Origin of the sequence: Pseudomonas sp. BS3767 (assembly GCF_900099665.1) — a bacterium.
Lineage (GTDB): Bacteria > Pseudomonadota > Gammaproteobacteria > Pseudomonadales > Pseudomonadaceae > Aquipseudomonas > Aquipseudomonas cerasi.
In genome coordinates this window covers 115,344-327,646 of the sequence record NZ_FNCX01000007.1, presented here as the reverse complement: position 1 = coordinate 327,646, position 212,303 = coordinate 115,344, and the positions used below count along the sequence as shown (strand labels likewise).

General features: G+C 60.0%; 188 protein-coding genes and 1 pseudogene (1 of these 189 only partly in view). 99 read left to right on the top strand and 90 right to left on the bottom strand.

Translation table 11 applies throughout. The features are described 5' to 3' along the window. Positions 1-376 precede the first annotated feature (376 nt). Both rhtA and BLR16_RS20610 read left to right on the top strand, forming a co-directional pair. Positions 377-1,264 carry a threonine/homoserine exporter RhtA gene (gene rhtA / locus BLR16_RS20615; protein ID WP_003370628.1) on the top strand — a complete coding sequence of 296 codons (888 nt, stop codon included), beginning with the start codon at positions 377-379 and terminating at the stop codon, positions 1,262-1,264. Positions 1,265-1,430: 166 nt separating this feature from the next. Next, positions 1,431-1,745, top strand: a complete 315-nt coding sequence (locus tag BLR16_RS20610) for a hypothetical protein (RefSeq protein WP_003370625.1) — start codon at positions 1,431-1,433, stop codon at positions 1,743-1,745. A gap of 24 nt (positions 1,746-1,769) precedes the next feature. On the opposite strand, the gene BLR16_RS20605 is transcribed toward BLR16_RS20610, so the two are convergent. Together BLR16_RS20605 and BLR16_RS20600 are read right to left on the bottom strand one after the other, a co-directional pair. Continuing rightward, entirely contained in the window at positions 1,770-3,578 is a 1,809-nt protein-coding gene (locus tag BLR16_RS20605; protein ID WP_054081644.1) for an aminopeptidase P family protein, read from the bottom strand. Positions 3,579-3,635: 57 nt separating this feature from the next. Continuing rightward, complete coding sequence (locus BLR16_RS20600) at positions 3,636-4,829, bottom strand: cysteine desulfurase family protein (RefSeq protein ID WP_072366950.1); 1,194 nt, start codon at positions 4,827-4,829, stop codon at positions 3,636-3,638. Positions 4,830-5,495: 666 nt separating this feature from the next. On the opposite strand from BLR16_RS20600, the gene BLR16_RS20595 reads away from it, so the two are divergent. The 13 genes from BLR16_RS20595 (at position 5,496) to ssuE (ending at position 20,505) form a co-directional block, all read left to right on the top strand. After that, positions 5,496-6,611, top strand: a complete 1,116-nt coding sequence (locus BLR16_RS20595; RefSeq protein ID WP_003436464.1) for a DegT/DnrJ/EryC1/StrS family aminotransferase — start codon at positions 5,496-5,498, stop codon at positions 6,609-6,611. Between the two features lie 5 nt (positions 6,612-6,616). Then, complete coding sequence (locus BLR16_RS20590) at positions 6,617-8,131, top strand: lipopolysaccharide biosynthesis protein (RefSeq protein WP_074808839.1); 1,515 nt, start codon at positions 6,617-6,619, stop codon at positions 8,129-8,131. 3 nt (positions 8,132-8,134) lie between these two features. After that, a complete protein-coding gene (locus BLR16_RS20585; protein ID WP_074808828.1) occupies positions 8,135-9,070 on the top strand; it encodes a glycosyltransferase family 2 protein in 936 nt (311 codons plus the stop codon). Next, on the top strand, positions 9,060-9,512 hold the full coding sequence (locus BLR16_RS20580; RefSeq protein WP_003436458.1) for a low molecular weight protein-tyrosine-phosphatase: 453 nt from the start codon (positions 9,060-9,062) through the stop codon (positions 9,510-9,512). Before BLR16_RS20585 ends, BLR16_RS20580 begins: the two co-directional genes overlap by 11 nt. Next, complete coding sequence (locus BLR16_RS20575) at positions 9,513-11,720, top strand: polysaccharide biosynthesis tyrosine autokinase (protein ID WP_074808825.1); 2,208 nt, start codon at positions 9,513-9,515, stop codon at positions 11,718-11,720. A gap of 52 nt (positions 11,721-11,772) precedes the next feature. Beyond that, positions 11,773-12,285, top strand: coding sequence for a transcription/translation regulatory transformer protein RfaH (gene rfaH / locus BLR16_RS20570; protein WP_054081640.1), 513 nt, complete (start codon positions 11,773-11,775; stop codon positions 12,283-12,285). A gap of 84 nt (positions 12,286-12,369) precedes the next feature. Beyond that, positions 12,370-13,371: a glycosyltransferase gene (locus BLR16_RS20565; protein WP_003370604.1), complete on the top strand. Its 1,002-nt coding sequence runs from the start codon at positions 12,370-12,372 to the stop codon at positions 13,369-13,371. Then, positions 13,368-14,573, top strand: a complete 1,206-nt coding sequence (locus tag BLR16_RS20560; protein WP_074808823.1) for a glycosyltransferase family 4 protein — start codon at positions 13,368-13,370, stop codon at positions 14,571-14,573. Before BLR16_RS20565 ends, BLR16_RS20560 begins: the two co-directional genes overlap by 4 nt. Positions 14,574-14,663: 90 nt before the next feature. Beyond that, a complete protein-coding gene (locus BLR16_RS20555; RefSeq protein WP_060707978.1) occupies positions 14,664-15,779 on the top strand; it encodes a glycosyltransferase family 4 protein in 1,116 nt (371 codons plus the stop codon). A gap of 73 nt (positions 15,780-15,852) precedes the next feature. Continuing rightward, positions 15,853-17,082, top strand: coding sequence for a glycosyltransferase family 4 protein (locus BLR16_RS20550; RefSeq protein ID WP_074808822.1), 1,230 nt, complete (start codon positions 15,853-15,855; stop codon positions 17,080-17,082). Positions 17,083-17,095: 13 nt separating this feature from the next. Then, positions 17,096-18,505, top strand: coding sequence for an undecaprenyl-phosphate glucose phosphotransferase (locus BLR16_RS20545; RefSeq protein ID WP_003370595.1), 1,410 nt, complete (start codon positions 17,096-17,098; stop codon positions 18,503-18,505). An 80-nt stretch (positions 18,506-18,585) separates the two neighbouring features. Next, positions 18,586-19,674 (top strand): polysaccharide biosynthesis/export family protein, encoded by a 1,089-nt coding sequence (locus tag BLR16_RS20540; RefSeq protein ID WP_054081636.1) that lies wholly within the window; start codon positions 18,586-18,588, stop codon positions 19,672-19,674. A 249-nt stretch (positions 19,675-19,923) separates the two neighbouring features. Continuing rightward, entirely contained in the window at positions 19,924-20,505 is a 582-nt protein-coding gene (gene ssuE / locus BLR16_RS20535; RefSeq protein WP_092194479.1) for an NADPH-dependent FMN reductase, read from the top strand. Between the two features lie 21 nt (positions 20,506-20,526). On the opposite strand, the gene BLR16_RS20530 is transcribed toward ssuE, so the two are convergent. The 3 genes from BLR16_RS20530 to BLR16_RS20520 all read right to left on the bottom strand — a co-directional run bounded on the left by BLR16_RS20530 (position 20,527) and on the right by BLR16_RS20520 (position 22,525). Beyond that, positions 20,527-21,135, bottom strand: coding sequence for a LysE family translocator (locus BLR16_RS20530; RefSeq protein ID WP_003370588.1), 609 nt, complete (start codon positions 21,133-21,135; stop codon positions 20,527-20,529). A 124-nt stretch (positions 21,136-21,259) separates the two neighbouring features. Continuing rightward, a complete protein-coding gene (locus BLR16_RS20525) occupies positions 21,260-21,547 on the bottom strand; it encodes a hypothetical protein (RefSeq protein ID WP_074808819.1) in 288 nt (95 codons plus the stop codon). An 87-nt stretch (positions 21,548-21,634) separates the two neighbouring features. Beyond that, positions 21,635-22,525, bottom strand: a complete 891-nt coding sequence (locus BLR16_RS20520) for a LysR family transcriptional regulator (protein WP_003436436.1) — start codon at positions 22,523-22,525, stop codon at positions 21,635-21,637. A gap of 129 nt (positions 22,526-22,654) precedes the next feature. Between BLR16_RS20520 and BLR16_RS20515 the strand changes: the two genes are divergently transcribed. The 3 genes from BLR16_RS20515 (at position 22,655) to BLR16_RS20505 (ending at position 25,691) form a co-directional block, all read left to right on the top strand. Further along, on the top strand, positions 22,655-23,356 hold the full coding sequence (locus BLR16_RS20515; RefSeq protein ID WP_074808818.1) for a CoA transferase subunit A: 702 nt from the start codon (positions 22,655-22,657) through the stop codon (positions 23,354-23,356). 42 nt (positions 23,357-23,398) lie between these two features. Then, a complete protein-coding gene (locus BLR16_RS20510) occupies positions 23,399-24,055 on the top strand; it encodes a CoA transferase subunit B (RefSeq protein ID WP_003370578.1) in 657 nt (218 codons plus the stop codon). A gap of 217 nt (positions 24,056-24,272) precedes the next feature. After that, positions 24,273-25,691, top strand: coding sequence for a short-chain fatty acid transporter (locus tag BLR16_RS20505; RefSeq protein WP_074808816.1), 1,419 nt, complete (start codon positions 24,273-24,275; stop codon positions 25,689-25,691). A gap of 4 nt (positions 25,692-25,695) precedes the next feature. On the opposite strand, the gene BLR16_RS20500 is transcribed toward BLR16_RS20505, so the two are convergent. The 3 genes from BLR16_RS20500 to BLR16_RS20490 all read right to left on the bottom strand — a co-directional run bounded on the left by BLR16_RS20500 (position 25,696) and on the right by BLR16_RS20490 (position 27,783). Next, positions 25,696-26,022, bottom strand: coding sequence for an antibiotic biosynthesis monooxygenase family protein (locus BLR16_RS20500; protein WP_024661476.1), 327 nt, complete (start codon positions 26,020-26,022; stop codon positions 25,696-25,698). Next, complete coding sequence (locus BLR16_RS20495; RefSeq protein ID WP_074808814.1) at positions 26,019-26,741, bottom strand: CTP synthase C-terminal region-related (seleno)protein; 723 nt, start codon at positions 26,739-26,741, stop codon at positions 26,019-26,021. The genes BLR16_RS20500 and BLR16_RS20495 overlap by 4 nt, the downstream gene beginning before the upstream one ends. A 109-nt stretch (positions 26,742-26,850) precedes the next feature. After that, positions 26,851-27,783, bottom strand: coding sequence for a 2-hydroxyacid dehydrogenase (locus tag BLR16_RS20490; RefSeq protein WP_074808812.1), 933 nt, complete (start codon positions 27,781-27,783; stop codon positions 26,851-26,853). 274 nt (positions 27,784-28,057) lie between these two features. Between BLR16_RS20490 and BLR16_RS20485 the strand changes: the two are divergent. Beyond that, positions 28,058-29,199, top strand: a pseudogene (locus BLR16_RS20485) (glycerophosphodiester phosphodiesterase). Between the two features lie 38 nt (positions 29,200-29,237). Here BLR16_RS20485 and BLR16_RS20480 read toward each other — a convergent pair. After that, positions 29,238-31,424 carry a TonB-dependent receptor gene (locus BLR16_RS20480; protein WP_074808810.1) on the bottom strand — a complete coding sequence of 729 codons (2,187 nt, stop codon included), beginning with the start codon at positions 31,422-31,424 and terminating at the stop codon, positions 29,238-29,240. 293 nt (positions 31,425-31,717) lie between these two features. Here BLR16_RS20480 and pssA point away from each other — a divergent pair, with 293 nt between their 5' ends. Continuing rightward, positions 31,718-33,061 (top strand): CDP-diacylglycerol--serine O-phosphatidyltransferase, encoded by a 1,344-nt coding sequence (pssA, locus tag BLR16_RS20475; RefSeq protein WP_003436422.1) that lies wholly within the window; start codon positions 31,718-31,720, stop codon positions 33,059-33,061. 87 nt (positions 33,062-33,148) lie between these two features. On the opposite strand, the gene ligD is transcribed toward pssA, so the two are convergent. Both ligD and BLR16_RS20465 read right to left on the bottom strand, forming a co-directional pair. After that, complete coding sequence (ligD, locus tag BLR16_RS20470) at positions 33,149-35,752, bottom strand: DNA ligase D (RefSeq protein WP_074808808.1); 2,604 nt, start codon at positions 35,750-35,752, stop codon at positions 33,149-33,151. Between the two features lie 20 nt (positions 35,753-35,772). After that, complete coding sequence (locus BLR16_RS20465; RefSeq protein ID WP_092194478.1) at positions 35,773-36,678, bottom strand: non-homologous end joining protein Ku; 906 nt, start codon at positions 36,676-36,678, stop codon at positions 35,773-35,775. 389 nt (positions 36,679-37,067) lie between these two features. On the opposite strand from BLR16_RS20465, the gene ssuD reads away from it, so the two are divergent. After that, positions 37,068-38,207, top strand: a complete 1,140-nt coding sequence (gene ssuD, locus BLR16_RS20460; protein ID WP_003436407.1) for an FMNH2-dependent alkanesulfonate monooxygenase — start codon at positions 37,068-37,070, stop codon at positions 38,205-38,207. Further along, complete coding sequence (locus BLR16_RS20455; protein WP_044308569.1) at positions 38,207-39,313, top strand: sigma-54 interaction domain-containing protein; 1,107 nt, start codon at positions 38,207-38,209, stop codon at positions 39,311-39,313. Before ssuD ends, BLR16_RS20455 begins: the two co-directional genes overlap by 1 nt. Positions 39,314-39,675: 362 nt before the next feature. On the opposite strand, the gene BLR16_RS20450 is transcribed toward BLR16_RS20455, so the two are convergent. Further along, complete coding sequence (locus tag BLR16_RS20450) at positions 39,676-41,079, bottom strand: FAD/NAD(P)-binding protein (RefSeq protein WP_074808806.1); 1,404 nt, start codon at positions 41,077-41,079, stop codon at positions 39,676-39,678. A 42-nt stretch (positions 41,080-41,121) separates the two neighbouring features. Beyond that, positions 41,122-41,691: a helix-turn-helix domain-containing protein gene (locus BLR16_RS20445; RefSeq protein ID WP_002554065.1), complete on the bottom strand. Its 570-nt coding sequence runs from the start codon at positions 41,689-41,691 to the stop codon at positions 41,122-41,124. Positions 41,692-41,802: 111 nt separating this feature from the next. On the opposite strand from BLR16_RS20445, the gene BLR16_RS20440 reads away from it, so the two are divergent. The 7 genes from BLR16_RS20440 to BLR16_RS20410 all read left to right on the top strand — a co-directional run bounded on the left by BLR16_RS20440 (position 41,803) and on the right by BLR16_RS20410 (position 49,015). Further along, positions 41,803-42,738 carry a DMT family transporter gene (locus tag BLR16_RS20440; protein ID WP_044308566.1) on the top strand — a complete coding sequence of 312 codons (936 nt, stop codon included), beginning with the start codon at positions 41,803-41,805 and terminating at the stop codon, positions 42,736-42,738. A gap of 195 nt (positions 42,739-42,933) precedes the next feature. Then, on the top strand, positions 42,934-45,852 hold the full coding sequence (locus BLR16_RS20435) for a monovalent cation/H+ antiporter subunit A (protein ID WP_044308565.1): 2,919 nt from the start codon (positions 42,934-42,936) through the stop codon (positions 45,850-45,852). Next, the gene (locus BLR16_RS20430) at positions 45,852-46,196 is read left to right on the top strand and encodes a Na+/H+ antiporter subunit C (RefSeq protein WP_002554068.1); all 345 of its coding nucleotides are present in this window, start codon (positions 45,852-45,854) and stop codon (positions 46,194-46,196) included. Before BLR16_RS20435 ends, BLR16_RS20430 begins: the two co-directional genes overlap by 1 nt. Further along, positions 46,193-47,878 (top strand): monovalent cation/H+ antiporter subunit D, encoded by a 1,686-nt coding sequence (locus BLR16_RS20425; RefSeq protein WP_074808804.1) that lies wholly within the window; start codon positions 46,193-46,195, stop codon positions 47,876-47,878. Before BLR16_RS20430 ends, BLR16_RS20425 begins: the two co-directional genes overlap by 4 nt. Continuing rightward, positions 47,875-48,363 carry a Na+/H+ antiporter subunit E gene (locus BLR16_RS20420; protein WP_003370544.1) on the top strand — a complete coding sequence of 163 codons (489 nt, stop codon included), beginning with the start codon at positions 47,875-47,877 and terminating at the stop codon, positions 48,361-48,363. Before BLR16_RS20425 ends, BLR16_RS20420 begins: the two co-directional genes overlap by 4 nt. Beyond that, positions 48,360-48,638 carry a K+/H+ antiporter subunit F gene (locus BLR16_RS20415; RefSeq protein WP_002554071.1) on the top strand — a complete coding sequence of 93 codons (279 nt, stop codon included), beginning with the start codon at positions 48,360-48,362 and terminating at the stop codon, positions 48,636-48,638. Before BLR16_RS20420 ends, BLR16_RS20415 begins: the two co-directional genes overlap by 4 nt. After that, on the top strand, positions 48,635-49,015 hold the full coding sequence (locus BLR16_RS20410) for a Na+/H+ antiporter subunit G (protein ID WP_003370543.1): 381 nt from the start codon (positions 48,635-48,637) through the stop codon (positions 49,013-49,015). Before BLR16_RS20415 ends, BLR16_RS20410 begins: the two co-directional genes overlap by 4 nt. An 18-nt stretch (positions 49,016-49,033) precedes the next feature. On the opposite strand, the gene BLR16_RS20405 is transcribed toward BLR16_RS20410, so the two are convergent. Continuing rightward, a complete protein-coding gene (locus tag BLR16_RS20405; RefSeq protein WP_003370542.1) occupies positions 49,034-49,501 on the bottom strand; it encodes a hypothetical protein in 468 nt (155 codons plus the stop codon). A gap of 442 nt (positions 49,502-49,943) precedes the next feature. Here BLR16_RS20405 and BLR16_RS20400 point away from each other — a divergent pair, with 442 nt between their 5' ends. Continuing rightward, positions 49,944-50,183 (top strand): DUF2789 domain-containing protein, encoded by a 240-nt coding sequence (locus BLR16_RS20400; protein ID WP_003315766.1) that lies wholly within the window; start codon positions 49,944-49,946, stop codon positions 50,181-50,183. A 19-nt stretch (positions 50,184-50,202) separates the two neighbouring features. Here BLR16_RS20400 and BLR16_RS20395 read toward each other — a convergent pair whose 3' ends face one another. The 14 genes from BLR16_RS20395 to iolC form a co-directional block, all read right to left on the bottom strand. Further along, positions 50,203-51,687, bottom strand: a complete 1,485-nt coding sequence (locus BLR16_RS20395; protein ID WP_074808802.1) for a phospholipase effector Tle1 domain-containing protein — start codon at positions 51,685-51,687, stop codon at positions 50,203-50,205. Positions 51,688-51,957: 270 nt separating this feature from the next. Beyond that, complete coding sequence (locus tag BLR16_RS20390; protein ID WP_032609937.1) at positions 51,958-53,562, bottom strand: methyl-accepting chemotaxis protein; 1,605 nt, start codon at positions 53,560-53,562, stop codon at positions 51,958-51,960. Between the two features lie 192 nt (positions 53,563-53,754). Next, entirely contained in the window at positions 53,755-54,159 is a 405-nt protein-coding gene (locus tag BLR16_RS20385; RefSeq protein ID WP_002554078.1) for a TraR/DksA family transcriptional regulator, read from the bottom strand. 302 nt (positions 54,160-54,461) lie between these two features. Next, positions 54,462-55,487, bottom strand: coding sequence for an ABC transporter permease (locus BLR16_RS20380; RefSeq protein ID WP_003370536.1), 1,026 nt, complete (start codon positions 55,485-55,487; stop codon positions 54,462-54,464). A 46-nt stretch (positions 55,488-55,533) separates the two neighbouring features. Continuing rightward, positions 55,534-57,111, bottom strand: a complete 1,578-nt coding sequence (locus BLR16_RS20375) for a sugar ABC transporter ATP-binding protein (protein WP_003370535.1) — start codon at positions 57,109-57,111, stop codon at positions 55,534-55,536. 69 nt (positions 57,112-57,180) lie between these two features. Further along, positions 57,181-58,116 carry a sugar ABC transporter substrate-binding protein gene (locus BLR16_RS20370; protein ID WP_003370534.1) on the bottom strand — a complete coding sequence of 312 codons (936 nt, stop codon included), beginning with the start codon at positions 58,114-58,116 and terminating at the stop codon, positions 57,181-57,183. Between the two features lie 44 nt (positions 58,117-58,160). Beyond that, the gene (locus BLR16_RS28650; RefSeq protein ID WP_003370533.1) at positions 58,161-58,331 is read right to left on the bottom strand and encodes a hypothetical protein; all 171 of its coding nucleotides are present in this window, start codon (positions 58,329-58,331) and stop codon (positions 58,161-58,163) included. Positions 58,332-58,583: 252 nt separating this feature from the next. Continuing rightward, complete coding sequence (locus BLR16_RS20360) at positions 58,584-59,603, bottom strand: Gfo/Idh/MocA family protein (protein ID WP_054081627.1); 1,020 nt, start codon at positions 59,601-59,603, stop codon at positions 58,584-58,586. A gap of 25 nt (positions 59,604-59,628) precedes the next feature. Continuing rightward, positions 59,629-60,639: a bifunctional inositol 2-dehydrogenase/D-chiro-inositol 1-dehydrogenase gene (locus BLR16_RS20355; RefSeq protein WP_003370531.1), complete on the bottom strand. Its 1,011-nt coding sequence runs from the start codon at positions 60,637-60,639 to the stop codon at positions 59,629-59,631. A gap of 66 nt (positions 60,640-60,705) precedes the next feature. After that, the gene (gene iolD / locus BLR16_RS20350) at positions 60,706-62,643 is read right to left on the bottom strand and encodes a 3D-(3,5/4)-trihydroxycyclohexane-1,2-dione acylhydrolase (decyclizing) (RefSeq protein ID WP_003436389.1); all 1,938 of its coding nucleotides are present in this window, start codon (positions 62,641-62,643) and stop codon (positions 60,706-60,708) included. Positions 62,644-62,697: 54 nt separating this feature from the next. Further along, positions 62,698-64,200, bottom strand: coding sequence for a CoA-acylating methylmalonate-semialdehyde dehydrogenase (locus BLR16_RS20345; RefSeq protein ID WP_003370525.1), 1,503 nt, complete (start codon positions 64,198-64,200; stop codon positions 62,698-62,700). Positions 64,201-64,228: 28 nt separating this feature from the next. Continuing rightward, positions 64,229-65,038: a 5-deoxy-glucuronate isomerase gene (gene iolB, locus BLR16_RS20340; protein WP_054081624.1), complete on the bottom strand. Its 810-nt coding sequence runs from the start codon at positions 65,036-65,038 to the stop codon at positions 64,229-64,231. Positions 65,039-65,051: 13 nt separating this feature from the next. After that, a complete protein-coding gene (gene iolE, locus BLR16_RS20335; RefSeq protein WP_003436374.1) occupies positions 65,052-65,957 on the bottom strand; it encodes a myo-inosose-2 dehydratase in 906 nt (301 codons plus the stop codon). Between the two features lie 58 nt (positions 65,958-66,015). Beyond that, a complete protein-coding gene (gene iolC / locus BLR16_RS20330; RefSeq protein ID WP_058416956.1) occupies positions 66,016-67,953 on the bottom strand; it encodes a bifunctional 5-dehydro-2-deoxygluconokinase/5-dehydro-2-deoxyphosphogluconate aldolase in 1,938 nt (645 codons plus the stop codon). A 283-nt stretch (positions 67,954-68,236) separates the two neighbouring features. On the opposite strand from iolC, the gene BLR16_RS20325 reads away from it, so the two are divergent. Next, positions 68,237-69,145 (top strand): MurR/RpiR family transcriptional regulator, encoded by a 909-nt coding sequence (locus tag BLR16_RS20325; RefSeq protein WP_003315787.1) that lies wholly within the window; start codon positions 68,237-68,239, stop codon positions 69,143-69,145. 11 nt (positions 69,146-69,156) lie between these two features. Here BLR16_RS20325 and BLR16_RS20320 read toward each other — a convergent pair whose 3' ends face one another. The 3 genes from BLR16_RS20320 to BLR16_RS20310 are packed head-to-tail and all read right to left on the bottom strand — an operon-like array spanning position 69,157 to position 72,184. After that, a complete protein-coding gene (locus tag BLR16_RS20320; protein WP_058397939.1) occupies positions 69,157-70,155 on the bottom strand; it encodes a lysylphosphatidylglycerol synthase domain-containing protein in 999 nt (332 codons plus the stop codon). After that, positions 70,152-71,402 (bottom strand): cardiolipin synthase ClsB, encoded by a 1,251-nt coding sequence (clsB, locus tag BLR16_RS20315; RefSeq protein ID WP_044308554.1) that lies wholly within the window; start codon positions 71,400-71,402, stop codon positions 70,152-70,154. Before clsB ends, BLR16_RS20320 begins: the two co-directional genes overlap by 4 nt. Beyond that, on the bottom strand, positions 71,399-72,184 hold the full coding sequence (locus tag BLR16_RS20310) for an endonuclease/exonuclease/phosphatase family protein (protein WP_003370515.1): 786 nt from the start codon (positions 72,182-72,184) through the stop codon (positions 71,399-71,401). The genes clsB and BLR16_RS20310 overlap by 4 nt, the downstream gene beginning before the upstream one ends. A gap of 205 nt (positions 72,185-72,389) precedes the next feature. Here BLR16_RS20310 and BLR16_RS20305 point away from each other — a divergent pair, with 205 nt between their 5' ends. Beyond that, complete coding sequence (locus BLR16_RS20305; RefSeq protein WP_003370513.1) at positions 72,390-72,929, top strand: cytochrome b; 540 nt, start codon at positions 72,390-72,392, stop codon at positions 72,927-72,929. 1 nt (position 72,930) lies between these two features. Here BLR16_RS20305 and BLR16_RS20300 read toward each other — a convergent pair whose 3' ends face one another. From BLR16_RS20300 to psrA, 3 genes are all read right to left on the bottom strand, one after another. Further along, entirely contained in the window at positions 72,931-73,671 is a 741-nt protein-coding gene (locus BLR16_RS20300; protein ID WP_054081621.1) for an S-methyl-5'-thioinosine phosphorylase, read from the bottom strand. 9 nt (positions 73,672-73,680) lie between these two features. Further along, positions 73,681-74,679, bottom strand: a complete 999-nt coding sequence (gene nagZ / locus BLR16_RS20295; protein ID WP_170846041.1) for a beta-N-acetylhexosaminidase — start codon at positions 74,677-74,679, stop codon at positions 73,681-73,683. 120 nt (positions 74,680-74,799) lie between these two features. Further along, entirely contained in the window at positions 74,800-75,516 is a 717-nt protein-coding gene (gene psrA, locus BLR16_RS20290) for a transcriptional regulator PsrA (protein ID WP_003370508.1), read from the bottom strand. 256 nt (positions 75,517-75,772) lie between these two features. On the opposite strand from psrA, the gene lexA reads away from it, so the two are divergent. Further along, a complete protein-coding gene (gene lexA, locus BLR16_RS20280) occupies positions 75,773-76,381 on the top strand; it encodes a transcriptional repressor LexA (RefSeq protein ID WP_003315796.1) in 609 nt (202 codons plus the stop codon). A gap of 9 nt (positions 76,382-76,390) precedes the next feature. Then, positions 76,391-76,861: an SOS-induced cell division inhibitor SulA gene (gene sulA / locus BLR16_RS20275; RefSeq protein WP_054081620.1), complete on the top strand. Its 471-nt coding sequence runs from the start codon at positions 76,391-76,393 to the stop codon at positions 76,859-76,861. Positions 76,862-76,875: 14 nt separating this feature from the next. Here sulA and BLR16_RS20270 read toward each other — a convergent pair whose 3' ends face one another. The 7 genes from BLR16_RS20270 to BLR16_RS20225 form a co-directional block, all read right to left on the bottom strand. Beyond that, positions 76,876-77,109 carry a hypothetical protein gene (locus tag BLR16_RS20270; protein ID WP_003315798.1) on the bottom strand — a complete coding sequence of 78 codons (234 nt, stop codon included), beginning with the start codon at positions 77,107-77,109 and terminating at the stop codon, positions 76,876-76,878. A 64-nt stretch (positions 77,110-77,173) separates the two neighbouring features. After that, positions 77,174-77,695, bottom strand: a complete 522-nt coding sequence (locus BLR16_RS20265; RefSeq protein ID WP_065349525.1) for a DUF6586 family protein — start codon at positions 77,693-77,695, stop codon at positions 77,174-77,176. A gap of 123 nt (positions 77,696-77,818) precedes the next feature. Beyond that, positions 77,819-80,431 (bottom strand): type I DNA topoisomerase, encoded by a 2,613-nt coding sequence (topA, locus tag BLR16_RS20260; RefSeq protein WP_003436352.1) that lies wholly within the window; start codon positions 80,429-80,431, stop codon positions 77,819-77,821. 113 nt (positions 80,432-80,544) lie between these two features. After that, positions 80,545-80,781, bottom strand: coding sequence for a DUF1653 domain-containing protein (locus tag BLR16_RS20255; protein WP_003370499.1), 237 nt, complete (start codon positions 80,779-80,781; stop codon positions 80,545-80,547). Between the two features lie 102 nt (positions 80,782-80,883). Then, the gene (gene fadA, locus BLR16_RS20250; RefSeq protein WP_054081619.1) at positions 80,884-82,059 is read right to left on the bottom strand and encodes an acetyl-CoA C-acyltransferase FadA; all 1,176 of its coding nucleotides are present in this window, start codon (positions 82,057-82,059) and stop codon (positions 80,884-80,886) included. Between the two features lie 4 nt (positions 82,060-82,063). Then, entirely contained in the window at positions 82,064-84,229 is a 2,166-nt protein-coding gene (gene fadB, locus BLR16_RS20245) for a fatty acid oxidation complex subunit alpha FadB (protein WP_044308550.1), read from the bottom strand. 692 nt (positions 84,230-84,921) lie between these two features. Beyond that, entirely contained in the window at positions 84,922-85,359 is a 438-nt protein-coding gene (locus BLR16_RS20225; RefSeq protein WP_032609932.1) for a hypothetical protein, read from the bottom strand. Positions 85,360-85,489: 130 nt separating this feature from the next. On the opposite strand from BLR16_RS20225, the gene BLR16_RS20220 reads away from it, so the two are divergent. Then, a complete protein-coding gene (locus BLR16_RS20220) occupies positions 85,490-85,957 on the top strand; it encodes a universal stress protein (protein WP_003370492.1) in 468 nt (155 codons plus the stop codon). 69 nt (positions 85,958-86,026) lie between these two features. On the opposite strand, the gene BLR16_RS20215 is transcribed toward BLR16_RS20220, so the two are convergent. Beyond that, a complete protein-coding gene (locus BLR16_RS20215; RefSeq protein WP_003436344.1) occupies positions 86,027-87,937 on the bottom strand; it encodes an ATP-binding cassette domain-containing protein in 1,911 nt (636 codons plus the stop codon). Between the two features lie 204 nt (positions 87,938-88,141). On the opposite strand from BLR16_RS20215, the gene BLR16_RS20210 reads away from it, so the two are divergent. Then, positions 88,142-90,070 carry a transglycosylase SLT domain-containing protein gene (locus tag BLR16_RS20210; RefSeq protein WP_003370486.1) on the top strand — a complete coding sequence of 643 codons (1,929 nt, stop codon included), beginning with the start codon at positions 88,142-88,144 and terminating at the stop codon, positions 90,068-90,070. A 59-nt stretch (positions 90,071-90,129) separates the two neighbouring features. Here BLR16_RS20210 and BLR16_RS20205 read toward each other — a convergent pair whose 3' ends face one another. Both BLR16_RS20205 and BLR16_RS20200 read right to left on the bottom strand, forming a co-directional pair. Then, positions 90,130-90,939 carry an MOSC domain-containing protein gene (locus tag BLR16_RS20205; protein WP_058416952.1) on the bottom strand — a complete coding sequence of 270 codons (810 nt, stop codon included), beginning with the start codon at positions 90,937-90,939 and terminating at the stop codon, positions 90,130-90,132. Between the two features lie 101 nt (positions 90,940-91,040). After that, positions 91,041-91,967, bottom strand: coding sequence for a chemotaxis protein CheV (locus BLR16_RS20200; protein WP_003315817.1), 927 nt, complete (start codon positions 91,965-91,967; stop codon positions 91,041-91,043). A 450-nt stretch (positions 91,968-92,417) separates the two neighbouring features. On the opposite strand from BLR16_RS20200, the gene BLR16_RS20195 reads away from it, so the two are divergent. Continuing rightward, the gene (locus tag BLR16_RS20195; protein WP_003436340.1) at positions 92,418-92,849 is read left to right on the top strand and encodes a hypothetical protein; all 432 of its coding nucleotides are present in this window, start codon (positions 92,418-92,420) and stop codon (positions 92,847-92,849) included. Between the two features lie 166 nt (positions 92,850-93,015). Then, positions 93,016-93,678 carry a response regulator gene (locus BLR16_RS20190; RefSeq protein ID WP_003436338.1) on the top strand — a complete coding sequence of 221 codons (663 nt, stop codon included), beginning with the start codon at positions 93,016-93,018 and terminating at the stop codon, positions 93,676-93,678. Here BLR16_RS20190 and yegS read toward each other — a convergent pair. After that, complete coding sequence (yegS, locus tag BLR16_RS20185) at positions 93,662-94,579, bottom strand: lipid kinase YegS (RefSeq protein ID WP_003436337.1); 918 nt, start codon at positions 94,577-94,579, stop codon at positions 93,662-93,664. The genes BLR16_RS20190 and yegS overlap by 17 nt on opposite strands. 518 nt (positions 94,580-95,097) lie before the next feature. On the opposite strand from yegS, the gene BLR16_RS20180 reads away from it, so the two are divergent. The 11 genes from BLR16_RS20180 to BLR16_RS20130 all read left to right on the top strand — a co-directional run bounded on the left by BLR16_RS20180 (position 95,098) and on the right by BLR16_RS20130 (position 109,381). Beyond that, positions 95,098-96,534 carry an undecaprenyl-phosphate glucose phosphotransferase gene (locus BLR16_RS20180; protein ID WP_003370475.1) on the top strand — a complete coding sequence of 479 codons (1,437 nt, stop codon included), beginning with the start codon at positions 95,098-95,100 and terminating at the stop codon, positions 96,532-96,534. Then, complete coding sequence (locus BLR16_RS20175; protein ID WP_074808798.1) at positions 96,534-97,991, top strand: mannose-1-phosphate guanylyltransferase/mannose-6-phosphate isomerase; 1,458 nt, start codon at positions 96,534-96,536, stop codon at positions 97,989-97,991. The genes BLR16_RS20180 and BLR16_RS20175 overlap by 1 nt, the downstream gene beginning before the upstream one ends. Before the next feature lie 132 nt (positions 97,992-98,123). Beyond that, on the top strand, positions 98,124-98,903 hold the full coding sequence (locus tag BLR16_RS20170; protein ID WP_003370469.1) for a polysaccharide biosynthesis/export family protein: 780 nt from the start codon (positions 98,124-98,126) through the stop codon (positions 98,901-98,903). 17 nt (positions 98,904-98,920) lie between these two features. After that, positions 98,921-100,912, top strand: coding sequence for a GumC family protein (locus tag BLR16_RS20165; protein ID WP_003436332.1), 1,992 nt, complete (start codon positions 98,921-98,923; stop codon positions 100,910-100,912). Continuing rightward, positions 100,912-102,090, top strand: coding sequence for a glycosyltransferase (locus BLR16_RS20160; RefSeq protein WP_046719216.1), 1,179 nt, complete (start codon positions 100,912-100,914; stop codon positions 102,088-102,090). Before BLR16_RS20165 ends, BLR16_RS20160 begins: the two co-directional genes overlap by 1 nt. Position 102,091: 1 nt before the next feature. After that, the gene (locus BLR16_RS20155) at positions 102,092-103,405 is read left to right on the top strand and encodes a cellulase family glycosylhydrolase (protein WP_003370465.1); all 1,314 of its coding nucleotides are present in this window, start codon (positions 102,092-102,094) and stop codon (positions 103,403-103,405) included. 3 nt (positions 103,406-103,408) lie between these two features. Continuing rightward, the gene (locus BLR16_RS20150) at positions 103,409-104,626 is read left to right on the top strand and encodes a glycosyltransferase family 4 protein (protein ID WP_003436329.1); all 1,218 of its coding nucleotides are present in this window, start codon (positions 103,409-103,411) and stop codon (positions 104,624-104,626) included. Next, complete coding sequence (locus tag BLR16_RS20145) at positions 104,617-105,717, top strand: glycosyltransferase family 4 protein (protein ID WP_058416949.1); 1,101 nt, start codon at positions 104,617-104,619, stop codon at positions 105,715-105,717. Before BLR16_RS20150 ends, BLR16_RS20145 begins: the two co-directional genes overlap by 10 nt. Then, entirely contained in the window at positions 105,717-107,132 is a 1,416-nt protein-coding gene (locus tag BLR16_RS20140; protein ID WP_044308545.1) for an O-antigen ligase family protein, read from the top strand. Before BLR16_RS20145 ends, BLR16_RS20140 begins: the two co-directional genes overlap by 1 nt. After that, complete coding sequence (locus tag BLR16_RS20135; protein ID WP_003436322.1) at positions 107,129-107,950, top strand: acyltransferase; 822 nt, start codon at positions 107,129-107,131, stop codon at positions 107,948-107,950. Before BLR16_RS20140 ends, BLR16_RS20135 begins: the two co-directional genes overlap by 4 nt. Positions 107,951-107,965: 15 nt before the next feature. After that, positions 107,966-109,381, top strand: a complete 1,416-nt coding sequence (locus BLR16_RS20130) for a lipid II flippase MurJ (RefSeq protein ID WP_074808793.1) — start codon at positions 107,966-107,968, stop codon at positions 109,379-109,381. Here BLR16_RS20130 and BLR16_RS20125 read toward each other — a convergent pair. Further along, positions 109,315-110,268 carry a LysR family transcriptional regulator gene (locus tag BLR16_RS20125; RefSeq protein WP_058416945.1) on the bottom strand — a complete coding sequence of 318 codons (954 nt, stop codon included), beginning with the start codon at positions 110,266-110,268 and terminating at the stop codon, positions 109,315-109,317. The two genes, BLR16_RS20130 and BLR16_RS20125, sit on opposite strands and share 67 nt — an antisense overlap. A 128-nt stretch (positions 110,269-110,396) precedes the next feature. On the opposite strand from BLR16_RS20125, the gene BLR16_RS20120 reads away from it, so the two are divergent. From BLR16_RS20120 to BLR16_RS20090, 6 genes are all read left to right on the top strand, one after another. Further along, on the top strand, positions 110,397-111,557 hold the full coding sequence (locus BLR16_RS20120; RefSeq protein WP_060707999.1) for a TDT family transporter: 1,161 nt from the start codon (positions 110,397-110,399) through the stop codon (positions 111,555-111,557). Between the two features lie 65 nt (positions 111,558-111,622). Next, the gene (locus BLR16_RS20115) at positions 111,623-112,555 is read left to right on the top strand and encodes a hypothetical protein (protein WP_092194477.1); all 933 of its coding nucleotides are present in this window, start codon (positions 111,623-111,625) and stop codon (positions 112,553-112,555) included. Between the two features lie 68 nt (positions 112,556-112,623). Further along, the gene (locus tag BLR16_RS20110; protein WP_003436314.1) at positions 112,624-112,968 is read left to right on the top strand and encodes a DUF7693 family protein; all 345 of its coding nucleotides are present in this window, start codon (positions 112,624-112,626) and stop codon (positions 112,966-112,968) included. A 514-nt stretch (positions 112,969-113,482) separates the two neighbouring features. Continuing rightward, positions 113,483-114,700 (top strand): aldose 1-epimerase family protein, encoded by a 1,218-nt coding sequence (locus BLR16_RS20100; RefSeq protein WP_003436312.1) that lies wholly within the window; start codon positions 113,483-113,485, stop codon positions 114,698-114,700. Between the two features lie 165 nt (positions 114,701-114,865). Continuing rightward, positions 114,866-115,543: a type 1 glutamine amidotransferase domain-containing protein gene (locus BLR16_RS20095; RefSeq protein ID WP_161429080.1), complete on the top strand. Its 678-nt coding sequence runs from the start codon at positions 114,866-114,868 to the stop codon at positions 115,541-115,543. Positions 115,544-115,670: 127 nt separating this feature from the next. Beyond that, on the top strand, positions 115,671-115,820 hold the full coding sequence (locus BLR16_RS20090) for a hypothetical protein (protein WP_002554136.1): 150 nt from the start codon (positions 115,671-115,673) through the stop codon (positions 115,818-115,820). Between the two features lie 7 nt (positions 115,821-115,827). Here the strand turns inward: BLR16_RS20090 and BLR16_RS20085 are convergent, their stop codons facing one another. The 3 genes from BLR16_RS20085 to BLR16_RS20075 form a co-directional block, all read right to left on the bottom strand. Next, entirely contained in the window at positions 115,828-116,763 is a 936-nt protein-coding gene (locus tag BLR16_RS20085; protein ID WP_024662286.1) for a LysR family transcriptional regulator, read from the bottom strand. 77 nt (positions 116,764-116,840) lie between these two features. Further along, positions 116,841-118,058, bottom strand: a complete 1,218-nt coding sequence (locus BLR16_RS20080) for a cyanate transporter (protein ID WP_074808788.1) — start codon at positions 118,056-118,058, stop codon at positions 116,841-116,843. Positions 118,059-118,171: 113 nt separating this feature from the next. Next, on the bottom strand, positions 118,172-119,263 hold the full coding sequence (locus BLR16_RS20075; RefSeq protein WP_058397946.1) for an MBL fold metallo-hydrolase: 1,092 nt from the start codon (positions 119,261-119,263) through the stop codon (positions 118,172-118,174). A 194-nt stretch (positions 119,264-119,457) separates the two neighbouring features. Between BLR16_RS20075 and BLR16_RS20070 the strand changes: the two genes are divergently transcribed. Next, the gene (locus BLR16_RS20070) at positions 119,458-120,072 is read left to right on the top strand and encodes a TetR/AcrR family transcriptional regulator (protein ID WP_044308539.1); all 615 of its coding nucleotides are present in this window, start codon (positions 119,458-119,460) and stop codon (positions 120,070-120,072) included. 27 nt (positions 120,073-120,099) lie between these two features. Here BLR16_RS20070 and fahA read toward each other — a convergent pair whose 3' ends face one another. Both fahA and hmgA read right to left on the bottom strand, forming a co-directional pair. Next, positions 120,100-121,395 carry a fumarylacetoacetase gene (gene fahA, locus BLR16_RS20065; protein ID WP_074808786.1) on the bottom strand — a complete coding sequence of 432 codons (1,296 nt, stop codon included), beginning with the start codon at positions 121,393-121,395 and terminating at the stop codon, positions 120,100-120,102. Continuing rightward, a complete protein-coding gene (gene hmgA / locus BLR16_RS20060) occupies positions 121,395-122,699 on the bottom strand; it encodes a homogentisate 1,2-dioxygenase (protein WP_074808784.1) in 1,305 nt (434 codons plus the stop codon). The genes fahA and hmgA overlap by 1 nt, the downstream gene beginning before the upstream one ends. A gap of 140 nt (positions 122,700-122,839) precedes the next feature. Here hmgA and BLR16_RS20055 point away from each other — a divergent pair, with 140 nt between their 5' ends. Further along, positions 122,840-123,631: an IclR family transcriptional regulator gene (locus BLR16_RS20055; protein ID WP_074808782.1), complete on the top strand. Its 792-nt coding sequence runs from the start codon at positions 122,840-122,842 to the stop codon at positions 123,629-123,631. Between the two features lies 1 nt (position 123,632). Here the strand turns inward: BLR16_RS20055 and BLR16_RS20050 are convergent, their stop codons facing one another. After that, positions 123,633-125,204, bottom strand: coding sequence for a sensor domain-containing diguanylate cyclase (locus tag BLR16_RS20050; RefSeq protein ID WP_024662292.1), 1,572 nt, complete (start codon positions 125,202-125,204; stop codon positions 123,633-123,635). A 356-nt stretch (positions 125,205-125,560) separates the two neighbouring features. Here BLR16_RS20050 and BLR16_RS20045 point away from each other — a divergent pair, with 356 nt between their 5' ends. Further along, positions 125,561-127,759 carry a putative bifunctional diguanylate cyclase/phosphodiesterase gene (locus BLR16_RS20045; protein ID WP_092194476.1) on the top strand — a complete coding sequence of 733 codons (2,199 nt, stop codon included), beginning with the start codon at positions 125,561-125,563 and terminating at the stop codon, positions 127,757-127,759. Between the two features lie 60 nt (positions 127,760-127,819). Here BLR16_RS20045 and hppD read toward each other — a convergent pair whose 3' ends face one another. Beyond that, entirely contained in the window at positions 127,820-128,896 is a 1,077-nt protein-coding gene (gene hppD / locus BLR16_RS20040; RefSeq protein WP_058397948.1) for a 4-hydroxyphenylpyruvate dioxygenase, read from the bottom strand. Between the two features lie 142 nt (positions 128,897-129,038). Beyond that, positions 129,039-129,674: a maleylacetoacetate isomerase gene (gene maiA / locus BLR16_RS20035; RefSeq protein ID WP_024662294.1), complete on the bottom strand. Its 636-nt coding sequence runs from the start codon at positions 129,672-129,674 to the stop codon at positions 129,039-129,041. Positions 129,675-129,831: 157 nt separating this feature from the next. Between maiA and glcD the strand changes: the two genes are divergently transcribed. The 4 genes from glcD to BLR16_RS20015 are packed head-to-tail and all read left to right on the top strand — an operon-like array spanning position 129,832 to position 134,067. Continuing rightward, positions 129,832-131,331, top strand: coding sequence for a glycolate oxidase subunit GlcD (glcD, locus tag BLR16_RS20030; protein ID WP_074808775.1), 1,500 nt, complete (start codon positions 129,832-129,834; stop codon positions 131,329-131,331). Further along, positions 131,331-132,389 (top strand): glycolate oxidase subunit GlcE, encoded by a 1,059-nt coding sequence (gene glcE / locus BLR16_RS20025; protein ID WP_074808773.1) that lies wholly within the window; start codon positions 131,331-131,333, stop codon positions 132,387-132,389. Before glcD ends, glcE begins: the two co-directional genes overlap by 1 nt. 3 nt (positions 132,390-132,392) lie before the next feature. Beyond that, positions 132,393-133,625, top strand: coding sequence for a glycolate oxidase subunit GlcF (glcF, locus tag BLR16_RS20020; protein ID WP_058397950.1), 1,233 nt, complete (start codon positions 132,393-132,395; stop codon positions 133,623-133,625). 34 nt (positions 133,626-133,659) lie between these two features. Beyond that, positions 133,660-134,067: a heme-binding protein gene (locus BLR16_RS20015; RefSeq protein ID WP_003436282.1), complete on the top strand. Its 408-nt coding sequence runs from the start codon at positions 133,660-133,662 to the stop codon at positions 134,065-134,067. 47 nt (positions 134,068-134,114) lie between these two features. Here BLR16_RS20015 and BLR16_RS20010 read toward each other — a convergent pair whose 3' ends face one another. Both BLR16_RS20010 and BLR16_RS20005 read right to left on the bottom strand, forming a co-directional pair. Next, positions 134,115-135,086, bottom strand: coding sequence for a YncE family protein (locus tag BLR16_RS20010; protein WP_003370412.1), 972 nt, complete (start codon positions 135,084-135,086; stop codon positions 134,115-134,117). Positions 135,087-135,415: 329 nt separating this feature from the next. Continuing rightward, positions 135,416-136,432: an HTH-type transcriptional regulator GntR gene (locus tag BLR16_RS20005; protein ID WP_054081606.1), complete on the bottom strand. Its 1,017-nt coding sequence runs from the start codon at positions 136,430-136,432 to the stop codon at positions 135,416-135,418. 283 nt (positions 136,433-136,715) lie between these two features. Here BLR16_RS20005 and BLR16_RS20000 point away from each other — a divergent pair, with 283 nt between their 5' ends. From BLR16_RS20000 to csrA, 3 genes are all read left to right on the top strand, one after another. After that, positions 136,716-137,204 (top strand): gluconokinase, encoded by a 489-nt coding sequence (locus tag BLR16_RS20000; RefSeq protein WP_003344097.1) that lies wholly within the window; start codon positions 136,716-136,718, stop codon positions 137,202-137,204. A 98-nt stretch (positions 137,205-137,302) separates the two neighbouring features. Beyond that, complete coding sequence (locus BLR16_RS19995) at positions 137,303-138,655, top strand: GntP family permease (protein ID WP_003436276.1); 1,353 nt, start codon at positions 137,303-137,305, stop codon at positions 138,653-138,655. Positions 138,656-139,180: 525 nt separating this feature from the next. Next, complete coding sequence (gene csrA, locus BLR16_RS19990) at positions 139,181-139,369, top strand: carbon storage regulator CsrA (protein WP_002554157.1); 189 nt, start codon at positions 139,181-139,183, stop codon at positions 139,367-139,369. A gap of 118 nt (positions 139,370-139,487) precedes the next feature. Here the strand turns inward: csrA and BLR16_RS19985 are convergent, their stop codons facing one another. The 3 genes from BLR16_RS19985 to BLR16_RS19970 form a co-directional block, all read right to left on the bottom strand. Continuing rightward, positions 139,488-140,885, bottom strand: coding sequence for a pyridine nucleotide-disulfide oxidoreductase (locus BLR16_RS19985; RefSeq protein WP_060708008.1), 1,398 nt, complete (start codon positions 140,883-140,885; stop codon positions 139,488-139,490). Positions 140,886-141,604: 719 nt separating this feature from the next. Then, positions 141,605-141,865, bottom strand: a complete 261-nt coding sequence (locus tag BLR16_RS19975; protein ID WP_003370403.1) for a DUF1652 domain-containing protein — start codon at positions 141,863-141,865, stop codon at positions 141,605-141,607. A 404-nt stretch (positions 141,866-142,269) separates the two neighbouring features. Beyond that, a complete protein-coding gene (locus tag BLR16_RS19970) occupies positions 142,270-142,779 on the bottom strand; it encodes a GNAT family N-acetyltransferase (RefSeq protein ID WP_003370401.1) in 510 nt (169 codons plus the stop codon). A 351-nt stretch (positions 142,780-143,130) separates the two neighbouring features. Between BLR16_RS19970 and BLR16_RS19965 the strand changes: the two genes are divergently transcribed. The 3 genes from BLR16_RS19965 to BLR16_RS19955 all read left to right on the top strand — a co-directional run bounded on the left by BLR16_RS19965 (position 143,131) and on the right by BLR16_RS19955 (position 146,810). Continuing rightward, on the top strand, positions 143,131-144,075 hold the full coding sequence (locus BLR16_RS19965; protein ID WP_054081604.1) for an alpha/beta hydrolase: 945 nt from the start codon (positions 143,131-143,133) through the stop codon (positions 144,073-144,075). A gap of 54 nt (positions 144,076-144,129) precedes the next feature. Then, the gene (locus BLR16_RS19960) at positions 144,130-144,570 is read left to right on the top strand and encodes a GNAT family acetyltransferase (protein ID WP_058416931.1); all 441 of its coding nucleotides are present in this window, start codon (positions 144,130-144,132) and stop codon (positions 144,568-144,570) included. Positions 144,571-144,689: 119 nt separating this feature from the next. Then, entirely contained in the window at positions 144,690-146,810 is a 2,121-nt protein-coding gene (locus BLR16_RS19955) for a TonB-dependent siderophore receptor (protein WP_074808771.1), read from the top strand. Between the two features lie 58 nt (positions 146,811-146,868). Here BLR16_RS19955 and BLR16_RS19950 read toward each other — a convergent pair whose 3' ends face one another. Next, positions 146,869-147,390: a DUF3237 domain-containing protein gene (locus tag BLR16_RS19950; protein WP_003370392.1), complete on the bottom strand. Its 522-nt coding sequence runs from the start codon at positions 147,388-147,390 to the stop codon at positions 146,869-146,871. Positions 147,391-147,574: 184 nt separating this feature from the next. On the opposite strand from BLR16_RS19950, the gene BLR16_RS19945 reads away from it, so the two are divergent. Together BLR16_RS19945 and BLR16_RS19940 are read left to right on the top strand one after the other, a co-directional pair. Next, entirely contained in the window at positions 147,575-148,192 is a 618-nt protein-coding gene (locus tag BLR16_RS19945; RefSeq protein WP_003370390.1) for a TetR/AcrR family transcriptional regulator, read from the top strand. A 93-nt stretch (positions 148,193-148,285) separates the two neighbouring features. Further along, entirely contained in the window at positions 148,286-149,953 is a 1,668-nt protein-coding gene (locus BLR16_RS19940; protein ID WP_371124633.1) for a methyl-accepting chemotaxis protein, read from the top strand. 86 nt (positions 149,954-150,039) lie between these two features. Here BLR16_RS19940 and BLR16_RS19935 read toward each other — a convergent pair whose 3' ends face one another. From BLR16_RS19935 to BLR16_RS19925, 4 genes are all read right to left on the bottom strand, one after another. Then, positions 150,040-150,921 (bottom strand): CAP domain-containing protein, encoded by an 882-nt coding sequence (locus BLR16_RS19935; protein WP_074808767.1) that lies wholly within the window; start codon positions 150,919-150,921, stop codon positions 150,040-150,042. Positions 150,922-151,059: 138 nt separating this feature from the next. Further along, positions 151,060-152,049, bottom strand: a complete 990-nt coding sequence (locus tag BLR16_RS29345; RefSeq protein ID WP_371124684.1) for a methyl-accepting chemotaxis protein — start codon at positions 152,047-152,049, stop codon at positions 151,060-151,062. Between the two features lie 217 nt (positions 152,050-152,266). Beyond that, a complete protein-coding gene (locus BLR16_RS29340) occupies positions 152,267-152,701 on the bottom strand; it encodes an MCP four helix bundle domain-containing protein (RefSeq protein WP_371124631.1) in 435 nt (144 codons plus the stop codon). 198 nt (positions 152,702-152,899) lie between these two features. Beyond that, a complete protein-coding gene (locus BLR16_RS19925; RefSeq protein WP_074808765.1) occupies positions 152,900-153,625 on the bottom strand; it encodes a GNAT family N-acetyltransferase in 726 nt (241 codons plus the stop codon). A 575-nt stretch (positions 153,626-154,200) separates the two neighbouring features. Here BLR16_RS19925 and katB point away from each other — a divergent pair. Next, positions 154,201-155,706, top strand: a complete 1,506-nt coding sequence (katB, locus tag BLR16_RS19920) for a catalase KatB (RefSeq protein WP_003370364.1) — start codon at positions 154,201-154,203, stop codon at positions 155,704-155,706. Positions 155,707-155,766: 60 nt separating this feature from the next. Continuing rightward, positions 155,767-156,342, top strand: a complete 576-nt coding sequence (locus BLR16_RS19915) for an ankyrin repeat domain-containing protein (protein ID WP_003370362.1) — start codon at positions 155,767-155,769, stop codon at positions 156,340-156,342. Positions 156,343-156,354: 12 nt separating this feature from the next. On the opposite strand, the gene BLR16_RS19910 is transcribed toward BLR16_RS19915, so the two are convergent. From BLR16_RS19910 to BLR16_RS19900, 3 genes are all read right to left on the bottom strand, one after another. Next, on the bottom strand, positions 156,355-158,448 hold the full coding sequence (locus tag BLR16_RS19910) for a hybrid sensor histidine kinase/response regulator (protein WP_042930827.1): 2,094 nt from the start codon (positions 158,446-158,448) through the stop codon (positions 156,355-156,357). Positions 158,449-158,661: 213 nt separating this feature from the next. Then, on the bottom strand, positions 158,662-158,886 hold the full coding sequence (locus BLR16_RS19905; RefSeq protein ID WP_074808763.1) for a DUF6434 domain-containing protein: 225 nt from the start codon (positions 158,884-158,886) through the stop codon (positions 158,662-158,664). Positions 158,887-158,994: 108 nt separating this feature from the next. Beyond that, a complete protein-coding gene (locus tag BLR16_RS19900) occupies positions 158,995-159,879 on the bottom strand; it encodes a LysR family transcriptional regulator (protein ID WP_003436246.1) in 885 nt (294 codons plus the stop codon). 99 nt (positions 159,880-159,978) lie between these two features. On the opposite strand from BLR16_RS19900, the gene BLR16_RS19895 reads away from it, so the two are divergent. Both BLR16_RS19895 and BLR16_RS19890 read left to right on the top strand, forming a co-directional pair. Then, positions 159,979-160,458 (top strand): multidrug/biocide efflux PACE transporter, encoded by a 480-nt coding sequence (locus BLR16_RS19895; protein ID WP_003370354.1) that lies wholly within the window; start codon positions 159,979-159,981, stop codon positions 160,456-160,458. Positions 160,459-160,561: 103 nt separating this feature from the next. After that, on the top strand, positions 160,562-161,395 hold the full coding sequence (locus BLR16_RS19890; protein ID WP_003370352.1) for a PhzF family phenazine biosynthesis protein: 834 nt from the start codon (positions 160,562-160,564) through the stop codon (positions 161,393-161,395). Between the two features lie 6 nt (positions 161,396-161,401). Here the strand turns inward: BLR16_RS19890 and BLR16_RS19885 are convergent, their stop codons facing one another. Beyond that, positions 161,402-162,553: an MFS transporter gene (locus BLR16_RS19885; protein WP_003370349.1), complete on the bottom strand. Its 1,152-nt coding sequence runs from the start codon at positions 162,551-162,553 to the stop codon at positions 161,402-161,404. A 224-nt stretch (positions 162,554-162,777) separates the two neighbouring features. Between BLR16_RS19885 and rarD the strand changes: the two genes are divergently transcribed. Next, a complete protein-coding gene (rarD, locus tag BLR16_RS19880; RefSeq protein ID WP_074808760.1) occupies positions 162,778-163,662 on the top strand; it encodes an EamA family transporter RarD in 885 nt (294 codons plus the stop codon). Positions 163,663-163,665: 3 nt separating this feature from the next. On the opposite strand, the gene zapE is transcribed toward rarD, so the two are convergent. Beyond that, positions 163,666-164,781 (bottom strand): cell division protein ZapE, encoded by a 1,116-nt coding sequence (zapE, locus tag BLR16_RS19875; protein ID WP_058416925.1) that lies wholly within the window; start codon positions 164,779-164,781, stop codon positions 163,666-163,668. 82 nt (positions 164,782-164,863) lie between these two features. Next, positions 164,864-166,309 carry a SulP family inorganic anion transporter gene (locus BLR16_RS19870; protein ID WP_003370343.1) on the bottom strand — a complete coding sequence of 482 codons (1,446 nt, stop codon included), beginning with the start codon at positions 166,307-166,309 and terminating at the stop codon, positions 164,864-164,866. A gap of 144 nt (positions 166,310-166,453) precedes the next feature. Here BLR16_RS19870 and ampC point away from each other — a divergent pair, with 144 nt between their 5' ends. After that, positions 166,454-167,611, top strand: a complete 1,158-nt coding sequence (gene ampC, locus BLR16_RS19865) for a class C beta-lactamase (protein WP_074808755.1) — start codon at positions 166,454-166,456, stop codon at positions 167,609-167,611. Here the strand turns inward: ampC and ada are convergent. Further along, positions 167,600-168,706, bottom strand: a complete 1,107-nt coding sequence (ada, locus tag BLR16_RS19860) for a bifunctional DNA-binding transcriptional regulator/O6-methylguanine-DNA methyltransferase Ada (RefSeq protein ID WP_074808751.1) — start codon at positions 168,704-168,706, stop codon at positions 167,600-167,602. The two genes, ampC and ada, sit on opposite strands and share 12 nt — an antisense overlap. 69 nt (positions 168,707-168,775) lie before the next feature. After that, on the bottom strand, positions 168,776-169,441 hold the full coding sequence (locus tag BLR16_RS19855) for a DNA-3-methyladenine glycosylase family protein (RefSeq protein WP_072366907.1): 666 nt from the start codon (positions 169,439-169,441) through the stop codon (positions 168,776-168,778). Between the two features lie 261 nt (positions 169,442-169,702). On the opposite strand from BLR16_RS19855, the gene efeU reads away from it, so the two are divergent. Genes efeU through efeO (BLR16_RS19835) form a run of 4 tightly spaced genes read left to right on the top strand, consistent with a single transcriptional unit; the run spans position 169,703 to position 173,978 of the window. After that, positions 169,703-170,557: an iron uptake transporter permease EfeU gene (efeU, locus tag BLR16_RS19850; RefSeq protein WP_003370335.1), complete on the top strand. Its 855-nt coding sequence runs from the start codon at positions 169,703-169,705 to the stop codon at positions 170,555-170,557. An 8-nt stretch (positions 170,558-170,565) separates the two neighbouring features. Further along, complete coding sequence (gene efeO / locus BLR16_RS19845; RefSeq protein ID WP_032609923.1) at positions 170,566-171,777, top strand: iron uptake system protein EfeO; 1,212 nt, start codon at positions 170,566-170,568, stop codon at positions 171,775-171,777. Positions 171,778-171,801: 24 nt separating this feature from the next. Then, a complete protein-coding gene (efeB, locus tag BLR16_RS19840; RefSeq protein WP_003370331.1) occupies positions 171,802-173,124 on the top strand; it encodes an iron uptake transporter deferrochelatase/peroxidase subunit in 1,323 nt (440 codons plus the stop codon). A gap of 29 nt (positions 173,125-173,153) precedes the next feature. Then, positions 173,154-173,978, top strand: coding sequence for an iron uptake system protein EfeO (gene efeO / locus BLR16_RS19835; protein ID WP_003370329.1), 825 nt, complete (start codon positions 173,154-173,156; stop codon positions 173,976-173,978). A gap of 676 nt (positions 173,979-174,654) precedes the next feature. Here efeO (BLR16_RS19835) and BLR16_RS19815 read toward each other — a convergent pair. From BLR16_RS19815 to BLR16_RS19805, 3 genes are all read right to left on the bottom strand, one after another. Further along, positions 174,655-175,425 carry a molybdopterin-dependent oxidoreductase gene (locus tag BLR16_RS19815; protein WP_003370326.1) on the bottom strand — a complete coding sequence of 257 codons (771 nt, stop codon included), beginning with the start codon at positions 175,423-175,425 and terminating at the stop codon, positions 174,655-174,657. Continuing rightward, positions 175,422-176,042, bottom strand: coding sequence for a cytochrome b/b6 domain-containing protein (locus BLR16_RS19810; RefSeq protein WP_074808746.1), 621 nt, complete (start codon positions 176,040-176,042; stop codon positions 175,422-175,424). The genes BLR16_RS19815 and BLR16_RS19810 overlap by 4 nt, the downstream gene beginning before the upstream one ends. A gap of 74 nt (positions 176,043-176,116) precedes the next feature. Further along, complete coding sequence (locus BLR16_RS19805; RefSeq protein ID WP_002554191.1) at positions 176,117-176,722, bottom strand: hypothetical protein; 606 nt, start codon at positions 176,720-176,722, stop codon at positions 176,117-176,119. Between the two features lie 170 nt (positions 176,723-176,892). On the opposite strand from BLR16_RS19805, the gene BLR16_RS19800 reads away from it, so the two are divergent. Beyond that, positions 176,893-177,582, top strand: a complete 690-nt coding sequence (locus tag BLR16_RS19800) for a heavy metal response regulator transcription factor (RefSeq protein ID WP_002554192.1) — start codon at positions 176,893-176,895, stop codon at positions 177,580-177,582. Continuing rightward, the gene (locus BLR16_RS19795) at positions 177,561-178,949 is read left to right on the top strand and encodes a heavy metal sensor histidine kinase (protein ID WP_074808743.1); all 1,389 of its coding nucleotides are present in this window, start codon (positions 177,561-177,563) and stop codon (positions 178,947-178,949) included. The genes BLR16_RS19800 and BLR16_RS19795 overlap by 22 nt, the downstream gene beginning before the upstream one ends. A gap of 19 nt (positions 178,950-178,968) precedes the next feature. Here BLR16_RS19795 and BLR16_RS19790 read toward each other — a convergent pair whose 3' ends face one another. Continuing rightward, positions 178,969-179,637 (bottom strand): polysaccharide lyase family 7 protein, encoded by a 669-nt coding sequence (locus BLR16_RS19790; RefSeq protein ID WP_011268396.1) that lies wholly within the window; start codon positions 179,635-179,637, stop codon positions 178,969-178,971. A 535-nt stretch (positions 179,638-180,172) separates the two neighbouring features. Between BLR16_RS19790 and BLR16_RS19785 the strand changes: the two genes are divergently transcribed. From BLR16_RS19785 to BLR16_RS19765, 5 genes are read left to right on the top strand one after another with little or no spacing between them, the layout of a single operon-like run. Beyond that, a complete protein-coding gene (locus tag BLR16_RS19785) occupies positions 180,173-180,625 on the top strand; it encodes a MarR family winged helix-turn-helix transcriptional regulator (RefSeq protein ID WP_003305524.1) in 453 nt (150 codons plus the stop codon). Then, positions 180,622-182,709, top strand: a complete 2,088-nt coding sequence (locus tag BLR16_RS19780; protein WP_074808740.1) for an FUSC family protein — start codon at positions 180,622-180,624, stop codon at positions 182,707-182,709. Before BLR16_RS19785 ends, BLR16_RS19780 begins: the two co-directional genes overlap by 4 nt. Beyond that, positions 182,706-182,915 carry a DUF1656 domain-containing protein gene (locus BLR16_RS19775; RefSeq protein ID WP_003315925.1) on the top strand — a complete coding sequence of 70 codons (210 nt, stop codon included), beginning with the start codon at positions 182,706-182,708 and terminating at the stop codon, positions 182,913-182,915. Before BLR16_RS19780 ends, BLR16_RS19775 begins: the two co-directional genes overlap by 4 nt. Continuing rightward, complete coding sequence (locus BLR16_RS19770) at positions 182,912-183,796, top strand: efflux RND transporter periplasmic adaptor subunit (RefSeq protein WP_003344172.1); 885 nt, start codon at positions 182,912-182,914, stop codon at positions 183,794-183,796. Before BLR16_RS19775 ends, BLR16_RS19770 begins: the two co-directional genes overlap by 4 nt. Further along, positions 183,793-185,226 (top strand): efflux transporter outer membrane subunit, encoded by a 1,434-nt coding sequence (locus BLR16_RS19765; RefSeq protein ID WP_003370304.1) that lies wholly within the window; start codon positions 183,793-183,795, stop codon positions 185,224-185,226. The genes BLR16_RS19770 and BLR16_RS19765 overlap by 4 nt, the downstream gene beginning before the upstream one ends. Positions 185,227-185,246: 20 nt before the next feature. Here BLR16_RS19765 and BLR16_RS19760 read toward each other — a convergent pair whose 3' ends face one another. Further along, positions 185,247-185,789 carry a GNAT family N-acetyltransferase gene (locus tag BLR16_RS19760; RefSeq protein ID WP_074808737.1) on the bottom strand — a complete coding sequence of 181 codons (543 nt, stop codon included), beginning with the start codon at positions 185,787-185,789 and terminating at the stop codon, positions 185,247-185,249. Between the two features lie 234 nt (positions 185,790-186,023). Here BLR16_RS19760 and BLR16_RS19755 point away from each other — a divergent pair, with 234 nt between their 5' ends. Together BLR16_RS19755 and BLR16_RS19750 are read left to right on the top strand one after the other, a co-directional pair. Continuing rightward, positions 186,024-186,857, top strand: coding sequence for an ion transporter (locus BLR16_RS19755; RefSeq protein WP_003370300.1), 834 nt, complete (start codon positions 186,024-186,026; stop codon positions 186,855-186,857). 103 nt (positions 186,858-186,960) lie between these two features. Next, on the top strand, positions 186,961-187,959 hold the full coding sequence (locus tag BLR16_RS19750; protein ID WP_003436204.1) for a sulfate ABC transporter substrate-binding protein: 999 nt from the start codon (positions 186,961-186,963) through the stop codon (positions 187,957-187,959). Positions 187,960-188,018: 59 nt separating this feature from the next. On the opposite strand, the gene BLR16_RS19745 is transcribed toward BLR16_RS19750, so the two are convergent. From BLR16_RS19745 to ccmA, 10 genes are read right to left on the bottom strand one after another with little or no spacing between them, the layout of a single operon-like run. Beyond that, positions 188,019-188,426: a hypothetical protein gene (locus BLR16_RS19745; protein WP_003370296.1), complete on the bottom strand. Its 408-nt coding sequence runs from the start codon at positions 188,424-188,426 to the stop codon at positions 188,019-188,021. 11 nt (positions 188,427-188,437) lie between these two features. Then, positions 188,438-189,631 carry a c-type cytochrome biogenesis protein CcmI gene (gene ccmI / locus BLR16_RS19740; RefSeq protein ID WP_058416920.1) on the bottom strand — a complete coding sequence of 398 codons (1,194 nt, stop codon included), beginning with the start codon at positions 189,629-189,631 and terminating at the stop codon, positions 188,438-188,440. Continuing rightward, positions 189,628-190,098, bottom strand: coding sequence for a cytochrome c-type biogenesis protein (locus BLR16_RS19735; RefSeq protein ID WP_074808734.1), 471 nt, complete (start codon positions 190,096-190,098; stop codon positions 189,628-189,630). Before BLR16_RS19735 ends, ccmI begins: the two co-directional genes overlap by 4 nt. Beyond that, a complete protein-coding gene (locus BLR16_RS19730) occupies positions 190,095-190,631 on the bottom strand; it encodes a DsbE family thiol:disulfide interchange protein (RefSeq protein WP_074808731.1) in 537 nt (178 codons plus the stop codon). The genes BLR16_RS19735 and BLR16_RS19730 overlap by 4 nt, the downstream gene beginning before the upstream one ends. Then, positions 190,628-192,601 carry a heme lyase CcmF/NrfE family subunit gene (locus tag BLR16_RS19725; protein WP_074808728.1) on the bottom strand — a complete coding sequence of 658 codons (1,974 nt, stop codon included), beginning with the start codon at positions 192,599-192,601 and terminating at the stop codon, positions 190,628-190,630. Before BLR16_RS19725 ends, BLR16_RS19730 begins: the two co-directional genes overlap by 4 nt. Before the next feature lie 3 nt (positions 192,602-192,604). After that, positions 192,605-193,072, bottom strand: coding sequence for a cytochrome c maturation protein CcmE (ccmE, locus tag BLR16_RS19720; protein WP_003370285.1), 468 nt, complete (start codon positions 193,070-193,072; stop codon positions 192,605-192,607). Beyond that, positions 193,069-193,245 carry a heme exporter protein CcmD gene (ccmD, locus tag BLR16_RS19715; protein WP_003370283.1) on the bottom strand — a complete coding sequence of 59 codons (177 nt, stop codon included), beginning with the start codon at positions 193,243-193,245 and terminating at the stop codon, positions 193,069-193,071. The genes ccmE and ccmD overlap by 4 nt, the downstream gene beginning before the upstream one ends. After that, a complete protein-coding gene (locus BLR16_RS19710) occupies positions 193,242-194,045 on the bottom strand; it encodes a heme ABC transporter permease (protein WP_003436197.1) in 804 nt (267 codons plus the stop codon). Before BLR16_RS19710 ends, ccmD begins: the two co-directional genes overlap by 4 nt. A gap of 54 nt (positions 194,046-194,099) precedes the next feature. Beyond that, positions 194,100-194,771, bottom strand: coding sequence for a heme exporter protein CcmB (gene ccmB / locus BLR16_RS19705; RefSeq protein ID WP_003370279.1), 672 nt, complete (start codon positions 194,769-194,771; stop codon positions 194,100-194,102). Beyond that, a complete protein-coding gene (ccmA, locus tag BLR16_RS19700) occupies positions 194,768-195,409 on the bottom strand; it encodes a cytochrome c biogenesis heme-transporting ATPase CcmA (RefSeq protein ID WP_032609920.1) in 642 nt (213 codons plus the stop codon). Before ccmA ends, ccmB begins: the two co-directional genes overlap by 4 nt. Positions 195,410-195,598: 189 nt before the next feature. Here ccmA and BLR16_RS19695 point away from each other — a divergent pair, with 189 nt between their 5' ends. Together BLR16_RS19695 and BLR16_RS19690 are read left to right on the top strand one after the other, a co-directional pair. Further along, entirely contained in the window at positions 195,599-197,224 is a 1,626-nt protein-coding gene (locus BLR16_RS19695; protein WP_003436193.1) for a flagellar hook-length control protein FliK, read from the top strand. Beyond that, the gene (locus BLR16_RS19690) at positions 197,224-197,547 is read left to right on the top strand and encodes an EscU/YscU/HrcU family type III secretion system export apparatus switch protein (protein ID WP_003370273.1); all 324 of its coding nucleotides are present in this window, start codon (positions 197,224-197,226) and stop codon (positions 197,545-197,547) included. Before BLR16_RS19695 ends, BLR16_RS19690 begins: the two co-directional genes overlap by 1 nt. Before the next feature lie 21 nt (positions 197,548-197,568). On the opposite strand, the gene recR is transcribed toward BLR16_RS19690, so the two are convergent. Continuing rightward, positions 197,569-198,171, bottom strand: a complete 603-nt coding sequence (recR, locus tag BLR16_RS19685; RefSeq protein ID WP_003370271.1) for a recombination mediator RecR — start codon at positions 198,169-198,171, stop codon at positions 197,569-197,571. 110 nt (positions 198,172-198,281) lie between these two features. Continuing rightward, positions 198,282-199,166, bottom strand: a complete 885-nt coding sequence (locus tag BLR16_RS19680) for a LysR family transcriptional regulator (protein WP_003370269.1) — start codon at positions 199,164-199,166, stop codon at positions 198,282-198,284. A gap of 96 nt (positions 199,167-199,262) precedes the next feature. Between BLR16_RS19680 and BLR16_RS19675 the strand changes: the two genes are divergently transcribed. From BLR16_RS19675 to BLR16_RS19655, 5 genes are all read left to right on the top strand, one after another. Then, complete coding sequence (locus BLR16_RS19675) at positions 199,263-200,399, top strand: DSD1 family PLP-dependent enzyme (protein WP_054081580.1); 1,137 nt, start codon at positions 199,263-199,265, stop codon at positions 200,397-200,399. Then, complete coding sequence (locus BLR16_RS19670; RefSeq protein ID WP_003370265.1) at positions 200,389-200,781, top strand: RidA family protein; 393 nt, start codon at positions 200,389-200,391, stop codon at positions 200,779-200,781. The genes BLR16_RS19675 and BLR16_RS19670 overlap by 11 nt, the downstream gene beginning before the upstream one ends. Before the next feature lie 19 nt (positions 200,782-200,800). Further along, the gene (locus tag BLR16_RS19665) at positions 200,801-201,985 is read left to right on the top strand and encodes an NAD(P)/FAD-dependent oxidoreductase (protein WP_003417790.1); all 1,185 of its coding nucleotides are present in this window, start codon (positions 200,801-200,803) and stop codon (positions 201,983-201,985) included. A gap of 38 nt (positions 201,986-202,023) precedes the next feature. Continuing rightward, positions 202,024-202,884, top strand: a complete 861-nt coding sequence (locus tag BLR16_RS19660; protein WP_074808725.1) for a GNAT family N-acetyltransferase — start codon at positions 202,024-202,026, stop codon at positions 202,882-202,884. 184 nt (positions 202,885-203,068) lie between these two features. Next, positions 203,069-204,529 (top strand): aldehyde dehydrogenase family protein, encoded by a 1,461-nt coding sequence (locus BLR16_RS19655; RefSeq protein ID WP_074808723.1) that lies wholly within the window; start codon positions 203,069-203,071, stop codon positions 204,527-204,529. Between the two features lie 740 nt (positions 204,530-205,269). On the opposite strand, the gene rlmM is transcribed toward BLR16_RS19655, so the two are convergent. Further along, a complete protein-coding gene (gene rlmM / locus BLR16_RS19645) occupies positions 205,270-206,343 on the bottom strand; it encodes a 23S rRNA (cytidine(2498)-2'-O)-methyltransferase RlmM (protein ID WP_003436186.1) in 1,074 nt (357 codons plus the stop codon). A 192-nt stretch (positions 206,344-206,535) separates the two neighbouring features. Here rlmM and acnA point away from each other — a divergent pair, with 192 nt between their 5' ends. The 3 genes from acnA to BLR16_RS19630 all read left to right on the top strand — a co-directional run. Beyond that, entirely contained in the window at positions 206,536-209,280 is a 2,745-nt protein-coding gene (acnA, locus tag BLR16_RS19640; RefSeq protein ID WP_074808722.1) for an aconitate hydratase AcnA, read from the top strand. 233 nt (positions 209,281-209,513) lie between these two features. Further along, positions 209,514-211,079, top strand: a complete 1,566-nt coding sequence (locus BLR16_RS19635; protein WP_074808719.1) for a methyl-accepting chemotaxis protein — start codon at positions 209,514-209,516, stop codon at positions 211,077-211,079. 748 nt (positions 211,080-211,827) lie between these two features. Then, a protein-coding gene (locus BLR16_RS19630; protein WP_161437909.1) for a hypothetical protein crosses the window boundary here: on the top strand, positions 211,828-212,303 show its 5' portion. Its footprint extends 49 nt past the window's final position; the window shows 476 of its 525 coding nt (coding positions 1-476); it begins with the start codon at positions 211,828-211,830; its stop codon lies beyond the right edge, outside the window.

Here is a 212,303-nt window from a genome sequence, read left to right as displayed (position 1 = left end):
TGCGATCAACTCTGGAGTTGCTCCTCAGCGGGAGGCGAATTCTACAGCGCTACAACCGCGTGTCAAACTCTTTTTTCTCACCGCTGTCGATCAATCCAGACCCGACCTCCTTCCTCGCTGACTCTTCACTCTAAAACCTTGCAAACTATTGATCTACAAGGCTTTTTCGTTTCCGTCTGCGCCGGAAGTGGGGCGAATTATAGACACATCACAGAGGGCGTCAACCGTTAATTTCAAAATCGCCGAAATTGACCATTTCGTGATTACCTATATAGAAGAGCACGCGCGCCTTGCGCAATATATTGCCCAATACTTGATTATTCCGCATCATGCGTCATTACCTTTGCCCGGATCACACCCAGGATGTACATCTGAAATGTCTGAGAAATCCCGCAACATAGCCTCTGCCCTGTTCCCTCTGGGGCTGCTGATGATCGCCATGATCTCCATTCAAAGCGGCGCATCGCTGGCAAAGAGTCTTTTCCCTGTCGTGGGTGCGCAAGGCACAACGACCCTGCGACTGGTATTTGCCAGCCTTATTCTGGTTGCCGTCCTGCGACCATGGCGGGCGAATCTGACAGCTAAGTCGTTACGCACCGTCGTGATCTACGGCATTGCGCTGGGTTGCATGAACCTTCTCTTCTATATGTCGTTGCAGACAGTGCCCCTGGGGATTGCAGTAGCGCTGGAATTCACCGGTCCGCTGGCTGTGGCTTTGCTGTCTTCCCGCAAGCCCATTGATTTTCTCTGGGTGACTCTGGCAGTCATCGGCCTGCTGTTGTTGATCCCGCTGGGGACCTCAGCTGCCGCAATTGATCTGCTCGGTGCCGGCTATGCTTTGGGCGCAGGCGTGTGCTGGGCCGCATACATCGTGTTCGGTCACAAGGCCGGCGCCGACAATGGTGTGCAGACAGCAGCGCTTGGCGTTGTGATTGCCGCGCTGTTCATAGGGCCAATAGGCGTGATACACGCAGGCTCTGCGTTACTGGATATTTCACTGATACCCGCAGCACTGGGTGTCGCCATCCTCTCGACTGCCCTGCCCTATAGCCTGGAGATGATTGCCCTAACGCGGATGTCAGCGCGTACATTCGGCACGCTGGCAAGCCTGGAACCCGTCTTCGCCGCGCTTTCAGGCCTGGTGTTTCTCCATGAAAGCCTTTCACTGACTCAATGGCTGGCGATCGGCGCAATCATCTTCGCGTCCATCGGCGCAACCCTTGGCTCTGCAAACAGCAAACCTCAATTGGTACCGGCCGACTGAACTTACCACGCATCAAGAAGCCATATGGCACTAGCATTTGTTACGCGCATGCGCCATGTTTGTACCTGACCGATTTATCTTCGGTGGCTATGCGTTACAGTTCAAAAGACTCATGGTCCAGTCAATCGGATGGATCGCGATCAGCAATGGCCCGCTAAGGAAAGGAATGAAATACATTTTTGTCGTATTGGCCATCTTGGCTGTGGCAGGTTGTGCAGCCACGTCCAAACCCGTCACGCAAAGCAAGCGAGGCATCCACATCAACTGCTCAGGCCTCACCTCGTCCTGGGCAAAATGCTACGAACTGGCTACCAACTCCTGCGCGTCGAGAACATTCAAGGTGATCGCCAAGTCCGGCGATGCCACCGAGGAGCCCGAAGACTATCCGTTCGGCCTGAACCCGGCGGGTTACACCAGCCGCAGCATGATCATCGTCTGCAGGAAAGCAGCACCACTGGCTGAACCGTTACCGCAGGACTGAGCCTGCGGCAACGCGAAAGCTTGATCAGACAGGAATCGTCCTGGCCTGCAGCCACAGCAGCGCAGTGCCCTGCAGCAATGGGCTCAAGCGCGTCAGAACCTGCACATGGTAGTCATTCAGCCAAGTGCGTTCTTCTGCGTTCAACATCGACACCTCAAGGCAACGGGTGTCGATAGGACACAGCGTCAGCGTTTCGAAGCGCAGAAACTCGCCGAACTCGGTTTTACCGGCTTCCTGGTTGATCACCAGGTTTTCGATACGCACTCCCCAGCGCCCAGGCCGGTAAGTACCCGGCTCGATGGACGTGATCATGCCCGGCAGCATGGCCGTCTGCGGTGTTGCAGGTGCCTGATAGGCAATGACCTGCGGCCCCTCGTGCACATTCAGGAAATACCCCACACCGTGCCCGGTGCCATGGCCGTAATTGACACCCTCACTCCAGATAGGCGCTCGGGCAATTGCGTCCAGCAGCGGCGACTGAATACCCTTGGGAAAGTGCGCACGCGATAGCGCGATCACACCCTTGAGCACGCGAGTACAGTCCTGTTTCTGTTCAGCGCTCGGTGTTCCGATCGCCACCATGCGCGTGATGTCGGTGGTACCACCAAGGTACTGCCCGCCCGAATCGATCAGCAGCAAACCGTCGCCTTCTATCCGCGCATGCTCCGCCTCGGTCGCGCGGTAATGCGGCATCGCGCCATTGGCGTTGAATCCCGCAATGGTGGCAAAGCTGGGCGAGACATAACCCGGACGTCGCTCGCGTGCCTGAGTGAGCTTTTCATCAATGGTCAGTTCGCTGACAGGCTCTCGCCCCAGCGCACTGTCCAGCCAGGCGAAGAACTCGCAGAGCGCGGCGCCGTCCTGCTCCATGGCCTGACGGATGTGGGCCGTATCGGTCTCGGTTTTTTGCGATTTCAGCAACGTGCTGGGGTTGAGCCCTTCAACCAGCGTGACCTCGCTGTCCAGGTAATCGAGCAGCCCGCAGGTAACCCGCGCCGGATCGACCAGCAGTCGCGCGTCCTTAGGCAGTTCGCGCAAGGCGGCGCCAATCTGCGTGTATTCCATGAGGTTGATACCGTCGCGCTCCAGGCGCGCACGTACCGAGTCCGGTACTTTCTTCGAGTCCACGAACAGCGTGACGCTTTGCGGACCGATCAAGGCAAATGCGATGAACACCGGATTGTAGGAAACGTCTGCGCCACGCAGATTGAACAGCCAGGCGATGTCGTCCAGTGTGGCGATGAAATGCCAGTCAGCTTTTCGCTCGACGATAATCTGACGAACCCGCGCGAGTTTTTCGTTACGGTCCAGTGACGCCTGGGGAGGCAAATGCTCGTAAATCGGGTGAGACGGCAACGCGGGGCGGTCCTGCCACAGCTCGGTGAGCAGGTCGATATCGGTTCGCAGCCGCGCACCACGTTCGTAGAGCTTGCTTGCCAATGTCCGCGAAGAGGCAACGGCCAGAACCGCCCCATCAACGGCAACCACGCTCTCTGCCTTGGCTTCATCTGCCAGCCATTCGAGCGGGCCTTGTTGGCCGGGCATCAGCTTCACCAATTCGATGCCGCTGCCAGCCAGCTCCTTGGTGGCCTGTTCCCAATAGCGGCTGTCAGCCCATATGCCGGCGAAATCCTGGGTGATGATCAGCGTACCGACCGAGCCGTGAAAACCCGACAGCCACTGGCGCCCCTGCCAATAGCCGGGCAGGTATTCGGAGAGGTGCGGATCCGCTGACGGCACCAGATAGGCATCGATGCGCTCCCTGCTCATCAAGGCGCGGGTTTGCGCCAAACGTTCTGCCACGTCTGAACTGGCATTGGATTGCGTACTCATTGACTCTCCTGCTGACCCGGAAATTGACTGCTTTCACCGGTTCAGATAATGGAGCACTCATCGAGCCTGAGCAACCGCCCAGAACGCTGGCTGAATCAGAGAGGCGCGAATCGAGTCAGCCGCGCGCGCTATGTCCTGCTCGCGAGTGAAGCGCCCCAGACTCAGGCGTATGGTCTGGCTGGCGGCCTGCGGGCTCAGCCCAAGGGCCAGCAGGACATGCGACGGCAGGTTTTTCGCCGAGTTGCAGGCGGAAGTGGACGAAAAGGCGAGGCTCTCACCCAGCGCGGCGACGTCCAGATCGTTATGGGTGAACGTAAAACTGAGTGTGTGGGCAATCCGCTGTGTGGGACTGCCGTTGATACATACCCCGGGAATCCCGGCCAGGCGTTTACAAAGAAGATCGCTCAGCCGCTGTATTTCAACCACCTCACCTTCGAGCACCTCTGCCGCCAAGGCAAAGGCCGCGCCCATTCCGGCAATCTGATGCGTTGCCAGTGTCCCCGAGCGTAAGCCACATTCGTGCCCTCCCCCATGTATCTGGGCGAGAACACGCTGCTGCGCACGCGGACCGACGTACAAAGCGCCGATGCCCTTGGGCCCGTAGATTTTGTGTGCCGAGAGCGACATCAAATCTACCGCGAGCTGGCTGAGGTCGATTGGCAGCTTGCCAGCGCCCTGTGCAGCGTCGACATGCAACAGCGCCCCGTGCCCCCGTACGCGTCTGCCGATTTCGGCGATGTCGTTAACGGTACCCAGTTCGTTATTGACCAGCATCAGCGAGACCAGAAATGTATCGTCACGCAAGGCTGCACTGACGGCATCGGCACTGATCAGGCCCTCGCTGTCCGGCGCCAGCCAGGTGACCTCGACGCCCTCCTGCTCAAGTTGACGGGCGGTGTCGAGGGTAGCCTTGTGCTCGATCAGGCTGGTGATGATATGACCGGGTTTGCCTCCGGCGACGGCTGCCTGGCGCTTGGCACGCTCCTGAGCCACCCCCTTGAGTGCCAGATTGCTGGACTCGGTCGCGCCGGAAGTCCAGATGATCTGCGAGGCTTGCGCACCCACCAGATGCGCAACCTGCTCACGGGCAAGCTCCACTGCAAGGCGGGCCTTCTGGCCGAACGAATGGGAGCTGGAGGCCGGATTGCCGAAGTTGCCTGACACCCCCAGGCAATCGACCATCACTCTGATAACGCGCTCGTCCACAGGGGTGGTGGCGGCGTAATCGAAATACAGCACTGGCTCGTTCATGCGCGCTCCTCGTTCACAGACCATGAAGAGGATCATGCACGAAATCAAATAGAACTAAAAATTATCAATTAATATTTATATAGACAAAAATAGAATATAAAGAAATTGGCCATCGTAAAGTCTGTTGATCTCTGCACGCCCGACTGAGGCGGCAGTCTGTGTCATTAAATACACATCGAAAGATGATATTTTTTTGACAGTCTTATAAATCAATACTTTAGATTATCCAATCTACCATTTATCAAAAATCTAACAGAAACCTGACGAAATAATTTGACAGATACCCTGCCGCCACCGATATATAGGACCGTCAGGCACACTCCGGTTTTACGCACATGCCGCAGAGCATAGCGTCGGAATAATCAGCCGAAGTTGACTGCTGTCCCGTCTCACCCTGTCAGTTATTTCCACGGCGCTTATCCGGCGCTGGCGGATGCCTGTTGACTCTCCATTCCTTTTTTAAATGCTGAATGCGTTCGGTGTGGCGGTAGCGTTGCCTGTTGCAATGCGACCCACTCGACGCTTATGCGTTGATGCTCGGTAAACGGCTCCCTGACTGGATCGACCGGTTCGGCGGTAGCGTGCCCGGCAATCAACGTACGTCTGCAACGGATGCCCGGTCACCCGCTTGGCAACGCACTGATTCATAGAAACATGGAGGCTTCGATGATTAACGTGACCAAGACGTACCTGGGTGATATCGACCAGTTCAAACGCTATGTCGAAGGCATCTACGCACGTGGCTGGCTGACCAATCACGGGCCGCTGGCCAGGGAGCTGACGGACCGACTCAAAGACTACCTGGGCGTCAGACACATTATTCTGACCAACAACGGCACCCTGGCCCTGCAAGTGGCCTATCGGGCGCTGGGGCTGAGCGGCAGCGCAGTGACTACGCCATTCAGTTTTGTCGCGACCAGCAGCTCGCTGCAATGGGAAGGCATCCGGCCCATCTTTGCCGACATCGATGCGCACACCTGGAACATCTCGCCCAACCACATCGAAAACAGCATTACCGAAGACACCACGGCGATCGTCGCCACCCACGTGTTCGGCAATCCTTGCGACGTGCAAGCCATCGAGCAAATAGCCCGCAAGCACAAGCTCAAGGTCGTCTATGACGGCGCACACGCATTCGCCGTGCGTCACGCAGGCCAGTCGGTGCTCAATCACGGCGACATCAGTACCTTGAGCTTCCATGCCACCAAGCTGTTTCACACCATTGAAGGTGGCGCGATCATCACCAACGATGACGAGCTGGCCAGACAAGCCCATCTGATGTGCAACTTCGGCATTTCCGGCGTCGACCGGATCGATAGCCTCGGCATAAACGCCAAGCTCAATGAGTTCTCCGCCGCCATGGGGCTGTGCATTCTCGACAACATCGGCAACATTCTCGAAGCTCGCGCGGAGATAGCCGACCACTACACTTCGTCGCTGCAAGATTATCTGGATCTGCAGACACCCCAGGCCGATAGCCAGCTGAATCACAGCTATTACCCCGTGGCCCTGCGCGACGAGCAACAATTGCTGGGCGTGCGCACGGCACTCAACCAGCACAAGATCAACCCTCGCCGCTACTTCTACCCTTCACTGGATACCCTTGAATACCTGCAGCCGCAACCCGGCCAGCCAGTCTCCAGAGCGTTGAGCGAGCGAGTGCTGTGCCTGCCGATCTATCCCGGTCTGCTGAGAAGCGAGCAGGACCTGGTCATCCGCACCCTGATCGAAGCCTGCAGCGAGACTGACTATCGGGCTTGCACCGTTGCACAGGTCTGCTGACGATCATGCCGAGCAAACACTCCCTCATTCGCAACACCCTCCTGAATTACAGCGGGCAGGCTTACGTACTGCTGATCGGAATTCTGATCATGCCGTTCTATCTGGGCCACCTGGGCGCCGAAGCGTACGGCCTGATCGGTTTTTTCACCCTGCTGCAGGCCTGGCTGCAATTGCTGGATGCCGGCCTGTCGCCCAGCCTGGTGCGTGCGGTGGCGCATGCGCGAGACACTCCAGCACGTAAACAACACCTGGGCCGTCTGCTGCGCTCGTTCGAACTGATCTTTCTGCCGTTGGCAATGTTCAGCGCCCTGCTTGTCGGTGTCCTCAGCCCCTGGATCGCCGCGCACTGGCTGAACGCAAACACGCTACAACCCGACACGCTGACCCATTGCATCACCTTGATGGGCATCATCATTGCCCTGCGCCTGTGTTCGACGCTGTACAAAAGCGCGATTCAGGGTCTTGAACAACATGCCTGGCTCAACGCCGCCAATGTGTCGATCGCGACGTTGCGCTACTTCGGTGGCCTGGTGCTGGTCAGTCAGTTTTCCCGGGACCCACGGGACTTCTTTGAATTTCAACTCGCGGTGGGGCTGATCGAAGCCCTGCTGTTTGCCGGCAAGGCACGTGGGCAAATGCCTGCGCCGCATTGGCTGACCGGTCTGGACTGGCCATTGATCAAGCCGATCCTGCCGTTCGCCGCCAGCCTGTCGCTGAGTGCTGTGCTGTGGATCGTGCTGACTCAGGTGGACAAGGCTCTTTTGTCGAATCTGCTGCCGCTGGACCAGTACGGCTATTTCTCATTGGTGGCGTTGATCACTACCGGCATCGTGATGCTGACCAACCCGCTGGTCCAGACGCTGCTGCCGCGCCTGACCGTGTTGATGGCCGAAGGGCGACGCGACGATATGCACGCCCTGTTTCTGGCCGCCAATCGCCTCGCCTGTACCTTTTTATTCCCGCTGGCTGCGGTCATTGCCCTGTACGCAGAGCCGTTGATCCTCGCCTGGACCGGCGATCCGGTTGCCGCGCGCTGGAGTCGTCCGGTGCTGGGCTGGTACGCGCTGGGCAGCGCCATCATGGCCGCCAGTGCCTTTCAGTTCTATTTGCAATACGCCTATGGCCGGATGCATTTGCACCTGTGGTACAGCCTGATATCGACGCTGGTCAGCGTGCCGGTGATGGTTCTGGCGATCCATTACCAGGGCGTGTACGGCGCGGCGTTGGCGTGGTTTTTTCTGCGGGCGACGTCCTTCGCGATATGGCCAGTCATCGTGCATCGACACCTGGCCCCCGGTCTTCATCGCCAGTGGTTGAGCGACATTCTGCGGATCAGCGCGATGAGCGCTGCAGGCCTGGTGGTCAGCGCCCCCGTCTTCAATCTGATTGCCGGTGAAAGCCGAATCAGCGTGCTTCTGGCACTCGCGCTCAGCGGGCTTGTCACCCTGACACTGGTGGCGACGAGTCACCGGCCGCTGGCATCGAAACTCTATGTTCTGTTCAGTAAACCGAGTACTTGAGCCATGGACGACACTGTAAAGAATACCGACGAAACCTGCCTGGCGCCGCCGCTGCTGAGCATCGTATGCCCCGCCTACAATCAAGAGGGCTTCATCGCTCAGACGCTGGACGGGCTTTTGGCACAGCAGACCGATTTCAGGTACGAAATCCTGATCAACGACGACGCCTCCACCGACGGCACCGCGCGCATCATTGCGCACTACGCCGAGCGGTATCCGACGATCATTCGGGCCTTCTATCAACAGGTCAATCAGTACAGTCAGGGCAGCGCGTGCGTCCCGGGCCTGTTTGGCCAAGCACGCGGTCGCTACATCGCCTACTGCGAAGCCGATGACTACTGGACCGATCCGCAAAAACTGCAGCTGCAAGTGGACTTTCTCGAAGCTCATCCGGATTACGTCATCACTTATCACGACGCGTTCGTCTTCGATGAGCACGGGCAGTATGGCGTGCAGTTGCAAGGTCATCTGCGCGCCGATGCCTCGGCGCTGGAGTTGCAAAAAGCGAGACGCCTCTCGACCCTGACTGTCTGTTTTCGCAATGTGTTCAGCCAGATGCCGCCCGAATTGAGCCTGTGCAGCGCGCCGTTGAACGATATGTGCTGGTGGTCGTTGCTGGGGGCCTACGGCAAGGGCAAGTTCATGGCCGGGATCAAGCCGGCCGCCTATCGCATGCACCCTGGCGGGGTGTTCTCAATGCGCAGTGACAAACGCAAGTTGCACATGAACCTGCAGACCTGCTCAAGCCTGGCCAACTATTACAACCGCCTGGGCAATCAGCCGCTGTACCAGCATTTCCTGATGCAGACGGTGTGCCTGTCGCTGGCCGCACTCGCCCCCCGCCACAAGCTGCAGACGGTGTGGAAGGTGGCAGGCAACGTGATCGGCAATCTGCGCAGGCGCCTGTTGCCGGATACTGGCAACGCTCATGTTCAGTAGTGTGCTGGTGTTGTGCGTCGGCAACGTTTGCCGCAGCCCGATGGCGGTCGCGATGCTGCATGAACGCCTGAAGGCCACGCAGGTGCGTATCCAGTCGGCAGGCATCGCCGCGCTATCGGGTTCGTCGATCGACCCGACGGCACATGCGGTGCTGCAGTCGCACCGGGTGCAGCCTCGGCGGCATGCCGCTCGCCAGGTGAATCGCGAGCTGCTGCGCGAGGCCGACCTGATCCTGCTGATGGAGCAGGCGCATTTTTCCAACGTCCTCGAACTGGCCCCCGAAGTGCGCGGCAAAGCGTTTCTGATCGGTAAATGGCAGGACCCGCTCGACATCACCGACCCTTACCGGCGGCCCGCGTCAGCCTTCGAACAGACCTACGCGCAGCTCTCACGCTGCATCGACGACTGGCTTCCCCATTTTCAGTCAGGAGCAACAGGATAAATGACCGTCATGAACCATCCTTCCCTGAATTTCCAAGCGGACTCCCGGATTGATCTGGCAACGGTCCTGCGGATGCTGTTCGATCACAAAACCCTGATCCTGTGGACCGTCGGCCTGTTTTTTCTGCTCGGCCTGGGCTACGCCATTCTGGCCACGCCGGTGTATCAGGCCACCGCCATGATTCAGATAGAACCCCGAAAAATCGGCATCGAGGGTACGCCGGAAGTCAGTGCCAAGCCACTCTCGGTGTCGCAGGCGACCACCGAGATCGAGTTGATCAAGTCCCGCGCGCTGCTGGGCAAGGTCGTCGACGATCTGAAGCTCAATAGGCTCCAGACACCTGATTTGTTTCCTGTGATCGGTCCTTATCTGTATCGCACCTTCAAGCCCGCACGTGACGGTGAACTGGCGCAGCCTTTATTTGGCCTGACCCAATATGCGTGGGGCGGCGAAAAAATAGAGGTGTTCCAACTGGAAGTGCCAGAGCACCTGCTGGGTGAAAAACTCACCCTGACCGCAGGCAAACCCGGCCAGTTCTCGCTCTACGATAGCGAACACAATCTGCTGCTCGGCGGGGCGATCAATCGCGTGGTCGAAGGCCAAGGAATCAAGATTCAGGTCGCTACGTTGCAGGCCCGGCCCGGTACCGATTTCACTGTCTCCAGACAGCGCACACTCAGCACCGCGCTGATCTATCAGAACCGCCTGAAGATCGCCGAGGCCGGCAGGGATTCGGGGATCATCTACCTGTCGATCGAGGACCAGGATGCGCAACGGGCCAACCGGATTCTTGATGAAGTCAGCCATCTGTATGTACGCCAGAACGTCGAGCGCAGTTCTGCCGAAGCCGCCCAGCGACTGCAGTTTTTGCGCTCGCAGTTACCCGCCGTACGCAAGCAGCTCGAAGAATCGGAAACCGCACTGAATACCTTCCAGACCAGCGCCCGGTCGGTGGACCTGAGTATCGAAACCAAGGGGGTGCTTGACCAAGTGGTCAGTCTCGACTCAATGCTGTCGGAACTGAAACTCAAACGCGTCGAACTGGAACGGCTGTATACCCGCGAGCACCCGACCTATCGCAGCCTGATGAGCCAGATGAACCAGCTGGAACAACAGCGCCAGGGCCTGCTGAAAAAAATCGACGCGCTGCCCATGACCCAGCAGGAGTTGTTGCGCCTGACCCGTGATATGCAGGTCATCAGCCAGACCTACACACTGATGCTCAACAAAAGCCAGGAGCAGGACATTCTGCGCGCCGGCAACATCGGCAACGTACGGGTCATCGATAACGCCGACACCAATGTCGAAAGACCCGTCAAACCGATGAAAACACTGATCGTGCTGATTGCCACGCTGCTCGGCGCGCTGGTCGCGATGACCATGGTTTTCGTGCGCCAGGCGTTCTATCGCGGCATCGAAAGCGCCGAGAGCATTGAAAATCTGGGCATGCCGGTCTACGCGTCGCTGCCGCACTCGCGCCAACAGGAGCATCTGGACAAGCGCGACCATGCCGGCCAGGAGTCGAAGTTGCTGAGCATTGCCGCGCCCGCCGAGCTGGCGATCGAGTCATTGCGCAGCCTGCGCACAAGCCTGCACTTCGCCATGCTTGAAGCGCGTAACAACGTGCTGATGATCTCCAGCCCGACACCGGGTGCCGGCAAGTCTTTTGTGTCGAGCAATCTGGCGACCATCATTGCTCAGACCGGCAAACGGGTCCTGCTGATCGATGCCGACATGCGCAAAGGCTACCTGCATCGCCTCTTCGGTCTGCAACCCAAACACGGGCTGTCCGACACACTGGCGGCGCGTCTGCGCTGTACCGAGGTCATCAACAGCACCCGTGTCCGGCATCTGGATTTCATCTCCTGTGGTTTCGCCGCGCCCAACCCCTCGGAGCTGCTGATGCATGACAACTTCCACAAGATGCTTGCCGAACTGTCGCCGCTGTATGACCTGATTCTGATCGACACCCCGCCCATCCTGGCCGTGACCGATGCGACGCTGGTGGGCCGTCAGGCGGGCACTTGCCTGCTGGTGGCGCGCTTTGGCATGACCACCGTCCAGGAAATCGAAGCCAGCAAACGCCGTCTGGGTCAGAACGGAATTCTGATCAAGGGCGCCATTTTCAACGCGGTGGTGCGCAAGGCCACGACCTCCGACTACGACTGCGCCGCCTACGGCTACAACTACCACCCCGCGCCCCGATAGCCGGGGCGCTGCTTGCCGCTGACCGAGCTGTTTCATTTAAAAGGAATTAACCATGTCCCACTCCGACCAGGATGTCCGCTGGTACCTGATCCAGACCAAACCACGGCAGGAAGCCCGCGCCGAAGAACATTTGCGGCGTCAGCAGTTCGAGTGCTATCGACCGTTACAGGCCGATGCAAAAAAACCCGGCACCAGGGTTCAGGCCGGCGAGGCCTTGTTCCCCGGTTATCTGTTCATTCACATGGATCAGGTGCAGGACAACTGGTACCCGATTCGCTCCACCCGCGGCGTCTCGCGCATCGTGACTTTCGGTGGTCATCCGGTCCCGGTTCGGGATCATCTGATCGAGCAGATCCGCCAACGACTCGCCACACCCGCGCCGAAAACACAGTTTACCCAGGGGGACGCGGTGCTGATCACCCATGCCAGCTGGGGTGAAGTCGAGGCCATCTTTCTGAGTGAAGATGGCGCGCAGCGCGCGGTGATCCTGCTCAATATGCTGCAACGTCAGCAAAAAGTGGTGTTGCCGATCAGCAGCCTGTCGCGAATCGAGGCGAGCGCCTAGCGCTCGAACCCGCCGCAACCTGCCGCACGACGTGTACTGAAAGCATGCGTCGCACGCCTGTTTCACCAGCCTCGGAATCGCACCATGCCGCGTCAGACCACCCTGGTGACGCTCACCTATGGTGACCGTTTCAGCTATTTGCACACCCTGATCAGCCGCTCGCTGGAAAGCCCGCTGATTGGCCGCGTGATCGTTGTCAGCAATGCTTCCACCGCGCCACTGCAAGCGCTATGCGATGAGTGGCCCGATCGGGTTCAGGTGATCTGGCTGCCGCACAACACCGGCTCGGCCAATGGCTACTCGGTGGGCATTAACGCCGCGCTGCAAACCGGAGACGACTGCATCTGGCTGATGGACGACGATAACGCACCGACCGCGCATGCCATCGAGGCATTGCATCGATCCTTGCGTGAACGGCAACTCATCGACGGCCAGGACAACTGCGCGGTGCTCGGCTTTCGCCCCACGCATCAAGCCGACATCGCCGCAGGTGTGCCGCTGCAATATGCGATCCAGCGGCGCTCAAGCTTCTTCGGCTTTCACATCGCACAGTTGCCGTACAAGATCTGGCGACGCCTGCCGTGGGGAAAGCCCGATGCCACCCGGCTGATGCCGGAACACGTGCAACTGCCTTTTGCCACTTACGGCGGGCTGCTTGCCCATCGCAGCCTTTACCAAAAGATCGGCCTGCCGCTGGATGCTCTCAAGCTGTACAGCGATGACAGCGAATACACCTGGCGCATCACCGACGGTGGCGGAAAGCTGTTTCTGGTGCCCGATGCGCGGCTGGACGATCTGGAAGACTCCTGGAACATCAAGGCACGTACCCGCAATGTCTATGAAAGCTACCTGCTGGGCGGATCGGATCTGCGCGCCTACTACGCAGCGCGCAATCAGGCCTGGTTCGACAAACATGTCTGGGCGGCCTCCCCAATCAGCTATCGGCTCAATCGCTGGGTTTTTCTCTGCCTGCTGAACCTGTATGCCTGGCGCTGTGGCGCAGTGCAGCGTCTGGACCTGCTCAACGACGCCATTCGCGAGGGCGAAGCCGGCAGGCTGGGCCTGAACAGGGCCTACCCGCTATGAAAATCCTTTTCATCAACAGCCTCTACGCGCCCGATATCGGCGGCGGCGCAGAAATCATTCTGCAACGTACCGTCGAGGGCTTGCAGCAGCGCGGGCACAGCGTCGCGGTATTGGCCACCACTGACCGACCTGGCTTGCAACTGGCGGAGGTCAACCGGGTCAAGGTCTATCGAGCCGGCCTGCTTAACCGTTACTGGCACTTCATCGCCCAGCGTCCGGGCCGTCTGGCGCGCTTTGCCTGGCACTGGCGCGATCGCTACAACGCAGGCATGCGTGAGTACGTGGAGCGCGTGATGGAGCTGGAGCAGCCGGAACTGGTGGTGTGCCATAACCTGACGGGCTGGTCGGTCTCGGCATGGGACCAGATCACCCAGGCCAATTGCCCGATCGTGCAGGTGCTGCACGACTTTTACTTGCTGTGCCCGGCAAGCACGATGTTCAGAAAGGGCAAAAGCTGTCAGCGCCGCTGCACGACGTGCACACGGTTGCGCAGTCAGCATGCACACCAGTCGAAACAGGTCAGCGCGGTGGTCGGTGTCAGCCGCTTCATGCTCGACACGCTGCGGGAGCAGGATTATTTCAAGCATGCCAGAGGCTATGTGGTGCATAACGCCAGCCCGTTTACGCCAGCGCTTCGCGAGCAGCCCAAGGCACTTGTCAATGACGCACCGTTGCGTTTCGGTTACCTGGGCACCCTGTCGACCAACAAGGGGCTGGAGTGGCTGATCGAGCAGTTCCAGCGCCTGCCGTTCAAAGCCACCCTGCAGATTGCCGGGCGCGGACAGTCGACTGACGAAAAGCGCTTCAAAGCCATGGTCACGTCCCCCGACATCAGTTTCGTCGGTTTTCAGAGACCCGAGAACTTCTATCGCCAGATCGATGTGGCGATTGTGCCTTCCCTGTGGAATGAGCCGTTCGGCATGGTCGCGGTCGAGGCATGCGCGCACTCGCTGCCGGTCATCGCCAGCCGCATGGGCGGGCTCACGGAAATCATTCAGGAACCGCTCAATGGCTTGCTGTGCAGCCCCGATGATCCTGACTCACTGGGGCTGGCGATGCTCAGGCTGCATCAGCAGCCCGAACTGCTGGCACGCCTTGGCAGCCAGGCACGCAGCAGCGTCGCGTCGTTGATGAATCTGGACCTGATGCTGGACCAGTACGAAAGCATTTTTGCCCAGACCTTGCAGGACCGCAGCACGTAGCACAGCGAACGGGCGCAATCGCCCCCTTTGACGACATCACGGACACGGTGTGGCACCCATCAGCTCACCTTCATCAGCAGGATGCTCAAGATGATTTTCATCAATGCACGGTTTCTTACCCAGGACATCAGTGGTGTACAGCGCTACGCAGAGCAGATGTGCCGAGCGCTGAAGCGACTGCGCGACGATCTGCTATTCGTTACCCCGCACAACATCAGACGGCATGACTGCGCCAGCGCATTGGAGGCGCACTGCATCGGGCGCTCCACCGGGCATGCGTGGGAGCAGATCGACCTGCCGCTGTACCTGAAACGTCGGGGCAGTCCGCTGCTGATCTCGATCAGCAACACCGGGCCCATGCTGTATGGCAACCAGATTGCGACTCACCACGACATCAACTATGTGCGCTACCCGCAAAGTTACACCCGGCTGTTCCGGCTGGCCTATCGGACCATCACCCCGATCCTGCTGTCGCGCGCCAAAACGCTGATCACCGGCAGCCACTTCTCGCGCAAAGAAATATCCTCGTTCTATGGCTACGCAGAAGACAAGGTGCTCGTCGTACCGGCTGCGGTCAGCGACGATTTCATACCGGGGTCGACCGCTGTAGGTCAGCCGAACTACCTGCTGGCCGTGTCCTCACCGGCCGTGCACAAGAATTTCAGGCGGATGATTCAGGCCTTTCTCAGCCTGCGTGGCCACACGGATCTGCAACTGCACATTGTCGGCGCAGCCAGCGCGCTGTTCGCCGACCCGAACCTGCAGCACCTCGCCTGCCGTGACCCGCGCATCCGTTTTCTGGGTCGTCTCAGTGATGCCGAATTGATCGAGCAATATCAGGGCGCGACCGCGTTCGTGTTCCCTTCGCTTTACGAGGGCTTCGGCATCCCGCCGCTCGAAGCCCAGGCCTGCGGCTGCCCGGTGCTGGCGGCCAATGCCGCATCGATCCCCGAGGTTCTGCAAGGCAGTGCGCTGTATTTCGACCCGCTGGACGTCAGCCACATGGCCGCAGCCATGCAGCGCATTCTGCTGGATGCGCCCTTGCGTAACGCCCTGCGTGTACAAGGCCTGCAAAACGTGCAGCGCTTTTCCTGGGAGCTTTCCGCGCAACGCCTTTCCCAGCGCATCGACACGTTGCTGGCGTCCGACCCCGCGCAGCAAAGCAGACTGGACGTCACCGCCGAATCGTCCACCGGCAAACCCTGACTCCACAACAGCAACGCCAGGATGCGCGCCGTCGCGTCCGCAGTAGCGCGGGCCATTACAGCAAGGAACGCCCATGAAAATCGCTATCGTCCACGACTGGCTGGTGAGTTACGCCGGTGCCGAGCGCGTGCTTGCATCACTGATCAACGTCTGGCCCGCTGCGGACCTGTTTGCCGTCATCGACTTCCTCAGCGATCAGGACCGCGCGCACCTGCACGGCAAGGCCGCCAGAACGACGTTCATCCAGAAGCTGCCCGGCGCCCGCAAACACTATGCGCGCTACCTGCCGCTGATGCCGCTGGCCATCGAGCAACTGGATCTGTCCGGTTATGACCTGATCATCAGCAGCAGCCACGCAGTGGCCAAGGGCGTGCTGTGCGGCCCGGACCAATTGCACATCAGTTATGTGCACTCGCCGATCCGCTATGCCTGGGACTTGCAGCACCAGTACCTTCAGGAGTCAGGGATGAACAAGGGCATCAAGGGTGGTCTGGCACGTCTGATCCTGCATTACATTCGCCTGTGGGACCAGCGCACGTCGACCGGTGTGGATGCCTTCATCGCCAATTCCGGGTTTATCGGTGCGCGCATCAGCAAGGCCTATCGACGCGACTCCACCGTCATCTACCCGCCCGTGGACACGCTCGGCTTCACTGCCCAAGGCGCGCGCGGGGACTTCTACTTCTGCGCCTCACGGATGGTGCCTTACAAACGCATGCCGATGATCGTCGAAGCCTTCGCCGCGATGCCTGACAAGCGCCTGATCATGATCGGCGACGGACCGGACCTGGCCAAGGCGCAGGCCATTGCCAGCCAGGTGAGCAACGTGACGCTGCTGGGTTTTCAGCCAGGTAACGTGCTGCTCGAGCACATGCGCAGCGCCAAAGCGTTTGTCTTTGCCGCCGAGGAGGACTTCGGCATCAGCCCGGTCGAGGCCCAGGCCTGCGGCACGCCGGTCATCGCCTTCGCCAAGGGCGGCGTCATGGAGACCGTGCACGGCCTGGATCACCCGCAACCGACCGGCGTGTTCTACCGACAGCAAACGGTCGCATCACTGATCGCCGCCATCGGCGAATTCGAAGCGGCGCAATCACGCATCTCTCCCGAGGCCTGCCGGGCCAATGCCGAGCGGTTTTCGGTCGCGCGCTTCGAGCAGGAGATCAAGGCCTTCGTCGAGGACCGTCTGACCGTCTCAAGCGGGATCCATCTGGCGCGCCTGCCTCAGTCGCCATGGGTCGCCCAGGCATCGCCTGGCCTGGGCAGCGAACTGCCGGGCCGTGTTGTCTCCCTGAAAACCGTCTGAGCGAGCCCTTCCCATGCGTACTTCAGTCCGCGGCATTCTGCGTGCCCACCAGTCAGCGCTTTCACTCGCCCATCGCTTGCTGGACCTGACCGTCATCGTGCTGATCGGTTACTGGCAAACCGGGCTGACGGTCACCGACAGCACAGAGGCCTGGTCGCACATTTTCCTCGCGGTGCTGGTCTTTCACTGGGTCAGCGAGTATCACCAGTTGTATGGCTCATGGCGCGGCGAGCGCATTCTGCGCGAGCTGACCAAAGTCTTCAGTTACTGGGCGATGACCTTCATCACCCTGCTGTCGCTGAACAGCCTGCTGCTCAACCAGACGCAATTGCCCGATAACGGCCAGATGAGCTGGTTTGCGCTGGCACTCGCCGTGCTGTGCGGCTACCGGCTGCTGATTCGTCTAGCCCTGCACACGTTGCGTCGGCGTGGCTTCAACACGCGTCGGGTGGCGATCGTCGGCACCGGGCAGGTCGGCGAGCGGCTGGCCCGGTCCATCGCCCTGGCGCCCTGGATGGGCCTGATCCTGCTGGGCTTTTACGACACGCACCCGCAGCAGATGAATCTGCAGGCGCACAAGCGCCGCCCGCCAGTATTGGGTGATCTGCAGCAGTTGATCGACGATGCCCGCGCAGGCCGGATCGACAAGGTGTACATCACCCTCGCCTTCAGCGCCGAACCGCAACTGCGCGAGTTGATTACCGGCCTGAGCGACACCACCGCCTCGGTGTACCTGATTCCGGATGTGTTCATGTTCGACCTGCTGCATGCGCGCAGTGAAAGCATCAACGGCCTGGCCAGCATCAGCATTTTCGACTCGCCCATGGACGGTGCCTGGAGCCTGGCCAAACGTGCCGAAGACATCGTGCTGTCGAGCCTGATTCTGTTGCTGATCGCTGTGCCGCTGCTGACCATCGCGGCAGCCATCAAGCTCACCTCGACCGGCCCGGTGCTGTTCCGCCAGCGCCGCTACGGGCTGGACGGCCGCTCGATCATGGTCTGGAAATTTCGCAGCATGCGCGTCCAGGAGAACACCGACGGGGTGCTTCAGGCGACGCGCAACGACGCGCGGGTAACGCCGCTGGGCCGTTTTTTGCGACGCACGTCGCTGGATGAACTGCCGCAGTTCTTCAATGTGCTGCACGGCGACATGTCCATCGTCGGCCCTCGCCCCCATGCCATTGCCCACAACGAGCAGTACCGCGGGCAGGTCAGCGGCTACATGTTGCGCCACAAGGTCAAGCCCGGCATCACCGGCTGGGCGCAGATCAACGGCTGGCGCGGCGAAACTGACACGCTGGACAAGATGCGCATGCGCGTCGAATTCGACCTGGACTACATCGAGCACTGGTCGATCTGGCTGGACCTGAAAATCATTCTGCTGACGCTGCTCAAGGGGTTCGTCAACAAGAACGCCTTCTGATGCCGGCGCTGCCCCGAGCACACACCCAACACCCTCGGTACGCAACACGAACGGAGCAATCCCATGAAAGGAAAAACGTCATGAATCGAAGCGTTACTGCGTTACTGCTGGTCAGTCTGGCGCTGCAAGGCTGTGCATTCGCGCCGGGGCAACATATGACGCCGGATGACGTCACCCTCGACAAACCTGACGAGCCCCGGGCACAGTTGATCGAGGTCACCCCGAAAACCCTGCAGCAACAGCAACTGCGCGCCACCGCAGAGGCCAAGGCCCTGCCGCAGGCGCTGCTGGACTACAGAACTCCGGAATACGTGATCGGTGCTGGCGATACCTTGCTGGTCACCGTGTTCGAACACCCCGAACTGACCGCGCCGGGCTCACAGGACCAACTGGATGCCAACACCCGGGAAGTGCTCAACGACGGCACGCTCTACTTCCCCTATGTAGGCAGAATCCGCGCGAGTGGCAGAACGGTCAGCGAGGTTCGTGAGCAGTTGCGCATGGGCCTGGCGCCGCAATACACCGAGGTCAAGGTCGACGTCAAAGTGCTGCGCTACAACAGCCAGCGAATACTGTTGTCCGGTTCTTTCAAGGTCCCAGGCCCGCAACCGATTACCAATATTCCGTTGAGCCTGGTGCAGGCGGTGAGTGTCGCCGGCGTCGACCTGACCGACGCCAACCTGGCCGGGCTGACCCTGCGCCGGGAGGGCAAGGATTACCTGATCGATATCGACTCGCTGAACCGCCGGGATTCGCAACTGAGCCGGATCTTCCTCAAGGACGGCGATTACCTGCACCTGAACAGCAACTCGCGAAACAAGATCTACGTGCTGGGCGAGGTCCGTAACCCTCAGGTGATCTCGTTCGGCACCACCCGCCTGACCCTGCTCGAAGCGCTGGGAAACTCCGGCGGCCTCAGCCCGGACAGCGCAGACGGCGATGCGGTGTACGTCATACGCGGTGCGGAAAACTTTGCCCAGGCGCCTTCCACCGTCTACCACCTCAATGCGAAAAAGCCCACTGCCTACCTGCTGGCGGGGCAGTTCGAGCTCAAGGCGCAGGATGTGGTGTTCGTCGGCCCTGCCGATATCACCCGCTGGAGCCGCTTCATCAGCCAGTTGCTCGGCTCGGCCAGTGTGATACAGACCGGTGCGGCCTTTCGCAACTGACCCGGACGGCCGTTCACCCATCTCCCTGCACGCGGTTGTGCAGGGATTTTTTTGCCTGTCACACCGCGTCAGACTGTTGCCAGAGCAACAGCTGTTCGACAGTTGACGGCTTTTGCATCAGCGCGGCGAACTCTCTCCCCCTGCATGCAATACACGCAGACCCAATAGCTGCGGGCCATAGCCAGCCACACAAAGAGGCTGGCACATAAGCTGCTTTGCAGGTTTACGCTTATCGCAAGGACATCCCACATGCGCGTCGTTTCACTTTCAGGCAGCCCCTCCCCAAAATCCCGTTCCGGCGTTGTGCTGGCCCACGCCAGCCGCTGGCTGCAGAGCCACGGCGTTGAAGTCACCACATTGCGCATACGCGACTTCAATGCAGAGGACCTGCTTTTCGCCCGTTTCGACAGCCCGCAGGTGCTGGAATTGATCGAAGCGGTCAGCCAGGCCGATGGCCTGCTGATCGGTACGCCGGTGTACAAGGCGTCATTTTCCGGCGCACTGAAAACCCTGCTCGACTTGCTGCCCGAGCGCGCGCTGCATGGCAAAGTGGTCTTGCCGCTGGCCACCGGCGGCAGTATCGCGCACATGCTGGCCGTGGATTACGCGCTCAAACCGGTGCTGTCGGCGCTCAAGTCGCAGGAAGTGCTGCACGGCATCTTCGCCATCGATACCCAGGTCAGCTACGACGACAACGAACAAGGCGGTACGCTGGACGAACTTCTCACCGAGCGCCTGCATGAAGGGCTGGAACATTTCCACCACGGCCTGCAACGCCGCTTGCAGGCGCGTCACAAGCAGGCTGGCGGGCATTTGCAACTGGCGTTGTAGATCCGCGGAATAGCCTCGGCATCAATGCTCGATAAACAGCGGATACAACGAGGCCACCAACAGCGCTGCCATCACGCCGTTGAAAATACGTAACCCGAGCGGATCACGCAGAACGTTGCGCAGCAAACTGCCAAAGCCTGCCCAGACGCCCACGCTGGGCAGGTTGATCAGCGCAAACACTGCCGAAATCACCAGCACATTGTAGAAGTAGCCCTGCATGGGGGTGTAGGTGCTGATCGCGCCGATCGCCATGATCCAGGCCTTGGGATTGACCCATTGAAAGAGCGCGGCGCTCATGAAACTCAGCGGCTTGCCCTGGCTGTCGACCTTATCGGACGCGGGCCCCGACGTGGCGATTTTCCAGGCCAGGTACAGAAGGTAGGCAGCGCCCACGTAGCGCAGGATGGTGTAGAGAACCGGCCAGGCCTTGAACACACTGCCCAGACCGAAGCCGACGGCCAGCACCAGAACGAAAAAACCGACACTGATACCCAGCATGTGCGGCAGGGTGCGACTGAAACCGAAATTCACGCCCGAGGCCAGCAGCATCATGTTGTTGGGGCCGGGAGTAATGGAGGTGACGAACGCGAAGAGCGTGAACGCCAGAAGCAAATCGAAAGAGAGAAACATGCTGCCTGTCCGGATCAGTGAGTCAGGTACTCACCCTATCGAAGGCGTTGCAGGAAACACACGGACAGTTAAAGGCCAATTGCAGCAGTACAGTTTTTACGTAAAACCCTTTTCAGGCAGACTGTTAACCTTGTGGCTGCTGCCCCATGACCCCCAGGTCAACGCTGGTTTCGCCTTTTTCATCGAAGTCCCGCGCCTGCTGGAGCTGCGGATCCGCCATCAATTGCGCCTTGCGTGCCTGATAATCATCAAATGACAGGCCGCGACGGTTGAGATCTTCAAGGGCCAGTTGATGGCTTTCTTCAGCACTGAACGCGCGCTGCTCGACAGCGTGGTGAGTGGAGCAGCCGGAAACCAGCGCAACAGTGAATGTCAGGACAAGCGCAAGGGCAAGGGCAAGCATACGGTTCATCAGGGGCCTCCGGTCGGCTTCATTTCAGGAATGAAGCAAGGTTACGCCTGCCCCTGACGCAGCAAAAATCATCCGCCGTGATAGTCGCTATCGACTGTTGCGAGCATTCTCGATCAACACCTCGCGCAACGCCTGAGCCGCCGCTGAAAGCTTGTGATCGGCGAGCATCATCAGCCCGATGCGCCGCTCGATCAGCGGCTCCACCAGCGCTACGCAGCAGGCCCCCAGTTCCTGCATCTGCCCGATGCACAGTGACGGCACCGCGCTGACGCCCAGACCATTGGCAACCATGCGCCCGATGGTCGACAACTGATGACTCTCGAACGCGACCGCCAGCTTGCCGTGGCGCGGCTCGATAGCCTGCTCCAGCAGCAAACGCACCGCCGACGGGCGTTGCAGGGCGATGAAGTCTTCACGCAGCAGTTCTTCCCAGGTGACCTCACACCGCTCGGACAGCGACGACTCCCGTGGCACCACGGCGACGAAGCGATCCATATAGAACGGGGTGAACGACAGGGCACTGTTCGACTCGGGCTCAAAGCCGATACCCAGTTCGACACGGCGATGGCGGACCATTTCCAGCACTTGCTCATTGATCACGTCATGCACCGCCACATTGACGCGCGGGTAGCGCCCGCGAAACACCTTCAAGGCCGCTGGCAGCAGGTTGCCGGCAAACGACGGCATGGCGGCCACCGATACCCGGCCCGTTTGCAGGGTAAAACGCTGACGCAGCAGTTCTTCGGTGTTGTCCCAGTCGGCCAGCAACTGGCGCGCCAGCGGCAACAGGGTTTCGCCTTCGGGCGTCAGACCGACGTTGCGCGTGGTGCGCGTCAACAGCTGTCCGCCAAGGTCCTCCTCGAGGCTCTTGATCGTCAGGCTCAAGGCCGGCTGCGACACGTTGAGTCGCTCGCCGGCCTGAGCGAAGCTCAGGTACTGCGCGACGGCCAGAAAAGCGCGAAGCTGCTTGACGTTCATATATTTGCTTTTCTTATGAATTTATCAGAAAAACAAAATTAACAAATCAGTCCTGCCGAGAGAAGATGCAGATCACCCGATCCTCCGGCAGTGCGACTGTCGGTCAACAACTATAAAAGGCGGATCATCATGGCTGGACTCGATAAACGAGTAGCGACCTACGAAGAAGCTCTTGCCGGGCTGACCGACGACATGACGGTACTCTGCGGCGGCTTCGGCCTGTGCGGCATTCCGGAAAACCTGATCGCGCAGATCAAGCGCATGGGCATCAAGGGCCTGACCGTGGTTTCCAACAACTGCGGCGTTGACGGCTTCGGACTCGGCATCCTGCTGGAAGACCGGCAGATCCGCAAAATGATTTCGTCCTACGTCGGCGAGAATGCCTTGTTCGAAAAACAGCTGCTCAGCGGCGAGCTGGAAGTCGAACTCACGCCACAAGGCACCCTGGCGGAAAAACTGCGTGCCGGTGGCGCGGGCATTCCGGCGTTCTATACCGCAACCGGTTACGGAACGCCGGTCGCCGAAGGCAAGGAAACCCGCCAGTTCAACGGCCGCAACGTGATTCTGGAAGAGGCCATTACCGGTGACTTCGCCCTGATCAAGGGCTGGAAAGCCGACCACTTTGGCAATGTCATCTATCGTCATACCGCACAGAACTTCAACCCGGTGGTGGCCACCGCCGGACGGATCACCGTGGTCGAGGTCGAGGAAATCGTCGAGCCCGGCGTGCTGCTGCCGACCCAGATCCACACCCCCGGCATCTACGTCGACCGGGTCATTCAGGGCACTTTCGAAAAACGCATCGAACAGCGCACCGTCAGAAAACCCTGATAGCGCAGCCTTGGCCGTACAACAATAAAGAGGCTTCAGACGATGGCACTTTCCCGCGAACAAATGGCTCAACGTGTCGCCCGTGAACTCAAGGATGGCTATTACGTGAACCTTGGCATCGGTATTCCGACCCTGGTGGCCAACTACGTGCCCGATGACATCGACGTCATGCTCCAGTCGGAAAACGGCCTGCTGGGCATGGGCGCCTTCCCCACCGAAGACACCATCGACGCGGACATGATCAATGCCGGCAAGCAGACGGTCACCGCGCGCATCGGCGCTTCCATTTTCTCGTCGGCCGAATCCTTTGCCATGATCCGTGGCGGCCATGTCGACCTGACGGTGCTCGGCGCTTTCGAGGTGGATATCGAGGGCAACATTGCTTCGTGGATGATCCCCGGCAAGTTGGTCAAGGGCATGGGTGGCGCGATGGACCTGGTGGCGGGTGCCGACAACATCATCGTCACCATGACCCACGCGTCGAAGGACGGCGAATCCAAACTGCTCACCCGTTGCAGCCTGCCATTGACCGGCGCAGGCTGCATCCGCAAGGTGCTGACTGATCTGGCCTACCTCGAAATCGAAAACGGCGCTTTCATCCTCCGCGAACGCGCACCGGGGGTCAGCGTGGAAGAAATCGTGGCCAAAACCGCAGGCAAGCTGATCGTGCCGGATGACGTGATCGAGATGAGTTTCTGAGTCAGGCGTCTTTGATGCGCCTCTCGTTGCCACACGCCCGTGTGGCCTGCGCAAAGGTATGACGCAGAGCGTCACGAAATGCATGCCAACGCGGAGAATTGGCACGATACTCGTTCCCAAGCTCCGGCCTGGGAACGCCGTTCTGGACGCTCTGCGTCCGCAATAGTCGGCTGCTTAAGTCACTCCCCGATAATAATTACAAAAAGAGGTGCCCCAGATGGCCGCCAACATAGAAGAAAGCCGCTCCGCCCGATTTGCCTTGCGCTGCGCCGCGTGGGCTGAACGCTGGTTTCCTGACTCATGGGTATTTGCCGCATTTGCGGTGGTCATCGTCACGCTGGCGACGCTGGCCATCGGCGCACGCCCGGCCGAGGCTGCCAAGGCGTTCGGTGACGGGTTCTGGAGCCTGATCCCATTCACCATGCAGATGGCCTTCGTGGTCATCGGCGGTTACGTGGTCGCCAGCTCACCGCCTGCGGTACGCCTGATCGACTGCCTGGCCCGGGTGCCACGCAACGGTCGTTCGGCCGTGGCCTGGGTGGCGCTGATATCCATGCTCGCTTCGCTGCTCAACTGGGGCCTTTCACTGGTGTTCGGCGGCCTGCTGGTACGTGCCCTCGCCCGCCGCACTGACCTGCGCATGGATTACCGCGCAGCCGGCGCCGCCGCCTATCTGGGCCTGGGTGCGGTCTGGGCATTGGGATTATCGTCTTCGGCCGCGCAATTGCAGGCCAACCCGGCCAGTCTGCCGCCGTCGATCCTGGCGATTACCGGCGTGATCCCGTTCACACAAACCATCTTTCTCTGGCAATCCGGGGTCATGCTCGCCGCGCTGGTGGTCATCTCACTGATCGTTGCCTACGCCACCGCGCCCGGCCCGAACAGCGCCCGCGACGCCAAGGCCTGCGGTGTCGACCCGGCCTTCAACCTGCCGCCACTGCCGCCTCGTACACGGCCTGGGGAATGGCTGGAATACAGCCCGCTGCTGATCATCCTGATGGTGGTGCTGGGCGTTGGCTGGCTGTTCAACGAGTTTTCGAGCAAACCGGCGATCACGGCGATTTCCGGACTCAACACCTACAACTTCCTGTTCATCATGCTCGGTGCTCTGCTGCACTGGCGGCCGCGCAGTTTTCTCGACGCCGTCGCGCGGGCGGTGCCCACCACCACCGGTGTGCTGATTCAATTCCCTCTGTACGGTTCGATCGCAGCGCTGCTGACCACGGTCAAGGGCGGCGATGCGCAAACCCTGGCGCATTACATCTCGACGTTCTTCACCAGCATTGCCTCGCACGACACTTACGCAATTCTGATGGGGGTCTATTCGGCCATATTGGGCTTTTTCATTCCGTCAGGCGGCGGCAAATGGATCATCGAAGCGCCCTACGTGATGCAAGTCGCCAACGACCTGCAGTATCACCTCGGCTGGGCAGTACAGATCTATAACGCAGCCGAAGCCCTGCCCAACCTGATAAACCCGTTCTACATGCTGCCACTGCTGGGCGTACTGGGTTTGAAGGCGCGTGACCTGATAGGCTTCTCGTTCGTACAGCTGCTGGTCCACACGCCGCTGGTGCTGTTTCTGCTCTGGGCACTGGGCACCACGCTGGCTTATGTGCCACCGGTAATGCCCTGAATGGTTAAGCGTCGAACGCGTAGTCACGTTCGACCCGGCAGATTCGCGTGGTAAACGCCTGATACCAGCGCGAACGTCCCTGCTCGCGGACCTGGGCATGATCGGCCTGCTGTTTCCAGGCCAGAATCGCGGCTTCATCGCGCCAGTAGGACACGGTGATGCCCAGGCCGTCGTCACCGCGCGCCGACTCCACGCCCAGAAAGCCTGGCTGTTGTCGGGCCAGGCTGACCATGCGCTGCGCCGCCTCGGCGTACGCCTGATCATCGTCAGGCGTACGCAACGAGGTGAACACCACGGCGAAGTAAGGCGTGGCAAACCGCGTGGCCATCATGCCGGGTTGCTCAGGCAGGCGCGGACGAACGCGACCACCACAGGAGGCGTCTGACCCTGCAACGCAGCTCGCTCGGGCTGGAACAGTGTGGCGACATAAAACGGGTGCCCCTGCAACTCCATGCAGCGCACTTCGCCCTCGAGACCGCGCCCACTGACTTTCAGGTGCTCGCCGAACAGCGCCGACTCCAGCTCGCGGCGCAGGCCGTAGCGGCAGTGATAGCGCTCTTCGATGTCGAGCCTGCCATAGGCTTGGGCAATCAGCGTGTCGGGTTGCAACTGGATCGCTGCCACCGATTCAACCAGCGAGCAACTGAGTGGCTCGATGATCACGTTTGCCGCATCCGGCGCCGTTTCGCCATGTTCGGCGTCTGCCCAGCCCAGCTGGTGGCGGGCATACTCGAGCAACGCGTGCTGAAAGCCTCCGCACGTACCCAGAAACGGCACCCGATGCTCGCGAGCGAAACGAATGGCCGTCAACGCGCCCTGCATATCCCGATACGGGCTGGCCGGAACACACCACAGCCCATCGAATTCGGCGAGTTGCGCACCGCTGCCGATCCGCGGCGTCGGCAACCATTCGAAACCGACCGGCACCTGCGCGGCATCCGCAGCTCTCTGCAAGGCCAATGGAATGGCCTGATGCGCAGGGACATCCGCACTGAAGTCGCCCATCAGACCGATCCGTATCCCGTCGCCTGTATTGTCTGCTTTGCCCATGCCCTGCTCCCTGTTTGATGTCGTACAGCCCGGGCGGACTATAAACAGGCAGCAAAACCAGCAGAATGGGCGTTACAGCAATGCCTCGCGTGCAAGCGTGCACGGTTGCTCATTCAGTCACAGGCGTCAGCACCGGTTGCCCGGCGAAAAACGCCAGCAGGTTATCGTTGACCATCTGCACACTGTCTCTCGAAGCCTCGGGGGACAGGCCTGCCACGTGCGGTGTCAGCACAACATTATCCAGCGTCTTGAGCACGTCCGGCACTGTCGGCTCATCGTCGAACACGTCCAGCGCAGCCCCGGCAATCTGCTCATTCTGCAGTGCACTGACCAACGCCTGGGTATCCACCACGCTGGCGCGGGCAATGTTGACCAGAAACCCGTCAGTGCCCAGCGCTTCAAGCACTCGGGCGTCGATCAGGTGCTGCGTACCACTGCCACCGGGCGTGGCGATGACCAGAAAATCCGATGCGGCCGCCAGCGCCTGCGCTGTCGCATGCCAGGTGTAATCGCAGTCAGTGCGCGGCTTGCGATTGTGGTAACCGATGGCGATATCGAAGGCGGCTGCCCGCTTGGCAATCGCCAGCCCTACCGCCCCCAGCCCGACGATCCCCAGACGCTTGCCTGCCAGCGACGGGCGCACCACCTTGCGCCATTCGCTGCGGCGCACCGAGGCATCGGCCTGCGGAATGTCGCGTACCAAAGACAGCAGCAACGCCAGCGTATGATCGGCCACCGTGGCGGCGTTGACGCCTGCACCATTGGTCACGACGATGCCCCGCGCCTGTGCGGCAGGCAGATCGACCTTCTCGTAACCGGCGCCGCTTACGCAAATGATGCGCAGCTGCGGCAGTGCATCCATTTCCTCGGCGAAAAATCCCAGCGGCCCGCGTGTCACCACTGCGCTGATGCTCGACCCGTGCGTGGCAATCGCCTCGGCGCGCAGTTCGGCCGTCGGGGCGCGAACCAACTGAAAGCCGCTGCTTTCAAGAATCGGCAAATACGTGTCCAGGTTTTCGACCAGCACCAATACCGTTGTCATGCGCGCTCCCGCTCGATCAGCAAAACGTTGACCTTAACGCGACTCGACGCGCTTGTGCAGAGCCGCTGACGCCGGAACTGAAAAAAGCCTTCCCGAACACGCCGAGCATTCATAAAGTGGACGCATTTGCCGGACAGACTAATGCGCAAGCAGACTTGGCAATCAGCAGAGTGCGTTATGGTTGCGTGCAGTGACGCGACCAGTGGCTCTACGGTCTGGCGCGCAGGCTGCTCATAAAAACAGGCTTTCTCAAAAAACAAGGAAACACCCGCCCATGCAAGGATTTCCCACCACCCTGTTGAAAAAGACCCTTTTGGCTGCGGCTGTCATGTCGGGCCTGATGCTGTCGTCAGGCATGGCAGCGGCGGCGGACGCCCCAGGCAAGGTGCTGAGCGAGAAATACGGCCTGCCCTGGCCAGCGGTGATCGCCCATCGCGGTGCTTCGTTCGACGCACCGGAAGAAACCATCCCGGCCTACACCCTGGCGCGCGATCTGGGCGCTGACTACCTGGAAATGGACATCCAGCGAACAAAGGACGGCGTGCTGATAGCGCTGCACGATGACGTGCTGGAACGCACCACCAACATCGCTGACGGTTTCCGACCCGGGTAAAAGACCCGGTCAGCACGTTCACTCTGGCGGAGCTCAAGCAACTGGATGCCGGCTCGTGGTTCAACAAGGCTTACCCGGACAGGGCTCGCGACAGTTACAACGGGTTGCAGATCCTGACGCTGGATGAGGTCATCGACATCGCCGAGGGCGGCGCCAACAAGCCGGGGCTGTACATCGAGACCAAGGTGCCGAACAAGTTTCCCGGTGTCGAAGCCGACCTGAAGAAACTGCTGGCCAAACGCGGCTGGCTCGAACAGCGCCCTGCGGCAGCGCCCGGCCATGTCAATGTCGCGCACATGCCAGGACGCGTGGTCCTGCAGACGTTCGAGAAGCAAAGCCTGGAACTGCTGCAGAAAGAAATGCCGAAAGTGCCCAAGGTCATGCTGCTGTGGATTGGCGAAGGCTCGATAGAGCCCAAATCCAGCGTCGCGTTCAAGGACTCCGGGGCCAAGGACAAGGCCAGCTATTACGCGACCCAGGAAGTCAAATCACCGCAGGAGTTCGAGCAGTGGATTGACTGGGCCAAGGCCCACGGCGCCATCGGCACCGGCCCTTCGTCGCAACTGGCCAAGGGTGGCGACCAGAGCTATATGGACCTGGTCAAACCCTGGATGAACAACCTGACCCACGAGAAAGGCATGGTGATCCACCCGTACACGGTGGACGACGCAGAGGACTTCAAGCGGATCAGCCATGATGGCGCGGACGGCTTCTTCACCAACCGCACCGCCGAACTGTTGAAGTTCTACGGGCGGCCAGCGAAAGAAAGCATTGAAACGATTCTGAAGCGTAACGGCTACTGATCCAGCGGCTGGCCGCATCCGGCGATGCGGCCAGTCAATCAGAAGTCGATAGTGCCCGACAGTTTGAGGGTACGAGGCTCGCCCTGAGTCAGATAACCGCCATAGGCGGACTCCCAGTAATCCTTGTTCATCAGGTTTTCGACATTGGCGCGCAGGGTCACGTCCTTTTGTGCAACGTTGAAGGTATAGCGTGCGCCCAGGTCGAAGCGGTTCCAGGTCGGGATGCTCAGGTTGTTGGCAGCATCGACATATTGCCCACCGGTGCGCAGCATGCGCGCATTGATGGCCGCGCCTTCGATTCCCGGAATATCCCAATCGGCACCCGCGTTGAACTGGAAGGTCGGCACACCTACGGCCCGATTGCCGTCGTTGCTGCCACCGTCCGTACCGCTCACCTCGGTGTCCATCAGGGTCAGACCGGCCAGCAGACGCAAGCCGCTGACAGGCTGGCCAAAGACGTTCATCTCCACGCCGCGGTTGCGCTGCTGACCGTCACGGACATAACGCGACCCGGTGCCTTCCAGAGCCTGGTAGCCGTCAGCCGGTTGCTCGATGCGGTACACGCCCAGGCTCGCGCCGAATGTCCCCATGTCCAGCTTGACGCCCGCTTCCACCTGTTTTGAACGCGACGGCGCAAAAACTTCGCCAGGGTTGATGGTGACTGTATTCGGAGCCGTCGGACCTTGCGCCAGACCTTCGATGCGGTTGGCGTAGAACGACACATATTGCCAGGGCTTGAATACCACCCCGTAGACCGGCGTGGTGATCGCTTCGTCGTACAGCGCATTGCGCGGGCCGCTGCCGTATTCATACCCCTGGACACGCAATTGCTGGCGGCGCAGGCCTGCGGTCAGCAGCAGTCGATCATCGAAGAAACCCAATGTGTCGGAGAGCGCGACGCTGCGCATGCGGCTCTTGCCGACAATGCCGGGATCATTCAGATCGCCTGCGGTGAAACTGTCGAGTGCCGGGCGCTCCTGGGAGACAGGGTCGTAAAGGTTGTTGCTGGAGGTGCCGCCGAACAGATACGCACTGCGCTGCTCGGTCCAGATGCCGGAGAGCCCGAAGTTGACCTTGTGGCTGACCGCACCGGTCTGCAGCTTGCCGTTGATGCCGGCCATGGCGGTCTTGTTGTCTTCGTCGTGCGGGATGAAAGACGGTGCGGCCGTGGTGTTGCCTGCGGCATCGTGGACAGTTGGCGAGCCATATACGCCGACCTCGCGGGTGTGCTTCGCGCCCGCTGCGGCGTACAGCGTCCAGTCCTCGTTGAGATCGTACTCGGCACGGCTCATGCCGAAGGTGTCTTCGGTTTCGGTCCAGGTCCAGTTCGGCGCGTAATTGGTATCCGAGTCCGGAGCATGCGGCACGCTGGTCAGAGCGCTGTCGACAAACACCGTGTTGCGGCTCTGGTTGATGCGCTGCTTCTGGTAGGCAAAATCACCGGAAAGACGGAAGTTGTCACCTCGGTAATCAAGCCCCAGCGCGAACAGCTTGCTGCGATGCTCTTCGTCCTCGACACCGGTCTCGCCTTCGCGCTGCGACAGGTTGAGACGCGCGCCGAAGCGATTGCCTTCGCCGAAGCGCTGCCCCAGATCGAGATGCTCGCCGATCCGGCCGTCGTTGCTGATGTCGGTGGTGAAACGACGCGTCGGCGTATCCTGCGCGCGCTTGGGCTGCAGGTTCACGCCGCCGCCAATCCCGGAACCGGTGGGGGTCACGCCGTTGATGAAGGCATTGGGGCCCTTGAACACTTCAACGCGTTCCAGCGCATCGGCCGATATGATCTGGCGCGGCAGTACGCCGTAAAGGCCGTTATAGGAAATATCATCGGTGGTCAGCTTGAAGCCGCGAATGACGAAGATACTCGAAGCGTTGGCATAGCCACTCGACTGACGCACCGATGCATCATTGAGCAATACGTCGCCTACGGTTTCGGCCTGCTGATCCTCGATCAACTGTTCGGTGTAGCTGCTCATGGTGAACGGCACGTCCATGATGTCGGCATTGCCCAGAACACCCAGTTGCCCGCCGCGCGCCACCTGCCCGCCGGCATAAACCGGCGCAAGCGCGTGAGGGTCGGACTTGTCGGCACTGATATCGGTCTCCCCCAGCACCACAGGGCCGTCCTGCCGAGTGGCAGCCTCTGCAGCGGCCCAGGCCGGAGATCCAATGGAACAGCAAAACGCGAGCAACGTAAGGCGCATCGGCAACGATGGTGAGTTCATCAATAGGTCCTGAAGACAGGTTGAATGAGATCGGAAGCAACCGTCCTGGACATCGCCGATCGGGTGGATGCGAAATGATATCAGATGTTACTGGTAATGCTTATCATTTGTTTAAACGTGAAAAGTGATAATCGAGCGGCGCCACACAAGCGTTACTGCGCCGGAGTGTCAGGCCCCCGGCACGCATGAGCTTCCGTGGCGTTGCGCAATGCTTTGAAACAGGTTGGCGACAGCCACAGGAGGGCGACTGTCGTGTAAGCTCACAGGCTATTGGTTTTCCCATCGAGAGGCCTATGCAGTCCACTTTCCGACGCTCGACCCTGGCAGCACTTCGTGGTTTTGCCTTGCAGAGCGATGCAATCTCCATTGTTCCTTCTGCCGCCGACTATCGACGCTGCCTGCTGGAAAGGATCGCTTCGGCCACCCGACGCATCTATATCATCGCGCTGTACCTGCAACAGGATGAAGCCGGCCAGGAGATTCTCGACGCGCTGTACGCCGCCAAAACCGCGAGGCCGGAGCTGGATGTGGTGGTGCTGGTCGACTGGTTCCGTGCACAACGCGGCCTGATCGGCGCCGGACGCCAGCCCGGCAACTCGACCTGGTATCAGGCGCAGAACCTCGAATACGATGAAGAAGTGCCGATCTACGGCGTGCCGGTGCAGACCCGCGAACTGTTCGGGGTGCTGCACCTCAAGGGCAGTGTGATCGACGACTGCGTGATCTACAGCGGCGCGAGCATCAACAACGTCTACCTGCACAAGCTCGACAAATACCGTCTGGACCGTTATCACCTGATCGAAAACGCGGCACTGGCCGACGCTTTCCAGAATCTGGTGCAGCGGGAAATACTCTCTTCGCCGGCCGTGCACCGCCTCGATCTGCAATCGCCACCCAGCTCACGCAGTTTGCGCAGCGAGATCCGAGCGTTTCGTGGCGACCTGAAACGCGCCGCCTACGACACCTCGGCGGGCGAAAAGGAAAACGGCGACATGCGGGTGATTCCGCTGCTCGGCGTCGGCCCGCGCAACAATCTCAACCGCGCCATCTGCGATCTGATCGCGTCGAGCAAGATCCAGCTGACCATCTGCACGCCATACTTCAACCTGCCGGTGGCCGTCACCCGCGAGATCAACCGGGCGCTCAAGCGCGGCGTGCAGGTCGACATCATCATTGGCGACAAGACCGCCAACGACTTCTTCATCGATCCGGATGAGCCGTTCAAGGTGATCTCGGCCCTGCCCTATCTCTATGAAATCAGCCTGCGGCGCTTTGCCCACAAGCATCAGAAGGCAATCGCCCAGCACCGCCTCAATGTGCACCTGTGGAAACACGGCGATAACACCTTCCACCTCAAAGGCATCTGGGTCGACCAGCGTTATACCTTGCTGACCGGCAACAACCTGAACCCTCGCGCCTTCAACCTGGACCTGGAAAACGCGTTGCTGATCGACGATCCAAAGGGCCGATGGAGCGAGCCACGGGAAGCGGAAATCGCCCATTTGATGCGCAACACGCAGCGCGTCAACCAGTATGACGAACTCGACACCCTCGCTAACTACCCCGAAGGCGTACGCAAGTTTCTCAAGCGTGTCAGCCGCGTGCGGGTCGAGCGACTGTTGTACCGGATTCTCTGAGCCTTCAACGTGCGGCCGGCATGCCAGCCATGGTCAGGCGTGCCGGCGCCACGTATCCCTGGGCAAACGCCGAACAGTGGCCTTGCCTCAAGGCCGTTTGGCACCCAGTTGTTTCCACATCTTCTGCGTGATCTTGCGCCGGTTACTGTAACCGGCCCACGGGTCGTCCTTGAGCCGCTTCAAACGCTGCTCAAGGTTGGTGATGTCCCACTGTGCCGAAGACTTCAGACCCGCCAGCTCATCCAGCGCGATCGGCACCGAGACCGGCAACCCTGGACGGGCGCGGACTGAATAGGCAGTCACGGTACTGCCGCCGCGGCTGTTGCGCAGGTAATCGATGAAGATTTTTCCGACGCGGTTTTTCGGCCCCATGGTAGCGGTGAAGCGTTCCGGCAACTGACGGCTGGCAAACTCGGCGATGGCCTTGGCGAACGCCTTCACGGTGTCCCAGTCGGCCTGGCGCGCCAGCGGCACGATGATGTGCATACCCTTGCCGCCGCTGGTCTTGAGGAAAGCCTCCAGACCCAGCTCTTCCAGCACGGCGAGCACCATTTGCGTGGCTTCGATCATGCTGCGCCAGGGCAGGGCCGGATCGGGATCAAGGTCCAGCACGAAATGGTCCGGCGTTTCGATCCTGTCACGCGTCGCCCCCCAGGTATGCAGCTCGATGGCGCCCATTTGCGCAGCACCGATCAGTGCCGGCAACGAATCTATTTCCATCAGCGCGGCATGCCCGGGGTCCAGCGCACGATCCAGTTGTCTGATGTGCGGGATCGCCAGATGCTCGGCATGCTTCTGGAAAAACTGCTCACCGTCGATACCCTCCGGACAACGCAGCAGTGCCACGGGACGCTTGTTCAGGTACGGCAGAATCCAGTCGGCGATGGACTCGTAAAACTGTGCAAGTTCGATCTTGCTGGTGCCGGTCTTGCTATCGATGATGCGGTCCGGATGACTGACCCCGGTGCCCGCCACATCAACTTTTCCCTGCGCGGCCTTTTTGCGCGCCTGTGGCGCTGCCGTTTTGGTTGGGGTCTGGCTGGCTACTTTGGCAGGCTGAGCATCTTCACGCACCACGTCCTTGGCCGGCTTGTCGTTACGCAGCCCGACAAAGGCAGCCTGGCGGACAATGCCTTCGCGGGTCCACTGGGCGAACTCGGTTTCGCAGACCAGTTTCGGCTCCACCCACTGCACGCCACGCGCCTGGGACGCGGAGAGTTTTTTGGCCAGCGGTGAATCCTTGCGCTGCAACTTCTTCAGTTGTTTATGCAGTTGCTCAAGGCTCACTTCAGTGAACCCGGTGCCGACCCGCCCGGCGTAGACCAGCCCGTCCTCACCGGCATTGACCGCCAGCAACAAGGCACCGAACGCCGATCGGCTACCCTGCGGTGCCGTGTAGCCGACGACCACGAATTCCTGTCGCAAGCGACATTTGAGCTTGATCCAGTCGGCATTGCGTTTGCTGACGTACGCACTGCCGGCACGCTTGCCGATCACCCCTTCCAGGCCCATTGCCGCAGCACTCGCGACAATGTCCTGATGACCCGCCTGAAAGGCATCCGAATAACGCAACAAGCGACTTTTCTGTGCGTCGAGAACGTGTTTCAAGGCGTCACGACGCTGCTCAAGCGGCACTTCGCGCAGGTCCTCCGCGCTCAAAAACGGCATGTCGAACAGGTAATACAGAATGTCCTTGCTGTTCCCCGCGTCAAAAGCATTCTGCAGGCCCTGGAAATCAGGCAGCCCTTGCTCGTCGAGAACCACCACTTCGCCGTCGAACCAACTGTCGCGCAGCTCCATGCCCTTGAGCGCCTTGACCAGCTCCGGCAGCCGCTCGGTCCAGTCATGCCCGTTGCGCGTGAACAGACGCACTTCATCGCCCTCAATGCGGGTCAGCATGCGGTAACCGTCGAATTTGATTTCGTACAGCCAGTCACCGGCTGGCGGCGCCTCCACCAGCGTCGCCAGTTGCGGCGAAAGCGTGTCCGGGAAAGCCGATTTTGCTTTCCTGCGCGTCGGCTTTGCCGCTGGCGTCGGCGCTTTTGATTTTGATGTGGAGGCCTTGGCTTTTCCGTTTGCAGCACTGGCCGTGGACTTTTTCGGAGTACTGCGCTCTTCGCCCACATGAGCACCGCTGATCACGCTTTGCGGCTGCTCCTGGGTAATGTCGTACTCGGCAGCAGGTCGCGCGATGTCATCCTTTTCCTTGATCAGCAGCCACTGTTCCTTGCTGCCGCTGCCCTTGAGCCGGGTACGCACCAGCGCCCAGTCACCGCTGAGCTTCTCGCCGACCAGGGTGAACTTGAGTTTGCCCGCCGCGTAGGTCTTTTGCGGATCGCCGTGCGGTTGCCAGACACCACGGTCCCAGACGATCACATCACCGCCACCGTATTGACCCTGCGGGATACTGCCCTCGAAGCCGGCATAGTCCAGCGGATGGTCTTCGACATGCACTGCCAGGCGTTTTTGCGTGGGGTCCAGGCTCGGGCCTTTGGGCACGGCCCAGCTCTTGAGCGTGCCATCGAGCTCCAGTCGAAAGTCATAGTGCAGGTTCCGTGCGTCATGCTTCTGAATCACGAAACCGAGCGCACCGGGCTGCGATTTGCCTTTGCCCTTGCGCTTGCTTTCGGCAGGCTCGGAGGTGATGGCGAAGTTGCGCTTGCGGGTGTATTCACTGGCGGGCTTGGCCATCACCGGTCACTCCGTAGGGCTCAAGAGGCTTTGCTGGTTTTCTTGCGCGCGGCGGGCCGCTTGGGTCTGGCACCGTCCTTGTCGGCCGGTTTTTCCTTCGTCGCAGGCTTGCTCGCCTTGCCTTTACTGACACCACCCTTGCCCGCCAGACTGCGCCGCAGCAAGTCGGTGAGGTCGATGACATCGGCACTCTTGCGTTCTTCTTCGGCCGGATCGGACTCGACATCTTCGATCTCGCCTTCGTCTGCCTTGGTCTTGACCAAGTGCATGATCTTGTCCTGAAAGGTGTCGCGATACAGCTCAGGCTGCCAGTCGGCGCTCATGTCCTTGACCAGACGCTTGGCCATGTCACGTTCGCTCTTGTTCAACTTGGCGTCGGTCACCGCATCGCTCAGTTCCAGTGCGTCCAGCTCACGCACGTCGGCAGGCCAGCGCAGGATTACCATGACCAGCGCCGATTCCAGCGGCATGACCGCCGCCAGGTGTTCGCGGGTATGCAGCACCACATTGGCCAAGGCGACCTTTTTGGTATCGACCAAGGTTTCGCGCAACAACGCATAGACTTTCTCGCCGCGCTTGTCGGGGGTCAGAAAATAAGGCGTGTCGATGTTCTGCAGGGGGATCTGCTGACTGTCGACGAAAGCGAATATGTCGATGGTTTGCGTCGATTTGGGGTGCGCGGAACGAATTTCCTCCTCGCTGAGCACCACATAGCGATCCTTCTCGTACGCCACGCCCTTGACGATGTTTTCGCTGGTGACTTCCTTGCCAGTGACCTTGTTGATCCGCTTGTAGCCGACCGGGTCCATGCTGCGTTTATCGAGCCAGTCGAAGTCGACACTGGTCGACGTTGTCGCCGAGACCAGCGCGACGGGTATATGCACCAGCCCGAAGCTGATTGCACCCTTCCAGATTGCCCTTGCCATGGTCTGACTCCTGTTGATCCTGGAAAAGTGACAGGGCCGGCCGGAGAAAAGTTTCGACAGGCTGACGAGCGCCGGCAAACCTGCTGAGCCGGGCGAGTTTTTTATCGTGAAGAACCAACTATCAACGTTTTGGCTTCTGATAGCCGGGATGGGGATCCGAGTCGCATTACCGTCGAAGCCTCGTATGGCAAGGGTTTGCGCAGGACTCTACGAAGTTGCTTACTCCACATATGCATTTAGGATCTAAAAATATGGTTTAACGTTCTTTTGCGGAATAAAAAAGACGTTCTATAAATGGCCCTACCCCCGAACGCTGTTGGTGAGGTGTCTGCCAACCGACAGCGGGTCCCGTCAGCTTTCACCTGGCTGATTACTTCCAAGGATTTGTCATGAACGTTTTCTGGTTTCTTCCGACTCACGGCGATGGCCATTATCTGGGCACGACAAAGGGCGCACGTCCCGTCACCCTCAACTATTTGAAACAGGTGGCGCAGGCGGCCGATGACCTGGGCTATTACGGCGTATTGATCCCTACCGGTCGCTCCTGCGAGGACTCGTGGGTCATCGCCTCGGCGCTGGTGCCGTTGACCGAGCGTTTGAAGTACCTGGTGGCGATCCGCCCGGGCATCATCTCGCCGACCGTCTCGGCACGCATGGCAGCCACGCTGGATCGTCTTTCCGGCGGCCGGTTGCTGATCAACGTGGTGACCGGCGGCGACCCGGACGAAAACCGTGGCGATGGCAGCTTCCTCGACCACAGTGAGCGTTATGAAGTCACTGACGAATTTCTGAAAATCTGGCGTCGCGTCCTGCAAGGTGAAGCGGTCGACTTCGAAGGCAAGCACTTGCGCGTACAGAATGCCAAGGCGCTTTACCCGCCGATTCAAAAACCCTACCCGCCGCTGTACTTCGGTGGTTCCTCCGACGCGGCGCATGACCTTGCGGCCGATCAGGTGGACGTGTACCTGACCTGGGGCGAGCCTCCGGCAGCCGTGGCGCAGAAACTCGCCGATGTACGTGAACGGGCAGCGCGCAAGGGACGTACCGTGAAGTTCGGCATTCGCCTGCACGTCATCGTGCGCGAGACCAGCGAAGAAGCCTGGAAAGCGGCCAGCACGCTGATCGAACACATCAGCGATGACACCATTGCTGCAGCGCAGAAGTCCTTTTCACGCTTTGATTCCGAAGGTCAGCGGCGCATGGCAGCACTGCATGACGGGCGCCGCGACAACCTGGAGATTGCGCCCAACCTGTGGGCCGGTGTCGGCCTGGTGCGTGGTGGTGCAGGCACGGCGCTGGTCGGCAATCCCGAAGAAGTCGCGGCACGCATCAAGGAATACGCCGACCTGGGCATCGAGAGCTTCATTTTCTCGGGTTACCCGCATCTTGAAGAAGCCTACCGCTTCGCCGAACTGGTCTTCCCGCTGCTGCCCGAGCCTTACGCCAGCCTCGCCGGGCGTGGCATCACCAACCTGACGGGCCCGTTCGGCGAAATGATCGCCAACGATCTGCCCCCGCAGGCCAAGTGATGTCCGGACAACTGCTGACCCTACCCCACTCGCCTGCGCTGGCCACCTCGATCAGGGCCACCGCGCAGGTGTTCGAAGACCCCAAATCCCGGGCCCTGCTCGCTCACGTGCGGCAGGTTGCGCCCAGCGATGCCAGCGTGCTGATCATCGGCGAGACCGGCACCGGCAAGGAACTGGTTGCTCGCCACGTCCACGAACTGAGCGCCCGCCGCGACAAGCCGTTCGTGGCGGTCAACTGCGGCGCGTTCTCCGAAAACCTGATCGAGGCCGAACTGTTCGGCCACGAAAAAGGGGCGTTCACCGGAGCGATCAGCGCCAAGGCTGGCTGGTTTGAAGAGGCCAACGGCGGCACGCTGTTTCTCGATGAGATCGGCGACCTGCCCATGTCGCTGCAGGTCAAATTGCTGCGCGTGCTTCAGGAACGTGAAGTGGTGCGTCTGGGCTCGCGCAAGAGTGTGCCGATTGACGTGCGCGTCCTGGCGGCGACCAACGTGCAGCTGGAAAAGGCCATCAACGCCGGGCATTTTCGCGAAGATCTTTATTACCGGCTCGATGTGGTCAATCTGGAATTGAGCCCGCTGCGCGACCGGCCGGGCGACATCCTGCCCCTGGCCCGGCACTTCATAGAGGTCTACGGCCAGCGGCTGCGGCATGGTCCGGTGCGGATCAGCCCCGAAGCCGAGCACAAGCTCAAGACTTACAGCTGGCCGGGGAACATTCGCGAGCTGGAAAACGTCATCCATCACACCCTGCTGGTCTGCCGTGAAGGCGTTATTCAGCGTGATGACCTGCGCCTGTCGAACCTTAGAATCGAGCGTCAGGATGACCAGAACCCGTCTGACGAATCAGCCGAGCAACTGCTCAACCGGGCGTTTCAAAAGCTGTTTGAAGAACAGGCCGGAGCCTTGCACGAGAAGGTCGAAGATACGCTGCTCAGAACGGCCTATCGCTTCTGCCACCACAACCAGGTGCACACAGCCAGCCTGCTGGGCCTGACCCGCAACGTCACGCGTACGCGTTTGATCAAGATTGGCGAGCTGGCGGTCAACAAACGCAGACCGGGTGAAAATGTCCAGGGCGACCGGATGCTGCACCTGTCGGTGTGAAGATCAAGACCGATGACGCGGAGCGTCATGAACGGCATTCCCACGCTGGAGCGTGAGGAACGATCACTGTCCGGCAGAACACCATCGTGTCCATGCTACGCGGCGCGGCGCCAAGAGCTGACGCGGAGCGTCACGAACGGCATTCCCACGCTGGAGCGTGAGGAACGATCACTGTCCGGCAGAACACCATCGTGCCCATGCTACGCGGTGCGGCGCCAAGAGCTGACGCGGAGCGTCATGAACGGCATTCCCACGCTGGAGCGTGAGGAACGATCACTGTCCGGCAGAACACCATCGTGTCCATGCTACGCGTGGGCATGCCGTTCCGGACGCTCTGCGTCCTCTTCTGAGCAGGCGGCGCTTTACGACAAGCGCATCGCCAGCGCCTTGGCCTGAATTGCCACGTCGGTCACCGCAGTGCTTTCCCACCACATGCCGCGCAATGGCGGGCCCATGGCGAACAGACGTGCCGAGTACTGACCGTGTGCGTCGAGCACTGCGCCAGTGGCGTCGGCGGCGATGCCGAGTGCCAGCGGACCGGGCTGGATCAGCCCGCGTGCCAGCAGCTGCCGGGGCAACGAGCGGTCCACGCGCCGCCAGTCGTATTCGATACCGGTGGAGTTGATCAACGCATCGCCGGTGATCTGCGTCGGCTGACTCTCCCCGCGTCGACGAACGCTGATCTGTACCTGACCTGACGGCAGGCTGGCCACGCCCTGCAGCGAGGCCGCATCAATACTCAACCGCCCTTGCCTGATCAGCCGCGCCAGTAGCGCAGCGCTCGGCGGCGGGGAGCGATGGTGGTGACTCTCCCACCAAGGCCTTACATGACGGACGAACTGGCGGCGCTGCTGGTCGCTGGCCTGATTCCACAGCCTGCCGACGTTGGCCCGCACGGTGTCCAGCGGGGCCTGCCAGTCAATGCCGCTCTCGATGGCCAGTTCGCACTGTTCACGCACTTTGCGCACCAGTTGCCGAGTGCTGCGGATACTCGGGTCCTGAGCAAGAAAATCAGACCATTCCGGCGGCTGACGCCGAACGTGCGGCAGCAGGCCGTGCCGGGAAAAAATCTGAATGGGCCCGCGGTGCCCCGCCGTTTCCAGCGAGACCAGCGCATCGACCATGGTCAGCCCCGAACCGATGATCAGCACCTTTGACTGCGGATCAAGCTTTTTCATCACCGACACATCCCAAGGGTCCAGCGCTGCCGTGTTCAGCTCGTTCGAATCGCGTCGCGGGGTGCGTGAAGCCGCGTACATGCCGGTCGCCAGCACGGCACGGCTACCGCGCAACTTACGGCCGTCAGCCAGCGAGACACTGACCCCGCCTTCATGGACCTGCAGGTCGACTGCCTCGCCGGGCACATGCACGGCGGTCGAGCCAAAGGCTTCAGCAGCGCTTCGGGCTTCACGCAGTCGCTGCTGAACATAAAGCCCGAACACACCGCGTGGCGGAAACAGTTCGGCAACCGGGACCCTCTGCTCATAAGCTTCAGGCCAGCCCCCGGCGGCCAGATAGTCAGTCAGCCACTGGGTGAGGTCATCCGGATTATCCGGATCGACGCTCATCCGCGCAGCGTTGCCATTGAGCGTATGGCCCGGCTCCGTCGCACTGTAGGCCTCGCCCCTGCCGAGTTCGCTGCGGGTTTCGATAATCAGGATTCGGCGCTGGCCCGGCCTGCGCAGCAGTTGCGCCGCCAGCATGGTGCCGCTCAGACCGCCGCCGATGATCAGAATGTCAGCCGTCTGGTGGGAATCTTCGGTCATCGAACAGCGCCTCGGTCGAGTTGCGATAAAGAATCGGAAAGGTCAGAGCACGACATTACGCACGAAGCGCAGGGGCACATCGGCGTCATTGCAGTAGCGGTGCGGCTGGTTGCTGGGAAACATGAAGAACTCGCCCGCCCCGACCTGCTGCACGGCCGCAGGGTCGGCAAAGCGCAACGTCAGATGCCCTTCGACGACGTAGACCTGTTCACTCCAGCCATCGGGATCGGCCTCCGAGACATAGGCGTCCCCAGGCTGCAGGCAGAATTCCCACAACTCCACCTCGCGCCGGGCAACGGCCCTGGCCAGCAGTACCGCCTTGCTGCCGACGATCGTACCGGCCCATGCCAGCTCGTTAATGCGGCTGTAATCACGATTTTCAGGTGCCTGGATCAGGTCGCTGAACGCCACTTCCAAGGCTTCGGCCACGCGGTCCAGTGTCGCCAGGCTGACGTTTTTTTCGCCGGCCTCGATAGCGACCAGCATGCGTCGGCTGACTCCGGACTTTTCCGCCAGAGCCGTCTGGCTGAGGTCCGCACTGTTACGCAGACGCCGGACGTTCTGGCTGACGTGCTGCAGCACCGGAGGGCGCTGGGAATTTTCTTTGTGCATGCAGGTGCTCACATCAAACCGTTGCGCATTATACTGCCCAGCCCAGGAACACTGTCAGGTTGTTCCGCCTTTCACCGCGCGCATGGCAATTAACAGGAACCAGGAGCTGACATGAAGTCTATCAGCCGCATACCCCGCATCAGCAAGGCAGAAGCCGTACTGATTCTGATCACCATGCTCTGGGGAGGCACCTTTCTGCTGGTCCAGCATGCGATGACCGTCAGCGGGCCGATGTTCTTCGTCGGCCTGCGCTTTGCCGCCGCAGCGCTTATCGTAGCGCTGTTTTCAATAAAGGTGCTGCGCGGTCTTACCTTCCTCGAACTCAAGGCGGGCGTCTTCATCGGCACCGCGATCATGCTCGGTTACGGTTTGCAGACGATCGGACTGCAGACTATCCCCAGCAGCCAGTCCGCGTTCATCACGGCACTCTACGTGCCCTGCGTGCCTTTGTTGCAATGGCTGGTACTCGGTCGACGACCAGGATTGATGCCGACACTGGGCATCATCCTGGCTTTCACCGGGCTGATGCTGGTAGCGGGGCCGCAAGGCGCATCCCTGCAACTCAGTTCCGGCGAAATCGTGACGCTGATCAGCACGGTGGCCATTGCCGCCGAGATCATCATGATCAGCGCCTACGCCGGTGAGGTCGATGTGCGTCGAGTCACGGTGGTGCAACTGGCCACCGCTTCAGCGCTGGCATTTCTGATGATCGTTCCAACCGAGGAACACTTGCCGGATTTTTCCTGGTTGCTGGTGCTCAGTGCCGTGGGACTTGGGACCATGAGTGCGGCGATCCAGATTGCCATGAACTGGGCACAGAAAAGTGTTTCGCCTACCCGCGCCACCGTGATTTATGCCGGTGAACCGGTCTGGGCCGGAATTGTCGGAAGACTCGCCGGCGAACGTTTGCCGGGCATCGCCCTGCTGGGCGCGGCATTGATTGTGGCCGGAGTGATCGTCAGCGAAATGAAGCGGCGTTCTCCGCGCGCCGAACAGAACGTAGTCGACGAAGAGCAACAGCAGCGAGGCGTGCGCGAAGCTGAATGAACCGTGCTTAATTGCAGGCCGTCAACCACCTTGTTTCTTCGAAACTGTTCCAACGACATATCACCGCATCAGAAGCAATTATTTACCGAATTAAAAAAGCAGACACTTTTTGTAGGAAATTTCGGAAACCGTCTCTTTGGTATCGGAGTGTCTGGCACGTATGATGCTTGACATTCCCCTGCAGATTAGAAGCCTATGTCCCTGATAGTTCTACTGCTTCTGCCTTTCATCGGCAGCTGTCTGGCGGCCTTTTTGCCGCACAACGCGCGTAACGCGGAATCGTTTCTGGCCGGTCTGATCGCCCTCATCGGCGCTGTGCAGATGGCCTTGTGGTTCCCGCAGATCGCCGACGGCGGCGTGATTCGTGAAGAGTATTTCTGGCTGCCAAGCCTGGGCATGAACTTCGTGCTGCGCATCGACGGCTTCGCCTGGCTGTTCTCGATGCTGGTGCTGGGCATCGGTGCGCTGGTCTCGCTGTACGCCCGCTATTACATGTCGCCGGACGATCCGGTGCCGCGTTTCTTCGCGTTTTTCCTGGCTTTCATGGGCGCCATGCTCGGACTGGTGATGTCCGGCAATCTGATTCAGATCGTGTTTTTCTGGGAGCTCACCAGCCTGTTCTCGTTCCTGCTGATCGGCTACTGGCACCATCGGGCCGATGCCCGACGCGGCGCGTACATGGCGCTGATGGTCACCGGCGCAGGCGGTCTGGCGCTGCTGGCCGGCATGATGATCCTCGGCCATGTGGCCGGCAGTTACGACCTGGACCGTGTCCTGGCCTCCGGCGACGCGATTCGTGCGCATGCCCTGTACCCGGTGTTACTGACCCTGATTCTGATCGGCGCGCTGACCAAAAGCGCCCAGTTCCCGTTCCATTTCTGGCTGCCGCACGCGATGGCCGCGCCCACGCCGGTGTCGGCGTATCTGCACTCGGCGACCATGGTCAAGGCCGGGGTCTTCCTCCTGGCGCGTATGTGGCCGGCGCTGTCCGGCACCGAGCAATGGTTCTGGATCGTCAGTGGCGCGGGGGCCTGCACACTGATTCTCGGCGCCTACGCCGCCATCTTCCAGAATGATCTCAAGGGTCTGCTGGCCTACTCGACCATCAGCCATCTGGGCCTGATCACCCTGCTGCTCGGCCTCAACAGCCCGCTGGCTGCGGTGGCTGCGGTGTTCCATATTCTCAACCACGCGACCTTCAAGGCGTCGCTGTTCATGGCCGCCGGTATCATCGACCACGAGAGCGGAACACGCGATATCCGGCGTCTCAGTGGCCTGGTAAGGCTGCTGCCCTACACCGCGACACTGGCGATGGTCGCCAGCGCGTCGATGGCCGGCGTACCGCTGCTCAACGGCTTCCTGTCCAAGGAAATGTTCTTTGCCGAAACCGTGTTCATTTCCGCCACAGCCTGGGTCGAGATTGCCTTGCCGGTGATCGCGACCATTGCCGGGATCTTCAGCGTTGCCTATTCGCTGCGCTTCACGGTCGATGTGTTTTTCGGTCCGGCGGCCAAGGATCTGCCGCACCTGCCGCACGAACCGCCGCGCTGGATGCGTGCACCGGTCGAACTGCTGGTCCTGACGTGTCTGGTGGTGGGGATTTTCCCGGCGCAATCGGTCGCCCCCCTGCTCGCCGCCGCTGCGCGTCCGGTAGTCGGTGGAACATTGCCCGAATACAGCCTGGCGATCTGGCACGGCTGGAACCTGCCAATGGTCATGAGCCTGGTGGCGATGGCCGGCGGTATCATTCTGTATCTGTTGCTGCGCAAGCCGCTCAAGCACGAGCGCATCACCGCCCCGCCACTGGTGGGACGCCTCAACGGCAAGCGCTTTTTTGAGCGCAGTCAGGTTGTGATGATGCACTGGGCGCGCCGTTTCGAACGCAAGGTCAGCACTCGCCGCCTGCAGCCACAACTGTTTCTGCTGGTGCTCGCGGCGGTACTGGGCGGTTTCATTCCGATGTATTTCAGCGGCCTGACCTGGGGCGACCGACCGAAGATTCCGGGCTCCGGGGTGTTTGTCACGCTATGGCTCATCGCGATTGCCTGCGCCATAGGCGCGGCATGGCAGGGTAAATATCACCGTCTGGCAGCACTGGTGATGGTCAGCGTGTGCGGTCTGATGACCTGCATCACCTTCGTCTGGTTCTCGGCGCCTGATCTGGCACTGACGCAACTGGTCGTGGAGGTGGTGACCACGGTGCTGATCCTGCTCGGTCTGCGCTGGCTGCCGCGACGCAACGAAGATGTCGCTCCGCTCAGCGCACGCCTGCGTGCCCGCACCCGGCGCATACGCGACTTCGGCCTGGCGGTGCTCGTGGGGTTGGGCATGGCGATACTCTCCTACGCCATGCTGACCCGCCAGACGCCCAACGCCATCTCGTCCTTCTACCTGAGTCGTGCGCTTCCCCAGGGCGGCGGCACCAATGTGGTCAACGTGATGCTGGTGGATTTCCGCGGCTTCGATACGTTTGGCGAGATCACCGTGCTGGCGGCGGTCGCCATGACAGTGTTCGCCCTGTTGCGACGCTTCCGCCCACCGAAGGAAAGCATTCTGCTGCCCGCCCAGCAGCGCCTGCTGGCCCGTGACGTGGTGACGGATCTGGTCAACCCGCGCAGCGCCAGCGATACCGCGCTCGGTTTCATGATGGTGCCGGCAGCACTGGTTCGATTGCTGCTGCCGATTGCCTTCATTATTTCGATGTACCTTTTCGTCCGCGGTCACAATCAGCCTGGCGGCGGGTTTGTTGCCGGGCTGGTGATGTCGGTGGCGTTCATCCTGCAATACATGGTGGCAGGCACCCAGTGGGTCGAGGCGCAAATGAGCCTGCGCCCGTTACGCTGGATGGGCACAGGCCTGCTGTGCGCAGTGCTGACCGGCGCGGGCTCGATGCTCCTGGGTTATCCGTTCATGACCACCCACACCGCCCATGTCGATCTGCCGATCCTGGGTGATATTCACATTGCCAGCGCGCTGTTCTTCGATGTCGGCGTGTACGCCGTGGTGGTCGGCTCGACGCTGTTGATTCTCACCGCACTGGCGCACCAGTCGGTGCGTAGCCATCGGCCGACGCAGTTGCCCAAGCCTGTCGCCAACCCGCAAGGAATCCTCTGATGGAAGAAGTCATTGCAATCGCCATCGGCGTGCTGGCCGCCTCCGGCGTCTGGCTGATCCTCAGGCCACGTACCTTTCAGGTGGTCATGGGGCTGTGCCTGCTGTCGTACGGGGTCAATCTGTTCATCTTCAGTATGGGCAGCCTGTTCATCGGCAGAGAGCCGATCATCAAGGACGGTATTCCTCAGGACCTGCTCAATTACACCGACCCGTTGCCACAGGCGCTGGTGCTCACCGCGATTGTCATCAGCTTCGCCATGACGGCGCTGTTTCTGGTGGTCTTGCTCGCCTCCAGAGGCCTGACCGGCACCGACCATGTAGATGGCCGGGAGCCCAAGGCATGAGCGGGATGAACCAACTGATCATCGCGCCCATCCTGCTGCCGCTGCTGACCGCCGGGCTGATGCTCTGGCTGGGCGAAAAGCACCGGCCGCTCAAGGGTCGTATCAATCTGTTTTCCAGCATCTTCGGGCTGGGTATTTCCGTGGTGCTGTTCCTCTGGGTACAACACAGCGGCAGCAGCGGCTCGATCGGTGTCTATCTGCCGGGCAACTGGGGCGTGCCGTTCGGCATCGTACTGGTGGTGGACCACCTGTCAGCGATGATGCTGGTGCTGACCGGGATTGTCGGTGTCTGCGCCCTGCTGTTCGCGCTGGCTCGCTGGGACAGGGCCGGTGCCAGTTTCCATGCGCTGTTCCAGATCCAGCTCATGGGGCTGTACGGTGCGTTCCTGACTGCTGATCTGTTCAACCTGTTCGTGTTTTTCGAAGTACTGCTCGCAGCGTCATACGGCCTGATGCTGCACGGCTCCGGCCGGGCACGAGTATCGACGGGCCTGCATTACATTTCGATCAACCTGCTGGCTTCGTCGCTGTTTCTGATCGGTGCTGCGTTGATTTACGGGGTGACCGGCACGCTGAACTTCGCCGATCTGGCCATCAAGATCCCGCAGGTGGCGGAGTCCGATCTGGGCCTGCTGCATGCGGGTGCTGCGATTCTGGCCACGGCGTTCCTGGCCAAGGCCGGCATGTGGCCGCTTAACTTCTGGCTGGTCCCTGCCTACTCGGCAGCCAGCGCGCCGGTGGCGGCGATGTTTGCGATCATGACCAAAGTGGGGATCTACACCCTGCTGCGCCTGTGGACGCTGCTGTTTTCCGGCCAGGCCGGTGCATCGGCATTCTTCGGCGGCGACTGGCTGATCTATGGCGGCATGGCGACGATTTTCACTGCAGCCATCGCCATCATCGCCGCCCAGCGTCTGGAACGCCTCGCCAGCCTGAGCATACTGGTGTCAGCGGGCATTCTGCTGTCTGCCGTGGGTTTCGCCCAGCCAAGCCTGACCTCGGGTGCGCTGTTCTATATGGTCAGTTCGACGCTGGCGTTAAGTGCCATGTTCCTCCTGGGCGAGCTGATCGAACGCTCCCGTTCAGCCAACGAGATCCCTCTGGAATACGATGTGGATCAATTGCCTCGTACCCTGGAGTCTCTGCATCCGCCGCCCGGCACCAACCTGGACGACGAACAGAAGGTCGTGGTCGGTCAGGTCATTCCCATGACCATGGCCTTTCTGGGCCTGAGTTTTATTATCTGCGCCTTGCTGATCATCGGCATGCCGCCGCTCTCCGGGTTCATCGGCAAGCTGACATTGCTCAGCGCCCTGATGAACCCGCTAGGGCTCGACGTCGCGCAGGACGAAGCGCTTTCGACCCAGGCCTGGATGCTGATCGGCCTGCTGATCTTTTCCGGGCTGGCGTCGCTGATCGCTTTCTCGAGGCTCGGCACGCAACGTTTCTGGACGCCGCACGAGCGCCCTTCGCCGATGCTGCGCCGCAACGAATGCCTGCCGATCATCATCCTTCTGGGTCTGTGCATCGCGCTGACCTTCAAGGCCGAGCCCTTGCTGCGCTATACCCAGGACACCGCCGCAACGCTGCATGAGCCCAAACAGTATGTGCAGTCAGTGCTCGCCACACGCCCGATACCCGGCCCCACCAGTCGGGAAGTCGATCCGGAGGGGCAACCATGAAGCGCCTGTTTCCCGCCCCGCTCCTCTCGTTGGCACTCTGGCTGCTGTGGCTGGTATTGAACCTGTCGATCAGCCCCGGTCACTTGCTGCTGGGCGCGGTGCTGGGGTTTCTCGCCCCCGTATTGATGGCCCCGCTGCGCCCGCTGCCGGTACGTATTCGCAAACCAGGTACGATCCTGAAGTTCTTATGGCGGGTGGGACGCGACGTGGTGATCTCCAATGTGCAGGTCGGCCTGAGCGTCTGGCGGCTCGAAAGCCGTCCGCCACGCTCGGCCTTCGTACGCATTCCACTGGACCTGCACGACGCCCACGGCCTGGCCGCGCTGGCGATGGTCACCACGGTAGTACCCGGAACGGTATGGTCGGAGCTGGCACTGGATCGCAGCGTGCTGCTGATGCATGTCTTCGATCTGGAGGACGAAGCGCAATTCATCGAGCACTTCAAAACCACCTATGAGCGACCGTTGATGGAGATCTTTCAATGAGTGCACTGCTCGACAACGCCATCCTGATCAGCCTGCTGATCTTCGCTCTGGCGATGGTGATCACCCTGCTGCGCTTGCTCAAGGGGCCTTCGGCGCAAGACCGGGTGCTGGCGCTGGATTATCTGTACATCATTGCCATGCTGATGATGCTGGTGCTTGGCATTCGCTACGCCAGTGACACGTATTTCGAAGCGGCCATGCTGATTGCCCTGTTCGGCTTCGTGGGCTCGTTCGCTCTGGCCAAGTTCCTGCTGCGCGGAGAAGTGATCGAATGACCGGACTGCCGAATACAGTGCCCTTCTGGGTGGAAATACTGACCGCCGGGCTGCTGATCGCCAGCAGCCTGTTCGCCTTGACCGGTGCTCTGGGATTGCTGCGCCTCAAGGACTTTTTCCAGCGCATGCACCCGCCCGCCCTGGCATCGACGCTGGGCGCCTGGTGCGTTGCGCTGGCGTCGATCATCTACTTCTCGGCGCTGAAGTCGGAACCGGTGATCCACGCCTGGCTGATCCCGGTATTGCTGGCGATCACGGTACCGGTGACCACCCTGCTGCTGGCGCGCACGGCGCTGTTCCGCAAGCGCATGGCCGGTGACGACGTGCCCGCGGAAGTCAGCAGCGGTGCCGGCAACGGAGAATCGACAGGCGGCTGAACCGACGCCTGGCCAGTGTTACTCGCTGGCCTTGAAGGTCAGCTCGCCCTTGCGCCATTTGGCGGCCTTGCCGACCGCGCCTTTGAGAAGCTTGCTCATGCCGATCTGCAGTTGCTCTTGCGCAGCGAAGACCATGAATACGGTCTGACCTTCCTTGAACACGATACCGTGACCTTCGGGGACGTCGACGAAGGCATATTCGCCCAGCCCGTACACGGTGGTCTTGATTTCACGGAATTTCAATTCGAGCTTGCCGCCCTCGCGACTGGGCAGAACAGAAGCGCGGAAATGGTCGCCCACCTTGAGCTCAAGGCGAGGTTTATCGTCGACTACCAGTGCGGTTTCGGTGTCGATTTCAGCGATATAGATGCCTTCGGCTGATTGTTCGGTGATGTAGACAAAACGGGATTGGAACTGCTTGACCAACTGTGCACGGAGGTCGCCGAGCACGAACAAGGCATGGGTATCCAGATTACTTACAGCCAAAGTACAAACCCTCAAACATGAAATGAGGCTGCCTGATGTCAGGGCAGTCGAGAAAGTGATTCGTCCATAGACCGCTTCATGTGGCCGGAGATTTTCCGGCATGCTGCACGCAGAAGCGCAGACAGCGCCGCCGCAAACCTTGTGCAGGCGGGTGGCGGATTCTACCGGCTCATGGCAGCTACGGGATATATACCTTTTGTACACAGCAGTGTCGCAGCAGCGCTGATGCCCTGAAAATTGCAGTCAGCCCGGGCACGGCGCAAAGGCTGGACGGGTTCCAGCCTGCGTTGGGTGCATCCTGCGATAGCAGAAACATATCATTTATAGCCGTCGCAGAAAAAGCCATCTTTTCTCCACAGCCAAATGCATCGAACTCTTGCCTGTGCCCACCACTCCCATAAGAACTGATGAATACGGGGATATCCCCCGGCGAGGAGATGACATGGAACAGACTACAACTACCATCAACGACCTGTTCGCCCAATTGGCGCTGGATTCCGATGATGAAAGCATCGAAAAGTTTATCGCCAGCCATCCTTTGCCCGACGACGTCAAACTGATCGACGCAGAGTTCTGGACGCCGCGTCAGTCTGACTTTCTCAAGGAACAGCTGCACGAAGATGCCGAATGGGCGATGGTGGTCGACGAGCTGAACGTGCGTCTTCACAAAAAGCCCGAGTGAGCCACTCGGGCGTTGAGGCCTATTGCGGATAACCGGGCTGGCCGATATTGGGATGCAATATCCGGCCGCCTGGCTGGGGTGCGTGGACGAAAACAGCGTCGCCTAACGTACCTACTCTGCCGACCACTGCATTCCAATGCGCGGACTGATGGATGTAGCGCCAGCGCAGTAATGCCTCTTCATGACGGTCCAGGAGGTAAGGCCCGCCTCGCGCATAGTCGATCAACCGGGTAGAGATGTTCTCGAGTTCGGGAGGCAGCTGGAATTCAGGTGTCAGTGGCACCGGATTGAAAGGCACGCCCTCATCACACGCCAGTGTGTGCATGACCAGCAACGATACCCTCGACAGATGGCCAAATACCTGGCGGCTCATGCCCACTGCGGCAGCGACCGTACTCATGCCATTCAAGCTTTTCCTGCACGAATAACACTTGCTCTCGCATGCCTGAACCCTCAGCCAGGCCTGGCTGTCGAGCGGGTCGATCCAGTGATCGCGGTTCATCCGCTTTAACTCAGCCTGTGCCTCCTTCCAGCTCGGTGCCGCCTCGCAGGAGCTGTCACGGCTGACCACGCTGCTACGGGGGCGCGTGAGCAGTACGCTTTCTTCCATCTGTGGAGGATACCCCCCACCGATATCGGAATGTGCACCAGGCAGAACGATTTCTCTGGGCCACACGGGCAGGACGCTGTTCAACGCAAAGTTGCGCCGTGACTCATCGCGAGCCACCAGATGCAACACCTGCTGCGCACACCCCGGAGGCAGGTACAGATTGACCCTCCTGTTGCTCGCATCGCGGGTATTGCCCATGTCCTTGAAGCTGCCTATGGCCGCCACGGTGTCGAACAGACCGATAACCTTGAGCCGTACGCTGCCGTTGCTCCAGCTGAAACTGTCGCTCAACCTGACCTTGCGGCTTTCGAGTATCGGCTCGAGCATGCCCGAACGCTGCTTGAGGATTTCATTGACCAGATGCCTGGCCGACGCTGCACCTCGACTGAAGCCGAACACGTCCAGTTCCAGCGCGTCCAGCACACAGTCGGGGTTGTCGCGGGGGAACGCCTTCAATACCGATTCCAGCTTTTTGAATGCGTTTTCCACCTTGGATATCACGCCGGTGGCCCCGCGGCCAAAACTCTGCCCCGGCCATACCGAATCACGGCCACCGGAAGTAGTGCCGGCGCCACTTATATAGATCGGGTAATACACCTTCAGGCCTTCACCGTCATTTTCGGCAACAGGTTGCAGGCGGTAGATATCGACCAGTCTGGCTATATTGCTCGGATCATTACTGTAACTACTGCCAGGCTGAACATGACGACCCGCACACGCTTTAATGTGCTGCCCCGCATTGATCTCCATCAATGCCTGGCAGTCGGCACCGATCTGACTGTTGACCCGGTTATTTCCCGTCCCATCGAAGAAAATGCCTACCCGCGCCGTGACGCGGCGTGTCACCACATCTGAAAGGGCTGCTGACTGTTGGAAACTCCATTTATCGCTCATAACTTTTCCGTCCCTAGAGGCAAGCCAGGAAAAGGCCGCACTTAAATCAAAACGTAAATAACGTTGATTTAAACAGCTTGCTTAAAGACAGTGAGCAGTCAAGCCATGTTGCGCCTTTTCAGACCTTTCCTACGACTTCTATAGTCATGACTTTATTACTTATAAATAAAACCCTACACACACGCACTGATAACTTTCTGGTGCACTCTTTCAATGAAAACCAACTAACAGGCCAGCCCCGTTGCCAACCCGAATGATCGGTTACGCGTATCAACGGCCTTGCGGCCTGTACCCCAGGCGCAGACCACCCCAGTGTCGTCCGTTGACCATGATCGGCACGGACAGGTCGTGCATCAGTTCGCCGGTGTCTCGCGTGTAGGTTTGCAGCAGAACCGGCTGTTGGTGGCTGCCACAGCGAATGCCGGTACGGTCATCGAACTTGCGCTTGCTTCGATTACGCGCGTTATCCACCGTCGCATCACCCGTCAAAGGCTGGCTGAAGGCGTTGTTGTGCGTCGGCACATAGCCCTGTTGCGTACAGGCGATGGCAAATACCAGACCTTCATGGCGCGACAGCAGCGGTTCCTGCAGTGCGGGCAATACCTGATCGGTGTAACGGTCGAAACGCGTTGTAAAGCGGGTGGGCGAAGTATTGGCAACGGGTTTGTAATTGCGATCGAACAGGTCATCAAGGCTGACTCGCCCCTGTTCGATATCGGCCTCGAACTTTTCGCTGATCATGCGCGCGCCTTCACGAGCCAGGTCGTAAATGCGCTGGTGGTATTCATCCAGACCGACCTGCGCCAGGCGCTGGCTGATGGTCTCGGCCTGCCCCTCCATCTGCACTGCGGCCTTGGCCAGTTGCCGGGTCTGCTCATCGCTGACGGCAAGATCACTGCGCATATGCTCGACAGCGTCGAACAGGCTCGCCAATTGATCCTGATTGCTCCTCGCGCCCTGCGCGATTTCGCCGACCTGGCTTTCCAGCTCGACCGCAAGCCGGGCGATATTGCCCAGGTGCTCGCCGGTCAGCTCGACCTGCTCGACACCCACGTCCAGATCGGCCGACAGCTCGCGAATTTGCTCCACGACTTGTGCGGTGCGCTGCTGGATATCCGCCACCATCTGCCCAACCTCGCCCGTGGCACTGGCAGTGCGGCCGGCCAGACCACGGACTTCGTCGGCAACCACCGCAAAACCGCGTCCGTGCTCGCCAGCCCGCGCCGCTTCGATGGCGGCGTTGAGCGCCAGCAGGTTGGTCTGACTGGCAATCGATTGAATGACCAGCGTCACACGCTGGATCTCTTCGCTGCGCTGGCTGAGTGCCTCGATCAGCTCACGGCTGCCGACGGCACGCTTGCTCAGGTGGTGCATGCGCTCGATGGACTCATTCAGCACGCTGCTACCCGATTCGCTGCGCTGCCGCGCCTCGCTGGCAGCAACCAATGCCTGCTGGCTCAACTGGGCCGTCTGTTGCTCGGTGGCGATCATCTGCTCGGCACTGCTGACGATCTGTTCGGCAGCCCCCAGTTGCGATTGCACCTTGCCAGCCAGCCGACCAACGGAAAAGGCCACTTGGGCCGCGGACAGCGCGTTATGACTGGTGGTGCGCGACAGGTCGCGAGTCAGCAAGGCGATATCGCTGTCGCCCACCGCGCTGCCTGGCAGCACTTGCCTGCTGCGCACCAGGCGCGGCAACCAGACCACCAGCAGCGCCAAGGGAACGACGACATACAGCGACAGACCTGCAACGCTCATGGCGGCGAACAGCAGGCACAGGACCACGCTCTGCACCGCTGGCACCCACCACCTCGATGCAGCGTCGGGCGTATCGGCCAGCGGTAATCCGGCGGCCATGGATAGGTTCTCGGCCATGCTGCGTCACCCCGTCTGTCATTGTCGTTATGACACTATTAAACGCCAGATAACGGCCTTGTGCCATGCGCTGTTGGTCGTAGCGACCGAGCGATAGCGATCAACGCGTTTTCGACAAATCCCGGGCACAACAAAACCGGGAGGCAATTGCTTGCCTCCCGGTCTGGTCACTCAGTCGCTGTTGCCTGCGTATCAGGCCTGGCGCTGGTGCTTGTCGATCTGCTCGTGGCGCTCTTGCGCTTCGATGCAATACTTGGTGGTCGGGCTGATCAACAGGCGCTTGAGGCCGATTGGCTCGCCGCTGTCGTCGCACCAGCCGAAGGTGTCGTCGGCAATTCGCGAAAGGGCCATTTCCAACTGTGGCAGCATGCGCTGGTCGCGATCGATCACGTTGACCAGCCAGTGACGCTCTTCTTCGACTGAAGCGGCGTCAGCCGGGTCGGCAGGCGTGTCCAGGCTCTCGATCGCAATGCGGCTCTGCTCGATACGCTCATGGATCTCGACCTTCATGCCCTGCAACAGCTCGACGAAGAAAGCGTGCTGCTCGGCGTTCATGTAGTCATCGGCCGGCATGGCCAGCAACTTTTCCTTTGTCATTTATTTCTCTATAAAAAAACGTGCATTGAGGAGCGGCCTGACGTTGCCGTTCAAACCAATAATCTCCAAGCGCCACCTGGCACTCAATTTACGAGGGGCGGCAGTCTAAGGCCGGCTAGCGGGCTCGGCAACACAATTGAAGGATTTTTGTACAGCGAATACCGTAAAACCCTTGAAATGCGGGCGAAAGACCTGACCAGCAGGTTGCTTGATGAGGCTCTGACCCACTGACAGCGAATCGGTTCCTGCAAACTCCAACGCACAAAAGGGCCTTGAAAGGCCCTTTGCTGCAGGTGATTGAATCAGCGCTTGGTCTTGCGCTTGTTGCGATATTGATCGATTACCACGGCCACGACAATGATCAAGCCTTTGATAATGTCCTGAACATAGGCGTCCACACCGACAAAGGTGAAACCGCTGGCCATCACGCCGAGGATCAGCGCACCGATCACCGTACCGGTGATCCGCCCGACCCCTCCGGAAAGGCTGGTGCCACCGATGACCGCAGCGGCAATCGCGTCCAGCTCGTAGGACATGCCCATCCCGGCCTGCCCGGTTGCCGCCCGCGCCGAGGCAACCACACCCGCCAGCCCGGCCAGCAGCCCGGCGATGCTGTAGACAATCACCAGATGGCGCTTGACGTTGATGCCCGAAGTACGTGCCGCCTGCATGTTGCCGCCAATGGCGTAGGTGTATTTGCCGTACTTGGTGTAACGCAGGGCAATATGAAAGATGACCGCCACCACCAGAAAGATGATCACCGGCATCGCGCCCTGGCCGATGGCCGTGTACGAGTCGGAGAGCATGCTCACCGGCTGACCTTCGGTATAGAAGCGTGCCAGACCGCGCGCAGAGACCATCATGCCCAGCGTGGCAATGAACGGCGGAATGCCGGTTATGGCAATGATGCTGCCATTGATGGCGCCCGCCAGCAGCCCGACCCCGAGACCGACAACGACCGGAATCCACACCGGCAGGTCGGTCAGCGACGGGAACACCGCCCGGGAGAAGTCGGAGGTTTGTGCCAGGCTCGCGGCAATCATCGCTGAAAGTGCAAGTACCGAGCCCGACGAGAGATCGATGCCTGTAGTGATGATCACCTGAGTCACGCCAATGGCCAGCAAGCCGATGATCGACACCTGCAGGATCATCAGTACCAGACGCTGGGAATTGAGCAGGAAGCTCTGATCGCGGACGATCCAGCCGAACAGTTCAAAGATCAGGCCGATGCCGATCAGCACCAGAAAGATGCTCAGTTCGGTGGGCAGCCGCCGTTTGCTTCGGGTCGGCGTCATGGCCGGTTTATTTTGCAGAATCGCGTCGCTCATGTTCGTTTCCTCTTGTTCTTCTTCTACCGAGCCCTGTAGTGCGAACTCAATGAACCTTGTGGCCGGAGGCCAGATGCATGACTTTTTCCTGGGTCGCTTCGCCACGATCGAGGATGCCCATCATTTCGCCTTCGTGCATGACCATGACCCGGTCACTCATGCCAAGCACTTCCGGCAGCTCCGAAGAAATCATGATGACCGCCATGCCTTCACTGGCCAGCAGGGAGATCAGGCGGTAGATTTCCACCTTGGCCCCCACGTCGATACCGCGTGTGGGTTCATCCAGAATCAGCACCCTGGGGTTGGTCATCAGCCAGCGCGCGAGCAGTGCCTTCTGCTGGTTACCACCGGATAATGTGTCGATGCACTGCTCCAGCGACGGCGTCTTGACCCGAAGCTTTTTGCACATGTCTTCGCACAGTGCGCGCAAGGCCTTCTGTTGCACGAAACCGTTACCGGCATAGTTGGCCAGCACAGCCATCTCCATGTTTTCCATCACTGACAGGCATGGAAACAGGCCGGTCAATTTGCGGTCCTCCGTGAGCAGCGCAAAACCCAGTTCAATCGCCTGATGCGGATCGCCGATGTGCACCGTCTTGCCATCGAAGCGCACCTCGCCGCTGTCGCTGGGGGTTATGCCGAACAGGGTCTCGGCGACATTGGTGCGCCCGGACCCCATCAGCCCGGCAATGCCAAGCACCTCCCCGGCACGCAGGTCGAAGCTCACGTCCTTGAAAATGCCGTTCAGGCTCAGTTGATTGACGGACAGCAGTACGTCGCCTGCCGGTTTTTCCCGCTCGGGGAACAGCTGGGTCAGTTCACGGCCCACCATCATGGTGATCAGGCTGTCACCGTCCATGCTTTCGGCGCGCTGCAGGCCGATATAGGCGCCGTCGCGGAACACCGCCACTTCGTCGGCAATTTCGAAAACTTCGTTCATCTTGTGGGTGATATAAATGATGCCTTTGCCCTGGGCACGCAGGTCGCTGATGATCGAGAACAGGTGAGCGACTTCGGTTTCGGTGATCGCCGAGGTCGGTTCGTCCATGATCAGCACGTCCGAGTCGTATGACACGGCCTTGGCGATCTCCACCATCTGCCGCTCGGCAATGCTCAGCGTGCCGACCAGCTCCTCGGGATCGAGCTTGATGCGCAGACGCTCCAGCAGTTCGGCAGTGCAGCGGTGCATCTCGCGGTGATCGACCATGTGCAGGCCGTTGAGCTGTTCGCGACCGATCCAGATGTTCTCGGCAATGCTCATGAACGGCATCAGGTTCAGTTCCTGATGGATCATGGCGATACCCGCCTGCAACGCTGACAGAGGCGTATCGAAGCGGACCGGCTTGCCACGCAGGCGGATTTCGCCCGAGTCCGGCTGATAGATGCCCGCAATGATTTTCATCAGGGTCGATTTTCCGGCTCCGTTCTCGCCCATCAGCGCCAGCACGCTGCCAGGGCGAACGCGCAATTGCACATCATTGAGCGCAATGACGCCGGGGAAGCCCTTGCTGACATGGCTGATTTCCAGCAGATACGGGGCCTGGGCATCAGGCGCCCCTCCGCCCCCGTCGCCGGACGGCAGATCGCGTTGCGCGGGCGGATTGGCAGTAGCAGAACCGAACATGATCACAACTCCTCAAGCGGCAGGCTGCGGGAGCACATTGGCATGCCCTCCCAGGCCTGGCGATCGTTGTTATTTGAAGGTGGCGACGTTTTCAGGGGTGATCAGGCGATAAGGAATGATGATCGCCTGGGGCTCGACCTTCTCCTTCCTGGCCAGTTTCACCGCAGCATCGATCGCCCCGTCGGCCTGTCCTTTCGCGTCCTGATAGACCGATACGGCCAGATCGCCCTTGGTCACGGCGTTGAGCCCGTCCGGTGTACCGTCGACACCGGCAACGAAAACGCTGCCTTTATCCACGCCTGCCTGCTTCAGCGCCATCGCCGCGCCAATGGCCATTTCATCGTTGTTGGCCAGCACCGCGTTGAATTTTCGGCCCTGGGTAAGCCAGTCGTTGGTCAGGTCCATGCCCTTCTGGCGCAGCCAGGTGCCGGTCTGCTCCTGGTCTATCTTGATGTCCGGGTACTTGGCCAACACCTCTTTGACGCCCTTGGTGCGGTTTTGCGTGGAGTTGTTGGCCAGGTCACCCAGAAGAATCATGACGCTGCCCTTGCCCTTCATTTTGTCGGCGATGTATTGCGCCTGAAGTCGGCCGGCCTCCATGTCATCCGACGTCACTGTGGCGACGCCCGCAGGCAGTTTCGGATCGTCGGGGCGGCGGTTGACGTAGACCAGCGGGATACCGGCGGCGACCGCTTCCTTGGTGATCCGCGCAGTAGCGGCGGTGTCGACCGGATTGACGATCAGGGCGTCGACTTTCTTGTTGATCAGGTCCTTGACCTGATCGAGCTGCTTGTTGACATCCGCGCGGGCATCGACGAACTGCAGGTCCACTTTCTCGGTCGTGGACATGACTTTGGCCTTGGCATTCATGTCGTCACGCAGGTAGGTCAGCCAGGTGTCATCGAACTGCGACATGGCCACACCAATCTTGATATCGGCCAAAGCTGCACCGCTGCCCACCATCAGCGCCATCGCCAATGAGGTCAAAGCAATCTTGGTCTTCATGAGGATCTGTCTCCAAATTATTGTTGTTGTTCGGATGCAGCGAATCAGCGTGACAGGCGGATCCCGGTGGCACCGGGAATGCAGAACAGTTGCGCATCCTTGTGGCGCACGCACAGGCTCAGGGCGACGACGGTGAGAAATCGCTCCAGGGTCCGGATCCAGAATGACGAGGTGGCAGAACGCTTGGCGGTGACGCCAGAGGTAGGGGTTTTCATCGACAGTACCTATCTTTTGTTTTGTTTTTGTCGGGCTTGCTTCTCGTGCTTTGAAAAACCTTCAAAACGCGAGGGATTCGATAGTCGGCAACCTGAAAACGACTCTATTGGAAAATATTTTCCAATTCAACTGATTTTAGAATTTTATTCCATTTCATTTTATTCGGTTACAGAGACGACAAAGCCCGACGCATGGCAAGCGTCAGGCTCTCTTCGATAACGGGCCACTGGATGCGCTGCAGCGCGCAATGGCTACAGCACCACAACGCGCCCTTCTCTGGCACTCAGGCGCGCGGCATCCATGATTTGCGCCGAGGCTATCGCGTCATGCGGATTGACTGGATTAATACCCTGCTCGTCAACCGCGCTTTGCAACTGGCGGTAGAACTCCAGCCAGCAACCACGCTCCGACGGCACACGCTCGCGATGCTCGCCCTGCTCGAACCAGCCCCAGCGCCGATGCTCCTCGACACCCCAGCGCTCGCCCTCGGACCTTGGCGTAAGCCCGGCAAAGGCGGCCTCTTCCTGGCCATCCAGCCCGTCGACGCTGTAACAACCCTTCGCTCCACTGACCCTGAAACGCGGCTTGGCAGTGTTTTGCAGGCAGCTGCCGGACAGGTGTGAGGTCACGCCGCCGGCATGGCGCAGGGAAACGAAGAACGTGTGATCCAGTTCGTCGTGCGGCGCAGCGAATTGCAGTTCCGCATACACCCGTTCGACCGGGCCGAACAGCACCAGCGCCTGATCCACCAGATGACTGCCCAGGTCACGCAGCACGCCACCGCCGCTGGCCTTGCCGACAGACCGTGGCGAATAACGCTCGATGCTGGACTCGAACCGGCTGACCGCGCCCAGTGCCTCGCTGTCGAGCAACTTGCGCACAGTGAGGAAGTCCGAATCCCAGCGGCGGTTCTGATAAACGCTGAGCAGCACGCCACGACGCTCGGCCGCGTCCACCAGCTCGCGCGCCTGGGCTGCATCACTGGCGAAGGGTTTGTCGCTGACGACCCCGACGCCCAGCTCTATCGCTTCGAGGATCAACGCTCGTCGCGAGGCCAGCGGTGTGGAAATCACCACCACATCAACCCCGGCAGCGACCAGATCGGCCAGCGTATCGAAGGTCGCCACGCCGGGAAGGTCTTTGGCCACTTCCTGCTTGCGCTCTTCGGAGCGTGTGACGACGCCCACAAACGTGGCACCCGGCAAACTTGAAATCAGCGTCGCATGAAAGTAACGCCCTCCCTTTCCGTAGCCTACCAATCCTGCTCGCATGCATGTCTCCTGTATGTGTCGGGCGTCAGCCGTAGAAAGCCGGACGCATTTCCAGTGTGACAGGGACGATCGCCCCGCTGTTCTGCGCCAGAATACAGGCATCGGCGGCCACGGCGGCTGCATAACCATCCCAGGCGGAAGGCCCGAAGATCGTCCCCGCCTTCACCCCGTCGATGAAATCCTGCAGTTCAACGTCATAGGCAGCGATGAAGCGGTCCTTCCAGTCCATAAGGATTTCGTTCGACAGCTTGGCTTCACTGCGCAGTTGTACCTGTGACGGCTCGGGCAACCTGGCGATGCCGCTCTCGCCCACCACTTCACACTGGATGTCGTAACCGTACTGACAGTTGACGAAGACCTCAACGTCGATGCGTGTACCGCGTGCCGTTTCCAACATCACGATCTGCGGGTCTTTCATGTGTGCCAGAGCCTTGCTGGTCTTGCGCGGGAAGACTACCTGCACCGACACGTAGTCATCGTTGAGCAGCCAGCGCAGTACATTGAGTTCGTGAATCAGCGTGTCGGTGATAGCCATGTCGGTCTTGTAGTTCTCGCCCACACGCGGGTTGCGGTGCGCACAATGCAGCATCAGCGGCTCACCTATCCGGCCGCTGTCGATCACCGATTTAAGGGCGCGATAGCCCTGATCATAAGGGCGCATGAACCCCACCTGCACCAGACGCCTGCCACTGGCGATCTCGGCTTCGACAATGTGCCGGCAGCCCTCGGCAGTGACTGCCAGCGGCTTTTCGCAGAACACCGGTTTGCCCGCAGCGATGGCAGCCAGCACGAACTCTTCGTGACTGGGCCCCCAGGAGCAGACCAGAACCGCCTCGACGTCCGCCGCGGCGATCAGTGCGTGCCCGTCGGCATACACTTCGGCACCGATGTCCAGCTCGCGCACGACCTTCGCTGCCTGCTCGAGATTGATGTCGGTGACGGCCACCACCTGACTGCCGACCAGCGTCTTGCTGCAACGCCGGATATGATCCTGACCGATTGCGCCTGTGCCGATCACGCCGAGTTTCAATGCCATGTTCATGTTCCTTTTTTTATTAGGTATTCCCGGGAAGGGAGTCATGGAGTCCGAACGAGAAAACGATCAGTACTGACGCGCCTTGGCCAGCTCGCGACTGAGTTTTTCGTACACCTGCGCTGTGGTGCCGGTGGTCGACACTTCGGCAACCCCGACACGCCACCAGGACAGGTAGTTGTGGATCATGGTCTTGGGCAGGACCTTGATGTCGATCAGGGTCGAGACTGTCTGCTGTTGCGCATCGGCCAGTGCATCGCGCAGCTGTTCGGCGGTGCTGACCTTGTAGGTCTTGCAGCCGTACGCGGCAGCGCTCATGGCGAAATCCACCGGCACAAAGTCGCCATCCAGCTTGCCGGTTTGCGGGTTACGGAAACGGAACTCGGTACCGAAGCTGTTCATGCCGTTGCCCATTTGCAGGTTGTTGATGCAGCCGAAGGTCATGTTGTCGAGCAACACCACGTTGATCTTGCGCCGCTCCTGGATAGAGGTCGCCAGCTCCGAATGGAGCATCATGTAAGAGCCGTCGCCGACCAGTGCAAAGACTTCGCGGTGCGGCGCTGCGAGTTTCACGCCCAGTGCGGCGTTAACCTCATAGCCCATGCAGGAATAGCCGTATTCGACGTGATAGGTGTCGACCCCGGTGCTGCGCCAGGCGCGCTGCAGGTCACCCGGCAGGCTGCCTGCCGCCGCGACGATCACCGCGTCGTCAGGCACGCTCTGATTGAGGATGCCCAGCACGCCGCTCTGGGTCAGGCACGAGCCGGTCAGCTCGATGAATTCGCGCAACACGGCCGGGTCCAGGTGATCGTTGATTTCCGGGACAAAATCCTCGCTCTGATACTCGACCGCGTACAGGCGATCCACCTCGGCCTCCAGCTCGGCACGCGCGATCTTTGGCGCATCGCCCCAGGCCGCACGATAGCCGCTGGCTTGAAGGCTTTCGGTCAGCGCCTGCAAAGCCACCTGTGCATCGGCCAGCAACTGCACGCCGTCCAGCTTCTGCACATCGAAAGCACCGACATTGAGGTTGAGAAACTGCACATCCGGGTTCTGGAACAGCCATTTCGACGCAGTGGTGAAGTCGCTATAGCGGGTACCGACACCAATAATCAGGTCCGCCTCTTTTGCCAGCCGATTGGCCGCCAGCGTACCGGTTTCGCCGATGCCGCCCATGTTCAATGGGTGTGCCGAAACGATGGCACTCTTGCCGGCCTGGGTTTCGGCGAACGGGATATCGAAGCGCTCGGCAAAGGTTTGCAAGGCATCCGCCGCGCCGGAGTAACGCACCCCGCCGCCGCAGATCAGCAACGGCTTGCGCTTGCCTGCCAGCAGGTGCAACGCATCATCGAGCATGGCCTGGCTCGGTGGGCGACGGTCGATACGGTGCACACGTTTTTGCAGGAAACTGTCCGGATAATCGTAGGCCTCGGCCTGCACATCCTGAGGCAGCGCCAGCGTGACTGCGCCCGTATCGGCCGGATCGGTCAATACGCGCATGGCATTGAGCGCAGCGCTCATCAACTGCTCGGGACGGTTGATGCGATCCCAGTATTTGCTCACCGCCTTGAACGCATCGTTGGTGCTGATGCTCAGGTCGTGAAACTGCTCGATCTGCTGCAGCACCGGATCGGGCTGGCGGCTGGCGTAGACATCACCCGGCAACAGCAGCAGCGGGATGCGATTGGCCGAAGCCGTTGCCGCAGCAGTGACCATGTTCGCCGCGCCTGGCCCGACCGAAGAGCTGCACGCGTAGATCTTGCGCCGCAGGTGCTGCTTGGCAAAACCGATGGCGGCGTGGCACATGCCCTGCTCGTTACGGCCCTGATGGACCACCAGGTCGCCGCTGTCCTGCTCCAGCGCCTGACCGAGACCCAACACGTTGCCATGCCCGAAAATGGTGAAGACACCCGCGACGAATTTGCTTTGCACGCCGTCGACTTCGACGTACTGGTTATCGAGAAACTTCACCAGAGCCTGGGCCATGGTCAGTCGGGTTGTACTCATGCTCACACCTTATTGTTGTTTGAGGTGGAAAGTGTTGCGATGCGTTGCCGCGAATTATTTGGCAGTCGGCATACTGAACTCGGGGCCTTTGGCGATGCTGTCCGGCCAGCGTTGCATGACGCTTTTGTAGCGGCTGTAAAAACGCAGGCCTTCTTCGCCATAGGCATGGTGATCGCCAAACAGCGACCGCTTCCAGCCGCCAAACGAATGCCAGGCCATGGGTACCGGGATCGGCACGTTAATGCCGACCATGCCGACCTTGATGCTGCGAGCGAACGCGCGGGCCACGCCGCCATCGCTGGTGAAGCACGACACACCATTGCCGAACTCGTGGGCGTTGATCAGCGCCACGGCGCTGGCAAAATCCGCGACGTGGACGATGCCCAGCACCGGGCCGAAGATTTCTTCCTTGTAGATCTGCATCTGCGGCGTGACGTGGTCGAACAGCGTCGCGCCGACGAAAAAGCCCTGCTCGGCACCCGGCACCTTGAAGTTGCGCCCATCGACGAGCAGCCTGGCGCCCTCTTTGACGCCCTGATCGATGAAACCCTCGACCTTGGCCTTGTGCACGGCGGTGACCAGCGGCCCCATGTCCGAATCGGCCTGCATGCCGTTGCCGACCTTGAGCTGGTCGATGCGCGGCAGCAGCTTGTCGATAAGACGCTGGCCGACATCGCCGACCACCACGGCAATCGAGATCGCCATGCAGCGCTCTCCGGCCGAGCCATAAGCCGCCCCGATCAGGGCGTCGGCGGCCTGATCCAGATCAGCATCGGGCATCACGATCATATGGTTCTTGGCGCCGCCCAGTGCTTGCACGCGCTTGCCATGGGCAGTGCCTTGCTGATGGATGTACTCGGCGATCGGGGTCGAGCCGACGAAGGAAATGGCCTCGATGTCAGGGTGTTGCAGCAACGCATCGACCGCCACCTTGTCACCCTGCACCACATTGAAGACGCCATCGGGCAGACCGGCTTCCTTGAGCAGGCGCGCCATCAGCAGGCTGGCCGATGGATCGCGCTCGGAAGGTTTGAGGATGAAGCAGTTACCGGTCACCAGCGCCATGGGAATCATCCACAAGGGCACCATGACCGGAAAGTTGAACGGCGTAACCCCGGCGCAGACGCCCAGTGGCTGACGCAGGTTCCAATTATCGATACCACCGCCGATGTTGTCGCTGAAATCGCTCTTCAGAAGACTGGGGGCACCGCAGGCAAATTCGACGATCTCGATACCGCGCACCACCTCTCCGCGCGCGTCGGACAACACTTTGCCGTGCTCGCGGCAAATGATCTGCGCCAGTTCGTCATGGTGCTGGTCCAGCAGTTCCTTGAACTTGAACATCACCCGCGCCCGGCGCAGCGAGGACTGCTCGGCCCAGGCCGGAAACGCCGCCTTGGCAGCCGCAACCGCTTCATCCACAGTCTTCACGCTGGCCAGCGCAACACGCGCCTGGACCGTGCCGATTGCCGGGTTGAAGACATCGCTGTAACGCTCACCCTCGCCATTGTTCAGGTGTCCGTTGATGTAGTGGCCGATCACCGGTGACTCGTTCATCTCATGCCTCCAGAACACAAATGGGAAATCAGAGATCCAGCAGCCAGCTGTGCTGCGGATCGTTGTGGAACTGCCAGGCGCGCGTCGGGCCGGCCATTACGTTCAGGTACCAGGATTCGTAGCCGTAGGGGACGGAGACCGGGTGGTAGCCCTTGGGCACGGTCACCAGGTCATTGTTTTCCACGGCCATGGCCTGATCGATGCTGCGGTCGTCGGTATAAACCCGCTGAAAAACGAAGCCCTGCGGCGGGTTGACCTGGTGGTAATAGGTTTCTTCGAGAAAGCTCTCGTGCGGCAGGTTGTCCCGGTCGTGCTTGTGCGGCGGGTAACTGGAGGAATGCCCGGAAGGTGTACGCACCTCGACCACCAGCAGCGAATGCGCCGCTTCGCTGTCCGGCAATATGTCGCACACATAACGGGTATTGGCGCCCTTGCCGCGTACGCTGCGCTTCATGCTGCCCGGCATGATCAAGCGTGCCGGAAAATGTTTGCCGGCATCGCCCGGCGCCGTACATACGGCAAGCTGCACCGCGCCGCGTGCGACAAACTGCGCCTGGCTATGCGGCGGCAGGTAGACTGCGAACGGCGATTTTTCTTCGAACACCGATTGCCGGTCGCCGATGTTTTCCCAGCTGAAAGCGCCCTGCCCCGGCGCTTCGCCACTGACGCTGGCGTGCCCGGTCAGCAGGACCACGCACAGCTCGTTTTCTCCTGCGCTCAGCGGCAGATTTTCTCCGGACTCCAAGCGGTAGGCGGCGAAGTTCACGTATTCCAGCGAACCGGGGGCCAGCGCTACGACGTCGCGGCCAGTGGATTTGCTCTTGGTCAGCAGATTCATGTTGCAGTCCTCCTTATCGTGCATCGGCCAGCAGTTGGCGCAACGTGTCATAGCCCTTTTTGGCGTACACATAGCTGGGCGCTACGGCGGGGTCCTGTTCGGCCTCGACCACCAGCCAGCCGTTGTAACCGGCCTGCCGCAAGACCTTGAGCAGCGCCGAGAAGTCAATATCGCCGTCCCCCGGCACCGTGAAAGTGCCGTTGATGATGCAGTCCGGAAAGCTCCACAGGTTGTTGCGTGCCAGTTGCACCACCGGCTTGCGCACGTCCTTGAAATGCACATGGCAAATACGCTGGATGTGCTTGCTCAACACTTGAAGAGGTTCGCCACCGCCCATGTAGCAATGCCCGGAATCGAACAGCAGCCCGACCTCCTCGCCGGTCAGCGCCATCAGCCGGTCGATATCCTGCGGCGACTCGACGTAAGCGCCCATGTGGTGGTGATACGCCAGGCGCACGCCTCGGGACAGGGTGAAACGTGCCAGCTCGGTCAGTTTTTCGGCGTATTCATGCCAGGCGGCATCGGTGTGAAAACGTGGACGTTCGACCAGCGGGATACGTTGCCCCTGAATCGAGTCGGCCACCTCGCCGTACACCAGCACCGAAGCGCCATTTTCGGCGAGCAGGTGCACATGCGCAGCGATGGCTTCGATTTCCTCGGCCACCGAACGCCGCGCCAGGCGGCTGGAATACCAGCCGGACACCAGCGCCAGGCCATGGGGCCGCAACACATCGCCGACGCCCTTGGCATCTTTCGGAAACTTGCCGTTGAGCTCGAAGCCCTCGTAGCCAATGGCTTTGCCTTCGCTCAGCGCCGTGCTCAGCGGGGTTTCTCCGCCGAGGGCCGGTAAATCATCGTTGCTCCAGGAGATCGGATTGATGCCGATGCGGATTCTGGGTGTGGAAGTCGAAACGGGCATGGCTGCACCTTTTTTGTTGTTATCGCGACGTTGTCGTGGCGTCGAAATCCGGAACGAATCAGGCGCGGCTTTCGCGCCAGGACTCGATCAACCAGTTGAAGGTGCTCTGCACCCGACTGATCAGCGTCGCATCGTCTATTTCTCCGGCCATCCAGGCCCGGCTTGGCTCACGGAATATTGTCCGGCCGACAGCAAAGCCCTGGCAGACGCGGCTGTGGCAAGCTTCGGCAAAGCCGGCAGCGAGCTCTTCGACAGGCGCATTGAGCCCGAGCAGTACCACGCCGCGGCAATACGGATCGCGTTGCTGGATCAGTTCGTCCAGTTGCTGCCAGACCTGCGCACTCTGCGCCTCGATCTTCCACCACGCCGGGTAGATGCCCAGGTTGTACAAGCGCTTCAGCGAGCGAAGCATCACGTCCGGGTGAGGCGACGGGTGATCCTTGGGCGGAATGATTTCCAGCAGCAACTCATGGCCGCTGACTTTCGAAGCGTCGTAGAGCGCCTTGATCTGCGCTTCCTGCTCCAGACGCAACATCGGCTCGTCATCGGGGTGATATTGCACCAGGCACTTGATGATCTGCTCTTGCGGCCAGGCGAGCAAATTGCTGCCGATGGAGCGACCGTGCTCGAAGGCCAGCGGCCTTGAGCCCTGTACTTCCACCGGACGCGCCACCCACCAGCCGCGACCGGTTGCGGCGTTGAGTGAATCCTGACCGAAGCGCTGGTCGGCAAGCAGACCGACATCGGCTTCGATGCCGCGCTTGCGCAGGTCGGCTTCGACCCGCTCGACCGCCTGCACGAACAGCTGCTTGAGCTGGCTGATGCTGCCCAGATCACGCCCGGCCTGTTGCGCCAGCTCGACCAACTGGCCGCGATGATCGAAGGCAAAGATGAACAACTGCCGCCACTGCTTGCGCGGCACGCTGACCTGATGCAGCCGTTGCAGGGCGACATCCTGATCAGGACGGGTGATGGGTTCAGGGCTGTTGAACAGGTAATCGAGTTCGGCCGGGGTCGGCATCGCGGGCGCACAGGCATGCCGCGACACCACCAGCCCGCCACAGGCATTGGCCAGCTGGCAGCAGCGTTCGTCACTGGCTTCCTTGAGCCAGCCGCTGAGAAAACCGGACATGAACGCGTCGCCCGCACCGAGCACGTTGAGTACTTCGACCTGCACGCCGGGGTAGATGGCGCCCTCTTCCAGCCGCGCAGGAATGGCCCCGTGAATCACCGTGCAGCCTTGCGGGCCGAGCTTGACCACCAGCGTTGCGGCCGTCAGTTCACGCACCTTACGCAGGGCCGCGAGCAAATCGGTCGAACCGCCGGCAATCTGGAATTCTTCTTCGGTGCCGACGATCAGGTCGAAACGCGGCAGGATGCGCTGCACATGCTGGCTGACCTTCTGATCGGCAACGAACCGGGTCTCACCATCGGCCTTGCCTGCCAGCCCCCAGAGCACCGGGCGGTAGTCGATATCCAGCACGCGCTTGACGTTGTGCTTCTCGGCATAGTCGAGCGCCTGACTGCTGGCCCTGAACACCTGATCAGTGGAGAAATGCGTGCCGGTGATCAGCAGCGCCTTGCTCGAGGCAATCTGCTGCTCGTCGATGTCCTCGGCGCGCAGGGCCATGTCAGCGCAGTTTTCACGGTAGAACACCAAGGGGAAGGTTTCACGATCCTTCAACCCCAGCAGCACCATCGCCGTCAGACGCTCGGGGTCGCGCTTGATGGCGCTGACATCACAGCCTTCGCGGGCCAGGGAATCGACCAGAAAACGGCCCATGTGGTCGTCGCCGACCCTGCTGAGCATGGCCGACCTGAGACCGAGCCTGGCCGTGCCGAAGGCGATATTGGCCGACGAGCCGCCCAGGTACTTGGCGAAACTGGAAACGTCTTCGAGTCGCGCCCCCACTTGTTGCGCATAAAGGTCGACGCCCAGGCGTCCGAGGCAAATCAGATCCAACTGACGCCCAGTGGCAAAGCGTGTCTGGCCCATGGTGGCTCCTGTTATTTTTATCAGCCTGCAGCGCCTGCATCATGTGTACACGCTGCTTTGTGAATGCAGCGTAAAACGTCAAGACACATCAATCAATATTTTTTCTATAATTATTTTTAGTGGAATATTTTTTCCATAGCACCACTCAAGTGCTGGCACACTGCGCAGGCGGGTAGGATATAGTCGTCGTTCCTGCCCCAAGGCAGCCTCCACCGTCAGGCCCACAACGGTCGTGCTGTGCGCGCCGTTGCCCTGAAGAAGAACAAGCAGAAAGGATTTGAATATGACCAGCGCCGATCAGCCCACTCTGCCCGGGACGAGCGTCGACATGCCGCCGAACAGTGCCGAAGGCTTGTTGCGGCTGATCACTGATGAATACGAGGGCCTGCCGCGTCAGCTCAAGCGGATTGCCAGCTATATGAGCCAGCAGAGCGACCGGATCATGGTTGACCGGATCAGTGACATCGCCCGCGAGTGCGAAGTCCACCCTTCGGCCATCGTGCGATTTTCCCAGCGTTTCGGGTTCAGCGGTTTCAGCGAGATGCAGGCGTTGTTTCGCGAGGCTTATACGCACAAGACCACGCCGGTGCAGAATTACCAGCAGCGTATCCGCAGCCTGATCGCCAACAAGTCACAGAAGGCCAATGCAGGCGATCTGGCACGCGAATGCGTCAGCGCCACCCTCTCCGGCCTGGAACGCCTGAGTGTCGAGCTGGATGACGATGAATTCGAGAAAGCCGTGGACCTGGTGGTCAACGCCGACAACATCTATGTGGTGGGCGTCCGCCGCTCATTCGCGGTGGCTGATTATTTGGTCTACAACCTGCAACACACCAACAAGCGCATTCATCTCATCTCCGGCCTGGGGGGCAGCTATCGCGAGCAAATGCGCAGTGTGCGCGCCAATGACCTGGTGATTGCCATCAGCTTCACGCCCTATGGCAAGGAGACCCAGCACTGCCTGCGCATCGCCCAGCACCACCAGGCAAAGACGCTGATCATCACCGACAGCAACCTGTCGCCGCTGGCCAAGCGCGCCAACTCGGTGTTGCTGGTCAACGAGGGCAGCTCGTTCGCCTTTCGCTCGCTGAGCGCCACGCTATGCCTGTGCCAGGCGCTGTTCATTGCCGTGGCCTATCGCCTGGAACTCAAGGTCGATGAAATACACGAGCAGGTCGGGTTTGATGACTGAGGGCTGAGCCCTCAGGATTTGGCTTCCTCGCCCATGCGTTGCTGGTTCTTCTCGCCCATTTTCTTCGCGCGTTTTTCCAGCACCAGATACACCACCAGTGCCAGCAGCAGCGGCAGCAGGAAGTAGATCGCGCGGTAGCCGATCAGCGCTGCGAGCAGGCTGCCCTTGGAGAACTGGTGCGCCAGTAAGGTGATAAACACGGTCTCAAGCACACCGAGGCCCGCTGGAATGTGAGTGATCACACCGGCGATGCTGCTGATCAGCAACACACCGAGAATCGCCGGATAAAACGCCTTGTCCGGCAGCAGGGTGTAAATCACCGCGGCCATCAACGACCAGTTCAGAGCGCCCAGACTGGCCTGCATCAGCGCCTGCTTCATCGACGGCAGATTGAACTCCTGATCACGGATGGTCCATGAGCGTTTCTTCGAAAACCGGCAGGCCAGCAGGTACGCAAAACACACCGCCAACAGTCCGAAGCCGATCAATTGCAGGGTTGTGGTGCCGATCGACCACTCCTTGGGCAACTCCAGAAAGCGCATCGAAAACACAAAACCGGCCAGCAGCATGTAGCCCAGCCAGTTGGTAATCAGGCTCAGGCTGAGAATCCGCGTGATGGTCGAAACATCCAGCCCCAGTCGCGAATACAAGCGGTAACGCAAGGCAATGCCGCCCACCCAGGAACTGAGGTTGAGGTTGAACGCGTAGCAGACAAACGTCACCGGCACGATCTGCTTGATCGACAATGTGTGCCGGGTGTAATAACGCGCCAACACGTCAAAGCCGCAGTAGGTCGCGTAGCTGGCAAAAGCCACAACAGCCGCGATAGCCAGGGTGCTGGCCTTGTAGGACGCCAACGCCTGTTTCACCTCTTGCCAGTCAAGCTTCTTGACCAGCATAAACAGCAGAACCGGGACGGCGATAAAGAAAAACAGATTGAACGCCCGCTTTGCCCATTTCCACTTGGTTCCCTGCGCGCTTTGCGACGCTGCCTGCGTGGCTTGGGTCATAGGGTTTTCTCCTGGTCCATCGGATGGTTGTTCTGCTGCTGTTCGATCACTTTCGCTTCGGGCACTACATCACCGGCACGCAGGGGCTTGAGGCGCACACCGTGAACCGGGAACAAACCGGCAATGGCCGGAAAACGGCGCAGGAAAAAGAAACTCAAGACGATCATCGGCGCACGCCACCACTGGCCACGTGCCGCGCCCTTGAGGCTCATCTGCTTGCTGTGCGCAGCGGCAAGCTCCATCAGGTGGTTTTGCAGATGCTCATTGAGCCCGCGATCACGAATGAACAGATTGGCTTCCAGGTTCAGCGCGAGGCTCAGCGGGTCAAGATTGCTGGAGCCCACGGTGGACCAGTCCTGATCGATCAGCGCGACCTTGCCGTGCAGTGCACGTTGCTTGTACTCATGAATGACCACGCCGTCGCGCAGCAGGTAGGTATACGTCAACCGCGAGCAAACCCGTACGAACGGCATGTCGGGCTGACCTTGCAAAATAAGGGTGACCTTGACGCCCCGCCGTGATGCATTGCGCAGCTCACGCAGAAAGCGGTAGCTGGGGTAAAAATACGCATTGGCCAAGGTGATCCGTTGCTTCGCAGCGCGAATCGCCTTCAGGTACTGCTCTTCGATATCGGTACTGTGCTCGTCATTGTCGCGCTCGGCGAGCAGCATGCTGGCATCACCGGCGCGGTCCAGCTTCAGTGCAACGGGCGGCAATTTGTCACGAACGACCTTGCTGAGCATATTCAACGCGCTGTGGTGAATATCGCCAACAATCGGGCCACGGACCAGAACGGCATAGTCCTGTTTGGCCGTCACCCCCGTGTCAGTCATGTGATCGACGCTGTAATTGATGCCGCCGATAAAGCCCAATTCGCCGTCGATCACCACCACCTTGCGGTGCAGCCGGCGAAACAGGTTGGTGCGCATGCCCATGAACCTTGGGCGCGGATCGAACAGCTGAATCTGGATACCAGCGTCGATCATGGTTTTGACAAACGTCGAACTCAGGTCCGAGGTGCCATAGTCATCCACCGTGACGACCACCTTCGCGCCATTCGCAGCGGCTTCAAGCAGCGCCTGTTGCAGGCCCTCGCCGATTCGGTCTTCAAAAATGATGAAGGTCTCGATCAGCACCTCTTTGCGCGCGGCACGTATGCACTCGAATACCCGGGCGTAGAAATCCTCGCCATTGATCAGCAACTCTACCGAGTTGCCGTCGCGCCACTGCCCTGTCGTATTGCTCATAAGGTCAACTCCACCGCCAGCGGTGCATGATCGGAAAGGTGGGACCACGGTCGGCTGGACAACACTTTCGGCCGGTGGGACGTTGCATTGCGCACATAGATCCGGTCCAGCCGGAGTAATGGCCAACGGGCCGGAAAGCTTTTCGCCGGCGCCCCGAAGCGCTCTACGAAAACCTCGTGCAGCCCGCTGCCCTGCAGCGACGCATCGGCGCGTTGGCGCCAGTCATTGAAGTCACCGGCAACGATCACCGGCTCGCCTTCGGGAATACGCGCCATCAGCTCGTTAAGCAGTTTGAGCTGCTGACGTCGATGGCTTTCACGCAGTCCCAGGTGCACACAGACCGCATGCACCCGGCCCGCGTGTGGCACCTCTAGAATGCAGTGCAACAAGCCGCGCTGCTCGGTGCCATGAATGGAAATGTCGAGGTTTTCATGCTGGATGATCGGGTATTTGGACAGCAACGCGTTGCCATGATCGCCATCCGGATACACCGCGTTGCGGCCGTAGGCAAAATCACTCCACATGCTGTCGGCCAGAAACTCGTACTGCGAAATCGTCGGCCAGTCCTTGACCCTGCGCGCGTGGCTCTGGTGTTCGCCGTGCACTTCCTGAAGAAACACGATATCGGCCGATACAGTGCGCACAGCTTCACGCAGCTCGGGCAGAATGAAGCGGCGATTGAAAATGCCAAAGCCCATGTGCATGTTCATGGTCAGTACATTCAATGAAACACTGGCGGACACAGGTGTCGCTGGGCCGACAGGCGGATTGGCACTGGTCAAGACTTGCTCCCGGGTGAATATTCACGGCATATGAAGCCACCCGTGAGCACAGGTTCCGTCGCGTATCTCACGTGCTGTGTATTTGCCATATGCAGTGGCGCAGAGATACACGTGAAAAAAATCAGGCCAACATGAAACGCAGGCGCCTGATAGACAGCCTAAGCTGTCTATCAGTCCTGCAAAAAAAGAGACAAGGAATCAAACCGTGGATGCATCGACTTCTCAACGCTACACCGCCCGAGCCAGATGGCTGCACTGGGCCATGGCCATTCTGATCGTGCTGGCGTACACCCTGATTCTGAGCCGCACCCAGTTCAGCAAGGGCTCGGAATACCGCTTGCTGGTCGTGCAGAGCCACTACTGGGTCGGCATTCTGATTCTGATCATGGCGTTTTTCCGTGTCGCCGAGCGTCGACGTCATCGTCCGCCCGGGATCACACCGCCGCTTGAAGGAGCGTTGCGCATCGTCGCAACCCTGACCCATTACGCGCTGTATGCGTTCCTGTTTGCCCAGCCGTTACTGGGCCTGCTGACAGTGATGGTGGAAAAAGGCGCGCTGCCCATTCCCCTCACCGATCTGCAGATTCCGTGGCCGCTGGCCACCTCGGACCACCTGGCCGAGACGTTCGAAGACGTGCACAAACTGCTGGGCTCAATCTTCTACTATGTCATCGGTCTGCATGTGATTGCTGCGCTCTGGCACCACCTGGTGCGCAAGGACAATACCCTCAAGCGCATGCTGTAACTCAGGACGCCGACAGGACCCGGGCAAGCGTGGCCTTCACCTTGCCCATCCCCTCACGCAGGGCCTGTTCGATTTCCGCCATGGTAATGACGGTCGTCGACTTGCCCGCTGCCGGATTGACCACCAGCGCCAGGCAGGCGTATTCAAGCTCCAGCTCACGAGCCAGCGCGGCCTCGGGCATGCCAGTCATGCCAACGATGTCGCAGCCATCGCGCTCCAGGCGGATGATTTCGGCAACGGTCTCCAGACGCGGTCCCTGGGTGCAGGCATAGACGCCCCGGTCGGAGAACGCGCATCCCTCGGCAGTCAATGCTGCAATCAGCCGGGCGCGCAGGGGCTCGCTGTACGGATAGCTGAAGTCGATGTGCGTGACCTCTTCCAGATCATCGGCAAAGAACGTGTGCTGGCGACCGCTGGTGTAGTCGACCAGATCATGCGGCACACAGAAATGCCCGGTGCCCATGGCCGGATGAATGCCACCGACTGCGTTGACCGCAAGAATCGCTTCGGCACCCGCCTGCTTCAGTGCCCAGATATTGGCTCGGTAGTTGACCTGATGCGGCGGCAAGCGGTGCGGGTGGCCGTGGCGCGCCAGAAACATCACCTCGCGACCGGCATAGTCGCCGATCTGGATTTCGCTGGAAGGTGCGCCATAAGGGGTGTTCATCGGCAGGGATTGCCGAATGTTCAGGCCCTCGAGCTGGGTCAGGCCGGTGCCGCCAATAATCGCGTAAACAGTCATCGCAAATCCTTAATCGATCAGTTGAGCAGCGCGCAGAGCCTGGAGCGCGGTCTGCCAGCGCGGGTGTTGCCGATAGTCGGTACTGGCCGATGCCTGACCGCGCATGCGCGCGATACGTGGCGAAGGCTTGACCTTCAGACGCTGCGCAGCGCCCAGCGCAAGCTCGGCGGCCGCCCGGTCGTTGCACACCAGGCCCATGTCGCATCCGGCTGTCAGCGCCGCTTCGATACGGCTCGCCGCATCCCCGACCACATGAGCGCCGGCCATCGACAGGTCGTCACTGAAAATAACACCGTCAAATTGCAGTTCGTCGCGCAAAATGTCCTGCAACCAGCGCCTTGAAAAGCCTGCGGGCTGCGAATCGACTTTCGGGTAGATGACATGCGCCGGCATCACTGCAGCCAGTTGCTGACTCAGACGTGCAAACGGCACCAGATCACTGGCGCGGATCTCTTCGAGGCTGCGCTCGTCATTCGGAATAGCCACATGAGAATCGGCTTCAGCCCAGCCGTGGCCGGGAAAATGCTTGCCGGTGGCAGCCATGCCTGCAGCGTTCATCCCACGAATGAACGCCCCTGCCAGCAACGCCGCGCGCTGCGGATCGCCTTCGAACGAACGCGTGCCGACCACGGCGCTGCGCTGGTAGTCGAGGTCCAGCACCGGGGCGAAGCTCAGGTCCAGTCCGACCGCCAGCACTTCGGTCGCCATCAGCCAGCCGCAGTGTTCAGCCAGAAGCTCGGCATCAGGCTTGTCGGCAATGGCACGCATTGGCGGCAAGCGTACGAACCCCTCACGCAGGCGCTGCACCCTGCCGCCCTCCTGGTCGACGGCCAGCAGCAGGTCCGGGCGCACGGCCCGAATTGCGGCGCTCAGCTCACGAACCTGACGGGGATGCTCGATGTTTCGGGCAAAGATGATCAAACCGCCCACTTCGGGCTGACGCAAAAACTGACGGTCTTCGCTGGTCAGCCAGGTGCCGGCGACATCGACCATCAGGGAGCCTTGCAGGCCAGAACTCATAGAAAAACCCTTACACACCAGTGCTCGTTCACAATCCGGGCATGGTGCTTGATCCTGAAGCCCGACGCAATCCGACACGCCGGTGCCGCTTGATTCAGGGCAAGGGCTTCAGGCCTTGGCGACCGCTGGTGTGCCGGTGCTGCTCTTGGTACGCGGCCTGAGCTGCGCGGCGATCATTGCCGGGTCGCTGACGCCGGTGTCGGCGCGCATGCCGGCGGCCAGAAACGGTACCATCAGGCGCATGACCTGCTCGATGGAGGTATTGACGCCGAAATCGGTCTCGGCAATGGCGCGCAGGGCCTTGATGCCGGACATGCTGAACGCGGCAGCACCGAGCATGAAGTGCACGCGCCAGAACAGCTCGATGGGCGGAATGCGCGGGGCCGCTTCGTTGACCAGTGTCATGTAGCGACGGAACACCTTGCCATACATGTCTTCGAGGTAGCGGCGCAGGTGGCCCTGGCTCTGACTGAAGGCAAGCCCCAGCAGGCGCATGAAGATCGACAGGTCGTTACCGCTGCGTGGCTGCACCACAAGCGCCTGCTCGACGAGAATCTCCAGCAGTTCCTCAAGGCTTGGCTTGTGCTCGGGCTTTGCCTGGCGACGTTCCAGTTCGCGATCAAGACTGATGCAGAAGGGTCCCAGAAAACGCGAGAATACGGCCTGGATCAACGCCTTCTTCGAGCCGAAGTGATAGTTCACTGCTGCCAGATTGACCGACGCCTTGCTGGTGATAAGGCGCAAGGACGTTTCGGCAAAGCCTTTCTCTGCAAACAACTGCTCGGCAGCATCAAGAATGCGTTCAACGGTTTCCGACTGGGCCATGGCTCTCTGCCTAACAAACGAACGTTTGAAACATACGTATCAAACGCCTCGGTTGTCAAGCCGGGCCGTTCATTTTGTGGCCGAACAGTCACGGTAATGGATGTTAAATGACAAAACGCAGGTGTTACCGAGGTTTTGGACGAGAAGCGCTACGCGGGTTGACCACCGCCTGGCGGCGAAAATGAAATGGATGATTGCCAACGCGCCTTCACTGTATATAATCCCAGTCACTGTATAAAAAGCCAGAGCGCCCCTCATGATCAAACTGACGCCACGCCAGGCTGAAATCCTGGGTTTCATCAAACGCTGCCTGGAAGACAACGGGTTCCCGCCGACACGTGCGGAAATCGCTCAGGAGCTGGGCTTCAAATCGCCCAACGCGGCGGAAGAGCACCTCAAGGCCCTGGCCCGTAAGGGCGCCATCGAAATGACTCCGGGTGCTTCACGCGGCATTCGAATTCCCGGCTTCGAAGCGCGGCCCGATGACAGCAGCCTGCCGGTCATCGGCCGCGTCGCAGCAGGTGCACCGATCCTGGCTCAGCAACACATCGAAGAGTCCTGCAACATCAACCCGTCCTTCTTCCACCCGAGCGCCAACTACCTGTTGCGCGTTCACGGCATGAGCATGAAGGACGTCGGCATTCTGGATGGCGATCTGCTCGCCGTGCACACCACGCGCGAGGCCCGCAACGGCCAGATCGTGGTTGCCCGGATCGGCGATGAAGTGACCGTCAAGCGCTTCAAGCGCGAAGGCAGCAAGGTCTGGCTGCTGGCGGAAAACCCTGATTTCGCACCCATCGAGGTCGATCTCAAGGATCAGGAACTGGTGATCGAAGGTTTAAGCGTCGGCGTCATTCGCCGCTAAGGAGACGTTATGCAGTTCCATCAAGCACCGCATTCGCAATTGCCGCTGTTCGAGGCGTTTCTGGCCCAGCCCATCGCCCCTCTGCTCACAGATGCAGTCGAAACGCCGTGGAGCAACGACCCAGAGCCCTTCAGTGAACTGTCATTGCGTGGCGCTGCCGGGAACTGCCTCAACCTTCTTGCACCCATCCTTCGGGAATTGAGCGAGGAACTGGATGCGCGCTGGCTGACGCTGATCGCACCGCCATCCAGCCTGACCCAGACATGGCTGCGCGATGCGGGGCTCAACAGGGAGCGAATTCTTCTGCTGCAGCCACGCGGCACGCAAAGCGTACTGGAGCTGACGCGCGAAGCACTTCGACTGGGCCGTAGTCATACGGTGGTGAGCTGGATCAACCCGCTGGGCGCCATAGCGCGTCAGCAATTGATCAGTGCAGCAAAAATCGGGGAGGCACAGAGCCTGAACATTCGGCTGGGCTGAGGCCCAGTCGTCGATCAGTGCAGAACGTGAGGCACATCATCCTTTTCGATTTCGCCTTCAGCCAGGCGGCCAGCCATCTGCACACCCACACTCAACATGGCTTTGGCGACTTCGACATGCTGACCTTGCATGAACGCTTTGGCATCCGCAGAGAAATCAAGCGTTACCAGGGAACCCTCGTCATCGGCACGACGCAGCTCTATACGTCCGTCAGGTAGTTCGACAATTTCCAGGAAAGAGGTAGGCATTGGTACAGTTACTCCGCGATAAGCCGGCATTGTAACAGCCTGCCAGCCCTTACTTCATTGGTTTTCAGCATTCGCTCAGGCCTTCACGAAAACGGATGGCCAACCCTTTGAGTTGTTGACGCCAATTTTCAAGCTCTTCACGTGAGAGTTCAGACTCCGGCTCGGCGTCCAGGTTCACTGCCTGTATCATCGGCTGCGTGACATCACCCTTGAGCTTTTTCGGCGCCCGCGGCGGCTCATATAACGCGTTATAGGCCGACAGCAGTTGCGCAAGCCATGTCTGGCGATTCTGGGCAAGCTCTACCAGCTCGGCCATTTCGGGGATGGCGATGGCGTCCAACACTTCCTGCGTCAACAATTCTTCCGCACGACGCGTGCCGGCTTGTGGCAGACGGTAGTAGCCTGCGATCTCGTGGCACAGGCCCAGTAGCGCACCGTACAGATGAAACAGCGCGGACTCGCGCTCTGCCTGCAACAACGCAGGAGAGTTCACCGCCTGCCCCTTCTCCGCCCTGCCCAACGCCTCGAGCGAGAGCCCTGCGAAATAGATTTTCTGGTTGGTACGGGTATAGAGCTCATGGGCCATGGCGACACTCTCCACAACGATGGGATAGAGAACAGCATAGCCTGCGGCGCCTGGACAGGCCGGCGAAACAGGCTGATGCCTATCGAAAACAGCGCCCGGCCCTCTTGAGCCGCGCGCTTGCGATCAACGCTTGTCTTCAACCTTCCAGGCGCTGCCGTCGTAGAACGCACGCCAGCCGGTAGGCTTGCCCTCTACTTCGGTCTGGACGTATTGCTCTTTGGTCTTGCGACTGTAGCGGATCACTGCTGGACGACCGTCCGGATCCTTCTTCGGCGCTTCGCAAAGGAAGTGATACTTGGGATCGATTTCGTCCTTGTGCGGGGCGATTTCGATGACCAGCGGTGCGCGGGTTTCGCGATTCTTCGGGAACTGGCTGGCGGCCAGGAACAGGCCCGAAGCGCCATCACGCAGTATGTAGGTATCGTCAACCTTGTCGCACTTGAGTTCCGGCATCTTTACCGGGTCCATCTTCGGCGGCGCTGCGTCACCGCTTTTCAGCAGTTTGCGGGTGTTCTTGCAGTCCGGGTTGGTGCAGCCGAAGAACTTGCCGAAACGGCCGGTCTTGAGCTGCATCTCGCTGCCACACTTATCACACTCCAGGCTCGGACCTTCATAGCCTTTGATACGGTAAGTGCCTTCCTCGATCTCGTAACCAGTGCAATCAGGGTTGTTGCCGCAAATATGCAGCTTGTGCTTCTCGTCCAGCAGGTAGGCGTCCATCGCCGTGCTGCAGATCGGGCAGCGATGCTTGCCTCGCAGAACCCGCGATTCGGACTCACCCTCGTCATCGTCGGCAATTTCGTCGCCGGGAGTCAGATTGACGGTCGCCTTGCAGCGTTCCTTGGGTGGCAGGCTGTAGCCGGAGCAACCCAGGAAAACGCCCGTCGAGGCTGTACGTATCTGCATCGGACGGCCGCACACTTTGCACGGGATGTCAGTCATCACCGGCTGGTTGGCGCGCATGCCGCCATCAGCGGCCTCGGCCACGTCGAGCTTTTTACGGAAATCACCGTAGAACTCGTCCAGCACGTTTTTCCAGTCGCGCTCCCCCTGAGCCACGTCGTCGAGGTTTTCTTCCATCCCGGCGGTAAAGCCATAGTCCATCAGGTTGGAAAAGCTTTCGGACAGACGTCCGGTGACGATGTCGCCCATCTTTTCCGAGTAGAAGCGGCGGTTATGCAGCGCCACGTAGCCACGGTCCTGGATGGTCGAGATGATCGCTGCGTAGGTCGACGGGCGACCAATGCCCCGTTTTTCCATCTCCTTGACCAGACTCGCTTCCGAGTAACGCGCAGGCGGCTTGGTGAAGTGCTGGCTTGGATCGAGCTTGTTCAGTTTCAGGGTTTCGCCCTGTGCCATGTCCGGCAAAACATCGTCATCGCCCGGCTTGGCCATCTGCGGCAGCGCACGGGTATAACCATCGAATTTCAGGATGCGGCCCTTGGCGCGCAGCTCGAAATCGCTCGCGGCGACCGTGACGGTGGTCGACAGGTATTGCGCAGGCAGCATCTGGCAGGCCACGAACTGGCGCCAGATCAACTCGTAAAGACGCTCGGCGTCACGCTCCATCCCGGTCAGTTTGCTCGGGTGAGTGTTGACGTCGGAAGGTCGAATCGCTTCGTGAGCCTCTTGCGCGCCTTCCTTGCTGCTGTAGACGTTGGGCGACTCCGGCAGGTACTTCTTGCCGAATTCGGTCTGGATGTAGTCACGCGCCATGCTGACTGCGTCAGCCGACAGGTTGGTCGAGTCGGTACGCATGTAAGTGATGTAGCCCGCTTCGTACAAGCGCTGGGCCATCATCATGGTCTTCTTTACGCCGAAACCCAGACGGTTGCTCGCCGCCTGCTGCAGGGTCGAGGTGATGAACGGCGCCGATGGCTTGCTGCTGGTCGGCTTGTCTTCACGCTTGACGATGCTGTAGCTGGACGCCTTGAGCTTTTCAAGAGCGGCCATGGCCTGGGTTTCATTGAGCGGTTTGAACGCTTCGCCGTTTTCACGCGCTACTTCGAAACGCACGTTGGCGCCCTTGGCGGTGCCCAGATCGGCGTGGATCTCCCAGTATTCTTCAGGGTTGAACGCGCGGATTTCACGCTCGCGCTCGACCACCAGCTTCACCGCAACCGACTGCACACGCCCGGCGGACAAGCCACGGGCAACTTTCTGCCAGAGCAGTGGGGAAACCATGTAGCCGACGACGCGGTCGAGGAAGCGACGCGCCTGCTGGGCATTGACCCGGGCGATGTCCAGTTCGCCTGGCTTGGAAAACGCCTCCTGGATGGCTTTTTTGGTGATCTCGTTGAACACCACGCGCTTGTAGCGGCTGTCATCACCACCGATGGCTTCGCGCAGGTGCCAGGCAATGGCTTCCCCTTCGCGGTCCAAGTCCGTCGCGAGATAGATGGTGTCGGCATCCTTGGCGAGCTTGCGCAGCTCTTCGATGACCTTTTCCTTGCCGGGGAGGATCTCGTACTTGGCTTTCCAGCCGTGTTCCGGATCGACTCCCATGCGCGAGACCAGCTGGCGTTGCGCCTTTTCTTTCGGCGTCAGTACCGGGCCTTCGCCCGCAGCGGCCTTGCCACGCTTGGCGGCAGGATCTTTGGCGGCACTCGCCGAACCGCTGGTGGGCAGGTCTCGGATATGGCCGATACTCGACTTCACCACGTACTGGTTGCCCAAATACTTGTTGATGGTCTTGGCCTTAGCCGGGGATTCCACGATGACCAGCGATTTGCCCATGGATCAGAAAATTCCTGAATACTAGATGAAAGACAGTGAGGAGCTTGTAAAGGCCACGCTATATATAGTGGCTACAAGGTGAGGTCAAGCACAGCCTGTTGTGCAATCGCCTCTCACGTTCGGGAAAACAGGCTGGGTTCAGCCTCAATCAGAGCAAAGCGCGGGACGTGCTCGCCGTCAACCTCGACCGACTCCAGAAACATGCTCAAGGGACGTACCCACATGCCGAAATCGCCGTACAAAGCCTGATAGAACACGACTTCCTCTTCGGTTTCGGAATGTTTTGCAACGCTGAAAACCCGGTAGTGCGGGCCCTTGTAATGGCGATAGAGCCCTGGCTGCAATTGCATGTCGCGGTCCTCTTGTAACACGTCCAGAAAATTTGCCTGAAACCATTTTTCCAAAAAACAAAAGCCGGGGCACCAAGCCCCGGCTCGCATCACACTCAGGAATCAGACGCGTTCGAAAACGGTCGCGATGCCCTGACCCAGACCAATACACATGGTCGACACACCGAAGGTGCCGCCATTTTGCTTCATGACATTGAGCAAAGTGCCGGAGATGCGTGCACCGGAACACCCGAAAGGATGCCCCAGAGCGATGGCGCCGCCGTGCAGGTTAACCTTCTCGTTCATCTTGTCGAGCACTTTCAAATCTTTCAACACCGGCAAGGCCTGTGCAGCGAAGGCTTCGTTGAGCTCGAAGAAGTCGATATCGGCAATACTCAGACCAGCGCGCTTGAGCGCTTTCTGAGTGGCCGGAACCGGACCATAACCCATGATTGCGGGGTCGACACCGGCCACCGCCATCGAACGAATCACCGCCATCGGCTGGATGCCGAGGTCCTGGGCACGCTGGGCCGACATGACGATCATGCACGACGCACCGTCGGTGATCTGCGAAGACGTACCGGCAGTCACGGTGCCACCTTTTGGATTGAAGGCAGGCTTGAGTGCCGCCAGACTTTCCAGGGTGGTGTCCGGACGAATAGTCTCATCGTAGTCGAAGACCTTGAGGAAACCGCTCTCGTCATAGCCCTGCATCGGGATGATCTCGTCCTTGAACTTGCCTTCCAGCGTTGCCTTGTGCGCCAGCTGGTGGGAACGCAGGCCGAAAGCGTCCTGCTGCTCGCGGGTGATGCCGTGCATTTTCCCGAGCATTTCAGCGGTCAGGCCCATCATGCCGGAGGCCTTGGCGGCGTGCAGGGACATGTGCGGGTTCGGGTCGACGCCATGCATCATGCTGACATGCCCCATGTGCTCGACACCGCCGATGACGAACACGTCACCGTTGTTGGTCATGATTGCCTGAGCAGCCGTGTGCAGCGCGCTCATGGACGAACCACAAAGACGGCTGACCGTCTGGGCGGCCGAGGTGTGCGGGATCTGGGTCAGCAATGACGCCATGCGCGCAATGTTCCAGCCCTGTTCCAGGGTCTGGTTGACGCAGCCCCAGATCACATCCTCGACTTCGGCCGGATCGACCTTGTTGTTGCGCTCGAGCAACTTGCTGATCAGGTGCGCGGACATATCTTCAGCGCGGGTGTTGCGGTGCATGCCGCCCTTGGAGCGGCCCATCGGGGTGCGACCGAAGTCGACAATCACGACGTCTCTTGGATTAAGGCTCATTGGTTCATTCCTCGGAAGACGCTTGACCGAAGAAGCTCTGGCCATTGGCGGCCATCTCACGCAGCTTCGCGGTCGGTTGATACAGGGCACCCAGTTCGGCGTATTGGTCAGCCAGGGCAACGAATTCGGCAACACCGATGGAATCGATGTAGCGCAGCGCGCCGCCACGGAACGGAGGGAAACCGATACCGTAGATCAGGCCCATGTCAGCCTCGGCAGCGGTTTCGACAATGCCGTCTTCCAGGCAGCGGACCGTTTCCAGGCACAGCGGGATCATCATCCAGTTGACGATGTCTTCATCGCTGACCTCGCGTTGTTCGTAGACAATCGGCTTGAGCACGTCCAGCACCGCCGGGTCATTGACCTTCTTGGGCTTGCCCTTCTTGTCGGTCTCGTACGCGTAGAAACCCTTGCCGTTCTTCTGCCCGAGGCGCTTGGCATCGTACAGAGCGTCGATCGCAGAGCGGCGATCGTCCTTCATGCGATCAGGGAAGCCTTCGGCCATGACATCACGCCCGTGGTGTCCGGTGTCGATACCGACCACGTCCATCAGATAGGCAGGACCCATCGGCCAGCCGAATTTCTCCATGACCTTGTCGATGCGCACAAAATCCACGCCTGCACTGACCAGTCTGGCGAAACCACCGAAATACGGGAACAGTACACGATTGACGAGGAAGCCCGGGCAATCGTTGACCACGATCGGGTTCTTGCCCATTTTCTTGGCGTAGGCAACGGTCGTGGCGACCGCTTCTTCACTGGATTTCTCGCCACGGATCACTTCCACCAGCGGCATCATGTGCACAGGGTTGAAGAAGTGCATGCCGACGAAGTTTTCCGGGCGCTTGAGGGCCTGGGCCAGCAGGCTGATCGAGATGGTCGAGGTGTTGGACGCCAGAATGGTGTTTTCACCCACATTGGCTTCGACTTCGGCCAGTACCGCCTGCTTGACCTTGGGATTCTCGACGACTGCTTCGACGACCAGATCGACGTTACCGAAATCGCCGTAGGACAGCGTAGGACGAATGGCGTTAAGCGCTTCGGCCATCTTCGCAGCGGTCAGACGACCTTTCTCCAGACGACCGCCAAGCAGTTTGGACGCTTCGTTCAGACCCAGTTGAATGGCTTCTTCGCGAATATCCTTCATCAGGATCGGCGTGCCTTTGACTGCCGACTGATAGGCAATACCGCCGCCCATGATCCCGGCGCCCAGTACGGCAGCCTGTTTCACGTCCTTGGCGATTTTGTCGTAGCCCTTGGCTTTCTTTTTCAGCTCCTGATCGTTCAGGAACAGGCCGATCAGGCTCTGCGCAGCAGCAGTCTTGGCCATTTTCACGAAACCGGCAGCTTCGATCTCCAGTGCCTTGTCACGACCGAAGTTGGCGGCTTTCTGGATGGTCTTGATGGCTTCTACCGGGGCCGGATAGTTCGGGCCGGCCTGACCTGCGACAAAGCCTTTTGCGGTTTCGAATGCCATCATCTGCTCGATGGCATTGAGCTTGAGTTTGTCCAGCTTCGGCTGACGCTTGGCCTTGTAATCGAACTCGCCGGAAATGGCGCGCTGGATCAAATCAAGGGCGGCAGCCTGCAGCTTGTCGGGCGCAACCACCGCGTCCACGGCACCAACCTTGAGCGCATCTTCTGCGGCGTTTTCCTTGCCCGAGGCGATCCACTCGATCGCGTTGTCAGCGCCGATAATGCGTGGCAGACGCACGGTGCCGCCAAAACCCGGGTACAGGCCGAGCTTGACCTCGGGCAGACCGACGCGAGCGCTGCTGGCGATGACTCGATAATCTGCGGCCAGGCACATTTCCAGACCGCCGCCCAGCGCAATACCGTTGATTGCGACGACAGTCGGCACGTTCAGGTCTTCGAAATCACTGAAAATCCTGTTCGCTTCCAGATTGCCAGCGACCAGTTCAGCTTCCGGCAACTTGAAGTTGTCGACGAATTCGGTGATATCGGCGCCGACAATGAATGAATCTTTGCCACTGGTGACGATCACGCCCTTGACCGATGCGTCGGCCTTGAGCGCGTCGACTGCCTGGCGGAACTCATTGAGGGTGAGACGGTTGAACTTGTTGACGGACTCACCCTTGAGGTCGAAATTCAATTCGACGATGCCACTTTCAAGAGCCTTAACCGTGATGGCTTTACCTTCGTAAATCATCAACTGATCTCCACAATATGGAAGCTGAACAATACCCGCCGGACCTCAATGTCCGACGGGGCTACGACGTCGCCGTCGATGAACACGCCAAATCACACGCTTACCGCCGCGACGTGGTAGTCGGGATTCTGTGAGAGCCCTCTGACGACCAAACGCTCATTTCATACGCCCGTTTGATTTGGGTACGCACACCATCAGGCATAACCACAAGATTGTCAATTCGACAAAACGCCTGAAAATTCGCGTTTTAACAGGAACATGCCGAGGCCCCATAATGCCCGCTGCAACCTAAGATCTTCCATCATTCGCGGTAATGATAGTGCTCACTTGAATGCCCTGCAGTTGCTGGACGCGGAGCGCGGTAATAAGCCGCCACGCCAGGGACGACGGGCCTCTGCATGACAATAATCGCGATGCGTGACAATCGATAAGCGCGGGGAAAATCAGCCAGGAACGCACCGCACGAGGGCACATGCAAAAAATATTTGCAGGAATCGCGACAAAAAGGAGCAAAAGGTCTAGAGTCGCAGCACTGCGCCACAAGAGGCTCGCAATGCAGCTGATTTGCGGGTGCGCAACAGCGAAAGCCGACATGGCAGCGAAAGCCTGTCGGCACGCGACGAATTATCGGCCTGCCTGGCCAACCCCGGCCCGATGTTGTTATCGGGCTTTTTAATGCCTGCGATTCAGGGTCAGGCCAGCGCCCTGAGCACCGCATCAATACGCTGTAACACTTCTGCCTCGCCCCGCTCGGCCCAGTACACCGCAATCAGTTGCCCATCAGCCTCGACCTTGTAGGCATCCACGGGCAACGTTTGCAGGTGGGGCAGCAGCCTCGCGTCCTCGCAAGGCTCGCGCCAGCGGTTAAGCCATACGCCCGGTTCGCTTTGCCAGTACACCCAGGTATCTGCATGCGAGCCCAGACGCGGACGATGGTACTGCGCGCAAGGGCTGGGCGGCTCTTTGCTCAGCCAGTGCGGCCACTCCTGCGGGGTCAGTTGCATACCCATGCCCAGCCGCCGCGCCTGCATGCGCAACGCCATCCTGCCGCTTTGCTGGCGCGAGGGACGTAACCACACCAGCGGACTCAGCATTACACCAATGATTGACAGGACTATCCAGACCGTCATATTTCTTGCCCCCAGCCGATTTCAGGCTCTTTACAACATTCTTGAAAACAATGACTTGCACGGGGGCCTGCCCAGATGCGAACGAAAGAGCCATACTCCCATCATTGCAATTCTCCCGGAGGACACCCTCATGCCATACAAACACGTTCTGGTTGCCATCGACCTCACCGATGAGTGTGAATCGGTCATCCACCGCGCCAGCATGCTGGCAAAAGACAGCGGCGCGAAGCTGTCGATCGTGCACATCGTCGAACCCATGGCAATGGCCTTTGGCGGTGACGTACCCATGGACCTGTCGCAGTTGCAGCAGCAGCAATTCGACCAGGCCAAGGAAAAACTCAAGAAAGTACAGGACTCACTCAAGCTAAGATTCCCGCTGCTCAACGAAGGCGAAAGCCATCTTGTGTATGGCCAGCCGCGTCAGGAAATCCATCAACTGGCCAAGAACAAGGGTTGCGACGTAATCGTTGTCGGCAGCCACGGCCGCCATGGCCTGGCCCTGCTGCTAGGCTCGACCACCAACGACGTCGTGCATGGCGCGCCCTGTGACGTACTGGCTGTACGCCTCAACAAACAGGAAGACAAGAAGCCTGAATAATCCCGGGCCCGCTATAGCAAAAAGCCCGGTGACCCGGGCTTTTCCTGCAACCTGAGACGCGCCGGACGATTACTCGTCCAGTTCGGCCCAACGCTCCAGCAGCTTGTCCAGTTCGGCCTGCAGGTTTTCCAGCTGCGCCAGCACGGCTGCAGTCTGCTCGGACGAGCGCTGGTAGAAGCCCGGCTCGGCCATTTCCGCGTTCAGCGCGGCCATCTTGCCTTCGACTTCATCGATCTGCGCAGGCAATGCCTCCAGCTCACGCTGAAGCTTGTAGCTGAGCTTCTTCTTCGCCACCGGCATGTCCTGAGCGGCAACCGGTGCGGCCTGCACCACAGCGCTGGCCAGCTCGGCCTTGCCCGACTTGGTGTCGGCGACGCCCAGAAGACGCGGTGACCCGCCCTGACGCAGCCAGTCCTGATAACCACCCACGTACTCGCGAACCTTGCCTTCGCCTTCGAACACCAGCGTACTGGTGACGACGTTGTCGAGGAATGCCCGGTCGTGACTGACCATCAGCACAGTGCCTTTGAAGGTCAGCAGAACCTCTTCGAGCAGCTCCAGGGTTTCGACGTCCAGGTCGTTGGTGGGTTCGTCGAGCACCAGCAGGTTGGCTGGCTTGCTGAACAGCTTGGCCAGCAACAGACGGGCACGCTCGCCACCGGACAGCGCCTTGACCGGCGTGCGGGCACGCTGCGGGCTGAACAGGAAGTCGCCGAGGTAGCTCAGCACATGACGGCTCTGGCCATCGATGTCGATGAAATCACGTCCCTCGGCAACGTTGTCGATTACGGTCTTTTCCAGATCGAGCTGGTGACGCAACTGGTCGAAATAGGCCACATCCAGACGCGTACCGACTTCAACCTTGCCTGCGGTTGGCTGCAGGTTGTCGAGCATCAGCTTGAGCAGCGTGGTCTTGCCGGTACCGTTGGCGCCGAGCAGACCGATACGGTCCTCGCGCTGCAGGACCATGGAGAAATCCTTGATCAGGGTCGGCCCGCCCGGATGGGCGAAGCTGACGTTATCGAGCACCATGACCTGCTTGCCGGACTTCTCGGCAGTGTCGAGCTGAATGTTGGCCTTGCCGGTACGCTCACGACGCTCGCTGCGCTCTACGCGCAGCTCCTTGAGCGCACGCACGCGACCTTCGTTACGGGTGCGACGAGCCTTGATGCCCTGGCGGATCCAGACTTCTTCCTGGGCCAGACGCTTGTCGAACAGCGCGTTGGCGGTTTCTTCGGCAGCCAGCGCAGCTTCCTTGTGGACCAGAAAACTGGCGTAGTCGCCATCCCAGTCGATCAGGCCGCCGCGGTCCAGCTCAAGGATGCGGGTCGCAAGGTTTTGCAGGAATGCCCGGTCGTGCGTGATGAACAGCACTGCACCCTGGAAATCCTTGAGGGCTTCTTCAAGCCAGGCGATGGCGCCGATATCCAGGTGGTTGGTCGGCTCGTCGAGCAACAGCAGGTCCGGCTCGGACACCAACGCCTGGGCCAGCAGAACACGACGACGCCAGCCACCGGACAGTTCTGCCAGGGTCTTGTCGGCAGGCAACTGCAAGCGGCTGAGAGTGCTCTCGACCAACTGCTGCAGGCGCCAGCCATCACGGGCTTCGAGGTCCTGCTGAACATGCATCAGCTTGTTCAGGTCTTCCTCGGTGACGCAGTTCTGCGCCAGGTGGTGGTACTCGGCCAGCAAGGCACCGACGCCATCCAGACCTTCGGCCACCACATCGAACACAGTCCGTCCGTCGGCTACCGGCAATTCCTGGGGCAATTCGCCGATCTTGAGGCCGGGCGCACGCCAGACAGCCCCGTCATCAGGCTTCTGAACGCCTTTTACCAGCTTCAACATGCTGGATTTGCCTGTGCCGTTACGGCCGATGATGCACACCCGCTCGCCACGGGCGATCTGCCAGGACACCTTGTCCAATAACGGCATGGCGCCGAAAGCAAGGGACACATCGCTGAATTTGAGCAGGGTCATGAGCTTCTCCAAAAACCGGGCGCGCATTCTACCTGAGATAGCAGGCAGATGTCGGCATTCATGGCACCGCTGCGCGCCTCGACAAGACTTTATGACCGCCAATTATTTCCATATGAGACAAGCTCGTCGGCAATGCTTTCACCAAGAGCTGGCAAAAGGCTAAGCTAGCAATACTTTTCACCGACTCATCTGCTCGGAAGTCTCATGCGCAGTCGTTTGTTCAGCTTTTTATCGTGCCTGCTCCTCTCCGCCACCGCCGTCCAGACTGCTCATGCGGTAGACCTCAACCAACAACGCAAGTATTACGACGAAGCAAAGCGCGCACTGGCCAAGGGCGATTCCGGCCCCTACCAGATGTACGCCACGGCCCTGGCCGACTATCCGCTGGAGCCTTACCTCGAATACGACGAACTGACGGCGCGCCTGAAAACGGCAAGCAATCCCGAAATCGAGAAGTTCCTTGCCGAGCACGGCGACCTGCCGCAAGCCAACTGGATGAAGCTGCGCTGGTTGCGCTGGCTGGCCGAGCGTGGCGACTGGCAAACCTTCGTCAAGTATTACGACCCGAAGATGAAGTTCGTCGAGCTGGACTGTCTGTACGGGCAGTACCAATTGAACAACAACAAACGCGCCGAAGGCTTCGCCAGTGCCGAAAAGCTCTGGATGACCGGCAAGACATTACCCGCCGCCTGTGACGGTTTCTTTGCCCAGTGGGCGGCCGCCGGCCAGCTGACCGAACAGAAGCGCTGGCAGCGCGCCAAGCTGGCGGCGCAGACGCGTAATTACAGTCTGGCCAGCACGCTGGTGGACAGCCTCAACTCGCTGGCACCGCAAGGACGCCTGCTACTGGCTGTCGCGCAGAAACCGGAGATGGTCAACAACCCGTCGCAATTTGCCCCGGTAGACGAAGCGATGTCCGACGTGGTCGGTCTCGGCCTGCGTCGGCTCGCCAAGCAGGACCCGCAGAAAGCCCTGTCGATGCTCGATGGCTACGCCGTGACCATGCATTTCTCCCGCGAAGAGCAGGTCGAAATTGCCAAGGAAATCGGCCTGACCCTGGCGCGTCGTTATGACGACCGCGCACTGGAGGTCATGACCAAATATGACCCCGAATTGCGTGACGACACCGTGACCGAATGGCGCCTGCGCCTGTTGCTGCGCCTGGGTCGCTGGGAAGACGCCTATGAGCTCGCGCGCAGGCTGCCCAAGGATCTGGCGGCGACCAATCGCTGGCGTTACTGGGAAGCCCGCTCTCTGGAACTGGCGCAACCCAACAGCCCGCTGATTGCTGCGCTGTACAAGGATGTCGCCAAGGAGCGTGACTTCTACGGCTTTCTGGCTGCCGATCGCACCCAGAGCCCGTACCAGCTCAACAATAAGCCGCTGGTGCTGAGCCAGGCGCTGATCAACAAGGTACGCAACACGCCGGGCGTGCGTCGCGCACTGGAGTTTCATGATCGCGGCGAGATCGTCAACGGTCGGCGTGAGTGGTATCACGTGAGCCGCCTGTTCAATCGTGACGAGATGGTTGCCCAGGCCAAGCTGGCCTACGACATGCAATGGTATTTCCCGGCAATCCGCACCATCAGCCAGGCGCAATACTGGGACGATCTGGATATTCGCTTCCCGATGGCACACCGCGACACGCTGGTACGCGAAGCCAAGGTGCGCGGCCTGCATTCGAGCTGGGTGTTCGCCATCACGCGTCAGGAAAGCGCCTTCATGGATGATGCCCGCTCGGGCGTCGGTGCCAGCGGGCTGATGCAATTGATGCCTGCCACCGCCAAGGAGACCGCGCGCAAGTACAGCATCCCGCTGGCCTCGCCTCAGCAGGTGCTCGACCCGGACACCAACATCCAGTTGGGCGCCGCCTACCTGAGCTCGGTGCATGCGCAGTTCAACGGCAACCGGGTGCTCGCCTCAGCGGCCTACAACGCAGGCCCGGGGCGCGTGCGCCAATGGCTTAAAGGTGCCAATCATCTGGCCTTCGATGTCTGGGTAGAGAGCATTCCGTTCGATGAAACCCGTCAGTACGTGCAAAACGTATTGTCGTACTCGGTGATCTACGGCCAGAAGCTCAACTCGCCGCAGCCTCTGGTGGACTGGCACGAACGGTTTTTCGACGACCAGTGACCGGTGTCGGCAGGAGTGCCGCGCACAGCACTCCTGCCGGACAATAGCGCTGCCCGCCCCTACTCCAGCACTTCGACGGACATGCCCACTTCAAGCTCGCCCACCCCCTCGTTGACCACGTTCTGACCGAACAGCACGTTGCCTTCAACTTCCCGATAAGTCTTGAGCGTGGCAAACGGTTCGCGATCTGCACTGCGCTCGCCGGTTGCCGGGTCGACAGTGGTCAGGATGCAGCGTGCGCAAGGCGTGAGCAACTGGAACTCGATGTCGCCGATACGGATGCGTTTCCAGCCATCCTCGGCAAAGGCCTCGGCCCCTTCGATCACCAGATTGGGTCTGAAACGCAGCATTTCCATCGGCCTGCCCATGCGCGCTGACAGGTCATCGAGCGATCCCTGGCCGATCAGCAGCAATGGAAAACCATCGGCAAAGCTCACCCGGTCGTTGACCGTCTGGTAGCCGCCAGGGATCCAGCGCGCACGCTCCGCTGGCAGGTAGACCATGCGCGTGGGCTTGCCGATAAACCGGCTGACCCATTCGCCGGCCTCATCACCCGCATCCGGAACCTGCAGCGAGTCACGCCAGACGGTCACGCCACGCAAATTAGAGTCGATATCCAGCGGAATCGCGACGTCCAGAGGCTCGAAGCCAGGTGCCGAAAGGGTTACACCACCGCTGGTGTTCCACAATACCGACAGTCGGGACATGTGCGGCAGGGCGCGCTGAGTGAAGAATCGGCCATTACTGGCGTCGACCAGCATCCAGCGTCGATCGCCCGCCAACCCCAACGCATCGAACGAGGCGCGCTGCATCGGCTCGGCCTTGCAGGATTTGAGGGGGAAACGATAGAGCGAGCTGAGACGTAACATGTGCGCCGATTCCTTTGGGGCTGGATAAGCTTTGATGCAGACAGCAAAGCTTATCCGAAGCCGGAGCCGGCAGCACTCGCGATGAAGAATCGAGCGCGGTGTCAGACAATCATCAAAAGACGTTCGCGCACGACCTCGACCAGCTTGTCGGGCTGGAACTTGGAGAGGAAGTTGTCACAGCCGACCTTCTTGACCATCGATTCGTTGAAGCTGCCGGACAACGAAGTATGCAGGACGATGTACAGACCGCGCAGGCGTGCATCGTTGCGAATCTCAGTGGTCAGACGGTAGCCGTCCATTTCCGGCATTTCCGCATCGGTGAACACCATCAGCAGCTTCTCGTGCACGTTCTCGCCTGCGTCCGCCCAGGCCTTGAGCATGTTCAGCGCCTTGAGGCCGTCGCTGGCGACGTGCAGCTTGAGGCCTAACTGAGACAGCGTATCGCGCAACTGCGCCAGCGCGACCTTGGAATCGTCGACCAGCAACACTTCCCGACCACGGGCATTTTCCAGCACCGGATCTTCGAGCTTCTCGCGGGATACCTTGGCGTTGTAAGGCACGATCTCGGCGAGCACTTTTTCAACGTCGATGATCTCTACGAGTTGATCATCGACCTTGCTGATGGCGGTCAGGTAATGCTGACGACCTGCGCTGACCGGCGGTGGCATGATTGCATCCCAGTTCATGTTGACGATACGGTCGACACCGCCAACAAGAAAAGCCTGAACCGACCGGTTGTATTCGGTGACGATGATTGTGCTGCCCGGACCCGGTACCAGTGGGCGCATGCCGATGGCCTGGGAGAGGTCGATCACCGGAAGGGTCTGGCCGCGCAGGTTGACCACACCACACACGAACGAATGGCGTTGCGGCATGAGGGTCAGCTTGGGTAGCTGCAATACTTCCTGGACCTTGAACACGTTGATCGCAAACAACTGCCGACCGGCAAGGCGAAACATGAGGATTTCCAGGCGATTCTCGCCCACCAGTTGTGTGCGCTGATCTACTGTGTCGAGAATGCCTGCCATTATTAGCTCCTGAAGCGATGGTCGCGTTGATTCTGTTGAGCCTGTATCGGCTGAAATCAGCCGGACCTTAATGGCGATGAACGGCCACTCTCAAGCATTGATGTCATTTTACCATCATGCTTTACTGATGTCGCTTTCAAGACACACAAATACAGCTTCAAACCCGCGCCGAAAATGCCTCGGCGCCTCTTTGCGCCCAGAGCAAAATCATATATCCGCAAAAAGTCAATCAGGGATAACCTGATATGATCGACATCTAATTGCCACTATTGTGACGGCATTCTCACTACATGAATGGCGTTCGATTTGTGTCCGCGTCCCAATCCCTGCAATCGAGTGGCGCTGGCGACATTCAGAAACGTCCTACATACTTTTGTTTGAAATCGACATTAACTGTCAGCCATTCGCCGCGGGCGGAAGTTCGCTATCCATGATCAGTGGAGACAAAGGATGCTGAGCCACAACGATTGGCAGCACAAGCACGACCAGTTCCTGAGCCTGTCTCAGGCACTTTTGCACAAGTCGGAAGAATGTCTTTCGCATCTGGAGCTGATCCCCAACGACGAGGACGCTACCGGCTGCCTGCTGACAACCCTGCGCAAGCTCGCGCAGGAGGCAGAGGCCGTTCCTGTGCCGTGCATTGCCGATTTTTCCCGCCAGCTGTGCCAGTTGTTGAAAACCGGCAGTCAGGCCAACGAGCTTTCCCAGGAAGCCCTGCTGGCCGTCAAGAACTGCCTGACGCTGATGTACTGGCAAGTCGAGCTTCTCGATCCGCTGACCGGCGAATTGACGATGGACGACCACGAACAGCTCGAACTGCTGGAAAAACTGGCCAGCGCCTCCGCGCAATCGGCCTTGCCGAAAGATGCAACCCGCCAATAACGCTCGATCACGCCCGGCCGTTGAGAATCGTATCGCGATGTCATTGAGGCAGCGTTGTCACGCCAGCATTTTCCGTTCATTGTCTTTACTGGTGTTGACATCGTCTTCACGTATGACCAGAGACTGCACACGCGCTTGAGCGGTCCCATTTGCACAAGAAATCACAATGACCTGCAATCTGTTATTGGTCGACGACCACTCCCTTATCAGAGCCGGCGTGCGAGCGCTGGTTGCAGACATGCCCGGATACACCATCGTGGGCGAAACGGCTGACGGCGCGCAATTGGCAAACCTTGCGCAGCAGCTCAGGCCCGACATCATCCTGCTCGACATCTGCATGAAAAGTGTCGACGGCCTGGATGCACTCGAGCACCTGCTGCAGGTGCTACCGCACTGCAAGGTATTGATCCTGTCGATGCAGAATGATCCGGACATGATCATGCGTGCACTCGACATCGGCGCGCATGGTTATCTGCTCAAGGACACTACGGCTGCGGAACTCGAACAGGCACTCGGGGCGCTGCGCAGCAACGAGCGCTACCTGAGCCCGGCCATTGCTCAGATGGTCATCGAGTGCGCATTGCGCGGTACCCCCTCAGACCGGGCTCAGGCGGCGAAGGAGCGTTATCGCCTGACCGCTCGCCAACTTGAAATCCTGCGCCTGATCGTGCGCGGCAAGTCCACACGCGAGATTGCCGATGGCCTGGGACTCAGCGTCAAGACCATCGAGACTCACCGTGCCCAGGTCATGAAGCGCCTGCAGATATTCGACGTGGCCGGGTTGGTGCTGTTCTGCGTTCGCGAACGGATTATCAGTCTGGACGATTGAGTTCAGGTGCGCCGCTCAGTACCGGCGAATCGGTTGGCAGGTGTACCTGAAGTGCCCCCGGCCGGGCCTCGAAACGCAGGTACTCGCCCGACAGCGGCTCACCGTCCAGATTGATATCCAGGCCCTGGGCGGACTTGAGTTCTACCCACGGCAAACGCGCTCGAACGAACATATTGTCGATGCCCAGCCCGCCTTCCAGAAGACTCCTCAGCGTGCCGACCACTTCCTGAGGCGCCGGCAGGATACTGATGTCGAGCAGACCGTCATCGGCCAGCGCGGTCGGGCACAGCTCGTGTCCACCGCCCGCCTGCCGACCATTGCCGATACCCAGTGCAAGCAGGTCGCCGCGCCAGTGAAAATCCGGCCCGGTGAGTTCGCCGTGGGCCGCATGCAGCTCGCTGAATCGGGTCAGGCCGGTAAACAGGTAGGCAGCGCCACCCAGCACCTTCTTCAGGTCTTCGGACGTGCTGGCCGTGACCTGGCTGCCAAACCCACCGGTCGCCATATTGAGGAACAGCTTGCCGCCGACCTCACCCAGATCGACGGCACGCGGAGCCACGTCCATCAGTTGCAGGGCCCTGGAGACTTCCAGAGGCACGCCAGCCGCACGGGCAAAATCGTTGGCAGTCCCCAGCGGCAGAATAGTCAGGCTGGCCTTGGTTTCGGCCATTGCCAAGGCTTCGGCGATATCGCGCAAGGTGCCGTCGCCACCACCTGCGACGATATGCCGATGACCGGCGGCCAGGGCCTCACCGACCAGGCGCTGGGCATCGCCGGCTTCCCAGGTCAGTCGCACGTCCAGTTCCCAACCCTGCTTGCGCTTGTCTGCCACCGCGTCACGCACGTCTTCGTTGAGTGCCTGTTTACCGTGAAGAATGAGCATTGCCCTGCGTTGTGTCATGACACCTCCTCTGCCGAACCCTACGAATTGAAACCTGCGAGCGACGCTCTTGGTGTAATCGGCGCCCGCATACATTTCGCACGACGCATGACTCTGACCCCGGGCAGCCGGAAAAAGCCCATCCGTTGCGGAAATTTTTTTCACCTCTGCAACAGCTCGCTTGCCCCCGCAGGTACTGGGGAGAACCTCGCAACGGGCTGTCCGGATCAACGCCTGCGTCAGGGCTGAAGCACTTTTGTCCTGTCACTATTCGTTTCATGAGCTTTACTGACAGCAGTACCCTCACTTGAGGGAAATTTCCTTCACAAATGATTGAAAAGGCTTAAATAAAATCCGGTAAGGGACGACATATATAAAGTGATATTCACAAAAGACGGTCCGGATTCCTCATCAGCACGACCTGTAACTGGCTACGCTTGGACACAGTCCCCGTAGAAACACCTCTCGGGTCTTACAAAAAATAGAAATACGTCCTGGGTCAGCAGAATTCAGGCGCACACAGGGAGTAAGGGATTTCCATGAGGTTGCAGCCCGTCGACAGCCTTTCGCTGACCCGCACCAGCCTGGTCGAATACTTTCTTTTCGGCATTCGCCTGGCTCACGGCATCGCCTGCATACTGCCGGGCCTTGTGATCATTCTGCTGATCAAGGATGGCGGAGCGGAAACACAGCAGGGTTACCTGACCATGCTGCTGTTTTTCGGCTTTGTCGGGGTGCTGGTGTTCCAGGCCATGGGCGTCTATTCCGAAGCACTGTTCAGCAACGATCTGCGCATGGGCGCGATGGCGCTGGCCTGGACGGCCGCCTTCGGACTGTTGCTGTTCATGCAGCAGGCAATGGGCCTGTTCGGCTACCTCCCGCCGGAAGAACTGCTGATCTGGTACCTGACCAGCCTTGCGCTGTTCGGCATCATTCGCCTGCTGCTGCTGATGCTGTTCAAACGTCAGATGCGCAAGGGCGTGTTCCTGCAGCACGCCGTGATTCTTGGCGCGACGGAGAATGGCCAGCGCCTCGCCGAATACCTGCTTGAACATCAGGACATTCGTTCGGGGGTGACCGGCTTTATCGACGACCGTATCGGGCGCATGCCCAAGACCGTAGCCAACCTGCCACTGCTGGGCAATACCAGCGATCTGGAGCGGCTGATCCGCGAAGAGAAAGTGACCCAAGTGCTGGTCGCCCTGCCCTGGACAGCGGAAAACCGCATGGACTACATCATCCGCGAACTGCGCAGGCTACCGGTCAACGTATTGCTGGTGCCGGACATGATCGCCTTTCGGCACACCCACAACCGCATCACCGAAGTCGCCCGGCTGCCGATGTTCAATGCCTCGGATCTGCCGCTCAGTGGCTGGTCGCCGTTCATCAAACGCGCTGAAGACATCGTGCTGTCATCGCTGGCGCTTCTGGCGCTATCACCTTTGATGCTGCTGGTCGCGCTGGCGATCAAGCTCGATTCGCCAGGACCGGTGTTTTTCCGTCAGAAGCGCTACGGGTACAACAATCGCCTGATCGAAGTGTTCAAGTTCCGCTCCATGCATCAGCACCAGGCCGATGCAACGGCCGAACGGCAAACCACCCGCGGTGACGCCAGAATAACGCGGGTCGGTCGCTTCATTCGCAAAACCAGCCTGGATGAACTGCCACAGCTGTTCAACGTGGTGGCGGGCAGCATGTCGATGGTCGGACCGCGTCCGCACGCCACGGCGACCAAGGCAGCCGGGATTCTGTTCGAGCAGGCGGTGAAGGAATACACCTCGCGGCACCGCGTCAAACCAGGCATTACCGGACTGGCGCAGATCAACGGCTATCGGGGCGAAACCGACACCGTTGAAAAAATCGAAAAACGCGTCGAGTTCGACCTTGAGTACATAGAAAACTGGTCCGTCTGGTTCGACCTCTACATCCTTATGCGCACTGTGCCTGCAGTGCTATTCACCCGTGAGGCTTACTGATGAGCACGCTCATTCCCTGCATCATTGCCGGCGGCTCCGGCACCCGTCTTTGGCCGGTTTCCCGTGAAGCGATGCCCAAGCCGTTCATGCGCCTGCCAGACGGCCAAAGCCTGCTGCAGAAGACCTTTCTGCGTGCGGTCGGTCTGCCCGGCGTCGAGCGTCTGCTGACCGTCACCAACCGGGAAGTGTATTTCCGCACGGTGGACGACTACCGCCAGTTGAACAAAGGCAATGCACGTCTGGATTTCATCCTCGAACCCTTCGGTCGTAATACAGCAGCTGCCGTTGCCGCCGCGGCATTGCACGTCAGCCAACTGTATGGCGACGAAGCGCAACTGCTGGTGTTGCCTGCCGATCACCTGATCACCGACGTGGCGGAATTCTCCAGAGCAGTGAGCGCTGCACAGAAGCTGGCCGCAGAGGGCTGGCTGGTGACGTTCGGCATCCTGCCGACCGCGCCGGAAACCGGTTTCGGCTACATCGAGAAAGGCCCGGCACTCAATGCCGACGCCTGTCAGGTCGCCCGTTTTGTCGAAAAGCCCGACGCGATCACCGCCCAAGGCTATCTGGACAGTGGTCAGCATTTCTGGAATTCCGGCATGTTCTGCATGCGCGCCGACGCCGTGCTGCGCGAGCTGCGAACGCATGCGCCGGACGTCCTGAGCGCCGTCAGCGCGTGCCTGGAATCCAGCCCGCGCAAGGAAGGCAACCGTGAGCTGCAAGTCGAGCTGGACAGTGAGTCGTTTGCCCTGACACCGGACATTTCCATCGATTACGCGCTGATGGAACGCTCCGACAAAGTCGCCGTGGTGCCCTGCCAGCTTGGCTGGAGTGATATCGGCTCGTGGCAGGCGGTGCGTGAACTGTCTCCCGGCGATGCTCAAGGCAACTACTGCAATGGCGAAACCGTGCTGCACGACGTCAGCAACTGCTACATCGACTCTCCCAAGCGTCTGGTAGGCGCTATCGGCCTCGACAATCTGATCATCATCGACACCCCCGACGCTTTGCTGATCGCCGACGGTCGCCGCAGTCAGGACGTCAAGATCATCGCTCAGGAGCTCAAGCGTCAGGGCCATGATGCCTACCGCCTGCACCGCACAGTCACACGCCCCTGGGGCACTTATACCGTCCTCGAAGAGGGCAAGCGCTTCAAGATCAAGCGCATCGTGGTTCGCCCGCAGGCGTCACTGTCGTTGCAGATGCACCATCACCGCAGCGAACACTGGATCGTGGTCAGCGGCATGGCCCGCGTCACCAACGGCGAGCGCGAGTTCATGCTGGATACCAACGAATCGACCTTCATCAAGCCGGGCCACACGCATCGTCTGGTCAACCCTGGCGTCATCGATCTGGTGATGATCGAGGTGCAGAGCGGCGAGTACCTGGGCGAGGACGACATCGTGCGTTTTACCGACATTTATGGACGTGTACCCGACAAGGCCGTGAAGAGCTGATCGGCGCAGCAGCAAGCGCCGCTTGATTCACGCGGCGCGCAATTGACAGCACCCGGAACACGCATGACCCGCCAACATGAATTTATTACCCGCAAGGGAGCCGTATTTGTGCATGACAGGAGCTCAGGACCAATGAAAAGCATGATGCTGATCGCCAGCTTATTGCTGTTAAGTGCGTGCAATACCCCTTCCAGGGTGGGCCTGCCCGATGACCGTGCGCAAATCGAGGCCGGTCAGGCGGCGGGGCGCGCGCTGGCAGGCAAGCCGCTGCCACCGGAGCGGATCCGCCCCGGCGACACGCTGCGCATCGTGCGCAACAGTGGCGAGGCGCCGTCGATTTCGGCGTTCACCGCCAACTCCATCTATGAACTGACCCTGTTTCAGGTGCTCAACGACGGCACCTTTTCCTACCCTTACATCGGCACCGTCAAGGCCGCAGGCCTGACCCTCCAGCAACTCAACGACCTGCTGGAAAGCAAGCTGCAGAACGTCTACCGCGAGACCGCGCTGACCATCAACATTTCCCAGTCACCAGGCAATACCGTGTTTGTCGGCGGCGCGGTGCGCAACTCGGTCACTTTGCCGGTCAACGTCGCTACCAACCTTGACCAAGCGATTGTCGGCGCTGGCGGCGTGGCGCTTGACGCCGATGCCGGTCAGGTCGCCCTGCTGCGTCAGGAAGAAAACGGCCTCTACAAGACTTACTTCTTCGATTACAGCAAGTTTCTCTGGGCCGGCGGCGCCGGTGGCCCCAGCGCACCGGTCCTGTTGAAACGCGGCGATATCGTGTTCGTTCCCAAATCGTCGGTCGGCAACAAGGTTGACGGCGTGTCCCTGTATTTCAACCAGTTGATCCCCTTCGCGAAGTCGATCGGCCTGGGCATGAATTACGAGCTGCGCAACAACAATTAATTGTCAGGGAAACAGACATGATCAACATCCGCTCATTCCGCGACCTGCTGCGCCTGCTCTTCATCTTCCAGCGCGAAGTCAGGATTACCGTGCTGGCGACCTTCGTCATCATTCTTCTGGGCGCGTTTCTGCTCCCCAACCGCTATGAGTCCACCGCCCTGCTGCTGGTCAAGCCGGGCCGCGACAGCAGCACGGTGCCGATCGAGTTGTCTGATCGTCAGGCCATTGTGATTCCGAGCGGTCTGCGCGATCCGCTGCTCGACGAGGAGCGCATGCTCAGCGGGCGGCCGATCATGCGTGCAGTGTCCGAGAAATACCTCGCCGAACTGTCCATGGTGCCACCTGAAACCGGCGTTCTGGCCTCGGTGAAGAACGGCATCAAGACCGTAGTCGGAGCGCTCGTCAACGGCGTGCGCAACGTTCTACAGTTCATCGGGCTGGTGGAAAACCGCTCTCAGGTCGAACGTCTGGCCGAGGATCTGGAGAAAAACTTCAAGGTCAGCCATGAACCGGGCTCGTCGGTGATGGAGTTGAGATTTACCTGGAACGACCCGGAAATCGCGCAGACCGTACTCAAGACCTGGATCACCGAGTACCAGACGCAGCGCACCAAAACGCTGGGCCGTGTCAGCCTGTACGCGTTCTACGAAGGGGAAGTGAAGACGACCGGTGCGAACATCATCGAGTACAAGAAGCAAATTCAGAACTACCTGAACCAGTTGAGCGCGGTCAGTATTTCCCAGCGTCTGGCCGACACTTCGCAGGGGCTCAACGATCTGCGCACCGAGCGCAACAACACCACCCGCTCGATTGCCTCGACCAAGGCAGGTCTGGACCTGCTGAAAAAACAACTGGCAGAACAACCCAAGACCGTCTCTGCAGGCCGTGAACTGGCCCTCAACCCCAATCGTCAGGACCTTCAGAACCGCATCAACGGCAAGGAAGTCGAGCGCCAGGAAATGCTTCGCTCGTTCAAGGAAGAGGCGCCACCGATTCGGGCCATCAACGAGGAAATCAATAACCTCAAAAAACTGCTCAAGGAACAGGACGCCACCGTGCAGCGTTCCGAAAGCATCACGCCCAACCCCATCTACAACCGCATGCAGAATGTGTATGCCGACCAGCAGACCAGCTACGCGCGCTTGCAAACCCAGCTTGCCCAACAGAATGCGCAGATTGCCCAGCTGGAAAGCGACCGCCAGCAGGCGCTGAATCTGGAACCGGAACTGTCGCGCCTGCAGAACGAACTCGATGCAGCAGAGAAAAGCTATGCGCTGTACAAGGACAGCCTGGAAAAATCGCGTATCGACCGTGAGCTCGACAACAGCCAGATCAGCAATATCGCGACCGTCGAGGACGCGACTTTCAACCCCAGCCGGGTATTCCCGAAAAGCCTGCTGATGCTGTTTCTGGCATTCCCGCTGAGTATTGTGGTCGGTGCCGTGGCGCTGTACTTCTTCTACCTGCTGGACCAGCGCATTCACGACGGCGACAAGATCGAGAGCAGCTTCGGTGTTCCGGTCTGGACCAGCCTCCCCGACCTGGAACGTGCTCAGGAACGCAGTGCAGCGTTCACCTCGAATCTGCATCGGGTGTACGGCATTCTGCCGCTTGATCAGGTAGAAGAGCGCGGATTGACCATCGGTTTTACCTCGGTCAAGTACGGAGCTGGCGTATCGTTCGTGATCGCGCGGTTAAGCGCGCTGCTGATCGAACAGGGCCATCGGGTGCGTACCGAGGGCCGCGGCCCGGCCAGTCCTGGCGAAATCGTGCTGATCAATGCGTCGGCGCTTTCGGCGAATCAGGACGCCTTCGTGCTCTTGCGCAAGGCTGACCTGATCGTGCTGGTGGTTCGCGCTCAGGACACCACCGTGCCGATGCTGGAAGACACGCTCAACAACCTCAACACCGCGTTCAAGAAAGTCGACGGCATCATCATCAACCGTCGGCGCTTCGAAGTGCCTGAAAAGGTCCTGAATTTCCTCAAGCGGATCGGGAGCCGAGGCTGATGCGAATAGCGTTGCTTGCGCCGCTGCCGCCCGAACAGAACGGCATCGCCGATTACGCCGGACATCTGCGGCATGCGCTTGAAGGCCTGGGTCTGCAGGTCAGTACACCGCTGCAGGGTGTTGGCAACGATCCCCGCGCTGCACAACAGCGGGTGGCCGAAACCGACTGGAGCGGCATCGATCTGGTCCACGCCGAACTGGGCGGCGGTCGACTGGCGGAGTTTCAAGCCCTGCGCGCATTGCGTCGGCGTTTCCCGAGGCTGCCGTTGACCGCGACCGTGCACGATCCCGAGCGCCTGGTCTGGCGACGCGAGAAACTGCCGTGGCCATTATCGATGGCCAGCGGCATGCGCTCGCCGCTGCCGGAAATCGCCACAGTACTGGCCGATCCGCTGTGCCTGCATGAAGAACGGCAGCTGGCGCGGCACATGACCCGGCTGGTGACCCTGACCCAGGCAGGCAGTCAGAGCCTGCGCCAGCGCATGGGGCTGACGGCAGCGCAGATGGCCGTCATCAATCACGGCAACCTCGACATCGCCCCCATGCCGTTACCGCCGTTGAATCCCTTGCGTCTGTTGTATTTCGGTTTCATTTATCGCGGCAAGGGTATCGAGGACCTGCTCGATGCACTGTCCAGCGTATTCACCGCCCAGCCTGCGCTGCGCTCGACCGTACGCCTGACCCTGGCCGGCGGCAGCGAGCCGGAAATGGCCTTTGGCCCGTCCGGCAGTTATCTGGAACAACTACGACTGCGCATCCGCCAACTGGGTCTTGTCGATCTGATCGACTGGCAACTGGACCTGCCTGCCGAACAGATTGCGCAGGTGATCCAGGCCCACCACGTGATGGTTCTGCCCTATCGCGAGTCGAGCAAACTGAAGATTCTCGGCAAGCTGCGCGGCACCAGTGGCGCGCTGTCCTGGGCGGTAGCCTGCGGACGTGGCGTGATCACTTCGGATGCGCGCTCGTTTGCCGAAGAAGTCTCGCATGGCAACGGCATGATCTACCCGCAAGGCGATGTCGACGGGCTGGCGCAAGCCCTCGCCCGCGCCTGCGCAACACCGGAGCTGGTCAGGCAGTGGGCCGACAACGCCGCGCAGATGGGCAAGGCCCGGGTCTGGAGCCATACCGCAGAACATTTTCAGGATGTATTTCGCCAGGCTTGCCAGGAGAAGTGACATGCAGCGTCCATCCAGATTCGGGCAACTCGTCACCAGCATACTGCTCGGCGCAGCAATGAGCTGCGCCGCCCAGGCGGCAACAGTCCTCAAGGCGCCCCGCGAAGTGGTCTGGGCGGACTTTCTGGGCGTCAACGTACAGTTTCAGTACTTCGCCCCGGACATCTACCAACAGCAGATGAGCCGTCTGGACGAACTGGGCCTGAACTGGGTTAGGCTGACCATTCACTGGCCGGTGATCGAGCCGCAAAAGGACCGCTACGCCCTGACCGAGCTGGACGCCGCCATGACCGCGATCAAGGCGCACAATTACAACACCCTGGCGTACCTGGTCGGGTCAGCGCCTTTCGCCAGCAGCGCGCCGGCCGATGCAAAGAGCCGCGATCAATATCCCCCGACGGATTTCAACGTGTTCGCCGCACGCATGACCGCCCTGGCCCAACGCTATCCGCAGGTCAACAACTGGCAGGTCTGGAACGAGCCGAACATCGTCTGGCTGCCCAAAGAGGATCCGGCTGCCTATGGCCGCTTGCTGACCACCACCGCCAATGCGATCCGCGCCGTCCTGCCGAACAAGACGATTGTCACGTCAGGCATGGCTTACTACAGTCAGATGCATAGCACCTCTGGCTACATGCTGCAGACGCTGCTCGATAATGGCCTGGGCCAGCAGAATATCGTCGCGGCCTATCACCCCTACTCCGAGTACCCGGAAGGCGATTCCATACCGGATCGCGATTTTCTGGTGCGTGCCAATGCCATGAACCAGTTGTTGCACAGCAATGGCGTCAAGCAGGTGTGGGCCACTGAATGGGGCTGGTCGAGCTATGCAGGCCCGGTGGAGATGCAGCACCTGATTGGCACCTCCGGCCAGGCTGACTACACCCTGCGGCGTCTGGCGCTGATGAGCGCCATGGATTTCCAGCGCATCTTCCTGTTCAACCTCAGCGATCTGGACGAGCGCGCCTCGGCCCGCGATCAGGGTTACGGGCTGCTTGACCTGCAAGCCAGTCCCAAACCGGCCTACACCGCGCTGCAGAACTTTCTGAAAATCACCGGGCCACGTCTGCTGCCCGCCGAACCACCCGCCGTAAGCAGCGTACCGGACGACCTGTATGCCATACCATGGACGCGCGCGGATGGCTCGCACTTGCTGATGTTCTGGAGTGCGGCGGGCACATCGCTGACTTTCCCGGCTATCACCGATGCGGTGGTCCACGACCCATTGACCGGTAGCCGCACCCCGTTGTCCGGCAGCCAGGGGATCACCCTGCTGCTGAAGCCGACTCTGCAAATTCTGGAATGGAAGCCCTAAGCCATGCGAATCCTGTGGACGCTCCCCTATCTGCCCTGGCCCACCACCAGTGGCGGCAAAACCCGGGAATACCATTTGCTGCGCAACCTGGCAGCACGTGGTCATCGCATCACGCTGCTGGTGCAGTCCAAGAACCCGCTGGACGACGATGCCCGCGCGGCACTGGAGCCCTGGCTGGAACGCCTGATCGTGATCGATCGACGCCCGTTGCTCAGCTTGCGTACCCTGCTGGCCGTGGCGTTTGCCCCGCCACCGATGCTGGCCAGCGTGAACGGTTACGCACCGCAACTGGAAAAGGCCTTCGAACAGTTGCTGGAGGAAGACTGGGACATTATTCAGCTGCAGCACACTTATGCCTTTCAGCCCTTCGAGCATGCGCTCAAGCGCTCCGGCAAACCTTTCGTGCTGACCGAGCACAATGTCGAATCGGACCTGGGTGCCGCCAGCTATGACCGTCTGCCACGCTGGGCCAATGCCTTCGCGGTCTATGACCGCTGGCGCTACCGGCGCTGGGAAACCCGCGTGTTTCGCCAGACCGGTGAGCTGATCGCGGTCACCGAGGACGATGCCAAGGCGCTTTCGCGTCTCAGCGGCAGGGCGACGTCCTATGTGGTCAACAGTGTCGACTGCGATTACTACGCCAGCGTCCACGCGGACCGTCACAGCCATCGCCTGCTGTTCATCGGCAACTATGAATACGGCCCCAATGTCGACGCCATCGAATGGGCGCTGGACGAGATCATGCCAAAGGTCTGGGCCCTGGCACCCCATGTGCGTTTTGCCATCGGCGGCTTCGGCATGCCGCCCGCCTGGCGCGAGCGCTGGTCTGACCCGCGCATTGAATGGCTGGGTTATGTAGCTGACCTGCGTGCCTTGCAGGCCACTGCCTCGATGTTCTTCGCACCCCTGCGCCAGGGCGGCGGCTCCAAGCTCAAGACCCTGGAAGCCATGGCCGCCGGCCTGCCAGTGGTGACCACCGCACAGGGTGTTTCCGGACTGGCGGTGCGGCATGGCGAACATTACCTGGGCAGCGAGGATGCGTCAGGGCTGGCGACACTGATCGCCGAATACACCGACAAACCACTGCAGCTTGAGCAGATTGGCGAAGCCGGCCGCATTTATGTTCGCGCCCGGCATGACTGGTCCGTTTCCGCCGCTCAGCTGGAAGTGATTTACACCCGCTTTTCGTTCTCCAAGCAAGGATTGCGCTCATGCGTATAGGACTCGACTACCGCGCCGCAGCCGGTTACCCCACCAGCGGCATCGGACGCCAGAACCTGGCACTGGAACGGGCATTCCGTGAACACCCGGACGTGCAATTGCAGCTGTTCGGCGTGGCCCCCTACGATCATCCGGTACGCCGCCTGATGCATGCCCCGCGCTGGGCTGCCCCATTGAATTCAGTTCATCGGCTGCCGGATCGCCTGCGCTTCGAAGGCCAGTTCCTGCCTGCAGCCCTGCGCGATGCCGGCATTCAGATCTACGTGGCCAATATCAACATGGGCCTGCCGCTGGGGCGCAAGCCGGCCGATATGCGTTACGTACTGCAACTGCACGATCTGTTTCAGCTCACGCAGCACAACAGTCACGGTTCGCGACTGAAAGCCAGGATCTACCGGATGACCGACTACCTGTCGATTGCCTGGTCGCTGAAGGTTGCCGACCAGATCTGGGTGCCTTCGCAATTCACTGCAAACGAGGCTGCACGGATGTTCCCCAGGATCAAAGCCAAGCTGCGCGTCATACCGCTGTTGGTGGAAGCCTTCAAGGGTGAGCCGGCCGACATCGCGCAACTGCGCCTGCCGCTGCGTTACTGGCTGTGCGTGGGCACGCGCGAACCACGCAAGAACATCAAATGGTTCGTGGATGCCTGGCAGACCGCGCGCATGCAATTCGTCGATACCCCGGAACTGGTGCTGGTCGGTGGCGATGATCCGCTGACCGAAGCGCAGCGCCAGTTACCGGGTCTGCATGTGCTCAGCGGCCTGAGCGACGCCGAACTGCACGCCGTCTACAAAAATGCCGAACGGCTCTGGCAACCCTCCAAAAGTGAAGGTTTCGGGCTGCCGGTGATTGAAGCACTGAACAGCGGCACACCGGTTGCAGTGGCCTCGGGCTCCTCGCTGGACGAAGTCGCACCGCCCGACAGTCCACGCTTTTCGCCGGTCGACAGCGGTAACCTGATCAGGTTGATGGGGACCCTGTCGCAGGCGCCTGAAGAGGATCCGGCGATTGCCACAGACTGGACGCAGCGCTACCAGTTGAAAGCCTTTTGCGAACGCGTGCACGTGGCGCTGGAGGAATTGCGCTGATGCCACTGGCCTTGCCCTTGGGGCTGCTGTTCAGCCTGCTGTTCGGCGTAATGATCTGGATGCTGCCGGCGCCCTTCGTGGTGGCGGCGGCAATCGGTATCGTGGCGGTTGCCACGATCATCCGCCGGCCGGTACGCGGGCTGCTGCTGTTCTGCCTGATCGGAACCTTCCTGCCCTACTCGACGATTCAGATCGGCATTCGCACTACGGTCTCCGAAGCGCTGATCATGCTGACCTGGGCCAGCTATCTGCTGCATGCAGTCTTTCAGGAACGCCACCGTGTGCCCCATATGCTGCGCCCCGAACGGCTGCTGGTGGCGTTGATGCTGTTCAGTGCGTTTCCGTTTCTGGTCGGCCAGTTGACCGTCATCGCCGAGGGCAACGGCCCGATCAACTGGATCCGCTGGCTGTTCAACCTGTCGATCCTGTTTCTGGTGCCCCGTCTGCTGACCGACCTCAAAACGCTGGAAAACGCAGTCATCGCGCTGCTCGGCGGGACGCTGTTGTTGCTGGTGCTGTCGATCGGTGTCTACGTCACCAAAGGCTCGGCCACTGCAATCATTCCGATCCTCGGCAGCCTGGGCTACAGCGGTGCCGACGTGTTGAGCGAGAGCCTGCTTTCGTTCGCCAGCCGCATGGGTTCGCCGTGGATGCACCCCAACGTGGCGGGGGGTGCGCTGGCGATGCTACTGCCGCTGGCCTTCTGCTTCGGCATGACGCGCAGCGGCACGGCCCGCAGGCTGGGCCTTGCGGTAGCGGCCCTTGGCGTGGTCGGCCTGTTGCTGACCGGCTCACGCGGCGCGCTGTTGAGCCTGATCGCAGTGATGCTGCTGATGGCCCGGCGACGCATTCCGCATCTGGGACGGCTGTTGATGGGTGGCATGGTGGCCGGCATTCTTCTGCTGATGTTCTACCCGCCCCTGCAAGACCGGCTGATGGGGCTGTTCAGCAATGACGATGCCAGTACCGCGATTCGCTTCCTGGAATACAGCCATTTCCCCGACGCAGTGGCCACCTTCCCGTTCGGCATCGGTTTCAAGACCGACCCACCGGTGCTGGGCTACACAGAATTCGGCATTTCCAACCTGTGGCTGAACTTCATCTACAAGATCGGCATACCCGGCATGCTGCTGTTCATCGCTATCACCCTCAGTTGGTGGAAGGAAGTGCGTCCCGGAAGCGGCCGGGTCGTGCTGACTCGCGAAAACGCCATTGCGCTGGGCTGCACCACCGGTGTACTGGCTGCGTTGTTCAGCGGTCTGTTCGACCATTACTTCAGCTTCACCAGTGTGCTGGTTGCGTTGTTCTGGCTCTTGCTCGGCATCAGCCTGCACGAAACCAGACGCCTGCGCGCCAGGCCCGACATGACATCCAGACACCTTGACGCCTCACCCGAGCCGGGAGCCTCCTCATGAAACACCGCATGCTGCATTCTCATAATCTCAGAGAGGCACTGCCCGATTACGCGCGCAAGATGGCGGTGCCGCTCGAAGAGCTGGAAGCCGCCTATCAGTGGATGCTGGACAACGAAGTGTGCTTTGAAACGCGGATCAAGGAACGCACCCTGTCGTTCATCTGCTACCTGAATATCGAGCCGAGAATCGAACACCCGCTGGCGCGACGCTTCTACAAGCTGCTGGCCAGCGAAACCAAAGGCGCGCTTATTCCGCTGTACGGGATCAACTGGCCGACCCTGCGCGACCGCATGTTGCGGACCTGGGAGCAGGCTTACAACATCCTCATCTGCAAGATCCCCAGCCACACCCTGCGCCTGCTGTGGTTGCGCATCGGCGGCGCGAAGATCGGCAAGGGCTCGACGGTCTGGCGCAATACCGAGGTGCTCGGCGTCGACAGCCTGCGCATCGGCAATGACAGCACGGTGGGCTGGCACTGCCAACTCGACGCACGCGGTGGGCTTGTGATCGGCGATCACGTCACCATCGCTTCACATGTGCTGATCATCGCCGGTGGACACGATCTCAACGAACCCGAATTCTGGGCGGTAGGCGGGCCGGTGTTCATCGGCGACTACGCGTGGATCTGCAGCCGCGCGCTGCTCTCGTTCGGCGCCGACATCGGCGAAGGTGCCGTGGTGGGCGGTAACAGCGTGGTCTCCAAACCGGTTCCGCCCTACGCCATCGTCAGTGGCCCGAACGCAGAGATCAAGGGCGAGCGCGCTCGCGGCCTCAAGTACAAGGTGGGCGGCAAAGGCCTGTTCACCTTGTTTCACTGATCAGAAGCACAGACGATGCTGGGTTCGACACTTTGGCTGACACTGGCCACCCTTACCGGTCTGGCTGCCGGATTTGCCCGCGAATGGCTGCTGGTGGCGGCCTGGGGTGCCGGAGGTCAGAGCGACGCGTTTCTGGTTTCGATGTTCCTCCCCGAGGCGCTGCGCATGTCACTGGCCGCGGGCTTGCTCAGCGCCGCTGCCCTGCCCCTTTATCAGCAGCGCAGCGTTGAACGGCAACAGCGCTGGCTGGAAGGCATGGCACCGCGTCTGTTGCTGACCGGGCTGGCAGTGAGCGTCGTTCTGCTGTTGAACGCAGAGGGACTGGTGCGGCTGATCGGTCCGGGGCTGGACGCCGATGGCTACGCGCAGGCTGCCAGTGGCTTGCGCTGGCTGGCATGGTGCGCTCCGGGCTTCATGCTGCATGCGCTGTTTTGCGTACCGCTACAGGCTCGCTCGCGCTTCGTGCTGGCCGGGCTCGGCTCGCTGCTGTTCAACCTGCCGCCGGTCATTTACCTCGCCACGTTCAGCCATGCCTCGACATCGAGCGGGCTGGCCAGCGCGTGCGTATTGGGTAGCGTGCTGATGCCGGGTGTGCTGTTGCCCGCCTTGTATCGTTCGGGCTGGCGGCCCTGGCAGTGGCAATCGGAAGCGGGCGCAATGCGTGAGCTGTTACAGCGTATCGGCCCGCTGCTGAGCAGCAACCTGGCCAGCCAGGGGCTTGCCCTGCTGGAGCGCATGGTGGCTTCGCTGCTCGGCGAAGGCGCGGTGACCTGGGTCAACCTGGCGCGCAAACTGATCAACCTGCCGTTGATTGCCTTGATGAGCCTGAATCAGGTGCTGCTCGGCCTGATGAGCGGCAGTGCCGGCGATCAGCGCCTGTCGTTGCTCAAGCGCGGGCTGGGCAGCGCGACCTTGCTGACCTTGCCGGCAGTGGCCGGCCTGATCGGTGCAGCCGGGGCGGTGGTGGCCCTGCTGCTGCCCAACCAGACCCAGGGCGGGCCGCTGCCGGAACTGCTCGCCTGGTTTGCCGTGCCGCTGATGTTCGGTGCCTGGAATGCCTTGCTGGCGCGTTATGCCTACGCCGCTGGCGACACGCGCCTGCCGCTCAACTGCGAGCTAGTGGGCAGCCTGTGCAATGCACTGCTGCTCGGCGCACTGCCCTTTGCCTTCGGCCTGACCGGCATTGCCCTCGCCGCGCTGGGCGGCGCGCTGGTCACCGGCGTGCTGCTGATGCGTCGCCAGTCGTTGCTGCATGTCTTGCCGTGGCGCAGCCACTGGTTACTGGCCAGCCTGCTGATGGCTATCGCCGCCCTGTTGCTGCATCCATTGCACGACACCTGGCTGCAACTGGGCCTGAGCTGTGTTTACGGCGCGCTGCTGCTGGTCGGGCTGGCGTTGTGGCTCAAGCCATGGCGCAACGTGTCAGCCTGATCGGCAGCCTGGCGGCAGGCCTCCCTGAAGCGCTCCAGGCTCGGCGAGATGAACTTGTCGCGATGCCTGATCATGAAGAACCGGCGATTGAGCGGCGGCAACGGGCTGGCGAGCGTGCGCAACTGCCCGCTCGCCAGCAGGTCGGCGACCACACGACGGGACAGGCAACTGATGCCAATGCCTTGCGCGAGGGTGCGCATGATCGCTTCCGAACTGCCTACCTGACGCATGTCCTGCAAGTCGTGCAAATGCCTGAGCAGCAAGTGTTCGACCTCTTCGCGCGTCCCCGAACCCTGCTCACGCAGCAGCCACTCCGCGCCCTGCAGATCGCCCAGTGACACGTATTCCTGCCCGGCCAGCGGATGGGCGCAGCCGGCGACGATGACCATTTCATCGACCAGCCACGGCTCGGCGATCAACTCCGGCAGATGACAGGGTGCCTCGATGAGCCCCATGTCTATTTCAAACTGCGCAACCTTGCGCGCGATCAGCGCGCTGTTGCCGATGTCCACATCGATTCGCAGTTGAGGCGTCGAGCTGCGCAATGCTCCGACGATCTGTGGCACGACGTAATTGCCGATGGTGCTGCTACTGCCGATGCGCAGCCGAGCCTTCAACGCCGCGTCGGGCAATAGAAAGCTGTCCTCGATCTGCTGGGCGTTTTCCAGCATTTTCATGGCACGCGGCAGCAACGTCTGGCCGCTGTCATTCAGAACCAGGCGTTTGCCAACCCGGTCGAACAAACGCGTACCCAGCGCGCTTTCAAGCTCGTTTAATGCTGCGCTGGTGGCTGATTGGGACAGTGCTAGAGCGTTGCCTGCGCTGGTGGTGCTGCCACAGCGGGTGATCGCGCAAAAAATCTGTAATTGCCGCAGGTTGATTCTCAAGGCCGTCTCTCTCGCCGGGTAGACCTACCTGAAAAACAGGTAACAATGAGAGAGATTACCCGTTTAGAAGATTGACTGTCGATCCGTAGACTGATGGCACATCCCGAAATCACCCGCAGGAGACTGCCATGAGCAGACTCGCAATCCTCATCAAGGGCAACGCCCCCTTCACAGCGCTGAGCAGCCCGCTGGAGGCGATTCGGCAATTCACCCCCAACTGGTTCGCCGTGACCATGGGCACCGGCATTCTGTCGCTGGCGCTGGCGCAGCTGCCGGGTGGCCCTGCCCCGCTGCGTGCGTTGGGCGAAGCGCTGTGGTTCCTGAACATCGCCCTGTTCACGCTGTTCAGCGTGATGTACGCCAGCCGCTGGTTGCTGTTTTTCCATGAGGCGCGTCAGGTCTTCGGGCACTCCACCGTGTCGATGTTCTTCGGCACCATTCCCATGGGCCTGGCCACCCTCATCAACGGCCTGCTGGTATTCGGCCCGGCGCGCTGGGGCAGTGCCATTGTTCCGGTCGCCGAAGCCTTGTGGTGGCTGGACGTGGCGATGGCCCTGGCGTGTGGGGTGCTGATCCCTTTCATGATGTTCACCCGTCAGGAGCACAGCATCGAGAAGATGACTGCTGTCTGGCTGTTACCGGTGGTGGCGGCCGAAGTTGCAGCGGCCTGCGGGGGATCGCTGACAACGCATCTTGCGACCGCTGACTCGCAGTTCACCGTGCTGATCACCAGCTACGTACTGTGGGCCTACTCGGTGCCCGTGGCGTTGAGCATTCTGGTGATTCTGCTGTTGCGCCTGGCGTTGCACAAACTGCCCCACGAAAGCATGGCCGCCTCCAGCTGGCTGGCACTCGGGCCCATCGGTACAGGCGCACTGGGCATGCTGGTGATGGGCAGCGACGCCCCGGCCATCTTCGCCGCCCACGGCCTCGCATCCATCGGCACGGTAGCAGCAGGCATCGGTGTGGTGGTCGGTATGCTGTTCTGGGGGCTCGGTCTGTGGTGGATGGCGCTGGCCGTGCTGATTACGGCGCGCTACGTGAAACAGGGCATCGGCTTCAACCTGGGCTGGTGGGCGTTCACCTTCCCGCTCGGCGTGTATGCAGTGGCGACGCTCAAACTCGGCGCTACCCTGCATCTGGGCTTCTTCGATGTGTTTGGCACGTGGCTCGTTGCGCTGCTGGCACTGATGTGGTCGGTCGTGGCGGTACGTACTCTGGCCGGCGCCTACCGGGGTTACCTGTTCGTCTCGCCCTGCATCGCAGCACAAGGGTGCGTCCGCCGGTAAGTTTCCTTGAACTTACCTCGGCGGCGAGGCGCCTGAGAGGAATATCTTCATGACAGAGAGCCTCCATGCCCAACTCAGCCTTTTCCGCCAGCCACCTTTCCGGCAACCACGCCGCTCGCGATGAAAACATCGTCATCAACTCCTACACCACCGTGCTGCGCAAGACGGGTGTTCCCCATGAACTGTTCGCGACCTACTGGCGCGACGTTCATGGCCCGCTGTGCGCCAGGCTTGAGGGCCTGGGCTGGTACGTTCAGCATCACCTGACGCGCGAAAAGGACGGCCACCTTTGGCCAGTCATCGAAGGCGTTAAGGCATTACCGGGCTACGTGCTGGATGGTGGTGTGGAGATCGGCTTTCTGTCCGCCGATGCGCAGAAACAATTCAAGGATGCCAGCGCCCTGCTGTTCTCCGACGAGCAGAATATGTTCGAAGAAACCATCGCCTACGACGTACCGGATGGCTCCAGCACCCTGGTGGATCGCCTGCCTGACCCGATCCCCAACGAAACCGCCACACTGGACAAGATGCATCTGCACTTTCATCTCGCCAGCGATGATCTGCCCGCAGCCCGCAAAGCCATTGAGCAGCTCGCCCGTGACATGGCCGGTTCCGAGGCTGTGCTGAAACTGCGCCTGCACCTTGCACAACCCTACGATAACGCCAAGCCTGCGCCGCCTGCGCCGGACGTTAATCATGAGGTCGAAGAGTCGCGCCTGAATATCGTCATGATGGAGTTGGTGTTCGAATCGGCCTGGACGCGCAGAACCTATTACGCCAGCGAGCATTTCAAGACGATCACCCAAGGCATCAGCCAGCATGTTCGCTACATCACGCCGTTCGGTGTCAGCGGCGTCTACACCTACGTGCGCGATGCGCTGATGACCACTGCTGGCGTGCGTGGCAGCAGGCAGGCCGAACTGATCCGTCAGTTGGGTGCGATCAACCAGACCCGGCCCGAGATCGAAAGCCTGTTTGGTGCGCCATCGACGTTTTGAAGCGCCTGCTTTAACCGGCACGATTCGGAATCGTGCTTTACTCAGCAAAATGGATTTGAGTGACGCCTGTGAAAGCTCTGACGACTCGTGAGGTGTATCAGCAACTGCGGGATGCTGCGATGGGTACTCGGTCGCTGAAGCTTATCGGCACATCCTCCGGCTTTGGGCTGCAACAGGTCGAGATTGACGGCTGGTTGCTGACGCTGGAAGTCACCGAGGGCAGCCCGACCCGCTGTCGGGCATGTCGCTGTCCGCTGGGTCGGGAAGGCTCGTTTGAAAGCTGGCTGCGCACTGATCCGGTGAGTTTGCTCAGCGGTTGGGAGCATGCGCAGATCGAGCGGTTGCTGGGTGAGGCGGCAGCCGAGCGGCTTGGGCTCGATCAGGTTCGGGGGCAGTCACCTGAATCTCGATGACCGGTGATTAACGTGCCTGGCTATACTCGGCGAGGCACCTCTCGTTCCTCATCGTCCGCGCTCATCGTTATACACAAATCTGCTTTTGATGCTGGCCGGAGGCCGTGGGAGCAAACTTGTTCACGAAGGGGGCTGTGGTATCAGGTGGATTCAGGTTCGACTCGGATTCTCGTTCCTCACGCTCCGCGTGGGAATGCAGTTCGTGACGCTCTGCGTCACACAGCAGTTTTTCTTTGTCAGGCGGATTGAGGTTCGACTCAGGTCACCTTTTCGCCCCTCGGCGACTCACTTTGAGGGACCAACGTGAGCAACGTCCCCGCTCCTGCTTGCGGCCCGACTTCGTTGGGTTCCTTCGCCCTGTCACTGACGTCGCACTCTGTGTCGTCAGTGCCATCGTGGTTAAAAGCGCTTTGCCTGGACTCTGCCCATTGCTGAATCGTTTAACTCGGCGTTAAATAGCTGTTCAGACGGTATGCAACACCATAATTCCAATAATTACAGAAGGACCATCACCATGAAATCCCTTCCTCTGCTCGTAGGCCTCGGCGCTCTTACAGCCGCTTCCAGTGTGTTTGCCTGGGATTATGTGCTGCTCGACACCGATAAGGCTGCACAGAATCAGCAGATCACCAGTCAGCAGCTGGGCGTGAAGACTGACAAGCCGTTCACTGTCACGATGCGTACGCTGCATGGCGGTCGTCAGGAAGGCGTGAGCATTATCGATATCGATAATGGCACGATGAAGCTGTCAGTCGTCCCGACCCGTGGCATGAACGTGCTGCAGGCATCAGTCGGCGATGTGCGCATGGGCTGGGATTCTCCGGTCAAGGACGTGGTCAATCCGGCCTTCATCGAGCTCAATGGCCGCGGCGGCCTGGGCTGGCTGGAAGGTTTCAACGAGTTAGTGACCCGCTGCGGCTATGAGTGGGTGGGCCACCCGGGCATGGACAACGGCGAGCTGCTGACCCTGCACGGCCGTGCGGCCAACATTCCGGCGAGCAAGGTGACACTGCAGATCGACGAAAAACCGCCCTACGCGATCCGCCTCAAGGGTGAATTGAAGGAGCAGGCGTTCAAGAAGGTCGACTTCTCGGTGCAGACCGAACTGGTCACCGAGCCAGGCAGCACGAGCTTTTCGCTCAACGATACGCTGACCAACAATGGCGACTATCCGAAAGAATACCAGGCGCTGTACCACAGCAACTTCAGCACGCCGTTCCTCGAGCAGGGGGCGCGTTTCGAAGCGCCGGTCAAGCAGGTCTCGCCGTTCAATGAAAAAGCCAAGGGTGACCTGGGCGACTGGCAGACCTACCGCGCACCGACACCGGATTACGACGAGACGGTCTACAACATCGTGCCCTACGGCGATGCCAAGGGTGACACGCTGACCGTGCTGCACAACAAGGCTGGCAGCCTGGGCGTGTCGGTCGGTTTCAATACCAAGCAGTTGCCGGTGTTCTCGCTGTGGAAAAACACCGACACCAAAGGCCAGGGCTACGTCACCGGACTGGAACCGGGGACCAGCTTCTCCTACAACCGCCGCTTCCAGCGCCCGCTGAATCTGGTGCCAACCATTGCGCCGAAAGAGCAACGCCAGTTCCAGATCAGCTACAGTCTGCTGGCTGACAAAGGTGCTGTCGACAAAGCCCTTGGGCAGGTCAAGCACATTCAGGACGGTCGCGAGACCGAAGTGCGCAAAGAACCGCTGGTGGATCTGACCAAGGAGCAATGATCCTCATCCGACGTTTTTAAACGCAGCGGTGAAACAGGGCCGGATGTCGACGCACGTCATTGTGTCGACATCCGGCCCTGCTCGTTTCGGTGGTAAAAAATTCTCACAACACTTGAGGTTTTTGCCTGTCTACACCCTCTCACCCCTTCGAAGACGAGCATGCACATGAAAATCCTGATGGTTTTGACATCCCATGACCAACTGGGCGACACCGGCAAGAAAACCGGTTTCTGGCTCGAAGAGTTCGTCGCGCCGTATTACGCGTTCAAAGAGGCCGGTGCCGACGTTACGCTGGTCTCTCCGAAAGGCGGTCAACCACCGCTGGACCCGAAAAGCGATGAGCCTGACGCTCAGACCGACGACACCAAGCGCTTCTCCAAAGATGCCGATGTGCAAAAAGCGCTCGCCAATACGGGCCTTCTGTCTGGCGTCAATGCGGCCGATTTCGATGCCGTGTTCTACCCGGGCGGTCACGGCCCGCTGTGGGACCTGGCTGAAGACAAGGACTCCATCGCGCTGATCGAGGCCTTTGCCAAGGCAGACAAGCCACACGGGATGGTCTGCCACGCACCTGGCGTATTGCGTCACGTAAAGTCGCCGGACGGCCAGCCGCTGGTCAAGGACCGCCGTGTCACAGGCTTCACCAACAGTGAAGAAGAAGCGGTCGGCCTGACCAATGTCGTGCCTTTTCTGGTCGAAGACACGCTCAAGCAACTGGGCGGTGACTATTCCAAGGGCGACGACTGGGGCGTCTACGTGCTGACCGATGGCAAGCTGGTAACTGGCCAGAACCCGGCCAGTTCTGCGCAGGCGGCCAAAGACTTGATCACTCTGTTGAGCTGATTGATGTGCGCGGTTCAGCGTCCGACGCTAACAGCACCGGGCAATGAACCGCGCGTCATTTAAATCGAATCTTGCACCCGCCACACTGACCAATAACCACACCCCCCCTACAAAAAGGAATACGGTCATGGCAGATGAATCCAAACGCGAAGACCTCGATCACAAACCGGAAAACGCCGGCAAGGTGGGCGAGAAGAACAAACAGCTCAATCAGCAGGGCGAACAGGCCCGACCTGCCACCTCACCCGACCCGCAGAAAGACAAGTCAGGCAACTGACAACCCGTCAGAGCAAGCCGCGTTCGGCACACACCTTCACGACTTGTTCACGCAGCCAGCCGCTGGCTTCGTCTCGATCCGCCTGGGCGCTCCACAGCATGTCCAGGCTGAAGCCAGGCAGGTCAGGTGGCAGTTCGAATACGGAAATCCACGGTTCATTACCCAGCAGCGTCTGAATACGCCGTGGCAGAACCAGCATGAAATCAGTGCCTTCCAGCAATTGCAAGGCCGCCCGATAGCTGTTGGCCCGCGCGACAATGTTGCGCTCCAGACCCTGTCGCTGCAGCCAGCCATCCACCATGTTGGTGTCGGACGTCCACGGCGTCGGGTAGACATGACGATGCTGGACGAAGGTTTGAATGTCGATCAGGGCGCTGAGCGGCGCGAACCTGGAGTCCATGACGCAAACCAGATCATCCTCCATCAACACCTGCGAAATCAGACTGTCCGGGACTCGGTGAAAGCCAGGCCCGAAGCACAGGGCGAGGTCAAAACGACCATCGTTCAACTGCTCGGCAGGCAACTGCTTCTCAAGTTTTTGCACATTGACCGTCACCGAGAAACCAGCGGCAGCGAAGTCACGCATCAAATGCGGCAATACCAGCAGCTCGAAATACTCCGGCGCACAGACCGTGAAGGTCGTTTGTGTGCGAGTCGGGTCGAACAGATCGAGGCCGTCATGGCACAGATTGACCGAGCGGAGAATCTGCTGCACATGGTCGTGCATGGCCAATGCCTTGCGGGTCGGGCGCATGCCGTTGCGGGTGCAGATGAAAAGGTCGTCCTCGAAGTTCGCCCGCAGCTTTTTCAGGCAGTAACTGACCGTCGACTGGCTGACATGCAACGCTTCCGCGACCAGGGTCAGGTTGCGCTGCTCATACACCGAGACAAAGACCATCAGGTCCTGCATGTCCAGCTTTCTCAGAGCATTACTGTTAAGCATCAAGGTATCTCGCTGGCGCTGTGACCAGGCGGTCAGGTCAACGCGCACAAGATAGCATCAAAATGCGATCATGCCGCCTATCTGCCAGTGATGACAGGTTCGTCGAGTGCGTCGCGCAGATGATCAGCATAACGCCGGGGGTCGAGTCGCACCACCATCAACAGCATGACCGCGACCAACGCCATCAGTGAACACCATGCACCCGCAAAGCTGCCCGTCAGGTCACGAATCACTCCGGCAAGCAGTGGCGACAGGCTGGCGATCAGATAACCCACGCCCTGCACGAATGCCGTCAGGCTGCCCGCCTGCTGTGGGTCATCGAAATGATCCATGGACACGATCAGGCTCATCGGAAAAAGACCGCCAATCCCCAATCCCAGCAGGCATGCCCACAGCAGTCCCAACTGCTGCGGCATCAGAATCAGCCCGGCAAAGCCGGTCATCATCAACAGCAGCAGCACAACCAGCGCCACGCGCTTATCGCGACTGCGGTGGGCCAGCACCGGCACCAGCAGACCCGATACGACCTCCATCAGGGTCAGAAAACCCAGCAGCAGCCCTGCACTCTGCTCACTCCAGCCGTTCTCCAAATAATACGGGGCCAGCCAGGCCAACACGCAGGTATAGGACGCAGTGCCGAGGCCGAAGAAACCCCCCAGCATCCAGGCCCGAGGCGTGTGGAAGAAAGTCTGCCGGAGCCCTGCAGTGGTTGACGCATCGGAGCGCAATACGCGCCGCTGGGCAAACCAGAAGCACATTGCCAGAAGAGCCAGTAGTGACCAGACCGCCAGGCCGAAGCGCCAACTGCCACTGCTACCCATCACCACGGGGCTGAATGAAGCGGCCAGCGCGGCCCCGCCCATGATCGCAGTCACATACAAGCCCATGCACAAGGAGACGTTGGCTTTGAAGCGCGATTTGATCAACGCGGGCATCAGCGCCTGAATCAAGGCAATACCCAGCCCCGCCAACACGGCGCTGAAAATCAGTTCGGCAGCAGAATCCAGAAACAGACGCGCCAGGGTTGCCAGACCGATAAGCGCCAGTGAAAGCATGATGCTGCGATACGACCCCAGGTAGCGAGCGATGCCCATGCCGAAAAACATTGCCAGTCCCATGGCCATGACCGGCAGCATGGTCAGCAACGACGCCGTCCCGAAACCCAGCGGGACGTCCAGCCGAATCGCCACCAACAATGGACCGACAGCGGCCATCGACGGACGCAAGTTGAGCGCCACCAGTATGACACTGATCATTAACCCCATATTCTGAACCACCGAGCCACGCATCTGCATACCTTCACCCTCCCTGTCGAGGGTCACGATTAGGCCGGGCGTGTGCTCAGGTGACAAATCAAAATCTGGGTCCTGCTATTTAAAAATCAGTTCATCGTTACCAGAGTTGGTTTTCAGGCGTTCTGACGACGGCAGTTGCAGGGTTCTGCGCCCTCCGTCTGTGCGGTTTCAGACTCAACCACCTCATCCACGCCCAACCACCAGGTCAGACCCCGACACGGGTACTGCACATAAAACGGCTGGCCCATCATCGGCGTGGTGATCAAGACATTCTGCTCCCAGGCCAGGGCCAGAATGCGATCGAACGGCTCGTGCCAGGCATGCATCGACAGGTCGAAGGTGCCGTTGTGGATTGGCAGCAACCAGCGACCGCGCAGGTCCAGATGCGCCTGCAGCGTCTGCTCGGGCTGCATGTGCACATCAGGCCACTCGACGTTGTAGGCGCCGGTTTCCATCAGGGTCAGGTCAAACGGCCCATATTGCTCGCCGATGGTCTTGAAGCCATCGAAGTAACCGCTGTCGCCACTGAAGAAAATCCGCTGATCGCCATCGATCATCACCCAGGACGCCCACAGCGTGTGGTTGCTGTCGAGCAGCGTACGCCCCGAGAAATGCTGCGAAGGCGTGGCGACGAACTCGATGCCCGCCACTTCGGTGGACTGCCACCAGTCCAGCTGACGCACCTTGTGCGCAGGCACGCCCCATTCGATCAACGTATCACCCACGCCAAGCGGTGCCAGAAAGTGCTCGGTCTTGTCGGTCAGCGCCTTGATAGCCATACGATCCAGGTGGTCGTAATGGTTGTGCGAAAGAATCACCGCCTTGATCGGCGGCAACTCTTCGAGGCTGATCGGCGGCTGATGAAAGCGCTGCGGGCCCGCCCACTGCACGGGCGAGGCACGTTCGGCAAACACGGGGTCGGTAAGCCAGAACTGATCGCGCAGTTTGAGCAGAACGGTCGAATGCCCCAGGCGATACACCGTGTTGTTCGGTGCCGCCAGCAATTGCTGACGCGACAGCGGCTGTACCGGAATTTCGCCTGCCGGGCGTGTGTCCTTGGGTTTGTTGAACGCCTGATCCCAGAAAATACCGAGTGTGCGAAGCAGACTCGACGGCTTCATGGTGGCGTGATTGCGGTATCGCCCTTCGTGACGGGACAAGACAGGCAGTGTAGAAGAGTCCTTTTTCTGATGTGTCGAGGCCATGGTTCGCTGACTCCTGGGGGCAGGTTGAGGCTCCAGCCGTGCATACTTCGTACGTGATCCTGTTGCAGGATGTCCGAGGGAAAATATGTAACAGTGTTTTACACTACACGGTGTAGTTTTAAGCTTGCATGATCCTCGGCGACAAGTAAACTGCTGAGTGTAATTTTCTCTAAACGCACGTTTGAAGCGAACCTATGACCGAACCCATGCGCCTCACCGATCAGAAACGCGAATCCATCGTCCAGGCGGCTATCGCCGAATTCGGCGATCGTGGCTTCGAGATCACCAGCATGGACCGGATCGCCGCGCGGGCCGAGGTTTCCAAACGTACGGTCTATAACCACTTCCCCAGCAAGGAAGAACTGTTCGCCGAGATGCTGCAGCGCCTCTGGAGCTGCGCCCCGCCGCAGGCCGAAGTGGTTTTTCATCCGCAGATCGGTTTACGCGAGCAATTGCGGGAATTGCTCTGGGGCAAGATGCGCAACCTGACCAACAGCCATTTTCTCGACCTGGCCCGCGTGGTGGTCGGCGCGACCATTCACTCCCCCGAGCGAGCTCAGGTGTGGATGGCGCGTATCAATGAACGAGAAGAAACCTTCAGTGCCTGGATTCGCGCCGCGCAGAAGGATGGCCGTCTGAAACCGGTCGACCCGGCCTTTGCCGCGACGCAGATGCATGCATTGCTCAAGTCGTTCGCGTTCTGGCCGCAGGTAACGTTCAGTGCGGCCTTGCTTACCCCCGAGGAGCAGCACACGGTGGTCGAATCGACGCTGGACATGTTTCTTGGCTGGTACGAAGTAACCCGCTGATGTTGCAGGAGCCGAGCACGGTATTTCTCAGTCAAGCACAACGCCCCGGCACTCACCAAAGCCAATCGAGGCATACCCGTCGCGATGACAACGGGCACGCAGAATCACCTCGTCGCCACTTTGCAGGAACATCCGTACTTCGCCGTTGGGTAGGGTCACCGGTTGTTTGCCGCCGGCGGTCATCTCCAGCAGGCTGCCGTACTGACCTTCTCCGGGACCGGACAACGTACCGGTGCCGAGCAGGTCACCCGGCTGCAACCTGCAGCCGTTGACGCTGTGATGCGCGACCATCTGCGCCACTGTCCAGTACATGTTCAGCGAGTTGCTCAGACCCAGCCGGTAAGGCGCCAGCCCGTCGGCTTTCATCCGTGCAGTCAGCAGCAGCACTTCCAGCTCGATATCCAGCGCCCCACCCTGCTGATCGTGGTCATCCAGCAGATAGGCCAACGGTTGCGGATCGCCGTCCGGACGCGGCGGTTGGGCGCGACGAAACGGTTCAAGGGCTTCGGCAGTCACCACCCAGGGCGAAATCGTGGTGGCGAAGCTCTTCGACAGAAATGGCCCCAGTGGCTGGTATTCCCATGCCTGTATGTCACGCGCCGACCAGTCGTTGAGCAGGCAGAACCCGGCAATGTGCTCGGCGGCCCGATCGATCCCGATGGCCTCGCCCTGGACATTTCCCGGCCCGATCCAGACCCCTAGTTCCAGTTCGTAATCGAGGCGTTGGCAGGGACCGAAAACGGGCGACTCCTGACCTGCCGCCAGGGTTTGTCCGCTGGGGCGCCGCACAGCCGTACCCGAGGGACACAAGGTCGACGCTCTGCCGTGATAGCCGATCGGCACGTATTTGTAGTTAGGCAGCAGCGGGTTGTCCGGGCGGAACAGCTTGCCGACATTCAGCGCATGATGAATACCGACGTAGAAGTCCGAGTAATCACCTACCCGAGCGGGCATGTGCAACGTGCACTCGCTCATCGGCAGCAACAAACCGGCCATACCCTGCAGCCTGTCGCGCTGCGGGCTGTCTTCATCGAGCAACTGCAACAAGGCGGTGCGCAATGCCTGGCGCGCTGCGGCACCCAGCGCAAGAAAATCATTGAGCTGGTCGCGGCTGGCAACGTCGGCAACGTCGGCGGCCTGTCCCTGAAACACCCCGGATTCTGTTGCCGCGTGCAGATCGAAAATCCTGTCGCCTATCGCCACTCCGCCACGCGGGCCGGTCTGGCCGTGACTGAACACGCCCAATGGCAGGTTCTGCAAAGGGAAATCGGCATGCCTGTTGGCAGATTCGACCCAGCTACGACGCTTGAACGCGGTATTCATCAGCGTGGCTCCCTGGTAAACGTTCTGGCCATGTCCTTCCAGCAGGCATCGTAATCGGTTTGCAGTTGCGGGCAGTCGAGCGCGTGACGACTGGGGCGCAAGACCTTGCCGGTCTCGAACATGAAGGCCATGGTGTTGTCGATCCTGTGCGGTTTCAGCTCGGCGGCAATAGCCTTTTCGGCGGTGACATTATCGGGGCCGTGCGCGCTCATGCAGTTGTGCAGCGAAGCGCCACCGGGCATGAAGCCTTCGGCCTTGGCATCGTACGCGCCGTCGATCAGGCCCATGAACTCGTTCATCAGGTTTCGGTGGAACCACGGCGGGCGGAAGGTGTTTTCCGCCACCATCCAGCGCGGCGGAAAGATCACGAAATCGATATTGGCCTGGCCGTGAATAGCCCCCGGTGAGGTCAGCACGGTGAAAATCGACGGGTCCGGATGATCGTAGCTGACCGTACCGAGGGTGTTGAAACGCCGCAGATCGTACTTGTACGGAACGTTATTGCCGTGCCAGCCCACCACGTCAAACGGTGAGTGCTCCAGTTGCGTCGACCACAGCTCACCGAGGAACTTCTGCACCAGTTGCATTGGCTGGCGACTGTCTTCGAACCAAGCGACCGGGGTCAGAAAATCACGTGCGTTGGCCAGCCCGTTGCTGCCGATCGGGCCCAGTTCCGGGAGGCGCAGGGCGCAGCCGTGATTCTCGCAGAGGTATCCGCGGGCGCTGCTATCGAGCAGGTGCACGCTGAACTTCAAACCTCGCGGCAGGACGGCGATTTCCAGGGGTTCGATGTCCAGCAGGCCCAGTTCGGTGACGATTCTGAGCCGGCCCTGCTGGGGCACCACCAGCCATTCGCCATCCGCGCTAAAGAAAGCTCGCTGCATGGAGATGTTGGCGGTGTACAGGTAAACGCTGACGCCCTCGGCCTGCTCCGCCGCCGAGGTGCTGGCGAGAGGGATGAGGCCGTCGATGAAATCGGTCGGCTCTGTCGGGATATCGAAGGCATTCCAGCGCAACCGGTTGGAGTTGATCGGCCCCTGCTCCCGACCGGCGATCTGCAGATCCATGCGCTGGTAACGCGGATGGGCTGCCGATGGGCTGATCCGATACAGCCAGGTACGTCGGGCTTCGCTGCGCGCAACCGTGAATGCGGTGCCCGAGAACTGCTCGGCATACAGGCCCAGCGGATGCTTCTGCGGCGAGTTCTGACCAATCGGCAAGGCACCAGGCAGCGCCTCGCTGCTGAACTGGTTGCCAAAGCCCGACTGATAAAGCAGTGCGTCGGAACTGGAGTGGATAGCCATCTGGACCTCTTGTTATTGTGGGGTCGGACACAGACACGAGGAAATATAATTTAACGTAAACAGATTACGCATAACGTAATTTGAGTTTGCCAGCCGGTCAAGCTATAAAGCTGCCTTTCCCGATCGGCGCACAGCATCCCATGACCCAGCAAACCGAAAGCCCCGCAGGCGGACGCCAGCAGAAGGTCCAGGCCGCCGAAGTCGGGCTGGGCGTGCTCAAGGCGCTCGCCGAACTCTCCCCTGCCACGTCTTTGTCGAGACTGGCCGAACACCTGGGCATGCCCGCCAGCAAGGTCCATCGTTATCTGCAGGCGCTGATTGCCAGTGGCTTTGCTGAACAGGATGCCGTCAACAATCACTATGGGCTGGGACGCGAGGCGTTGCAGGTAGGGCTGGCCTCGCTCGGCAAGCTGGATGTCCTGAAGGTATCCGCCCCCTGGCTGGCTGGCCTGCGCGACGAGTTGAATCAGACCTGTTTTCTGGCGGTATGGGGCAACAAGGGGCCGACCGTGGTGTATGTCGAGCCCTCGATGGGTGCGGTGACGCTGGTCACGCAGATCGGCTCGGTGCTGCCGCTGCTTGGCTCGTCCACCGGCCTGGTGTTCGACAGTTTTCTGAACGGGCGCGAAACCGCTGCGCTTCGCGAGCAGGAAATGCCGTTGCTGAGCACCGGACAGCTGCGTGAGGTCGAGCAGCATGTCGAGCAGATTCGTACCACCGGCGTGCACCAGATTCAGGGCCTGCTGATGCCGGGTATCAATGCAGCCTCGTCACCGCTGTTCGCCATGGGTGACAAACTGGTGGGGGTGATCACCGTGGTCGGGCCGGGATCGGTGTTGAACGACGAGACGCAGAATCTGGCGGCCAGGCGGCTTTTGCAAACGGCGCAGGCCATCAGCGAGCGTATGGGCGGTAGCCGTCCGTCAGACTGACTCAGGAAGAGGCGGTTGATACCCTGGCGAAATGGCTCGCTCCATGCCAGCCGTGAATCAGCCTACCTTCGACGCGGTTACGCCCTTTGGTTTTGGCCAGGTAAAGCAGCCGATCCGCTTCCGCCAACGCGGCGGTATGTCCATCCTTCTCTGCTGCGTTGATCGACACCACGCCCGAGCTGATGGTCAGTTTGCCCAGCGGGCTGGCCGAGTGCTCTATACGAGTGGTTTCAACGGATGATCTGATTTTTTCCGCGATCTTCAGCGCCCCTGCCAGGTCGGTTTCAGGCAGCAGAATGACAAACTCTTCCCCGCCGTAACGTGCCGCGATATCCCCAGCCCGGTCAAGACTGTTGCCTATGAGCCCAGCCACTTGTTTCAGGCAGTCGTCTCCCTGCAGATGACCGTAGGTGTCGTTGTATTGTTTGAACCAGTCAATATCCAGCAGAATGATCGCGATAGTTGCAGTATTCCGGCTCGCCCGCCCCCACTCCTGCTGCAAGGCCGCATCGAAGCAGCGTCGATTGGCCAGGTGCGTGAGGCTGTCCGTGTGAGCGATGATCTCCAGTTCGTTCCTGGCGATGTTCAGTTCACCTTCCGCATTGATCAACTGCTGGATTTGCCGGTACAGCAGGACGCCAAGCAAAACCAGCGCAAGGATAATGATGCCGGTGATGGTCATGGACCGGTGTGCATAGGCCCACCAGGGCGCGAACACATGCTGACAGGAGACGCCTGCAGCGGCGACGATCGGCAATCCGGACACCCGCCGATAGGCGTAGATCCTTTCCACCCCGTCCACCACGGAGTTGATCACCGCCGTGCCGCTGTCGCTGTAGGGCAGATAGCGAGTGAAGATATCGCCCTTGGCGACATTGGTGGTCATCAGTGCGGTTAAGGTAGGCCGCCGTGCCAGCAGGTCACCATTGCTCAGAGCGAGAAAGATTACCCCCTTGTCGTCTACATCCATGCGCTGGAAAAACGCCTGGAAATAAGCCACCGGTACGGTGGCCAGTGCAACGCCAGCAAAACTGCCATCCGCAGCATTGATACGCCGACTGACCGGGATGACCATATCCCCGGTATTACGGCTTTCTACGATAGACCCTACATGAATGGACGGGTCAGGGTTATCGCGATGGTAAATGAAGTAATCGCGGTCTTCGTTGTTTCTGGTGTGCACGCCATTGGCAAAGGAATTGGCGACCCAGTTGCCCTGAGCATCGTAGATGAACAGCCCCTGAAGCCCTTTGACGTTTATCAGGTCTTGAGCCATCAGCCTGGTCAAGCGGCTTTGCTGCTGGCCTGCGACCCCGTCCTGTTCCACACGCTCGACAAGGTCACGCAGCGTATTGTCAGCCTGTTGCAGGGTGTCTTGAGCCTGCTGCTCAGCGGCAAGCACGATATTGGACACCGCAATCCTGGCGGTGGCCGCGCGCTCGAGCTTCGACTGGTTCATCTGCCAGACGGTAGCCAGGGTCAGCGATAGACAGACCAGGGCAATGAAGCCGATCAACGCTTTGCTGAGCGCCGAAGGTGTAAGCCTCGTCGAAATAAAGGAAAGCCGTTTCATAGGGTTGTCATCAAATTGGCAGTGAACCCCGCCATGCAGTTTCCATACCTTAGCGCCACTCACCCGAACACGTTGTTACACCGAGGTCACGCGGGGCTTAGTTGAATGAATGCCCCGCAGGCTAGTTGCTCAAGAAGTCATTACAGGTATTCGGTTTTTTGACGATACAGCTTCTAAGCTGCTAGAGACAGCTACCGATACACTACTGTGAGAGGTGCTGCAATGTATCGAACTTTGCTTTTCCGGCATGGCGCAAGCGCGTGTTGGCAGGGTGTTTTCACCGATGCCGGCACAGCGGCATTGTACATCGATCGCTTCGCGTTTCAGGCGCGATCAGTTTATAGCGATGACCTCAAATGAGTACTTACCCAGTCGGCGATGACGACGAAGAGCGTATTCGGATTTTGAATGCTTTTTCGTTGATGGATACCCCACCTGAGCATGAATACGATCAGATCGTGCAAATGGCATCGCGGATTTTCGACGCGCCCATTGTTCTGATTTCTCTGGTTCATCGCGACCGGCAATTCTTCAAGGCGCGCGTTGGCCTCGATGTCTGCGAAACGGGCCGCGACGTCTCATTCTGTAATTTTGCGCTGATGGGCCGTAACGTTTTTCTGGTGCCTGATGCATTGCAGGATGAGAGGTTCCGCTCAAACGCTCTGGTGGTAGGCGCTCCCTATATTCGCTTTTATGCCGGGGCGCCACTGATAACCCCCAGCGGTCATGTGCTGGGCAGCCTGTGCCTGATCGACAATAAACCTCGGGAGACCTTCTCGGAGCGAGACCAACTGATTCTTCAGGACCTGGCGGTCATGGTCATCGAAAGAATGGAATTGCGTCGGCTCGAGCTCGAGAATGAAGACAGCCACGCCCGCTTCATGAATATCACCTCGACCTCACCCGACGCGATCATCTGCTCGGACAGCAAAAACCGGATCATTTCATGGAACAATTCGGCCGAGCTCATTTTCGGGCATCGATCCGATGACGCCATGGGAAAGCCTCTCGATATCATTATTCCGCCCGAAATGCGCTCCAGACATCATGCAGGTCTGTCGAGGGTGTCTGCAGGCGGCCCGGCCTCCATTATCGGAAAATCCATCAACCTGACGGCCATCCATCGCGACGGTCATACAATCCCCATCGAGCTCTCGCTCTCACAATGGACGTATGCCGGCGAGCCACAATTCGGAGCGATCATTCGTGACATCACCCAGCGTGTCGAGGCGGACAAATTACTCAAGCATGCGGCTGAATACGATCATCTGACCGGCCTTGCCAATCGATCGACGCTCAAAAGGCGGATCAAGGAAGCGTGCGGCGCACAGCTTTCGGCGGCCATCCTGCTGATCGACCTGGACGGCTTCAAGGACGTCAACGACACGCTGGGCCACGCTGCGGGGGATTTTGTGCTCCAGGTGACCTCTCTTCGTCTTCGCGAAAACGTCCCGGCCAGCCATATGGTCGCGCGTCTGGGCGGCGATGAGTTTGTCGTGTTCCTGTCAGACACGGCAGACCCTGACAACGCGACCAGGCTGGGCCTGGAGCTCATCGCGGTCATCGAGGAACCGATTGAGTTTGAAGACAATTCAATCTACATCGGCGCCAGCATCGGCGTCTCCGTAAGGTCCGGCTGCGACTACGACGAGGAGCAAATGCTCGGCAATGCGGATCTGGCGCTCTACCAGGCCAAGTCTGACGGACGTTCCCTTGTTCGCACCTTCACCTCCGAGCATCGACAGACCGCGTCAAGAAGAGGCGCGCTCAGCTCATCGATGCGTCAGGCGTGGGCCAACAAAGAGTTCGAGCTGTACTATCAGCCTCAGGTACGCCTTGCGGACGGTCGTATTACCGGAGCCGAAGCCCTTATTCGCTGGAACCATCCGACACTGGGTGTGGTGTCCCCGGCGGTTTTTCTACCTGCACTGGAAGCAGGTCTTCTTGCGGTGCCGGTGGGCGAATGGATCCTGCGTTCAGCCTGTGAGCAGGCAGCGCAATGGAGAAATACCGGCTGTGACGAATTCCGCATCGGCGTCAACCTGTTCGCCGCGCAGTTTCGCATGCGTGACTTTGCGGAAATGGTTGAAAGTGCGCTTGAAGACTTTTCCTTGCCAGCACACGCTCTCGAGCTGGAGATCACGGAAAACATCATCCTGCGAAACGAACAGCGCATCATGGAACCGCTGCGCCACCTTCGCTCATTGGGAGTGGGCATTGCATTCGACGATTTCGGTACCGGCTATGCGTCCCTGAGCCTGCTGAAAGACTATCCGGTGACACGGCTGAAAATCGACCGCTCATTCGTAAGTGGCGTTGAGCGCAGCAAAAAAGACGAAGTTATCATCGAGGCCGTTATCAGGCTGGCGAACGGCTTCAATCTCCAGGTCACGGCAGAAGGCATAGAGACCCGCGAGCAGGAAAGTCTGATGCGTCATTATGTGTGCGACGAGGGTCAGGGCTATCTGTATGGTCGTCCCATGCCGGCGCATGAATTTACCGAGCGTTATATCTCGTCTCACAATCGGCAGGCTGACGTGCTCAAGCACAAATGACTCAGAACGAGCCTGAGCAGGCTCGTCTGATCGCGCAAAGCGGGCACTTCCGGTTATCGCTCAATCCGGCGTCAGTACACCACGCTGGATCTGGTCGCGTTCGATGGATTCGAACAGCGCCTTGAAGTTGCCTTCGCCAAACCCGTCGTCGCCCTTGCGCTGAATGAATTCGAAAAACACCGGGCCCATCAGCGTGGCGGAGAATATCTGCAACAGCAAGCGACGCTCGCCCCCTTCGGAAGAGCCATCGAGCAGAATGCCGCGTGACTTGAGCTCGGCCTCCGGCTCACCGTGATCGGGCAGGCGGCCTTGCAGCATCTCGTAGTAGGTGTCCGGTGGCGCAGTCATGAAGCGCATGCCGGTTGCTTTCAGCGCGTCCCAGGTCTTGATCAGGTCATCGGTAAAGAACGCTACATGCTGGATGCCTTCGCCATTGAACTGCATCAGGAACTCTTCAATCTGCCCCGCCCCCTTGGACGACTCTTCGTTGAGCGGAATGCGGATCATGCCGTCCGGGGCGGTCATGGCTTTGGAGGTCAGGCCGGTGTATTCGCCCTTGATGTCGAAGTAACGCAGCTCGCGAAAATTGAACAGCTTTTCATAGAAACCGGCCCAATACGCCATGCGCCCGCGGTACACGTTGTGGGTCAGGTGATCGATGAATTTCAGACCGGCACCGACCGGGTGGTGATCGACGCCTTCGATGAAATTGAAATCAATATCGTAAATCGACGTGCCCTCGCCGAAGCGATCAATCAGGTATAACGGCGCGCCACCGATGCCCTTGATCGCGGGCAGGCGCAACTCCATGGGCCCGGTAGCGATTTCCAGCGGTTGTGCACCCAGTTCGAGTGCCCGGTTATAAGCCTTCTGCGCATCTTTCACGCGGAACGCCATGCCGCATACCGAAGGACCATGCTCGGCGGCAAAGTACGATGCCAGGCTGTGCGGCTCGTTGTTGAGGATCAGGTTGATCGCGCCCTGACGAAACAGGGACACGTCCTTGGAGCGGTGCGTTGCGACTTTGGTGAAGCCCATCATCTGAAACACGGGCTCAAGGCTGTTGGGCGTCGGTGACGCGAACTCGATGAATTCAAAGCCCATCAGGCCCATTGGATTTTCGTAAAGATCAGCCATGACTGGCTCCTTGCAGGAAAGTGAGAGTGGGTAACCCTGGCAATCACTGTCCTGCGGGCGGCGCACACGGAATCCCTCGCACGCTGCGTGCGAGAAAATCACCGAATATCAGTTGCAGACCAAGAATCTTCATGAAGGCAGCCTACTCCGGCTTGTCGGATTGTGCATCAGGATGTGCCTGCTGAAAGGCCGGGTGCTGCATGGCCAGGTGCTCGACCCGCTGAATACGCGCAAATGCAGTCAGGTCAACGTGGTAACGATGGGCTGCGTACAACTGCGGTAACAGGTAAATATCCGCGAGGCCGGGGCTCGAGCCAAAACAGAAACCCTGGTCCCCGATCAACTGCTCGACGGCCTGCAAGCCTTGGCCGATCCAATGCCTGGTCCAGGCCACGACAGCGGCCTCGTCGTGACCAAGCGTGCGCAACCGGTCAAGCGCCGAAACGTTGTGCAAGGGCTGGATGTCACAGCCGATAAGCGCCGCCACGGCACGCTGTCGAGCTCGCATCACGGCCTCCTGCGCCAGTAACGCAGGTTGCGGATAACGCTCCTCCAGGTATTCGATGATCGCCAGTGACTGAGTGATGACCACTCCATCGTCCAGCCGCAGCGCAGGCACCCTGCCCTGCGGGTTCAAGTCCGTGTAATCAGGTTTGTTTTGCTCGCCGCCCTCAAGCGCCAGGTTGACCGGAACCGCCGTGTAATCCAGCCCCTTGAGGGCCAGCGCAATACGCACACGGTAACTGGAGGTCGAGCGGTAATAAGTGAATAGGTCCACGGGAGTCGCCTGCCTGACGCATGGGTGCGTGTTTTTATTTTCGTAACCGCATTACGTAATGCGTAAATTGCGTGATCAGACCTTCGCTGTCAACTCAAGCTTCGTAGCGAATGAGCTAGGATGCATTAACCCGATAAAAACAACCCAGGGTGGCTTGATGAATATCCTTTACGACGAACGCATCGATGGCGTGCTGCCCGCCGTCGACAAGCAACAACTGTTGCAGGCGCTGCAACAGCAGTTGCCCGACCTGGACATCCTGCATCGGCCCGAAGAACTGCGGCCTTACGAGTGCGACGGATTGTCGGTCTATCGCAGCACACCGATGCTGGTGGCATTGCCGCGGCATGTGGAAGAAGTACAGACGCTGCTCAGGCTGTGCCACGCACGTCGCGTACCGGTGGTCGCTCGTGGGGCGGGCACCGGGCTGTCGGGTGGCGCGCTGCCGCTGGAAAAAGGCGTGCTGCTGGTCATGGCACGCTTCAATCAGATCCTCGATATCGACCCTTCGGCGCGCCTGGCGCGGGTTCAGCCCGGCGTGCGCAATCTGGCCATTTCTCAGGCGGCAGCGCCCCACGGCCTGTATTACGCGCCGGACCCGTCCTCGCAAATTGCATGCTCCATCGGCGGCAATGTGGCGGAAAATGCCGGCGGCGTGCATTGCCTCAAGTACGGGCTGACCGTGCATAACCTGCTCAAGGTCGAGATCCTGACCGTGGAAGGCGAGCCGATGACACTGGGCAGCGATACGCTGGACTCGCCGGGCTTCGACCTGCTGGCACTGTTCACCGGCTCCGAAGGCATGCTCGGCGTCATTACCGAAGTCACGGTCAAGCTGCTACCCAGACCGCAAGTGGCCAAGGTGCTGCTGGCGGCGTTCGATTCAGTGGAAAAGGCCGGACGCGCGGTGGCCGATATCATCGCCGCGGGCATTATCCCCGGCGGACTTGAGATGATGGACAATCTGGCGATTCGTGCCGCCGAGGATTTCATTCACGCAGGTTACCCGGTCGATGCCGAAGCCATTCTGCTCTGTGAACTGGACGGCGTCGAAGCCGACGTGCACGCCGATTGCGAACGGGTCAGCGAGGTATTGACACTGGCGGGCGCTACCGAAGTGCGCCAGGCGAAGGATGAAGCCGAGCGGGTCCGCTTCTGGGCCGGGCGCAAGAACGCTTTCCCGGCCGTGGGTCGCCTGTCGCCGGATTACTACTGCATGGACGGGACCATCCCGCGCCGTGAGTTGCCGGGAGTGTTGCGCAGCATCAGGGAGCTATCCGAGCAATACGGCTTGCGCGTCGCCAACGTGTTTCATGCGGGTGACGGCAACATGCATCCGCTGATCCTGTTCGATGCCAATCAACCGGGTGAGCTGGAGCGCGCCGAGGCACTGGGCGGCAAAATCCTCGAGCTGTGCGTCAAGGTCGGCGGCAGCATTACTGGCGAGCACGGTGTCGGTCGCGAGAAGATCAATCAGATGTGTGCCCAGTTCAATAGCGACGAGCTGACCTTCTTCCATGCCATCAAGGCGGCGTTCGACGCCAGCGGTCTGCTCAACCCTGGCAAAAACATCCCGACGCTGCATCGCTGCGCGGAATTTGGCGCCATGCACATACATGCCGGGCAATTGCCGTTCCCCGACCTGGAGCGCTTCTGATGAGCACGATGGACAACGACGTCAGCCAGGCACTGCTCCAGCGGGTCGATCAGGCGCTCCGCGACAACCGGCCGTTACGTATTCAGGGCGGCAACAGCAAGACTTCTCTCGGTCGTGAAACGGCTGGCGAAATACTCGATACCCGCGAGCACCGAGGCATCGTCAGTTATGACCCGACAGAACTGGTGATCACGGCGCGCGCCGGTACGCCATTGAACGAGCTGATACAGACGCTGGATGCCGCAGGTCAGATGCTGCCTTGCGAACCGCCGGACTTCGGCGCGGCAACGCTCGGCGGCATGGTCGCTGCAGGGCTCTCGGGACCGCGCCGTCCGTGGAGTGGGTCGGTGCGTGATTTCGTGCTGGGCACACGGGTCATCACCGGTCTTGGCAAACACCTGCGTTTCGGCGGAGAAGTCATGAAGAACGTTGCAGGTTATGACGTTTCACGCCTGATGGCAGGCAGTTTCGGCTGCCTGGGGCTGCTGACCGAGGTGTCGCTCAAGGTGCTGCCCAAACCGCGTCTGTGCAGCAGTATCGCACTGGAAATGGACAGCACGCTGGCCTTGGCGCGCCTTGCCGAGTGGGGTCAGCAACCGATACCGATCAGCGCGGCCAGCCATGATGGCCAAGTACTGCGTCTGCGCCTGGAAGGCGGTGAAGGTTCAGTGGCCGCAGCCCGGGACCGGCTCGGCGGCGAGCTGCTCGATGCCGCGTACTGGCAACAGTTGAATGCGCACCGCCTGCCCTTCTTCGATGACCCTCGGCCGCTGTGGCGGCTCTGTGTACCTGCTGACAGCCGCCTGCCGGATCTGCCGGGCGAGCAGTTGATCGACTGGGGTGGCGCGCAACGCTGGCTCAAGTCGGATGCTGACGGACAAACCATTAGAGCGATCACTATGGCGGTTGGCGGCCATGCGACCTGCTACAGCCAGGGCGTCGTCGACAGCCCGTTTGAACCGTTGGCCGCACCTGTGCTGCGCTACCATCAGGCACTCAAGACCCGACTCGACCCGCAGGGGATTTTCAACCCCGGCCGACTGTACGCGGAGCTTTGAAACATGCAGACCACATTGAGTGAACACGCCAGAACCCTGCCGCGCGCCGAAGAAGCCGAACGTATCCTGCGCAGTTGTGTGCATTGCGGTTTCTGTAACGCCACGTGCCCGACCTATCAATTGCTGGGTGATGAGCTGGACGGTCCACGCGGCAGGATCTACCTGATCAAGCAGGTGCTCGAAGGTCAGCCGGTCACCGAGAAAACCCGTCTGCATCTGGACCGCTGCCTGAGCTGTCGCAACTGCGAGACCACCTGCCCGTCCGGGGTGGATTACCACAACCTGCTGGACATCGGCCGCGCGGCGGTTGAGGCCCTGGTGCCGCGGCCACTCGCAGAACGCGTGCTGCGTGAAGGCTTGCGTCGCGTCATCCCCCACCCCGGGCTGTTCAAATCCCTGACCGGCATGGGCCTGAAGTTCAGGCCGTTGCTGCCACAAACCCTGGCCACCAAGCTGCCGGAGACGGTCCATCCTGCCGGACTTCGTCCGCACACCGGTCATGCGCGCCAGGTGCTGCTCCTGGAAGGTTGCGTTCAACCGGGCCTGTCGCCCAACACCAATAGCGCTACGGCGCGGGTGCTGGATCGTCTGGGCATCGGCGTTACGGCGGTCGGACAGGCGGGTTGCTGCGGCGCCGTGGATTATCACCTCAATGCACAGGAGGCAGGGCTGGACCGGGCACGGCGCAACATCGACGCGTGGTGGCCCGCGTTGCAGGGCAGTGTTGAAAGCCTGATCCAGACGGCCAGCGGCTGCGGGGCCTTCGTCAAGGATTACGGCCACCTGCTGCGCCATGATCCAGCCTATGCCGACAAGGCCGGGCAGATCAGCGCGCGAACCAAGGATCTGGTCGAACTGCTGCGCGACGAACCGCTGGAAACCCTCGGCATCAAGACCGATCAGCGCCTGGCGTTTCACTGCCCGTGTACGCTGCAACACGCGCAAAAACTCGGCGGCGAAGTCGAGCGTGTCCTGACTCGTCTAGGCTTCAATCTGACCACAGTGCCGGACGGTCATTTATGCTGCGGCTCTGCAGGCACCTACTCCATCACCCAGCCTGCCATCGCCCGTCAACTGCGCGACAACCGCATGAACGCACTGGAGAGCGGCAAACCGCAGGTGATTGCCACCGCTAATATCGGCTGTCAGACCCATCTGGCCAGCGCCGGCCGAACGCCAGTGCGGCACTGGATCGAACTGATCGATGCAGCGCTTGGCACGCCTGAATCACACTGAACCCTATTCAATAATCACTGCTCCGGAGAACCCCATGAAGATCAAAGCCGTCCTGACCCAGACCGAAATCAGCCTGATGCTCGGTGCCGCACGCGATGAAGCACGGGCCAATGCCTGGGCCGTGTCCATCGCCGTCGTTGATGACGGCGGCCATCTGCTGGCATTCGAGAGACTGGACGACGCCGCACCGATCAGCAGCTACATCGCGATCGAAAAAGCCCGCACCTCGGCACTCGGCAAACGTGAGTCCAAGGGTTACGAAGAGATGGTCAATGGCGGGCGCACTGCATTCCTGAGTGCTCCGCTGCTGACTTCCCTGGAAGGCGGTGTGCCGGTCATCGTCGACGGCCAGGTAATCGGTGCGCTGGGGGTTTCAGGCGTGAAAGCCGAACAGGATGCTCAGGTCGCCAAGGCCGGTGTCGCAGCACTTGACGCCGACTGACGGGCGGCCCGGCTGGTCACACGCAAGCCAGGCCACTGCAGGAGTCTTCATAGCCGGTAGATCGAGATCCAGCTCATGTCCGGATGGCTGGAATAGATATACGTGCCGGTCTTGTTGAGTACAGCGCCGCCTACCGACGGAAAGTAGGCAATGCAGGTGGCGATGCCCTTCACCGTATCGATCCGGTAAACGTCGTAATTACAGGTGTAGATTGCGTAGACATAGCGGTCATCCGGTGTCACGCCGATGACTTTCACCGGGTAACCCTGCGTGCCGATTTTTTCCCGATAGAAGGTTTTATTGGTCGCGGCATCGACGATGTAGACCTCGTCGATGCCGCCGACATACAGCCAGGCGCCATCGGAACTGAAGGCCATCGAACGTGGGTCGGAAAACCCGGTAATGTCATGCTGCAGGTAATCGACCTTGCTGATCGCAAGAACATCGGTAGGCGCGGTGCGATCAACCAGCATGGTCGCGTAAAACCTGTCGTTCAACGGACTGATCCCGAGGGCCAGCGATGCGTTGGTCAGGGCGCCCAGATCGAACTCGTTTTCGACCGTGTAATTCTCGGTCTCGATCAGGCGAATCAAACCGCCGAGCGCATTCTGAAAGGACAGGCAGATAAAACGGCCATCGGCACTGCACAGGATCCTGTTGACGTTGGCTGCCGGGAGTATCCTGATCACTTCGCGCAGGCGCGTATCGACCACGTAGCACCTTTTCTGGCCAATGGTGTAAAGCCTTTTACCATCGGGGCTCAGGGTAATCGCGCCGGCCCCTGCCCGCTTGATGGCGCCCGTTACGCTGGCACTGGCGATGTCGACCACACTGACTTCCCGGCCACTTTCATGGGCGACATACAACGTGGTTTCATCAGGGCTGATAGCGATCTGTGCGGGTACAAAGCCCAGGGGGATAATGCCGGTCAGCCACGCGATGTCCAAGGGCACACCCGAACCGACGGGGTCAGCGATATGCGTCAAGGCTCTAACGTTCTGAGATGCTTTTTTTTGCATTTCTCTGATCCTTCAATAGGTCTTGTAAGACCGCCAGAACGGGGAATAGATAAGAAGATATATCCCCGTCATCCAACGATGCGGCCAAGACACTTATGCCGCTCCGAGCCAAAAACATAGGGTCATTGAATACTCAACACGGGGGGATGGGTACTGTCAGAAATGACAGTCAAAATGTGCCGGAACCGTTCGAATGAGGGTATCGCTGGCAGTGCAGGACAGCGCGGTCGGGCACTCCAGCCCGAAGGCATCGAGCCCGCAGAGCGCCATTACCATTGGTCAGCGCAATGACCCGGAGAAGGCTCGCGAGAATTGGCCGGGGAAAATCCTCAAGAGCTTTCCCGCACCACCAGCTCAAAGCCGAGATCCACCAGAGGCTGCTGGGTGACCCCGTCAAGCAGGCCCAGCAATACCTGCGCAGCGCGCTGCCCGACTTCTTCTCTGGGCGTGCGTATCGAGGTCAGGCGCGGCACCATGTGCGCGGACCCCGGCAGGTCGTTGAAGCCCACCAGAGAGACTCGTTCGGGAATCGTGACGCCCAGGCGCAAGGCCTCCAGCGCGGCGCCTTGTGCCAGGTCGTCGTTACAGAAAAATACCCCGTCGACATCCGGATGCTGGTCAAGCAGGCGCGCAAACAACTCCCCGCCCAGACCGATCGACGAGGCCTGGCGTGTCGAGACCTGCAACGCGGGGTCGAACAGCCCGGCGTCTTCCAGCACCCGACGGAACCCGGCGCCACGTTGCAGTACACGAGGGTCGAGTTGGGCGGCCATGTACGCCAGCCGACGGCGGCCACGCCCGAGCAGGTGACGCGCGGCTTCAGCACCGGCCTGTTGTTGCGAGAACCCGACGCAATAGGCGCCCAGGCGGGTGTCGAGTTCCATCATGTGCACGCAGGGTATGCCGCTGGTTTCAAGCATCTGGCGAGACGCTGCCGTGTGGTCGAAACCGGTCAGCAGAATACCGCGCGGGCGATTGACCAGATGGTTGCGCAGCAGCTTCTCTTCCTCGTCAGGTGAGTAATGGTAGTTGCCGATGACCACGTCCAGGCCCCGCACGCGCAACACGTCCTGAATGGCTTCCAGCGTCTCGATGAACAACTGGTTGGACAGTGACGGCACCAGCACCACGACGGTCTGACTGCAGGAAGAAGCCAGTGCCCTGGCGGCCGGGTTGGCTACATAACCCAGGCCCTGCGCCGCAGCACGGACCTTCTCCACAAGTTCAGGCGCCACGGTGCTGATACCGCGTAACGCACGCGAGGCGGTGATCGGAGAGACACCAGCCAGCTTCGCCACTTCATTGAGCGTGGGGCGACCGGTAGAGCGGGAACCAATGCGTATCATGCGTTGCCAACTAACATAAGGGTTGCCAAATGTGTCGAATGCCCCATAAGGTAGCGCTGTCTCATGGAACGTGACAATGCTTTATCGCTGGTTTCACAGGGGTTGCCCGGTTCGGGTCCCGCGGAGAACAGCCTCCCATGCTTATTGATGAGCCCAAAACAACGACAAATAACTGGAACAGCCCGGGCTGGGACTCATGTCCACCCGAAAGAAGACAGCGCTGTCTCCAGATGAGGTGCCTACTGTGACAACTGCGAATACTGCTATTTCCGCCCTTGTGGTGATGGGTGTGTCTGGCTGCGGCAAAAGCGCCGTGGGTGCCGAGATTGCCCTGAACAGCGGCGGCCGTCTGATCGAAGGCGACGCGTTCCATCCACCGGCCAACATCGAAAAGATGAGCGCCGGAACCCCCCTCAACGACGAAGACCGTGCCGGCTGGCTGACCCGCCTGGGCGAAGAGATGGCTGCCGCCCTCGCCAACGGTGAACACCCGGTGCTGACCTGCTCCTCGCTCAAGCTCATTTATCGCCAGCGCCTGCGTGATGCGGTGCCTGGCCTGGGTTTCGTTTTTCTGGAACTCAGCAAGGAACTCGCCAGCGAACGCTGCTCGCACCGGCCTGGGCACTTCATGCCCGCCAGCCTGGTGGACAGCCAGTTCGCGACCCTCGAACCGCCCTATGGCGAACCGCTGACATTGATCGTGGACGCGTCCCAGCCTATCGATGTCATCGGCAAACAAGCCGCAGCATGGTGGAAAGGCTCTCACGCCTGATAAAGGTGTGAGTGCAAAAGACAGCGCTGTCTTGCGCACACACGATTGAAGTCGGCGCTGTTAACAGTTCCTTAAAACAATAAACCGGAGAGACACCCATGTTCGGTATGACCCATGAGACGTTCCTGCTCGTCGATGCCTTGGTGACCATCGTCGGCCTGGTGCTGCTGATCACCACCTTCAAGGTGCACCCTTTCGTCGCGCTGACCCTGGCGGCAGGCTTTCTTGGCCTGACCTCGGGAATGCCGGTCGAAAAAGTCATGAAATCCTTCCAGGACGGCTTCGGTGGCGTACTGGGCTTCGTCGGTATCATCCTTGGCCTGGGCACGATGCTCGGCAAGCTGATGGCCGACTCGGGCGGCGCAGACCAGATTGCGCAAACGCTGATACGCACCTTCGGCAAGCAGAAAGTGCACTGGGCAATGATGTTCTCTGCCTTCCTGGTGGGCATCCCGTTGTTCTTCGAGATCGGTTTTGTCCTGCTGATACCGCTGGTGTTCATTGTCGCGCGACGCACCGGCGTGCCCATCGTCAAGATCGGCATTCCGCTGCTGGCAGGCCTGTCAGCCGTGCACGGTCTGGTTCCACCGCATCCGGGTCCGTTGCTGGCCATCGGCATCTTCGGTGCAGACATCGGCAAGACCATTTTCTACGGACTGATCGTTGCTCTGCCAACCGCCATCATCGCTGGCCCGATCTTCGGTAACTGGATTTCCAAAAGTATCCCCGGTACGCCGTCCAAGGAACTGATGGACCAGATTGCCAAGGAGTCGAGCACTGACAACCTGCCAGGCTTCGGCATCACGCTGGTGACCATCCTGCTGCCAGTCTTCCTGATGCTGCTCAAGACCTTGGCCGACGTGGTATTGCCGGAAAACAACATGTTCCGCATCTGGATGGATCTGATCGGTCACCCGATCACCGCCCTGCTTGCCGCGCTGTTGCTGGCGTTCTACACCTTTGGTGCCGCGCGCGGGTTTGACCGCAGCAAGATCATGAAGCTGCTGGACCAGAGTCTCGCTCCGGTGGCGGCAATCGTGCTGATCGTGGGCGCAGGCGGTGGCTTCAAGCAGATGCTGGTGGCCAGTGGCGTCGGTGACGTGATCGGGCACATGGCTGTGCAGGCGCAGATCAACCCGATCATGCTGGCCTGGCTGGTAGCGGCGGTCATCCGCATCGCAACCGGTTCGGCGACTGTGGCAACCATTACCGGTGCCGGCATCGTAGCGCCGGTGGTCGGCCTGATTCCAGGCGTCAATCGCGAACTGCTGGTGCTGGCAACCGGTGCAGGTTCGTTGATCCTGTCGCACGTCAATGACGCCGGGTTCTGGCTGGTGAAGCAGTACTTCAACATGACCGTTGCCGAGACCTTCAAGACCTGGACAGTGATGGAAACCATCCTCTCGGTCGTCGGCCTGATTTTCATCATGCTGTTGTCGATGGCGGTGTAAACCCCGGACCAGGCCTTCGCGGGAGCTGCAGCCCGCGAACGCCTGGCCCCGCCTCACGCCTGTGCATCACCCTTCCCAGCCCCCCCCGCAATACACCACATCAGCGTGGACACTACGGTGATCTGCAGCCCCTTCCTACACACTCGTTCGCCACTTTCATTTGAATTTTCAGAAAGCCCGGGCAATCTGGTGAAGTCGTGCCTACGCTTGTACTCATATCGAAATGGCTTGAGCAGCACCGTCGACCGAGACGATGACGACCCTGAACGGTGCAGCGGCTGACGTTACTTTTTATATGACGCCAGTAAATACGGGCATTTTCACGTCGAAACGGGCAGAATTGGCGCACTCGTCGTATCCGGGATGCAAATCTCGATGACAAGAAAATGAACCGAGGGAATTTAATTCACCTGTGCGACGTCATAAGACGGATGCATTTGGATGCACTCGGCAACAATCACCACGCAAAGGCAAACGCCAGCCTCTTGAGAGAGGCGTTTTCAAGAGGCCATCAAGGAAAAGATTATGTTGATACTCACTCGCAAAGTAGGCGAAAGCATAAATATCGGTGACGAGATCACCGTCACGATTCTTGGCGTTCAAGGGCTTCAAGTCCGCCTGGGCATCAATGCACCTAAAAATGTTTCAGTGCATCGTGAAGAAATCTACAAACGTATCCAGGCAGAACTGGCTCCCAACCAGGACCCACAATAATTCCCGCACCACCCCCTTATTCAATGCTGATCTGCCGTTTATTGGCAGACCGGCCGTACGGCGTCCCTGGGACGCCGTTTTTTATGGCCGCCATTCTGCGCTTCTCTGCTGCACCGGCCTAACCGGCCTGAAGGCCTAAAGCCGCCTGCATGAACCCCTCCGAAATGAACGTCTCGGCAGCTACAGGTTGATGAGCGAGTCTGCGCGTGACCGCCTCCAGTACCACTCGGCTGGCATCATGATGAAACTGCCAGACGCCGTATATCCGGCCGTCGAAGGCGGGTTCGCTGCCCAATTGCGGGTCGACGCCCAGTCCGGCGCCCAGACCGAAAAGATGCAGGCCCTTGATTCGACGACCGTGCTGGTCGAACGGGCAGCCGCCAGCGTCCGAGTCGAGTCCCCCCTTGGCCTCGCGCAAGCTGACAAGGTTGCCATCGGCATCCTTGAGTCTGGGCAACACGGGCTGATAACCAGAGCACTGCACGATCACAGTCGAATCAGCCAGGACACGTCGTGCCTGCTCGTGTTCATCGGGGCGTCCGCCCAGTGTCTGCACCATCTGCACGTGCACGCCGGTTTTGCCTACGCGGCCGCTTTGCAGCGCTTCGCGCCCGATCTCCAGGGCACGGTAACGCAAACCTCCGGAACGGTTGATCCGACCTGAAACCGGACAGACATCAAGCTGCGCGAATGCGTAGCCGGCTGCGTGCGCCAGTTCAGCACTTTCGTAAAACAGCCTGATACTGCTCCGGTGAACCAGTGACAGTTCTTGCAAGCCAGCAAACTCCAGTGCATCCGCCAGATTCTCAAGCGTCGAGAAAGCGCTGTGAGATCCCCCGACGATGGTGATACGCCCGTTATCGGCCAGCGCCGGGGCAAATACTTCGCGTAACTGCACCGCGTTCATGCGCAACAAGCGGTCGGCGCTCTGGATAGTGCAGGTGTCCGGCAGCGTCAGACCTTGCCGGGCAAGATCATCGATCAGGTGTTGTGGATCCTGGCGCCCGCCCAGGTTGAGTACCAGCGTCTGGCAGCGCACGCTTCTTTTGCCGTACACGCTGTCAACGTGCAGACAGAACTCGTCGCCCTCGCAAATCACCTCATCAAGGCGCGTGCCGGACCATACTTCTACGCCATAACGTTGCACGATGTGGTCCAGCACCAGCCTGGCTGCCTCGGCCATGAGCAGGCCCACATCCGACAGCTGTGGCGCGCTCTGTGCCTGCGCCTTGATGCGCCAATAGGCTGCCGAGTACTCAAGGGGTTCGAACACCTCGCGCAATGCCGGATCACGAAGGCAATCGATGAATACATCGCCTACCGAGTTGGCAGTAATCCGGTAATCTCCCAGCGCACCCGCCCCGGGCTGGTCGCTTGCATCAATGACAATCAGTCCTTTGGCAGCGAGCCCGGGCATCGCGCCGCTCTTCAGGGCGTAGAACAAAAAGCCCATGCCCGCGAGCCCGGCACCTCCCACCACGCAACCGCAGGCTGTTTCCATACAGTTATCAAACATAATGATGCTCCATCGTCATTTTCATACGTGGGTGCAGTCCAGATGTTCTGGATGTCGAATACCTGATTGGTAAGGCGAACCAGCGTCCCTGCACGATTCGAGGCGAAACACATGCAGCACACTACACACGCGCTCATTCACGGCGCCCATGAGGCGACATGGTTAGAGAAGGTGTTCTTCACAAAAAATTACACTAGGTACAACAGACACAGGCCCAATGTTCAGACCTGACAGGAAGAAGGCGTCATGCTACCGCCCTTTTTAAGACAACGCTTTTATCAGCCTGAAAAGAGTGACAATGCGTTACAAAATAATTCGGGCAACTGAATAGTTGCAAAGAAAATCGGGGGTGTCAAATGGGCTGCAAGCGGCCACAACGGCCTGGAACGCTTTATAACCTGATGATTTGAATGACCTTGTATCGTTTAATTGTTGAATGCCCCTTCAAAAGAGCAGTTTTCGCTGACATTAACGCATTCAATGCGTTCAACTTATTTTTTATAGTCTGCGCCAAAAACAGCATTCTTTCGACGCTGTTAATTTGACGAGCACAAAGCGGTTTTGCGCCACCAGAGGTTCGCATTCATGAAGACCCGCCTAGCCTCTCTGCCTGCGCCAAATGCGGTGGATAAAGCGGCCCTTAGAAACGACAAGGCCCCGATCAGCGATGATCAGGGCCAGGTAACGTGATGCCAGGGCATCAGCGGGGTGTAGCAGTATCAGGCAGCGCTGTAATACGCTTTCGCCACACGGGGCATTACCGGTTCTTCGCGTAACTCGGCCACCAGTGCCGAGATGTCCCGAACCGTATTGATACGGCTGAGCGGCAGATTCATCTGGCGCTGGGTACGCCCCGATACCGGGTCGCTTATCTGCACGTTCATCTGATCATTGGCAATCGTGCAGGTGCAGCGTAACGGCAGGAACGCACGTTCAACGATGCTTCTGAGTTCTAACTCGGACAGTCCACTCGCGATCATCTCTTTATCTCCTTATGTGTGTAAGCATGTCCCGACAGTGACAAATTTTTGATAATTTTTATTGTTGATGACTTTTTAAAAACGGCCCGCGCCAGCCCGCCAATTATCCGTCGCCACTCACTTGATGCTTAAACCCGTTATACACTGCGCGCTGCACTTCAGGCAACTTCCATACCTGAATATCGATCATCCTTTTAACGCGGTTTCTTATTGAGTGCTCCCACAGAAAAAACGATTCACCCTCATGTTCTTCAACAGAATGGGACTCGGCGTGAACCGCAGCGTATAAAAGGCACGTGAAAGGAAGGAATAAAGACCGACGAACGGTTGAACATGAAATGGTTACTGCGCTCGCAAGGCACGCCCGCTCCTTCAAAAGAGTCGTGCGTGCCCCGCTCGAAAACTTACTCTTGTGTGTCTTGCATGTTCTCTTTTGCGTCGGTGCCGGACAGCCGCAGGTGAATCAGCGCAACACGCTCGCCACGCTTGTCGCGCTTTTCTTCGATGTGGAAAGGACGGAATCCCATCCGCGGATAGAACAGCAGGCCCGGGACGTTGTGGTTGTAGCAGGACGCGATCATTTCACTCGCCTCGTGCTTGTCGAACGCAATCCCCATCATGGTGGTGATCATGAAGCGCCCTACTCCTCTGGAGCGGGCTTTCGGTGCGATGATGACGTTGCCCAGCGAACAGCGGCCGCGAAACGTGCAGAGAGAAAAGTTGGCAAACCCTACTACTTCGCCATCCATCTCGATGACAGTCGAATCATGACGCGTCTCAAGCGCTTCGATGAGTTGCGAGGCGGTCAACGGGTACGTGGCCCTGGGGAACATATAGAACAGCTCATCGGCATTCTGCGGCATCTCGCAGATGAGGGGGACGTCTTTTTCTTCCAGGGGACGGTAGGTGAACATAGGCGGTAACCTCTTGAAGAAATTGAAGAAAGCGCGGGAATACAGCAGGCAGATCGGCGAATCCGGCGGCGGTAGATGACAAAAACACAGCGCCCTCGCCGACACAGCATAATCCGCAGCTATCGATAAGGGCTACCTCAATAACAAAACGTGCTAATGAGCGTCGTTGTCCAGGCTGCCTTCGGGCCACATCGCGCAAGGTATTGAAGCCACCGGTTTTACTCGCCTCGGTCTATCAATCCTTCCGGCGCAGGTACGCAATATCCTGTAACCCGGCGTTCGTCGGCTGGTCTTGCATCCCGGATGCAGATTCTGCATTTATTTCACTTTGTTGACCGGACTCTCCTTCTTATGTCGATTTCGCCTCTGGCTCGCTTCAAAGCCCGTCCGCTCAGATGGATTAGCATGATAGCCGTCATCCTTGGCCTGCCCGTTGGCTGCGCAGTGCTTGAACACAAGGAGCGCGAACTGGTATTTCGCATCGAGCCCGGTACCGCCAGCTGGTACAGCGGTCTGCCGGCAGATGTACAGGAAATCGAACTCAGTACACCGGCATTCGGTAACTCGCAGAATATCCACGCATGGTGGTGGCCCGCTGCGGACAAGAACGCCCCGGCGGTGCTGTACCTGCATGGATCACGATGGAACCTCACCGGCCAGCTGTTCCGTATCCAGCAACTCAAGGCGCAGGGTTACTCGATACTGGCGATCGATTACCGGGGTTTCGGGCAAAGCATGGGCCAGCTGCCGTCGGAGAAGTCCGTGTATGAAGACGCACGCATCGCCTGGGAACGCCTGAAGCAATTGCAACCCGATCCGCAGCGCAGGCTAATTTATGGACATTCTCTGGGCGGTGCGGTGGCAGTGGATCTGGCTGCCGAGCTGGGCGAAGACGCTGAAAAGGGCAATGTGCCGATTCAGGCCCGCGGGCTGATCATAGAATCCACGTTCACCAACCTGGCCGATGTGGCTACCGCGCTGGCCAATACCTCGCTGCCGGTGCGCTGGCTGCTGTCGCAGAAGTTCGACTCACTGGACAAGATTGCAGACATCCATATGCCGGTGCTGATCGTGCATGGCACCGAGGATCGCTATGTCCCGGCCCGCTTCAGCGAACAGTTGTTTGAGGCCGCGCAGGAACCGAAGAAACTGCTATTGGTGCCTGGCGGTACGCATAACAACAGCATGCAGCTCGGGCAGCCCGCTTACAGCCGGGCCATTCGCGCCCTGCTCGATACACCCGCATCGCTGCCTCAGGTGACAAAACAGGGCAAGGGCTCAAAGACTGCCGGTTAGACAATGCAGGGCGCGTGGCCTTAGTCTTCGGATTCATGGCTAAAGGACCCCGCAATGAACTGTATTGTCGAGTATTCAGACCCGCATCACCGTCTCGCGGTCATCCAACTGTGGAAGACCGTCTTCAATGACGAAAAGCCGCACAATCGCCCAGACCTGTCGATCGACAAGAAAAGGGCTGTCGACGACCATTTGTTTTTCGTCGCTCTAGCGGATGACGAGGTGGTCGGGACCCTCCTTGCCGGCTATGACGGTCATCGCGGCTGGCTGTATTCGGTTGCCGTTGATCCCCAACAGCGTGGCAAAGGCCTGGGCACCCGGCTGGTCAGGCACGCTGAAAAAGCGCTCACGGAGCTTGGCTGTGTGAAGATCAACCTGCAGATCCATACCTTTAATGAAAGCGTGCAGGCCTTCTATCAAACCCTGGGCTATACGCCTGAGCCCATTATCAGCATGGGTAAGCGGATTGATGCCAATGTACCTAATCTGCCCTGAGCCGTGCGCCCCCTGTTTGCAGGGGGAAAGAAACCGGCAGGCGCCTCAATCATTTATTTACATGAGAATTAATATCAAATTACAATTATTGCTATTAACGTCCTAGCAGAGCATCTCCCTTGAGCACTTCCTTCCAATGCCCTCGCCGTTCCGGCACTTTTCTGCTGTCCGCGCTTTCTCTGGCGATGTTCTCCGGCGGCGCAGTGCATGCAGCCGAAACCGCAACGCTGCCTGCCACGCAGGTGTCGGCAACCGCGACCGAAACACAGGAAGGCTACAGCGCCAAAAGCGCCAGCACCGCGAGCAAGAGCGATGTACCGCTGAAGGAAGAAGCGCAGTCGGTCAACGTGGTGACACCGCAGACCATCGCCGACTACAACGTGCGCTCGCTGGACGATGCCATGAAGTTTGTCAGTGGCGTCAGCCAGGGCAACACGCTTGGCAACACCAAGGACTCGCTGGTCAAGCGCGGCTTTGGCACCAACGATGATGGCTCGGTGCTGCGTGACGGCGTGCGCTCGGTGGTGTCGAAAAATTTCGGCGCTACCACCGAACGCGTTGAAGTGCTCAAAGGCCCGGCCTCGCTGCTGTACGGAGCCATGGAGCCGGGTGGCGTGATCAACGTGATCAGCAAACAGCCGCAATACGTGCAAAGCACCACGCTCAGTGGCTCGGCGTACAGCGAAGGCGGCGGCAGCTTCGGCATCGACACCACCGGCCCGCTGGGCGACTCGGGGCTGGCCTACCGCTTGGTGGCCGAGCGTCAGAGCGAGGACTACTGGCGTAACTACGGCGTTGACCAGCACACGCTGGTCGCGCCGTCGCTGTCCTGGACCGGGGAGCGCGCCAGCCTGACGCTGGCTTACGAATACAACGATTACGTGAGCCCGTTCGATCGTGGCACGGTGTTCACGGGCGGTCATCCTGCCAATATCAGCTACGACAAGCGACTGGATGAAAAATGGTCCAATACAGTCGGCATCAGCGAAACCGCAACCGCGCGCTTCGAGTACCAGCTCAGCGATGACTGGAAAACCCGTCTGACCTACGGCTGGAACAACGACCGCTACAGCCTCTCGATTGCCCAGCCGAGTACGCTGTCCAGCAGCGGCGTGCTGCGGCGTCAGGCCAATGGCGGCCACTACGATTATGAAACGCGTTATGCCAGCTGGGACTTCATCGGCAAGCAGGAGCTGTTTGGCCAGCAACATGATCTGCTGATCGGTGCCGAACAGGAAGACTCCGACAAGTACCGCGGCAAGACCTATCGCAACACCGCCCAGAACGGCTTCAACATCTTTTCGCCCAGCTATGGCAGCCTGGCAGAGCCCAGCGTGATCAGCGCAGCGAACAGCAACCTGAGCAATCAACTGACTTCATCGTCCATTTACCTCAAGGATAACTGGCACCTCGATGACCGCTGGATTCTGGTCCTCGGCGGCCGCTATCAGCATTATGACCAGTACATCGCCCAAGGCCTCGGCGCCAGCCGCAACACTAACCTGGACAAAAATGACGATATATTCCTGCCGATGGCGGGCCTGGTATTCAAGGTCAATGAAGACCTGTCGCTGTACGGCAACTACAGCCGCTCCTTCGTCCCCAATGATGACGTTAACGATGACGGCACCACCTTCGACCCGGAAGAAGGTCGCAGTTACGAAGTCGGGGCCAAATATGCACTGGCACCGGAACTAGACTTCAACCTTGCGGTGTTCGATATCGAGAAGAAAAACGTCGTCACCCCTACTGGCGTGACGGGTGTCAGCGAAGCCGCTGGCAAGGTAGGTTCACAAGGCATCGAGCTGGACGTGACCGGTCGAATTGCCGAGCGCTGGGACATGATCGGCACTTACGCTTACACCCACACCGAAGTGCTGGATGATCCAAGCAACAAGGGCAATCGTCTTAGCCAGGCCCCCAAGCATACGGCCAGCCTGTACCTCACCCACCACCTGCAAGTCACGTCCGGCCTGGGCGACTGGCACGCAGGTGGCGGCGCACGCTATGTGGGCGAACGTGCTGGCGACGATGCCAACACCTTCTATATGAGCAGCTACACAGTGGCGGATGCGTTTCTACGCTGGGACGTGCCCATGGCCGGTTATAAAACACGCCTGCAGTTGAATGTGGATAACCTGTTCGACAAGCAGTACTACCCGTCCAGCACCGGCAGCCAGTTGCAGGTCAACGTGGGTGAACCGCGCACCGCGCGCCTGAGTGCCAGCGTCACGTTTTAAAAGGCTGCCGCGTAGCAGGCCTGCCCAGGCGTGCTACGCGGGCATTCGCAGGGACTGATCAGAACTTCATTCGGTAAAAGCTGATCAGCGCTTCATTGCCATACAGGTATTCGAACCTGCCGATGAATGCGCTCTTCTCCAGCCACTCGTTAGGACCCAGAGAGACCTGAAAGCGCGGTGTACAGGTGCACTGATAATGGCCTTCGCTGATTGGCCATACTCCGTTCTGCAGGTCGTGCTGGCCCGCTTCGTCAACGAGTAGAGCGCCCCTGCTTTCAACGTTGATCATTTCACCCAACTGGGTGACCAGCGTGAAACGGGTTTCCAGAAAGGCAAGCTCGGATGACAACTCAACCAGCGTATTGCTACCGCCGGAGAGTACCGAGCCGCTGAAGTTTTCGCCGTAAAATTCCCCGCCCACTACATTGCTGTTGCTACGCAGCCCGTCACTGCAAATCCCCATGAGCACAGGAGCGTCGGTCTTCAGAATCACGGTCAGCATTTTTTCCAGCTGAGGAGCGGCTGCCGTATTACTACGAAAAGCACGTTTGACGGATTTGTTGAAGTCGATAATGGTCATAGAACTGTTCACTCCATCTTTGAATGGATTCGGGCAACGAATGGCCGGGGGCAGTCCATCGGCATTTATCTGCGCCTGCTTTTCCAGTAAGCTCCACGGAGTCTGCTGAAATCGTACCGAACGGTTCAGTTCCAGTCTAGAGAATTTTGCACACAATCTGCCCACTGGAGAATTGAGGATATGAATGAAGGTCCGTACTGAAGCTCGCCGCGAAGCCATCATTGATGCCGCAGCAAGTGTCTTCCTCGAAATGGGCTACGAGCGTGCCTCGATGAATGAAGTCACCAAACGAATGGGTGGCTCCAAGGCGACGATCTACAGTTACTTCCCCTCCAAGGAAGAACTGTTCATCGCCGTGGTTAACAGGCTCGCCACCGCTCATCTGGCCGACGCGGTTTCAGAGTTGGCGATCCAGGATGACAAACCGATCAATTTGAGAACACTGTTTACCCGTTTCGGGGAACGCATGCTCATGGTGCTCATCAATGACGACAAGGCACTGGCTGTCTATCGCATGGTAGTGGCCCAGTCAGGGCACTCGGACATCGGCATGATGTTTTACGAGTCCGGTCCCAGCCAGTGTTTGCAAACAGTCAGCTCACTGATGGCTCTGGCGATGCGAAAAGGCCAGTTGCGTGAAACCGATCCGCACATCGCCGCATTGCAGTTGACCTCGCTATTGACTGCCGAAACCGACATTCGTCTTTACCAGCAGGCGCCCATGCCGCTGAGTATCGAAGAAATTCACGCCATGGTCGAACGCGCGGTGGATACCTTCATGTTGGGTATGGAGAAACGTTGAGTCCGCATAACAGAACCAAGCGGTTTCGATAAAAGCCAATATTGCAACCCTTCTGAAACACTTTGTTACTCTTTTACGGCCAAGTTAATCCGAATGAGGGCGATACCTGATTACCCCTTCGGAGAAACACTTATGATCCTGCGAAAACTTAACCTGGCCGCTCGTTCGACGCTCTGTTTCGGCGTGTTCTGCCTGATGATCATTGCCTTGGGCTTGCTCGCCCTGCGTCAGGCCGCCGAGCTCAATACTGCGGAAAAATTCATCGAGACCAATGTGCTTCCGAGCGTGAAACAGATCGCGTCGATTGATCGGGAGTTTGTCAGTATTCGGGGCAACAACGCCCGAGTGCGCAATCCGATTGAACCGCAGGATCGAAAGACCAAGGCGCTCAGCGATATCCAGCAGTCTCGTTCGCTGATCGCCGGCTATTTTGACGCCCTCGGCAAATTGATCGTGACTCCGCAAGGACGCCAGGCATTCGATGAATTGTCCCAGGCACAGGCCGGGTATCAGGTGGCACAGGATCGCTACCTGGCCTCGGTGGCCGCCGGCAATCTGGAAGCTGCAGTGGCAACCTCCAATGGCGAAATGAAAAGCGCGGCCGATCAGGTTGAAGCCGGACTGAAGAAACTCAGGACCGTCAACGACGCCAAAGCCGAGAAAGCCGGTGATACCGCTCAGACTGCCTATCAGCAGACGCTGTGGATGGTGGGTATTTTCATCGCCGTGGGCGTCATTACCACGCTGCTCCTTGCCTGGATGTACACCCGCAGCCTGACTGGCCCGATTGGCGATTCGTTGAGTATCGCGCAACGCATCGCCACCAATGATCTGAGCAAGGATATTCCGCAGCATGGCACTGATGAGGCGGCGAAACTGATTGCCGCACTTGCCACCATGCAGGCCAACCTGCGCAATGCCCTGACCCTGATCGGCGACTCCTCCACCCAGCTGGCTGCCACTTCCGAGGAAATGCATGCCGTCACGGAGGACGCATCGCGCACCATTCAGCGCCAGACCAACGAGATCGAAATGGCAGCCACGGCCGTTAACGAGATGAGCGCGGCGGTGGAAGAAGTGGCCAGTAATGCCGCATCGGCATCTGAGGTGACCTCGCAATCCAGCACTGCCGCCATGGCCGGACGCGCTCAGGTCGATGAGACCGTCACGGCGATCAACCTGATGGTTTCCAAGGTGCAGATTACGTCCACCGAGGTACAGGGCCTGGCCGTCATGGCGACGGATATCAGCAAGGTGCTGGATGTGATTCGGGCCATCGCCGAACAGACCAACCTGCTGGCACTCAACGCGGCCATCGAAGCAGCCCGCGCAGGTGAAGCCGGACGGGGCTTTGCCGTGGTTGCGGACGAAGTCCGGGCACTTGCGCATCGTACTCAGCAATCGACCCGTGAAATCGAACAGATGGTCGGCTCGATTCAGACCGGCACCGGCAATGCTGTCAGCGCAATGGAGCAGACCAGCGTTCAGGCCCACAAGACGCTGGAGATGGCCAACGGTGCCGGCAAGGCGCTGCTCGAAATCACCGAATCCATCAGCCAGATCAATGAACGTAACCTGATGATTGCCACCGCAGCTGAAGAACAGGCTCAGGTCGCTCGAGAAGTAGACAGAAGCCTGGTCAGCATTCGTGATCTGTCCAGCCAGACGTCCGAGGGTTCCAATCAGACGGCCATCGCCACTGCCGAACTGTCGACCCTGGCTTCAAGCCTGAACCGTCTCACCAGGCAATTCCGCGTTTAAGCCCCTCTGCCGGGAAGCTCGCTTCCCGGCATCTCTCCTTCGAATGGTCTGCCCAGGCTTGTCAGCCACTGGCACAGCGCTAGAGGCTACTGCTGCGTGCCGAACATTGCCGTCCAGTAAATCCCTGCGTCACTTTTGGGGTCCATCGCGTAGGCGGCACCGAGCTCGCGGAAATCCGGATTCATCAGATTGGCGCAGTGGCCCGGGCTCAGCAGCCAGCCATCCACCACCTTGCGCGCACTGTCCTGACCGGCAGCAATGTTCTCGCCCACCTGCTGCCCCACATACCCGGCCAGTTCAGCGCGGTCGCCAGGCGTGCGGCCGTCACGATCCTTGTGGTCAAAAAAGTTTTGATTGGCCATCGCCTGGGAATGACGTTGCGCAGCGGTCCCCAGAACCAGGTTCCAGGCCAGCGGCGTGGTAGCGGCGAAGGATTGTGGGCCGCACTGACGTGCCTGAGTGCGGGCATTGTTAATCATTTCCAGAATCTTTTGCCCCTCTGTCTGCCAGTCGCCAAGACGCGAAGCGACCAGCGAGCGCGCCAGCACGATACGCCAGTCTCGCCCTTCGCGGCTGACACCGATGTCGACGAACTGCGGGTCCAGCACCACGCGGCAGAAACTCTCCAGAACCGCCTTGAGTGCAGCGTCTGCATTGTTCGGACCGGACAGGCTTATCGCCTGCACAGTGACCATTGGGTAGGAAGCGCGCGTCAACGCCTGTTGCAGGTCCAGATTGCCACTGGCCGGCAGCACCAGACGCGCGTCGCTGGTCAGCGGCGGCAGTTCCGTGGACACCTGCTCGCCACAGCGCTGTGCCTGGCTGCGATAGGCATTGAGGGATTCGATCAGTTGCGTTTCGTCGCCAGCCAGCGCAGCACTGGCAAACACACCAGAGCACAACACGGTCAGAAAGGCTAACGACACTCGCGGGAGCGACAGGCGCAGAAAGTAATGAATGACAGGCATGAAAAGTCTCTCTCGGGCTGAGTCCGCCTATGATGCGCGAAATGACCCGGTCGGGCGCAACGCCTTTTTTATGCCTGACCGGAATTTCACCACCGATCGGGCCAGGACGTGCGCCAGACAATGCCTCTTGGGAGCGACTTACAGCTTGAAGTTGGCCACCAGTGAATTGAACGAGGTGGCCAGTCGCGACAGTTCCTGACTGGACGCGCTGGTCTGGTTGGCACCTGCAGCGCTCTGGGTCGACAGGTCCTGAATGTTGAGCAGATTGCGGTCCACCTCGCGAGCCACCTGGGCCTGCTCTTCCGAAGCAGAGGCAATGACCAGATTGCGCTCGTTGATGGTTGCAACACCCTGGGTGATTTTCTCCAGCGCCGCGCCCGCACGCTGGGCCAATTCCTGCGTGTTGGTGGCCAGCGACAGGCTCTTGCCCATCGCCGCAACCGCGCCGTCAGCACCCGATTGCACGGTGCTGATCATGCCTTCGATTTCCACTGTCGATGCCTGGGTACGGTGCGCCAGAGCCCGAACCTCGTCAGCCACCACCGCAAAACCACGACCCTGTTCGCCAGCACGTGCAGCTTCAATGGCGGCGTTCAAGGCCAGCAGGTTGGTCTGCTCGGCGATACTGCGAATAACGTCAAGCACCTTGCTGATTTCCCGGACATGCCCGGCCAGCTCGGACACAGCGCCAGTGGATGCGGTGATCTCATGGACCATGGTGGTGATGCCCTTGACCGTGTGATCGACCTGGCCACGGCCATCGACGGCATCGTCTGTAGCAGACTTCGAAGCCTCAGACGTGGATACCGCGTTACGCGCCACTTCTTCCACTGCGGCAGTCATCTGATTGACGGCCGTTGCCGCCTGCTGGATTTCGTCGTTCTGGCGAGTCAGCCCGCGGGTGCTTTCATCGGTGACGGCACTCAGTTCTTCGGCAGCGGAAGCCAGCTGGTCCGAGGCACTGGCAATCTGTTGAATGGTGTTTTTCAGACCGCCCTGCATGTCGGACAGCGCGTTCAACAGTTGTCCGGCCTCATCGCCACTGTTGGAAACAATGGGCTGGGTCAGGTCACCGCCCGCAATGCGCTGAGCACTGGCGACTGCGACAGCCAAAGGACGGGTGATCATGCGGGTAATCAGCACGCCGAGCATGATGGCCACCAGAAAAGCAATCACCACGCCAATCTCCAGCATTAATACCGAACTGGCCTTCAGGTCGGCAGCAGCGGCTGCGCCTTCCTTGATCTGACGATTGTTGGAATCGATCATGATCCGCAGATAGCTGCGCACCTTGGTAAAGCTTTCCGAGGAAAGGCTATTCAACTGGGTCCGGGCAGCCTCGTAATTAACCCGCCTTCATCAGGTCGACAACCTGTTGAGAGCCCGAAACGTACGCGGGCAGCATCAGTTCCAACTGGTCACCGGCGGCTCGCTCGTCATCTTCCAGAGGCGTGGCGCGGTAGATCGCAAACACTTTTTGCGCACGGGCCAGGTCATCGCTCAACGCCTGACGAACTCGATCCTTGTCCGTTTCGGAAACACCGCCATCCTGCGCATCCAGCAAACGGTAAAGCCCGCGGTTGTGGGCGGTGAAGCTGGTCAGCGCTTCATTGGTGTTGCTGACCGAGACAAGGTTGTTGGAGAAGGTCAGCTCAAGGGCATTGGCCAGGCGTGTCACGCCCACCATACCCAAGGCGCCGACGGCCAGCGTAATCAATGCACAGATGATGAAAGCGGAGAGCAGCTTGGTAGAAAACTTGGACTGACGCAGGACGTTCATGGGGCTTACCTGTTGCTGAATGAGGAGTGATGTCAGTGCCGGAATGAGTTGATCAAACAGCGATGATGTCATAATGACTTCACCTCATTTGGATCGTTCCCGACCTCCTCGCTTTTTGATAGAAAAACTTTGACAAGTCGCAGATCTGCGATTATTGCCTTCTATCGGCACCGCCCCGTTCGCAAATCCTGTTCGTTATCAGTGCAGCCGCACGGTGTTTGATGCGCCGGCTGCCAGGCCATCATTGCCAAGACGTTGCTCGGCGAACGTTCTCGCTTCAAGAGTCATGCGGTCCAGATGGCGATCGCGTTGCTTCTCCGCATCGACCATCGCGCTTTTGCCGTGCTGTTTGAGCAGGTAAGCGTGGATCTGCCGCACTTCGACCGAGTTGTAGATGGGCGCGATATCCATGACCGCAAGCAGACCGTCAGTACCGTGATCACGCGTGTTCATGATGACCTGCGGACCACGCGCGCCCAGCACCTGAAAGCCCATTGCCTCGAAATACGCGACTTTGCCGACCACGCAATACAGCTCTGCGTGCGGATAGCGGCTCGTCATTTTCGCCAGCATCGAGCGTGCGATGCCCTGACGGCGGTGGCTGTCGCGCACCGCCATGTAGGCTACGGCGCAGGCCTGCGGATCGTCCTGCACAGGCAGATAGAGCAAAAACCCCACTACAGTTTCGGGGTCTTCATCGTCCAGCGCGACGATCAGCTCCACGGTCAGCTGCTGCGAACCGTCCATGGCATTCAGGTACAAATGCACCTCATACCCCACGCCGTACTGGTAAAGGTTGTACAGCGGGTTGCTCGCCGCGATCGCCACCAGACTGATGTCCGTCACGTAGTCGACGACCATCTGCTGGATCTGGCTACGGATGAATTCCGGCGGCGGGGTTTTCAGCAGCATGATCGTCGACATGGGACAAGGGGCTCCATTAATAGGTGTGTTTGTACGGGATGTGGCCACATGATAGCGCGTCGAGGCATTCAGGACCGATATTGTCATATTGCCAGCATGCTGCAGCGCGCCAACTTAGTTGCAACTTATACGATGATTTTAAAAAAAGAATATCAAATAGCCATCCACCCGAAAGACCACCACAAGTATCGGTACGATCGTACCAGCACACACCACAGTCGCCAGTCTGTTACCAAATAATAAAGTTGATAATGATTCACATCTACCTGAGTAAGAGGATACAAGGAAGTTTAATGACTGTTGACATTCAATAAAAATCCAATTTTTTCAAAGGGATGCATAACTATCAAAAAAATGGAAATATAACTTGATTTACAGCGACCGAACGTGCAATCAACGCATCAGGCCAACTCGGTACAAACATCCGTTACCGGGTCCACCTTTTGTTCGAGTATTTATCTCAATCACCCCAATATATTTTTATAATCACCGTATTTCCCTCACGCGCCTAAGATTATCCGGCCTACTAAAAATATGAGGGATTCAAAATGCCGTTATTAAACTGGTCCAGACACATGGTGTGCCTGACTGCAGCCGGTCTGATTACTGTTCCGACCGTTTATGCAGCCGACACCCTGACCCGCGACAATGGCGCCGTCGTCGGCGACAATCAGAACTCTCAGACCGCAGGCGCCCAGGGCCCTGTCCTGCTGCAAGACGTTCAGTTGCTGCAAAAGCTGCAGCGCTTTGATCGCGAACGCATCCCCGAGCGCGTCGTGCATGCCCGCGGCACCGGCGTCAAAGGCGAATTTACGGCCTCTGCCGACATCAGTGATCTGAGCAAGGCGACCGTTTTCAAATCCGGTGAGAAGACGCCGGTATTTGTACGCTTCTCCTCCGTGGTTCACGGCAATCACTCGCCTGAAACCCTGCGCGACCCGCACGGCTTCGCCACCAAGTTCTACACGGCTGACGGTAACTGGGACCTGGTTGGCAACAACTTCCCGACGTTTTTCATTCGTGATGCCATCAAGTTCCCGGACATGGTCCACGCGTTCAAACCTGATCCACGTACCAACCTGGACAACGACTCGCGTCGCTTCGACTTCTTCTCCCACGTACCGGAAGCCACCCGTACGCTGACCCTGTTGTATTCGAACGAGGGCACCCCAGCAGGCTATCGCTTCATGGATGGCAACGGTGTACACGCCTACAAACTGGTCAATGCCAAGGGCGAAGTGCACTACGTCAAGTTCCACTGGAAATCCCTGCAGGGCATCAAGAACCTTGATCCCAAGGAAGTCGCTCAGGTCCAGTCCAAGGACTACAGCCACCTGACCAACGACCTGGTTGGTGCGATCAAAAAGGGTGACTTCCCGAAATGGGATTTGTACGTTCAGGTCCTGAAGCCTGAAGAGCTGGCGAAATTCGACTTCGATCCATTGGACGCCACCAAGATCTGGCCGGACGTTCCCGAGAAGAAGATCGGGCAGATGGTCTTGAACAAGAACGTCGATAACTTCTTCCAGGAAACCGAGCAGGTCGCCATGGCCCCGGCCAACCTGGTTCCAGGTATCGAACCTTCCGAGGACCGCCTGTTGCAAGGCCGTGTGTTCTCCTACGCTGACACCCAGATGTATCGCCTTGGCGCGAATGGTCTGAGCCTGCCTGTCAACCAGCCCAAGGTTGCGGTCAACAACGGTAATCAGGACGGTGCGCTGAACACTGGCCACACCACCAGCGGCGTCAACTATGAGCCGAGCCGTCTGGAACCTCGTCCAGCGGATGATAAGGCGCGCTACAGCGAACTGCCGCTCAGTGGCACTACCCAGCAGGCGAAGATCACGCGTGAGCAGAACTTCAAGCAGGCGGGTGATCTGTATCGCTCCTACAGCGCGAAAGAGAAGACTGACCTGGTGCAGAGCTTCGGCGAGTCGCTGGCCGACACCGATACTGAAAGCAAGAACATCATGCTGTCGTACCTGTACAAGGCAGATCCGGACTACGGCACTCGGGTAGCCGAAGTCGCCAAAGGCGATCTGAGCAAGGTCAAGTCCCTGGCTGCAAGCCTCAAGGACTGATGATCTGATACCCCGTCCCGGTGCTCAGTCGCCGGGACGGTTCCCGTCAGGAGAACGCCCATGAAGCATCTGATCTATGGCTTGCTGCTGTTCGCCGCAGCCGCGAACGCCACACCACCGACATCAACAACGACCCCCACTCCACCGCCCCCGGAGCTGACTGCCGAGCAGACGGCCAGCCAGCTGCGCACGCTGTTTTTCGACGCCTCCCGTGAAGGCAACAACCCGATGCTGGACACGTTTATCGAGGCTCATTACGACCTCAACATCCGCGATGAACAAGGCTATACCGGTTTGATTCTCGCGGCCTATCACGGCCATGAAGACTCGGTGATACGCCTGATAGATGCCGGAGCAGACCCTTGCGCCAAGGACAATCGCGGCAATACGGCGCTGATGGGTGCGATTTTCAAAGGTGAACTGAGCATCGCCAAGCGTCTGGTTCAGGCAGATTGCGGTGCGAACCTCACCAACAATGCCGGGCAGACCGCAGCCATGTACGCCGCCCTGTTCAAACGCACCGAAGTGCTCAAGGAGCTGACCGACAAGGGCGCAGACCTGAGCATTCGTGACAGCATGGGCAATGACGTGGAAGGCTTGTCCAAGGGTGAATTCCAGGCGCCGCCCACCCGCTGACGGCTGCTGGAATCAGTCTTCGCGCTCAATCATTTCGTAGATGCGGCTGGCAAACGCTTCCATGGTGAAGGGTTTGGTGAGCACCCACATCCCCGGATCCAGATGGCCGTTGCCAATGATGGCGTTCTCAGCGTACCCGGTGATGAACAGCACCTTGAGGTCGGGTCGAATGATGCGTGCGGCATCGGCCAATTGCCGGCCATTCATACCCCCCGGCAACCCGACATCAGTCACCAGCAGGTCGATACGCGCATCGGACTCCAGCACCTTGAGCGCAGATGCGCCTTCGCCCGCCTCGATCGGAATGTAGCCCTGATCCTCCAGCACTTCAGCCACCAGCATGCGGATGGTCGGCTCATCGTCGACAATCATCACGGTGCGCTCGGTCTGCACAGGCGCCGATCCAGCAGCATCTGCAGCCTCGATCTCTTCCGGTGCCCCAACGTAATGACGCGGCAGGTAGAGACACATGTTCGTGCCCTGATCAGGCTCGGAATAGATACGCACCTGCCCGCCGGACTGGCGCACGAAACCGTACACCATCGATAAGCCCAGCCCCGTACCCTGCCCCAGTGGCTTGGTGGTAAAGAAAGGGTCGAAGGCCCGATTGATGACCTCGGGCGACATGCCTGTACCGGTGTCGCTGACACACAGCGACAGGTATTGCCCGGGGATCAGATCGCGGCTTTGTGAGCCGCGCTCGTCAATCCAGCGGTTGGCTGTCTCGATGGTAATTCGCCCGCCGCGCGGCATGGCGTCCCTGGCGTTGATGCACAGGTTCAACAAGGCATTTTCCAGCTGCGGTGCATCGATGAACGTTGACCACAACCCGACCGAGGTCACCACCTCCACAGTGATATGCGGTCCGACCGTACGACGAATCAGCTCTTCCATGCCGATGACCAATCGGTTGACGTCGACCGGCTTGGGGTCAAGGGTCTGCCGGCGCGAAAACGCCAGTAATCGGTGAGTCAGTGACGCCGCACGTTTGGAGGCATCCTGCGCAGCCCCTATGTAGCGGTCCAGTTCATTGAAACGGCCCTGGCTCACCCGTGTCTTGAGCAGTTCCAGCGAACCCGTGATGCCGGTCAACAGGTTGTTGAAGTCATGGGCGATACCGCCCGTCAACTGGCCTACGGCTTCCATCTTCTGGGACTGGCGCAAGGCTTCTTCAGCCTGGCTCAGGCGCTCCTGCTCGCGAAGCCGTTCGCTGACATCGTAGGCAAACAGGTAGGCCCCAATGGCCTGCCCCTGAGCATTGCGCAGCGTGCTGTAACGTATTTCAAAATGACTGGCCGGATCGTTCGAGTCACTGAAGCTGACACTTTCGGCGAACTCTTCGCCCGCCAACGCACGCGTCCAGCGCCGTTCAAGATCAGCCTTGCTCTGCGGCCGGTCGTCGAGCAGGTCGAGCATATTGTCACCCACCTGCGGCCGAACACCGAACAGACGCTCGAATTCGCGCAGGGCAGCGCCATTGATGGCCATCCAGCGAAAATTGCAGTCGACGACATGAATGAACGCATTGGTGCCGTTGACGACGTCGGCCAGCACATTACGCTCGGCCACCGCTTCGATAATGCGTGCTTCCAGAGTTTCGTTCAGTTGCTTGAGCGCCAGTTCAGCGCGTTTGCGTTCAGTGATGTCTTGAAACAACACCGCGACCTGCTTGCGGCTGGCCGGCTCGATGCGAAACGCGGTCAAGGCCAGATAGCGCCCTGTGGCCACCAGTTCGCGCTCGAAACGGATCGGCTTGCCGGTCCGCAACACGTCGCCGTAAAACTCCAGCCAGCCATCAGCCTCCTCGGGAACCATCTCGCGCAGCTTCTTGCCCACCACGTTGGAAATGCCGGCGTGGTACTCGTAGGCCGGGTTGGCTTCGATGTGAATGTAATCGCTCAGCGGACCGTGTGGACCGTCAAAGAACTCAATGATGCAAAAGCCTTCATCCATGGCGTTGAACAGAAAACGATAGCGCTCCTGGGATTGGGCCAGGGCGTATTCGGCCTCCCGACCGGTGACGCTCAGGCTCTCTTTAAGCGAGGCATTTTCCTGCTCCAGAGCCGCCAATCGGCTCTGGAGATGTTGTAAATCTGTCGGGGTCAAAGCGGCGGCACCTGAGGTATTGGTTGCGCCGCTTTCCCGTCATGCGGGGCGGCACAAGCACGCTACGAGAAAAACCGCTCGCATGCAAAAATAATGGCGTTTTGAGCTCAGAAATTCTGGTTTTTTTGACCCAGTCAGCGCGATAGGTACTTTTGTGAACAACATTCACGAGTACAGGGGCCACGCCGTACCGATCCCGATTGACCCGTGATATCAGTTCGACGCCGAAGCTGCGGCATGCAGGCGCAACCATTGGTCCGCGACTTGCCCCATGTTCTTGGGCTCGTCATTGTTGATCCATGCCATGAATGGCCGATCGAACCTGAACGACGCCCCGCACTGCCCGGTCATGAAACGCCTCACGTTCTGCGTGTTCCGATAGGTGTCATCCACTGGCGTATCACGCGTGATGAGGTCGGAGTGCCAATCGAAAGCCATGCCTGATTCCTTCTGCCGTCGGGTTGCAGGCACTCTTTATAGCGGGATTCTGTTGCAGTCGCGAGGTTGGAAGGGCTTGTGGCGTACAGGAATTCGCTTAAACCCGTCTCACTCTCCCGCGAACGGCACCAGCGACTCCAGCAGCCACGCGCCCGCAGGCCCCAGACTGCGCTGAAACGACCAGATGACGTCCACCGCCGAGCGCCGCGGCCAACCGGAGACGTGCAGTTCTTTGAGCAGTCCGCCCGAATAGCGCGACACCAGCCAGCGCGGCAATGCCGACCAGCCAAAGCCGAACGCAGCCATGTCCATCAACAGCAGGTAATTGGGTGCCGACCAGTGCCGATGGCCGCTGGTGGGCAAGTCGTCGGTGGGGATGCTGTGCTCGATCAGCGTATTGAGGCGCAAGGCGCGATAGCGGGACAACTGTTGGTAATCGACCCGTTCCAGCGCGGCAAGCGGATGTTTGTGCGACACGAACAGACCGAAATCGGCACTTTCATCGATGGTCGCGTGACCGATTTCCGGTGGGTAGCTGGCTTGCGCCGACAGCAGCCCCAGCGAGGCCCTCCCCGACTGCACCAGGCTGATGGCGTCGCCATGCTCGGCGAACACGCATTCCATCTCCAGCTCTGGAAAGCGTTGATCGAGTTCGGTCATCAGCCGCTCGAAATCAGCAAACTGGTTGGCATCCGACAGCACCAGCGTGAGCCGCGGCTCGACGCCTGCTGCAAGCCGCGCGGCAGCACGACGCAGCCGGTCCGAGGCGCACAGCAGATCATCGACACGGCCAAGCATCACCCTACCCGCTTCGGTCAGGACTGGTTGCCTGGAAGAACGGTCGAACAGCTCCAGCCCCAGGTCGATTTCCAGGCGGGCGATCGCCTCACTGATGGTCGATTGACTCTTGCCCAGACGGCGTGCGGCGGCGCTGAAAGAACCCAGCGCGGCAATCTGGGCGAAGGCTTCCAGGGCTTCTGGTGAATAACTCATGGCGCTCTCATATCGGTTTAACCGATGGTACTGATTTTCAGCTTAACGCAAACACCGATGATAATACTGCCATCCATCAGCACCAAGGACAGCGTAGTCATGAGTAACAACCAACCGCACACCGACCGGCAACCCGGCGTCGCCAGCAAAACCCTGCGTGAGCGGGCGCTGCATGCCGCGCTGTTCGAGATCGGCGGTGTGATTCTGGTCGCACCACTGCTGGCCTGGCTGATGGACCAATCGCTGGCGATGATGGGGGCCATGACGGTGATGATCTCGACCATCGCCATGTTGTGGAACATGACCTACAACGCGCTGTTCGACCGTCTGCGCAACCGCTGCGGATTTACCATGAACCTGACGGTCCGCATCCTGCACGCAACGGGGTTCGAAGCCGGACTGATTCTGGCCGTGGTGCCGCTGGCCGCATGGTGGCTGACAATCAGCCTGATGGAAGCGTTCTGGCTGGACATCGGTCTGCTGCTGATGTTTCTGCCCTATACCCTGCTGTTCAACTGGGCCTATGACACGCTGCGTGAACGCCTGATGCAGCGACGCCTGGCGAGGTGTGAGGTGTGACGCATCAGGCAGATGGATGCCGTACATCAAATGTTCTCACTGGATAATCAAATCCTTGCCATTGCACACTGTCCCCTACTGACCCAGGCAAGGACAACCTTCTATGACAACTGAAGTACTCAAACTGGCGGCGTTCAGCGATGGAGATCGCGGTGGCAACCCGGCAGGCGTATGGATCGGCGATGCGTTACCCGATGATGCCGTCATGCAACAGATTGCCGCCGACATCGGTTTTTCCGAAACGGCGTTCGCTGCGCCTGTCGAAGCCGGCTGGCGGGTGCGGTATTTCTCGCCGCTGGCAGAAGTACCGTTTTGCGGGCACGCCACCATCGCCCTGGGCGCAGCGCTGGCGGCGCAGCAAGGCGATGGCGTGTATCAGCTGACACTCAATCAGGCGCAGATTACTGTCGAAGGCCATGCGCAGGGCTCTCTGACGTCGGCGGCGCTGCAATCGCCGCCCACGTTCAGCACGCCGATCAGCGCGCTGTTGCTGGAAGAAGCCCTGGCGCTGTTCGGCTATAACCATGCCGATCTGGATGAGCGCATTAGCCCCGCGCATATCAATGGCGGTGCCGGGCACCTGCTGTTGGCGCTGAACAGCCGCGCCAGGCTCAAGGCCATGCGCTATGACCAACAAGCGGGGCACGACCTGATGGTCCGTGAAGGCTGGGCGACGATTTTGCTGGCGTGGGCCGAGACCGATCAGTTGTTCCACACCCGCAACCCGTTTGCGTTCGGTGGCGTTTATGAGGACCCGGCCACCGGAGCGGCCACGGCGGCACTGGGCGGCTATCTGCGCGATATCGACTGGCCGCATGGCGGTTTGATAGACATTATTCAGGGCGAGGACATGGGCAGCCCATCGCGCCTGCGCGCCGAAATCCCGCAGCAACGGGGAAGCTCGATCCGGGTGTCGGGGATGGCGCGCAGGTTGTAGCGGGGATCAGGTCCTGAGTTTGCTGCCGCCGATCGCCACGCCCAGAAGCATCACGGCAACGACCATGAACGCCAGTTCAAGGCTGCTGACATGGGCGATGAAACCGATTGCCGCAGGACCGATCAGAATCCCGGCATAACCGACTGTGGTAATCGCCGGGATGGCCACGCTTTCGGGCATGGTCTTCTGCCGACCGACCGCGCTGTAGCACACCGGCACGATGTTCGAGCAACCCGCGCCTACCAATGCATACCCCAGCAGCGCCGCCTGCCAGACCGGGATCAATGTCGCGACGGCCAGACCCGCTGCGGCACACAGTCCGCCAAGAATGATCACCCGATTGGAGCCCACCCGTTTTACCACCGCATCGCCAAACAACCGCCCCAGGGTCATGGTCGCGGCGAATACCGCATAGCCCAGCCCGGCATACGCCGCTTCGACACCACGCAACGAGGTCAGGAATACCGCGCTCCAGTCGAGCATCGCGCCTTCGGCCAGAAATACGGTGAAGCACAGCAGGCCGATGAACAGCACCACGCCACGCGGGATGGCAAAGGCTGGCCCATCGGCCGGACTGCCGTAAGGCAACAGATTCGGCGCCGCTTTGGCCAGCGCAACCAACGTCAGAAATACCACGATCAGCATCGCCGTGAACGGCGAGATGCCCAGACTGAGCAAGCCGGCGACACCCGCGGCACCGACAATCCCGCCGAGGCTGAACAGGCCGTGGAAGCCCGACATCATGGTCTTGCCGCTGGCGCGCTCGACGATCACCGCCTGCACGTTGGCCGTGCAATCCACCCCGCCCATGCTCGCGCCAAACAGAAACAGCGTGGCGATCAATAGCGGCAGACTGGAAATCGTCGCCAGCAGCGGCAGACACAGGCAGATCAGCAGCGTCGAACAGACCAGCAGGCGCCGACAGCCTAACCGTGCCGCCAGTGCTCCCGCCAACGGCATCGAAATGATCGAGCCCACCCCCAGACACAGCAACAAGAGCCCGAGCGTGCCCTCATCGAGGCCCATCCGCTGTTTGACGTAAGGCACCAGCGGCGCCCACGAGGCGACACTGAAACCGGCAATGAAAAACGCGATACGCGTCGAAGACTGCTCCGCCCGAGCCTTGGCATCCTGGGCTGCGGTGCTGAAAGAGGTCATGCATGCTCCTTGTAATTTGCCGAGTACGGTCACGCCGGCCAGCGCGACAGCCTAACAAAGCTGATCGATTAGCCAAAACCTCTGATGCACTTGCACGAGGCTCGTTCCATCGTCGTGCAAGGGCCGTCCGATTTGCAGCTTTTTGCACCTCAGGCCAGTAGACTGACGACCACGCGCACCAGACAGGTGCGTAATCTGTCGAATCAGCTGTCGCGGAGGCCGTTGTGTACAAAGGTGTGGTGCTGTCGGTCCTGGCGTCAACGCTGTTTGGGGTCATGTATTTTTATACGTCACTGATGACCCCGCTCGACGGTGAAGAGATCTTCGGCTGGCGCATGCTGCTCACCGTGCCATGCGCGACGCTGTTCATGCTGGTCAGCGGTGACTGGCGGCGAGTCCGCGAAGTGGCTGTCCGGCTCAGGCAGCAACCGCTGCTGATCTTCGCGCTGCTGCTGTCTTCGGTGCTGCTCGGTGCGCAGTTGCTGATCTTCATGTGGGCACCGTTGCACGGGCGCAGTCTGGAGGTATCGCTGGGCTATTTCCTGCTGCCGCTGAGCATGATTCTCACTGGCCGCTTGGTATACGGCGAGCACCTCTCCTACCTGCAGAAAGTCGCTGCGGTGTTTGCCATGATCGGCGTGGTGCATGAGCTGTGGAGGCTGGGCAGTTTCTCCTGGGAAACCCTGCTGGTCGCGGGCGGCTATCCCCTTTACTTCGTGCTGCGTCGCAAGCTCAAGACCGATCACCTCGGCGGGCTCTGGTTCGACATGCTGCTGATGCTGCCCATCGGACTGTGGTTCATCGCCAACGGCCATCCTCAGGCCATTCAACAGGCACCGCTGTTGTACCTGCTGATTCCGCTGCTCGGGGTGATCAGTGCCTCGGCGCTGGTCAGCTACATCCTTGCCAGCCGCCTGCTGCCGTTCAGCCTGTTCGGGCTGCTCAGTTATGTCGAGCCGGTGCTGCTGGTCGGCGTCGCCCTGCTGCTCGGCGAGAGCATCGGTCGCGAGGAATGGCTGACGTACCTGCCGATCTGGATGGCCGTCGTGGTACTGATGATCGAAGGCGCCAAGCATATGCTGGCCCAGCGACGCCGGGATGCGAGCTGAGCGTCAAGACTCGGTGAAACGCTCCAACTGCATTTCCTGAAGTCGACTGAGGGTGCGCCGGAAGGCAAACGACAGATAGCCCTCGGTGTACAGCTCGTCCATCGGCACCGGCGCTTCGACATACAGCGGAATGCGCCGGTCATAGCACTCGTCGACCAGCGCGATGAAGCGTCGCACGCCATCATCGTTGGGCGACAACTGCGGCAGCTCGCGATCCCCTGCGCTCACCTGCTCGACGCCATCCTCGGTGCCGCGGGCGATTTTCGCTTCGCGCTGTGCTGCCCCCAGCAGCGGCACCTCGCTGAGCAGAATCACCGAAAAGCGATCGCACAGGGCGATGAAATCCATGGCCGCCAGCGGCTGTTCGCAAAGGTCGCGGTAACGGCACCACACGGCGGTGTCGGAATGCTGAACCACGTTGATGCTGCGATAACCGAGCATGACCTGCGAGTCGTGAACCCGCTGATCCGCGCTCAACGCTTCGAAGATGCCCTGCAGGGCGCTGGGTCGACCGGCTTCGGCAATCCAGTAGCGCTGATGCAGTTGCCCGGGGTGCAGTCGGTGATCCTCGCCGCCGTCGACCGCCACGACATCCATGTACTTGAGAATGGCCGCAACCGCTGGCAGGAAGCGCTCGCGATTATGGCCGTGACTGTATAACTGCTCCGGTGGCTGGTTGGACGTGCAGACCAGCACCACGCCCTCCTCGAACATGACCTGCAGCAGCCCGCCCAGGATCACTGCGTCGCCAATATCGGTGACGAACAGCTCATCGAAACACATCACCCGCACGTCACGCGCCAGCTCCCTGGCAACCACGGTCAGCGGCTGGGAGGTGCCCATCAACTCGAACATGCGTTTATGCACCCAACGCATGAAGTGATGAAAATGCTGACGCCGGGCCGGTACGCTCAGGCTTTCGAAAAAGCGGTCCATCAGCCAGGTTTTGCCACGCCCGACCGGCCCCCACAAATAAACGCCCCGGGCCCGACCTCGAGCGTCGGCCAGCCCCTCGTAACACACCTGCAATTGCCGGGCGGCCTGCAACTGCGCCTGATCGGGTTGAAAACCACGCTGGACGGCACGTTCGTAGGCTTGCAGAGGAGAGACAGCATCCATCAGGCACACACCCTTCGCTATCGGAGAAAAGACATCCAGCCTATACGAGGCTGCGCCGCGCAACGCAACTCATCAACTCAACTCAGGCATGCTGCACGCCGGCACGCTTGAGCAGTCGCTTGCAGCGCTCGGACAGGTGGACCACACGCAGATGCTTGCCCGCCTTGGCGTAGCGTTCGCGCAGGGTTTTGAGCGCAGCGATGGCCGAGTAATCGACAAAGCTCAGGTGGCGGCAATCCAGTGTCACCTGCGCCGGGTCTTCGGCCGGGTTGAACTGGTCGAGAAACGGTGTGGTCGAGGCGAAGAACAGCGTGCCATGCAGGTGGTAGACCTTGCTGCCGTCGGCTTCGACATGGCTGTCGGCGTACAGCTCACGAGCCTGCTGCCAGGCGAAGTTGATCGCCGCGATAATGATCCCGAACAGCACTGCAGTGGCCAGATCGGTCAGCACCGTGACCACCGTCACGGCAATGATCGCCAGCACATCGTTGACCGGCACCTTGCGCAGCACACGCAGCGAGGCCCAGGCGAAAGTCTGTTGAGCGACCACGAACATCACCCCGACCAACGCCGCCAATGGAATGCGCTCGATCAACGGTGAGAGGAACAGCACGAACATCAGGATCATCAAACCTGCTACCACGCCCGACAGACGACCACGGCCGCCAGAACTCAGGTTGATGACGGTCTGGCCGATCATCGCGCAGCCGCCCATGCCGCCGAAGGCACCGGAGACCACGTTGGCAGCGCCCAGCGCTACGCACTCACGATCCGGATAGCCACGGGTTTCGGTGATCTCGTCGGTCAGGTTCAGGGTCAGCAGGGTTTCCAGCAGACCGACCAGCGCCATCAGAATGGCGTAAGGCGCAATGATGCGCAGCGTCTCCAGATTCCACGGGATGTCCGGCATGGCGAATACCGGCAAGCCACCGGCAATGTGCGCCATGTCGCCCAGGGTGCGGGTCGGCAGGCCGAGCAGGTAGACCGCCAGCCCGACGCTGAGGATCGCCACCAGCGCTGGCGGCGCAATGCGGGTCAGGCGTGGCAACAGATAGACAATCGCCATGGTCAGCGCCACCAGCCCGAGCATCACGTACAGCGGCGTACCGCTGAGCCATGACTCACCCACCTTGAAGTGCTCCAGTTGCGCCATCGCGATGACGATTGCCAGGCCGTTGACGAAGCCCAGCATCACCGGATACGGCACCAGTCGCACCAGTTTGCCGAGCCGCAGCAAGCCGAACAGGATCATGATCAGGCCACCCAGCAATACGGTCGCCAGTAAATACTGCACACCCTGCTGAACCACCAGCGCGACGATCACCACCGCCATGGAACCGGCCGCGCCGGACACCATGCCCGGACGCCCGCCGAACAGCGCAGTCAGGGTACAGATGATGAACGCACCGTAGAGCCCCATCAGCGGATTGAGATGAGCCACCAGCGCAAAGGCGATGCACTCGGGCACCAATGCAAAAGATGTGGTGAGGCCTGCCAGGACTTCGGCACGTATACGGATCGTTTTCATGGGTTACCTGAGCGGCGCTCCGTGGAAGAAGCGCAAAAAAGTGGGCATATTACGCAAACCTTTGACGACCGACCACCACGGAGGGGCTCCCAGGAAGGCGCTCTGATGATCGGCCCATGCCCCAAAACAACAAGGAATAACCCAATGCAATGGAATGGAACGCTGCTCTGCACAGGACTTCTGCTGGCCAGTGCGGTGGCTGTTGCAGACGACGACACCGTGGCTGTCGACGCATTCGTGCAGGCAGAAGCCAGCAAAGTGATGCAGGAAAATCATATCGCGGGCCTGTCGATCGCCGTCACTCACCAGGGCAAACAGCAGTTCTACGCCTACGGCGTCGCGTCAAAAGCCACTGGCCAGCCAGTCACCCGCGATACGCTGTTTGAACTGGGCTCGATCAGCAAGACCTTCACCGCCACCCTCGCTACCTGGGCACAGGCCAATGGGCAGCTGTCGCTGACGCAAAGCATCGATAGCTATATTCCGCAGTTGCAGGCTACGCGACTGGGCAAGGTGCCGGTTTTCCATCTGGGCACTCACACGGCTGGCGGCTTCCCGCTTCAGGTGCCGGATAAAGTGCACAACACCCGTCAGTTAATGGAATATTTCAAGGCGTGGCAGCCCGAATATCTATCCGGCACCCATCGCACCTACGCCAACCCCAGTGTGGGCCTGCTCGGCATGGTTGCGGCGCGCAGCATGAAGCTGCCGTATGAAACAGCCCTGCAGCAGCGGCTGTTTCCAGCGCTGGGTCTGAGTAATACCTATATCAACGTGCCCGATGAAAAGCAGGCGCTGTATGCGCAGGGCTACAACAAGCTCGACGAGCCGGTCAGGGTCAATCCAGGTCCGCTGGCGGCGCAAGCCTATGGCGTGAAATCGAGTGCCCGGGACGTACTCCGTTTTATCGAAGCGAACATCAACCTCGGTCAAAACGACGCCGCACTGCAAAAAGCCCTGCGCGATACAAGGACCGGCTATTTCAAGGTCGGCGGCATGACTCAGGACCTGATCTGGGAACAGTATCCGCTGCCGGTGCGTCTGGAGACGCTGCTTGAGGGCAATGCCAGCGCCATGCTGAACACGGTCAAAGCCGAAATGATCGAGCCGCCGCAGGCAGCGCAATCTTCGGTATGGGTCAACAAAACCGGATCAACCAACGGTTTCGGTGGCTATGTGGCGTTCATTCCGGAGCAGCAGCTGGGGATTGCCATCCTCGCCAACAAAAACTACCCGAACGAGGAGCGGGTAAAACTGGCCTATCGAATTCTGCAGAAAATGGGCTGCTGCTCAACGCTCTGAAAACAGCCCTGCCTGCTCGGCCGCTTCGAGTTCAAGCAGCTTGCGCTTGCGCTCGACGCCCCAGCGATAGCCCGACAACGATCCATCGCTGCGCACCACCCGGTGACAGGGAATGGCCACCGCAAGCTTGTTCGCACCGCAGGCGTTGGCAACCGCACGGACTGCACTGGGCAGTCCTATCTGCGCCGCGATCTGCGTGTAGGTGGCCGTCGATCCAGCGGGAATGTCCCTGAGCGCCTGCCAGACCCGCTCCTGAAACACCGTGCCGCGGATATCCAGTGGCAGCGCCAGGCCGGTCGCGGGTGATTCGACAAAACCCACGACCTCGGCAACCAGTTGTTCGAACGCTGCGTCTGCACCGATCAGGTTGGCGTTGGGAAACTGGTCCTGGAAAGCTTCGATCAGCGCATGCGGGTCATCACCGAGCGAAATCGCACAGATGCCCTTGCTGCTGGTGGCCACCAGAATCGAACCCAGCGAACTTTCACCCAGGGCGAACCTGATATCGACATTGGCGCCGCCCGCGCGGTATTCAGAAGGTTTCATGCCGAGCATGTTCTGCGAAGCCTCATAGAAACGACTGTTGGAGTTGTAGCCCGCCTCGTACAACGCACGGGTAATGCTTACGTCCTCTGAGAGCTGAGTTTTCACCCGCGAGCGTAACGAGGCGACGCTGTAGGCCCTGGGCGTCAGCCCGGTCAGCCTTTTGAAAATACGGTGGAAATGAAAACCGCTCATCCCGACCTGCTCGGCGAGCTCGGTCAGATTGGGCATCGATTCGGCGGCATCGATCAGTCTGCAGGCTTGGGCAACGACTTCTGCGTGCCTGAGTTGCAGCGCATTCGGGTCGCCGGCATTGCGCAGGGACGGGCGAAACCCGGCAGCCTCGGCGTCGCGCGCACTGTCAAAAAACACCACGTTCTCCGGACGCGGAAGGCGTGTCGGGCTGCAAGGGTTGCAATAGATGCCGGTGGTCAGCACGCCATAAACGAAGTCAGCGCCAGCGTGTGAACGCCGATTGACCAGAATGTCCCAGCGCGGGTCGTCTTCAGTGCGCGGGGCGCGTGCCGGTTGGGTGCGTTCTGTGCTGTCCATGGTCGAGCCTGCCTTGAGTTTCGATAAGCCTGCGCCTGTCAGGGCCACCGGGCACTCCGACTCTTGCTTTCAAATTCGAGATGAGCCGTTTTCGCTGAAATCGGCCGGCACTCGCCACAGATACCAGGCAGCAATGGTTCGGTAAGGCGCGAAGCGCTCGGCAAGCCGGGCCATTTGCCGGTGCGACGGTTTGAGTTCCAGAGCATACAGTCGCCGGTAGCCTTCGCACACGCCGAAGTCGCTGGCGGGCATCACATCCAGCTGACCGAGCCCGTAAATGAGCATCATCTCCACGGTCCAGCGCCCCACACCAGGCAGTTGAATCAGGCGTTCGACCAGCGCTTCGTTGCCCATGGCCAGCGCCGCACTGACCTCAGGCACCAGACCGTCCACTCGCGCAGCGGCAATCGCCTTGATCGCCCGGCATTTGGACGCCGAGAACCCACAAGAGCGCAGTGCCTGATCATCCAGCTCGACCAGTGAATGCGCCCCCGGGAAGCTGTCATCAACAAAAAGCGCACGCAACCTCATGACCATCGCATCGCCTGCCCTGGCATGCAATTGCTGGTAGGCGACGGCCTTGACCAGCGCCTGAAACGGGTCCTGCGCTGCACTGACCGGGTGCAGACAGGGGCCGACCTGGTCAATCAGCGACTGCCATTGCGGGTCTATGGACCTGAGCGCAGCCACCGCCTCGGCATGCCTGCGGTCAGCGCTGTCTGATTCTGATGACATGATGATTTCCGGAATAAAGCGGTCAGAGGGGCAACCACGGTTTACAGAGGTGTTGAAAATGATCGCTGATTTCCGAAGACCACGGAACGTTCAGAAAATCGTGATCGATTAGCTGAACCTGACCTGAACGACTTTTCAAAAACGCAATCCCGATAAAAAACAACTACACGCATTCAAGAATGAGTATCATTATGTTACGCAGTGTTTCCGGCCTACGACATGCCGAGACACCTTCACCCTACAGCTTTGACTCGGTGAGATATGCTCGTTCCCTTTTTGATCATGCTGCGCGAAGGCATCGAAGCCGCGCTTATCGTTGGCATTATCGCCAGTTACCTGAAGCAGACCGGCCGCGGCGAGTGGATGCCTGCGGTGTGGATCGGCGTATTTCTGGCCGCCGCGCTCTCGCTGTTCGTCGGTGGCGGGCTTGAGTTGATGAGCGCCGAGTTCCCACAGAAGCAGCAGGAACTGTTCGAAGGGATCGTCGGCCTGATCGCGGTCGGCATTCTCAGCTCCATGGTGTTCTGGATGCGCAAGGTCGCGCGGTCGATCAAGCATGCGCTGCACGAATCACTCGACGCGGCCCTCACCGGCTCGAAAAACCAGACCTACGCGCTGATCGCCATGGTGTTTTTTGCCGTGGCCCGCGAAGGGCTGGAAACCGTATTCTTTCTGCTCGCCGTGTTCCAGCAGAGCGAAGGCTCCGGCGCGCCATTGGGTGCGCTGCTCGGCCTGTTGCTGGCGGTCGGTTTCGGCGTAGCCATCTACAGCGGCAGCATGCGTCTGAACCTGAGCCTGTTTTTCCGCTGGACCGGTTTGTTCATTCTGGTGGTAGCGGCGGGCATTCTCGCCAACTCCGTTCAGGCACTGCATGAAGCCGGCGTCTGGAATCACCTGCAGGAGGTGGTCTTCGACATCAGTGCGCTGCTGCCGATGGACGGCCCTGCCGGTTCGGTACTGGCGGGCATGTTCGGTTATCAGGACGCGCCGACGGTCAGCACCCTGAGTGCCTACCTGATTTACCTGATCGGGGCACTGCTGCTGTTCTTCAAGCCGCACACCCCGACGACTGGCAAGGTCATGCAGCCAAACACATCTTCTGTTACGAACGAATAAGGGCCTCCATGTCTAACCGTCCCTCAGGGCCTTCCGGGAAAGCCCGGTCGCCCCGTGTCCTGCGATTGGCAGTCGCCGGCTCAGTGATCCTGATGATCGCCGCTGGCGGGCTGTTCTACTACGCCTCGCAGGTCGCGGCCAAAAAGCGCGCGGCCAATGCCGGTACTGAAACCGTGGTCAATATCCACGCCCACAACTGCGAACCGAACGCCTTGACGGTCGCGGCGGGCAAGAACGCCTTCCGCATCGTCAACCGCTCGGAGCGCGCCGTCGAATGGGAAATCCTCGATGGCGTGCTGGTGATTGAAGAACGGGAAAACATCGCACCTGGGCTAAGCCAGGTGATCAATGCCAACCTGGCACCCGGCGATTACGCGATTACCTGCGGTCTGCTGAGCAATCCGCGCGGCACCTTGCATGTCACGCCGACCGCAGAGTCCGACGCCAAGGCCAAGGCGCGTCCGTCCATGACCGCCTTCATCGGGCCGCTCTCCGAATACCGCGTGTACCTGAGCCTGCAGAGTTCGGCGCTGATCAAGGCAGTCAACGCCCTGCAACAGGCCATCGATGCCGGCGACCTGAGCGCTGCCCAGGCGGCCTACCTGCCCGCCCGCGCCGCCTACCAGCGCATTGCACCGGCTGCGCAGCGCCTGGCCGAGCTGGACAACGCAATCAACGCCCGCGCCGACTATTACGAGAAACGTGAACAGGACCCCGGCTTCGGCGGCTTTCACCGCATCGAATACGGCCTGTACGAGCAACACAGCGTCGAGGGCCTGGCGCCGATCGCGCAGCGTCTGCAAACCGATGTCACCCAGCTCAAGCAACAGTTGATGGCGCAATCGCTGGCGCCCGAACAGCTGGCGGCTATTGCCACGCGCACACTGCGTAGCCTGGCTGAGGTACGCAGCAACGGCGAAGAGGAACGTTACAGCCACAGCGACCTGAACGGTTTTGCCGCCAGCCTGGACGGCACCCGCAAGATCGTCGACCTGCTGCGTCCGTTGCTGAGCCGCAGTGCAGGCGATCTGTTGCAGAAGATCGACGCCGCCATGGCGGATCTGGACACCACGCTCGATGCATTGAGCAGCGCTGATGGTGGTGTGCGCCCCTACGACCAGGTGGATGAGGCGCAGCGCAAGCAGATCGCCGCCAAGGCTGGCGCTCTGACTGACGCACTCAATGGCATCGACCCGGCACTCGGCCTCTCTGGCCTCTGATTCACTGGAGCACAGCACATCACGATGAAGAATCCGGACAGCAATCCAGAAACAACCAACGCTCCGGCCTCCCTGCAACGCCGCCGCGTGCTGATGGGGCTCGGCGCTGCAGGGGCTGCGCTGGCTGGCAGCAGCCTGAGTGGCAATGTACTTGCCGCAGCACCTGCACAAGTCGCCGAAGCGCCGAACAGTGAAAAAACGCAGGATCACAACGAGTTTCACGGCCAGCATCAGAGCGGCATCGTCAACCCGCGCCCGGCCGCGGGCATGCTTGTGGCATTCGATGTTCTGGCCGCCGACCGTGAGGACCTGGAACGCCTGTTTCGCACGCTGAACGAGCGCATCGCGTTCCTGATGACCGGTGGCCCGGTGCCGGAGATCGATCCGAAACTGCCACCGCTGGACTCGGGCATTCTCGGTCCGGTGGTGACCCCGGACAACCTGACCATCACCGTGTCGGTGGGCGAATCGCTGTTCGATGAGCGTTTTGGTCTGGCCCCGGTCAAGCCGAAACGCTTGAGCCGCATGACCGGTTTCCCCAACGATGCGCTGGATCCGGCCAGTTGCCACGGCGACCTGAGCATCCAGTTCTGCGCCAACACTGCCGACAGCAACATCCATGCGCTGCGCGACATCGTCAAGAACCTGCCCGACCTGCTGCTGGTGCGCTGGAAACAGGAAGGCACCGTGCCGCCCCAGGCACCGAAGAAACCCGGTCAGCCGCCGGAAAGCGCGCGCAACTTCCTGGGTTTCCGGGACGGTTCGGCGAACCCGGATTCCAACAACCAGAAGACCATGAACGAGCTGGTCTGGGTGCAGCCAGGCAGCGATGAACCGGCCTGGGCCGCCAATGGCAGCTATCAGGCGGTGCGCATCATCCGCAACTTCGTCGAGCGCTGGGACCGCACGCCGCTGCAGGAGCAGGAATCGATTTTCGGCCGCAGCAAAAGCACCGGCGCGCCCATGGACGGCAAGGTCGAGAGCGATGTGCCCAACTATGCGGCCGACCCGGAAGGCAAGAAAACCCGGCTGGATTCGCACATCCGCCTGGCCAACCCGCGTACTGCCGAAAGCCAGCGCAACCTGATCCTGCGCCGCCCGTTCAATTACTCCAATGGGGTTAACAAGAACGGTCAGTTGGACATGGGCCTGCTGTTCATCTGCTACCAGGCCGATCTGGAAAAAGGCTTCATTACGGTACAGAGCCGGCTTAACGGCGAGCCGCTGGAGGAATACCTCAAACCAATCGGAGGCGGCTATTTCTTCACCCTGCCGGGGGTAACCGGCGACCAGGATTTCATCGGTCGCTCGCTGCTGGCGGCCGTAGCGCCCACTAAAAACGCATGACCTATCCACTCCCGACCCGGAAGACACTCATGAAAAAGACGCCCCTGGCTTTGCTCCTGACCCTTGGCCTGCTCCAGACCCCGCTGGCGGCCTTTGCCGCCACCGCGCCGCTGGATCTGGTAGGCCCGGTGTCGGACTACAAGATCTACGTGACCGAGAACATTGAAGAGCTGGTCAGCCACACCCAGAAATTCACCGATGCCGTGAAGAAAGGCGACATCGCAACGGCCAAGAAGCTCTACGCTCCGACCCGCGTGTACTACGAGTCGGTAGAACCGATTGCCGAACTGTTCAGTGACCTGGACGCATCCATCGACTCACGCGTCGACGACCATGAACAAGGCGTGACGGCGGAAGACTTCACCGGCTTCCATCGTCTGGAATATGCGCTGTTCTCGCAGAACACCACAAAAGATCAGGGCCCTATCGCCGACAAGCTGTTGAGCGACGTCAAGGACCTGGAAAAGCGCGTGGCCGACCTGACTTTCCCGCCGGAAAAAGTCGTCGGCGGCGCCGCAGCCCTGCTGGAAGAAGTGGCAGCGACCAAGATCTCCGGCGAAGAAGACCGTTACAGCCACACCGACCTGTATGACTTCCAGGGCAACATCGACGGCGCGAAAAAAATCGTCGACCTGTTCCGCCCGCAGATCGAACAACAGGACAAGGCCTTCTCCAGCAAAGTCGACAAGAACTTCGCCACCGTGGACAAAATCCTCGCCAAGTACAAGACCAAGGACGGTGGCTTTGAAACCTACGACAAAGTCAAAGAGAACGACCGCAAAGCCCTGGTCGGCCCGGTCAACACCCTGGCAGAAGACCTCTCGACCCTGCGCGGCAAACTGGGCCTGAACTGACCTGAAACGCCGCGCCTGAAAGCGCTTTTTAACGCGATGGCACTGACGACGCAGAGTGCGACGTCAGTGCCAGGGCGAAGGAACCCGACGAAGTCGGGCCGGAAACCGGAGCTGGGACTTTGCTTACTTTGGTCCTTCAAAGTAAGGCGCCGAGGGGCGAAAAGGTGACCTGAGCCGAACCTCAATCCACCTGACAAAGAAAAAACCGCCATGTGACGTAGAGCGTCACGAACGGCATTCCCACGCGGAGCGTGAGGAACGATAGTCAAAATCGTATTAACTACCACCGAAATGCTTTTCAACCACGATGGCACAGACAACGCAAATTGCGACGTCAGTGACGGCTGAGTCCTGGCGCTGATCCGGGGGTAGCCTGGCAGGACGCCAGGCTAGCCGCACCGGGCCATGGATGGCCCGTTGCGGCGACCCCCGGATCAGTGACAGGGCGAAGGAACCCGACGAAGTCGGGCCGGAAACCGGAGCGAAAGGCTTTGGTTACTTTGGCCTCATCAAAGTAACTCGCCGAGGGGCGAAAAGGTGACTTGAGTCGAGCCTACATCCACCTGACACCACAGAACCGCTGTGTGACGCAGAGCGTCACGAACGGCATTCCCACGCTGGAGCGTGAGGAACGATAATCTCACTACCGCCATCGTGCGACGCTCTGCGTCCGCTCCTAGATCCCGCTGAACCAGTTGTACCCCTGATCCTCCCAATACCCCCCAGGATTCTCGTTGCTGACGAAAATCTCGACGATGTGCTTGGGATTCTTGAAACCCAGCTTGGTCGGCACCCGCACCCGCAACGGGTAACCGTAATCAGGTGGCAGCGCCACTTCACCGAAGTCCAGCGCCAGCAACGTCTGCGGATGCAGCGCAGTGGGCATATCCAGGCTCGAGTAATAGCGGTCAGCGCACTTGAAACCGACAAAGCGCGCCGTTGTATCAGCGCCGATGTACTCCAGGAAGGTCTTCAACGGCACACCGCCCCACTGCCCTATCGCGCTCCAGCCCTCGATACAGATCAACCGCGTGATGTCCGTGCGTTGCGGCAGTTTGCGCAGCGCCCCCAGCGTCCATGGCTGCTTGTCCCGCACCAGCCCCGACACCGCCAGCTGGTAATCGGAAAGATCCAGCTCCGGCACGTTGTACTCAGGGTAGAAGGCATTGAACGGGAACGGGTTGGTCAACTGCGCCTTGCTGTAGGTCGGCGCCAGCTTCTGGCCATTGAACAGCCAGGCCTGAACCCGGTCATTCCAGCGCGACATGGCCCACAGCACCTTGTCGACCTGATCGCCATCCTGCAGGTTGCAGCCCGTGAGCATCGACATCGCGCCCACGGTCAGCCCCGCGCGCAGAAACGAGCGGCGCTGAATATCGATCAGTTGACGCTCCTGCGCGGGCTCCAGGCGGATACGCTGAGTGATGCGTTTACGTGGTTCGTTCATGATTGCGCAGTTCCGTCTTCGTTCGGCTGGCGGCCGCCGGTAATCATCGGCAGCAAAGTACTGGGCACCAGCACGACCAGCAGCAGATGGACGATGACAAATGCGCCGATGGCGGTCATCGCCCCGAAATGTACCCAACGGGCGAAATCGAATCCGCCCAGCAGACTGACCAACCCCTGAAACTGCACCGGTTTCCAGATGGCCAGGCCGGACAGCACCACCAACACACCCATGGCCAGCACCAGCCAGTACATCAGCCGTTGCACCGCGTTGTAACGGCCTTTGACGTGGACCAGTCGAAAACGCAACGCGTCACTCATGTCACGCGTCACTTCGGACGGCCGGACCGGCAGCAGGTCGCGTTTGAAATGGCGGCTGAACACGCCATACAGCACATAAATCGGACCGTTGATGACCAACAGCCACATCACCGCGAAGTGCCAGGCAATGGAACCGCCCAGCCAGCCGCCGAGTGTCAGGAATTTGGGAAAGGTGAACGGCATCAGTGGCGATGCGTTGTAGATCGCCCAACCGCTCATGAACATACAGACCATGCCCACGGCATTGACCCAGTGCGTCAGGCGCACCGGCCACGGATGAATGGGGCGGGTTTTCATGTCGAGATCCCTCTGATCAGGCATGGAAAAAGCTGTCAGGGGCAGCCTTGCGCCCCTGACAGCCCTGGCGGTGATTACATCGGCGGGGTAAACCCGTCCTTGCCGACTGCCACACCACGGGCAGACTTGCCGTCGTCAGCCGGGAACACCACGACCTTGGCGCCCTTGGTCAACTGATCAACCTTGCCTGGCTCGACGTAGGCGATAGGCACATCCTGCGGCACCACCAGCTTCTTCTCGCCACCCTCGTATTTGACGGTCAGCGTGCGGCCATCGGTGCCAGCCAACGTGCCAACGGTGCCATTGGTCATGGTGCCGGTGCTGCCATCAGCGTTTTCCCAGCCATAGTGGCCTTCGCCGCTGCCTTTGAGGCTGGCTTCAAAAACGGTCACTTCCAGCGCTTTCAGTGTGCCGTCCGCCTGCGGGATGGCAGCCGAACCGACAAAGCTGTCGCCTTTGATTTGCTTGAAGTCAGCTTCGGACACAAGACGAATACCGGTCTTGTCAGTCAGCTTGATACTTTCGTGCTGACCCGAGCGGGTGGTGAAATCGAGGGTGTCGGCGCTGACGCTGTCGACGGTCCCGCGCATCGGTTTAACCACCTTCATGTCAGCAGCCTGAGTCATGACAGCAGCGCTGAGCAACAGCAGGCCGAACGTAGTAGAGAGTGCAGTCTTCATCGGTACTTCCTTGGCAGTTGATATCTGAAACCCATCCTTGCACCGTTACCGGCACCGCAGAATGACCGGGCAATGACATTTTTGTCATTCGCCGGACACCTCGTCGGCAACTGGTTAGACTCCGGCATCGGCGCACCATGGGTGCAGGCAAAAGCGTAGCGGACAAAACGATGCATATCCTGCTGATTGAAGACGACACCAAAACCGGCGAGTACCTGAAGAAGGGTCTGGGTGAGTCCGGCTACAAGGTGGACTGGACCCAGCACGGGGCCGACGGCCTGCACCTGGCGCTGGAAAACCGCTACGACCTGATCGTGCTGGACGTGATGCTGCCAGGCATCGACGGCTGGCAAATCATCGAAGTACTGCGCGCCCGGCAGGACGTGCCGGTGCTGTTTCTCACCGCGCGCGACCAGTTGCAGGACCGGATTCGCGGCCTGGAACTGGGCGCCGACGATTATCTGGTCAAGCCATTTTCCTTCACTGAACTGCTGCTGCGCATCCGCACCATCCTGCGCCGGGGCGTGGTGCGCGAGGCGGACCATTTTCATCTGGCCGATCTGGAACTGGACCTGTTGCGCCGCCGGGTGACGCGTCAGCAACAGGTTATCGTGCTGACCAACAAGGAGTTCGCCCTGCTGCACCTGTTATTGCGCCGCGAAGGCGACGTACTGTCCAGGGCACAGATTGCCTCGGAAGTCTGGGACATGAATTTCGACAGCGACACCAATGTCGTCGACGTCGCCATCAAGCGTCTGCGCAGCAAGGTCGACCTGCCCTACCCGGTCAAGCTCATCCACACCGTGCGCGGCATTGGTTATGTGTGCGAGGTACGGCCATGCGACGCCAGCCTTCCCTGACCCTGCGCTCGACCCTGGCATTTGCCTTGGTGGCGATGCTCACCGTCAGCGGTGCCGGCCTGTATCTGTATCAGTCAATCGAGGCAACAGTGATGCAACGCAGTGACCATGCCGTGCTTGCGCGACTGGACCACTTTCGCAAGCTGCTGCGCTATGACCTGACCATGGACAACCTCAAGGGCAGCCCGCAGCTGTTCGAGAACATGCTCGACAGCGAAGAAGACATCTTCATCATCGGCGAGCCGGGCAAGTCACCGGTTATCTCCGTCAACCCGCAGCACGCGCCCTTGCCGGAACTGCCGACCGTGGCGCAGGACCAACCGCTGCGTGTCGATGACCTGCGCAGCGGCATGAGCCTGCAAGGCGTGCCGTTGCGCGCTGCTGCCGTACAGGTGATGTCCAACGGTGTCGAAGTACGTTTGCAGGCAGCGCACCTGATGGTCAAGGAAATGGCCATGCTCGCCAGCTTCCGTCAGCGCATCTATATAGCCGTGGCCCTGGCGTTTCTGATCACCGCAGCCCTGGGTTATGTACTGCTGCGTCGCGGCTTGCGTCCACTGCGAAGAATGGCTGCCCATGCCGCCGCAATCACCCCGGCCAGCCTGCACAAACGCCTAGACAGCCGTGATACGCCCGTCGAGCTGCAACAATTGAGCGACGCCTTCAACGCCATGCTTGACCGTCTGGACGATGGCTACCGACGCCTGATGCAGTTCTCTGCCGATCTGGCCCACGAAATCCGCACACCGGTCGGTTCGTTGATGGGCCATTGTCAGGTTGCCTTGCGCCAGAACCGCAGCGCCGATGAATATCAGGCGCTGCTGGCCTCCAATCTGGAAGAGCTGGAGCGCATCTCGCGGCTGGTGGAAAGCATCCTGTTTCTGGCACGGGCGGACGAAGCCCAGGCCGCTCTGGAGCGTCAGCCGCTGGATCTGCATGATGAACTGCAACGGGTTGCCGGCTATTTCGAAGGGCTGGCCGAAGAACGCAACCTGACCCTGAGCCCCCACGGACAAGGTACGTTGCAGGCCGATCCGATTTTGCTACGGCGTGCATTGAGCAATCTGGTCGCCAATGCGATCCGCTACGCAGATGAAGACAGCGAGATTCTGATGCAGGTGACGGCTGTGGACAGGCACTGGAAGATCGATGTGGAGAACCGTGGACCGGTGCTGCCGGAAGCCACCCTCGCACGCTTGTTCGATCGTTTCTATCGCGGTGATGCCTCACGCCATGAGCGTTCGGATTCCAACGGCCTGGGGCTGGCGATCGTCACGGCAATCATGCAACTGCACGGCGGTCGGGTCGAAGTCGCTCAACCCGCCGTCGGCAGAATCTGCTTCAGTCTGATATTCCCGGCGGCCTGAAGCCTGCGGCGCGAGAGGATCAATTCTTTTTCTCGTGGGCAATGGCCAGCTTGTAGAACGTGGCAGAGCCGCCTTCCGTGGTGTAGCCGGTGTTGTCCTGGGTGTAGACCCCTGCCTTGAAATAGAACAGTTTGCTGGCCCAGGCTGAATCCAGCTTGGCGTACCAGACTGCGTCGAAGGCATTCACCGTCAGATCGCCAGACGGCGACAGGTTGATGGTGTAGTTGAACTGCTTATTGAGCGGCACACCCTGGGCGATGTTGATGACCTCGATTTCCGAGTCCGGCGTACGACGAAACTTGGCGACGATATTGCCGGTCTGCAGCTTCTCCTTGTACTGATACTCCACCTTCAGCAGCGGTTCGGTGCTCTGGTAGCAGTGAATCTGACCGATCACGATCTTGCCGCTGGAAGGCACCTGATCGACTTCCAGTGTCGCGCGCAGAAAGTTGTCGGCACTGGAGTAGGCCCAGTTGAAGACTCTTCCATCCGACGTCGTCTCGCGCAATTCGGAACGCGGGTACTTGGCGTTTTCGGTGGTTGAACCCGTCACCGGTGCCCAGAAGAACAGCGTATCCCCGGACTGGAAATAGCCATCCCGATAGCCCTTTACCAATTTGGGGGTTTCGATGATGGTCGCAGGGCTTCCGACAGGGACGGAGAGATTCCAGGTAGCAAGGTCGATCATGGCGTAGCTCGCAAGGTGCGCATCGCGCACCAACTGAATGGCTCTGGAACGGGTGTGCTGGCCCGTTTGGTCATCCAGACTATCGGCTGAATCGTTTATTTTTTAAACAGCATCGACAATGCTTTGGCGTCAACAAAACGTCTAAATATAGCCGATGCCATCATTGCGATATCAATTGTTGCGATGAAGCTATGTGCCACCACCAAGCTGCAAGCGTTGATTAACGTGAAGAAGTGTTTTGCGAAGCGCGTCATTTTTTTGAATGTATCGAGGCCGATACAGCGCAAAAAACCGCAAATTACCGACAGACGGTAGCAATTATCTTCATGAAAAATGAACTTATGGCACTTGAAACTGACAAATGCGCCCCTTCATCAACGCTGCGCTGCCTCGAAATATGCTTTCGCCGGGTTAAAAAAGCGCCTCCGCCGGGCGGCTTCGGGTTGACTGTAAGCAGTTGTTACGGGATATTAGTTAGCAAGCTATTTATCTCCCTGCTAACAATATCGCTCCTAACTAAATTCCTGGTGTTTCCATGTCTGTCGAATCCCTGCATCGGACAATCAGCAGTGGCCTGGTGGCCGCGTCTCGCCAATGGCGACGCATCTGCCAGAACACGCTGGTGACCTATGGCATTTCCGAAGCCTGCGCAGGTCCGTTGCTGGCCATTGCGCGTCTGGGCGATGGCGCACATCAGGTGAAAGTCGCCCAGGCGGCTGGCATGGAGAGCCCGACGCTGGTGCGTCTGCTCGACCAGTTGTGCAAGGCCGATATCGTTTGCCGCACTGAAGACCCGAATGACCGCCGCGCCAAGGCCTTGAGCCTGACTCGCAAAGGTCGCGCACTGGCCTGCTCCATCGAAGCCGAGCTGACCCGCTTGCGCGCCGAAGTGCTGCAAGGTCTGCAGCCTGCCGATCTGGAGGCCACCTTGCGTGTGTTACAGGCCTTTGCTGATGCGGCGCAGCGCGAACACGGGGGCCAGGCTTGAACGGATTTTTCTCCAGCGTTCCGCCGGCACGTGACTGGTTCTACGGTGTGCGCACCTTCGGCGCGTCGATGCTGGCGCTGTACATCGCATTGTTGATGGAAATGCCCCGCCCCTACTGGGCGATGGCCACGGTGTACATCGTCTCCAGCCCCTTCGTCGGCCCGACCAGCTCCAAGGCGCTGTACAGAGCGGCCGGGACGTTGGCCGGTGCAGCGGCGTCGGTGCTGCTGGTGCCGATGTTCGTACAAACGCCCTTGTTGCTGGCCATCGTGGTCGGGCTGTGGACCGGGACCCTGTTGTTTCTGTCCCTGCACTTGCGCACCGCCAACAGCTACGCCCTGATGTTGGCCGGCTACACCATGCCGCTGATTTCGCTGCCGGTGGTCGACAACCCGCAGGCTGTGTTCGACATCGCGGTGTCGCGTACCGAAGAGATTTTTCTCGGCATCATCTGCGCCGCCGTCGTAGGTGCGATGTTCTGGCCCAGGCGCCTGGCACCTGTGTTTCAGGCCACCACGGAGAAATGGTTCAGTGATGCCGCGACCTACAGTCAGCGCTTTATCAGCCGTACCTGTCAGCCCGAAGAAATCGGCACGCTGCGCAATTCGATGGTCGGCAGCTTCAACTCGCTGGAAATGATGATCGGCCAGTTGAGCCACGAAGGCGCCCGTAAGCAAACCGTGCGCAACGCCAATGAACTGCGCGGCCGGATGATCCACCTCTTGCCGGTCATCGATGCGCTGGATGACGCGCTGTGGGCGCTGGAGCGGCGCACGCCCTATCTGCTGGCCAGCATCAAGCCCTTGTTGCAAAAGGCTTGTGACTGGCTCGAAAGCACTGCCGACACGCCGCAGTTGGAAGGATGGCAACAGTTGCACCGCGACTTGCAGAGCCTGCAACCAGATTCCGCGCAACTGGACGATCGCGATCAACTCCTGCTATCCAATACGCTGTTCAGGCTGGGTGAGTGGATCGACCTGTGGCTGGATTGCCGAACCCTGCAATACGCGATCAAGACCGACGATCAGTCACAGTGGCGCGCGGTCTATCGCCACTGGCGCCTGGGCCGGTTGACCCCGTTTCTCGACCGCGGCCTGATGCTCTATTCGGTGACTTCGACAGTACTGGCGATCATTGCTGCGTCGGTGTTATGGATTCTGCTCGGCTGGAAAGACGGCGCAAGTGCCGTGGCACTGGCAGCGGTGTCGTGCAGCTTCTTCGCTGCCATGGACGACCCTGCTCCGCAAATCTACCGGTTCTTCTTCTGGACCCTGCTCTCGGTAGTGTTCGCCAGCCTGTACCTGTTCGTGGTGCTGCCCAACCTGCATGACTTCCCGATGCTGGTGCTGGCCTTTTCCGTGCCGTTCATTTGCGTCGGTACCCTGACCGTGCAACCGCGCTTCTTTCTCGGCACGCTGCTGACCATCGTCAACACCTCGTCGTTCATCAGCATCCAGAGCGCTTATGACGCGGACTTCATGAACTTCCTCAACTCCAACCTGGCGGGTCCTGCCGGGCTGTTGTTCGCCTTCATCTGGACCCTGGTGTTCCGCCCGTTCGGCGTCGAACTGGCCGTCAAGCGTCTGACCCGTTTCAGCTGGCGTGACATCGCCAGCCTCAGTGAAAACGCTTCTCTGGCCGAACACCGGCGCATGGGCGTGCAAATGCTCGACCGCCTGATGCAGCAATTGCCGCGCCTGACGCTCACCGCTCAGGACACCGGGATTGCCCTGCGTGAGCTGCGCGTCGCGCTGAACATGCTCGACCTGCTGGCCTACACCCGCCGCGCCACGCCTGCGGCTCAGGTATTGCTGCGTCAGGTGATCGACGAAGTCAGCGGCTATTTCAAACAGTGCCGCAAGGCCGGTGAACGACTGCCCGCGCCCAGAGGCCTGCTGATGGCCATGGACCGCGCACGCCGTTCACTGACCGATCAGGAGATGGGCGACAACCCGGCCCGACTGCACCTGCTGCATGCTCTCAGCGGCCTGCGCCTGGCGCTGCTGCCGGGGGTCGAGATCGTCACCGTGGGCGGGGAACTGACCGAACAACTGCCGCATAACATCGATGGAGCGCCCCTGTGATCGGTGATCTGGATATCAGCGGGATCTTCATCCCCACGTTTCTGGCGATGATGGGCATCGCCTATCTGCTGTTTCTTGTCGTGCATGCGGTGCTGTCGCGTGCCCACTTCTACCGTCTGGTCTGGCACCGGGCTTTGTTCAACGTAGGTCTATACGCTTTGTTGCTCGGCGCCGTGGATACTCTAAGTCGATACCTGATGACATGAAAAAACCGATACTGACACTGGGCCGCGTGGTCCTGACCCTGCTGGTTGTCACCCTGGCCGCCGTGGTCGTATGGCGCATGGTGATGTATTACATGTATGCACCGTGGACGCGCGACGGGCATATCCGCGCCGACATCGTGCAAATCGCACCGGACGTCTCCGGGCTGATCCAGAAGGTCGAAGTCACTGACAACCAGCCCGTGCACAAGGGCCAGGTCCTGTTCACCATCGATCAGGACCGCTTCCGTCTGGCACTGCGCCAGGCGCAGGCGACGGTCGCCGAACGTCAGGAAACCTGGGAGCAGGCACGCCGTGAGAACAAACGTAACCGTGGCCTGGGCAATCTGGTCGCCCGCGAACAACTGGAAGAAAGCCAGTCACGCGAAGCCCGAGCCCTTTCCGCACTGGGCGAATCAAAGGTTGCAGTGGACGCCGCGCAGTTGAACCTGGATCGCTCGGTGATACGCAGCCCGGTGGACGGCTACCTCAACGACCGCGCGCCCCGCGAACATGAGTTCGTCACTGCCGGGCGTCCAGTGCTTTCGGTGGTTGATTCGACGTCGTTCCACATCGACGGCTATTTCGAGGAAACCAAGCTCGATGGCATCCATGTCGGCCAGGGCGTCGACATCCGCGTCATCGGCGACAACGCGCGGCTGACCGGCCATGTGGTGAGCATCGTTGCCGGTATCGAAGACCGCGACCGCAGCAGTGGCTCGAACCTGCTGCCCAACGTCAACCCGGCTTTCAGCTGGGTGCGTCTGGCGCAGCGGATTCCAGTGCGGATCGCCTTCGATGACGTGCCCGCCGACTTCCGCATGATTGCCGGACGTACCGCGACGGTGTCGATCATCGACGATACGCAGGAGCGCAGCCGATGAAACGTGCTTTACGCGTGGCCGCGCTCGGCTTTACCGCCTTGCTGTCGGCCTGCCAGATGGTCGGCCCGGATTACCGGTTGCCCAAGGAGGGCGCGATCAACCGTCCGGACCTGCAGGGTGAACTGGCGGGCCGCTCGGTCAACACGGTTTCCGCCCCGGTGCCGGCGCACTGGTGGCGTCTGTATCAGGATGCGCGGCTGGATGAGCTGGTGCGCCAGGCCATCGCTTCCAATACCGACCTGCGCATCGCCGCCGCCAACCTGCAGCGTGCTCGCTATCAGACCTCGGAAGCCGAGGCGGCTGGCGGCTTTACCAACGGCGCGAAGATCGGCGCTCAGCGCGTGCAGGAGTCCGGCGAGGCGTTTCTGCTGACCGACAAGGTGCCGGTGGCCAATGTCGGCGACGTGGGTCTGACCACTTCGTACCAGTTCGATCTGTTCGGCACCTTGCAGCGTGGCATCGAGGCGGCGCAGGCCAATGTCGATGCCAATCAGGCGGCGGTGGATACGGCACGTATCACAGTGGTCGCCGATGTGGTGCGCGCCTACACGCAGATTTGTGCCGCCAACGAAGAGCTCGATATCGCCCGCGAATCGCTGGACCTGCAACAACAGAGCGTGACCCTCAACCAGCGCCTGCGCGATGCCGGGCGTGGCGATGAAACCCAGGTCACTCGTTCGCAGACGCAGTTCAAGTCATTGCGCGCCGAAATGCCCCGTTACGAAGCGCGCCGTCAGGCCGCGATGTTTCGCCTGTCGATGTTGCTGGCCAAACCTGTCGAGCAACTGCCCGCCGGGGTAAGCGCCTGCAACCAGTTGCCGCAGATTGCGCAGGTCATTCCTGTGGGCGACGGCGCAGCACTGCTCAAACGCCGCCCGGATGTGCGTCAGGCTGAACGCCATCTGGCGATGTCGACTGCCGAGATCGGCGTTGCCACCGGCGAGTTGTATCCGGACATCAGCATCGGCGCGAGCATTGGCACCACCGGCCTGATCGAGAACCTCGGCAAACCGGCGGCCAATCGCTGGGGCTTCGGTCCGCTGCTGAACTGGACCATCCCTTCAAATGGCTCGCGCGCCCGCATCCATCAAGCCGAAGCCTCGGCGCAGGCGGCCCTTGCGCGCTTTGATGGTGTGGTGCTCAACGCCATCCGTGAAACCCAGACTGGCCTGGCGCAATACACCGCCCTGCTCGACCGCCGCGACGCCCTCAGAGAAGCCGAGCAATCTGCCAAAGAAGCGGCTGACCAGACGCACCGCTTCTATCAGGCCGGGCGCGCCTCGTTCCTCGCCGACCTGCAAGCCACGCGCACTTACACCGACGTACGCGCGCAGATGGCAGAGGCCAACACGCAGGTGGCGATGGGGCAGATCAATCTGTTTCTGGCTCTCGGCGGCGGCTGGGAGAAGGATGACGTGGCGCAGCAGTAGGATGCGCGTTCGCCACGCCATCAGGCGTGGTTCGGATTGATCAGTGCTCTGAGGACATGATTTTCCCAGACACCGGCAATTTTCAGGTAGGCGCGCGCGTGCCCTTCCTTTTCGAAGCCGAGTGATTGCAGAAGTCGCTCGCTGCGTACATTGGCTGGCATGTGGCTGGCCATAATTCGATGCAGCCCCATCTGTTCGAAACAGTAGCGATTGGTGACTTCCAGCGATCTTTTCATCAAGCCCTGCCCCTGAGCGGTTTCTGCCAGTGAGAAGCCGAGGTTGCAGGCCTGGAAAGCGCTTCTCACGATGTTGGTGTAGCTGCAGCGTCCCAGCAATTCGCCGCCCGGAGCTGTTATGAGGAAAAACACCGCGCTGCCGGTCTGCATGCTTTCCCATTGCTGCTGGACCCTTGATCGGGTGTTTTCGAGGATGAAATAGTCATCGTCCCTTAGCGGCTCCCAGGGCTGCAGATGCTGGCGATGGGTGTTTTCATAACGGCTGATCAGCTCGGCATCATCAAATGCCAATATCCTGAGAGAAAAGCCTTCGCCTGCATACTGCATGTTTACTCCCCGTGTCATTCACTACCCGGATTATCGTTCACACGCTCCAGCGTGGGAATGTAGTTCGTGATGCACTGCGTCACACGGCGGTTCTGCGATATCAGGTGGATTGGGGGTCGGCTCAGGTCACCTTTACGCGGCTGTAACGACCTCTTCGCGAGCAAGCTCGCTTGTGTGCTTGCACTTGCCGATCCATGCTCCTAGGCTCACCCGATCTTTGATTCGGGAAGCACCATGGACAGCTCTCTCAGCCGCCGCGAGCGGTTGCATATTGTTATTTTCGAGGCCAATACGCCTGCCGGGCGGATGTTTGACAAGGCGGTGCTGGTCGCGATTCTGCTCAGTCTGCTGGTCACTATCATCGACAGCATCGAGAGTATTCATCGTGATTACGCGATGCTTTTCGCATGGATCGAATGGGGCTTCACGCTGATGTTCGCCATCGAATACATCCTGCGCCTCTATTGCTCGCCACGGCCGCTGAAGTACGCATTCAGTTTCTACGGGCTGGTGGACCTGCTGGCCATCGTGCCAGGCGTGCTGTCGATCTATTACAGCGATGCGCAATACCTGCTGATCGTGCGGATCATCCGTATGCTGCGGATCTTCAGGGTGCTCAAGCTCGGCACCTACCTGCGCCAGGCCAACTATTTGCTGGCGGCGCTGCGTGGCAGCAAGCAGAAGATCATCGTGTTTCTGGTCACCGTGTCTACACTGGTCACGGTGTTCGGCACGCTGATGTACGTGATCGAAGGCCCAGAGCATGGCTTCACCAGTATCCCCAAGGGCATTTACTGGGCTATCGTGACCCTGACGACGGTGGGCTTTGGCGATATCGTGCCCAAGACCCCGCTCGGCCAGATGCTCTCTTCGCTGGTGATGATTACCGGCTACTCAATCATCGCCGTGCCTACCGGGATATTCACCGCCGAGCTGGCCAATGCCATGCGCGGCGAGCAACTGAAACACGACTGCCCCGTGTGCTCGAAAAACCTTCACGAGCATGGCGCGGCGTTCTGCTCAAGATGTGGCAATCAATTGTTCAAAAAAACCGAGCACAAGGCATAAGCAAAGATCTTTTCGGTCTTTAAACCGCAGGCGCGATGCTGATAGTGTCGCGGCATTACGCCATCAGGCTTGTCACACGACTCTTCATCTCAAGGACCCTGCAGTGAATAAACTCTTCGCCGCCTCGCTACTGGCCGCCGGCCTGGCTTTTGCCAGCGCTGCCCAGGCAGCTCCAACGCTGCTCAACGTCTCTTATGACGTGATGCGTGATTTCTACAAGGACTACAACAGCGCCTTCCAGAAACACTGGAAAGCCGAGAAGAATGAAGATGTGACCGTGCAGATGTCCTTCGGCGGGTCGAGCAAGCAGGCGCGTTCGGTCATCGACGGGCTGCCGGCTGACGTGATCACCATGAACATGGCCACCGACATCAACGCCTTGGCCGACAACGGCGAGCTGGTGCCGAAAGACTGGGTCAGCCGCCTGCCGAACCACAGCGCGCCCTTCACGTCGGCCACGGTGTTCATTGTGCGCAAGGGCAATCCGAAGGCCCTCAAAGACTGGCCGGACCTGATCAAGGATGGCGTGGAAGTCATCGTGCCCAACCCGAAAACCTCGGGCAACGGCCGCTACACCTACCTCTCGGCATGGGGTTACACCCTGAAAAAAGGTGGCGATGAAGCGGCGGCGAAGAAATTCGTCGGTGATCTGTTCAGCCATGTGCCGGTGCTTGATACCGGCGGCCGTGGCGCGACCACGACGTTCATGACCAACCAGATCGGCGACGTGCTGGTCACCTTCGAGAATGAAGCGGAAATGATCGCCCGCGAATTCGGTCGCGATCAGTTCGAAGTGGTTTATCCCTCCGTGTCGGCAGAAGCCGAGCCACCGGTGAGTGTGGTCGACAAGGTCGTGGACAAGAAAGGCTCCCGCCTCCTGGCTGAGGAATACCTCAACTACCTATGGTCCCCGGAAGGCCAGGAAATCGCTGCCAAAAACTACCTGCGCCCACGTGATCCGGCGGTGCTGGCCAAGTACACCGATCGCTTCCCGAAAGTGGACTTCCTGTCGGTGGAGAAAACCTTCGGTGACTGGCGCACGGTGCAGAAGACCCATTTCATCGATGGTGGGGTGTTCGACCAGATCTATCCGGGTAAATAAGCCGCTCAGGCAATGCAAAACGGCGACCTTCGAGGTCGCCGTTTTTGTTGAAGCCTGAATCATTTACTGAACTGTTTGCCCAGCCCTGCCGGTACACCACTGACATCGGTCGCCTGCCACGGACCGTTGGGGCTGGTTGCCCAGCTCCAGCCGTCATTCCACTGGTAATAGGTGCGCTGGCGATAGAAAGTGTTGGGCTGATCGTCCATCACGTACACGCCCAGGCGCGGGTCCCAATGGCTGCCGCCACCCGGTGGCGGCGCGAAGCTGGCCGAGGTCTTCGGCGCTGCGGCAGGTGCCTTGGCAGGCTCCGAAGGTGCGGTACTCGGACGCGGCGCGCCGGGCTGTTGGCCACCCGGCAGGTTAAGAATCGGATCCTGGCTGTGAGGCGGTGCCGGATGCTGGACAGCACAGGCACTCAGGCCAACGACCAGACCCAACAAGGTGATGCGTGCGGTACGGTACATAAGCGATTTCTCTAATTATCCGGACTGTCGATGGTCAATGCCTGCTGCGCCGCAGTATCACTGGCCAGAGGCTGACTGCGGCCGACCCACTCACCGGTGGTTGGCTGCCCCGCGCGAGACACTCGCGCAACCAGTTGGACTTGCGCGAACTTCGACAGGTTCAGTTGCGGCATCATCGCATCGGCATCGCTCAGTTCCACGTCGGCAGGCAAGTCCGCCACGGTAATGCGTTTGACCGCCAGAGGTGCCGCCGGGCCATTGATGGCGCGGGCGAAGATGAACACGCTGTCGCTCGGCCTTACTTTGCCTTGAAGCCCGGGAGCCAGCTCGACATGAATTTTTATCGACTTCGCCTTCACTGCCGGCGCCGCGTCTGCAGCGCGTTTGGCAAGGTTATCTCTGGCGCGGGCAATGCCGCCTTCCAGTGCCGAACGCGATGCGTCATCTGCGGGCAGTGCGGCAAGTAACCGGGTCCAATAATCCACGGCCGCCTGATAGCGCTGTGTTTCGAACGCGGCAATCCCGAGCAGGCCAAGGCTGGTGACTTCCCTGGGGTCAGCCTGCAGCGCTTCGTCGGTCAGCGCCTGCACCTGTGGCGTGAAGTGCTTGTCGCGGGCGAAATACAGCGCCTGAGCCCATTGCCCGAGCAACTCGGGCTGCCTTCCGGCCAGCGCCACCGAACGCTCGAACATCTGCGCGGCATCACCGGGGCGGTTCTGCGCCATATAGCTGCGCGCCAGAAAATAGAGGTTTTCGGCGGAATCCGGCTGAGCCTGCACGCTGCGCTCAAGGCGCTGGGTCATGTCTGCCAGCGAGGTCGGTGGTCGAGCGAATTCGCGACTCAATTCAACCCGGTCACTGGCACCCAGTTGAAGATAGCCCGCCAGTCCCAACACCGGGACCAGCACCGCAGCCAGCACCAGCAAGGGCTTGCCCAGACGCGATGTCAGGGCAGGCTCTGCGCCTTCGGTGTCGGCGAGCAGCTCGCGCGCTGCTTCGGCACGTGCAGCCTGCAATTGCGTCGCCGACAACACGCCCTGCTCGTGCTGAACCTGTAACTCGCTCAGTCGCTCCTGATACAACGCCACGTTCAGAGCCGTGCGGTCTTCTTCCCGTTGCGCGCGATGGCCCCGCAGCAGCGGAATCAGCAAAAAGCTCAGCGCGACCAGCAGCAACAGCCCGGTTGCCATCCAGAAATCGATCATGGGCGGTGCTCATCCAGCAAGGTGGCAAGACGCTGCCGCTCATCTTCGGAGAGTCCGTCGGCCTGTGCGGATTGTGCCTTGCGGCGGCGGCCAACGATAAGCCCGATCACCACAAGCCCGCCGACCAGCAGGCAGGCCGGCCCGAACCACAGCAGCCAGGTACGTGCAGTCAGGCTCGGTTTGTAGCGAACGAAATCGCCATAGCGATCGACCATGAAATCGATGATCTGCTGATTGCTCTGCCCTTCGCCCAGCATGCGGTAGATTTCCTTGCGCAAATCGGCGGCAATCGGCGCATTGGAGTCGGCGATGTCCTGGTTCTGGCATTTCGGGCAGCGCAGTTCTCTGGTCAGTTCGCTGTAGCGCGCGCGCTCGGCGTCGTCGCGAAAGGCATAAGCGTCGATGGCCGCGTGAGCAATACCGGAACACAGCATGCCGAGCAGGACGATCAACAGACAGCGCTTCATGGCCGCGCCTCATCAACCAGTTGCTGATAACGCGCGGCAAGCTTTTCGCGCCACACCGCATCGTCGATGACCCCGACGTGTTTGTAACGAATGACGCCTTGAGCATCGATCAGGAAGGTTTCCGGCGCGCCGTACACCCCCAGGTCGAGCCCCAGAGAGCCCTCCTGGTCACGAATATTCAACCGATACGGATCATGGAATTCCTTGAGCCATTTCAGCGCGTCCGCGTTGACGTCCTTGTAATTCACGCCGTAGATCAGCACGCCCTGCTGCGCCAGCCGGGTCAGGACAGGATGCTCCACCCGGCAGGCCACGCACCAGGTGCCCCAGACGTTGACCAGCGCAGGTTTGCCGAGCAGATCGGCACGGCTCAACATCCGCTCGTCCTGCACCGACGGTAGCGAGAACGCCGGAAAAGGTTTGCCGATCAGCGCCGAAGGCAGCTCAGAGGGGTCCAGATACAAACCGCGATACAACAACGCCGCCACGCCCAGAAACAGCATCAGTGGCAGTACCATGAACCAGCGTTTCATTGTGCAGCTCCCGACAGACCCAACGCCTCGCGCACCTTGTTCTTGACCCGGATGCGATAACGCCGATCGAGCGCCGCCAGCACCCCACCCAGACCGGTCAGCAGGCCGCCAAGCCAGATCCAGCGCACAAACGGTTTGACATGAACCCGAACAGCCCACGCACCATCGCCCAGCGGTTCACCCAGGGCGACATACAGGTCGCGACTGAAACCGGCATCAATGCCCGCCTCGGTCATCATCGATTGCTGCACGGTGTAGAGGCGTTTCTCCGGGTGCAGTTCGGTCAGTTGAACGCCGTTGCGTAACACGCGAACGGTGCCCCGATCCGAGGTGAAGTTCGGCCCTTCATAATGCCGGGCGCCCTCGAAGACAAAGGTATACCCACCCAGTTCGGTGGATTCGCCGGGGGCCATGCGCAAATCGCGCTCGGCGCTGTTCTGGCTCGACAGCACCACGCCCAGCGCGCACACGACAATGCCAAGGTGCGCCAGCTGCATGCCCCAGTAGCTGCGGGTCAGACTGCGTGCGCCACTGAGCAGCCCCTTGTGGCGGGTCTTGTCGAACAGGTCGCGAACCCCGGCCAGCAGCACCCAGGCGGCAAGCATCAGAGCGGCCAGCACCGCCCACTGGAAATCGTCCAGCAGCAGACCGGCCAGCACTGCCAGAACGACGCTGCCGAGCAGTACCGGGGCCAGCATGCCGAGCAGCCATTTCAGTGGTGTGTCCTTCCAGCGCACCAGTACACCGACCGCCATGACCGCCAGCAACAGGCCCATCAACGGCACGAACAGCGTGTTGAAGTAAGGCGGGCCGACCGACATCTTGGCGCCGCTCATGGCATCGATCACCAGCGGATAAAGGGTGCCCAGCAGAATCATGGACGCGGCAACCACCAGCAACAGATTATTGCCCAGCAGCAGGGTTTCCCGCGACCACAGACCGAACCCGACGTGGCTTTTGACCACCGGTGCGCGAATCGCAAACAGGGTCAGCGAACCGCCGACCACGAACAGCAAAAACATCAGGATGAACACGCCGCGCGCCGGGTCCGAGGCAAAGGCGTGAACTGAGGTCAGCACTCCGGAACGGACCAGGAAAGTGCCCAGCAGGCTCAGAGAAAACGCAGCAATGGCCAGCAATACCGTCCAGCTCTTGAACACGCCACGTTTTTCCGTGACCGCCAGCGAGTGAATCAGCGCAGTGCCCACCAGCCAGGGCATGAACGAGGCGTTTTCCACAGGGTCCCAGAACCACCAGCCGCCCCAGCCCAGTTCGTAATACGCCCACCACGAGCCAAGGCTGATGCCGATGCCGAGAAAGGCCCAGGCCACCAGCGTCCACGGCCTGGACCAACGCGCCCAGGCGGCGTCGAGTCGGCCGCCGAGCAAGGCAGCGATGGCGAACGCAAAGGCCACGGAGAAGCCGACATAGCCCATGTACAGCATCGGCGGATGCACGATAAGGCCAATGTCCTGCAACAGCGGGTTCAGATCACGTCCGTTGGCAGGCATCTGCGGCAACAGACGCGCGAACGGGTTGGAGGTGAGGATCAGAAACGACAGAAAACCCAGGCTGATCATGCCCATTACGGCGAGGACCCGCGCCAGCATCACCTGCGGCAGTTGCCGGGAAAACACCGACACGGCGAAGGTCCAGCCACCAAGAATCAACGCCCAGAGCAGCAGCGAACCTTCATGCGCACCCCACACGGCGCTGAATTTGTAGTACCAGGGCAGCGCGGTGTTGGAGTTCTGTGCAACGTAGGCGACTGAGAAGTCGTCGACCATGAACGCGTAGGTCAGACAACCGAAGGCGAAGATCAGAAAGCTGAACTGGCCCCAGGCTGCCGGACGGGCAAGGCTCATCCACAAGCGATCACCGCGCCATGCGCCGATCAGCGGAATGATGGCCTGCACCAGCGCAAAGCAGAATGCCAGAATCATGGCCAGCTGGCCGAGTTCGGGAATCATCGGTCAACCCTGTTTGACGGGTGTGGAAGACGCAGCCGGTGCCGCCTGACCGCTGTCACGCAGCGCCTTGGTGACCTCGGGGGGCATGTATTTCTCGTCATGCTTGGCCAGTACTTCATCAGCCACCACTACGCCCTGTGCATTGAGTTTGCCCAGCGCCACGATGCCCTGCCCTTCACGAAACAGATCAGGAAGAATGCCTCGGTAGGTGATGGTCACCGACTTGTTGAAATCGGTGACCACAAAACGCACGTCCAGCGAATCGGCCGAGCGCTGCAATGAGCCCTTTTCGACCATGCCGCCAGCCCGAATGCGCGTATCCAGCGGTGCCTCGCCATTGGCGATCTGGCTGGGGGTGTAGAACAGGTTGATGTTTTCCTGCAAGGCGCTGAGGGCCAGGGTCACGGCCAGACCGACACCGGCCAGCAGCGCGACAATGATCAACAAGCGTTTTTTGCGCAACGGGTTCACGGGCGATTCTCCCGCTTCAGGCGACGCGCCTGCTGTTTCATAAACCGCTGCCGTGCCCATAGCGGCAGCGCCACGTTGACCAGCAGTACCACAAGGCACAGACCGTAGGCCGACCAGACAAACACGCCGTGGCGGCCCATGGCAAGAAAGTCGCTGAACGATGCAAAACTCAAAGCGTGTTCTCCGACTGCGCGGTTGAGTGACCCAGGCTGCGCAGTATCTCGGCCTTGACCCATTGCGTGCGCGCTTCGCGACGCAATACTTCAAGACGCATGCGCATCATCAACAGCACGCCGAACAAGCAGTAGAAACCCAGCGTGGTGAACAGCAGCGGTAGCCACATTTCAGCCGGCATGGCGGGCTTCTCGGTGAGGCTGAACGTCGAACCCTGGTGCAGGGTGTTCCACCACTCGACCGAATACTTGATGATCGGAATGTTCACCACACCGACGATGGCCAGCACCGCGCAGGCCTTGGCGGCGCTGTCGCGGTTACTGATGGCATTGCCCAGCGCGATCAGGCCGAAATACAGGAACAGCAGAATCAGCATCGAGGTCAGTCGCGCGTCCCAGACCCACCATGCTCCCCAGGTGGGCTTGCCCCAGATCGCGCCGGTCGCCAGCGCCAGCACGGTCATCCACGCGCCAACAGGTGCAGCGCAGTGCAGTGCGACATCGGCCAGCTTGATTCTCCAGACCAGCCCGACCAGCCCGCACACGGCCAGCATGACGTAACAGGACTGGGCGAGCATCGCGGCAGGTACGTGGATATAAATGATCCGGAAGCTGTTGCCCTGCTGGTAATCCGGCGGCGCGAACGCCAGGCCCCAGACCATGCCGATGACCAGCAACAGCACGGCGGCAACACTCAACCAGGGCAGCAGGCGTGCGCTGACGCGATAAAACCCTTTCGGTGAGCCGAGCGTGTGCAGCCAGGCCCAACCGATGCTGCTTTTCATGGCGTTGCTTTTCATCAGGGTACATCCAGGGTATTGAACGGCATCGAAGTCTCGATCCCGGAACCACAATTATTCGCCGATGCTGATCTTCAGGCCAGCGGCTATCGCAAAGGGTGTCAGGGTGATCGCCAGCGCCGCCAGGCTGCCCAGCCACAACAGATAGCCGGTCGTCGGCATGCCCTGCAACGCGGCCTGCAACGCACCGCTGCCCAGAATCAGCACCGGGATATACAGCGGCAGTATCAACAATGCCAGCAGCAGGCCGCCACGCTTCAACCCTACGGTCAATGCCGCCCCCAATGCCCCCAGCAGGCTGAGCACCGGTGTGCCCAGCAGCAGCGAAACCATCAACACCGGCAGGCACTGCACCGGCAGGCCGAGCATCAAGGCCAGCAAGGGTGACAACAGTACCAGTGCCAGCCCGGAAAAAACCCAGTGTGCCAGCACTTTGATCAGCACCAGAAGGGCCAGCGGGTGCGGCGAAAGGACCCACTGCTCCAGCGAGCCGTCCTCGAAATCACTGCGCAACAGCCCGTCCAGCGACAGCAGCACGGCCAGCAGCGCCGCCACCCAGACCAGCCCCGGCGACAAGGTTTGCAACAATTGCGTCTGCGGTCCCAGCGCCAGCGGAAACAGGGCGACCACGATCGCGAAGAACACCAGTGGGTTAGCCAGCTCTGCGGGACGCCTCGCCAGCAGCCGCACCTCACGGAGCATCAGCAGGACAAACACATTGCTCATGCTGACCACTGCCCCAGGTCGAGGTCCCGATAGCCCGCAGGCACCCGGCTCAGGCTGTGGTGGGTGGTCATGACAATCATGCCGCCCTGTTCACAGTGCCCGGCAAGGTGGTTTTCCAGTTGCTCGATGCCTTGGCGGTCGAGCGCGGTAAACGGCTCGTCGAGCAGCCAGAGTGGCGGACCCGGCAGATACAGACGTGCCAGCGCGACGCGACGCTGCTGCCCGGCCGACAAGGTGTGACAGGGCACGTCCTCGAAGCCTGCCAGGCCGACCGCATCGAGGGCGGTGGCTATGGCGTCGGCATCGGCTGGCTGGTGCAGTGCACTGAGCCAGGACAGGTTTTCCAGCGGCGTCAGCACATCCTTGAGCGCTGGCGCATGACCGATCCACAACAGCTTGCTGCCCGGTGCCGCGGGCTCACGACCCACTGGCTGCGCGTCGAGCACTACCTGCCCGACCGTTGGCTGCATCAACCCGCACAGCAGGCGCAGCAGGCTGGTCTTGCCGCAGCCGTTGGGACCGCTGATCTGCAGCATGTCGCCTGTGTGCAACTGAAGATCGAGGTTTTCGAACAGCATCCGCCCGTCCCGCTCACACGCCAGAGCCGTCGCTTGCAAAAATGGGGTGGCTGGGATCATCGAGCGTTTCCAGTGCTTTGCGTCGCGAAATGTGCCAAAACAGACACATACGGAGTAAAACGCGGTTCAAGTCGGGGTTGATACGGCCGTTACATGAAGAGAAGTTAATGGCGGCTGGTCCGGTTTCGGCCGGTATTATACATGCGAGTCCTGTTATCAAAGGGGCAATTTCCTCGGGTCGATAGTTCAATGACAGGCGACATCACCAGCGTTCCGGCAACAAACGCCACCATGACACTGCTGCGCAACGGCATCTCCCCGGCGCAAGTGCTGACCATGCTGCAATCGGCGGAAAATCTGATCCCCGAAGGCGAGACCGTCAACGCCGAAGTGCTGACCCTCAAGCAGGTCAACCAGAACTTCCAGCTGTTGTTGCGGCTGGTGCTCGCCAACGGCAGCCTGACCAATTTACCGGTCACCAGCAGCGTCCCGTTCACGCCCGGCAGCCTGCTGCAAGTGGCGCAGGCGTCTGCCAACGAGCTGACCTTGACGCTGCAGCAGCTCAACGGCGCGCTGAAAAACTCGATGACCAGCATCGATACCCGACAATTACCGGTCGGCACGTTGCTGCAGGGCAAAGTCATGACCAGCCAGGTGATCGCTCAGGGAGTCAATCAACTGGCCGGCCAGAACCCGGCCGCTGCGACGCCCACCTACCGGTCCATCGTGATGCTGCTCAACACAGCGCTGGCGGGTTCCAGCCTGACCATCGAGAGCCCGCAGCCGCTGACGGTCGGCAGCCTCTTGAGCGCTCAGGTACAAGGCAATCAGGCACTCAACTTCGTTGCCCTGCCCGGTCGTTTCGACCAACTGGCCGTGGCGCAGCAACTGTCCGCACAGCAAAATCGCCAAGGCTCGCTGGACACTCTGATCAACGCCCTGCAAAACCTGCAGTCCGGCAGCCCGACCAGTACCAGCCCGGCCATCAGCGCGCCGCTGCAGGCCAGTATCAACCAGTTACTTGCCGACCTGCCCGACGTTGAGCAGATGACCACGCCCAAAGGCGTCGCCCAGGCGCTCAACGCCAGCGGTGTATTTCTGGAAGCCAAGCTGCTGGCCGGATTGAACCCGGCGCACATGCCGGACATGAAAGCCAATCTGATGCGCCTGATCGCCCAGATCCTTCCCGGCCTGCCGGATAACACGTCCTATGGCGCAGCTGCGGCGTCCAATACCCTGGCGCGCACAATGCCCAATGCAATCCGCAATGCGCTGGGCACCCTGGGCCTGGTCGCGGCACGCACTCAGCCAAGCATTTTTCCGCTGCCATCGCGCACGGTCAGCGGAGGCGAGAAGGAGGACGATCTGGAAATCCTCCTCAAGCTCGCTGCGGCTGCCGTATCACGCCTGCAAAGCCATCAACTGGGCGGTCTGGAGCAGACACGTACCAACGCCGACGGCACCCAGGTGACCACCTGGCAACTGGAAGTGCCAATGCGCAACGCCCACGACATCGTGCCCTTGCAGGTCAAGGTGCAGCGCGAAGACACGCCGGATCAGGAAGCCGCCGAAGACCGTGATGATGGCGAGATCAAGGACACCCGGGAAAAGCTCTGGAAAGTCGATCTGGCGTTCGACCTCGAGCCGTTGGGCCCCTTGCAGGTGCATGCACAGTTACTGCGCGGCACGCTGTCCAGCCAGCTGTGGGCCGAGCGCCCCGACAGCGCGGCATTGATCGAACATGAGCTGGGGTATCTGCGCGAACGGCTGATAGCCTGCGGCCTGGCAGTGGGCGAACTGGCCTGCAGTCACGGCACACCGCCAAGCGGTCCGCGTACCGCGCTCGAACAACGCTGGATCGACGAGAACGCCTGATGAGCCTACCCGACCACACTCCGCGCCAGGCTATCGCCCTCAGCTATGACGGCCAGCATGCTCCGACGCTCAGCGCCAAGGGCGACGACCAGTTGGCCGAGGCGATTCTGGCCATTGCTCGCGAATACGAAGTGCCCATCTACGAGAATGCCGAACTGGTCAAGCTGCTGGCACGCATGGAACTGGGCGACAGCATTCCCGAGCCGCTGTACCGCACGATTGCCGAAATCATCGCGTTCGCCTGGCACCTGAAAGGCAAGTTTCCGGCAGGTCAGGACCCGGACGCGCCACCTGTCGAGCGCGATATTACACCGCGCTACTGACAGCAGAAGCGCTGGCCGGTATCACATCGAAATCGGCTTGCGCCCTGCAAACGAGTGCGCCAGGGTACCGCCGTCGACCAGGTCCAGCTCGCCACCCAGCGGAACGCCGTGGGCGATGCGCGACGCGACCAGGCCCTTGTCATGGAGCAACTGGGCGATGTAATGCGCCGTCGCTTCGCCTTCCACGGTCGGATTGGTCGCGAGAATCACTTCGGTGAAGGTGCCCTGCTGACTGATGCGTTCCATCAACTGCGGAATGCCGATGGCCTCCGGCCCCAGGCCGTCGAGTGGCGACAGATGGCCCTTGAGCACGAAGTAACGACCGCGGTAGCCGGTCTGCTCCACCGCATAGACATCCGTCGGGCCTTCAACCACGCACAACAACGTGTCATCACGACGCGTATCTGCACATTGCGGGCAGAGTTCCTCTTCGGTCAGCGTGCGGCACGAGCGGCAGTGACCCACGCCGTCCATCGCCTGCCCCAGTGCCTGCGCCAGCCGCGAACCGCCGCTGCGGTCACGCTCCAGCAACTGCAACGCCATGCGCTGAGCGGTTTTCTGACCGACGCCCGGCAGCACGCGGAAGGCATCGATCAACTGGCGAATCAGGGGGCTGAAGCTCATGGAGAAAAATCCGACAAAAACACAAGACGCGGTTTATACCCGCGCGTTGCCGTGAGCGTCAATTAAGGTATTCAACCCTGCGACCAACAGCGTGCCGTTGCTTTGCCGAATCAGGCTTTCAGAGCTGTCTCGAGAAACTCGGTCAGCGCCTGCACCCGTGCGCTGCGATGCTTGCGTACAGGCACCAGCAGGTTGATCGGCGCACTGGCCAGTTGCCAATCGGCGAGCACCCTTACCAGCCTGCCGCTGGCAATGGCGTCGCTGACGTCCCACTGCGAGCGCAACACGATGCCCAGCCCCTGCTCGGCCCAGCGCCGGGCGACCGAACCGTCGTTGCTGAGCAGCGCGGGCTCGATGCGCAGGGTCTTTTTGGTCTGGCCCTTGCTCAGGTGCCAGAGGGTGACGTCTTCATCGTTTTCGCGAATACAGATGCAGCGATGGGCAGCCAGCTGTTCGGGCGTCGAGGGCACACCATGTTGCTCGATATACGCCGGGCTGGCGCATAGCCAGCGATGGTTCTGCGCCAGCGGCCTGGCGATCCACTGGCTGTCATTGAGGCTACCGATGTGTATCACCGCATCGCTGTCATGACGGTCCGGCCAAGGTGTTTCGCGCAGGTCCAGCTGCAGACACAACTGCGGGTGCAGCCTGGCGAAGCGCGCCAGCAGCGGCGCAATGCGCTGGCGCCCATAACCGAATGGCGCTGCCAAGCGCAGCGTACCCACCAGCCGTTCGTCACGCTGCTTGAAGGACTCCGGGAGCGCCTCCAACTGTTCCAGCAACTGTGCGCTTTCGCGTGCGAAACGCTCGCCATCAGCGGTCAGACTCAGGCGCCTGGCGTCGCGATTGGCCAGGGTGATGCCCAGTTGCGCCTCCAGTTTGCGCAAGCGCATCGACAACGCCGGCGGCGAGACGTTGAGGATTCTGGCGGCAGCACTGAGCGATTCGCAGCGCGACAGGGTCACGGCCAAACGCAGGTCTTCGATGGCTATCATTCACTTCAGCTTAATGATTGATGATCACGCATTGAACCACAGCTTCATCATCGCTGCGTAGAGTGGCTGCCGTACCCAGCCACATGAGCGCTTTCCATGTCAGCCTCCCTATCCTCTCTCGATACGCCTGTCGCGCTGCTCGATGTGTCGCGCATGCAGCACAATATCCAGCGCATGCAACAACGCATGAATGAACTGGGCGTGCGCTTGCGCCCACACGTCAAGACCAGCAAATGCCTGCCGGTCATTCAGGCGCAGATTGCAGCGGGCGCCAGCGGCGTCACGGTATCGACATTAAAGGAGGCCGAACACTGCTTTGCCGAGGGCATCGACGATGTGTTCTATGCCGTGGCCATTGCGCCCGGCAAGCTGGAGCAGGCACTCAGACTGCGGCGCAAGGGCTGCCGCCTGAGCCTCCTGACCGACAGCGTGGCGGCTGCCCGGGCGATTGTGGTCTTCGGCCAGGCGCATGACGAACGTTTCGACGTCTGGATTGAAATCGATTGCGACGGTCATCGTTCCGGCCTGACCGTCGACGATGCATCGCTCGTCGAGGTCGCGCGCACGCTGGTCGACGGTGGCATGCAACTGCGTGGGGTAATGACCCATGCCGGGTCCAGTTATGACCTCGACACCCCCGCAGCCCTGCAAGCCCTCGCCGAACAGGAGCGCAGGCTCTGCGTCAGCGCCGCCGAGCGGATTCGTCAGGCAGGACTGCCCTGTGCGGACGTCAGCATTGGTTCGACACCGACGGCCCTGTCGGCGCAGAGCCTGCACGGCGTGACCGAAGTTCGCGCCGGCGTGTATGTGTTCTTCGACCTGGTGATGCACAACATTGGCGTATGCCAGGCAGATGAGCTGGCCCTGAGCGTGTTGACCACGGTCATCGGCCACCAGCAGGACAAGGGCTGGATCATCGTTGACGCGGGCTGGATGGCCATGAGCCGCGACCGTGGCACTCAGCGCCAGCGCGAGGATTTCGGCTACGGCCAGGTGTGCAGCGAAAGCGGCGAGTGGATCGACGGTGCACGGGTCACCGGTGCCAATCAGGAGCACGGCATCATCACGCTCGCTACGGGCAGCGAGACCGACATCAGCAAGCGTTTTCCCATCGGCAGCCGGCTGCGCATTCTGCCCAATCACGCCTGTGCCACCGGCGCGCAATTCCCGGACTACCACGCCTGCGACAGCGAAGGCGCAATCCATACCTGGAGTCGCCTGCATGGCTGGTGAGATGAAACCGATCAGTACGTCCCTGGCCGCCGCACCCGGTGGGCATTATTCGCAGGCGATGCTGCATCAGGGCACGCTGCATGTTTCCGGACAATTGCCGGTGCGCGCCGATGGCAGTCACAGCGTCGGGGAGCCGTTCGAGGTCCAGGCTGCGGTCGCGCTGGACAATCTGCTGGCCATCCTCGGCGCGGCGGGATGCAGCACGAATGACCTGCTGAAAGTGACCATTTATATTGCCGGCGTCCAACACTGGCCTGCCTTCGACCGTCTCTACGCGGGCTATCTGGGCGAGCATCGCCCTGCGCGTGCCGTAGTGCCGGTCCCGGAATTGCACCACGGCTACCTGATCGAGATCGAAGCCTTGGCGCGCTGTGATCAATGAACATGACCGGGAGCCCCTCATGACCCCACAAAAAAGCGATGTCCTGATTATCGGCGGCGGCTTCATGGGCGCGTCCTCCGCGTTTTTTCTGCGCCAGCACGGCCGTTCGGTCACCCTGCTGGAGCGTGACCAGATCGGCCAATATGCCAGCGGCGTGAATTTCGGCAACGTGCGCCGTCAGGGACGATTTCTTGGCCAACTGGAACTGTCCAATCGCTCTTGGGCACTGTGGAAGCGCCTGCCTGAGCTGATCGGTGAAGACCTGGAATTCATTCCCAGCGGGCATATGCGCGTTTGCTATCGCGAAGACGAAATTGCCGAACTGGAAGCCTATGCCGCCGCCCCGGAAGCCCGCGAGCTGGATTTGCAGATCCTTTCCGGCAAGGCTCTGCATGACCGTTTTCCGTTTCTTGGTGCACAAGTCAAAGGCGGTTCCTATGCGCCCCATGACGGGCACGCCAACCCGCGGTTGGCTGCACCCGCATTCGCCCGTGCGGCGATTCGCGCAGGTGCAAGAATTGAAGAACGCACTGAAGTGATCGAGGTGCAGAAGGTCGGCGGCGAGTTTCAGGTCACCACCGCCGATGGACAGCTATTCGTCGCCGAACAGTTGCTCATCACTGCGGGTGCCTGGGGCGCCAGGCTCGCCGAGCAATTCGGCGAGTCAGTGCCTCTTGAGCCGAACGGACCGCAGATGTCGGTGACAGAACCGATACCTTACGCGCTGCCGACGGTGATCGGGGTGTTCACCAGGATCAAGGAAGAAGTGATCTATTTCCGGCAGATCCCGCGCGGCAACATCATCATCGGAGGCGGCAATCGCAATAAACCGGACATGCTCAACCGCCGCGCCTACTTCAAGCCGGAGAGCCTGATCAACCAGATGAAACAGATGAAACGCCTGCTACCGGGTGCAGAGAAGCTGAACATCATCCGTGTCTGGAGCGGCATCGAGAGTTACACGCCGGACTCGCTGCCGATCATGGGCCGCAGCGGCAAGGTCGACGGCCTGTTCTACGCGTTTGGCTTCTGCGGCCATGGTTTTCAGCTTGGCCCCGGCGTCGGTGACGTCATGGCCGAGCTGATCAGCACCGGCAGCACGCGCACATTGATCAGCCCGTTCGATATTCGCCGCTTCACCGATCCGACCGCCATCGAGATGCCGCTCATGTCCAGCCTGATGAGCACTGGAAAGCTGGTATGAGCCCAACCACTCACCCACCCCATCGCAACGGAGGCGCCATGCCTGCAACCACAGACGCTCACTACCAGTATCGCCCGGTGACTGCGGAGGATATCCCGGCAGCCCATGCCCTTTCAGTGAGCCTCAAATGGCCACATCGCGAACAGGACTGGGCAATGGTGCAACGTACTTCCGAGGGCTTTGTCGCCGAGCATGATGGCCAACTGGTTGGCGTAGCGTTTACCTGCCATCAGGGCGACTGGTCCTCGATCGGGCTGGTGATCGTCCGCGATGATCATCAGGGCAAAGGCATCGGTCGCCGCTTGATGAAGCTGTGTCTCGACGCGACGGCACCGCGCACGCCAGTCCTCAACGCTACGGAACTGGGCGCGCCGCTTTACCAGAGTCTGGGTTTCGTGGATTTTGCCCGCATCCAGCAGCATCAGGGCATTGCTGACCTGTCAGGTCTGTTGGCACCGAAAGACGACCTGCCGATTCGTACGCTGGGTCCGACCGACCACGCAGAACTGATCCGACTGGCCAACGCGGGCAGCGGCCTGGATCGCACTGCCGTGTTGACTGACCTGTTGTCACGCGATGCAGAACGCGCGGTCGGGATTGAATACGCAGGTCAGTTGCAAGGCATCGCCCTGCTGCGCCGCTTCGGGCGCGGTCATATCATCGGTCCGGTGGTCGCCCGTGATGTCGATCAGGCACAACGATTGATTGAACACCTGTTGCAACAGATACCCGGCATGTTCGTGCGCTTCGACATTCTGGCTGACTGCGGACTGGCAGCGTGGCTCGAAGGGCTGGGGCTGCCATGTGTCGACAGGGCACCGCGCATGGTGCTCGGGACGCCGCCCGCCTCCGCCCCGGATGTGCAGCAATTCGCGCTGGTGACTCAGGCGATCGGCTGAAAACAGCGCGGATAAACGGCCGAAACAGGTCCGCCATGTTAGCGGGTTGCATACAGCAGATTATTCTTTGCAACCCGGCAGATCGGCGCTTTTTATCCAGACTGCTTTGTTAGCTTATGGGTATCGAACGGCCTGACAGCAAAGTGCCTGGCCTTGACCATTATTGCTCCAGGGAGCCCGCTGGATGACCTCACAGTCCTTGAACAGCCATCACGTTGATCCGGACACCGCGCTGAAACTGTATATCGATGGGGGGTGGTCCGCCCCGCTCGACCCGGTCAGTATTGCGGTGATCAACCCTGCGACCGAAGAGGTGGTGGCGCACGTTGCCAGTGGCTCGGCCGCCGACGTCGACCGCGCGGTTGCAGCGGCGCGGGCAGCCTTTGCGGGCTGGTCCGGCACCTCGGCGCACGCCCGGGCACAGATAATCGGTCGGATCCACGAGCTTATTCTAGAGCGCAAGGAACAACTGGCGCAGGCGATCTCGCTGGAGATGGGCGCAGCCATCAGTTCGGCGCGGGCCATGCAGGTGCCACTGGCCGCCGAGCATGTGCGTGTCGCACGTGACCTGCTGGCGACCTATCGCTTCCAGACCGTTGAAGGCGGCACGGCAATCGAACGCGAGCCCATCGGGGTGTGTGGCCTGATCACGCCGTGGAACTGGCCGTTGTATCAAATCACCGCCAAAGTCGCCCCGGCCATCGCGGCGGGTTGTACGGTGGTGCTCAAGCCCAGCGAATTGTCGCCTTTGAGCGCCCTGCTGTTCGCGCAACTGGTGCATGACGCCGGTCTGCCGCCCGGGGTGTTCAATCTGGTCAATGGGAGCGGCCCCGAAGTCGGCGGCGCTATGGCGGCTCACCCTGATATCGACATGATCTCGATCACTGGTTCCAATCGGGCAGGCGCCTTGGTGGCGCAGGCCGCCGCACCGACGGTTAAACGAGTGACTCAGGAACTGGGCGGCAAATCACCGAATATCCTGCTGCCCGACGCCGACTTCGCCAAAGCGGTGCCGCCCGGCGTGATGGCCGCGTTCCGCAATGTGGGTCAGTCGTGCAGCGCACCAACGCGAATGATCGTGCCCAGGAACCGACTGGCGGAAGTCGAAGCGCTGGCTGCCGAAACGGCCGCGGCAATCGTTGTGGGTGATCCGCAGTCGGAGCACACGGTATTGGGCCCTATCGCCAACGAGGCGCAGTTTCACCGTGTCCAGGCGATGATCGATGCAGGGCTGAGCGAAGGCGCGACGCTGGTGTGCGGCGGGCCGGGACGGTTGCTGGGCCATGAGCGAGGCTTCTATACCCGGCCAACGGTGTTTTCCGAGGTGGATTCGTCCATGCGTATCGCCCGGGAAGAGATTTTCGGCCCGGTGCTGTGCCTGATGGCCTACGACACGATTGAGGAGGCTATCGCAATTGCCAACGATACGGTCTATGGCCTGGGTGCGCATGTACAGGGGCAGGACCTTGACCTGGCGCGCTCGGTCGCTTCGCGCATTCGTGCCGGGCAAGTGCACCTGAACTACCCCGCCTGGAACCCGATGGCCCCGTTCGGCGGCTACAAGCGCTCTGGCAACGGTCGCGAGTATGGCGTGCAGGGGTTCGAAGAGTATCTGGAGACCAAGGCTATTGTGGGGTTTGGTTGAGTGGCGCTGGTGCTGAAAGTCCGGAAAATGGGGCTCAGACTACGATGAGGATCGTTCCAACGCTACGCGTGGGAATGCAGTTCGTGACGCTCTGCGTCACACAGCGATTCTGTGGCGTCAGCTGGATTGGCGTTCGGCCCAGATTCTCGTTCCCACGCTCCGCGTGGTAATGCCTTTCGTGACGCTCTGCGTCACACAGCGGTTCTGTGGCGTCAGGTGGATTGGCGTTCTGCCCAGATTCTCGTTCCCACGCTCCGCGTGGTAATGCCTTTCGTGACGCTCTGCGTCACACAGTTCTGCGATTCAGTGAGATTCAGGCTCGACTTGAGTCACCTTTTCGCCCCTCGGCGACCTACTTTGATGGGGCCAAAGTAGGCAAACCCCCTCGCTCCTGTTTCCGGCCCGACTGCGTCGGGTTCCTTCGCCCTGACACTGATCCGGGGGTCGCCGCAACGGGCCATCCATGGCCCGGTGCGGCTAGCCTGGCGTCCTGCCAGGCTAGCCCCGGATCAGCGCCAGGACTCAGCCGTCACTAACGTCGCACTCTGCGTCGTCAGTGCCATCGCGGTTGAAAAGCACTGAGTTGGCAGCGACTGCGTGTAAGGCATGACATTGTTTCGTATCGATGATTTGTGACGCAGAGCGTCACGAACTGCGTACCAACGCGGAGCATTGGCACGATAATCCGATAGTCACTGAAATCCTATAGTCACTGAAGCATGCGGCGCGAGTGTGAGAAATCACTTTCTCGCCGCTTTGGCCACGTCCAGCCTGCGCAGGTGGCAGGTGACTTCTTCGCGGTCGTGGTAGAGCTGTTTGCAGCCGATGGACACCCGTACCCCTCGCGCCTGAAAGCCCTCTTCGATGCGGTCGAGCAGTCGGCGTACTTCAGCGTAGCGCTGTTTCATCGGCAACTTGAGGTTGACCACCGCTTCGCGGCACAGGCCTTCACCCAGCCAGGTCTCCAGCAGCGCCGCATTGCGCGCAGGCTTTTCGACGATGTCGCAGACCATCCAGTCGACTGGCTGTCGAGGCTTGTAGGTAAAACCGTCGGCCATCAAGTGCTGAACCAGACCGGTGTCCATCAGGCTTTCCGCCATCGGTCCGTTATCGATGGCGGTCACTAGCATGCCGCGGCGCACCAGTTGATACGTCCAGCCGCCCGGCGCGGCACCCAGGTCCACACCGGTCATGTCGCCGGAAAGGCGTTCGTCCCACTGGTCTCTGGGGATGAAATGGTGCCATGCCTCTTCCAGCTTCAAGGTAGAACGGCTGGGTGCCTCGCGGGGAAATTTGAGGCGTGGGATGCCCATCGGCCACATGGCAGAGTTGTCCGCATCGGCCAGACCGAGAAACACCTCGCGACCACTCTTGAAGGTCAGCAGCAGACGCGGCTTGCGCGGGTCATCCACCAGTTTGCCTGCCTGAGTCAGGGCCTTGCGCAGCGGCGCTTCGAACTTCTTGCAGAAATTCGACAGCTCCTTGCCGTCGTTGGTATCCACCACCTCAAGCCACAGACTGCCGCAGATCGGAAACGCCGCCAGCTGCGCCAGAATCACGCTGATGCGATCGGTTTCCGGCAACTCGAGAAACAGCCCCCGCGCCCACTGCCGGGGAAAGATCAGCTTGTCGAAGCGCTGACCGTTCATCAACCGCTCGGCACCATCCGCCTCGGTGCAGATGAATTCGGCGCAGGCGGTGTCGGGACGGGCCTTGGCATACCCGGCCACGTCCAGGCGCGCGGCGTGATCGGCTATTTCCGAGCAGACTTCGCCCTCAAAACCGGGTCGGCAGTGCATAAACAGTGTATTCATGGGTTACTCCTGGGCAGTGGGCACTCGGGCGTAACCCCGCAGACTTGAAAGCCGCGCATGATAGCCCAATCCAGGAACCACTGGTGCTGCAGAACAGTCCACAACAGTTGAAGCCTGATGCGGCGCTCCCGACCTGATGCACATGGAGCCCGTGAACCGATGTTCGAAGAACAATACAGAAAGGAGATATTCATGCCTTCCCTCGATAGCCTGAAGAGCCTGAAAACGCTCGAAATCGACAACAAGACTTACCACTATTTCAGTCTGCCGGAAGCTGCCCGCTCCCTCGGCGACCTCGACAAGCTGCCCATGTCGCTCAAGGTGCTGCTGGAAAACCTGCTGCGCTGGGAAGACAACAAGACCGTCACGGGCAACGACCTCAAGGCTATTGCCGACTGGCTGACCGAGCGCCGTTCGGACCGGGAAATTCAATACCGCCCTGCCCGCGTGCTGATGCAGGACTTTACCGGTGTGCCGGCAGTGGTCGATCTGGCCGCCATGCGTGCTGCCGTGGCCAAGGCTGGTGGTGACCCGCAACGCATCAACCCGCTGTCCCCGGTGGACCTGGTGATCGACCACTCGGTGATGGTCGACAAGTTTGGCAACGCCGAGGCGTTCGGCGAGAACGTCGACATCGAGATGCAGCGCAACGGTGAGCGCTACGCGTTCCTGCGCTGGGGCCAGAGCGCTTTCGATAATTTCAGCGTGGTGCCGCCCGGCACCGGCATTTGCCATCAGGTGAACCTCGAATACCTGGGCCGCACGGTATGGACCAAGGAAGAGGACGGCCGCACTTACGCATTCCCCGACACGCTGGTCGGTACCGACTCGCACACCACGATGATCAATGGCCTGGGCGTACTGGGCTGGGGCGTGGGCGGTATCGAAGCCGAAGCGGCGATGCTTGGCCAACCGGTGTCGATGCTGATCCCGGAAGTCATCGGTTTCCGGCTGACCGGCAAACTGAAGGAAGGCATCACCGCTACCGACCTGGTGCTCACCGTCACCCAGATGCTGCGCAAGAAAGGTGTGGTCGGCAAGTTTGTCGAGTTCTACGGCGACGGCCTGGCCGATCTGCCGCTGGCCGACCGCGCGACCATTGCCAACATGGCGCCCGAGTACGGCGCAACCTGTGGTTTCTTCCCGGTCGATGACGTCACACTGGATTACCTGCGTCTGTCGGGTCGTCCCGACGAGACCGTCAAGCTGGTCGAAGCGTATTGCAAGGCTCAGGGTCTATGGCGTCTGGCAGGCCAGGAACCGGTGTTCACCGACAGCCTGGAACTGGACATGAGCACGGTCGAAGCCAGCCTTGCTGGCCCCAAGCGCCCTCAGGATCGTGTAGCGCTGCCGAATGTGTCCAAGGCCTTCAGCGATTTCCTCGGTCTGCAGGTCAAGCCTGCCAAGGTCGATGAAGGTCGCCTGGAGAGCGAAGGCGGTGGCGGTGTCGCGGTTGGCAACGAGGCCCAGGTCAGCGGCGAAACCCAATATGAATACAACGGCCAGACCTATCATCTGAAAGACGGCGCTGTGGTGATCGCGGCGATCACGTCCTGCACCAACACCTCCAACCCCAGCGTCATGATGGCAGCCGGGCTGGTCGCGAAGAAAGCCGTCGAGAAAGGCCTGAAGCGCAAGCCGTGGGTGAAAAGCTCATTGGCACCCGGCTCCAAAGTGGTGACCGATTATTACAACGCAGCAGGTCTGACCCAATACCTCGATGCCCTGGGCTTCGATCTGGTCGGTTACGGCTGCACCACCTGCATCGGCAATTCCGGACCGCTGCTGGAGCCTATCGAGAAAGCCATTCAACAGTCCGACCTGACAGTCGCGTCGGTGCTTTCGGGCAACCGCAACTTCGAGGGCCGCGTCCATCCGCTGGTCAAGACCAACTGGCTGGCATCGCCCCCCCTGGTAGTCGCCTATGCACTGGCAGGCTCGGTGCGCATCGACATCAGCAGCGAACCCCTGGGCGAAGGCGCAGACGGCAAACCGGTCTATCTGCGCGATATCTGGCCGAGTCAGCAGGAAATCGCCGACGCCGTGGCCAGCGTCAACACCGGCATGTTCCATAAGGAATACGCCGAAGTCTTTGCCGGCGACGAACAATGGCAAGCCATCGAAGTGCCGCAGGCTGCCACCTACGTCTGGCAGGACGATTCCACCTACATTCAGCACCCGCCGTTCTTCGACGGCATCGACGGTCCGCTGCCGGCTATCGAAGACGTGGAAAACGCACGCATCCTGGCCCTGCTGGGCGACTCGGTGACCACCGACCATATCTCCCCTGCCGGTAATATCAAGGTCGACAGCCCTGCCGGGCGCTACCTTCAGGAGAAAGGCGTCACGTATCAGGACTTCAACTCTTACGGCTCGCGCCGTGGCAACCATGAAGTGATGATGCGCGGGACCTTTGCCAATATCCGTATCCGCAACGAAATGCTCGGCGGCGAGGAAGGTGGCAACACGGTGCATGTGCCCTCCGGCGAGAAGCTGGCGATCTACGACGCGGCCATGCGTTATCAAGAAGAAGGGACGCCGCTGGTGATCATTGCCGGTCTGGAATACGGCACGGGTTCAAGCCGCGACTGGGCAGCCAAAGGTACCAACCTGCTGGGCGTCAAGGCGGTCATCGCCGAAAGCTTCGAACGGATTCACCGCTCGAACCTGGTGGGCATGGGCGTGCTGCCTTTGCAGTTCAAGAACGGCCAGACGCGCAAGACCCTCGGCCTGACCGGCAAGGAGACGCTGAAGATCACCGGACTGACCAACGCAGACGTGCAGCCGGGCATGAGCCTGACCCTGCATATCGACCGCGAAGACGGCAGCAAGGAAACCGTCGACGTGCTGTGCCGCATCGATACGCTTAACGAAGTGGAATACTTCAAGTCGGGCGGCATTCTGCATTACGTGCTGCGCCAGCTGATCGCCTCCTGATATCTCATAAATGGGGCCTGCATCCTGCTTAAGGGTCAGGCCCCGACATGAAAATCTCTATAACCTCGCTCCTGCTCCGCCCACCTCCAGCCTGATGTATTACGGGCTGTTCACCTGTCCCATGCTGGCCGTACACGGCTGACTCTCCGGTCACTTGTCGCACGTCGCTCAATTTATCGACGTGCCCGCCGATAACCACGCCACAGTCTTCCGGATCGAAGGATCGAAATCCCATGCGCAACAACCAGCCCGTCACTCAACATGAGCGGACATTCCCTGCCGAACAACGACTGATTTCCACCACCGACACCCGAGGCACCATCACCTACTGCAACGATGCCTTTGTCGACATCAGTGGTTACAGCGAGGCTGAATTGATGGGTGCTGCGCATAACACCGTACGTCATCCGGACGTACCGCCTGCAGTCTTCGAGCACATGTGGACCACGCTCAAGTCCGGGCAGCCGTGGATGGGCATCGTCAAGAACCGCTGCAAGAACGGCGATCATTATTGGGTCAATGCCTACGTGACGCCGGTACTGGAAAACCGCCAGGTGGTGGGTTTCGAGTCGGTACGTATCAAGCCGACCGCCGAACAGATCCGCCGTGCCGAGGCGCTTTACACCCGCCTCAACAAGGGCAAGAGCGCCGTACCAAACCGCGACAAGTGGCTGCCGGTACTTCAGGACTGGCTGCCGTTCATTCTGGTCAGCCAACTGAGCTTCCTGATCGGCGTGTGGCTCAATTCACACTGGGGTTTTGCATTGGCTGCGGCGTTGTCGGTACCGCTCGGCCTGCTGGGGCTTTCCTGGCAGCAGCGTGGCACCAAACGCTTGTTACGCCTGGCCGAACAGACCACTTCCGACCCGTTGATCGCGCAGATGTACACTGACAGCCGTGGCCCGCAAGCGCGTCTGGAAATGTCGATCCTCAGCCAGGAAGCGCGCATGAAAACCTGCCTGACGCGTTTGCAGGACACCGCCGAACACCTCAACAGTCAGGCCCGCCAGTCCAACTCGCTGGCCAATGCCAGTTCGATCGGGCTGGAACGTCAGCGTGTGGAAACCGAGCAGGTTGCCGCCGCCATCAACCAGATGGCCGCCACCACTCAGGAAGTCGCCAATCACGTAAACCGTGCCGCTGATGCCACCCAGCAGGCCAACGAACTGACGCGTCGCGGTCGCGATATCGCCGGTGAAACCCGCGAAGCCATTCAGCGTCTGTCCACCTCGGTGGGCGAAACCGGCCTGACCGTGACCCGCCTGGCCAAGGACAGCGATGAAATCGGCGGCGTGGTCGATGTGATCAAAGGCATTGCCGACCAAACCAACCTGCTGGCGCTCAACGCCGCGATCGAAGCGGCGCGCGCCGGTGAGATGGGTCGCGGCTTTGCGGTTGTGGCAGATGAAGTGCGTCAGCTCGCGCAACGCACCGCCGAGTCCACGGGGCAGATTCATGGCCTGATCGCCAAACTGCAGCAGACCGCAACCGACGCGGTTCACACCATGGACACCGGTCGCCGTCAGGCCGAAGAAGGCGTAGCCCGGGTACTGGAGGCAGATCAGGCGCTGGTGGGCATCAGCGAGGCCGTCGCCAATATCACCGACATGACCACGCAAATCGCTACCGCCACGGAAGAGCAAAGCGCCGTGGCCGAGGAAATCAATCGCAACATCGCCACCATCGCCAGCCTGGCAGACCAGACCTCTGACGAAGCGCGTCGCTCTGCCGTATTAAGTGGTGAACTGACCGACACGGCCAACTCACAGTATTCACTGGTAGAGCGGTTTAATCGCTAAGGCCTGAGACTGTATGCCAAGCCTCGACAAACTTCGGTTGGTCGGGGCTTTTTTATGAGCGTCAATAGTGTGCACTGTTAGCCCTCTCTTCAAATCTGACAGAACTTGAGAAGCCATCTGAAGAACGTGCAGGATATTTTTTAACACCTTCAATGACAGCAATGCAGTACTTTTATCTATTGACAGTGGACGCATACTCCGATCATTTGAAATACAGTTGATGCGGTAGTTATTTATTACCCCTTACGCCAACATGCAGATCGTTTTCAGCAACGCATTGCTGTTCGGTCTGGACACCCCGGCACCGTCAATACAAGTTTAAACACAGCAGCCTACATTTCCGCCCACAACCTTGACGGCCTCGCACGCTAACGCGTGCGAGAACCTAATGATAAAGTTGAGTGAATATTCCTACGCAGGAGTGGGAATTCAGCCAAAACCTACTTTTTTACCTTCTGTAAGACTTATCTGTAGTTAATGTCCTACAGGTATTTCATACACAAAAAGCCCTGAAAGAACACCCACACCAAGCCACACCCTTTATTTACAGCATCTCTAACACTAACGAGTGATAACTCACTGTGCACATGATACCAAATGTAACTGCATAACCTCACACAAGCTTGGCGTGTCTTTGATATCGGCAGACACTTGACCTGAACACTTATGTGCCTTGTAATAATTCCGTTGCCGACAACTGCCGGCACGCACATAACAACTCAACTTAATGTCAATAAAAGAGTTTACGATGGATAAACAACAATCCACGGATGTAGCGGCGCGCACCCAAAAAGAAAAAAACACTCCCGACAGCGCGAGCACTGTTCAAGAAGCCCCACCCCACGAGAGCCGCTACCGACACGCGAGCCCTCTCCATCTTCCATCCGATATTTCCAACACGCTGAAAGCACCTGTGCTGCCTAACATCGATCCTGATTCCATCAGTCACGAACAGGCACATGCGGGCATTACCATCCATATCCCTGGGTCAGTCAAAATGTGCTGGGGTGACGAAATCCATTTCTATTGGGGTAAAAACCTGTCATCGACAACGCTTTTCCATCGGGTAGGCGAAAACAGCGTGGTACGTGTGCTGTGTATTTCCTACACTTTCACACCCTATATTCAGTACGGTCTGGTTGACCTGTATTACGAGCTTTATCGTGATCATCGCCTGATCGGCACATCGCCAGTGTTACGGGTGAACGTCAACTACGCGGTGCC

Bases quoted from the DNA above. Each gene is read 5' to 3' on its own strand.
- rhtA (WP_003370628.1), top strand. From the start codon at position 377: ATGTCTGAGAAATCCCGCAACATAGCCTCTGCCCTGTTCCCTCTGGGG.
- BLR16_RS20610 (WP_003370625.1), top strand. From the start codon at position 1,431: ATGAAATACATTTTTGTCGTATTGGCCATCTTGGCTGTGGCAGGTTGT.
- BLR16_RS20605 (WP_054081644.1), bottom strand. From the start codon at position 3,578: ATGAGTACGCAATCCAATGCCAGTTCAGACGTGGCAGAACGTTTGGCG.
- BLR16_RS20600 (WP_072366950.1), bottom strand. From the start codon at position 4,829: ATGAACGAGCCAGTGCTGTATTTCGATTACGCCGCCACCACCCCTGTG.
- BLR16_RS20595 (WP_003436464.1), top strand. From the start codon at position 5,496: ATGATTAACGTGACCAAGACGTACCTGGGTGATATCGACCAGTTCAAA.
- BLR16_RS20590 (WP_074808839.1), top strand. From the start codon at position 6,617: ATGCCGAGCAAACACTCCCTCATTCGCAACACCCTCCTGAATTACAGC.
- BLR16_RS20585 (WP_074808828.1), top strand. From the start codon at position 8,135: ATGGACGACACTGTAAAGAATACCGACGAAACCTGCCTGGCGCCGCCG.
- BLR16_RS20580 (WP_003436458.1), top strand. From the start codon at position 9,060: ATGTTCAGTAGTGTGCTGGTGTTGTGCGTCGGCAACGTTTGCCGCAGC.
- BLR16_RS20575 (WP_074808825.1), top strand. From the start codon at position 9,513: ATGACCGTCATGAACCATCCTTCCCTGAATTTCCAAGCGGACTCCCGG.
- rfaH (WP_054081640.1), top strand. From the start codon at position 11,773: ATGTCCCACTCCGACCAGGATGTCCGCTGGTACCTGATCCAGACCAAA.
- BLR16_RS20565 (WP_003370604.1), top strand. From the start codon at position 12,370: ATGCCGCGTCAGACCACCCTGGTGACGCTCACCTATGGTGACCGTTTC.
- BLR16_RS20560 (WP_074808823.1), top strand. From the start codon at position 13,368: ATGAAAATCCTTTTCATCAACAGCCTCTACGCGCCCGATATCGGCGGC.
- BLR16_RS20555 (WP_060707978.1), top strand. From the start codon at position 14,664: ATGATTTTCATCAATGCACGGTTTCTTACCCAGGACATCAGTGGTGTA.
- BLR16_RS20550 (WP_074808822.1), top strand. From the start codon at position 15,853: ATGAAAATCGCTATCGTCCACGACTGGCTGGTGAGTTACGCCGGTGCC.
- BLR16_RS20545 (WP_003370595.1), top strand. From the start codon at position 17,096: ATGCGTACTTCAGTCCGCGGCATTCTGCGTGCCCACCAGTCAGCGCTT.
- BLR16_RS20540 (WP_054081636.1), top strand. From the start codon at position 18,586: ATGAATCGAAGCGTTACTGCGTTACTGCTGGTCAGTCTGGCGCTGCAA.
- ssuE (WP_092194479.1), top strand. From the start codon at position 19,924: ATGCGCGTCGTTTCACTTTCAGGCAGCCCCTCCCCAAAATCCCGTTCC.
- BLR16_RS20530 (WP_003370588.1), bottom strand. From the start codon at position 21,135: ATGTTTCTCTCTTTCGATTTGCTTCTGGCGTTCACGCTCTTCGCGTTC.
- BLR16_RS20525 (WP_074808819.1), bottom strand. From the start codon at position 21,547: ATGAACCGTATGCTTGCCCTTGCCCTTGCGCTTGTCCTGACATTCACT.
- BLR16_RS20520 (WP_003436436.1), bottom strand. From the start codon at position 22,525: ATGAACGTCAAGCAGCTTCGCGCTTTTCTGGCCGTCGCGCAGTACCTG.
- BLR16_RS20515 (WP_074808818.1), top strand. From the start codon at position 22,655: ATGGCTGGACTCGATAAACGAGTAGCGACCTACGAAGAAGCTCTTGCC.
- BLR16_RS20510 (WP_003370578.1), top strand. From the start codon at position 23,399: ATGGCACTTTCCCGCGAACAAATGGCTCAACGTGTCGCCCGTGAACTC.
- BLR16_RS20505 (WP_074808816.1), top strand. From the start codon at position 24,273: ATGGCCGCCAACATAGAAGAAAGCCGCTCCGCCCGATTTGCCTTGCGC.
- BLR16_RS20500 (WP_024661476.1), bottom strand. From the start codon at position 26,022: ATGATGGCCACGCGGTTTGCCACGCCTTACTTCGCCGTGGTGTTCACC.
- BLR16_RS20495 (WP_074808814.1), bottom strand. From the start codon at position 26,741: ATGGGCAAAGCAGACAATACAGGCGACGGGATACGGATCGGTCTGATG.
- BLR16_RS20490 (WP_074808812.1), bottom strand. From the start codon at position 27,783: ATGACAACGGTATTGGTGCTGGTCGAAAACCTGGACACGTATTTGCCG.
- BLR16_RS20480 (WP_074808810.1), bottom strand. From the start codon at position 31,424: ATGAACTCACCATCGTTGCCGATGCGCCTTACGTTGCTCGCGTTTTGC.
- pssA (WP_003436422.1), top strand. From the start codon at position 31,718: ATGCAGTCCACTTTCCGACGCTCGACCCTGGCAGCACTTCGTGGTTTT.
- ligD (WP_074808808.1), bottom strand. From the start codon at position 35,752: ATGGCCAAGCCCGCCAGTGAATACACCCGCAAGCGCAACTTCGCCATC.
- BLR16_RS20465 (WP_092194478.1), bottom strand. From the start codon at position 36,678: ATGGCAAGGGCAATCTGGAAGGGTGCAATCAGCTTCGGGCTGGTGCAT.
- ssuD (WP_003436407.1), top strand. From the start codon at position 37,068: ATGAACGTTTTCTGGTTTCTTCCGACTCACGGCGATGGCCATTATCTG.
- BLR16_RS20455 (WP_044308569.1), top strand. From the start codon at position 38,207: ATGTCCGGACAACTGCTGACCCTACCCCACTCGCCTGCGCTGGCCACC.
- BLR16_RS20450 (WP_074808806.1), bottom strand. From the start codon at position 41,079: ATGACCGAAGATTCCCACCAGACGGCTGACATTCTGATCATCGGCGGC.
- BLR16_RS20445 (WP_002554065.1), bottom strand. From the start codon at position 41,691: ATGCACAAAGAAAATTCCCAGCGCCCTCCGGTGCTGCAGCACGTCAGC.
- BLR16_RS20440 (WP_044308566.1), top strand. From the start codon at position 41,803: ATGAAGTCTATCAGCCGCATACCCCGCATCAGCAAGGCAGAAGCCGTA.
- BLR16_RS20435 (WP_044308565.1), top strand. From the start codon at position 42,934: ATGTCCCTGATAGTTCTACTGCTTCTGCCTTTCATCGGCAGCTGTCTG.
- BLR16_RS20430 (WP_002554068.1), top strand. From the start codon at position 45,852: ATGGAAGAAGTCATTGCAATCGCCATCGGCGTGCTGGCCGCCTCCGGC.
- BLR16_RS20425 (WP_074808804.1), top strand. From the start codon at position 46,193: ATGAGCGGGATGAACCAACTGATCATCGCGCCCATCCTGCTGCCGCTG.
- BLR16_RS20420 (WP_003370544.1), top strand. From the start codon at position 47,875: ATGAAGCGCCTGTTTCCCGCCCCGCTCCTCTCGTTGGCACTCTGGCTG.
- BLR16_RS20415 (WP_002554071.1), top strand. From the start codon at position 48,360: ATGAGTGCACTGCTCGACAACGCCATCCTGATCAGCCTGCTGATCTTC.
- BLR16_RS20410 (WP_003370543.1), top strand. From the start codon at position 48,635: ATGACCGGACTGCCGAATACAGTGCCCTTCTGGGTGGAAATACTGACC.
- BLR16_RS20400 (WP_003315766.1), top strand. From the start codon at position 49,944: ATGGAACAGACTACAACTACCATCAACGACCTGTTCGCCCAATTGGCG.
- BLR16_RS20395 (WP_074808802.1), bottom strand. From the start codon at position 51,687: ATGAGCGATAAATGGAGTTTCCAACAGTCAGCAGCCCTTTCAGATGTG.
- BLR16_RS20390 (WP_032609937.1), bottom strand. From the start codon at position 53,562: ATGGCCGAGAACCTATCCATGGCCGCCGGATTACCGCTGGCCGATACG.
- BLR16_RS20385 (WP_002554078.1), bottom strand. From the start codon at position 54,159: ATGACAAAGGAAAAGTTGCTGGCCATGCCGGCCGATGACTACATGAAC.
- BLR16_RS20380 (WP_003370536.1), bottom strand. From the start codon at position 55,487: ATGAGCGACGCGATTCTGCAAAATAAACCGGCCATGACGCCGACCCGA.
- BLR16_RS20375 (WP_003370535.1), bottom strand. From the start codon at position 57,111: ATGTTCGGTTCTGCTACTGCCAATCCGCCCGCGCAACGCGATCTGCCG.
- BLR16_RS20370 (WP_003370534.1), bottom strand. From the start codon at position 58,116: ATGAAGACCAAGATTGCTTTGACCTCATTGGCGATGGCGCTGATGGTG.
- BLR16_RS28650 (WP_003370533.1), bottom strand. From the start codon at position 58,331: ATGAAAACCCCTACCTCTGGCGTCACCGCCAAGCGTTCTGCCACCTCG.
- BLR16_RS20360 (WP_054081627.1), bottom strand. From the start codon at position 59,603: ATGCGAGCAGGATTGGTAGGCTACGGAAAGGGAGGGCGTTACTTTCAT.
- BLR16_RS20355 (WP_003370531.1), bottom strand. From the start codon at position 60,639: ATGGCATTGAAACTCGGCGTGATCGGCACAGGCGCAATCGGTCAGGAT.
- iolD (WP_003436389.1), bottom strand. From the start codon at position 62,643: ATGAGTACAACCCGACTGACCATGGCCCAGGCTCTGGTGAAGTTTCTC.
- BLR16_RS20345 (WP_003370525.1), bottom strand. From the start codon at position 64,200: ATGAACGAGTCACCGGTGATCGGCCACTACATCAACGGACACCTGAAC.
- iolB (WP_054081624.1), bottom strand. From the start codon at position 65,038: ATGAATCTGCTGACCAAGAGCAAATCCACTGGCCGCGACGTCGTAGCG.
- iolE (WP_003436374.1), bottom strand. From the start codon at position 65,957: ATGCCCGTTTCGACTTCCACACCCAGAATCCGCATCGGCATCAATCCG.
- iolC (WP_058416956.1), bottom strand. From the start codon at position 67,953: ATGGGCCAGACACGCTTTGCCACTGGGCGTCAGTTGGATCTGATTTGC.
- BLR16_RS20325 (WP_003315787.1), top strand. From the start codon at position 68,237: ATGACCAGCGCCGATCAGCCCACTCTGCCCGGGACGAGCGTCGACATG.
- BLR16_RS20320 (WP_058397939.1), bottom strand. From the start codon at position 70,155: ATGACCCAAGCCACGCAGGCAGCGTCGCAAAGCGCGCAGGGAACCAAG.
- clsB (WP_044308554.1), bottom strand. From the start codon at position 71,402: ATGAGCAATACGACAGGGCAGTGGCGCGACGGCAACTCGGTAGAGTTG.
- BLR16_RS20300 (WP_054081621.1), bottom strand. From the start codon at position 73,671: ATGACTGTTTACGCGATTATTGGCGGCACCGGCCTGACCCAGCTCGAG.
- psrA (WP_003370508.1), bottom strand. From the start codon at position 75,516: ATGGCCCAGTCGGAAACCGTTGAACGCATTCTTGATGCTGCCGAGCAG.
- lexA (WP_003315796.1), top strand. From the start codon at position 75,773: ATGATCAAACTGACGCCACGCCAGGCTGAAATCCTGGGTTTCATCAAA.
- sulA (WP_054081620.1), top strand. From the start codon at position 76,391: ATGCAGTTCCATCAAGCACCGCATTCGCAATTGCCGCTGTTCGAGGCG.
- BLR16_RS20270 (WP_003315798.1), bottom strand. From the start codon at position 77,109: ATGCCTACCTCTTTCCTGGAAATTGTCGAACTACCTGACGGACGTATA.
- BLR16_RS20265 (WP_065349525.1), bottom strand. From the start codon at position 77,695: ATGGCCCATGAGCTCTATACCCGTACCAACCAGAAAATCTATTTCGCA.
- topA (WP_003436352.1), bottom strand. From the start codon at position 80,431: ATGGGCAAATCGCTGGTCATCGTGGAATCCCCGGCTAAGGCCAAGACC.
- BLR16_RS20255 (WP_003370499.1), bottom strand. From the start codon at position 80,781: ATGCAATTGCAGCCAGGGCTCTATCGCCATTACAAGGGCCCGCACTAC.
- fadA (WP_054081619.1), bottom strand. From the start codon at position 82,059: ATGAGCCTTAATCCAAGAGACGTCGTGATTGTCGACTTCGGTCGCACC.
- fadB (WP_044308550.1), bottom strand. From the start codon at position 84,229: ATGATTTACGAAGGTAAAGCCATCACGGTTAAGGCTCTTGAAAGTGGC.
- BLR16_RS20225 (WP_032609932.1), bottom strand. From the start codon at position 85,359: ATGACGGTCTGGATAGTCCTGTCAATCATTGGTGTAATGCTGAGTCCG.
- BLR16_RS20220 (WP_003370492.1), top strand. From the start codon at position 85,490: ATGCCATACAAACACGTTCTGGTTGCCATCGACCTCACCGATGAGTGT.
- BLR16_RS20215 (WP_003436344.1), bottom strand. From the start codon at position 87,937: ATGACCCTGCTCAAATTCAGCGATGTGTCCCTTGCTTTCGGCGCCATG.
- BLR16_RS20210 (WP_003370486.1), top strand. From the start codon at position 88,142: ATGCGCAGTCGTTTGTTCAGCTTTTTATCGTGCCTGCTCCTCTCCGCC.
- BLR16_RS20205 (WP_058416952.1), bottom strand. From the start codon at position 90,939: ATGTTACGTCTCAGCTCGCTCTATCGTTTCCCCCTCAAATCCTGCAAG.
- BLR16_RS20200 (WP_003315817.1), bottom strand. From the start codon at position 91,967: ATGGCAGGCATTCTCGACACAGTAGATCAGCGCACACAACTGGTGGGC.
- BLR16_RS20195 (WP_003436340.1), top strand. From the start codon at position 92,418: ATGCTGAGCCACAACGATTGGCAGCACAAGCACGACCAGTTCCTGAGC.
- BLR16_RS20190 (WP_003436338.1), top strand. From the start codon at position 93,016: ATGACCTGCAATCTGTTATTGGTCGACGACCACTCCCTTATCAGAGCC.
- yegS (WP_003436337.1), bottom strand. From the start codon at position 94,579: ATGACACAACGCAGGGCAATGCTCATTCTTCACGGTAAACAGGCACTC.
- BLR16_RS20180 (WP_003370475.1), top strand. From the start codon at position 95,098: ATGAGGTTGCAGCCCGTCGACAGCCTTTCGCTGACCCGCACCAGCCTG.
- BLR16_RS20175 (WP_074808798.1), top strand. From the start codon at position 96,534: ATGAGCACGCTCATTCCCTGCATCATTGCCGGCGGCTCCGGCACCCGT.
- BLR16_RS20170 (WP_003370469.1), top strand. From the start codon at position 98,124: ATGAAAAGCATGATGCTGATCGCCAGCTTATTGCTGTTAAGTGCGTGC.
- BLR16_RS20165 (WP_003436332.1), top strand. From the start codon at position 98,921: ATGATCAACATCCGCTCATTCCGCGACCTGCTGCGCCTGCTCTTCATC.
- BLR16_RS20160 (WP_046719216.1), top strand. From the start codon at position 100,912: ATGCGAATAGCGTTGCTTGCGCCGCTGCCGCCCGAACAGAACGGCATC.
- BLR16_RS20155 (WP_003370465.1), top strand. From the start codon at position 102,092: ATGCAGCGTCCATCCAGATTCGGGCAACTCGTCACCAGCATACTGCTC.
- BLR16_RS20150 (WP_003436329.1), top strand. From the start codon at position 103,409: ATGCGAATCCTGTGGACGCTCCCCTATCTGCCCTGGCCCACCACCAGT.
- BLR16_RS20145 (WP_058416949.1), top strand. From the start codon at position 104,617: ATGCGTATAGGACTCGACTACCGCGCCGCAGCCGGTTACCCCACCAGC.
- BLR16_RS20140 (WP_044308545.1), top strand. From the start codon at position 105,717: ATGCCACTGGCCTTGCCCTTGGGGCTGCTGTTCAGCCTGCTGTTCGGC.
- BLR16_RS20135 (WP_003436322.1), top strand. From the start codon at position 107,129: ATGAAACACCGCATGCTGCATTCTCATAATCTCAGAGAGGCACTGCCC.
- BLR16_RS20130 (WP_074808793.1), top strand. From the start codon at position 107,966: ATGCTGGGTTCGACACTTTGGCTGACACTGGCCACCCTTACCGGTCTG.
- BLR16_RS20120 (WP_060707999.1), top strand. From the start codon at position 110,397: ATGAGCAGACTCGCAATCCTCATCAAGGGCAACGCCCCCTTCACAGCG.
- BLR16_RS20115 (WP_092194477.1), top strand. From the start codon at position 111,623: ATGCCCAACTCAGCCTTTTCCGCCAGCCACCTTTCCGGCAACCACGCC.
- BLR16_RS20100 (WP_003436312.1), top strand. From the start codon at position 113,483: ATGAAATCCCTTCCTCTGCTCGTAGGCCTCGGCGCTCTTACAGCCGCT.
- BLR16_RS20095 (WP_161429080.1), top strand. From the start codon at position 114,866: ATGAAAATCCTGATGGTTTTGACATCCCATGACCAACTGGGCGACACC.
- BLR16_RS20090 (WP_002554136.1), top strand. From the start codon at position 115,671: ATGGCAGATGAATCCAAACGCGAAGACCTCGATCACAAACCGGAAAAC.
- BLR16_RS20085 (WP_024662286.1), bottom strand. From the start codon at position 116,763: ATGCTTAACAGTAATGCTCTGAGAAAGCTGGACATGCAGGACCTGATG.
- BLR16_RS20080 (WP_074808788.1), bottom strand. From the start codon at position 118,058: ATGCAGATGCGTGGCTCGGTGGTTCAGAATATGGGGTTAATGATCAGT.
- BLR16_RS20075 (WP_058397946.1), bottom strand. From the start codon at position 119,263: ATGGCCTCGACACATCAGAAAAAGGACTCTTCTACACTGCCTGTCTTG.
- BLR16_RS20070 (WP_044308539.1), top strand. From the start codon at position 119,458: ATGACCGAACCCATGCGCCTCACCGATCAGAAACGCGAATCCATCGTC.
- fahA (WP_074808786.1), bottom strand. From the start codon at position 121,395: ATGAATACCGCGTTCAAGCGTCGTAGCTGGGTCGAATCTGCCAACAGG.
- hmgA (WP_074808784.1), bottom strand. From the start codon at position 122,699: ATGGCTATCCACTCCAGTTCCGACGCACTGCTTTATCAGTCGGGCTTT.
- BLR16_RS20055 (WP_074808782.1), top strand. From the start codon at position 122,840: ATGACCCAGCAAACCGAAAGCCCCGCAGGCGGACGCCAGCAGAAGGTC.
- BLR16_RS20050 (WP_024662292.1), bottom strand. From the start codon at position 125,204: ATGAAACGGCTTTCCTTTATTTCGACGAGGCTTACACCTTCGGCGCTC.
- BLR16_RS20045 (WP_092194476.1), top strand. From the start codon at position 125,561: ATGAGTACTTACCCAGTCGGCGATGACGACGAAGAGCGTATTCGGATT.
- hppD (WP_058397948.1), bottom strand. From the start codon at position 128,896: ATGGCTGATCTTTACGAAAATCCAATGGGCCTGATGGGCTTTGAATTC.
- glcD (WP_074808775.1), top strand. From the start codon at position 129,832: ATGAATATCCTTTACGACGAACGCATCGATGGCGTGCTGCCCGCCGTC.
- glcE (WP_074808773.1), top strand. From the start codon at position 131,331: ATGAGCACGATGGACAACGACGTCAGCCAGGCACTGCTCCAGCGGGTC.
- glcF (WP_058397950.1), top strand. From the start codon at position 132,393: ATGCAGACCACATTGAGTGAACACGCCAGAACCCTGCCGCGCGCCGAA.
- BLR16_RS20015 (WP_003436282.1), top strand. From the start codon at position 133,660: ATGAAGATCAAAGCCGTCCTGACCCAGACCGAAATCAGCCTGATGCTC.
- BLR16_RS20010 (WP_003370412.1), bottom strand. From the start codon at position 135,086: ATGCAAAAAAAAGCATCTCAGAACGTTAGAGCCTTGACGCATATCGCT.
- BLR16_RS20005 (WP_054081606.1), bottom strand. From the start codon at position 136,432: ATGATACGCATTGGTTCCCGCTCTACCGGTCGCCCCACGCTCAATGAA.
- BLR16_RS20000 (WP_003344097.1), top strand. From the start codon at position 136,716: ATGGGTGTGTCTGGCTGCGGCAAAAGCGCCGTGGGTGCCGAGATTGCC.
- BLR16_RS19995 (WP_003436276.1), top strand. From the start codon at position 137,303: ATGTTCGGTATGACCCATGAGACGTTCCTGCTCGTCGATGCCTTGGTG.
- csrA (WP_002554157.1), top strand. From the start codon at position 139,181: ATGTTGATACTCACTCGCAAAGTAGGCGAAAGCATAAATATCGGTGAC.
- BLR16_RS19985 (WP_060708008.1), bottom strand. From the start codon at position 140,885: ATGTTTGATAACTGTATGGAAACAGCCTGCGGTTGCGTGGTGGGAGGT.
- BLR16_RS19975 (WP_003370403.1), bottom strand. From the start codon at position 141,865: ATGATCGCGAGTGGACTGTCCGAGTTAGAACTCAGAAGCATCGTTGAA.
- BLR16_RS19970 (WP_003370401.1), bottom strand. From the start codon at position 142,779: ATGTTCACCTACCGTCCCCTGGAAGAAAAAGACGTCCCCCTCATCTGC.
- BLR16_RS19965 (WP_054081604.1), top strand. From the start codon at position 143,131: ATGTCGATTTCGCCTCTGGCTCGCTTCAAAGCCCGTCCGCTCAGATGG.
- BLR16_RS19960 (WP_058416931.1), top strand. From the start codon at position 144,130: ATGAACTGTATTGTCGAGTATTCAGACCCGCATCACCGTCTCGCGGTC.
- BLR16_RS19950 (WP_003370392.1), bottom strand. From the start codon at position 147,390: ATGACCATTATCGACTTCAACAAATCCGTCAAACGTGCTTTTCGTAGT.
- BLR16_RS19945 (WP_003370390.1), top strand. From the start codon at position 147,575: ATGAAGGTCCGTACTGAAGCTCGCCGCGAAGCCATCATTGATGCCGCA.
- BLR16_RS19940 (WP_371124633.1), top strand. From the start codon at position 148,286: ATGAGGGCGATACCTGATTACCCCTTCGGAGAAACACTTATGATCCTG.
- BLR16_RS19935 (WP_074808767.1), bottom strand. From the start codon at position 150,921: ATGCCTGTCATTCATTACTTTCTGCGCCTGTCGCTCCCGCGAGTGTCG.
- BLR16_RS29345 (WP_371124684.1), bottom strand. From the start codon at position 152,049: ATGATCACCCGTCCTTTGGCTGTCGCAGTCGCCAGTGCTCAGCGCATT.
- BLR16_RS29340 (WP_371124631.1), bottom strand. From the start codon at position 152,701: ATGAACGTCCTGCGTCAGTCCAAGTTTTCTACCAAGCTGCTCTCCGCT.
- BLR16_RS19925 (WP_074808765.1), bottom strand. From the start codon at position 153,625: ATGTCGACGATCATGCTGCTGAAAACCCCGCCGCCGGAATTCATCCGT.
- katB (WP_003370364.1), top strand. From the start codon at position 154,201: ATGGTGTGCCTGACTGCAGCCGGTCTGATTACTGTTCCGACCGTTTAT.
- BLR16_RS19915 (WP_003370362.1), top strand. From the start codon at position 155,767: ATGAAGCATCTGATCTATGGCTTGCTGCTGTTCGCCGCAGCCGCGAAC.
- BLR16_RS19905 (WP_074808763.1), bottom strand. From the start codon at position 158,886: ATGGCTTTCGATTGGCACTCCGACCTCATCACGCGTGATACGCCAGTG.
- BLR16_RS19900 (WP_003436246.1), bottom strand. From the start codon at position 159,879: ATGAGTTATTCACCAGAAGCCCTGGAAGCCTTCGCCCAGATTGCCGCG.
- BLR16_RS19895 (WP_003370354.1), top strand. From the start codon at position 159,979: ATGAGTAACAACCAACCGCACACCGACCGGCAACCCGGCGTCGCCAGC.
- BLR16_RS19890 (WP_003370352.1), top strand. From the start codon at position 160,562: ATGACAACTGAAGTACTCAAACTGGCGGCGTTCAGCGATGGAGATCGC.
- BLR16_RS19885 (WP_003370349.1), bottom strand. From the start codon at position 162,553: ATGACCTCTTTCAGCACCGCAGCCCAGGATGCCAAGGCTCGGGCGGAG.
- zapE (WP_058416925.1), bottom strand. From the start codon at position 164,781: ATGGATGCTGTCTCTCCTCTGCAAGCCTACGAACGTGCCGTCCAGCGT.
- BLR16_RS19870 (WP_003370343.1), bottom strand. From the start codon at position 166,309: ATGAAAACGATCCGTATACGTGCCGAAGTCCTGGCAGGCCTCACCACA.
- ampC (WP_074808755.1), top strand. From the start codon at position 166,454: ATGCAATGGAATGGAACGCTGCTCTGCACAGGACTTCTGCTGGCCAGT.
- ada (WP_074808751.1), bottom strand. From the start codon at position 168,706: ATGGACAGCACAGAACGCACCCAACCGGCACGCGCCCCGCGCACTGAA.
- BLR16_RS19855 (WP_072366907.1), bottom strand. From the start codon at position 169,441: ATGTCATCAGAATCAGACAGCGCTGACCGCAGGCATGCCGAGGCGGTG.
- efeU (WP_003370335.1), top strand. From the start codon at position 169,703: ATGCTCGTTCCCTTTTTGATCATGCTGCGCGAAGGCATCGAAGCCGCG.
- efeO (WP_032609923.1), top strand. From the start codon at position 170,566: ATGTCTAACCGTCCCTCAGGGCCTTCCGGGAAAGCCCGGTCGCCCCGT.
- efeB (WP_003370331.1), top strand. From the start codon at position 171,802: ATGAAGAATCCGGACAGCAATCCAGAAACAACCAACGCTCCGGCCTCC.
- efeO (WP_003370329.1), top strand. From the start codon at position 173,154: ATGAAAAAGACGCCCCTGGCTTTGCTCCTGACCCTTGGCCTGCTCCAG.
- BLR16_RS19815 (WP_003370326.1), bottom strand. From the start codon at position 175,425: ATGAACGAACCACGTAAACGCATCACTCAGCGTATCCGCCTGGAGCCC.
- BLR16_RS19810 (WP_074808746.1), bottom strand. From the start codon at position 176,042: ATGAAAACCCGCCCCATTCATCCGTGGCCGGTGCGCCTGACGCACTGG.
- BLR16_RS19805 (WP_002554191.1), bottom strand. From the start codon at position 176,722: ATGAAGACTGCACTCTCTACTACGTTCGGCCTGCTGTTGCTCAGCGCT.
- BLR16_RS19800 (WP_002554192.1), top strand. From the start codon at position 176,893: ATGCATATCCTGCTGATTGAAGACGACACCAAAACCGGCGAGTACCTG.
- BLR16_RS19795 (WP_074808743.1), top strand. From the start codon at position 177,561: ATGCGACGCCAGCCTTCCCTGACCCTGCGCTCGACCCTGGCATTTGCC.
- BLR16_RS19790 (WP_011268396.1), bottom strand. From the start codon at position 179,637: ATGATCGACCTTGCTACCTGGAATCTCTCCGTCCCTGTCGGAAGCCCT.
- BLR16_RS19785 (WP_003305524.1), top strand. From the start codon at position 180,173: ATGTCTGTCGAATCCCTGCATCGGACAATCAGCAGTGGCCTGGTGGCC.
- BLR16_RS19770 (WP_003344172.1), top strand. From the start codon at position 182,912: ATGAAAAAACCGATACTGACACTGGGCCGCGTGGTCCTGACCCTGCTG.
- BLR16_RS19765 (WP_003370304.1), top strand. From the start codon at position 183,793: ATGAAACGTGCTTTACGCGTGGCCGCGCTCGGCTTTACCGCCTTGCTG.
- BLR16_RS19760 (WP_074808737.1), bottom strand. From the start codon at position 185,789: ATGCAGTATGCAGGCGAAGGCTTTTCTCTCAGGATATTGGCATTTGAT.
- BLR16_RS19755 (WP_003370300.1), top strand. From the start codon at position 186,024: ATGGACAGCTCTCTCAGCCGCCGCGAGCGGTTGCATATTGTTATTTTC.
- BLR16_RS19745 (WP_003370296.1), bottom strand. From the start codon at position 188,426: ATGTACCGTACCGCACGCATCACCTTGTTGGGTCTGGTCGTTGGCCTG.
- ccmI (WP_058416920.1), bottom strand. From the start codon at position 189,631: ATGATCGATTTCTGGATGGCAACCGGGCTGTTGCTGCTGGTCGCGCTG.
- BLR16_RS19735 (WP_074808734.1), bottom strand. From the start codon at position 190,098: ATGAAGCGCTGTCTGTTGATCGTCCTGCTCGGCATGCTGTGTTCCGGT.
- BLR16_RS19730 (WP_074808731.1), bottom strand. From the start codon at position 190,631: ATGAAACGCTGGTTCATGGTACTGCCACTGATGCTGTTTCTGGGCGTG.
- BLR16_RS19725 (WP_074808728.1), bottom strand. From the start codon at position 192,601: ATGATTCCCGAACTCGGCCAGCTGGCCATGATTCTGGCATTCTGCTTT.
- BLR16_RS19710 (WP_003436197.1), bottom strand. From the start codon at position 194,045: ATGAAAAGCAACGCCATGAAAAGCAGCATCGGTTGGGCCTGGCTGCAC.
- ccmB (WP_003370279.1), bottom strand. From the start codon at position 194,771: ATGAGCAATGTGTTTGTCCTGCTGATGCTCCGTGAGGTGCGGCTGCTG.
- ccmA (WP_032609920.1), bottom strand. From the start codon at position 195,409: ATGATCCCAGCCACCCCATTTTTGCAAGCGACGGCTCTGGCGTGTGAG.
- BLR16_RS19695 (WP_003436193.1), top strand. From the start codon at position 195,599: ATGACAGGCGACATCACCAGCGTTCCGGCAACAAACGCCACCATGACA.
- BLR16_RS19690 (WP_003370273.1), top strand. From the start codon at position 197,224: ATGAGCCTACCCGACCACACTCCGCGCCAGGCTATCGCCCTCAGCTAT.
- recR (WP_003370271.1), bottom strand. From the start codon at position 198,171: ATGAGCTTCAGCCCCCTGATTCGCCAGTTGATCGATGCCTTCCGCGTG.
- BLR16_RS19680 (WP_003370269.1), bottom strand. From the start codon at position 199,166: ATGATAGCCATCGAAGACCTGCGTTTGGCCGTGACCCTGTCGCGCTGC.
- BLR16_RS19675 (WP_054081580.1), top strand. From the start codon at position 199,263: ATGTCAGCCTCCCTATCCTCTCTCGATACGCCTGTCGCGCTGCTCGAT.
- BLR16_RS19670 (WP_003370265.1), top strand. From the start codon at position 200,389: ATGGCTGGTGAGATGAAACCGATCAGTACGTCCCTGGCCGCCGCACCC.
- BLR16_RS19665 (WP_003417790.1), top strand. From the start codon at position 200,801: ATGACCCCACAAAAAAGCGATGTCCTGATTATCGGCGGCGGCTTCATG.
- BLR16_RS19660 (WP_074808725.1), top strand. From the start codon at position 202,024: ATGCCTGCAACCACAGACGCTCACTACCAGTATCGCCCGGTGACTGCG.
- BLR16_RS19655 (WP_074808723.1), top strand. From the start codon at position 203,069: ATGACCTCACAGTCCTTGAACAGCCATCACGTTGATCCGGACACCGCG.
- rlmM (WP_003436186.1), bottom strand. From the start codon at position 206,343: ATGAATACACTGTTTATGCACTGCCGACCCGGTTTTGAGGGCGAAGTC.
- acnA (WP_074808722.1), top strand. From the start codon at position 206,536: ATGCCTTCCCTCGATAGCCTGAAGAGCCTGAAAACGCTCGAAATCGAC.
- BLR16_RS19635 (WP_074808719.1), top strand. From the start codon at position 209,514: ATGCGCAACAACCAGCCCGTCACTCAACATGAGCGGACATTCCCTGCC.